The following is a 173,358-nucleotide window of genomic DNA, read 5'->3' as shown; positions in this document are numbered from 1 at the left end:
GACGCGGCCGGATCCCCCACATGGTGATGATCAGCGAGCGTCCACCCGAGGTCGAGGACCGCGCCGTTCCCGGACACTGGGAGGGCGACCTGATCTTGGGATCGACCGAGTCCGGTTCCGCGGTCGGCACCTTGGTCGAACGCACCACCGGGTTCGTGATGTTGCTGCACCTATCCGGGGGGCACACCGCCGACATCGTTCAGGAGGCCATGGTGGCCAAGATGGCGACGTTGCCCGAGCAACTGCGCCAGTCGCTGACCTGGGATCAGGGCAGCGAGATGGCCAACCATGTCCAGATCGCCGAGGCCACCGGGCTGGACATCTACTTCTGCGACCCGCACTCGCCCTGGCAGCGCGGCACCAACGAGAACACCAACGGACTGTTGCGCCAGTACCTGCCCAAGGGCACGGACCTCTCGTTCTACGGCCCCGGGCTGCTCGACAACATCGCCGCCGAGCTCAACGCCCGACCACGCAAACGCCACGGCTTCCAGACCCCGGCCGAGGCCCTCGACGCACTACTGTCCGGACAGTCCGATCCACCCGATGTTGCGACCACCGGCTGAATCCACCTCGCTGTCAGGGGTCCGATCGTCACGGACTACCCCGAGAAGGCCGTTCGGGCGGTCAGGCGGTGAGGTCGCGCACGACGGCGTCGGCGAGCAGCCGGCCGCGACGGGTGAGGACGAGCCGCTCGGTGAGCAGCTCGACGAGGCCCTCCTCCATCAGCCGGGCGACCTCGCCGCGGCCGTGGCGTCCCAGCGCCAGCACGGGCAGCCCGTCGCGCAGCCGGATCTCGAGCAGGATCCGCTCGAAGCGGCGGTCAGCCTCGGTGAGGTACTCGCGCCCGTGCGCCGGGCTGAGGCCGGCGGCCAGCCGGTCGGCGTACGCCGCGGGGTGCTTGACGTTCCACCACCGCACGCCGCCGACATGGGAGTGGGCACCGGGGCCGGCGCCCCACCAGTGGCCGCCGGTCCAGTAGAGCATGTTGTGACGGCACCGGCTCTCCGGTCGCCGCGCCCAGTTGGAGACCTCGTACCACTCCAGCCCGGCGGCGGTGAGCCGCTCGTCGGCGAGGTCGTACTTGTCGGCGGCGTCGTCCTCGTCGGGCATCGGCAGCTCGCCGCGGCGGACCCGCCGGGCCAGCGCGGTGCCCTCCTCGACGATGAGCGAGTACGCCGAGACGTGGTCCGGCTCGCAGGCCAGCGCCGAGTCCAGGCTGGTCTCCCAGTCTCCGAGCGACTCCCCCGGCGTGCCGTAGATGAGGTCGAGGCTGACCTCGTCGAAGCCGGCGGCCCGCGCCCACTGCACCGCGGCCGGCACCCGCAACGGGTCGTGGGTGCGGTCGAGGACGGCGAGCACGTGGTCGACGGCCGACTGCATCCCGAAGCTGATCCGGTTGAAGCCCGCCGAGCGCAGCTCCTCGAGGTCCCAGGCCGCGACGCTGTCGGGGTTGGCCTCGGTGGTGATCTCGACGTCGTCGGCCAGCCCGAACTCGGCGGCGGCGCTCGCGATCACCGCGCCCAGGTCGGCCGGGCGCAGCAGCGTCGGCGTGCCGCCGCCGAAGAAGATCGTCTCGATCTTGACGTCGCGGTGGCCGAGCACCCGGCGGGCCAGCCGGATCTCGTCGATGACCGCACCGGCGTACGTCGAGCGGGAGGCGCCGGGGGTGTCCCCCAGCTCCTCGGCGGTGTAGGTGTTGAAGTCGCAGTAGCCGCAGCGGACCGTGCAGAACGGCACGTGGACGTACAGCCCGAAGGGTCGCCGGCCGAACTCGGCGTAGGCGTCGTCGGGGATCGACCCGTCCTCGGGCGCGGGGTCGCCGACGGGTTGAGCAGGGGGCACCCGGCCATCCTGTCACCACGCCGCCGCGAGCGGGCCCCGGGACCGGACCGCGCCCGGACCGGGATGCTGCCGGACGGGCACCGATCAGATGGGGACGTTGAGGGTGGCGACGTATCCCTCCTCCACCGATCCGGTCACCTTCGCCATCTGCAGCGAGTAGCCGTCGGCGAAGATCCCGTCGGAGTCCAGGCTGACGCCGGCCAGGTTGGCGACCGAGTCCTCGTAGCCCTCGGTCGCGTAGACCGTCTCGCAGACGTCCTGGGGGAAGGCGAGCTGGGACGTCCGCAGCTTGGTGGTGGCGCTGGTGGCGGAGTCGAGCGACTCGTAGACCTCGAAGTGCACGTGCGGCCAGCGGCCGGCGTAGCACCCCGGGAAGACGGTGGTGAACTCCACCCAGCCGTCCGCGTCGGTCTCCTGCACGCCGCGCAGGTAGTTCTCCTGCATCGCGTCGCCGTCGTACATCGAGTAGGCCCCGTCCCGGTCGCAGTGCCAGGCGTAGAGCGCGGCACCGGCGAGCACCTCGACGTCGTCGCCGGTCAGGTCGTAGACCTTGAGGCGCAACGTGAGCGGCACGCCCTCGGCCACCCCGGTCGCGGTGCCGAAGCTGCTCGTGATGTCGGACCGGACGACCCCGCTCTCGCTCAGCACGTTGGGGCCGTTGGACCCGTCGCCCGGATAAGGTCCAGCGGTCTCCTCCGGGATCTCCCCGTCGGCCACCTCGACGCTCGCGTCGCCGCCCATCGCCCCACCGGCCCCGGGCCCACCGCCGCCCGCCGGCGGCTCGGGGCGGGTCGAGGTGGCGGTGTCGGCCGTGGACGAGGTGTCGGTGCCGCACCCCACGGCCACCGCGGCGACCCCCAGGCCGCCGAAGATGCCGAGCATCCCGCGGCGACCGAGCCCGCGGCGGCGCAGCGTGCCCAGGTCGTGCTGGAGGCCCAGGTCGTGCTCGTGGACCTCGCCCTCGTCGTGGCGGTGGTCGTGGGCGGGGTCGGGACGGTGGCTCATCAGATCTCCTCGGAAACGCGAACGGGTGCCGGTGGTCTCCCACCGACACCCATTCAGCGTCGCGTTGCTGTGCGCCTCCTGTGAGGAGGCCGTGACCCGGGTCCGAGGACCGGCAGGGTCCGAGGATCAGGCGTACAGCCGGTCGATCGTGTCCTTGTAGTTGTCCTCGACGACGTTGCGCTTGACCTTCATCGACGGCGTGAGCTCGCCCGACTCGACCGTGAGGTCGTGGTCCAGCAGCTCCCACTTCTTGATGGTCTCCCAGCGGTTGAGGCGGGTGTTGAGCTCGTCGACGTAGCCGCCGACCATCGCCTTGACCTCGTCGCTGTTGACGATCTCGGTGTAGGACTTGCCCTCCATGCCGTTCTCGGCGGCCCAGCCGGCCATCGCGTCCGGGTCGAGGGTGACCAGGGCGATGACGTAGTTGCGCTCGTTGCCGAAGACCATGAACTGGCTGGCGTAGGGGCAGATCGCCTTGAACTTCGACTCGATCGCCGGCGGGGCGATGTACTTGCCGCCGGAGGTCTTGAAGAGCTCCTTGATGCGCCCGGTGATGGTGAGGAAGCCGTCGGCGTCGAGCGAGCCCTTGTCGCCGGTGTGCAGCCACCCGTCGGAGTCCAGCGCCTTGTGGGTCTCCTCGGGGAGGTTGTGGTAGCCCTCCATGATGTGCGGTCCGCGCAGCAGCACCTCGTCGCCGTCACCGATCCTGACCTCCGCGCCCGGCAGGGCGCGACCGACGGTGCCGATGCGGTTGTCGTCGGGGTGGTTGACGGTGGCCCCGGCGGAGTTCTCGGTCATGCCGTAGCCCTCGAGGATCACGATGCCGGCGGCGTTGAACCACTCGGCGATCTCCCGGTTGAGGGCGGCGGCACCGGAGATGAAGAACCGGACGCGTCCTCCGAAGCGCTCGCGCACCTTGCTGAAGACCAGCTTGTCGAAGAGCCCGTGCTGGAGCTTGAGGAGGAGCGGCACGGACTTGCCCTCCCGCTTGAGCGCCTCGACCTTGAGGCCGACCTCGAACGCCTTGTTGAAGATCTTCTCCTTGGCACCGCCCTCGGCGGCCTGCATCGTCTGGATCCGGCCGTAGGCCTTCTCGAAGATGCGGGGCGCCGCACCCATGAAGGTCGGCTTGACGGTGGCGCAGTTGTCGACGATCTTCTCGACCCGGCCGTCGACCGCGGACGCGAAGCCGCAGGCGAGCTGGGCGGAGAGCAGGACCTTGCCGAACGAGTGGGCCATCGGCAGCCACAGGAACTGCAGGTCGCTCTCGTCGAGGATGTTCTGGACCCGGATCGACTCGCCCTCGTAGACCCACGACTTGTGGCGCAGCCGCACGCCCTTGGGGCGGCCGGTGGTGCCCGAGGTGTAGATCAGGGTGGCGAGCTGCTCCGGCGCGATCGCGGCGGCCTTGTCGGCGATGACGCCGGGGTGCTCGGCCAGGTAGGCGGCACCGAGCTCGGCCAGCTGGTCCAGGGAGATGACCCAGTCGCCGTCGGCCGTGCCGTCGAAGGTGATGACCTTGGCCAGGTGCGGCAGCTCGTTCTTGCGCTCGCGCAGCTTGGCGAGCTGCTCGTCGTCCTCGGCGAAGACGAAGCGGGACTCGGAGTCGCTGAGGATGTACGCCGTGTCCTCGGCGTTGGTGCTCGGGTAGACCGTGGTCGTGGCGCCCGCGGCGCACATCACCGCGAGGTCGGCCAGGATCCACTCGTAGCGCGTGCCGGACACGATGCCGACCCGCTGCTCCGACTCGAGGCCGAGCGAGAGCAGTCCCGCCGCGAGGGCCTCGACCCGGTCACCGGCCTGCTGCCAGGTGATGGACTCCCATGCGTCGCCCTTCGGGTAGCGGAAGGCCTCGCTCGAGGGGGACTTGGCGACGCGGTCCAGGAACAGGACCGCCACGTTCGGCTTGAGGTTGTCGACGAAGCTCGCGTCGTACTGGATCGGCATGGGACTCCCTGCGCTGAGTCGGGTGGGGGTGACGTGCTTGGGGAGTAACCTAGATCACTCGGTTACGCGGCGGTAGCAAACTCGCAGGACTGGTCGCTCCCGCCCCATCCGGACAGGGTTTCCGGTTCACGGGAGCTGGGTGTGGCCGTGCTTCATCTTCCACAGGAAGTACTTCTCGAAGCCCAGCTTCATCAGGTGCGCCTGGGGGCCCGGGATGAGGATGCCGTGCTTGCGCGGCGGCAGCATCTTGTCGGCCAGGATGATCACGCCGTTGTTGCCCGCGTCCATCACGCAGACCGCCGGGATGTCGCCGAACTCCTTGTGGTCGCCCGGCTCCTCGCCGCGGACCTGGGCGGCGATGTTGCGGGCCGCCACGTGCGCCTGGGTCTCGGTCGGGTAGCCGGTCTTGGGGATCCCGACGGGGGTCGGCGTCTGCCACGGCACGTCGACCGCGGCGGCGACGCCGACGGCGTACACGTCGTCGTACGACTCCGACTGGTAGGTGTCGCGGACCTTGACGTAGCCCTTGGCGTCGACCAGGTCGGTGCTGGCCAGCAGGAACTCCTGGCCGAGGAACGGCGGGACGACCATGCCGAAGGCGAACGGCAGCACCTCGCCGTCCCCGAGGACGAGCGCGCCGTCGTCGACGTGGTCGATGGGCGTCGCCAGCCGGGTGTCGATGCCCTCCTTCTTGAGGAACATCCCGAGCAGGCCCTCGCCGTGCGGCAGCCCGCCGATGCCGAAGTGGCCCAGGAAGGGCTCGGCCGTCACGTAGGTGAGCTTGACGTCATTGTGCAGCCCCGCCTTGCGCAGCTGGTGGGAGGTGTTGAAGAGGAACTCGTACGCCGCGCCGAAGCAGCCGGCGCCCTGGGTCGCGGCGACGACCACGTCGCCCGGGTTCTCCAGGAACTTCTGCCAGGCGACGGCGGTGCGCTCGGCCTCGGCGAGGGTCGTGATGGTCACCGCGTGCTCGGCGAAGCCGGGGACCACGTCGGTCTGGTTGCGGTAGCCGGTGGCGATGACGAGGTAGTCGTAGCCGAGCACCTGGCCGTCGTCGAGGGTGACCCGGCGGGCCACGGGGTCCACGTGGGTCGCGGCGGCGTGCTCGAACCCGACGCCGTGGTCCTCCAGGGTCTCCACCACGTCGAAGGTGATGTCGTCCCGGTCGCGCTTGCCGAAGGGCAACCAGATCAGGCTGGGGGTGAACAGGAACTTCCGGTCGGGGCTGACGACGGTCACGTCGACGTCCCCGTGCAGCTCGTGCCGGACGGCCAGGGCTGCCGTCAGGCCGGCGAAGTTCGTGCCGAGGACCAGGACCTTCTTGCGCATCGCGCACCTCCGGAGTGGGAATTGACCTACTCCCTTGATATCCGCCCGCGGGGGCCACGGAGGAGGGCAGATGTGCCCCCGACCGGGCGCCGAAGGTCCCTCCCGTGCGGCGGGCCTACTCCTGGACGGCCTTGGCGATCGCGATGCAGCGGGTGATCCACTCGCGCTCGTCGGCGTCGAGGTCCCGGCCGGCGCGCTCGGCGTCCTCGACCGACCAGTGCGCGTTGAGGACCATCCGGACCACCACCCAGTCGCGGGCCCGGTCCTCGTCGAGCCCGGCGGCGTCGACGACGGTGTGGAAGCGGCGGCGCACCCCGTCGCGCACCGACCCGCCCGCGGCGGTCAGGTCGTCCCAGCGGTTCCAGAGCAGGGGTGCCGGCTCGTAGTGGGGGTCGCCGTCCATCGGCTTGGGGTCGATGGCGAGCCACGGCTCGCGGTCGGCGGCGAGCACGTTGGTGTAGTGCAGGTCGCCGTGGACGAGGGTCCCGGTGCTCGCGTCGTCGGCCACCAGGTCCCGGGAGAGGGCGAGCGCCTGCTCTACCAGCCGGCGCGGGACGGGTGCGTTGCGCGGCATCCGGGCGAGGGCGGCGGCCCACTCCTCGACGTAGGACGTGACGGTGCGCAGCTGCGGCAGGGCCGGGACGTGCAACCGGCCGTAGAGCCCGGCCACGACCTCGCACGCCTCGACGTCCCACAGGTCCCCGAGGTCCTCGGTGTGGAGGCGCTCGAGGAGGAGTGCGCGTCGGTGGGGGTCGGCGCGCAGCAGCGAGACCGCGCCGTCGCCGTGCCAGCGCTGGAGGGCGATCCCCTCGTGCAGGGACTCCTCGTCTCCGTCAAAGCCGACCTTCAGCACCGCCGGTCGTCCGCCGGCCGTGCGCACCGGCTGGGCCAGGGACGCATACCCGTGCATCGGGGCCCCGTCGAGCACCAGCCGCCACTCCTCGACGACCTCCGCGGCGAGCCGCGGGAGACGGTCGAGCCAGGCCACCCAGTCGGGGCCGAGCCGCCGCTGCTCGTCCAGGCCGGGAGGAATGGGGAGCGGCATGCCCGCAACCCTAGGCTTGTCCCATGGCTTCCCCGCGCGACCTCCTCTCCCCCGCCGTCTCCGCCGCGATCGCGCGTGCCCTCGGCCCGGAGTTCGAGGGGACCGACCCGGTGCTGCGACCGAGCCAGTACGCCGACGTCCAGGCCAACGCGGCCCTCGCGCTCGCCAAGCGGGTGGGCGCCTCACCCCGCGACGTGGCCACCCGGGTCGCCGCCGAGCTCGACGACCTGCCCGCCCGGATCGAGATCAGCGGGCCGGGCTTCCTCAACATGACGTACGACGACGCCTGGATCACCGCGCTGCTGGCCGACCTCGCCGCCGACCCGCGGCTCGGGGTCCCGACCCAGCCCGCGCAGGTCGTCCCCATCGACTACAGCGCGCCCAACGTCGCCAAGGAGATGCACGTCGGCCACCTGCGCACGACCGTCGTCGGCGACGCACTGGCCCGCACCCTCGAGCACCTCGGGCACCGGGTCGTGCGGCAGAACCACATCGGCGACTGGGGCACCCCGTTCGGCATGCTCATCGAGCACCTGCTGGCCGTCGGCGAGGACTCCGACGAGGCGCGGCTGCTGGAGAGCGACCCCAACGCGTTCTACCAGGCGGCGCGGGCCGAGTTCGACGGCGACGAGGAGTTCGCGACCCGGGCCCGGGCCCGGGTGGTCGCCCTCCAGGCGGGCGACGAGGAGACGCTGCGCCTGTGGGCCGAGCTGGTGGAGCTGTCCCGCCACTACTTCAACCGGATCTACTCGACGCTCGGCGTGACCCTGACCGACGACGACCTGGCCGGCGAGTCGACGTACAACGCCGACCTGGCCGGGATCTGCGACGAGCTCGAAGCGGCCGGGCTGGCGACGATGAACGACGGCGCGTTGTGCGTCTTCCTCGACGGCTACACCGGCCGGGAGGGCAAGCCGGTGCCGCTCATCATCCGCAAGTCCGACGGGGGCTACGGCTACGCCACCACCGACCTCGCGACCATCCGGCACCGGGTGGAGCGGCTCGGTGCCGACCGCTGCCTCTACGTCATCGGGGCACCGCAGGCGCTGCACCTCGAGATGGTCTGGGAGACAGCACGGCTCGCCGGCTGGCTGCCCGACCACGTCGAGGTCGTGCACGTGAGGATCGGCAACGTCCTCGGCGAGGACCGCAAGATCCTGCGCACCCGCTCCGGCGCCCCGTTGCGGCTGGTGGCGCTGCTCGAGGAGGCCGAGGCCAACGCCCGCCGCGAGATCGACGCCAGCCGCCCCGAGCTCCCCGAGGAGGTGCGCGCCGCGATCGCACCGATGGTCGGCATCGGTGCGGTGAAGTACGCCGACCTGTCGGTGGGCCACGACTCGGAGTACGTCTTCGACCTCGACCGGATGCTCGCCTTCGTCGGCAACACCGGTCCCTACCTGCAGTACGCCACCGCCCGGATCCACTCGATCTTCCGCTCGGCGGGCGTCGAGCCGGCCCCGGAGGCGGCGATCACCCTCGGCGAGCCGGCCGAGCGCGCGCTGGCCCTGCGGCTGCTGGGCTTCGGGACCGTCGTCGCGGAGGTGGGCGACACTCTGGAGCCGCACCGGCTCTGCACCTACCTCTTCGACCTGGCCCAGGACTTCTCGACGTTCTACGAGCACTGCTCGGTGCTCAAGGCCGCGACGCCGGAGCTGCGGGGGTCACGGCTCTCGCTGGCCGCGCTCACCCTCGCCGTGCTCTCCCAGGGGCTCGACCTGCTCGGGATCGAGACCCCCGAGCAGATGTGAGCCTCACGCCGGCGGGTCGAAGGCGGCCACCAGGTCCTTGACGTGGCGCTGGAAGCCGGGGCAGGCGGAGATGTCGTGCGCCCGGCAGCTGAAGGCGTGCTCGGTCATCTCCTTGGAGATCCGCATCTGCTCCATCCGCCGGTCGAGGTCGTCGAGGTGCGCCCGGAGCACCGCGTGCCGCTCGGGGGCACCGGCGTCGAGGAGCACCGCGATCTGGTCGAGGGTCATCCCGGCGTCCTTGCTCCGCTGGATCGCGGCCACCCGCGAGACGTCGTCGAGCACGTAGCGACGACGCCCGGCGCTGTCGCGCGCCGGCTCGAGCAGCCCCACCGACTCCCAGTGCCGCAGCACGTTGGTGGGCAGCGCGAAGCGCTCTGCCACCTCTCCGACGGACCAGCTGCGACCACGACTTGACTTCATCCTGACATGAAGTCACAGGCTGGTCCCACCTGGCAAGCCCGACACCGAGAACCCGTGGGAGAGACATGTACGACGCACTCGTCATCGGAGGCGGCCCCGCCGGCCTCCAGGCCGCCCTGACCCTGGGCCGGATGCACCGGCCCACCCTGCTCCTCGACTCGGGGACCTACCGCAACGCCCCGGTCGACGCCATGCACAACATCGTCACCAACGACGGTCGCGACCCGGCCGAGTTCCGCGCCATCGTCCGCGGCGAGATCGCGGCGTACGACTCCGTGGAGGTGCGCGACCTGGCGGCCGCCTCGGTCGACCGCCGTGACGACGGCACCTTCGCGACGACCCTCGCCGACGGGTCGGTCGTGGAGTCGCGCACCGTGGTCCTGGCGACCGGGCTGCGCGACGTGATGCCGGACGTCCCCGGCTTCGCCGACCAGTGGGGGCGCACGGTCCACATGTGTCCCTTCTGCCACGGCCACGAGCTCAGCGGCCGGCGGGTCGCCATCCAGGACTCCCCCGCCGTCGGGCACCTCGTCGCGATGCTGGGCCCGATCGTCGGCTCGGTGGAGGTGGTCCCGCCGGTGACGTCGGTCGAGATGACGCCGGCCGGCCTGCGCGTCTCGTCGGAGTCGGGCTCGGTCGTCGTGGACGGTCTCTTCGCGCACCCGGCCTACGAGCAGGCGGCACCCTTCGCCGCCCAGCTCGGGCTGGAGATGCGCGAGAGCGGCTGCATCGCCGTCAACCTCTTCGGCCAGACCAGCGTCCCCGGCGTGTACGCCGCCGGCGACCTCGCCCACGTCGCCGACCTGCCGATGCCCATGGCGTCGGTGCTCGCAGCGGCGTACGCCGGGCAGATGGCGGGAGCCTCGGCCCTGCGGGACATGGTGATGCCCGCGTCATCGTGATGCGGTAAAGGGAGGGCATGACGCCCCGCGAGGCGCTCCCACCCATCACCATGGGGTGGACAGGACACCTTCGTGGACACGGGGACGCGCATGGACGCAACGAGGTGGACCCTCCGCGGGTTGTCCCTGGGGATGCTGGGCGTGCTGCTGACGGCGTTGCCGGCGCCGGGGATGGCGGACACCACGGTGTTCGACGACCCCGTCGGGGACTCGACCTCCGTGGACATCTCCCGCGTGCGGGTCGTCCATCGGGACTCGGTGACCGTGCGCGTCCGGTCGGTCGTCCCGCTGGCGGCGGGCCAGGTCTACGCCTTCTGGATCGACACCGGCCCCCGTCCTCGCCCCAACTACCACGTCTCGTTCCGGGCCAACTCGGGCTTCGACGACTCGCTGGGACTCGTGCGTTCGTTCGGTGACCGTCCCACCCGGTTCGTCCGGTGCCGAGGGATGCGGGCTCGCGCCGACATCTTCTCCGACGCTCCGGTGTCGCTCCGGATCCCGCGACGCTGCCTGCAGGACCCGCGCAAGGTCCGGGTCGCCGTGCGTTTCGAGGACGAGACGACGGGCACCACGGACTGGGCGCCGGACCGCCGCACCTTCGGGCCCTGGGTCAGGCGGTAGCCCGCACGCTCGTCGACCTGGGTCCGTCAGACCAATGTGGTCCCGACGAACGTCGAGAACGCCGCGGTGATCCCGGTCGTCGCCACCAGCACGGCCGCCGTGGTGACCACCCCGAGGGCGCGACGGCCGGCGGAGGCGTCCTTCGGGAGCAGCGCGCGGCGCGCCCGGTCGAGGAGACGCCCGCAGGCCACCAGGGCGCGGCGGGCCCAGTCGTACTCCAGCGCAAGCAGGGCCGCACCCAGGGCCATCACGACGAGCCCGGGGCCGGGGAGGACCAGCATGGCGACCCCCGCCAGCACCACGAGCGGGCCGAGCACGCTCACGCCGACCTTGACGACGACGGCACGGACGGGCCCCCGGTGCGCCCACGCCTCGATGCGCGTGAGGAGCTGGTGGGCTCGGGGGGTGAGTGACGTGCTGGTCATGGGTTCTCCCTGTTGGTGCCGACCACCAGTGTGGGTGGTCCGGCTGAGGGGAGTCTGAGGACTGGCCCGCCATGGGGGGTCAGGTCCCGTTGACCGTGTCACCGGCTGCGGACAGGTCGCTCGCGCGGTGGACGCCGTGGGCCTCGAGGCCCGGGGTCGCGAGCAGCTCCTGCACCAGCACGCGCGATCCCCCGACCACGGTGGAGTCGAAGTCGATCTCCGAGGCCACCGCCCACGCACGGTCCTCGGGCCACCACAGGTTGGGGCTGCGCATCGCCCCGGAGGCCCGCCACTGGTCGGCCAGCGCAGGCAGGTCCGCGTCGGTGACCTCACGACCGCCGGGGACGGCCCACGCCCGGCTCCGGCTGGGGAAGGCCATGCCGGCGCACTCGAGCTCGATGCAGGTCTCCGTCAGCCCGGCCACGCTCCCCTCGAAGAGGTGGAGGCTGCGGCCGGGGATCCGGAAGCGTGGCCGGGTGGACCAGGCAGCAGGTTGGCCGCCGTGCCCCTCCCACACCCCCAGCCAGAGGGAGTCCGGCGTCGTGGTGTGCCGGGCCAGCACGTCGCTGAGCAGCGGCAGGGTGACCCGGTCCAGCGACCCGAGCAGCGGCTGGTCGTCGCACTCCCCCGCGATGGCGTGCCACTGCACCTCGCCGTGCACCACCGTCCCGGAGGCTGCTGCGACCTCCGCCCACGAGGCCGCGCCTGCGTCGGGCAGTCCCTGGTCGGGGCGGTGCAGGATCCGGGCGTAGGCCGCGAAGACCGGCGGCACCACGTCGCCCACGCGCCCGCCGAAGCCGGTGAGCGCCTCGACGATCCACGCCGCGGGAGCCAGGTCCTCGACGGGCATGAGCAGCGGGCGGGAGGCCATCGCGGAAGCGTAGACGGATCCGGGCCCGGTCGCCCGGGATCATCCGGACCGCGGCTGGTCCCGCAGGTAGTCCCCCGGCGTCATCCCGGTGACGGTGCGGAAGTCGTGGGTGAAGTGCGCCTGGTCGGCGTAGCCCAGCCGCGCGGCCATGTCGGCCAGGGACGACTCCCCGGCCTTGAGCGCCTCGACCGCGTCGTGCAGCCGCCGGCGCTGGATCAGCCACTTGGGGCTGAGTCCCACGCGCTGCTCGACCAGCCGCTGGAGGCTGCGCTCGGACAGGCCGACGTGTTCGGCCAGGTCGGCGACGCGGGTCACCTCGGGGTGGTCGCGCAGCCACGCGACCAGCTCGTTGACCAGCAGGCCCTGCTCGTCCACCGGGAGGTGGGCCTCCAGCCGCTGCTCGACCGCGGCGATCGCGCGCGCGTGGGCGGCCGGGTCGCGGGCGTCGGGCGCCATCGCCGCCCGCACCTCGGTCGTCAGCGCCTCCGCGTCGAGGCTGCCGACCTCTCCCAGGTCGAGGTGGGCGTCGGTGACCGTGGCCACCGAGCGGCCCAGCAGGAGGCGACCCGCGGCCGGGGTGAGCATCGTGCCGACGGCCCAGCCGTCGCCCTCCAGGGTCACGCTCGACCTCCCCCGCACCACGCCGTACAGACGGGCGTAGGTGTTGCTCACCACGACCAGGCAGACCGGGTGCTGCAGCGTGCTCTGCGTCGAGGGCTCGGGGAGCGACCACACCGGGATCCAGTAGCGGTCCACCAGGTCGACGAGGTGCCGGGACGGCGCGTAGCGGTGGATGGGCGGCGACGGTCGGGTGACGCCGGTGAGGTGGGCACGGTCGACCGGATCGACGGGTCGCGCGCTCCCGGTGGTTGCCATGTGTCGGATTATCACAAGCGCCACCGACAACCGGCCTGCGAGCGTGGGGCCATGACCGAGACAGCGACCAACGCGACAGCCCAGCACTTCACCGACCGCGCCGATGCCTTCGCGGCGATCCTCGAGGCCGCCGACGGGCAGTGGGACGCCCCCACCCCCTGCGAGGGGTGGACCGTGCGGGACGTGGTGGCGCACACGATCGAGACCGAGCGCGACTTCCTGGTCCGGCAGGGATACGAGGTGGGCGGGTCCCCGGACGGGTCCGACCCCGCCGCCGCCTGGCGTGCCCACGCCACCACCGTCGCCGGCGTCCTGGCGCAGGACGGCGTCGCCGAGCGGGAGTACGACGGCTACTTCGGCCGCACGACGATCGCGGCCACCATGGCCGACTTCTACGGCTGGGACCTCGTCGTCCACGGCTCCGATGTCGCCCGGGCCACCGGCCAGGACTGGTCGGTGAGCGAGGCCGAGGCCGCCTCGCTGCACGCCACCGCCGACGGGTGGGGTGACGCGCTCTACTCCGAGGGCGTCTGCGCCGGCGCCGTGCCCGTGCCCGACGACGCGTCCACCACCGACCGCCTGCTCGCGCGGCTGGGTCGCGACCCGGGGTGGCGACCCTCCGCCTGAGGACCGCGACGGTCCGCCTCGCCCCCTAGCGTGGGGTCGTGGCGTACACGTGGGAGGACCTGGCCGGGCTGGCGCTGGCGCGCCAGTTCCCGGAGCGACCGACCGACGTCGCCGGGATGCTCGTCGCCGTCGGGCCGGTCCAGTCCCAGACGGCGCGATCACCCTTCCTCGGCCTCGCGGCACGCTTCCCGGGGGTGACCCGCGAGGCCGTCAGCGCGGCGTACGAAGCAGGGACGGTCGTGCGGGGCAGCACCATCCGCGGCACCGTCCACACCGCCACCCCCGAGCAGTACGCCGCCCTCGGCGCCGTCACCCGCATCGGCCAGCGCACCCTGTGGCAGCGACTCCTGCAGCTCGAGCGGAGCACGCTGGAGGATCTCTGGTCCGACACCGAGGCCTTCGCCGTCGACTGGCGCAGCTCCGACGAGCTGCAGGCGCACCTCCACGACTGGCTGCTCGCGCACGAGGGGCGTGACGAGGTCGCCGGGCAGCAGGTCGGGCGCTACCTCGCCTTCGGCCACGGCGGGCTCGTGCGCCGACCGGTCAACGGGGACTGGGCCGGCCAGGGCGCCCCGGTCTACCGCACCCTGCCGATGGCGGCGGCGACCCCGACCGACGCCGTCCTGCTCCACCTGCGCTGCCACGGACCCGCCTCACGGCACGATCTCGCCTGGTGGTCCGGCCTGGGCCTGCGGGTCGTCGACGAGGTCCTCGACGGGCTCGGCCTCGTCGGCGAGGAGGGACCGGACGGGCGCACGTACGTCGACCTGCCCGAGGCCCCCGCGCCCACGTCCCTCGACGGGGTGCGGCTGCTGCCGGAGTTCGACGCCCTCATGTGCGCCTACGAGCCGACGGCCCGGGAGCGCTTCGCCCGTCCCGACCACCTGCACCGGCTCTGGAGCGGGGCCAACGGGATGGTGCTACCACCGCTGCTGGTCGACGGCCGGATCACGGGCTACTGGCGGGCCACCGGCTCCGCCCGGCGGCGGCCGATGGAGGTGGTCTGGTTCGCCGGCACCCGCCGGCCCCGGCGGGCCGAGCTGGACGCGCCGGTCGCGGCCCTGGAGGCCGGGCTGGGGATCACGGTCACCGACGTGACCCTGACCCGCGAGCACGTGTAGCGGTCAGCTCCGCTGCAGGGTGACGACGGCCAGCGTGCAGCGGCCGGTCACGTCGGCCGGCCCCACGACCAGGTCGTGGGCCGACGCCTCGGCGTCGCCGGCCCGCGCCCGGCCCTGGAGCACCAGCGCGGCCTGGTCCTCGGCCAGCGGGAGCAACGAGGTGCGCCCGAGCTCCAGCACGGTCACGAAGGCGTCCACGGCCGGGTCGGCGATCACGTTGAGCACCCGCACCGGTCCCTCGGGGACGGACGCGACCACCTGGGCGCCGCCGTCGAAGGCGAACGGACGGCGCGGCTCGACCACCTGCTCGACACCGTCGACCACGAGGGCGAGGACCGGGCCGTCGACCACCGTGAGCAGCCGGTGCAGCCCCGGGAAGGTCGAGAACGGTCCGTCCGTGTCGACGCCGGCGAGGCTGATCCGCCACGCGCCGTCGCCAGCCCGCAGCAGCTCGCGCGTCGTACCACCGCCGTTGGCCCAGGGCTGCGGGGCGACGTCGGCGCTGCGGACGATGGAGACCACTACTTCTTCGTCTTCTCCGTCGGCTGCGTGGTCGAGAGCGCGGCCACGAAGGCCTCCGGCGGCACCTCGACGGTGCCGATGTTCTTCATCCGCTTCTTGCCCGCCTTCTGCTTCTCCAGCAGCTTGCGCTTGCGGGTGATGTCACCGCCGTAGCACTTGGCGAGGACGTCCTTGCGGATGGCGCGGATGTTCTCGCGGGCGATGACGCGCGCGCCGATCGCGGCCTGGATCGGCACCTCGAACTGCTGGCGCGGGATGAGGTCCTTGAGCTTGCCGGCCATCATCACGCCATAGGCGTACGCCGCGTCGCGGTGCACGATCGCGGAGAACGCGTCGACGGGCTCGCCCTGGAGGAGAACGTCCACCTTGACCAGGTCGGCGGCCTGCTCGCCGGAACGCTCGTAGTCGAGGGAGGCGTAGCCCTTGGTGCGCGACTTGAGCTGGTCGAAGAAGTCGAAGACGATCTCGCCCATCGGCAGGGTGTAGCGCATCTCGACCCGGTCCTCGGAGAGGTAGTCCATCCCCTGGAGGTTGCCGCGCTTGGTCTGGCACAGCTCCATGATCGTGCCGATGTAGTCGCTGGGGCTGAGGATCGTGGCCTTGACGACCGGCTCGCGGACCTCGGCGATCTTGCCCTCGGGGTATTCGCTCGGGTTGGTCACGACCTGCTCGGAGCCGTCCTCCATCAGCACCTCGTAGACCACGTTGGGCGCGGTCGAGATGAGGTCGAGGTTGAACTCGCGCTCGAGGCGGTCGCGGGTGATCTCCATGTGCAGGAGGCCGAGGAAGCCGATCCGGAAGCCGAAGCCGAGCGCGCCGGAGGTCTCCGGCTCGAAGGTGAGGGCGGCGTCGTTGAGCTGGAGCCGCTCGAGCGCGTCGCGCAGCGTCGGGTAGTCGTCGCCGTCGATCGGGTAGAGGCCCGAGTAGACCATCGGGTTGGGGTGCTTGTAGCCGCCCAGCGCCTCGGTGGCGCCGTGGTGCTGGCTGGTGACGGTGTCACCGACGCGGGACTGGCGGACGTCCTTCACGCCGGTGATGAGGTAGCCCACCTCGCCGACCCCGAGGTCGCCGGCCTTGACTGGCTCGGGGCTGATGACACCGACCTCGAGCATCTCGTGCACGGCTCCGGTCGACATCATCTTGATCCGGTCGCGGTGGGTGAGCTTGCCGTCGATGACCCGGACGTAGGTGACCACGCCGCGGTAGGTGTCGTAGACGGAGTCGAAGATCAGGGCACGCGGGGGCGCGTCGGCGTCTCCCACGGGGGCCGGGGTCTGTCGCACGATCTCGTTGAGCAGACCGGCGACGCCCACACCGGTCTTGGCGCTGACGCGCAGCACGTCCTCCGGCTCGCAGCCGACCAGGCCGGCCAGCTCCGCGGCGTACTTGTCGACCATGGCGCCGGGCAGGTCGATCTTGTTGAGCACCGGGATGATGTGGAGGTCGGCGCCCATGGCGAGGTAGAGGTTGGCGAGCGTCTGCGCCTCGATGCCCTGCGCCGCGTCGACGAGCAGCACGGCGGCCTCGCAGGCCTCGAGGGAGCGCGACACCTCGTAGGTGAAGTCGACGTGGCCGGGGGTGTCGATCATGTTGAGGACGTACTGGCCCGGCTCGGCGGCCTCGTCGTTGTCGTCCGGCACCGTCCAGGGCATCCGGACGGCCTGGCTCTTGATGGTGATGCCGCGCTCGCGCTCGATGTCCATCCGGTCGAGGTACTGCGCCCGCGCAGCGCGCTCGTCGACGACACCGGTCAGCTGCAGCATCCGGTCGGCCAGCGTCGACTTGCCGTGGTCGATGTGGGCGATGATGCAGAAGTTGCGGATGATCGCCGGATCGGTCTGGCCCGGCTGGGGCGCGTTCTTCAGGGACACGGGCGACTTTCTGCGCGACGACGTGAGCGGGTACGACGGTCCCGGCATTCTTCCACGCTGGGCCCGCGCTCCACGAACCTACGACCGCAGCGCCGCCGCACTCCGGGTGAGGTGGTCACGCTCGGGCGCGCTGGTCGCGAGGCCCGCGGCCCGGGCGTACGCCGTCGCCGCGGCGTCGCGGTCGCCGGCCAGCTCGAGCAGGTAGCCGCGCACGGCGTGGTGCTGCGCGGTGCCGCCGGACTCCACCTCGAGGCCCGCGAGCTCGGCGAGGGCCGCCTCCGGCCCCTCGACGTGGCCGAGCGCGACGAGGCGGGACAGCCGGGCGATCGGGTTTCCCGCGAGCGCCACCAGGTCGTCGTACCAGTCGAGGACCTGGGGCCAGTCGGTGTCCTCCCACGACGCGGCGTCGTCGTGCAGCGCCGCGATCGCGGCCTGCATGCGGTACTCCCCCGGCTCCCCGTGCCGCAGCGACTCCTGGAGGATCGCGACTCCCTCGGCAATCTCGGCGGTGTCCCAGCGGGTGCGGTCCTGGCGGTCCAGTGGCACCAGCCGGCCCTCGTCCCAGCGGGCCGCGTCGCGGGCGTGGTGCAGCAACATCAGTGCCAGCAGCCCGCGCACCTCGGGCTCGGGGCTGGCCAGCGTCAGCTGGCGGGTGAGGCGGATGGCCTCGGCGGCCAGGTCGACCTGACCGCGGTGGCCGGTGTGGAACACGAGGTAGAGCACCCGCAGCACGGCGGCGAGGTCGCCCGGCCGGTCGAGCGGGACGTCCCGGATCGTCGCCTTGGCCCGGCTGATCCGCTGCGCCATGGTGGCCTGCGGGACGAGGAAGGCGTCGGCGACCTGCGCGGTCGTGAGGCCACCCACCGCGCGGAGCGCGAGCGCCACCGCGGACGTCGGCGACAGCGACGGGTGGCAGCACAGCGTGAGCAGGAGCAGCGCGTCGTCGGCCTGCTCGGCCGGCCCCGGTGCGGGCTCCTCGGCGTCGGACTCCTCGCGCCGGCGCCGGGCGGTCTCGCTGCGGCGTACGTCGACGAGCCGGCGCTGCGCGACCGTGACCAGCCAGGCACGGGGGTTGGCGGGCGGAGCCTGCGGCCACACCCGGACCGCCTCGACCAGCGCGTCCTGGACGGCGTCCTCGGCCGTCGCGAAGTCGTTGTCGCGACGGACGAGGACCCCGATCACCTGGGGCACCAGCGCCCGCAGCAGCTCCTCGTCCACGCGGGTCAGTCCTCGTCGGGCACGCCGTCGTCCATGACCTGCCGGACCTCGATCCACTCGTGCATCGGTCCGCCGTGCTGGTCGGGACCCGAGGACACGAACGCCGCGATCTCCAGCGCCCGTTCGCGGGACTCGACGTCGACCATGTACCAGCCGGCGGCGAGGTCGCTCGTCTCCGGGTAGGGGCCGTCGGTGGTCACCGGCGGCGCGTCCTTCCCGGCGTACTGGACGTAGACGCGCTCCTCGTGGAGCGCCTGCGCCTCGACCAGCTCGCCGGTCTCCTCGAGCATGCGTCCGCACTCGCGCAGGAACGCCATGTGCGCATCCACTGCCTCGGGCGCCCACCGGTCCATCGGGATGACCTCGTGGTGCTGCTCCGGTCCCCCGCGATAGTGCTTGAGCAACAAGTACCTGGGCATCTGTCTCCTCCTTCGACGGGCCCGTCCGGGCCCTTCACTGGTGGGACGGAGCCGATCGCGCTGCCTCGACATCCGCCGCCGGACCTCCCGGTGCCGTGGGCACCCAGTAGCGGAGCTTGATGCCCCGCCGGTCCTGGAGCACCCCGCCGGCCGCCTCGATGACCCGGGCCGAGGCGACGTTGTCCTCGTCGCAGGTGAGCAGGGCCGAATCGATGCCCAGGGCGTGGGCGTGCGGCAGCACGTCGCGCAGCATCTGCGTCGCGTGGCCGCGGCGCCGGGCGGTGGGCCGCACCTCGTAGCCGATGTGTCCGCCGTACTCACGCAGCCACTCGGTCAGCTCATGACGCACCGAGATCCTCCCGAGGTACTCCCCGCCGTCCACGAGCCACCACGTGCTCTGCGGGACGTGGCCGGTCGGGCGCTCGGAGTCGGGCAACGCGTCGGCGTCGAGGTAGGCGACGAACTCGGCGAACCCCTCCGCGGTGTGCCAGCGGTCGGAGAACAGGTCCATCCAGCGCTTGAGCATCGAGCCGTCCCCGGTGCGCCCCTCGGCGACGAGCTCCTCGACGGCCGTGAGGAACGACAGGTGTACGACGGGGGTCGGGGTGACGAGATCGGGCATGTGCACCATCCAACCCTCTCCCCGCCGCTACTGTCCCGCCATGACGACTCGGGCGACCGACCTGACCCTGCTGGCGGAGGAGAACTTCCCCGCGGACCTGATGCTGCCGGCGGGCGTGCCCGACCTGTTCCTCCTCTTCTTCTTCCTGGTGCTGGTGACCGGGGTCGCCGGCGTGGTGTGGCGGATCCAGGCCGCCCGCTCGATGGCGCGTCGCGCCGGCCTGGACGAGGGCGAGGCCGTGCGGATGGCCCTCACGTCGGAGGACGGGCTCACCGCGACCTACCTCGCCTCGTCACTGCGCGGCCCGTCCGCCGGTGCTCCCGGCCACGACCACGTCGTCCGCGACACCGCCACCCGGCTCCGTGAGCTCGACCGGCTGCTCTCCGAGGGCCTCATCACCCAGGACGAGCACACCTCGCGACGGGCCGGGATCCTCGACGAGGTGTGAGCCGGGGAGGATGTCGCCATGCACCTCGAGCCCGGCGCCTACCCCGCCCCTCCCGGAGCGACCTCGCGACGACTGGAGTGGCCCTTCCTGCCGCCCCACCTGAGGGCGTACGTCGAGCGCCGCTGCGGGTCGCCCGTAGTCGAGGCGATCTCGCAGACCTCGGGCTTCACGCCCGGCTTCGCCTCGGTCCTCGTCTGCGCGGACGGCTCGCGGCACTTCGTGAAGGCGGCATCCGTCAAGGCGCAGCGGCTGTTCGCCGACTCCTACCGCGAGGAGGGCCGCAAGCTGGCCGCGCTGCCCGCCTCGGTGCCGGCCCCACGCCTGCTGTGGATGCTCGACGACGACTGGGTGGTCCTGGGCATCGAGCACGTCGAGGCCACGATGCCGCGCCGGCCCTGGCGGTTTGCCGACCTCGACGCGACGCTGGACGCGCTGGAGGTCGTCGCCGACGAGCTGACCCCCTCGCCGCTGGAGCTCGACACCTTCACGGGCGAGTTCGCATCCTTCCTCGACGGCTGGGCGCACGTCCGGGCCACCCACGACCTGCCGCACCTCGACGAGGCCGAGGTGCTCGCCCGCCGCTATGCCGAGGTGTGCACGGGCGACACCCTCGTGCACTCCGACATCCGCGCCGACAACGTCCTCGTGGACGCCAGCGGGAAGGCCTGGCTGGTCGACTGGAACTGGCCGGTCCTCGGGGCCGCCTGGCTGGACTCCTTCTTCACCCTGATCGGCCCGCGGGGCGACGGCCTCGACGTGGACACCGTGATCTCCTCGCGACGCCTGCTGCGCGACGTACCGGCCGAGTCGCTCGACATCGCCCTGGCCCTGGTCGCGGGCTACTTCCTGTCCGCGTGCGACCAGCCCGTGCCGCCGACCTCGCCCCACCTCCGTGATCACCAGCGGTGGCAGGGTCAGGTCTGCTGGGACTGGCTGGCCGAGCGCCGCGGCTGGTGAGCGCTCCGCGCGCCGTCGGGGTGCGGGCGGCGTACCCCACGATTCCTCGGCACGTGCGCGCCTGGGTCGACTCCACCCTCGCCTCGCCCGTCGTGGAGACGCACGAGCAGGTGGGTGGGATGTCGCCCGGGTGCGCCACCCGTCTCGTCTGCGCCGACGGGACACGAGCCTTCGTCAAGGCCGTCGGCACCGAGCTGAATCCGCACACCCCGGTGCTGTTCCGCCGCGAGGTGCTGGCGCTCGAGCTGCTGGGACGGCACCCGTTGTGGGCGGGCCTGATCGCGTCGTACGACGACGGCGACTGGGTTGCGCTGCTGCTCGAGGACGTCGAGGGGTCGCACCCCGACCTGTCCCTCGACGAGGAGATGGAACGCCTCGTCGAGCAGACGGACGAGCTCTCGGCCACGATGAACGCCCGCGTGACGTCCCTGCCCCCACCGACACCCGGTGACGGCGGGCACGCGCTCTACCGACCGGGACCCACGGACTTCGCGACCGTGGCCCGCGGTTGGGTGGGTGTCTTCGACCGCCTGCACGAGATCCCACCCGACCTGCTGCCGCGCTGGGTGCTCGACCGGATCGACCCGCTGCGGGAGGGGGTGTCCATGCTCCTCGCCGAGGCCACGGACACCGTCGTGCACGTCGACATCCGCAACGACAACCTGATCCAGCGGCCGACGGGCGAGCTGGTCTTCCTCGACTGGGGTGCCTTCGGGCGCGGCCCCGTCTGGCTGGACCCGCTGGTCGCGCGCCTCGAGCGCGTGGACAGCCCGTGGTTCGACAGGTCGCTGACCTCCTCGCCCGCGCTGCGGGCCGCCGGTGACGAGGTGGTCACCGCCTGGCTGGTCGGGATGGGGACGATCCTGGCCTGGCGGGCGCACAGCGCGGTCGACGTCAACCTGCCCACCCTCGCGGACTTCCGGCGGAGGGAGTCGGCCCGGTTCCTCGGTGCTGCTGCCCGTAGACTGGGGCTCGCCTGACGAGGGGTCGTGCGGTCGCCGTACGCGATTTGGGCGCTCCCGCGCGCGAGCGGTAGTGTCTCCCCTTGCATGTCCGGCGCCGCCGCTCACCTCGGGTTCCCTCCCGTCGAGGGCAGTCGGCAGCCGACACACGAGGCTTTCCCTGACCAGCACGAGCGAGCAAAGGTTCACCTGTGGCCAACATCAAGTCCCAGATCAAGCGCAACAAGCAGAACGAGAAGGCTCACGAGCGCAACAAGGCCGTGAAGACCGGTCTCAAGTCCGCCGTGCGCAAGTTCCGCGAGGCCGCCGAGGCCGGCGACAAGGATGCAGCCGTCGCTGCGGGCGCCGTGGCGGCCCGCAAGCTCGACAAGGCCGCCTCCAAGGGCGTCATCCACAAGAACCAGGCGGCCAACCGCAAGTCGTCCATCATGAAGAAGGCCGCCTCGCTCTGAGGTGACCCGCTCTGCTCGACCCGTCAGGTGACACCTGGCGGGTCGAACTCATTTGGCGACCGGGCACGTCCTGGCCGCTGGCCACGTGCCCTGCAGAGGCCCTAGCGGGGGGTGCGCAGCCTCGTGACCGTGAGGACCAACCGCTCCAGCGTGTAGGACGCGTCGTGGGCCTGGCCCTTGATGTCCGCGTCGGCGGTCGCGACGGCGCGCAGCGCGGTGGCGATCGCGTCGGGGGTCCACGAGCGGGACTGGTCCCGGACCTGCTTGACCTTCCACGGTGGCACGCCGAGGTCGCGAGCCAGGTCGTTGTCGCGGGCACCCCGAGCGGCACCGAGGTAGCGGGCGATGCTGCGCGCCGAGCTGGCCATCGCCGAGGTGATCAGGACGGTGGCCGTGCCCCCGTCGAGCGCCCAGCGCAGCTCCTCGAGGGCGACCTCGCGGCGGCCGGAGAAGGCGGCGTCGGCGACGGCGAAGGACGTCGCCTCGGCCCGCCCCCCGAAGTAGCGCTTGACCTTGTCGACGGAGATCGGCTCGCCCGGGAAGTCGTTGGTCAGCTGGTGGGCAGCGGCCGCGAGGGAGCGTAGGTCCTGGCCCACGGCGGTCACGAGGAAGGCCGAGGCGTCCTGGGCGATCCGGGCGCCGTGGGCGGCGAACTCGGACGTCACGAAGCCGGTGAGGTCACCCCGCTTGATCTCCTCCGACTTGACCTCGGTCACCGCCGAGAGCTTGCGCAGCTTGGTGAGGACCCCGCTGCCCTTGGGCCCGCCGCCGTGGACCAGCACGAGGGAGATGTCGTCGGCGGGCGCCGCGGCGTAGTCCAGCAGGCCGTCGACCGACTCGTCGGGGAGGTTCTCCAGGCCGCGGACGACCACGCAGCGGGTGGTGGAGAACAGGGAGGGTGCGGCCATCTCGCCGAGGGTGGCCAGCGTCAGGTCGGACGCGGTGGCCTCGCCGATCTCGGCCTCCGCGTCGTGCGAGCGCACCGCGTCGCGGACCGAGACGACCGTGCGCTCGCTGAGGTACTCCTCCTTGCCCGTCACGAGGATGACGCGACCGAGGACCTGCGCGGCGGTGGGGGTGCGACTCATGGTGGGCCCACCCTAGTCGCGGGCACGGACACCCAGCGCACCGTCGTCGAGGGTCACGAGCACGTCACCGTCGAGGTCGGTACGACGCACCTGCGCCCCCGTGGCGGTGAGCGCGGCCAGCAGGTCGGCGGAGGGGTGGCCGTAGTCGTTGTCGGCGCCCACCGACACCAGGGCCAGCCGGGCGCGCAGCCCCAGCAGGAGGTCGAGGTCCTGGTGCCTGGACCCGTGGTGCGGGACCTTGAGCACGTCGACCTCGACGCCGGCGAGCACCCGCTCCAGCGCCGCCTGTGCGGGCGGCTCCACGTCCCCGGTCAGCAGCACCCGCACGCCCTCGACCTCCACGAGCAGCACCACGCTGGCGTCGTTGGCAGCGCTCCCCTCCCCCTCCTCCCCCGGCACCGTCCCGGCGACCGAGGCCGGCCAGACCGTCTGCACCGTGGCCTCGCCCACGCGTCGGGTGAGGCCGTACGTCGCCACCACCGGTCGCAGCCCGGCCACCGCCGTCTCCCGCTGGACCAGGTCCACCCCGGAGGCCGGGTCCGGGAGGCCGGTGACCACCACCTCCCCGACCTCGCGGTCCTCGAGCACCCCGGCCAGGCCACCGACGTGGTCGTCGTGGAAGTGGGTGAGCACGACGAGCGGCACCGTGGTGATCTCGAGGCGGCGCAGGCACTCGTCGATGAGCACCGGGTCCGGGCCGGCGTCCACGACGATCCCGGCCCCGGGACCGGCGCGGACCACCAGGCCGTCGCCCTGCCCGACGTCGCACATCGCCAGCACCCATCCCTCCGGGGGCCAGCCGGGCGACGGCGGTCGGGTCAGGACCGTGACGACGAGCAGCACCGAGCAGCCGATCCCGGCACTCCGGTGCCGCAGGACGCGGGGCGCGACCGCCACCATGGCCACGCACGCCACGGTGACCGCGACCAGGGCGAGCGGCCCGGTGCCCCAGCTGATCGATGCGGTCGGCAGGGCCGCCCCGCGCTGGGCCACGACCACGATCCAGCCCACCGACCACGCGGCGGGTGCGGCGACGACCTGGCCGAGCGGCGTCCACACGAGGCCGACCAGGCCACCGGCCAGCCCGAGCACGGTCGCCGGCGCGATCGCGGGGGCGGCCAGCAGGTTGGCGACCACGGCCACCAGGCTGATCTCGCCGGAGAGCGCGGTGACCACCGGGGTGCAGGCGACCTGGGCGGCCAGCGGCACGGACACCGCCTCGGCCGCCCACCGGGGCAGCCATGCCATGAGGGCGTCGCGCCAGGCCGGGGCCAGGAACAGGATGCCGCCGGTCGCCAGCACCGAGAGGGCGAAACCGGCGGACACGGCCAGGTCGGGGACCACCAGCAGCAGTCCCAGGACGGCCACGCCGAGGCACCGCGAGCCGCGCTCGCGCCCGTTGGTGCCCATGCCGACCAGCGCCACCGTGCCCATCGCCGCCGCGCGCACCACGCTCGGCTCGGTGCGGGCGATGAGCACGAAGCCGACGATGCCGACCGCCGCCACGGCGTACGTCCAGTGGCCACGCACCCCCAGCCAGCGGGCCACGACGAGCATGAACCCGACCAGCAGCGTCAGGTTGGTGCCGCTCACCGCGAGCAGGTGGGTCAACCCGGTGGTGCGGAAGTCGTCGGCGAGTGCGGGGTCCAGCCCGCTGTCGTCACCCACGACCAGGGCCGGCACGAGCTCGCGCGGGTGCTCGGCGCGGGGCGCGACGGACTCCCGGATCGAGTGCCGGACCGCGGCCGCCGCCCGCCACCACGGGTCCGGGCCCTCGACGACCTCGGGGCGACCGCGCACGCTCAACAGCGCGGCCACCCCGTCGTCCGCCGGGCCGAGCCGTCCGGACACACGGACCCGCTCGCCGAGGGCGACGTCGCGCCACTCCTCGTCCGCGAGCAGCACCACCGGGCTGCGGACGTCGTACGCCGCGCCGCGGCCCGCGACCCGGCGCACGTCGCCCCGCACCACCACGACGTCCCCGAAGCGTCCGCGGCTGACGCGCGGGTCGCTGGTGATCGTCACCTCGGCGGTGACGACGGCGCGCTCCGAGGCCAGGTCGTGCACCGGTCCGCCGGTGATCCCGCCGGCGTGCAGCAGGGCGACGCCCGCCACCGCGGCGGCCGCGACGGCCGCCCCCACTGCCGCCGCCTGCTTGCTGACCACGGCCCCGAGCAGCACCGTCGCGACCAGCGCGATCGAGGCCCACGCCGGCAGCACCGCGGCCGCGATCCCCCCGAGCCACGCCCCCGCCCCGAGCATCGGGGTCCGGAGGTCGCGCACCCCGGACTCAGATCGTCACGTGCGGCGCGATCTGCGCCAGCGTGGCATCACCGATCCCGTCCACCTCGAGGAGCTCCTCGACGGCCGAGAAGCCGCCGTGCTGGTCACGCCAGCTGATGATCGCCCCGGCCGTCACCGGTCCGACCCCCGGCAGCGTCTCGAGCGTGGGCGGGTCCGCGGTGTTGAGGTTGACCAACGCGCCGGCGGTCGTGGCGGAGCCCGGGTCGCCGACCGTCGCCGGCACGCCCGCAGGCGCGGTCACCCCCACCAGGATCTGCTCGCCGTCGACCAGCGGGCGGGCGAGGTTGAGCGAGGTGAGGTCCACCCCTCGTCGAGCCCCACCCGCCGCCTCGAGCGCGTCGACCACGCGCGATCCAGGCGGCAGCACCGCGATCCCGGGGCGGCGGACCTTGCCCGCCACGTCGACCGTGAGGTCCTCGGCGGTGGAGTCTGCGACGCCCCCCGACGTCGCAGACTCCACCGCGGAGGAGCCGGTGCTGGTCACCCCGGATCCGGCCGCCGCCGCCGATCCGTCGACCGCGGGCACGTCGGCCAACGGCTCCGAGACCGGCGTCAGCGGGGCGACCGGGACCGGCTCGGCCTGGCTCCGCACGGCCAGCCAGGCGGTGATCCCGACGCCGAGCGCGACCACCACCGCCACCACGGCGAGGTGGGCGTGCGTCAGCCGCACCCGGTCGGCCAGCCGGCGCGAGGCATGCCGACCCGGCACCGGGACCACCGGCACCTCGGCCGCGTCGTCCCAGGGCAGGGACTCCGCGACGGCCTCCTGGCGGATCCGGGTGTGCTGGTGACCCACCACGGGGTCGCCCCGCACCGAGGCCAGCTCGGCGCTCAGCGTCGCCAGGCGCCGCGAGACGGCCTCGACGTGCTCGGGTGTGGGTGGGCGGCGTCGCATGCATCGAACCTAGGAAGCAGCGCGGCCGGCCGCCACCGGCGTCCGAGACCTGTGGAAAACCACCCCGGCGCAGCAGCGCCGGGACGACAGGTGGCCCGTCCCTCAGCGGGGCGCGACGCAGACCGCGACCATGCCGGGCCCGACGTGGGCACCCAGCACGGCACCGAGCTCGCCGCACCACACCTCGCGGCCCTCGAGCTGGTCCGCCAGTCGCACCGACAGCTTGTCCGCGAGGGCGCCGGCCCGCTCGGGGTTGGCGAGGTGGGCGACGCAGACGTCGACGGACGACTCCCCCGCGGCCTCGACCGCGAGGTCCTCCAGCCGGCTGAGCGCACGGGCGGCGGTCCGCACCCGCTCGAGGTTGGCCACCTTGCCGTCCTCGATGCAGAGCAGCGGCTTGACCGCGAGGGCACCGCCGAGGATCGCGGCGGCGGCCCCGATCCGGCCGCCACGGCGCAGGTACTCCAGCGTGTCGACGTAGAAGAGCGACGACGCCGCGGCCGCCCGATGCCGGGCCACGTCGGCCGCCTCCACGGCAGAGGCCCCGGCACGGAGCGCCTCCACCGCCGAGAGGGCGGCGAAGCCCGTCGCCACGCCCACCTGGCGTGAGTCGACGCAGTGCACGGGTACGTCGACCTGCTGCGCGGCGAGCTGCGCCGACTCGAAGGTCCCGCTCATCTCCCCCGACAGGTGGATGGACACGATCTCGTCGGCCCCGTCCCGCGCCAACCGCTCGTAGACCTCGACGAGGGCGGCCGGCGAGGGCCGCGACGTGCTCACCGGGACGAAGTCGCGCAGCGCCTGCGCCACGACCTCCGGGGTCGCCCCCTCCGAGCCCTCGTCGTGCACCTGGGCACCGATGACGACCTGTAGCGGCACCACCACGATGCCCTGCTCCTCGGCGAGGTCGGCAGGGAGGGTGGCGGTCGAGTCGGTGACCACGACGACGGACATGGCGGAAGGCTAGTGGGTGAGCAGCGTCGCGCCCTCAGACGACGCGGGGTCGGTCGCTTCGCAGCTCGCCCGCTCGTCCCTCGCGCGCTCACGCATCAGACGACGATGTTGACCAGCTTGGGCGCCCGCACGACCACCTTGCGGACCGGACGCCCGTCGATGGCGCGTACGACGCCCGCGTCGGCCATCGCAGCCGCCTCCAGGTCCGCCTCGCTGATGTCCGGCGAGACCTCCAGGCGTGCCCTCACCTTGCCCTGGATCTGGACGACGGCGATCACCGAGTCCTCGACCAGCAGCGCCTCGTCGACGACCGGCCAGCCGACGCGGGCGACGGTGGGCTGGTGGCCCAGCCGCTCCCACATCTCCTCGGCGGTGTAGGGCGCGACCAGCGACAGCAGGATCGCGACCGCCTCGACGGCCTCGCGGACCGCCGGGTCGGAGCCGCCCGGACCGGAGTCGATCGCCTTGCGGGTGGCGTTCACCAGCTCCATCGTGCGCGCGACCATGACGTTGAAGCGGTGGCTCTCGACCAGGGTCTCGGCCTCGTGCAGCGTCTTGTGGGTGACCTTGCGCAGGGCGGTGTCACCGGCGGACGGGTCGACCCCCGGCTCGCTGGTGACGTCGCCGCTCAGCCGCCAGGCACGCTGCAGGAAGCGCACCGAGCCACCGGGCGAGACGTCCGCCCAGTCGATGTTGTCCTCCGGCGGGCTCGCGAAGACCAGGGTCAGGCGCACGGCGTCGACCCCGAACTCCTCCAGCTGGTCGCCCAGGCTGACGCCGTTGCCCAGCGACTTGCTCATCTTGCGGCCGTTGTTGATGACCTTGCCCTGGGACAGGTACGACGAGAACGGCTCGTCCCAGCTGACCAGGCCCATGTCGCGCAGCGCCTTGGTGAAGAAGCGCGCGTACAGCAGGTGCAGCACGGCGTGCTCGTCGCCACCGACGTACAGGTCGACGGGACCCCACGCGTCGGCCAGGCCCTTGTCGAAGGCCTGGGTGTCGTCGTGCGGGGAGACGTAGCGGAAGAAGTACCAGGACGAGTCCACGAAGGTGTCCATGGTGTCGGTGTCCCGCTTGGCCGGTCCGCCACAGGTCGGGCACGCGACGTCGACCCACTCGGCCGCGCCACCCAGGGGCGAGGTGCCCTTGGGCTTCAGGTCGGCGCCGCGCAGCTCGGGCAGCTCGACGGGCAGCTGGTCCTCGGGGACCGGCACCTCGCCGTCGACCGGGCAGTGGATGATCGGGATGGGCGCGCCCCAGTAGCGCTGGCGCGACAGCAGCCAGTCGCGCAGCCGGAAGTTCACCGTGCCGCGGCCCAGGCCTTGCTCCTCCAGGAACGCGATGGTCGTGGACTTGGCCTCGGCCACCGCCAGCCCGTTGATGTCCAGCGGCGCCGACTCGCCCTCGGCCGGGGAGTTGATCGCCGGCCCCTCGCCGGAGAAGGCCTCGCCCTCGAAGTCCGCGGGCGGCTGGGTGGTCCGGACGATGGGCAGGCCCATCACGGTGGCGAACTCCCAGTCGCGCTGGTCGCCGCCGGGCACGCCCATGACCGCGCCGGTGCCGTAGTCGGCCAGCACGTAGTCCGTCGCCCACACCGGCATCTGCTGGCCGGTCACCGGGTTGGTGGCGGTCACGCCCAGGTCGACGCCGGTCTTGGGGCGGGCGGTGGACAGCCGCTCGATCTCGGTCTCCTTGCGGACCTCCTCGCGGTAGGCCTCGAACTCAGTCCGGCGCTCGTCGGTCACCAGGTCGGAGGCCAGCGCGGAGTCGACGGCGACGACCATGAAGGTCGTGCCGAAGATCGTGTCGGGTCGTGTCGTGTAGACGGTGATCGGCTCCTCGCGGCCCGCAACGACGAAGTCGACGTGGGCGCCCTCGGAGCGTCCGATCCAGTGGCGCTGGGAGTTGACGACCTTGTCCGACCAGGTCGGCTGCAGGTCGTCCAGGCAGTCCAGCAGCTCCTGCGCGTACGCCGTCGTGCGGAAGTACCACTGGGTCAGCTCACGCTTGGTGACCTCGGCCCCACAGCGCTCACAGGTGCCGTCGACGACCTGCTCGTTGGCCAGCACGGTCTGGTCGTTGGGGCACCAGTTGACGGGGCTGTTCTTGCGGTAGGCCAACCCCTTCTCGTGGAACTTCAGGAACAGCCACTGGGTCCACTTGTAGTACGACGGGTCCGAGGTGTTGAACCGGCGCGACCAGTCGAAGCTCACGCCGTACCGCTGGAAGGACTCCAGCTGGGTGGCGATGTTGCCGTAGGTGTAGTCGGCCGGGTGCGCGTCGTTGCGGATCGCGGCGTTCTCGGCGGGCAGTCCGAAGGAGTCCCAGCCCATCGGGTTCAGTACCTCGTAGCCCTTCTGCCACCAGTAGCGCGCGACGACGTCGTGCAGGGCGGTCACCTCGGCGTGGCCCATGTGCAGGTCGCCGCTGGGGTAGGGGAACATCGTGAGCGCGTACTTCTTCTCGCGCGGGCTGTCGTCGTCGGCCCGGAAGGGCTGCAGGTCGTCCCAGACCGCCCGCCACTTGGTCTCGGTGGCCGCGGTGTCGTAGGTCTCGCGCTCGTCGCTCATCGTCGTCTTCCTTCGTGTGGCCGTGCTCCGGACATGAAAAAACCCCTCGCAGGGAGGGGTGGCCGCGCGACTCGTGGAGTCAGCGCGGCTGGCCAAGAAGCAGGGACTGCGTGCACATGTCGACCATGCTAGCGCCGTACGACGGCCGGCGGCGACCCGGTTGCCGGCTCGAGGGCGCCACTCGGCGCCCGCTCAGTCCCGCGTCAGCAGCAGCGGCATCAGGGCGTGCACCTGCACCGACAGCTCCTCGAGGGCCGTGGCACTGCCGGAGAGGTGGGCCAGCAGGCTCTGCTGGAAGAGCCCGTCGAGCACGGCGTACGCCGGACCGCTCGCCATCACGGGCGCCCGTCCGGCGAGCTCGGCGTAGCGGGAGACCACCCGCCAGATCATGTCCTCGAGGGTCTTGTCGATGACCGCCACAGCCTCGCGCAAGGGCTCCTCGAACATCGCCTGGGTGCGCAGGTCGTACCAGAGGCGGTGCATCGGCGCCTCCTCGCGGATGGTCTCGGCGAGCTTCGCGGCGAACGCGTCGAGCAGCCCCTCGGTCGACGTCGAGTCGGCGACCACCCCGTCGTACCGGGTCACGCACTGCGCCTTGTAGTAGCGCACCGAGTAGAGGATCAGCTCGAGCTTGTCGTGGAAGTAGTAGTGGACGACGCCGTGGCTGAACTCCGAGTTCTGGGCGACCTCGCGCAGGCTGGTGCGGGCGTAGCCCACCTCACCGAGGGTCTTCAGCGCCGACTCGGCGAGCTGGTTGCGGCGCGCGTCATGCTTGTCCGCGGGCGAGCGACGGGGCGGAGCACTGGTGGAGCTCGACACGGGTCCTCCCCTCCTGGTGGGCGCTGGCGTCGTCATCGTACGGCGGGCGGCGGCGCATGCCGTGCGTCCTGCGAGCCGCCCGGCGCCGAGTCTCGCGCATTTTCTTGACAGGTGTCCAGTTTTGTCTTGACAGGTGTCAAGAACAGGTCTTGTCTGTGACCACCGACACACTTCGACGCGAGGAGCGCACGCAATGACCGATCTGGACCTGACGGGCCGCAAGGCCCTGGTCACCGGCGGAGCCCAGGGGCTGGGCGAGGGCATGGCACAGGCCCTCGCCGACGCCGGCGCCCACGTCGTTGTGGCCGACCTGCAGGACGACCTGGGCACCAAGGTGGCCGAGAGCCTGGGCGAGGGACACGGCTTCGTCCACCTCGACGTCTCGGACGACGCCAGCTGGGAGGCCGCGGTCGCCTCGGCCGTCGACCAGCTCGGCGGCCTCGACATCCTGGTCAACAACGCCGGCATCGAGATCACCAGCCTGCTCGTCGACCTCGACGCGGCCGCCGTGCGCAAGCAGCTCGAGGTCAACCTGCTCGGCACCGCGCTCGGCATCAAGCACGCGTTCCGCACGATGCGCCCCGAGGGCGCGGCCGGCCAGGGAGGAGTGGTCGTCAACGTCGCCTCCGTCGCCGCCACGATCGCGTTCCCCGGCATCTCGGTCTACTCCGCCACCAAGTCCGGCGTCGACCGGCTGACCAGGGTCGCGGCCATGGAGTCGGGCAAGCTCGGCTACGGGGTGCGCGTCAACTGCATCTACCCCGGGCTCGTGCCCACCGCGATGGGCGCCGGGCTGGCCAACGACGTCGCCTCGATCGGGCTGTTCGGCTCGCCGGAGGAGGCCGTCGGCGCGGTCATCGAGCTCACCCCGTCGGGTCGTCTCGGCGAGGTCTCCGACATGGCCGACGCGGTGGTCTTCCTGGCCTCCGACGCCGCACGCTTCGTCAACGGCGTCGGCCTGCCGGTCGACGGCGGGATGGGGATGTGAGCGCCATGACCGACAAGCCCGTCGTCGTCTACGGCGCCTCCGGCTACACCGGCCGGCTCATCTGCGAGTACCTGCGCGAGTACCGCGTCCCCTTCGTGGCCGCCGGCCGGGACGCCGACAAGGTCAAGGCCTCGATGGAGAGCAACGTCGCCGGCATCGAGACCGCCGACTACGACGTCGTCGAGGTCAGCCACGACGTCGAGTCGCTCACCCGGCTGTTCTCCGGGGCCTCCGTGGTGCTCAACACGGTCGGCCCGTTCAGCAAGTGGGGCCCCGAGGTCGTCGAGGCCTGCCTCTCCGCGGGCGCCCACTACACCGACACCACCGGCGAGCAGGACTGGCTGATCACCTGCGACGAGCAGTACGGCGCGGACTTCGCCGCCGCCGGCCTGCTGCTGGCACCCGGCATCGCCCAGATGTACACGACCGGCGAGATCGCCGCCGAGGTCGCCCTCGAGACCCCCGGTCTCGACACCCTGGACATCGCGGTCTTCTGGGGCGGGAGCCCGACCATCGCCTCGACCCAGACCATCCTGTTCAACGCCGCCCTGTCGGGGGCGCACTACCTCGAGCAGGACACCTACGTCCCCTTCGACCCCGAGGCCGGGCACTACCAGCTGGCCATCCCGGGCCAGCACGAGCTGGCGCTGGCACTGCCGTGGGGCGGCACGTCGCACCCGGTCTGGTACCGCCGCGACCCGCGTGTCGCCAACGTCAAGGCCCTCGGCGGCGTCTTCAACAAGGCGCTGATGATGGGTGTGCCGCAGATCGTGGCCGGTGCCATCGAGGCGACCAAGGACATGGACCCGGACGAGAAGTACGCCGCGCTGGCCGCGACCGCGGCCCAGGTGATGAACGTGATGCCGCCCCGGGAGAACCCGCGCCTCAACAAGTCCCTCGACTCGGTGCACGCCTCGGGTCCGCTCGGCCGGGCGCACTGCGTGATCCACGGCAACCAGAACTACAAGCAGACGGGGCTCCTCCAGGCCTTTGCGGCGTACTCCCTGCTCCAGCAGGCACCGCGGCGGGTGGGCTTCGCGTCCGGGTGCCAGGCCTTCGGGCACCGCGAGCTGCTGTCGGTCCTCCGCAGCTTCGGGCTGGTGTCGCCGCCGGTCCTCACCGTGGAGGGATGAGGCCGGTGCGGCTGGTCGACTACCTCGACAAGGGCGCGTCCCTGGGACCGGACGCGCCCTGCCTCACCACCGACGGCGTCACGAGGACGTACGCCGAGGTGCAGGAGCTCGCCGGTCGGGTCGCCGGCGCCCTGCACGCGCGCGGGGTCGCACCCGGCGACAAGGTGGCGATCCTGTCGGCCAACGACCCGGTGGCGTTCACCTGCGTCTTCGGGATCAGCCGGGCGGGCGCCGTCTGGTGCCCGGTCAACCCGCGCAACGAGGCGGCGGAGAACCGTGAGCTGCTGGAGCTCTTCGACTGCACGGTGCTGGTCTTCCAGGAGCACTTCGCACCCCTGGTCGACGCGATTCGCGCCGAGCTGCCGCGGCTCACCACGCTGGTGTGCCTGGACGGGCACGTCGAGTGGGCCACCTCGTGGGCGGACTTCCTCGACGCCGGGACGGCGTCGTACTCACCGGTGGACCCGGTCGACGACGTCGCCATGATCGTGGGGACCGGTGGCACCACCGGGCGCCCCAAGGGGGTGCAGCTCACCGGCACCAACCTCGAGACGATGACCGCCATCACCTTGATGAGCTACCCGTTCGAGGGGCGGCCCGTCTACCTGGCCCTGGCTCCGCTCACGCACGCGGCGGGCGTGCTCTGCTTCCCCGTGCTCGCCCTCGGCGGGGAGGTGGTGGTGATGCGCTCCCCCGACGTGGGCGCGTTCCTCGGGCTCATCGAGGAGCGCCGGGTGACGCACGCGTTCCTGCCGCCCACCGTGATCTACATGGTGCTGGCGCAAGAGCGGCTGGCCCGCACGGACACCTCGTCGCTCCAGTGCTTCTGGTACGGCGCCGCCCCGATGTCGGCCGCCCGGCTCGAGGAGGCGCTGGTGCGGATCGGGCCGGTCATGGCCCAGCTCTTCGGGCAGACCGAGGCCCCGATGATGATCTCCACGATGGCCCCCCGCGACCACTTCCTGCCGGACGGCACGGTCGCCCACGCACGGCTGTCATCGGCGGGGCGCCCCGCTCCGCTGGTGACGGTCTCCATCATGGGCGCGGACGGGACACTGCTCCCCCGCGGCGACACCGGCGAGATCGTGGTGCGCAGCTCCCTGGTGATGGCGGGCTACTACCGCGACCCCGCAGCGACGGCGGAGGCGTCGGCGCACGGCTGGCACCACACCGGTGACGTGGGCTACCTCGACGAGGACAACTTCCTGTTCATCGTCGACCGGGCCAAGGACATGGTCATCACGGGTGGGTTCAACGTCTACTCCACCGAGGTCGAGCAGGCGCTGATGGCCCATCCCGACGTCCAGGACTGCGCCGTCGTCGGGCTCCCCGACGACCGCTGGGGCGAGCGGGTCACGGCGGTGCTGCAGCTGCGCGAGGGCCGCGACGTCGACACGGACGAGGTCGTGGCCTTCGTCAAGGCGCGCATCGGGAGCGTCAAGGCGCCCAAGCAGGTCGAGGTCTGGGCCGACCTGCCGCGCTCCAAGGTGGGGAAGGTGCTGAAGACGGACATCAAGGAGCGTCTCCAGCACCACCCGTGAGTCAGCGGACGAAGCGGGGCGTCATCGGCGGGTCCCACCACTCGCCGTTGTTGGCCTTGATCGCGCCGAGCAGGTGCATCACGAACGCGAAGACGAGGGCGACGGCGTAGGTGACGAAGCCGACCAGGATGAGCATCAACGGGATCGAGATCAGCAGCACGATGCCGGTGATGATCTGGACGTTGAGCGAGTTGGCGGCGTGCTGGCGCACGAAGGGGCCGCGGTCCTTGTACATCAGGTAGATCACCAGCGACCCGACGAAGCCGAGCAGGCCCGCGGAGAGCACCATCGCGATGAGGGGCACCCCGTGCGCGACGGCGCCGAGGGTGCGCTCCTGCGCCGGCGAGATCGACGACTGCGGGGCGGTGTAGTCGGGCTGCTGGTGCGACGGCGGCTCGTAGGCAGGCCGGTCGCCGTAGGGGTTGGCCGGATCCTGGGGTGTCTGGCTCATGGGGACCTCCTTGGTCTGTGAGTCCCACTCAACCACGCGATCGGGTGGAATCCACCCGGTTTCGGGGGTGCTTCAGGGTCGACTCAGGGGCCGACCCGGGTCGACCCCCCAAGAACTGCTTGACAGTCGCCTCCACCCCGGATCAGGATGACCCCCCAACGACTGGTGGAGGGTTGACGTGGAGGGCACGGACAAGGACGCGATCTCGTCCCTGCGATCGGTGGCGCACCCGGTGCGGCTGCGGATCCTCTCGATGCTGACGGCGCAGCCGATGAGCGCCGCCGAGGTGGCCCGCGAGCTGGACCTCACGCACGCCAACGCGTCGTACCACCTGCGGGTGCTCCACGACGCGGGCGAGCTCGTCGTGGAGAGCAAGGAGAAGATCCGCGGCGGCACCGCCAAGCGCTACCGGTACGTCGTGGGCGGCGACCCGACGCGACCGCCCGGCCCCCCGAGCGTCGAGGACGGCATCGCCTGGCAGCAGGCGACCCACGTGGAGATCGTCCGCCGGATGGCCCATCGCGTGAAGGGGCCCTCGAGCTCCTCCGACATCGAGACGTGGGTGACGCCCGAGACGTGGCGCGCGGCCATCGACCTGGTGTCGCAGGCGATGGTGCTGCTCCACGACCAGGCACAGCCCGCGCGCACCGAGGGCACCCTCCACGTCAGCGCGTCGTCGCAGGCCTTCGTGATGGGTGACCCGGAGTGACCTGGAAGGACGCGGCCGCGCCGCTGCGCGAGCGCGGCTTCGCGTGGTACTTCGCCTCGCGGTTCACCAACACGCTCGGCTCGACGATGGCCAACATCGCGCTCGCCTTCGCGGTGCTCGACCTCACCGACTCGGCCTCCGCGCTGGGGCAGGTGCTCGCCGCGCACACGATCCCCATGATCCTGCTGCTGCTGTGGGGCGGCGTCATCTCCGACCGGTTCCCGCGCACGCTGGTGCTGCAGGTGTCCAACGTCGCGTCGGCCGCCTCCCAGGGCTTCCTCGCCTTCCTGGTGATCACCGGGACCGCCGAGCTGTGGATGCTGATCGTGCTGACGGCCGTACACGGCGCGGTCTCGGCGATCTCCTTCCCGGCGATGGCGAGCATGGTCCCCCAGCTGGTCCCCCGGTCCCAGCTCCAGCCCGCCAACGCCCTCCTCTCGCTCACCCGCAACGGACTGACCGTCCTCGGACCGACGACCGGTGCCCTGCTGGTCGTCACCATCGGCTCGGGCTGGGCGCTGGCGGTCGACGCGGCGATGTGGCTGCTCTCCGCGCTGCTGCTGCTGCCCGTGAGGATGCCCGCGAGGGACAAGAAGCAGTCGTCCAGCACCATCGCCGAGCTGCGCGAGGGCTGGCAGTTCTTCTGGTCCACCACCTGGCTGTGGGCGGTCGTGCTCGGCTTCGGAGCACTCAACATGATCCACAACGGCGCGCTCTTCACACTCGGGCCCGTCGTCGCCCAGGACACCATCGGGCGCCAGGGGTGGGGCTACGTGCTCTCCGCCGAGGCGCTCGGCCTGCTGGCGATGGCGGTCGTGCTGCTGCGGGTGCCCCTGCGGCGACCGCTCTTCTGGGGCATGATCGCCATCGCCCTGGCCGGGCTGCCGATGATCATCCTGGGGGTGGACCCGACCCTCGTCGCGCTCGTGGTGAGCGCCTTCGTGGCCGGTGCCGGCATCGAGGTCTTCTCGATGGGCTGGAACCTCGCGATGCAGGAGAACATCGACGACGACATGCTGTCGCGCGCCTACTCCTACGACGCACTCGGCTCGTTCGTCGCGATGCCCATCGGTCAGCTCGCGTGGGGTCCGCTCGGTGTCGCCTTCGGCAACTCGCGTGTGCTCGTCGCCTCCGGCATCGCGTACGCCGCCATCTGCGCGCTCGTCCTCTGCTCACGGTCGGTCCGCGACCTGCCCCGGCGTACGGCGGAGGACCCGGACCCTGCCCTCACCGGGACGTCATGAGGAGTGGTCGCCCGGGCGACCACTCCTCATGACCTCGCGCGAGCCGGCTGGGTAGGGTCCGGACCATGACGACTCCCGAGATGTTCCGCCTCGACGACAAGGTCGCCATCGTGACCGGTGCCTCCAGCGGCCTGGGCGTGGCCTTCGCCAAGGGACTGGCCGAGGCCGGTGCCGACCTCGTCCTCGGCGCCCGCCGGGCCGACCGGCTCGAGGAGACGGCCCAGCTGGTGCGCGACGCCGGCCGCCGCGTCCTCACCGTGCAGACCGACGTCGCCGACCCGGACCAGTGCCAGGCGCTCGTGGACGCGGCGATGGCGGAGTTCGGCCACGTCGACGTGCTGGTCAACAACGCCGGCGCCGGCACCGCCGTGCCCGCCACCCGCGAGACGCCCGAGCAGTTCCGCTCCGTCATCGACGTCAACCTCAACGGCTGCTACTGGATGGCCCAGGCCTGCGGCCGCGTCATGCGGCCGGGCTCCTCGATCGTCAACATCTCCTCGGTCCTCGGCATCACCACCGGCGGCCTCCCGCAAGCGGCGTACAGCGCCTCCAAGGCCGGGCTCAACGGCCTGACCCGCGACCTGGCCCAGCAGTGGACCGAGCGCAAGGGCATCCGCGTCAACTCGATCGCGCCGGGCTTCTTCACCTCCGAGATGACCGACACCTACCCCGACGGCTACCTCGACCTCGCGATGCAGCGGGTGCCCGCCCGGCGCAAGGGCGACCCGGCCGAGCTCGCCGCCACGGTCGTCTTCCTCGCCTCCCCCGCCGCCGGCTACATCACCGGTCAGACGCTCCCGGTCGACGGCGGCATGACGATCGCCTGATCAGGCTCCTCAGAGCCAGGGCTCACCCTGGACGACGCCGGTGGCACGCCGCCCCGCGGCCGCGTCCGCCAGCCACCGCTCCGGCTCCCCGTCCGCGAAGGTGCCCGAGGCGCTCCAGCCGTCCAGCGCGCGGGTGACGACGCGCTCTCCTTCGCGCACGACGTGCACCCCACCGCTCAGCGCCAGAAGGAAGGCGTCGTCGAGGGTGGCGAGCAGGTCCACGGAGCCCGTGTCACACGCGTCGCAGCCGCAGTCGGGCTGCCGGTCGAGCACGTGGGCGGGCTCCCCCACCCCGACAAGGACGAAAGCATCGTCAGCGTGGTCGATCGGCGCCCACGCGACCACAACGGGCTGGGTACCAGGCCGACCCTGCAACACCGTCACCCGGCGCGGACGCAAGTGCTGCTCACCGACCCAGGTCACCTCGGTCGGATCCACGGCCGCGCCCGTCCCGAGCCCGGTGCGAGCGATCGTCTCGACCCACGCGTCGGCCCGCACGCCGAGCAGCCGGTAGCGCTCCGGCTCCTCGCAGCGGGAGTACTCCTCCTCCAGCGGGGCGGCGCCCTCCGGGCGCGGCGGCGGCCAGTCCGCCAGGTCCCCGCGCAGTCGGGCGAAGGCGACGTCCACGTCACGCAGCAGTGCGCTCGCGGCGTACCGGCGCCGGTCCGGCACCACCATGACGGCGACGTCGTCGAGCCGGTGCTGGGCGAGCGCGGACACCGGCAGACCGAGAGCCACGGAGGTCGTAGGTGCCTCCGGGGATTCCTCCCACGACATCGACCACGACGCGCCGCCCGTCTCGACCGGATCCCCGACCGGGAGCAGGGTGAGGCCCACCCCGTCGCCGTCGTGGAAGACCCGCCGCGGCCAGAGCACCTGCGCTGCGAACCCCAGCGCCAGCAGCAGGTCCGCCACCCGGTCGGGATCGGGCGGCGCGAGGGCGAGGTGCCGCACCACCGGTCCGTCGGAGGGACCGGGAGGCATCGGGGTCGTCCACTCGATCAGGAACGGCAGCCCCGCGTCGTACGGGCCGGAGCCGACGTCGCACATCCGCCACGCGACGGTGTCGCCGTCCGGGGTCAGGCGCGACCCCTCGGTCACCGGCCGAGGCTCGAAGCCCGCGTCGAGCAGCACGTCACGCGCGGCGTCGACGTCGTCGACGGCCACGGCCCACGAGATCGGCCCGGACGCCGACCGGACCCGGTCGAGCCAGGGGTTGGACTCGTCGCGACCAGCGGCGATCAGCTCCAGGTAGGCAGCACCCGGACCGCGGACGAGCGCGTTGACGGTGCCGACCGGGTGCGCTCCCCCGCGGGCGGCGGGGATCCCGGCCCCGGTCCAGCGCGCCACCGCCTCGTCGAGGTCGGCGACGGCGATGACGAGGTGGTCGAAGCGAGCCGGCATGGGAGCGAGCCTAGGGACGGTCGGCCTGGTTGATGCGGATCAGGTTGCCCGCAGGGTCGCGGAAGGCGCAGTCGCGCACCCCGTAGTCCTGGTCGGTGGGTTCCTGGACGACGTCGACCCCGGCAGCCTCGAGGCGGGCGAAGAGGCCCGCGAGGTCATCGGTCGCCAGCGTGACGGAGGTGTACACCCCCTTGGCGACCAGGTCCAGGATGGTGCGGCGCTCGACCTCCGTGATGCCGGGGTCGGCCGCCGGTGGGTGCAGGACGATGGACGTGCCGGGGTGGCCGACCGGGCCCACCGTGATCCATCGCATGTCCTCGTACCCGACGTCGTTGCGCACCTCGAAGCCGAGGGCGTCCCGGTAGAAGGTCAGGGACGCCTCGGCGTCGAGGTGCGGGATGAAGACGGAGTGGATGGTGATGTCCATGCCTGCCACGCTAGCGAGCCCGGGTGCTGCGGGCTTCTCGATTCCTGACCGGCCGGGTCACCTGCCGGGCCAAGCAGGCCGGGATCCCCGCCGCGGCACTCGCGTGGTCGCGGCGGTAGACGCTGGGCGGCACCCCGACCAGCTCGGTGAAGCGGGTGCTGAAGGTCCCGAGGGACGAGAACCCGACCGCGAAGCAGGTGTCGGTGACGCTGAGGTCGCCGCGGCGCAGCAGCGTCATCGCCCGCTCCACGCGTCGGGTCATGAGATAGGAGTAGGGCGACTCGCCGTAGACGCGGCGGAACTCCCTGCTCAGGTGTCCACCCGACATGTGCACACCACGGGCGAGCGCCTCAACGTCGAGGGGTCGGGCGAACTCCCGGTCGATCCGGTCCCGGACGCGACGCATCACGACGATGCTGCGCAGCCGCTGCTCCTCGTCCGGGTCGGGGACGACCATGGTCAGCCCACGGCGCGCTTCACCAGCTCGGCGATGGTGGCCTCACCGGCCTCGCTCAGCTCGCTCAGCGCGTACGAGGTCGCCCACAGCCCACCCTCGTCGTCGAGGTCGGCCTGGGCGCTGAAACCGAAGGTCGAGTAGCGCTCCTTGTCCACCTGCCCGCTCCGGAAGAAGCACACCACCTTCCCCGCGCGCGCCCAGGCCGGCTGCCCGTACCAGAGCTTCGGCGCCAGCTCGGGGGCAGCCGTGGTGACGACGACGTGCAGGCGCTCGGCCACGGACCGGTCCGGCTCCTGCATCTCGGCGATCTTCGCCAGGACGGCTGCCTCGTCGGCGGCCGCCTTCGAGCCCCGGCCACCGCGACCCTCCTGCTTCAGCTCGGCGGCCCGCTGCTTCATGGCGTCGCGTTCCTCGGGAGAGAATCCCTGGCCCGACGTCTGGTCCTGCGTCTTCTTCGCCTTCGAGGTGGGCGTCATGGCGCGTGCTCCTCCTGGGGTCGTTCCGATCTGGTGTGGGCAAGGCTAGTGGCGGAGCCAGGCGGGCACTTCTCGATTCCTGACCGTTTGCTAGGGATCGATCAGCCCCACGCGCACCGCATATCTGGTCAGCTCGGTGCGGTCGCGCATGCCGAGCTTCTGGAGCACGTTCTCCCGGTGCCGCTCGACGGTGCGGACGCTGATCGTCAGCTCGCGGGCGATCTCCCGGCTCGAGTGCCCCTCGGCGATCAGCTTGACCACCTCGTCCTCGCGCGGCGTGAGCGCGGCCGGGGGCAGCCGCTCGCCCCGGCGCAGCCGCTCGAGGTAGTCGCGCACCAGCCGTCGCTCGGAGCCCGGGTAGAGGAACGGCTCGCCCCGCAGCGCCGCGTGGCAGGCGTCGACGAGGTCGCGGTCGGCGACCGACTTGAGGACGTAGCCCGACGCCCCCACCTTGAGGCTCTCGAAGAAGTACTGCTCGTTGTCGTGCATCGACAGCATCAGGATCGTCGGCGGCGTGCGCATCCGGGAGATCTCCCGGGCCGCCTGCAGACCGGTGAGACGCGGCATCGCGACGTCGAGGATGGCGAGGTCGACGGCCAGGTCGCTCGTCGGGTCGCGCAGCAGTGCCACCGCCTCGGCACCGTCGCCGGCCTCGGCGACCACCTCGAGGTCCGGCTGCGCGTCCAGGATGAGCCGTACGCCGCGACGTACGAGCGCGTGGTCGTCCGCGAGCAGGATGCGGGCCGGTGTCCCGGAACCGGTCATCGGGGCTCCACCGGCACGACGAGGCTCACCACGGTGCCGCCGCCCTCGCGCCGCGCGACGTCGACGGTGCCACCGACGAGGCCGGCGCGCTCGCGCATGCCGCGCAGCCCGGTGCCGTCGTCTCCGGGCGCGAGGCCGCGACCGTCGTCGGTGACCGTGAGGACGACGTCCTCCCCGCGCGGCGAGAGCCGCACCTCGACCGACGACGCACCGGCGTGCCGGGCGACGTTGGTCAGGGCCTCCTGCGCCACCCGGAAGACCACCAGCTCCACGGTCTCGTCGAGGTCGGGCAGCGCCGGGCTGACCGCCCGCCGGGCGTGGGTCCCGCCGTGCTCGAACAGCTCGGTGGTGAGGGCCGCGAGGGCGCTGCGGAGGCCGAGGTCCTCGAGCACGTGGGGCCGCAATTGGCGCGCGACGCGGCGTACCTCGTCGAGGCTGTCACGGGCCACGTCCCGGATGCGCCCGACGTCCGCGGGCTCGACCCGTGGCGCGTCGGCGAGCCGGCCCGCCTCGAGCAGAATCGCGGTCAGCGACTGGCCCACGCCGTCGTGCAGCTCCTGGGCGATCCGGGCCCGCTCCCCCTCCTGGCCGGCGAGCGCCGACGCCCCCGCAGCCCGCTGCTCGCGCTCGATGCGACCGAGGAGGTCGTTGACGGCGGCGGTGACCCGTCCGGCGATCCCGTCATCGCCCTCCGGCAGGAGCTGGATCGGGTCGGCCGACAGCTCGTGGTCGAGGCGGTGCACGAGCTGGTCGAACGGTCGCACCAGCGAGCGGACGACCAGCGCGTTGGCGACGGCCATCACCGCGAGCCCGATCAGCAGGACCACGACCTCCGAGGCCAGCGGCCGCGCCGACACCGTGGCCGGGGAGAACGCCAGGGCCGCCGTGCCCACCGCGAAGATCAGCAGGTTGACCACCACGACCCGGCGCCACAGGGGGCGGTACGCCGTGCGGAGCGAGGTCATGGACGCCAGTCTGTCAGCCGGGCGACGCTCGTCCGGAGGTCGCGAGGCGATGTGGGTGGCACTCCCCATGGGCCCTCGGAGGCTCCGTGGCGAGACTGGAGGTGCGGCGGCCCGACCGTTCCCGAGGCGGCCGGGCCGACCGCGCCACGCGGCCAACGGGTCACCCCAGGAGTTGCCATGGCCTACCTGCTGCTCGTCATCATCGTCCCCCTCGTCGCCTACACCGTCTGGTCGGTACGACGGGTCAGGGAGCCGTGGTTCGACGACGCCCCGCGCCACGCCTGGGCCAGCGCCCGGGCCAGCAGCGCGGACGGCGCCCTGGCCCGCCTCGAGGCCGAGGTGACCTACCGGATCACCGATGCCGGGGTCCGCTCGCCGGAGGACCAGGCCGCCCAGGTCGGCGAGGACGCGCTACGCCGGGCGATCGTGACCGGCCGGGTGCTCTCGCTCCCCGGGATCGGCGACGAGGTCGCCCTCGACTCCGAGGCTCCTGCGGCCGGCCTCGCGGTCGACTCCGTCGTGGTCACGGCCGCCGACGTCGAGATCACCCGGGAGCTGCGCCGGCTGGTCGGCGGACCCTAGGGACCCGGCCCACGTGTCCGGCGCCGTGGTCAGTGCGGCTGACGGTCGGCGGCGCCGGTCAGCACCCGGTAGACACGATCGGCCTCGCGCTCGCACTCCAGCCAGAAGTCGGCGTCGAAGACGCCCGTGGCCTCGCGTCGCACCACCGTGGGGACACCCATGGTTCCTGCCCTTCGTCCGCGCCGAACCCCCGTTCGTGCAAGGAGACGGGGCCGGACGCCGGCCATGACGCGGCTTCGCGGAGGACGATGCTGCTGGCGCGGGCCCGGTGGGGCTCGAGGCACCTACCCAATCTGGGCGGAAAGCCCTCCGCCGCGCGAGGGACGGGTCGTCCGCGGTGGGAACCTGCAGCATCGCCATGATCTGGACGTTCACCACGCCCGGTCCGGCCCGCCGGCCCGGCCGCGGGTGCGCCCGGCCCATCCGGCCGCTCTCGGATCCGACGAGGTCCCACCAGGGAGGATGACATGCAGACCGAGGCGAAGAGGGACGCGACAGGGCACGTCGATCACGTCCGCACGGCTCGGGCTCGCACGGTCCTCGTGGTCGACGACCATCGCACGGTCGCCGACCTGCTCCGGTTGGCGCTCGACTCCGACCGGCGGACACGGTGCATCGGTGTCGCCTACGACCTCCCCACCGCCCGCGAGCTGGCATCGGCGACGCTCCCGGACGTCGTCGTCTGCGACATCCAGTTCGCCGGCTCCGACGAGGACGGGGTCGACTTCGCCGCGCAGGTCTCTGCCCGGCACCCCGGGACGCTCGTGGTGCTGCTGACCGGCGCCTCGGGGCCCATCGACCTCGTGAGGGTGGCGGCCTCGGGGGTCAGCGCCCTGCTCGCCAAGGACGGGGACCTGGCCGGGCTGCTCACGGCGATCTCGACCACCTCGGGCGGGCAGCTGCAGGTCGACCCCAGGCTGCTGCACGCGCTGACGCGTCCCGTCGCGCCGCCCGCCGTCGAGCTCACCGCCAGGGAGTCGCTGGTGCTGCTCCGCCTGGCCGAGGGGGTCAACGCCCAGCGCATCGCCCGGGACCTGGGGATCCGGACCAGCACGTGTCGCGGCTACATCAAGTCGCTCCTCCACAAGCTGGGTGCCCACTCCCAGCTCGAGGCCGTCGCTCGGGCACGCGCGATGGGACTCCTGGTCGAGGACCATGCCGGGTAGACCTGCGCTCTGGCAGCGCCTGTGGCCGGGTGGTGACGACCCCGCGATCCGCAAGGCGCAACGCAGGTTCCTGGGACTGAGCGCGTCCGCCCTGGCCGTGGTCGCGGCCGCGGTGGTGCTGGTGAGCCAGCACGTCGCCGAGGAGGAGGCGCGTCGCGATGCCGCGTCCCGCGCCACCGGCATGGCCCACGGCGTGGCCGGCCCCTTCGTGAACCAGCGGGTCCGCGAGGGAGATCCGCGAGCCCTCGCCCACCTCACCCGGGTCATCGACGCGAGGATCGCCGAGGGCGGCATCACGCACGTCGTCCTGTGGAGCGCCGACGGCCGGATCCTCTGGGCGGACACCGGGTCGCTGATCGGACAGCAGAGCTCCCCCTCGAGCGGCGCGGTCGAGGCCCTGCGGACCATGGACAGCGTCGTCCACCTCCCCGACGAGCGGGAGGAGGCTGCCGAGCAGAGCACGTACGGCGAGGAGGGACAGCTCGAGGTGTACGTCGGGATCCGCGACGCCGACGACGTACCCCTCGTCTTCGAGGCGTACCTCCCCCCGGACCGGATCGCGGTCGACCGGGCGGCCGTGCTGCCCCAGCTGCTGACGGTCGGCCTGGGATCGCTGCTCCTCTTCCAGCTGGCGCTCGTCCCGATCGCCTGGCTGCTCGTGCGCCGGGTCGACGACGCACAGCGGGCACGACACCGGATGCTCACGCAGTCGGCTGCGACGTGGGGACACCAACGACGGGTGCTGGCCCAGGACCTTCACGACGGAGTCATCCAGGATCTCGCCGCCATCGGGTACGGCCTGTCTGCGATCGAGGCCCGGGTCGCGGCGGAGCCCGACCTCGGCAACATCACGACCCGGCTGCGGGAGGCCGTCGGCCATGCGGAGGAGGCGTTGCGCACCATGGTGCTCGACCTGATCCCGCCCGACCTGGGTGGCGACGGCCTCGCCCTGGCCGTCGAGGACCTGGGCCAGCGTCCCCGCACCGCGGGCCTGGCCGTGACGATCGACGTCCCGGACCACCTCCCCTCGTCCGAGACGACCCTGCGCCTGGCCTACCAGGTGGTGAGGGAGGGCCTGCGCAACGTGGACAAGCACGCGACCGCGAGCTGCGTCACCGTGCGGGTGTGCGAGCACGAGTCCGGCCTCCTGGTGGAGGTGGTCGACGACGGCCGCGGGCCGGTGGCCGACGGCGGGAGCGCCCCGACCCACGGGCACGGCCTCGCCCTGCTCGGCAGTGCCCTCGCGGATGCCGGCGGGTGGCTCCGGCTCGAGCCTGTGGAGGGCGGCGGGACCGCCCTGCGCGCCGGCGTACCGCTGCTCACGGACACCGGGCCGGAGACCTGGGAGGGCACCGGGGTGGCGGAGACGGTCTCCGGTCCACCCAGCGGGACTCATCGGGCGGCTCACTGAAAATTGGGGTGGAGCACCGTCGCATACGAGGCTGGTGACCGCAGCCGCCGACTGTCAGGGTCGTCCGTGAGGACCACGGGGAGGAAGACCATGAAGAGTCAGGTCAGGCTGTTCGGTCCCACCAGCGTTCGACTCGGGGAGCGGCGGGTGGACGGGACAGCCTTCGGAGGCAACAAGCCACGCCAGGTGCTCGCGCTCCTGGCCCTGTCCGAGGGGCGGCCGCTCGGCCGGGACGAGCTCGCGGACCAGCTGTGGGAGGGCCGTCCACCGGCCGGCCACGTCACCACCCTGCAGGGGTACGTGTGCCTCCTGCGGCGGGCGCTCGCAGCGATCGACGCCGGGCCCTGCCTGGTCACCACGCACGGCGGCTACCTGCTGGACCCCGACCACGTGGAGGTGGACCTCACGACGGGGCGACGCCTCATCCGGGACGGGGGGTTGGTCGGCGTGATGGACGGGTTGGAGATCGCGGCGGCCGGGCTCCTCCCGGGCGACCACTGCACCGCCTGGGCCGATCGGGCTTGCGAGGAGTGGGACCGCGAGCTCGCCCAGGCGGCGCGGGACGCCGCGGCGGGCGCGAACCGCGCCGGGGACCACCTGGCGGCGATCCGGCTCGCTCGGGCGGCGCTGGCACGGGCGCCGTACTCGGAGGGTGCGCTGCGCGAGCTCATGGTCGCGCTGGGGGCTGTCGGGCAGCCAGCGGAGGCGCTCCGGGCGTTCCACGTCACCCGGCAGCAGCTGCGCGCGGAGCTGGGGGTGGAGCCGCAGCAGGCGACCAGCGACCTCTACGTCCGGCTGCTCGGCACGACGAAGGGCTGCGCCGCCGCGGACGCGCCCCTCCTCGTCACGCTGCTGATGGACGCTCTGCGCGACGTCTCCAGGGCGTCGGCGACCGAGCAGGAGACCTGGACCCGGGTCGGGCGGATGCTGCTGAGCCGTGCCGGCTGAGCAGGCTGCCACGCTCCCCGCGAGGTCTTACGAACCGGTGACGCCTGGGTGAGAAGCACCGGGACGGGCCGCACCGATGGGAGCATCGGCGCATGCGAGCGGACATCGCCGTCATCGGCGGCACCGGCTTCTACTCCTTCCTCGACGACCCCGTGGAGCACGAGGTCGGGACCCCGTACGGCGCACCGTCGGCGCCCGTGGCGGTGGGCACGGTCGCCGGGCGGTCGGTGGCGTTCCTGCCGAGGCACGGGTTGCACCACGACCACCCGCCGCACGCCATCAACTACCGGGCCAACGCGTGGGCCCTGAGATCCCTGGGCGCGCGACAGGTGCTGGCACCGTGCGCGGTGGGCGGTCTGCGGGACACGGTGGCACCGGGAGACCTGGTGGTGCCGGACCAGCTGGTGGACCGCACGTTCCGTCGTACGGGCTCGTTCGTCGAGTCGGGCGCGGTCCACCTGCCCTTCGCCGATCCCTACTGCCCGGGGGTGTCCGCCGCCCTCGCCGACGCGGACCCCGACGTCCGGCTCGGAGGCACGATGGTGGTCGTCGAGGGGCCGCGGTTCTCCACCCGGGCCGAGTCCCGCCACTACGCCGACCAGGGGTGGGACCTCGTCAACATGACGGGCGCTCCCGAAGCCGCGCTGGCGCGGGAGATGGGACAGTGCTACGCGCCGCTGGCGCTGGTCACCGACATGGACGCGGGGGCGGAGTCCGGTGAGGGGGTCGGGCAGGCCGACGTCTTCACCCGCTTCGCGGCCAACCTCGCGCGCCTCACCGGGCTGCTCGAGCGCGCGATCGGGTCGCTCCCCGACCCCGACGGCTGCGCCTGCAGCACCTGGTCCGACGGGCTCGAGCTCACCTACGCGGTGCCCGGCCCATGAGGGTCCTGCTGACCGGCTCGGCCGGATTCATCGGCTCGGCGATCGCGGCCCGCCTCGAGGCGGCCGGACACGAGGTGGTCAAGGTCGACGTGATGCTCCCCCAGGCCCACGGCACGAGCGCGCCGCCGTCCGGCACACTGCCCCTCGACGTGCGCGACGCCGCCACCTCGAGGGCGTGGGCGGACGCCCTGGCCGGGGTCGACGCGGTCTGCCACCAGGCCGCCGTCGTCGGGGCCGGGGTGCGGGTCGCCGACCTCCCCGACTACGCCGGTCACAACGACCTGGGCACCGCCGCGCTGCTCGCGGCCATGCACGAGAACGACGTCGACCGTCTGGTCCTCGCCTCGTCGATGGTGGTCTACGGCGAGGGTCGTTACGCCTGCACGACGCACGGGCGGCAGGTGCCGCCGCACCGGTCCGTGGCAGCCCTCGAGGCGGGCGACTTCGAGAACCACTGCCCCCGGTGCGGGAACGCACTCGGCTGGGAGACGGTCGCCGAGGACGCCCGGCTGGACCCGCGCAGCAGCTACGCCGCCAGCAAGCTCGCCCAGGAGCACTACACCTCGGCGTGGGTCCGTCAGGCAGGCGCCTCGGCGGTGGCCCTGCGCTACCACAACGTCTACGGGCCGGCGATGCCGCGCGACACGCCGTACTCCGGGGTGGCCGCGATGTTCCGGTCCTCGCTCGAGCAGGGCCGTTCCCCCCAGGTCTACGAGGACGGCGGCCAGATGCGCGACTTCGTGCACGTGGACGACGTCGCGCGCGCCAACGTGCTCGCCCTCGAGTCCGTCACGGCCGGCGGGGAGGGTCGGTACGCCGCCTACAACGTGTGCTCCGGACGACCCGTCAGCGTCCTCGACGTCGCCCGCCAGGTCGCCGCCGGCTCCGGCCGCGAGATCGAGCCGGAGGTGACGGGCGGCTTCCGGGCAGGGGACGTGCGGCACGTCGTCGCCTCCCCCGAGAGGGCCGCGTCCGGCCTGGGGTTCACCGCAGCGGTGCTGCCGGAGAAGGGCCTGCGGGACTTCGCCACGGCCCCGCTCCGGGCCTGAGGCGCCTCACCAGGTCGTGTAGAGCAGGTGCTGGACGGCCAGCGCGGTCACCACCTGGAGCAGCAGCCCCTGACGGCGCCAGCCCGACGGCAGCAGCGCCATCGTCAGGGTCAGCCACGGGACGAAGGGCAGCCAGATCCGCTCGACCTCGGCCTTGGACATCCGCGACAGGTCGGCGACGACCACCGCGACGACGGCCGCGCCGGCGAGCCACAGGAGCGGACCGACCTCCGGATCGCGTCGGTCCGCAGCGCGCCCGGAGGCGTGGGCGAGGCCCGCCCCCAGCAACGGTCCCGCGCACAGCAGCAGCGCCGCGAGGTTGCCCCACATCCAGTACGCCGCCGGGCGCTCGCTCGCGATGCCGTCCCAGTAGCGGTCGACGAGCACGGGGTAGGCCTCCCACCAGGCGAAGCCGGCCGCGGCGAAGCCCAGCACGAGCGCCAGCGCCGACGTCGCAGCGACGGGCAGCGGCCACCACGACCGGCCGACCGCCAGCACCGCGACGGCGAGGACGCCGAGGAGTGGGAGACCGTACGAGCTCATGACGCACCAGCCCAGCAGGAGACCGGCCAGCACGGCCCAGGCGACCATCCTCGACCGTCGGACAGCGACCGCCGCGGCGGCGAGGCTCGCCAGCCCCCACGCGGCGAAGGTTGCGAACAGCGCGTCCGCCGAGACCGCGAGGAACACGGCGGCGGGACTGACCACGAGGAACGGTGCCGCGAGGCGCGCGTGCCGGTCCACGCCGAGCAGGCGCAGGGTCACCAGGACGGCCGCCGGCAGGGAGGCCGCCACCGCGGTCACGACCAACGCCGTCGCCACGGCTCCGCCGAGACCCACCGAGACCAGTGCGACGAACACGAGCACCGCGCCGGGCGGGTGCCCGGCGACGTGGACGGGCCAGTTGTCCGGGTGTGCGTAGGGGATCCGCTCGACGTAGGTGCGCAGCAGGAGGTCGACGTCGTCCACCTGCCGCGCGGTGTGGAGGTACTCGCTGCGGTGGGCCATCGCACGGGTCAGGCCGTCGGCGCCGTCGACCAGCGCCAGCGCCAGCAGCCAGGCCAGCGACCCGACGTACGACGCCAGGAGAAGTCGCCGCCACGACCACCCCAGGGCCCAGGCCTCCCCGCGCCACACCGCCAGCAGGCCCACGGCCACTGCGGGGACGGTGCCCCACCCGACCTTCGGGTCCCAGAATCCGTGCGTCGGCGCGGCGGCCCGGTCGTCGACCCGTGACGCGACGTCCCACCCGGCCAGCGGCGGCAGCACGAACGCCAGCACGACCAGGCCGACGGCCACCGTCAGCCCGACCACGGTCCGCCGGTCAGTGCCCGCCAGAGCAGGGCGAGGTGGCGCCGCGGTGTCCGTCATGGCGGCGAGCCTAGGCACGGATCCGGTGCCTCCCGGCCGCCCTGACCGGACGTCATGACTTCGTAAGACGCAGCGGCCCCGCACGCCCCCTCGCGCTGTCACCGTTGCAGTCATGACCACCTGCGACCTCGTGCTCCCGTGCCGCGACGAGGGACCGGCGCTGCGCGACCTGCTCCCCCGGGTCCCCGCGACGTTCTCCGTGATCGTGGTGGACAACGGTTCCCGGGACGACACCGCCGCGGTGGCCGCACGTCTCGGCGCCCGGGTCGTGCACGAACCCACACCCGGCTACGGGGCTGCGGTCCACGCCGGGATGCTCGCCGCCACCCACGACCTGGTCGCGGTCATGGACGGCGACGGGTCGTTCGACCCCGGCGAGCTGCTCCCGCTCCTCGCCGACGTCGCCGAGGGCCGCGCGGACATCGCCGTCGGTCGACGCCGTCCCGTCGCCCGCGGCGTCTGGCCCTGGCACGCCCGGGCCGGCAACGCCCTGATCGCCGCCTGGCTGCGGCACCGCCTGCGGATGGACGCCCACGACATCGCCCCGATGCGGGTCTGCCGGCGACACGACCTGCTCGCCCTGGGCCTCCTCGACCGCCGCTTCGGCTATCCCGTCGAGCTCCTGCAGGCCGTCACCCGTGCCGGGTGGCGGGTCAGCGAGCACCCGGTCGCCTACCACCCCCGTGCCGTCGGCACGAGGTCCAAGGTCTCGGGGTCCGTGGTCGGGACGGCCCGCACCGCGCTCGACTTCTGGAAGGTGCTGGCATGAGCCCGTACGACGCGTTCACCGTGCTGGTGATGGCCAAGGCACCGGTCCCGGGACAGGTGAAGACCCGGCTCGGCGCCGACATCGGCCACGACCGGGCCGCGGACCTCGCGGCGGCGGCGCTGCTCGACACCCTGGAGGCCGTCGAGGCGTCGGGAGCCTCCGGCCACCTGTGCCTGGCCGGCGACCTGTCCCACGCCGTACGCCGCCACGAGATCGAGCGGGTCCTCGACGGGTGGACCGTGACCGACCAGCGTGGCGACGACTTCGCCACCCGGCTGGTCCGCGCCCACGCCGACGCCGGCGACGGGGTGGTGGTGCAGGTCGGCATGGACACGCCCCAGGTCACGGGCGGCGCGCTCCGCTCGGCGGCCGCCGCGCTGGCCGGCCACGACGCGGTCCTCGGACCTGCCCCTGACGGGGGCTGGTGGGCACTCGCCCGTCGCGACCCGGCGGTCGCCGAGGTGCTGGCCGGGGTCGAGATGTCCACCGCCTCCACGTGCGTCGACACCGAGCAGGCGCTCCAGCGGGCCGGCCACCGCGTCGCCCTCACCCGGCCCCTCACCGATGTCGACACCGTGGCGGACGCCCGGAACGTCGCTCGACAGGTCCCCGGCACCCGCTTCGCGCAGGCGTGGCACGCCCTGGCGGAGGCCCGGCGATGACGGTCGAGGCGTCCTTCACCCACGTCTTCGCCCGGGCGCTGCTGGGCGAGCCCACCGTCGTGGTCGGCCTCGGCGACGACCCGCTCGTGCTCCCCGTCGCCTCCTGGACGCGAGCCGCCGACCACGCCGACCACCGGCTCCTGGCGCTCTGCGTCGGGCCCACCATCGACATCGGGTGCGGCCCCGGCCGGCTCACCGAGGCCCTGGCCGAGCTCGGCCATGTCACCCTCGGGATCGACGTCGTCGACGCCGCCGTCCGCCTGACCCGCAGTCGCGGTGCGACCGCGATCCTCCGCGACGTCTTCACCGACCTCCCCGGCGAGGGGCGGTGGCACACGGCCCTCCTCGCGGACGGGAACGTCGGCATCGGGGGCGACCCCACCGGCCTGCTACGGCGGGTGCGGGAGATCCTGGACCCGCGCGGTCGCATCGTCGTCGAGGTCGCCGGGCCGACCGTGCCGTCGTCGTCGGGCTGGGCGTCCCTCGAGGGCGGCGAGCACCGCAGCCGGCCGTTCCGGTGGGCCGTCGTCGGCCTCGACGACGTACCTGCCCTGGCCGGCGCCGTCGGCCTCGTCGTGGACGGGGTCCACCACCTCGACGACCGCTGGGTCGCCGTGCTGCGCGAGGAACGCCGATGAAGGCCCCCGCGCCGGAGCACTTCGGCTCCCGGCTCCGCAGCCCGGCCGTCGCGGCCCGCGTCGGGGTGTGGCTCGGACTGAGCTTCGGCGTCTGCTTCCTCACCGGCCTGGTCAGCCACTGGGCCCAGGCGCCCAGTCCCACGGTGCCCTTCCCCACGAGCCCCGCCTGGGGCTACCGCCTCACCCAGGGGCTCCACGTCAGCACGGGGATGGCCGCGATCCCGCTCCTCCTGGTCAAGCTGTGGTCGGTCTACCCGCGCCTGTTCGAGCGGGTCGACCTGACCGGCGGTCGCCGCCTCGTGCTGACCGTCCTCGAGCGCGGCTCCATCGCCGTGCTGGTGGCGTCCGCGATCTTCCAGCTCGTGACGGGGCTCCTCAACGCGGCGCAGTGGTATCCGTGGACGGCCTTCTCGTTCCGCTCCACCCACTACGCCCTCGCCTGGGTGGCCATCGGCGCCCTGCTCGTGCACGTCGCCGTCAAGCTGCCGGTCATCCGCGACGTGATCGCCCGCGACATCGACGAGACCCAGCACGACCGGCCCACCGCGGTCGAGACCGGCCCCGTCTCCCGGCGGGGGCTGGTGCGCTCGGCGCTGGCCGCCTCGGGCGTGGCGGTGCTCGCCACGGCCGGCAGCACGGTGCCGGTCCTCCGCTCCGTGTCGCCCTTCGGGGTGCGCTCCGGCGACGGTCCCGGTGGGGTGCCGATCAACAAGTCCGCCCGGGCGGCCGGGGTCGTGGACCGCGCGAGCGACGCGGCGTACCGCCTGCGGATCGTCGTCGACGGCACCGAGGTGGCCTCGCTCGGCCTGGAGGACCTGCGCGCCCTCCCCCAGCGCACCGAGGTGCTGCCGATCGCGTGTGTCGAGGGGTGGAGCGCCAGCGGCACCTGGGGCGGTGTCCGGGTCTCCGACGTGCTTGCCGCCACGGGGCTGGCGACCGATCGCGACGTGGGCGTGATGTCGCTCCAGCGGAAGGGGGCCTTCCGACGCACCGTCCTGCCGGCCCACTTCGCGGCGGACGACCGCACCCTGCTGGCCCTGGACCTGGCCGGCGAACCCCTCGACCTGGACCACGGCTTCCCCTGCCGGATCATCGCTCCCAACCGGCCCGGCGTGCTGCAGACCAAGTGGGTCGCGTCCCTGGAGGTGTCGACGTGATCGCCCGCGTCCTCCTCGGTACGGCCGGTGCCCTGGTCGCGGCGTACGGCGCCTTCCTCGCCCTCACGCGGCAGGAGACCGGCCAGCTGGTCGAGGTGGCCGTGTGGCTCGCCGCCGGCGTGCTGGTCCACGACGTCCTCCTCTCGGGCGCCCTCCTGCTGGCCGGGCTGGCGGGTCGTCGGCTCGTCCCGCCGTCCTGGCGCACCCCTGCGACGGTGGCCCTGGTGGTGTGGGGCTCGCTGACCCTGGTCGCCGTCCCGGTGCTCGGCCGCTTCGGCGCCAGGGCCGACAACCCGACCCTGCTGGACCGTCCGTACGCCGCCTCGTGGCTGGTGCTGCTCGTCGCCACCGTCACCGTCGTGGTCCTCGTCGGGCTGGTGCGGCGGCGATCGGCCACCGCGTCCACCGGTCGACGGGCAGACTGACCCGATGGCCCACGTCCTCGTCGTCGACGACGACCGCACCGTTCGCGAGGTGGTGGTGACCTATCTCCGCGCAGCCGGTCACGAGGTCTCCGAGGCCAGCGACGGCACCGAGGGGCTCGCCGCCAGCCGGCGCAAGCGCGCCGACCTCGTCGTCCTCGACGTGATGATGCCCGGCCTGGACGGGCTGGAGGTCTGCCGACGCCTGCGCCTCGTCGGGGACGTGCCCGTGATCCTGCTGACGGCGCTGGGCAGCGAGCAGGACCGCGTGGTCGGGCTGGAGACCGGTGCCGACGACTACCTGACCAAGCCCTTCAGCCCCCGCGAGCTCGTCCTGCGCGTCGACTCCATCCTCCGCCGCAGCAATCCCGGCGCGCGCGAGGAGGTGCCCGTCACCGTGGACGGCGACCTGGTGGTCGACCGCCGTCGCCGCGAGGTGCTGCTGCGCGGCGAGACGTGTCCGCTCACCGCCCGCGAGTTCGACCTGCTGTCGTTCCTGGTCGCCCGGCCGGGAGAGGCCTTCGCCCGCGAGGACCTGCTCCAGCAGGTCTGGGGGTGGTCCTTCGGCGACCACTCGACGGTCACCGTGCACGTCCGGCGGCTGCGCGAGAAGGTCGAGTCGGAGCCCACGACACCACGTCGACTGGTCACCGTGTGGGGCGTCGGCTACCGCTGGGAGCCGTCACCGTCGGCTCCCGCCATCGAGGAGGAACCATGAGCGACACCGTCGAGATCTGGATGCTGTCGGTCCTGTCCGGCGTCGTCGTCGGAGGACTCGGGCTGGGCCTCGGATGGCTGCTCAGGCACCGCACCCTCCGGTGGCAGCTGGCGCTGGTCGCGGTGGTGACGGCCCTGACCGTCATCGTCGGCATCCAGGCAGTGGCGCAGCGCATGCTGCTGTCCCGCCACGACCTCGAGGTCACCACGATCGTGACGGCGGCCGCGGGGCTCGTGTCGCTCCTCGTGGCCCTCGTGCTGGCCACGGCCCTGGTGCGCTGGTCCCACGGCCTGCGCGAGGAGGTACGCCGCGTCGGCGCCGGCGGCTCGCTGGTCGCCGGCCGCCGTGGTCCGGCCGAGTTCCAGGCCCTCGCCGCCGAGGTCGCGGCCACCAACCAGCGACTGGCCGAGTCCCGGGCACGCGAGGCCCGCCTCGAGGACTCCCGGCGCGAGCTCGTCTCCTGGGTCTCGCACGACCTGCGGACCCCCCTGGCCGGGATCCGGGCGATGACGGAGTCGCTCGAGGACGGCATCGCACCGGACCCTGCGCGCTACCACCGGCAGATCCGCGGCGAGGTCGACCGGATGGTCCGGATGGTCGACGACCTCTTCGAGCTGTCCCGCATCCACGCCGGCGTCCTCCAGCTCGCTCCCCAGCCGCTCATGCTCGGCGACCTCGTCAGCGAGGCGATCGCGGGGGCCGAGCCGGTCGCCCGCGCACGCGGGGTCACGCTGTCCGGCAGCGTCGACCCGGGGCTCGAGGTCACGGCCGACCCGTCCGGGATGTCCCGGGTCCTCGGCAACCTCATCGTCAACGGCATCCGGCACACCCCCGCCGACGGCAGCGTCCACGTCAGCGCCCGGCCGCTCGCCGACGCCATCGAGGTCGCGGTGGCCGACGGGTGCGGAGGGATCCCCGACCCGGACCGCGCCCGGGTCTTCGACGTCGCCTTCCGAGGGAGCCAGGCCCGCACCCCCGACGTGCCCGACGACACCGACGTCCACACCACCCGCGCCGGCCTGGGGCTCGCCATCGTCAAGGGCATCGTCGAGGCCCACGGGGGCGCCGTGACCGTCGAGAACGTCGTGGCTCCGGGCTCGTCCGGCTGCCGCTTCCTCGTGCGGCTGCCCGTGGCGACCTGAACGAAGTCAGAAATGCGATCGGGCCACGTGCTGTCTCCTCTGTGAGGATCCAGACCGTGGCCCTGACCTGCGGTGTTGGTGGAGGTGAGGGGACTCGAACCCCTGACCCTCTGCATGCCATGCAGATGCGCTACCAGCTGCGCCACACCCCCAACGGGTGCGCCCTCCGGAGCGGGCTCCGTCGGACAACTCGCAGAATATTAGCCAACCGACTCCCGGGGTGCGAAATCGGGGGTCCTGTTCCACGCGACGAGCCGCAACGAACCGTCCGGACCGGCGTCGTCGAGCAGGGTGTGGCCGCAGTTGTCCATGCCCCGCAGCGAGGTGGACGCGGTCCGGTCCCAGCCCAGCAGCGCGATCGTGGCGACCTTGAGCGCGGCCCCGTGGCCGACCACGCAGGCCGTGCCTCCCGGCTCGACGGACGCGAGCACCTCCCGCAGGGCGGGCACGATGCGACCGAGGACGTCAGCGGTCGACTCGGCACCGGGCACCGCGTCGGCGTGCTCGAAGGAGCTGCCCGCGGCAGCCCAGGCCGCGTGCTCGGCGGGGTAGGCCGAGGCGAACTCGGGGATCGTGAGTCCGGCCCGCTCCCCCACGTCGTACTCCCGCAGGCGCGCGTCGTGCCGTACCTCGAGACCGCAGGCCTCCGAGACCGCGGCGGCCGTCGTCGCCGCGCGCGCGAGGTCCGAGCTCCACAGGACGTCCGGTCGCAGGGCCGCCACGGCCGGCGCCACAGCGGCGGCCTGGGCGCGACCGAGGTCGTCGAGGCCGATGTCGAGGTGCCCCTGGGCGCGCCCCTCGGCGTTCCAGGCGGTCTGCCCGTGGCGCAGCAGGACCAGGGTGCGGGGAGGGGTCACTCCTCGTCGGGGGGTGTGGTGTCCGTGGTGCCGGTGGTGCCCGCGTGGGCGGCACCGGGGACGTCGGTGACCGCCGGGGTCGTGACGTCGACGGAGATCACCGGGCAGTCGCGCCACAGCCGCTCGAGGGCGTAGAACTGGCGCTCCTCCTCGTGCTGCACGTGGACGACGATCTCGCCGTAGTCGAGCAGCACCCAGCGACCCTCACGGTGGCCCTCGCGGCGGATCGGCTTGGCGCCGTGCTCGCGCAGCTTGTCCTCGACCTCGTCGACGATGGCCTTGACCTGGCGCTCGTTGGTCGCCGAGGCGAGGACGAAGGCGTCGGTGATCGCCAGCTGCTCGCTGACGTCGAAGGCGATGACCTGCTGGGCGAGTTTGTCGGCGGCCGCGGCAGCGGCGACCTGGACGAGCTCGATGGCGTGGTCGGTGGCAGTCATGCAGGCTCCTTGGCGGACGTGTCGTCCGCGGTGGTGGTGTAGAGGTCGTGCTTGGCGATGTACTGCACGACGCCGTCCGGCACGAGGTACCAGACGGGTTCGCCGCGACGCTTGCGCTCGCGGCAGTCGGTCGACGAGATCGCCAGGGCGGGGATCTCGACCATGGTGACCTTGGCGGAGGGGATCTTGTCGAGCGTGGCCGGGTCCATCTCGTAGCCCGGCCGGGTGCAGCCGACGAACTGGGCGAGCTCGAACAGCTCGTCCGCGTCACGCCACGTGAAGATGTCGGCCAGCGCGTCGGCACCGGTGATGAAGTAGAGCTCCGCGTCCGGCATCTCGGCGTGCAGGTCGCGCAGCGTGTCGATCGTGTACGTCGGTCCGGTGCGGTCGATGTCGACGCGCGAGACCCGGAAGCGCGGGTTGGCCGCCGTGGCGACCACCGTCATCAGGTAGCGGTGCTCGGCGGGCGAGACGTCGCGGTCGGCCTTCTGCCACGGGTCGCCCGTGGGCACGAAGACGACCTCGTCGAGGTCGAACCAGGCCTGGACCTCGGAGGCCGCGACGAGGTGGCCGTGGTGGATGGGGTCGAACGTGCCACCCATCACGCCCACACGACGGGGCATCAGGAGTGCTCGCGCCCGCCGCCGAATGCGACCAGGGCCACGAGCAGGCCGAGCAGGATCGCCAGGGCGATGGCACCCACGAGGTAGGGGTGGATGGCGGGCGCGTCGTGGGACTCGGCGGCCAGGATCGTCAGGGCGTTCAGCGACATGCCGCGATCCTATCGCCCTGCGGCCCCGTCGCCCGCCTCGGCGCCCGCCCCGTCCGACCGCCGATCGACACCGCCGCTCGACACCGGCGATCAGCGCACGTGGCCCTCGCCGACGACGACGTACTTGGTCGACGTCATCTCCGGCAGCCCCATCGGACCGCGGGCGTGCAGCTTCTGGGTGCTGATGCCGATCTCGGCGCCGAAGCCGAACTCGCCGCCGTCGGTGAACCGGGTCGAGGCGTTGACCATGACGGCCGCGGAATCGACAGCCGCCACGAAGCGCCGGATGGTCGCCTGGTCGCGGGCCACGATCGCCTCGGTGTGCCCCGAGGAGAAGCGCCGGATGTGGGCGATGGCGGCCTCGACGTCGGCCACCACGGCGGCGGAGATGTCGGAGGAGAGGTACTCGGTGGCGTGGTCCGCCTCGGTCGCCGCGACCACGTCGTCGTACTCCGCGAACGCCTCGTCGCCGTGGATGGTGACGTCGTGGGCCCGCAGGGCGTCGATCACCGTCGGCAGGAAGTCGTCCGCGACGTCCTCGTGCACGAGGAGCGACTCGGCGGCGTTGCACACGCTGGTGCGGTGGGTCTTGGAGTTGACGACGATGGCGAGCGCCTGGTCGAGGTCGGCCGACGCGTCGACGTAGACGTGGCAGTTGCCCACACCCGTCTCGATGACGGGCACGGTCGACTCCTCGACGACGCTGCGGATCAGCCCCGCTCCCCCGCGCGGGATCAGCACGTCGACGAGGCCGCGGGCCCGCATCAGGGCCTTGACCGAGTCGTGGCTGTCGCCGGGGACCAGCTGGACGACGTCCGCGGGCAACCCCGCGGTCACCACGGCCTCGCGCAGGACCTCGACGATGGCGGCGTTGCTGGAGCGCGCGCTCGAGGACCCGCGCAGCAGGACGGCGTTGCCCGACTTGAGGCAGATCCCGGCCGCGTCGGCGGTGACGTTGGGCCGGGCCTCGTAGATCATCCCGACGACGCCGAAGGGCACCCGCAGCTGGCGCAGCTCGAGCCCGTTGGCCAGCGTCGAGCCCCGGACCACCTCGCCGACCGGGTCGGCCAGCCCGGCGACCTCGCGCAGCCCGGCGGCCATCGCCTCGAGCCGGTCGTCGGTGAGCCGCAGCCGGTCGATGATGTGGGCGGGCGTGCCCGCCTCCTCCGCGCGACGGACGTCCTCGGCGTTGGCGGCCAGGACCGCGGGCGCCTGCGCCAGCAGCGCGTCGGCCATGGCGTGCAGGGCGGCGTCCTTCGTCGCGCGGGTGGCCAGCGCCAGGTCGTGGCTGGCGGTCCGTGCCCGGGTGGCGACCTCGCGGACGCCGGCCTCGTGGTCCGCCCGGTCGTCGGCGTGCTCGGTGCTCATGCGTCGAGCGTAGGTCGGTCGCGGCCCCCTTGCAGCCCCGTCTCAGCCGCCGGTGCGGGGTTACGCTGCCCGCCATGACGGGGACTCGGGGACGACTCATGTCCAGGCTGGTCGGCGGCTGCACGGCCGTCGCCCTGCTCGCCACCACGTTGACCGGCGCCCGTGCCCTCGTGGCCCCGGCACCGGCGGCGGCCGACCTGCCGCGGGAGACGGAGCGCGGGGTCGTGGTCGAGCTCGCCGACGGCGACCGGTTCGAGCTCCGCGTCTCGCGCAACCTGCGCGAGGTGCGCGGCCGTCGGTACGACGCCGCCACCGGCACGTGGGGAGAGCGGACGGTGGTGCTGCGGAGGAAGAACCTCTACTGCGGCGACCTGGACGCCCGTACGGCCGGGACGTCGGTGGCCGTGATCGCCGAGTGCGACCGGTTCGGCTACGCCGAGGACCAGGCCCCCACCCACTCCCAGGCGCTCTGGTCCGACGACCTGCAGACGTGGCGGGTGCACCGGCTCGAGGGAGAGGCCTACGAGGAGCCGGGCATCTCCCCCGACGGCCGCTCGGCCGTGTGGCCGCAGCACCAGGGCTACCTCACCCTCACCCCCGCCGAGGGCTTCGTGGACCGCACGATCTCCCTGCCCGGACAGGAGTACACCTCGACCGCCACGATCGCCGACGACGGTCGCGTGTCGGTCCTGTACGGCGCGAGCGACCCCTCGGGGGCGGGCTGCGGGCTCGCCGTGGCCACCCGCCTCGGTGACGGACCGACGGTCCGCCAGGTCCTCGACGTGAACGACGCCTGCGCCGAGTCCGACCTGGTGAACGTCGACGCCCTGACCGCGCTCTTCGGCTACCCCGACTCGCCGGCCCACCTCGCGACGATCACCCGCGCCGACCAGACATCCCCCTGGGCGGTCACCGGCATCGCCCCGGCCGAGGCCCCGGGCCTGGTGGAGCGCAGCGGTCTCGCCGGGACGACGTACGTGCACGCCGCCGGGCTGCCGCTCGTCGCCCTGTCCTCCCCGGACAGGCGGACCATCGAGGTGCAGGAGTACGACGCCGTCGCGCGGCGGTGGGGCCCGCTGCGGCCGGTGACCACCCTGCCCGGCCCGTGCCGCTGGGAGGACGCGTTCTCCTCGGAGCCGTTCGGCGTCCTCGTCGCGCAGGTGCGCTGCGACGGACGCGCCACGGCGCTGGTGTCCACCGACGGGTCCACGTGGAGCTCGGTCGCGGTCACCCGCCGTCCCCTCGGTGTCTCGGCGGACCGGCGCTGGGTCTCCGCCAGCACCCGGCGCTCGACCAGCGTCTTCTCCCGGGAGCGCGGTCGCGTCGTGCTCCCCGTCGGGGCGACCCGGCGCTGCGACCTCGTGCTCCCGTCGGGGCCGGACTCGGCCGTCCGGCTGACCACGTCGCGGGCGACCGGCTGGCCCACGGTCCTCCAGGAGTCCACCGCGTCGGGCTGGCGTCGTACGGACACCGCAGTCCCGCGCGCCCGGGCCCGCAGGGACACGTGCCGCCGCGTGGGGGTCGACCTCTACCGGATCGTGCCGGCCTACCTGTTCTCCGGCCGCCTCCGCGGCACCACGCTGTCCGTCGCCCCTCGCGGCGACGGGTGGCGGGTGCGCCGGGTGCGCTACTGAGTCGCGGGCAGGTGCTGCGCGAGCCACGCCACCGTGCGTTCCCACGACAGCCGTGACGCCTCGGCGTCGTGGAGGAAGAAGTCGGGGTTGTCGAAGGCGTGGTCCGCCGTCTCGTAGCCGTGGAACGTCACCTGCTCCAGCGGCTCGAGCGCGTCCCGCACCTGCGCGACGACCTGCGGGGTGAGGAACCGGTCGGCCAGTCCGAAGTGGTGCAGGGAGGGTGCCGTCACCGCCCCGGGCTCGACGACCGTCACGGGCGCGTCCGGCTCGACGAGGCCGAGGATGTCCGGCAGGGCCGAGCCGTAGTAGCTCACCAGCACGTCGGGCGACGACTCGGCGGCCACGCTGAAGCCCAGGCCGCCGCCGAAGCAGAACCCGACGATCCCGACGCCGCCGACCACCTCGCGGCGCGCGCCGAGCTGCTCCAGCGCGGCCAGGCTGTCGCGGACCGCCGCCTGCCAGTCGGCCTGCTGGAGCAGCGCCAGGGCCTCCTCCAGGGCCTCGGGACCCTCCTCGACCCGGGAGACGCCGAGTCGCCAGAAGAGCTCCGGGGCCAGGACGACGTAGCCCAGCCCGGCCAGGTCCCGGGCGCGCTGCTCGATGTAGCGGCTCACCCCGAAGATCTCCTGCAGGAGCAGGATCCCGGGCCCGGTGCCGGCCTCGGGCAGCCACAGGTGGGCCGGCATCTCGCCGTCGGGGGTGCTGACCGGGACCGGTGCGCTCGTCATGTCGGCAACCTAGTCCCCCGGCGCCCGCCCGGGACGCACGAACGCCCCCGACCACAGTGGTCGGGGGCGTTCGTCGTACGACGCGGGGTCAGCCCTTGCGCTGGGTGACCTGCTCGGTCGCGGCCGGCAGGACGGTGTGGAGGTCGCCCACCACGCCGAAGTCCACGAGCTCGAAGATCGGGGCCTCCTCGTCCTTGTTGACGGCCACGATGGTCTTCGAGGTCTGCATCCCGGCCCGGTGCTGGATCGCACCGGAGATGCCGTTGGCGACGTAGAGCTGCGGCGACACGGTCTTGCCGGTCTGGCCGACCTGGAACGCGTGCGGCATCCAGCCCGAGTCGACCGCGGCACGCGAGGCACCCACGGCCGCACCGAGGGAGTCGGCGAACTGCTCGATCGGCTCGAAGTTGCCGCCCGTGCCACGACCACCCGAGACCACGATCGCGGCCTCGGTCAGCTCGGGGCGACCCGTCGACTGGCGCGGCTGCGCGGCGATGATCTGCGCGGTCTTCGCGACGTCGGAGATGGTGACGGCGAACGCCTCCACCGCGGCGGCGCCCTCGGTCTCCTCCGGGGCGGCCGAGTTGGGCTTGACCGTGATGATCGGCGTGCCCTGGGTGACCTTCGCGGTGACGGTGTAGTTGCCCGCGAACACGCTCTGCGTGGTCACCGGACCCTCCTGCACGTCCACCGCGTCGGTGATCAGGCCGGAGCCGGTCTTGATCGCGAGGCGGGCCGCGACCTCCTTGCCCTCGAACGTCGAGGGGATCAGCACGGCGGCCGGGGAGGTCTTCTCCACCAGCTGCTGCAGCGCCTCGGCCTTGGGGGCCACGAGGTAGCCCTTCAGCTCGGCGTCGTCGATGACGTAGACCTTCTCCGCGCCGTACTTCTTGACCTTCTCGGCCACCGGGTCACCCTGCGCCGGGGCACCGAAGAACACCGCGGACGGCTCGCCGAGGCGACGGGCGATGGTGAGCAGCTCGTACGTCGGCTTCTTGACCTCACCCTCGGCGTGGTCGATGACAACAAGAACTTCAGACATGTCTACGCAGCTCCTCAGATGAACTTCTTGGACGCGAGGAACTCGGTCAGCGCCACAGCACCCGACCCGTCCTCGTCCTTGACGATCTCGCCGGCGGTGCGCGGCGGGCGGGCGGTGGTGTCCGCGACCTGCGTCCACGCCACCGACAGGCCGACCTGGTCGGCCTCGACGCCGATGTCGGCCAGGGACAGGACCTCCATCGGCTTCTTCTTCGCCGCCATGATGCCCTTGAAGGACGGGTAGCGGGCCTCACCGGACTGGTCGGTCACCGAGAGCACCAGCGGCATCGTGGCGCCGATCACCTCGGTCGAGCCCTCGTTGTCGCGCTTGATGCGGACCTGGTCGCCCTGGGACTCGATCACCGAGGCCAGCGTGACCTGCGGCAGGCCGAGGCGCTCGGCGAGCATCGCCGGGATGACGCTGCCCGACGCGTCGGTCGAGGCCATGCCGCAGATGACGAGCTCGGGCACACCGATCTTCTCGATGGCCTTGGCCAGCACGAGCGAGGTGGCGGCGTAGTCGGAGCCCGCGATCGCGTCGTCGAGGACGTGGACCGCCTTGTCGGCACCCATCTGCAGCGCCTTGCGGGCCGCGTCCACGGCCTTCTCCGGGCCCACGCACAGCGCGGTCACGGTGACCTCCTCGTCGGCGCGCTTCTCCTTGAGCTGCAGCGCCTGCTCGACGGCGTACTCGTCGAGCTCGGACAGCAGACCGTCCACGCCGACGCGGTCAACGGTGTAGTCCTCCTCGAAGTGCCGGTCGGCAGTCGAGTCGGGCACGTACTTCACACAGACGACAATGTTCATGGTGTGTGGCCTTTGCGGCCCCTCCTGTGCTGGTTCTCCGTGGGCAGGGGGCCCATCGGATCCGAGGATGGTGTGGTGGCGAGGTTACAAGTCAGTAACCCCACCGCGGAACAGGGTCCGCGGTGGGGTTACTCACAGTGACGCTGTCAGGGACGTCCCGGGTCAGGGACGGATGATCCGGTCCAGGATCCGGCCGATCACGAGCCACGCGATGGCGCCGAGGCCCCAGTTGACGAGGGCGTTCTTGGTCGCGGCGTTCTCCCCCTCGAACTTCATGATGCCGTCGTTGCGGTCGAAGACGCCGAGGTCGACGGCGTCGGCCGCGTCCAGGATGAAGACGACGAGCGCGTTGTCGGTGTTGGCCTTGAGCGCCACCAGCAGCGCTCCGGACGCGAGCGCCAGCGCGCACAGCACGCAGACCAGCCAGACCAGCTGGGCGAGGCGGGCGCGCACGGTGGTGACCGCGCTCGCGGCGCTGCGCTTCTTCGTCGAGGTGGTGTCTTCCTTGGCCACTGGGTGGTCCTTCCGGTGCGTGGTCGTGTCGTTAGCAGGGGTCGTGCCGGGGGCGGGCGCGGCTACCGTGCCACGAACGCCGCCTTGCCCGGCCCCTGCTCAACGAACGACTGCATGCCGATGGCACGGTCCTCGGTGGCAAAGAGTGCGGCGAACTGCTGGCGCTCGATCTCGAGGCCCGTCTCGAGGTCGACCTCGAGGCCCCGGTCGATCGTCTCCTTGGCCGCGCGGACGGCGTACGACGCGGCGTTGCTGAACTGCCCGGCCCAGGCGACGGCGGTGTCGTAGACCTCGGCGGCCGGGACCACCCGGTCGACGAGGCCGATGGCCAGCGCCTCGTCGGCGGCGACGAACCGGCCCGTGAAGATCAGGTCCTTGGCCCGACTGGGACCCACCAGGCGGGTGAGCCGCTGCGTGCCGCCGGCGCCGGGGATGATCCCGAGCAGGATCTCCGGCTGGCCCAGCGTGGCGTCGTCGGCCGCGATCCGGATGTCGGCGCACAGGGCGAGCTCGCAGCCGCCGCCGAGGGCGTAGCCGTTGACCGCCGCCACCACCGGCTTGGGGATCCGCGCGACCGCGGAGAAGGCGGACTGCAGGCCGCCGGAGCGCTTGACCATGTCGGTGTAGGACATGTCGGCCATCTCCTTGACGTCCGCGCCGGCGGCGAAGACGCGCTCGCCGCCCCAGACCACGACGGCCTTCACGTCGTCGCGCTCGGTCGCCTCGTGCGCGGCGGCCCGGATCTCCTCCTGCACCTGCACGTTGAGCGCGTTCATCTTGGGCCGGTCGAGGCGCATCGTGGCCACTCCGTCGGCCACCTCGAGCCGGACGAACTCCCGGGTTGCGTCAGTCATGTCGCTCCTTCGTGCTCTGTGCGTGGTCCTCTGGAAGGTCGTGTCATTCAATCAGGGACAATGCCGGGCGTGACACCGGGAATGTGGGAGCACCACGACGAGACGACCGAGGTGTGGCCGGGGCGCAACTGGCCGCTGGGCGCGACGTGGTCGTCGGAGTCGACCAACTTCGCCGTCTACGCGCCGCTGGCGCGTGCCGCCTGGTTGTGCCTGTACGACGACCGCGACGCCGAGCGCCGCATCGACCTCACCGAGCACTCCCTCGGCATCTGGCACTGCGCCGTCCCCGACCTTCGCCCGGGCACCCGCTACGGCTACCGCATCGACGGCGACTGGGACCCCGACCGCGGCCTGCGCTTCAACCCGGCCAAGCTGCTCCTCGACCCCTACGCGTCCGCGATCGCCGGGGACCTCACCGTGCACCCGGCCCTCTACGGTTACGACGTCGAGCACCCGGAGCTGCGCAGCGACCTCGACTCCGCGCCGTACACCGCGCGCAGCGTGGTCGTGGACCCCGCCTTCGACTGGGAGGGCGACGTCCCCCTGCGCCGCCGCTGGCGCGACACCGTCATCTACGAGCTGCACGTCAAGGGCATGACCGCCCTGCACGACCGCGTCCCCGAGCACCTGCGCGGGACGTACGCCGGGCTGGCGACGCCCGCCGTCGTGGAGTACCTCCACGACCTCGGCGTGACCGCCGTCGAGCTGCTGCCCGTGCACCAGTTCTTCAGCGAGCCGGCGCTGGCCGAGCGCGGGCTGGTCAACTACTGGGGCTACAACTCGCTGGGCTTCTTCGCCCCCCACAACGCCTACTCCTCCTCCGGCGACCGCGGGCAGCAGGTCGCGGAGTTCAAGCAGATGGTCAAGGCACTGCACCAGGCGGGCATCGAGGTGATCCTCGACGTCGTCTACAACCACACCGCCGAGGCCGGACCCGACGGTCCGACGCTCAGCTTCCGGGGCCTCGACGACCTGGGCTACTACCAGCGCGTCGTCCAGCGCGACCCGCGCGCCGACCCGGCCCCCGACACCTACTGGGACGTCACCGGCTGCGGCAACACCGTCGACGCCAGCCGCACCCAGAGCCTGCGGATGATCCTCGACTCGCTGCGCTACTGGGTCAGCGAGATGCACGTGGACGGCTTCCGCTTCGACCTGCTGAGCGCGCTCACCCGCACGGGCCAGGAGATCGACCTCGGCAGCCACCTGATGACCGCGATCGGACAGGACCCGGTGCTGCGGCACGTCAAGCTCATCGCCGAGCCCTGGGACGCCTCGATGGACGGCTACCGGGTCGGGGAGTTCCCGCCGCCGTGGGTGGAGTGGAACGACCAGTACCGCGACACCGTGCGTGACTTCTGGCGCCGGCACACCTCCGGCGTGCGGACCGTGGCGACCCGGCTCGCCGGGTCCAGCGACCTGTACGCCGACGACGGGCGCTCGCCGTACGCCTCGGTCAACTTCATCACCGCCCACGACGGCTTCACGCTGCGCGACCTCGTGTCCTACAACCTCAAGCACAACGAGGCCAACGGCGAGCACAACCGCGACGGCACCGACAACAACCGGTCGTGGAACTGCGGGGTCGAGGGCGAGACCGACGACCCGGACGTCATCGCGCTGCGGCGTCGCCAGGCGGCCAACCTGATGGTCACGCTGTGCCTGTCCAACGGGGTGCCGATGCTCACCGCCGGCGACGAGCGCGGGCGCACCCAGGGCGGCAACAACAACGCCTACGGCCAGGACAACGCCACCTCGTGGGTCGACTGGCGCCCCGACGACGCGTGGCTCGACGTCTACGAGATCACCAAGACGGCGCTGCGCCTGCGCCGCGACCACCCCGCGTTGCGTCAGCGGCACTGGTTCGAGGGACGCCCGGCCATCAAGGGCGGCGCCAAGGACCTCGCCTGGATGCACCCCGACGGCCGGGAGATGACCCCCGACGACTGGCACGACGACGCCCTGCACACGGTGGGGATGTTCGTCTCCGGCGACCCGCTCCGCTCCCCCGGCCCGCGCGGGGAGCAGCTGCGCGACTCGTCGTTCGTCATCTGGCTCAACGCCTCCCCCGACGACGTCACGGTGAGGCTGCCCCGCAACGAGTGGGTCAACAAGGGCGAGGTGGTGCTGTCCACCTGCCCGCACAACCCGATCGGCACCGTGGTGACCTCGGGCGAGTCGCTCGAGCAGGAGGCCCGCTCGGTCGTGGTCATCCGGGAGGTCAAGGCGTGAACTGGCGCACCATCCCGGTCGTCCGCCACCCCTGTGCCGACCTGCTGATCGTCCAGCTGCTGGGGATCCTCGTCTACCCGTTCCTCAGCGACGCCCCGCTGGGCCGGGCGATCTTCTCGATCTTCGCGCTGTTCGTGCTCGCGCTGGCCGTCTTCGCGGTGCGGATGACGCCGGCCCTGAGCTGGGTCTCGGCCGTCCTGGGCGTGCCGGTCGTCGTGTTCACGATCTGGGAGGCCGTGGCACCCGGTGTGGAGGCCGTCGTCCTGTGGTCGGCCGTCTTCCACGCCGCGTTCTACTTCTACACCGCCTACGCGCTGCTGCGGTACATGTTCGACGACCACATCGTGACCACGGACGAGCTCTACGCCACCGGCGCCACGTTCACCGTGGTGGCGTGGGGCTTCGCCTACGTCTACCTCGCCGTCGACGTGGTGGTGCCCGACTCGTTCACCGCCGTCGGCGACCCGCTGCAGGCCAGGGCGTGGTTCGAGATGCTCTACCTGTCGGTGACCACGATGACCAGCCTGGGGCTGTCCGACATCGTGCCGGTCCGCCCGCACGCACGGTCCTTCGTGATGATCGAGCAGATCGCCGGGATGCTCTACCTCGCCCTCGCCGTGGCCCGGATCATGGCGCTCACCGTCGCCCGCAGCACCGCACGCGAGGAGCGCCGGAAGAAGACCTGAGCCGTCTCGCGCCTCGCTCGCCGCTCCGCGCGGATCAGCTCGGCGTCGCCACCCACTGCGCGGGGTCACCGGCGTCGAGGTCCGTGATGCCGGCCGTCTCGAGAGCTCCGAGGACGACCAGCCGGCGTACGGCGGCGAAGGTGAGAACGTGCGCGACCATGCCCCCGTAGGTGAAGACCCGCGGCGGCTCGCAGGTGACGTCGACGAACGTGTCGTCGAGCCGACCCTCCTCGATCGTCTCCCGCACCTGGGCCAGGAACGCCGGCCCCTCCTCCGCCAGCTCGCGGCGCAACGTCACCAGTCCCTTGCCGCGCTCGTCCCAGTCATAACGGCGCCCGGAGGAGGCGGCGTTCCACTGCGTGAGCTGGCCGACGAGGCGGCCCAGCACCGACCGGATCGACATGTCGGCGTCGATGGTGCCGATGGGCATCTCGATCGGTGCGTCGAGCTGGTCGTCGGTGAGACGGGCGGCCCGGTCCAGCATCTCGCCGGTGAGCCAGAGGTGGTGCTCGATCATGCGCGTCATCAGGTCCATCGGAGTCACCTTCGTGGTGGTGGGCAGCCGGAGCGTGCCAGGTGGGTGGAAGTGAACCCGGCTCGGCGCAGGCAGCTGCATCCGCGTCGGGTGCCGACGCCAGCGGGAGGGGGCCGCGCCGTACTCACGCCGGAAGGCGCGCGTGAACCCCTCGTGCGAATCGAAGCCCGCTTCCATCGCCACGTCCACGACCTGCCGGTCGGTCACCACCAGCTGGTAGGCGGCCCGCTCGAGCAGGAGGCGTCGCCGCATCCGCCCGGGTGGCTCGCCAGCGGTCGCCGAGACGATCCGGTCGAGGTGGAACCGCGACAGGTGCATCCTGCGGGCCCGCTCCTCGCCGTCGAGGTCGAGGGTCTCGGCGAGCAGGGCGAGGAACGAGGCGAACGTGTCGGCCGCTGTCGTCATGACCCCACCCTGCTCGCGCCGGGGCGCGCTCGCTTGATCGTGCTTGTGCAGTCTGCCCGCCACCCGGCGCGCCCGTCGTGGACGGGCACGACGGCGTGGCGCCGCCGCGGGCGCGGACGCGGACTACCGTGGAGGCGTGCGACGCCGCGACCGCGTGCAGCCGGTGACCGGGGTGCCCCCGTCACTGAGCGACCAGCTGCGCCGACGCCGCCGGTGGTACTTCCTGATCATGGGAACGTGCTTGGTGCTCATCCTGCTGGCGTGGACCTGGGTGCGGCTGTGGTCGACGCCGCTGGCGGTCGCCATGTCGATGGTGGCCGCGGTGCTGCCGCCCATCGCCGCGTTCGTCGGCAGCGGAGGGGTCCGCGGGGGCTGACGGCCCGGGTGGTCGCCCGGGCCGCCCTCACCTCAGGCGGGCGTGGAGACCAGCCCGAGCTCGGCCACCGAGGCCAGCGACTCGTTGCGCGGGACGACCCGCACGGTGTAGCCGAACGGGCCCGAGCGGTCGAGCTGCACGTCGGCGTCGAAGCGGTGCCGGTTGCCCTCGTAGGACTCCGAGACGTGCATCGACGAGGTCACCTGGTCGAGCAGCTCGTCGTCGGCGCCGGGGCGGCCGTGGACGACCTGCACCTCGACGTCGTCGGGGGTGAGGTCTCCGAGCGCGACGTAGGCGCGGACGGACAGCGTGGCCCCGACCTCGGCGGCGTCGCCGACGCCCTCGGACTCGACGTGCTCGACCCGCACCGAGCCCCAGGCGCCACGCACGTGCTGCTTCCACTGCGACAGCTCACGGGCACCGGTGTAGTCGGAGTTGAGCGCGCGCGAGGTCTGGGCGGCCGGCGCGTAGAGCTCGCGCACGTAGTCGCGCACCTGGCGGGTGGCCAGCACCTTGGGGCCGAGCGACTTGAGCGTGTGGCGCAGCATCTCCACCCAGCGCGTGGGCACGCCCTGCTCGTCGACGTCGTAGAAGCGCGGGGCGACCTCGTTCTCGATGAGCTCGTAGAGCGCGGTGGCCTCGAGGTCGTCGCGCCGGTCCTGGTCGTCGACGCCGTCCGCGGACGGGATCGCCCAGCCGTTGTTGCCGTCGTACCACTCGTCCCACCAGCCGTCGAGGATCGAGAGGTTGAGGCCGCCGTTGAGCGCGGCCTTCATGCCGGACGTGCCGCACGCCTCGTAGGGGCGCAGCGGGTTGTTGAGCCACACGTCGCAGCCGGGGTAGAGCGGCTGGGCCATGGCGATGTCGTAGTTGGGCAGGAAGACGATCCGGTGCCGCAGCTCGGGGTCGTCGGCGAAGCGCACCATCTCCTGGATGAGCTTCTTGCCGCCGTCGTCGGCCGGGTGCGACTTGCCGGCGATGACCAGCTGGATCGGGCGCTCGGGGTCGAGGAGCAGGCGCTTGAGGCGGGCCGGGTCGCGCAGCATCAGGGTCAGCCGCTTGTACGACGGCACGCGCCGCGCGAAGCCGATGGTCAGCACGTCGGGGTCGAGGGCCGTCTCGATCCAGCCGAGCTCGGCCGGCGCGAAGCCGCGCTTGGCCGACGACTTGGCCAGCCGGACGCGCGCGTCGTCGACGAGCTTGCCGCGCAGGGTGCGCTTGAGGTCCCACAGGCGCTTGCCGTCGATGCGGTCCACCAGCGGCCACAGGCCGTCGGTGTCGTCGCCGTCGACGTCGGCACCCAGCTCGGCGGCGAGGTCGAAGATCTCGCGGGCGATCCAGGTCGGGCCGTGCACGCCGTTGGTGACCGAGCCGATCGGGACCTCGGCCTCGTCGAAGGCCGGCCAGAGGCCGTTGAACATGCCGCGCGACACGTGGCCGTGCAGCTGGGAGACGCCGTTGGCGCGCTGGGCGAGGCGGAAGCCCATGACGGCCATGTTGAAGACCGCGGCGTCGCCGCTCTCGTAGTCCTCGGCGCCGAGGGCGAGCACCCGGTCGACGGGCACGCCCGGGGTCGGGGACGCCTCGCCACCGAAGTACTGCTGGACGAGCTCGCGCGGGAAGCGGTCGATGCCGGCGGGCACCGGGGTGTGCGTGGTGAAGACGGTGCCGGCGCGCGACACCTCGAGCGCGGTGTCGAAGTCGAGGCCGGGGCCGCCCTCGCCGACGGTGAGCTCGCGGATCCGCTCGATGCCGAGGAATCCGGCGTGGCCCTCGTTGGTGTGGAACACCTCGGGAGCCGGGGCGCCGGTGATCCGGGAGTAGACGCGCAGGGCGCGGACGCCACCCACGCCGAGCAGCAGCTCCTGGCGGAGGCGGTGCTCGGAGTTGCCGCCGTAGAGGCGGTCGGTGACGTCGCGGTAGTGCTGCGGGTTCTCCTCGATGTCGGAGTCGAGGAGCAGCAGCGGGACGCGCCCGACGTGCGCCACGAACACGCGGGCCAGCAGCGGCTGGCCGCCCGGGAGGTCGATCGAGACGATGGCCCGCGAGCCGTCGGCCTCGCGGAGCAGCGTGAGCGGCAGCTCGTCGGGGTCGAGGACCGGGTAGGTCTCCTGCTGCCAGCCCTCGCGGGACAGCGACTGCTTGAAGTAGCCGTGGCGGTAGAAGAGGCCCACGCCGGTGACCGGGATGCCGAGGTCGGAGGACGCCTTGAGGTGGTCGCCGGCCAGGATGCCGAGGCCGCCGGAGTACTGCGGGAGGACGGCGGTGATGCCGTACTCGGGTGAGAAGTAGGCGATGGAGCGGGGCGCGTCGGCGCCGGCCTTGCGGGCGTACCAGCGCTCGCCGTGGAGGTAGTGCTCCAGCGACTCGGTCGCGACCCGCAGCCGCTCGAGGAACACCTGGTCGCCGGCCAGCTCGTCGAGGCGCTCGCGGCCCACGGCGCCCAGCAGGCGCACCGGGTCGTGGTTGACCCCGGCCCACAGCCGCTCGTCGATCGCCCGGAAGACGTCCTGCGTCTCCGGGTGCCACGACCAGCGCAGGTTGCCGGCCAGGGTAGCCAGGCCGGCCAGCGGCTCGGGCAGGACAGGACGGACGGTGAATCGTCGTATCGCTCGCACGGACCGACCGTAGGGCATTTCTTTGATCGATCCAAGAAGTTCCGCGACAGCCGCTCCCACCCCAGGGGTGGTCCCGGTGAGACGCGACGGGTCCCCGGCTTGCGCCAGCCCCTCGGGTTCGCAAGTGTGGGCGCATGGTTGGACGCATACCCGTCATGGACGTCTCCCCCGTCGTCGACCTCGGTCGACAGGCGGCGAAGGCCACCGTCGGTGAACCCCTGCCCGTGCGCGCGTCGGTGTTCCGTGAGGGGCACGACCAGCTGAGCGCCGAGGTGGTGCTGACCGACCCGTCGGGCGCCCGCCGCGCGCCGCAGCGGATGGTCAAGCACGGCGAGGTGCCGGACCGGTACGACGCGTGGGTCACCCCGGACACCGAGGGCGCCTGGACGTTCGAGATCTCGGCCTGGTCCGACCCGCTCGCCACCTGGGAGCACGACGCCGGGCTCAAGATCCCCGCCGGCGTCGACGTCGAGCTGATGTTCACCGAGGGGCGACTGCTCCTCGAGCGCGTCGTCGCCGCCGGCGACCTCGACGACCACGAGCGCTCGGTCGTCAGCGGCGCCGCGCAGGCCGCCGGCGACGGCCGACGCCCGGTCGAGGCCCGCCTCGCGGCCATGCAGAGCCCCGAGCTGTGGGGCGTGCTGGGCGCCCACCCGCTGCGCGAGCTCGTCTCGACCGAGGGCCCCTACCCGATCTACGCCGACCGCACCCGTGCGCTCTTCGGCAGCTGGTACGAGTTCTTCCCCCGCTCCGAGGGGGCGACCAAGGACCCGAAGACCGGCAAGGTCACCACCGGCACGTTCCGCACCGCGGCGAAGCGTCTCGACGCCGTGGCCGACATGGGCTTCGACGTCATCTACCTGCCGCCCATCCACCCGATCGGCGAGGTCAACCGCAAGGGCCCCAACAACACCCTCACCCCCGGCCCGGAGGACACCGGGTCGCCCTGGGCGATCGGCAGCAAGGACGGCGGGCACGACGCCATCCACCCCGACCTGGGCGACTTCGACGACTTCGACGCCTTCGTCGCGCGTGCCGGCGAGCTCGGCCTCGAGGTCGCGCTCGACCTCGCGCTCCAGGCGGCGCCCGACCACCCGTGGGTCACCAGCCACCCGCAGTTCTTCAGCACCCGCGCCGACGGCTCCATCGCCTACGCGGAGAACCCGCCGAAGAAGTACCAGGACATCTACCCGATGAACTTCGACAACGACCCGACGGGCATCTGCCGCGAGGTCCTGCGCATCGTGCGGCTGTGGATGTCCCACGGCGTGCGGATCTTCCGCGTCGACAACCCGCACACCAAGCCGCTGGCGTTCTGGGAGTGGCTGCTCAAGGAGATCCGCCGCACCGACCCGGACGTGCTGTTCCTGTCCGAGGCGTTCACGCGCCCGGCGATGATGCACGGCCTCGGGGCCATCGGCTACCACCAGAGCTACACGTACTTCACGTGGCGCACGGGCAAGCGCGAGCTCGAGGACTACCTCACGGAGGTCGCGACCCAGTCCGACCACCTGATGCGGCCCAACTTCTTCGTCAACACCCCCGACATCCTGCACGGCTACCTGCAGTACGGCGGGCCGGCAGCGTTCAAGGTGCGCGCGGCCATCGCGGCGACGGGCTCCCCGAGCTGGGGCGTCTACGCCGGCTACGAGCTCTACGAGCACGTGGCGGTCAAGCCGGGCAGCGAGGAGTACCTCGACTCGGAGAAGTACCAGATCCGCGTCCGCGACTGGGAGGGCGCCGAGGCCGAGGGCCGCACCCTCGCGCCGTACCTCACGCGGCTCAACACGATCCGCCGCGAGCACCCCGCCCTCCAGCTGCTGCGCAACCTCACGGTCCACCACAGCGACGACGACAGCGTGCTGGTCTACTCCAAGAAGCACGGCGACGACGTCGTCCTCGTCGTGGTCAACGTCGACCCGCACGGCACGCGGGAGACGATGATCCACCTCGACATGCCGGCCCTCGGGCTGGACTGGCACGACTCGTTCGTCGCGCACGACCAGATCACCGGGGAGGAGTGGAGCTGGAGCCAGCACAACTACGTCCGCCTCGACCCCGGCCACGAGCCCGCCCACATCATCTCCGTCAGGAGGCCCCGTTGACGACGTCCAGCGTCCCCGACATCACCACCGAGACCGGCCACGAGGAGTTCGAGGACACCTCGACGACCGCGGCGACGCCCGACTGGTTCAAGACGGCGGTCTTCTACGAGGTGATGGTCCGGTCGTTCCGCGACTCCAACGGCGACGGCGTCGGCGACTTCAAGGGATTGATCGAGAAGCTCGACTACCTGCAGTGGCTCGGCGTCGACTGCCTGTGGGTGCCGCCGTTCTTCACCTCGCCGCTGCGCGACGGTGGTTACGACGTCGCCGACTACACCAACATCCTCCCCGAGTGCGGGACGGTCGAGGACTTCCACGACTTCCTCGACGAGTGCCACAAGCGCGACATCCGGGTGATCATCGACTTCGTCATGAACCACACGAGTGACGCGCACCCGTGGTTCCAGGCCAGCCGCGAGGACCCCGAGGGCCCGTACGGCGACTTCTACGTCTGGTCCGACACCGACGAGCTCTACGAGGACGCCCGCGTCATCTTCGTCGACACCGAGCCGTCCAACTGGACGTGGGACCCGGTGCGCCAGCAGTACTTCTGGCACCGGTTCTTCCACCACCAGCCGGACCTCAACTTCGACAACCCCAAGGTCCACGACGCGATGCTCGAGGCCATGGCGTTCTGGCTGGACATGGGCCTCGACGGCTTCCGGCTCGACGCGGTGCCCTACCTCTACGAGCGGCCGGGCACCAACGGCGAGAACCTCCCGGAGACCCACGAGTTCCTCCGCAAGTGCCGCAAGTTCGTCGACGACAACTACCCCGGCCGGGTCCTGCTCTGCGAGGCCAACCAGTGGCCGGCCGACGTCGTGGAGTACTTCGGCGACGCCAGCGTGGGCGGCGACGAGTGCCACATGGCGTTCCACTTCCCGGTGATGCCGCGCATCTTCATGGCCGTGCGCCGCGAGTCGCGCTTCCCCATCTCGGAGATCCTCGAGCAGACGCCCGAGATCCCCGACAACTGCCAGTGGGGCATCTTCCTGCGCAACCACGACGAGCTGACCCTCGAGATGGTGAGCGACGAGGACCGCGACTACATGTGGGAGGAGTACGCCAAGGACCCCCGCATGAAGGCCAACATCGGCATCCGCCGGCGGCTGGCCCCGCTCCTCGACAACGACATCAACCGGATGGAGCTCTTCACCGCGCTGCTCCTGTCACTGCCCGGCTCCCCCGTCCTCTACTACGGCGACGAGATCGGGATGGGCGACAACATCTGGCTGGGTGACCGCGACGGCGTACGCACGCCGATGCAGTGGACCCCCGACCGCAACGCCGGCTTCTCCTCCGCCACGCCGGGGCGCCTGCACCTGCCGGCCATCCAGGACCCGGTCTACGGCTACCAGTCGGTCAACGTCGAGGCGCAGCTGGAGAACTCCTCCTCGCTGCTGCACTGGACCCGCCGCCTCGTGCACGCCCGCCGGCGCCACCACGCCTTCGGGCTCGGCAGCTTCACCGACCTCGGTGGCTCCAACCCGTGCGTGTTGTCCTACATCCGCGAGCACGTGGACGAGGACGGCAACCGCGACGTGATCCTCTGCATCAACAACCTGTCCCGCTTCCCGCAGCCGGTCGAGCTCGACCTGCGCCACTGGGAGGGCATGGTCCCCGTCGAGCTGCTCGGCGGCGTGCCGTTCCCGCGGATCGGCGAGCTCCCCTACCTGCTCACCCTGGGCGGCTACGGCTTCTACTGGATGCGGCTCGTCGAGGAGGAGGTCAACCCGTGAGCGACACGCTGCGCGACTTCATCGCCGGAGCCCGCTGGTTCGGCGGCAAGGGCCGGGACTGGACCCTGACCGGCGTACGCCGCGTCGGCGAGCTCCCCGACCCGCCGCCGGGCCTGCACGTCACGATCGAGCTCGCCGAGCTGACCTACGACACGGGCGAGACCGAGCTCTACCAGCTGCCGCTGGCCTACTACGCCGAGCACCAGGAGCGCCTCGAGCACGCCTCGGTCGGCGAGTGGCACGACGACGACTTCGGTCACGCGTTCGTCTACGACGCCGTCCACGACCGCGAGGCGATGGGCCTGTGGCTGCGGGCCTTCGCCGAGGTCACCGACGGCCGGGTGACCCGCGACCAGCTGGCCTTCCACCGCGTCGAGGGCCACGAGCTCGACCTCACCGTCCACTCCACCCTCTTCAAGGGCGAGCAGTCCAACTCCTCGGTGGCCTTCGGCGAGGACTCTCTGATGAAGGTCTTCCGCAAGGTCACGCCGGGCGTCAACCCGGACATCTCGATCCACGAGGTGCTGACCCGGGCGGGCTCCGACCACGTGGCGGCGCTCTACGGCTGGCTGGACGTGGTCGACGACGAGGCCGACACCACGATCCAGCTGGCGATGCTCCAGCAGTTCCTGCGCACCGCCTCCGACGGCTGGGACCTCGCTCTCTCCAGCGTCCGCAACCTCTTCGCCGAGGCGGACCTGCACGCGGAGGAGGTCGGCGGCGACTTCGCCGGCGAGGCCTCCCGGCTCGGCACGGCGCTCGCCGAGACGCACGAGACGCTGGCCGCGCACTTCCCCGTCACCACCCGCTCGGCCGATGAGACGGCCGCGCTGGCCGACGCCATGCGCACCCGCCTCGACGCCGCCCTGGCCGTGGTGCCCGCGCTCGCCGAGCACGAGGCCAAGGTCCGGTCCACGTACGACGCGCTGGCCGCGCTCGGCGAGGTGACCGTCCAGCAGGTGCACGGCGACCTCCACCTGGGCCAGACGCTGCGCACGGTCCGGGGCTGGAAGATCGTCGACTTCGAGGGCGAGCCGGCCAAGCCGCTCTCCGAGCGGATGCTCCCGGACTCGCCGTGGCGTGACGTCGCCGGGATGCTCCGGTCCTTCGACTACGCCCCGCGCGTGGTCATGATGACCGGCTTCGCGGCCGATCCCTTCGAGGGCTCGGAGGAGCAGAAGTCCTACCGCGCGACCGAGTGGTCCGCACGCAACGCACGAGCGTTCCTGGCGGCGTACGCCGGACGCGAGCTCACCGCCGACGAGCAGACCCTGCTCTCGGCGTACGTGGCCGACAAGGCCGTCTACGAGGCGGTCTACGAGGCCCGCAACAGGCCGGCATGGGTGGACATCCCGCTCGACGCGCTGGCCAGGATGGAGCAGGCATGAGCACTCCCACGACCCCGACCCCCGAGACCCCCGAGACGCCCGGCACCCCCGGGAGCACCGGCACCACCGGGTCCCCGGGCACCCCGGCCGTCGTCACCGACCCGAGCGCGCCCGGCGAGCTCGACATCCACCTCATCAACGAGGGGCGCCACGAGGAGCTCTGGAAGGTCCTCGGCGCCCACCCGACCCCGGACGGCACGGCCTTCCGCGTGTGGGCGCCCAACGCGCTGGAGGTCCAGGTCGCCGGCGAGTGGGCCGGCTGGGACGGCTCGCAGCACCCGATGAGCCGGGTGGGCGACTCCGGCGTCTGGCACGTCCTGGTCCCCGAGGCCGGCCTCGGCTCGCAGTACAAGTACCGCCTGCGCGGCGCCGACGGCGCCTGGGCGGACCGCGCCGACCCGATGGCGTTCTACGCCGAGAAGCCGCCGAGCTCCGCCTCCATCGTGTGGGCCTCCGACTACGAGTGGAACGACGCGGAGTGGATCGCGGCCCGGGCCGGCAAGCAGCCGGTCGACGAGCCGATGGCGATCTACGAGATGCACCTCGCCTCGTGGCGGCGCCACTACGGCGGCGACATCTACGCGTGGGACGAGATCGCCGACGCACTCGTCCCCTACCTCGACGACCTCGGCTTCACCCACGTCGAGCTGATGCCGGTGATGCAGCACCCGTTCGGCGGCTCGTGGGGCTACCACGTCACGTCGTACTTCGCCCCCGACGCACGCTTCGGCGACCCCGACGGGCTGAAGCGGCTCATCGACCGGCTGCACCAGGCCGGCATCGGCGTCATCCTGGACTGGGTCCCCGGCCACTTCGCCACCGACGAGTGGGCGCTGGCCCGCTTCGACGGCACCCCGCTCTACGAGGACCCCAACCCGCAGCGCGGCTGGCACAAGGAGTGGGGCTCCCACATCTTCAACTTCGGCCGCCACGAGGTGCGCAACTTCCTCTACGCCAACGCGCTCTACTGGCTCGAGGAGTTCCACGCCGACGGCCTGCGCGTCGACGGCGTCGCGTCGATGCTCTACCTCGACTACGGCCGCGAGCACGGCGAGTGGAGCCCCAACGTCCACGGTGGTCGGGAGAACCTCGAGGCGGTGCAGTTCCTCCAGGAGATGAACGCCACCGTCTACAAGCGGGTGCCCGGCGCGGTGACGATCGCCGAGGAGTCGACCGCGTGGCCGGGGGTCACCGGCCCGACGTCCGACGGCGGCCTGGGCTTCGGCTTCAAGTGGAACATGGGCTGGATGCACGACTCCCTGGGCTACGCGTCCAAGGACCCGATCTACCGCAGCCACCACCACGGCCAGATGACGTTCTCGCTGGTCTACGCCTTCACCGAGAACTACGTGCTGCCCATCAGCCACGACGAGGTCGTGCACGGCAAGGGCTCGCTGCTGCGCAAGATGCCGGGCGACCGGTGGCAGCAGCTGGCCAACCTGCGGGCCTACCTGGCCTTCATGTGGGCGCACCCCGGCAAGCAGCTGCTCTTCATGGGCGCCGAGATCGGCCAGGAGTCGGAGTGGGCCGAGTCCCGCGAGCTCGACTGGTGGTTGCTCGAGCACCCCGAGCACTCGGGGGTCCACGCCATGGTGCGCGACATGAACGCGGCGTACGTCGCGTCGGGCGCCCTGTGGGGCCGGGACAACTCCCCGGAGGGCTTCGAGTGGCTGGACGCCAACGACGCCAACCGCAACACCTTCTCCTTCGTGCGCCGCTCCCCCGGTGAGCCGGACGTCGTGTGCGTGGCCAACTTCGCGGCGCTGCCGCACGAGGGCTACCGCCTGCCGCTGACGGCCACCGGACGCTGGACCGAGGTGCTCAACACCGACGCGACGGCCTACACCGGGTCGGGCGTCGGCAACCTCGGCGCGGTGCAGGCGATCGAGGGCGGGCACGGGCACCACCCGGCGTACGCCGACATCGTGGTGCCGCCGCTGGCGACACTGTGGTTCCGCCACGAGTCGGACTGAGCGTTCCGCGACGAGACCGGCTGAGTCACCGCGTCGCGGGTCGGGCCCGCCCCGACCCGCGACGTGGCGGTGATGGTCAGCCGAGTCCCTGGTGCCGGGCGAGCACGGCCCGCACGTGGGCGGACGCCGCTGCCGCAGCGGCGTCGGCGTCCCCGGCACGGATGGCGGCCAGGATCGCGCGGTGCTCGGTCAGCGCCTTGCGCGGCCACCGCGAGAGGTCGCCCGACAGCATCGCCACCTGGGCCCGGCCGAGCAGCGGGCCGAGCGCACGCGTGAGGTGCTCGTTGCCCGCCGCGTCGAGGACGGCCTGGTGGAAGGCCTGGTCGGCGGCGATGATCGCCTGCTCGTCCCCGGCCCTGATGGCCTCGCCGTGGTCGGCGATGGAGGCCCGCAGCGCCGCCAGCAGGGCGGCGTCGTGCCGGCTCGCGACCAGCCCCGCCGCCAGCCCTTCGAGCGCACCGCGCACGGCATAGACGTCGGCGAGGTCGTCCGCGTCCACGCCCGCGATCCGGGCGCCACGGTGGAACTCCTCGACCGCCAGCCCTTCCACGACCAGCCGCTGCACGGCCTCCCGGACGGGGCTGCGGGAGAGGCCGAGCGACTCGGCGAGGACGGGCACGCTGAGGTGGTCGCCCGGCACGAGCTCGCGCGCCAGGATCTGGCCGCGCAGCACGGCGTACACCTGGTCGGCGAGGCGCTGGCGCGAGATCACGGGCCGATCGTCCACGGTCACCGGGGACTCCTTCAACTGCCACGCCGCGCGGGGACGCCCGACGCCTGCTCCAGGACCCCCAGCACCGCGATCGAGTCGCGGGCCCCGAGACCTGCCTCGACGCCGTCGGTGTGCAGGGCCAGGGCGGCCGCGGACACCGGCACCGGGACCCCGGACTCCGCGGCCAGGGCCACCGCGAGCGCGTTGTCCTTGCGCATCAGCGCCAGCGAGAAGACCGGGTCGTAGTCGCCGTCCACGGCGCGCGGCGCCACGTCGCGGAAGAGACCGCTCACCGACGCGGCCCCGCTGTCGATGACGGTGTCCACGAAGACGCCCGGGTCGAGCCCGGCCGCCGCGGCCAGCGCCAGGGCTTCGGCCGTGCCGGCGTTGATGATCGCCAGCATCTGGTTGTTGACCACCTTGACGGTGGCGCCGGCCCCGACGTCCCCGACCGGTACGACGCGCGCCGCGACCGGCGCGAGCAGGTCGGCGAGGTCGAGCCCAGGGGTGGACCCGCCGACCGGGACCGTCCAGCGACCGACCGCCGCCGGCCGGCCGAGCACCGGGGCGTCGACGTACGCGACCCCGCGCCCGGCACACCGGGCGGCCTGGGTGCGCGAGTCGGCCGGTCCGATGGTCGAGGTGTCGACGACCAGCGTCGGCGGGGCGTCCCCGGCCAGGAGCACCTCGAGCACGGCCGCGACCACGGTCGCGTCGGGCAGGGAGAGGACGACGGTGTCCACGGCCTCCCCCAGGGCCGCCAGCGATGGCGCCACCTCGCACCCGGAGGCCGCTCCCCTCGCGGCGGCCTCCGGGGACGGGTCGTGCACGACGACGCGCCGGTCCGCGGCGAGGGCGGCGGCGATCGCGCCGCCCATCGCCCCGAGCCCGACGACGCCGACGGTGCCGTGCGGACGGGTCGTCACTCGAGGTGCGCCTTCGCCTGCTCGATGAAGAGCGACGTGTCGAAGAACTCCGACGGCTCGACGTACTCCGGCACGCCGCCGAGCTCGACGTACGCCTGCTCAGCGGTGCCCACGACGTCGAGGACGGTGCCGTCCTCGTAGGCCGCCAGCCACTCCTCGGCGGTGTAGTCGGTCTGGCTCTGCACCTGGTACTGGAGGTCCTCCAGGGTGGCCGCCCCCTCGTAGGCCTCGGCGTGGACCGTCTCCAGGGAGCCCTCGGGGTCCTCGCGGAAGTCGTCGTTGACGTCCAGCCACGCGTCGATGATCGTGCGGACGGTGTCCTCGTTGTCGGCGTACCAGTCGTTGTTGGCGATCCAGCCGTCACCCACGGCCGCATCGGGGTAGTTGCCCGCGTCGTCGATCTCGACGGCGTCGGGCATGGCCTCCTGCACGCGCAGGTCGAAGGGGACCCACAGGGCGATGGCGTCGGCGGAGCCGCCCACGAACGCCTGCACGGCGTCGGGCATCTTGGCGTTGACCACGTCGACGTCCTTGCGGTCCACACCGGCCTCGGTGAGCGCGCGGTGCAGGAAGATGTCGGCGGTGGTGCCCTCGGTGGTCACCACCGTCTTGCCCTCGAGGTCCGCGGCGCTCTTGATGCCACTGCCGGGTGCGGCCCAGAGCCGGGCGGTGGCGTTCTCGATCGAGTTGAGCATGAAGATCTGGCCCTGGCCCTGGGCCGGGAAGTTGGAGGTGACGCCACCCATGATCGCGACGTCGAGGCTGCCGCCGGCCAGGGCCTGGCTCAGCTCGATGCCGGTGGCGAACTCGGTCACCTCGAGGTCGAGGCCGTGGTCGGCCCACTGCCCGTCGACCTGGCCGAGCCAGAGCTTGTCGTCGACGGCGATGGTGTGGAGGTAGCCGATCTTGACGGTCGTGCCGCCCTCGGCCCCGGAGTCAGTCTCGCCGCCCTCGTCGAGGGCGCCGCACGCGGAGACGAGGGTGAGGGCGAGGCCGGTGGCCAGCCCGGTGGTCAGGACACGCAGCCTGCGGAGTGATCTCATGGGTGTGCCTTTCGGAAGGCGCTCCCCGAGAGGGAGCGCATGACGCCCTCGAGGTGCCCACGCAGCTCGAGGAACTCGGGTTGGAGCCGCGACTCGGGCGAGCGCGGCCAGGGGACGTCGACGTCGACGACCTCGTGGACCCGGGTCGGCCGGTTGCCCAGGACGACGATCCGGTGGGAGAGGTAGATGGCCTCCTCGACCGAGTGGGTGATCAGCATCGCGGCGCGACGCTCGGCCTGGCTGGCCTCGTGGAGGAGCTCCTGCATGAACTCGCGGGTCTGCGCGTCGAGCGCGGCGAAGGGCTCGTCGAGGAGCAGCACGTCGGGGTCGGTGGCGTAGGCGCGGGCCAGGGCGACCCGCTGCCGCATGCCGCCCGACAGCTGCTTGGGCGGGGACTTCTCGAAGCCCTCGAGCCCCATCAGCTCGATGTAGCGCCGGACGCTCTCCTGGGTCTCGGCCCGGGAGCGGCGGTTGCGCTTGAGGGTGAGGCCGAAGGCGATGTTCTTCTCCACGGTGAGCCACGGGAAGATCGCGTACTGCTGGAACACCACGCCCCGGCGGCTGTCCGGGCGGGTGACGCGCTCGCCGTCGAAGCGCACCTCGCCCGCGTCGGGGGCGAGGAAGCCGGCCGCCACGTTGAGCAGCGTCGACTTGCCGCAGCCCGAAGGGCCGAGCACGCTGACGAACTCGCCGGGGCGGACGTCGAAGGACACGCCGTCGATGACCTCCACCCGCTTGCCGCCACGGCCGAAGCCCACGTGGACGTCGTCGAAGGCGATCCGGGCACTGCTGTCGCCGGTCATCGGACCACCCGCTCCTGCCAGCTGACGGCCCGGGCCTGCACCAGGCGGACCCCCATGTCCATGAGCAGCGCGCAGAACCCGATGAGCAGGATCCCGGCGTAGACCTCCTCGGTCCGGAAGAAGCTCGCCGACCTCTGGATCGTCCACCCGAGCCCGCGCTGGGCGGCGATGAGCTCGGCCGCGACCAGCGTCGCCCAGGAGACCCCGAGGGCCACCCGGACCGCGACGAACATCTGCGGCACCGTGGCCGGCACGATCACCCGGCGGAACAGCTCGAGGTCGGACGCGCCGAGCGCCCGTCCGGCCCGGACGTAGATGTCCTCCACCGCCGCGATCCCCTCGTAGAGGACCACGACCGAGGCGAAGAACGCCGCCCAGACCAGCACGAGCAGCCGGGCCTCCTCCCCGATGCCGACGTAGATGATCACCAGCGGCGAGAGCGCGATCGGCGGCAGCGCCCGGCAGAAGTTGATGATCGGGTCGAACATCGCGCGCAGCGTGGGGAACCACGCGAGCGCGAAGCCCACCGGGAGCGAGAGTGCGCACCCGACGGCGACGCCGATCAGCACCCGCAGGACGCTGAGCCGGATGTCGACGAGCAGTCCCTCGGGCTCGCGCAGGCCCTCCCAGGCCGCGGCGAAGACCTCGCCCGGCGTGGGGACCTCCTTGCCGGTGATGCCGGTGGTGGCGGTCAGCCACCACGCCGCGATCACCACGGCGAACCCTGCGAACGGCAGGACGGTGCGTCGGAGCGCCGTCACATGTCCTCCTGAGTTAAAGTCGATCGACTTGATGCACATTAGCATGCACATTGGATGTAATGTGTAACAGGCAAATCCTCCGACGTGAAGGGCATCACATGCAGGTCGAGCTGGAGTACGGCGACGGACACGTCACCGTCGAGGTCCCCGACGACTCCGTGGTGGTCTCCGCGGACCGCACCGACCACGAGCCGGAACCGCTCGCCGACCCCGTGGGCGCCACCCGCGCCGCGCTCGACGCGCCCCTGGGCTGCGGGCCGATCGGTGACCTGGTCGGCCCCGGGCAGACGGTCACCATCGCCTTCCCCGACCGCGTCAAGGGCGGCCAGCACGAGACCGCCCACCGGCGTGTCGTCCTCCCCCAGCTGCTCGACGACCTCGAGCGGGCCGGCGTCGCGGCCGAGGACATCCGCCTCGTCTGCGCGATCGGCCTGCACCGCAAGAACCGCTGGGAGGAGTTCGAGGCCTACCTCGGCCGCGACGCGCTCGCCCGACTCCCCCGCGCCAACGTCGTCAACCACGACGCCGAGGACCCCGCCGGCATGGTCGACCTCGGTCTCTCCGAGCTCGGCGACCCCGTCCAGGTCAACCGCGCCGTCGTCGACAGCGACCTCACCATCCTCATCGGGCACACGGCCGGCAACCCGTACGGCGGCTTCAGCGGTGGCTACAAGATGCCCGCCACCGGCCTGACCAGCTGGCGCTCGATCGCGTCCCACCACGCTCCGCGCAGCCTCTACCGCGAGGACTTCGTGCCGGTGTCCACCCGCAGCCGCTTCCGCGACCAGCTGCGCGCGATCGGGCAGCGGATGGAGCAGGAGATGCCGCAGCCCTTCTTCAGCGTGGACGCGGTGCTCGACTCCCGCTCGCGCCAGCTCGGCGTCTACGCCGGTCGCATCCCCGACGTGGAGCAGGCCTCGTGGCCGCTGGCCACGGCCCGCACCGACCTGCGCATCGACGCGCCCTGGGAGGGACGGGCCGACGTGCTGGTCGTCGGCATCCCGCGCAACTTCCACTACGGGCCGGGCATGGGCTCCAACCCCATCCTGATGACCCAGGCCGTCGGCTCCAGCTTGGTCCGCGCCAAGCGGGCGCTGGTCGACAAGCCGGTCGTGATCGCGGCGGCGGTGTGCGACGGGTGGTTCAACAGCACCGAGTTCCCGCCGTACGAGGCGGCCTTCGAGCGGCTCCAGGCCTGCCAGCACCCGGCCGACATGGTGCAGCACCAGGAGGAGCTCGCCACCGACCCCGAGTGGGTCTACCACTACCGGCACCACTACGGCTACCACCCGTTCCACGCGTTCTCGATGATCTACGTCGGCGGCATCGCCCGCGAGCACTCCTCGCAGTTCTTCCTCGCCGGGGCCAAGCGGCCCGACCTGGCCCGGGCGATGGGTGCCCGCACCACGGCCACCGTGGAGGAAGCGCTGCGCGAGACGGCGGCCGCGCTCGGCCGCCCGCCGCGCGTCGTCGTCGTACCCGCCCTGTCGCAGCCGGCGTTCCACCTGACCGCCGGGGGCCCGGGGACCGCGTGAGCAGGCGTCGCGGGGCGGGTGCTCACGCTCTGGCTAGGGTGGCCGGGTGAGCCAGCCCATCACCGTGACGACGGTCGCCGAGGGGGTCGCCCGCCTCACCTGGACGGCAGACCACACGATCGACGAGGTACGCCGCGAGGTCGCGGAGGCGCTCGTCCACCACCCCCGCGTCGAGACGCTCGTCGACCCCGACGACCAGGGTGCGCAGCGGACGGCGACCTGGTCCGGCATGCACCGCGAGGGCGTGATGCGCGGCGTGACCGTCGACGACGGACCGGCCGACCGGATCGTCTACGCACGCCTGGCCACCGACGCGCCGGTCAACGAGCCCGGCGGCTTCCGCGCGCTGCTCAACTCCTTCCTGCCGCGCAAGCGGGCGATCAGCCAGATGCTGGTGCGCGACCCCGCCGACCGCGTCCTGCTCTGCCGGCTCACCTACAAGCAGGACTGGGACCTCCCCGGCGGCGTCGTCGAGGTCGGCGAGTCCCCCCGGGTCGCGGTGGTCCGTGAGGTGGAGGAGGAGCTCGGGCTGGCCCTCGACGCCGGTGAGCTGCTGCTCACCGACTGGCTGCCGCCGTGGGGCGGCTGGGACGACGCCGTCTGCCTGGTCTTCGACGGCGGCGTGCACGACCCGGCGGTCCTCGACGACGTGGTCAAGCAGGAGCGGGAGATCCGCGACGTACGCTTCTGCACCCTCGAGGAGGTCCGCGAGCTCGCCGCCGACTTCACCGCCCGCCGCGTGGAGTCGGCGCTGCGCGGCGAGGTGGACTACACCGAGTCGGGCCGCTGACGGCCCCCGGATCTACCGCCCGGACGCCAGTTCCCCGCTTTCGCCCGACTCGTGCCGCGTCGGCACTGCCCAATTCGCCGTCGGTGGAGCAAGATGCCTGAGGTGAACACTTGGGTCTACGACTTCGCCGACGGTGACCGCGACCAGAAGGACCTGCTCGGGGGCAAGGGGGCCAACCTTGCCGAGATGAGCAACCTGGGTCTCCCCGTCCCACCGGGCTTCACCATCACCACGGAGGCCTGCCGGGCCTACCTCGAGCACGGCTCCGAGCCGGACGGGCTCGCCGCCGAGGTGACCACGCACCTCGCCTCGCTCGAGGAGGCGATGGGGCGCCGACTGGGTGACCCCGACGACCCGCTGCTGGTCAGCGTCCGGTCGGGTGCCAAGTTCTCCATGCCCGGGATGATGGAGACCGTCCTCAACATCGGTCTCAACGACGCCTCCGTGGCGGGTCTCGCCCGGCAGAGCGAGGACGAGCGGTTCGCCATGGACTCCTACCGCCGGCTCCTGCAGATGTTCGGCGGGACCGTGCTGGACATCCACGGCGAGCACTTCTCCGACGCCCTCGACGCGGCCAAGGACGCCAAGGGCGTCACCGACGACCTGGCCCTGGACGTCGAGGACCTGCGGACCCTGGTGGAGGAGTTCAAGGGCATCATCCGCGAGCACGCCGGGATCGAGTTCCCCCAGGACCCGCGCGAGCAGATGGATCGCGCGGTGCGTGCGGTCTTCGACTCGTGGAACACCCCCCGCGCCGTCCTCTACCGCCGCCAGGAGCAGATCCCCGAGGACCTCGGCACGGCCGTCAACATCCAGGCCATGGTCTTCGGCAACCGCGGCATGACGTCGGGCTCGGGTGTCTGCTTCACCCGTGACCCGGCCTCCGGCGACCAGGGCGTGTACGGCGACTACCTCCAGAACGCCCAGGGCGAGGACGTCGTGGCCGGCATCCGCAACACCGTGTCCCTGGCCGACATGGCGACCATCGACAAGGCGTCGCACGACGAGCTGCTGGGCATCATGTCGACCCTCGAGCACCACTACCGCGACATGTGCGACATCGAGTTCACCGTCGAGCTGGGCAAGCTCTGGATGCTCCAGACCCGGGTCGGCAAGCGCACCCCCGAGGCGGCGTTCCGGATCGCGGTCCACATGGTCGACGAGGGCCTCATCGACATGGACGAGGCGCTGCGCCGCGTGACCGGCGAGCAGCTGGCCAACCTGATGTTCCCGCGCTTCGACGCGTCCGCCACCAAGGACCTGCTGGGCGTGGGGATGAACGCCTCCCCCGGTGCCGCGGTCGGCAAGGCGGTCTTCGACTGGGCGACCGCGGTCGAGTGGGCCGAGCAGGGTGAGGACGTCATCCTCGTCCGCAAGGAGACGACCCCCGAGGACCTGCACGGGATGATGGTGGCGCGCGGCGTCCTCACCAGCCGTGGCGGCAAGACGTCGCACGCCGCCGTGGTGGCGCGCGGCATGGGTCGCACCTGCGTCTGCGGTGCCGAGTCGCTCGACGTCGACACCCGTGAGGGGGAGTTCACCGTGCGTGGCGGCAAGACCGTCCGCGAGGGCGACGTCATCTCGATCGACGGCTCCACCGGTGAGGTCTTCGACGGTGCCGTGCCGGTCGTGGACTCCTCCGTGGTGCGCCACTTCGAGGGCGAGGAGACCGACCAGCCCGTCGTCGAGGCGGTGGCCCGGCTGATGGAGCACGCCGACGCCAAGCGCCGCCTGCGCGTGCGCACCAACGCCGACACGGGCGAGGACGCCCTGCGCGCACGTCGGTTCGGCGCCCAGGGCATCGGACTGTGCCGCACCGAGCACATGTTCCTCGGCGAGCGCCGCCAGCTCGTGGAGAACCTCATCGTGGCCGAGGACGAGGCCGAGCAGGACGCGGCGCTGGCCGAGCTGCTGGTGCTCCAGCGCCAGGACTTCCTGAAGATCTTCGAGGCGATGGACGGCCTGCCCGTGACCATCCGCCTGATCGACCCGCCGCTGCACGAGTTCCTCCCCGACATCACCGAGCTGAGCGTCGCGATGGCGGTCGCGGACGTGCGCGGCCAGCGCAAGAAGCGGCAGCGCAAGCTGCTCGCGGCGGTGCAGCGGCTGCACGAGTCCAACCCGATGCTCGGGCTGCGCGGCGTACGCCTCGGCATCGTGATCCCCGGTCTCTTCACCATGCAGGCCCGCGCGATCCTCGAGGCCGCGGCCCAGCACATCCGCGAGGGAGGGCACGCCGAGCCGGAGATCATGATCCCGCTGGTGGCCAGCGTGCGTGAGCTCGACCTGGTCAAGGGCCGCATCGTCCAGCTCGCGCACGACGTGGAGGCGGAGCTGGGCGTCGAGGTCCCGCACAAGATCGGGACCATGATCGAGCTGCCGCGGGCAGCCATGACGGCGGGCGCGATCGCCGGGTCGGCCGACTTCTTCTCCTTCGGCACCAACGACCTGACGCAGATGACGTGGGGGTTCTCCCGCGACGACGTGGAGGCGTCCTTCTTCAGCACCTACCTCGCGCAGGGCGTCTTCCCGGTGTCGCCGTTCGAGTCCCTCGACGTGGAGGGCGTCGGAGCGCTCGTACGCCGCGCCGCGACCGACGGGCGGGCCGCCAACGCAGACCTGCACCTCGGCGTCTGCGGCGAGCACGGCGGCGACCCGGCGTCGATCCACTTCTTCGACGAGGTCGGCCTGGACTACGTGTCCTGCTCGCCGTTCCGCGTGCCGGTAGCCCGGCTCGAGGCCGGCCGGGCGGCGATGGAGGCCGAGGGCTCGTAGCGCCTGCCGCCCCGACCGGCCGCCGCTGGGATACCGGCGACGACACGCACTCACCGGTTCTCTGGACGCGAACGGATCTCCGCGACCAGACTTCTCGAGACCTCTGACAAGGAGACCCATGCGCCTCAGCACCGCCGCCGGCCTGCTCGCTTCCGCCCTCGTCCTGACCTTCGCCCTCCCGTCGACGGCCGGTGCGGCCGACGGGTCCGATCCGGCGGACCCAGCAGCGCAGACGAAGGACGCCGAGGCGGCGCTGGCCGAGGCCGAGGCCGCCCTCGCCGGTGCAACCTCCGGTGCGACCGACGGGGCCGCGGAGAGTCACCGGGACGTGACCCTGGCCATGCGCGACCTCTTCGTCGCCAAGCACGCGTTGCGCGGCGCAGACCGGGCGGACGCCGAGAGCCTGCTGCTGCGACCCACCACGCCTCCCGACGACCCCACCGACCCGCGCGACATCTACTACGGCGAGGGTGCCGACCTGCAGACCCAGTGCGCCGCCACGTTCTGCCTGCACTGGGTCGAGGAGGGCGAGCACGCCGCGACCGCGGACTTCGCGTCGACCGCCTTCGCGACCATCGCCGACGTCGCCGGGGCCTACACCGCCGCCGGCTTCCGCGCCCCGCTGCCCGACGCGGGCCAGGAGGGTGGGACGCGGACCGACTTCTACCTCGGGGACCTCGACCAGTACGGCGCCCTCGGCTTCTGCCGCTCCGACGCCGACGGTCCGGTCGTGGGGAGCGCCTGGTACGGCTACTGCGCCTTCGACAACGACTACGCGAGCTCCCCGTGGCTGGACCCGACCTCGCTGCTCCAGATCACCGTCGCGCACGAGTACTTCCACGCCGTCCAGTTCGCCTACGACGCCGAGGACGACGGCTGGCTGATGGAGTCGACGGCCACCGCGATGGAGGACGAGCTGTACGACGACGTCAACGACAACGCGTTCTTCCTGAACTACGGCCAGATGGGCGACCCGGAGGCGTTCGGCTTTCCGCTCGCCGGCCCGTCGACCCCGCTCGACGCCTTCGACCTCAACGCCTACGGCAACTGGGGCTTCTGGCGCTACTTGACCGAGCAGCACCCCGACGAGACCGCAGGGATCCCGAATCTGGTCCGCGAGGTCTGGGAGACCCTCGACACCACCCGGCGCCCGAACCCGGTCTTCTCGCTGCGAGCCCTGGACAAGGTGCTCGCCGCGCGCGGCACGTCGACGCCGCGGGAGTACGTCGCCTTCGCGGCCGCCAACCAGCATCCCGCCGACGTCTACGACGAAGCGATCGAGCAGTCCTACCCCACCGCACCGAACACGATGGAGACGGTCCAGCTCTCGCGCAAGGTGCGCACGGCGAAGCGCACCGCCACCGTCGACCACCTCACCAGCGCCACCGGCGCGGTGCTCCCCTTCGCCGGCAGCCGAGCGCTCAAGGTCCGTGTGGATCTCGGGGACCCGAGCGTCGTGCGGGCGGCCGTCACGGTCCACCGCCTCGACGGCACCACCACCACGTCGTACGTGCCGACCCACCGCAAGGGCAAGGGCAGCGTGACCGTGCCGTTCGCGGCCTCCAAGGTCTCCTCCGTCGAGGTGACCCTGGCCAACGGGAGCACGAGGATGGTCGACTGCGGCGCGTCCAGCCAGTTCGCCTGCGGTGGGTTCGGCGCCGACGACGGCCTGGTGGTGGGGGTCCGGTTCCAGGCCGTCGGCTGACCGCGGACGCCGAGCCGATCGGCGCCTACGCTCGCTGCTGGACCCCAGCGGTCGATCCGGACGCCGGAGGTTGGGCTGACATGTCAGGCCGTTCGAGCCCACGCCGTTGCGGTGCCGGTCTCGACTGGAGGCGGGGCGCCTCGGATCGCCGGGGGCGCAGTGCGACGAGCGCGCCGACGAGCAGGAGCACGCCGCCATTCGTCTCGGCGACGTTGGGGGCCTGACCGAGCAGCACCCAGGCCGACACCATGGCGACGACCGGGGCGAGCAGGACCCAGGGCACCACCGCGCCGGACGGCCAGCGCGCGAGCAGCCCGGTGAAGATCCCGTAGCCCACCAGGGACGCCAGCCCCGCGGTGTACAACGTCGACACCCCGGCCTGCCAGGAGAAGCCGGCGAGCGCCGCCCCCACCACCTCCGGCCCGTCCACCAGCAGCGACAGCCCCAGCAGCGGCACCGGGACCACGAGGGCGGACCACACCGTGAGCGACAGCCCGCCGGACACTCCCGCGGCCCGCGCGATCACGTTGCCGCAGGCCCAGGACAGCGCGGCCAGCAGGCACAGCACGAGCGCCACGAGCGGGACGTCGCCACCCCTCCCGGCCCCGACGACGACAAGGCCCAGGGTGCCGAGCGCCACCCCCGCGACCTGCGCGGCCGTGGGCACCTCGCGGAGCGCGCCGGCCGCGATGACGATGGTGAGGACGACCTGCGCCTGCAGGACGAGGGCGGCCAGACCGGGTGGCATGCCGGCGGCCATCGACACGTAGAGGAAGCCGAACTGTCCCAGCGACATGAAGGCACCCACCCCGAGGATGACCCGCCACGGCGCGTCGGGGCGGCGGACGAGGAGGACGGCCGGCAGCAGCACCGCCGTGAACCGCACCGCCGCGAACAACAGCGGCGGCACACCCTCCATCCCCCAGTCGATGACGACGAAGTTGAAGCCCCAGATCATCGCGACCAGGGCTGCGAGGAACGAGTCGCGGAGGTTCACGTGCCCCAGTCTGGGGGCCGATGATGATGAAGCACCAGCAAATGAATGTGTGCCTGTTCTTGTAGCATCACTGCATGATCGATCTCGCTGCGCTGGTCTCGCTCCGGGCGGTCGACACCCACGGCTCCGTGGTCGCCGCCGCCGACGCCCTCGGCTACACGCCCAGCGCCGTGTCGCAGCAGGTCAAGCGACTCGAGCGCCAGGCCGGCGTACCCCTGCTGGAGCGCGTCGGTCGGGGGGTGATGCTCACCGGTCCCGGGCGCCACCTTGTCGAGGCCGGGGGCCGGCTGCTCACGGACCTCGAGGGGCTCGAGTCGTCGCTGCACCGCGACGCCGACCGGGTGGCCGGGCACCTGCGGGTGGCGGCGTTCTCCACGGCCATGCGCGGCCGCGTGGCACCGTCGGTGCGCGCCCTCCTCGACGCCCATCCCGACCTCGGGCTCACGCTGGTCGAGCACGAGCCCTGGGAGACGATCGACCTGGTCGCCTCCGGTCAGGTGGACCTGGGGGTCGTGCACAGCTGGGGCGACGTGCCGCTGGAGATCCCCGACCACGTGGTGGCCTCGTCGGTGGGTCGCGACGTTGCGGACGTCATCGTGCCCGCCGACCACCGGCTCGCAGACCGCACGCGCGTCTCGCCCCGCGACCTCGTCGACGAGGCCTGGATCGCCACTCCCGACGGCACGATCTGCCGCCAGTGGCTGCGCCGGATGTACGACGGCACCGGCCGGCTCCCGCGCATCGCCCACGTCGCCGCGGAGTTCGACAGCCACCTCGCGCTCGTCACCGCCGGGCTCGGCATCGCGCTCGTCCCCCGGCTCGGGCGCTCGCCGCTGGGCGCGGACGTCGTCGCCGTGGCCGCACACCGCCCCACGCCCACGCGCGAGCTGATGGTGCTGCACCGCGCGTCGATGAGCGACTCCCCCGCCGTCCGCGCCGTCGTCGCCGCGCTCTCCTGAGGTCGTAGCTGCCCTCCTCCTACGTCCTCCTGTGGAAGCGGACGCTGCCGTCGGCGAGCCGGGTGGTGTCGTAACGGGGATCGTGGATGACGCGGTGGTGGCGGTGGCACAACAGCCGGGCGTCCCGGGTGTTCGTGTGACCGCCCTGCGACCAGGGCGTCTCGTGGTGGACGTGGCAGGCACTCGGCGGGAGGTCACACCCCTCGGCCGTGCAGCCGCCGTCCTGGAGCGCGATCGCGATCCGTTGCGCGTGGTTGTGGTAGCGGGAGGCCCGCCCGAGGTCGAGGACCTGCGAGGCGCCGCCGAGGACGGCGGGAATGATGCCGGCCTCGCAGGCCAGGCGGCGAGCCTCGCCGGCGCTGACGCGGGTGCCCGTGTCCAGTGACGCGGCGGCCAGACCGCCGAGGAGGGTCTCGAACGGCATCGTGACCACGACGGCGGCGTTGGTGCCGCCGCTGGTGGGCAGGGCCGTGGCGGGATAGGTCTCGATCCATTCCACCAGGGCCCAGCCGAGGCGCCTCCCGAGCGGCGGTCGCTCGGTGTCCGACCCAGCGGACGGGTCCGCGCCAGCACCGGAGCCATCGCGGGTGAGGGGCTGCTGCCGAGCGGGATTGGCCAGGGCCAGGAGCTGCTTGCGAAGCGCCTGGCCCGCAGCGACGGGCAGGGTGAAGCGACCGTGGACGGACCCTCGACCGTCGTCGCGGAGGGAGAGGTGGACCTTGCGGGCCGCAGCGGCCTCCTCGCGGGCCAGCGCGGCGGCCTCGGCGTGCTCACCGACCTCCGGGGCGATGAGGTCCAGCACCCGGCGACCGAGCACCTTGAGGGCGCGGGCGTCATGGTCGCCGGCGAGCAACAGCAGGTGGTCGCGGGCCTGTGCCTTGAGCGCGGCAGGGGCCGGAGCACCGGTGGGCAGGTCCTGCGGACGCGCCGGGATGGCCTCGACGGCGGCCACGATCACCGCCGCCTGCTCGGCATGCAGGGCCCCGGAGGTGAGGGCGTCCCGGACGGGTCGATGGAGCTCGTCGGCGAGGTGACGGCCCAGGCGGGCGGTGCGGGCGGCCTCGGGGCGGGTCAACCGCGAGCGCTGCGCCCACCAGGCGCCGGTGTGCCGAGCCCCGGTGACATCGCCCAGGGCCCGATGGTCGGCCTCACCCACTGCCGTGGCGGTGAGGCCTGCGACCCGCGCGGCGAGGCGGGTGGCGTGGTCCAGCAGACGGGCCACGTCGTCGTCGCCCAAGGACTCGACCGCGACCCCGATCAGCTGGTCGACCGAAGCATCGACCTGAGCCATCGCAGCGGTGAGGACCGGCGAGAGCGGCACCGGAGCGCCCGGGGCACACCAGTCGCCGTCCGACTCGTCACGAACTGTCGACACCGCGCACCCCCTCGAGGAGATCCACCCCCGACACCGGCGTCGAGGAGAGAGTCCCGGGGCTTCACCCGGGTGCGCACTGGGGCCGATCACGACCCATCTGGGGTCGTCCTCGAGGAGCAGACCATCGCCCACCAGTCGTACCGGACGCGGCACCCCTATCGTACAAGTGTTCGAAGTGTCGGGCAATGCTGAATCCACAGGCCCGTCAGCTCTCGAGACCGGCGTCCGCCTCTCCCGGTCGTCGCGCGGGACCGTCGTCCGGACCAGCGCGCAGCGCCTTGCTCAGGTCGCGTCGCGGCAGGCGTACCACTCCGTGCCGAGCAGCTCGACCCGAGCGTCCGCCGCCAGGCCGTCCACGAGTCCCGGCAGCGCTCCTCGTCGTACCTCGGACCGGTGGGCCAGGACGGCGGCGACCTTCGTGTCGAGCCACGGCGTGACGTCGAGCCTCACGTCGACCTGGCCATCGGGCACGCTGTGGAGCGTCTTCCGGCGTCCGATGAGCCTCGCCAAGGACTCCATGGCCGAGTGCGGGTGGCTGCCCCGTGGCCGACTCCGGCACCCGTGCGTCGGCGTAACCCAGGAGTCTCGGCGACCCGGCACCGAGGATCCGGAGCGCCTCGGCCAGGTCCAGTGCGCGCTGGCTGCCCGATGCCCAGGTCGGGGTGACCACGGTTGTCCGCCCACCTTCGCTGGCGGTCCGGGCGAGGAGACCACCTGCCGACAACGACTCGTCGTCGGGGTGGGCGAACACCGCCATCACGCTGGACGCAGACATGCCGCCCATTCTCGACCAGCGGGGAGAAGTTGGGCGGTGATGCCCCGTCGAGTCCCCCGCCGTCCACGGGGTCCACGCCTACCATCGGTCCCACCGACGGGGAGGAGCGACGATGCGACGTGCCACGACCGCGCTGCTGGGCGCGGTGACCGTCCCGCTGCTCCTGGGGTCGTGCGGGACAGCGAGTGACGACACGAGCGACGCCGGTACGACGAGCGCCTCGACCACGCAGCGGCCGGATGACCAGAGCACCACCGCCGACAGCCCGACGAGCGACCCCACGACAGAGCCCACGACACCGAGCCCCACGACGGAGGCCCCCACGACGGCGCCGACGACGAGTCCCCCCGAGGACCCGACCGACGGCGGTCCCGCGTTCCCGACGGACACGTCGACGCAGTTCGCGGAGAGCTCGGGCGAGTGGGACCTGGTCCTCACCGACGTGCGCGTGGGCGAGCACGAGGGCTTCGACCGGATCGTCCTGGAGTTCACCGGCACGGGCGTCCCCGGTTGGTCGGTCGGCTGGGTCGACCGGGCGCGGCTCGACGGGAGCGGCGAGGCGGTCGACCTCGACGGCGACGCAGTCCTGGACGTCTACGCCTCCGGCACCACCTGGCCGGCCGACGGCTACTACGACGGACCCCAGCGACTCGAGCCGGACGGTGGCGAGGTCGACGACGTCTACGTCGGCGGCACGTTCGAGGGCTACACGCAGGTGCTCGCCGGAATCGACGGCGACCCGTCCCCCGTCCGGGTGTTCGCCCTCGCCGACCCTCCCCGCCTCGTGGTGGACGTCGCCGACAGCGAGGACTGATGGACGGCGAGCCGCACCGGACTGCGGAGCCCGTACGTCGCCGCATCGGCCGCCGCGGCCTCCTCGCGGCCGGAGGGGCGGTCGCGCTCGGAGCGCTGGGCTGGCAGCTCGCTCCCCCGTCCCTGACCGAGCGCGTCGAGCTCAGGCTCGGCATCGAGCCGGAGGTGTTCGTGCCCGACGTCCCCGAGGGCATGGTCCGCGTCGAACGGATGACGTCGCAGGCGATGGGAGGCCTCGACCTCTTCACCGCGGTCCCGGCCGGTCACGGCGACGGCGCGGGCCTGCCGGTCGTCGTGGTGCTCCACGGGTCCAGCGCCTCGGCGGCGCAGCTGCAGGGCTTCGGCCTCGGCCGCTTCGTCACCGCCGCGGTCGAGGCCGGGACGCCGCCCTTCGTGCTGGTAGGCACCGACGACGGACCCGCGGGCTGGGTCCCGAGTGGGGACGCCGACCCCCAGCGGATGCTGCGTGACGAGCTCCCGCGCTGGCTCGAGCAGCGGGGCTACGCCGCCGACCGGCGGGCACTGTGGGGCTGGTCGCGAGGCGGGTACGGCGCCCTGCGGTTCGTCGCCGCGGAGCCCGACTGGGCGGCGGCCCTGGCGCTCTTCAGCCCGGCGCTCGGCCCGGACGACCCCGCACTCCGCGACCTCGACGCGCTGGCCGACATCCCCTGGGGCCTGTGGTGCGGGGAGTGGGACCCGTTCCGCGACGGGGCGGTCGCCCTCGCCGGCGCCGCCCCGGTCGCCCCCGACCCGTGGGTCGGCGGCGACGGCGGCCACACCCGGGCCTACTGGAACGCCCACACCCTCGAGATGCTGGACGAGCTGGCCCGCGAGCTGTAGCCGCCCGTCGAGGAGGCGAGCCTCAGAAGAGCGCCGAGGCCAGGTTGCGACGCCCGGCGAGCACCCGCTCGTCGTCGTTGCCCACGGCCGCGAAGAGGCCGAGCAGGTGGTCGCGGGCCCGGGTGCGGTCGGCGTCCGAGGTCCGGGCGACGAGCGCGACGAGCCGGTTGAAGGCGTCCTCGACGTGACCGCCGAGCAGGTCGAGGTCGGCGACCAGGGTCTGGGCGTCGACGTCGTCAGGGGCGTCCGCCGCGGCGGCCCGGGCTGCATGCAGGTCGGCGCCCTGGGTGCGCTGCAGGACCTTGGCCATCGCCAGGCCGGCGGCCGCCTCGGTGTCGGCCGGGTTGGCGTCGACGAGCTTCTGGTACTCCGCGACGGCCAGGTCGATGTCGCCCTCCCCGAGCGCGTCCTGCGCCGCGGCGTACCGCGGGTCGACCTGCGGCTCCTCGTCCTCGCCGGCGGCGGGAGCCGCGGAGCGGGGCTGGTGCCGCCCCGAGATGCCCTGCGCGGTGAGCTGCTGGCCCAGCTGCGCGAACAGCGTGGTGAGCTCCTCGCGCGACAGCGCACCGGGGATCGGCTGGGTCACCGGACGGCCGTCGAGCACGACCAGCATCAGCGGGACCTGCGGGATCTGCATCGCCTGCGCGATCTCGGGAGCCGCGTCGATGTCGACGAGGCCCGCGAGCAGCCGACCCTCCTGGCCCTCGACGACGGCGGCCACGTCGGCGGCGTACGCGTCACTGCCCGGCGCCTGCGTGGCGCTGTGGAAGACCAGCACGACGGGCGCCGTCATGGACTCCTGCAGCATCTGCTGGAAATTGTCCTGGGTGACGCTGACGGAGTACGACGAGCCGCCCGCGGCACCCGTGGCTGGCGCCGCGCCCGCGGGGGGTGTGGCACCCGACCGCTGGAGGCCGGAGAGGTCGATGGCACCGGGACGGGAGAAGGGCTGCTGCGTCATGGACCCATTCTCCCCACACACCCTCGGGGTCGGTCGAACGGGCACCCCACGAGCCGCTTATCCTCCTCGCGTGAGGGCTCTCGGGAGGACCGTCGAGCGCCACCGGCACAACCTCGTGCTGCTGGGCCGGTTCGCCGCGGTCGGAGCCAGCGGGGTGGTCGTCAACCTGCTCGTGCTGGTGGCGGTGAAGCGCCTCGGTCCGCCCTTCGAGGACGCCCTGGTGGGCATCCCGGCCAGCGAGTTCAACATCCGGTGGTACCACGTCTACTCCACGGTGGCCTTCCTCGTCGCCAACCTCTGGAACTTCCAGCTCAACCGCAGCTGGACCTTCCGCAGCGCCGGGCACTCGCGCTGGTGGGGCGAGTACTGGCCGTTCCTCGCCGTCGGGCTCGCCGCCCAGGCGATCGGTCTGGCCCTGCTCACCGTCCTGCTGCACCCGGGCTCGCCGCTGGCCCTGCCGACCTCGGTGCTCGACGACTCCAGCGGCCTGCGCAGCCGTCTCTACTGGGGCCAGCTCATCGTGATCGCGGTCGTGACCCCGCTGGGCTTCGTCCTCAACAAGCTCTGGACCTTCGCGGCGGTGCGCACGCACCACCGCGAGCTCGGCGACCCGACGCACTCCTCAGACCTCCTCCGCTAGCGGCCTGCGTGGCGACCTGCCGAGGTCGCCTACCGCGCGAGCAGGTGACGGCTCCACAGGTCCGCGAGGTGCTCGGCGTAGCGGGTCGGCGACCAGCCCCGCGAGCGCAGCAACGCGTAGTACTGCGGCGAGTTCGTCGCCCACACGACGTCGGCCACGGCGTCGTCGTCCAGGTCGGGACGGACCTCACCGGTGACCCGCAGGTCGGCGGCGAAGAGGCGCATGTTCGACGCCCGGCGCTCCGCGATCGCGTCCCGCACCCGGGCGCACTCCGGGTCGGTGGCGGCCGCCTGCGCGAGGGCCTCGAGCAGTGGCACGACCGCAGGCATGAGCCGTCCGAGCGCGGCGGTGTACACCTCGATCCTGTCCCGTGCCGTGGTCGCCCCCCGGATCGCGACCACGTAGTCGCGCTCCTGTGCCGGCACCGGTTCGTCGGCGGAGCCGAGGACCATGTCCACGACGGCGAGGAGCAGCTCGGGCTTGCGACCGACCGAGGTGTAGACGGTGTCCACGCTGACCCCGGCCCGGCCCGCGACCTCGGCCACCGACGTCCCGCCGTAGCCGCCCTCGGAGAAGAGGTCGCGGGCAGCCGCGAGCACGGCGAGCCGGGTCGCGGCCGCCCGCTCGGCCCGCACGCTCGAGCGGTAGCGCCTCTTGACCGGACCCGTCACGCGGCCTACCGTACCAATATTGATCCGAAGGCTCTTCTGGTCAATATGCGTCGGCCCGAGGAGCAGCCATGAGCGAGTCCGGCACCGCCACCGGCGTGGTCGTCCGCGAGCCCGGCGAGGGCCCGGCCACCTGGGCGATGGGGTCGCTCTTCGAGCACCTGGTCGGCCCCGGGCACACCGAGGGACTGCTCGGCGTCTCGCTGGTGACCCAGCCGTCCGGCATCGCCACTCCCCTGCACCAGCACACCCACGAGGCCGAGGCGTTCTACGTCCTGTCCGGCCGCGTCACCTACCGTGGTGGCGACGAGACGTGGGAGCTGTACGACGGGTGCTTCGTGTGGCTGCCCCGCGGCGTGCCGCACGCCTTCCGCATCCGCGGCGACGAGCCGGCGCGGCTGCTCTCCCTCACCGCGCCGGGTGGCCTGATGGGCCTGTACGACGAGGTGGGGATCCCCGCGGCCGAGCGTCGCCTCCCCGGCCAGGACGGCCAGCCCCCGGAGGTGGAGCTGCCCCGCTGGGCCGAGGTGGGTCCCCGCTACGGGCTCGAGGTCCTGGGCCCGCCGATCCCCGAGTGACCTGCCGCCGGACACGGTGCACGAGCTAGACGAGGGCGTCCTTCTCGCTCTCCTGGCGCGCGTCGTCGGCGACCGGGTGCGGCGCCCGCTGCTTGTCCACGAGCGCCGATCCCTCGACGTCGAGGTGCGGCAGGATGCGGTCCAGCCAGACCGGCATCCACCAGACCTTGTCGCCCAGCATCGACATGACGGCGGGCGTGAGCGTCATCCGGATGAGGAAGGCGTCGAGCAGCACGCCGACCGCCAGCCCGAGCCCGATCGGTCGGGCCATCGTCATGTGCGACCACACGAAGCCGGCGAAGACCGACACCATGATCAGCGCCGCCGCGGCGACGACGCGGGCGCCGGAGGCGAAGCCGCTGCGCACCGCCTGCCGGGCGTCCTGGCCGTGCACGTAGGACTCGCGCATGCCGGACACCAGGAACATCTGGTAGTCCATCGCCAGGCCGAACAGGATGCCGATCAGCAGGGTCGGCATGAAGCTCAGCACGGCACCCGGGTTGTGCACGTCGAAGACGGTGCCGAGCCAACCCCACTGGTAGACCGCCACGATCACGCCGAAGCTCGCCACCACCGAGAGCAGGAAGCCCGCGGTCGCGATGATCGGCACGAGCACCGAGCGGAACACGATGGTGAGCAGGAGCAGCGAGAGGCCGATGACGAGCACGAGGTAGAGCGGCAGCGCGTCGGCGAGCTTCTGCGAGACCTCGATGTTGGCCACCGTCGCACCCGTGACCCCGACGTCGACGCCGTCGGCCGCGAGCTCGTCGGTCATCGGGCCGCGCAGCTCGTCGACGATCGCGACCGTGGTCTCGGCGGACGGGCCGTCGCTGGAGACGACCTGGAACGCGAGGGTGCGGCGGTCCTCGCTCACCCCGATCGGGAGGACGTCGCGGACGCCCTCGACCTGGGCGAGCTCGGAGCCGATCCGTGCCTGGGTGGCCACGACGTCGGCCCGGGCAACGGGCTCCTCCACGTCGGCGGACACCACGATCGGGCCGTTGGCGCCGGCGCCGAAGGCCTCCCCCACCCGCTCGTAGGCCTGGTAGGCCGTCGAGTCGGGTGGCTCGGACCCGCCGTCGGGCAGGCCGAGGCGCAGCGAGAGCGCGGGGATCGCCAGCACCACCATGAGCAGCACGACGGCGACCACGGCGGCGGGGGCGCGCCGGGTGACGGCGTCCACCCACTTCTCCGGCCAGCCGTCCGTGCGGGGCGTGTCCTTCTTCCCGCGCCGCGGGATCGCGCGGCGACCGGCCAGCGCGAGGAGGGCCGGGGTCAGGGTCAGGGCCACGAGCACCGTCACCAGCACGGTGGCCGCGGCGAGGACACCCATCTGCACCAGGACCGGGATGCCCGAGACGAGCAGCGCCGCGAGCGCGATCACCACGGTGGCACCTGCCACCACGACCGCGGTGCCGGCGGTGCCGGCGGCCAGGCCGATGCCGTGCCGGATGTCCTCGCGGTCGATCTCGCTGCCCGCGTGGTCGAGGTCCGCGAGCTGGCGCCGGTGCCGGTTGACGATGAACAGGGCGTAGTCGATGCCGACCGCCAGGCCGAGCATGGCGCCCAGCACGGGGGCCATCTGCTGGAGGTCGAGCCAGTGGGTCAGCGCCAGGGCGCCGAGCAGGCTGACCCCGACGCCGGTGAAGGCCACGGCGAGCGGCATACCGGCCATCACCAGGGACCCGAGCATCACCAGCAGCACGACGGTGGCGACGCCGATGCCGATCGCCTCGCCGATGCCACCGACCTCGGTGGAGAAGACCAGCTCCTGGCCGTAGTCCACCTCGACGCCGGCGTCGGCGAGCTGCTCGCCCGTCTCGGGCACCAGCGCCAGGTCGTCGGGCGAGATCTCCTGCATGCTGGCGTCGAAGCGCACCTGGACGAGGGCCGTCGTGCCGTCCTCGCTGACGAGGCGGACGCCGTCGCCGAGGCCGCGCAGGGTGGCGCCGTCGGTGTACTGCCGCTCCCCGTCCTCGAGCTGCCCGCGGGCGTCGGCCAGCCGGGCCTCACCGTCGGCCAGGGTGGCCTCCAGCTCGGCCTGCCCGTCGATGCGGGCCGGCAGGGTGGCGTTGTCGGGGTCGGTGCGCTGCAGCCGGGCGATGTCGCGCTCGCCCTCTCCGATCAGCCACCGCAGCTGCTCGAGCTGGCGGGCCCCCTTCTCGTACTCCTCGCGGCCCTCGATGAGCTGTCGGCGGCCGTCACGCAGGTCGGCGTCGCTGCTGTCGAGCTCGGCCTGCGTGGCGAAGGGATCGACCGTGCCGGTGACGTGCGGGAGGTCCTCCCACTCGGCCAGCGTCGCGTCGATCGCGTCGCGCTGCTCGGCGGTGAAGCCGTCCTCGGAGTACAGGACCACTGTGCCGGTGCCGCCGGCCACCTCGGGGATCTGCTCCCCCAGGTCGGCGAGCACCTGGGCGAACTCGCTGTCCGGCAGCTCGAACTCGTTGGTGAGCGGGCGCTGGAGCGAGAGCATCGCCCCGACGACGGTGCCGAGGACCAGGACCCAGGCGAGGACGAAGGCGAGCGGGCGGCGGGCTGCAGCGCTGCCGAGGCGGTAGAGCAGGGAGGCCACGGTCAGTTCTCCTGGGGGGCGGTGGTGGCGTGCGTGCGGGTGCCCGGGCGCAGGGCCGCGGACTCGTCGAAGCCCGCGAAGAGCAGGTCGAAGGCCTGGCGGATGACCGTGAGGAACCTCCGCGAGACCGCGGGGTCGTCCGGGTCGGCGTCCGGCATCTCGCGCACGAGCAGGCGCGTCACCCGGTCGAGGATGGCCACGCTGGCCGCGGCCAGGGTGGCGACGTAGACCGGGTCGGCGTCGGGTCCGAGGCGGTCACGCAGGCCCTGCTCGAAGGCGTCGACCTGGCCGTCGCTGAACTCCCGGAGGAACCGGCGGGTGGCCGGCGAGGCGTCGGCCGCGCGCTCGAGCAGGCACGCCTGGGCGAAGACCGGCTCGTCGAGCAGGCCCTCCAGCACGGCCACGACCGAGCTGCGGAGCGGCTCGTCCGCGGGACGGGCGACGAAGGCCGCCAGGGTGTCGGTGGTGACCTCCTCGATGGAGGCGGTCAGCACGTCCTCGACCCGCGGGAAGTAGTTGAACAGCGTCCGGCGGGAGACCCCCGCCTCGGCGGCGATCCGCTCGGCGGTGAGGGCATCGATGCCCTCCGCGGAGACGATCCCGATCGCGGCCCGGCTCAGGGCGTCCCGGGTGCGCTGCTTGTTGGCGGCACGCAGCCCGTGCCCCGGGAGGTGATCGCACGAGCTCGACATACCTGCACCCTAGGGCAAACTTGCACTGTGGTGCACATCGAGGGTCCGGTGATCCGGATCACCCGCCGTACGACGCCCCGTCACCGTCCCCTTCCGCCAGCAGGTCCGCCGCCGCCCGTCGCCACCGGCGCTCGAGCTCGACGAGGTCGGCCCGGTGGTCGGCGATCCGGCAGCCCCGGCCGGAGGGCTTGAGGGCGATCCCCTCCTCGAGCCAGTGCGGCACCGCCTCGTGGAGCAGGTCGGGCGGGAAGTCACCCGCCGCGTTGGTCACCCGCCACCACGCCACCCCGGCCCCGTAGCGGCTCATCACCGACCCCACCCGCCGCGGGCCGATGCCCACGACGTGGCCGAGGTCGCCGTACGAGACGACGCGGCCCCGCGGCACCAGCTCGACCGCGCGCAGCACGAGCTCGTCGAGGCGCTCGTCCACGGACGGCCCCGCTAGTTGGCCACGCGCGGACCGCGCAGCCCGGAGCGCTGGACCACGCGCTGGATGGAGAGGTCGCGGTCGTCGGGGCGACCGACGTACCGGATGTCGCGCAGGCCCTGCTCCTGGGCGGCGGACTCGAAGACGAAGTGGCCGAAGCCGAGGATGCGCCCGTGGAGGGGCTTCTTGACGGTGATGTCGAGGATGCGCGAGAGCGGCATGGTCGCCAGCTGCTGCGAGAGCACGCCGTGCACCCGGAAGACGCGCATGTTGGTGATCACGAAGCGGTCCATGTGCTCGCCCAGCGCGCGCCACGCGGCGTGCGCCCAGAGGCCGAAGGCGAGCGCGAAGGGGAACCACGCGAGGTCCATGTCGATGAAGGGCACCGCGACGAGCAGGGCCAGCCCGAGCAGGGCCTCCAGCGTCGGGACGACGTAGACGATCCAGTGGTGGCGCACCTCGTCGACGATGACCTCCCCCTCCTCGCGCAACAGGTGCCGGCGGATGTGGGGGTCGAAGACACCGCGCATCATCCGTCAGTCCAGCGCCGGGCGGGGCGTCACGTCAGGGCGCCCACGAAGTCGATGATCGCCGTGAACAGCTGCTGGGCCAACACCCACGCCTGCTCCGCGCCGGCGCTCGCAGCGTCGGCGAGCCCGTTGGGGTCGGTGAACATCCAGAAGCCGAGAAAGACGATCACCAGGGCGAGGATCACCTTCTTGGTGTTCATGGGGGGAGCTCCTCGTGCGGACGGGCAGGGGACCGGACTTTCCTACCAGTACTCCCGCCCGCCGCGAGGGAGGCGCGCAGGCGTCAGGCCTCGCAGGCGCTGAGGGCGCTCGCCTGCAGCGCGGCACCGGAGCGGACCTGCTTGCCGCGGTCGATGGCGAAGCCGCGCTGCCAGTCCGACACGACGCCGGTCTGGTTGTGCTCGACCCCGGGGGCGCCGACCATGCTGAAGCGCAGCGTCATCGGGACGTCGGAGGTGGCGACGCCGCCCTTGACGGTCCCGATCGGCCGACCGTCCCAGAACCACGTGATGTGGTCGCGGGCCACCTCGACGGCCACGGCCGGGGAGGTGTGGACCAGGCTCGGGATGCGTCGACTGCCGGTCCACTGCCTGGTGTCGGCCTTGGCGCCGAAGGTCACGGTGCTGCTGTGCGCCGCGACCTGCGCGAGGACGATGTTGCGGCGTCCGCACGCGTAGTCCTCGGGGCGCTCGGGCACCAGCTCGACCAGCACCGAGAAGTCCGCGGCCGACGCCTCGGCGCTCTTGAGCCGCAGCCGGGCCTCCCACCGGCCGTAGGCCCGGCCGGCTCCCCGGAGCGTGGCGCGGGTGGTCCCGAAGTCGCCGGGGCCGCCCGCGTTGTTGCGCTGGCTGTCGAGGTAGAGCCCGCCGTTCTGTCGGCTCACCCGGCCCGCCCCGTCGGAGTAGTCCTGCCACCAGCCGGTGCGCACCGAGCCGACGTCGGGCGGGCTGGTCAGCGACTGGCCGGCCTCCCACGTGTAGTCCCACAGCGTGGGGTACCAGCCGTAGCGGCTGCTCGCGGTGGCGCTCGCGGCACCGGCCCCACGTCGTGCGGCCACCGGTGGCGGGGTGAGTGACGTGCCCGTGCGCGCGGCGACCGGCCGGCGTACGGGCGCCGACGACCTGGGCACCTGGCCCGGATCGAGGACGGTGACGTACGTCGGGAAGGTCTGCATCCAGCCGATCCGGTTGGCACCGGACACGACGTCCTCCTGGCGCACCCGGTAGACGACCGTGCCGGCGGCCGCGGTCACCCCCGTGAACCACCCCATCCCGTCGGGCTGGACGGTGGAGGTGCCGAGCGTCTCCCACGTGGCGCCGTCGACCCGGCGCTGGAGCGTGAGCGTGCGCCCGGTGAAGACCGGCAGGCCGATCGTCTCGGGGCGGCGGACGAGGCTGGGCGTGGTGTCCACGGCGATCGTGAACGGCAGCCCGGCGACGGCCTGGCCGACGACCCACATGGTGAGGTCCTGGCCCTTGGCCCGGAGGCTCACCGGCGGGCTCACGACCCCGCCCTTGCCCGCCACACGGAAGCGGATGCCGCCCATCGCGGGCGCGGGGAAGGAGAAGGAGAAGCTGCCGTCGGCGGCGGTGGTGCCGGAGAAGCCGCGCACCGCGAACCAGCGGTCTCCCGGCCGGTTCATGTGCTGCTGCAGGGTGATCCGGCGGACGCCGCTGCGGCCGAGGCTGCCGCTGAACGTGAGCGCCTGCCCCCCGACGTACGACTGCGGGGAGAAGGTGAGCGAGCCGCCGCGCACCGCGATGCGGCTGCCGGCGTCGTTCGCGGGCCCCTCGTCCGGGGTCGCGGCGGCCGGGGCCAGGGTCAGGACCAGTCCGCCGAGGGCCAGGGCGAGCGCGGTGTGGAGGTGCCTCATGCTGGTGAAGATAGGAGCGCGCGGACGCGCACGTGGCCGGAATGGAGCAATTGCCTCCCGACGGGCGGGACCATGGGGCATGACCGACACGACTCCGGAGGCTGCTCCCGGCGCCCGTCAGTGGTGGCCCGTCCTGCTGGGCGCCTGCTGGATCGGCGCCTCGGCCTGGGTCTGGGCGACCCGCGCCGGCGTGCTGCTGGCCGGCCACCCGGCGTACGCCGTGCTCACCACGCTGGTCGGCATCGTCGGCCTGCTGGTCGTGGTCCGCGCCCTCCGGGCCGGCCGACGGGGTGGCCGGCGAGCTGGCGGACGGGGTGGCCCGCGTCGGCCATGGCTGCGCGCACTCGGCCGGGTCGCCGCCGCCGCCCTGACGCTGGTCGTCGTGGGGTCGCTGCTCTGGCTGCGCCCCTTTCCCGCCTCGCCCACCGCCCTGGACGCCATGGACGGCACCCCGGACGTGCGGGTGACCTCGAGCGCGACCCGCATCACGCTCACCCCCACCGCGGCGACGCCGCGGACCGGGCTGGTCTTCCAGCCCGGCGCCCGGGTGGACCCGCGCGCCTACGTGCCACTGCTGTCCCGGGTCAGCGCAGCCGGGGTCCTCGTCGTCGTGGTCAAGCAGCCCCTGGCCGTCGGCTTCACCGCGATCGGCGCCCCGGGCGATGTCATCGACGACCACCCCGAGGTCGAGGAGTGGTCGGTCGGCGGGCACAGCCTCGGCGGGGTGGTGGCGTCGGTGTACGCCGACGACCATCCCGACGAGGTCGGCGGCCTGCTGCTGTGGGCGTCGTACCCTCTCGACTCCATGGCCGGCCGCACCGACCTGGCGGTGGCCTCGGTGTCGGGCACGAACGACGGCCTGGCCACGCCCGCGGACATCGAGGCCAGCCGGGCCGACCTGCCCGCGTCCACGACGTTCGTCGCCGTCGAGGGCGCCATCCACGCCTTCTTCGGCGACTACGGCGAGCAGCCCGGCGACGGCACCCCGACCATCAGCCGTGCGGACGCACAGGAGCAGATCGCGGAGGCGAGCATCGCGCTGGTGAGCCCGGGACCGTGAGGGGCGTCAGCCGCCGATGTCGTCCAGCAGCGCGTCGGCGGCCGTGTAGGGGTCCGACTCCCCCGCCACGACGGCGGCCGCGAGCCCGTCGAGCTCGGAGCGGCCGTGCACGTCGCCCCACCGCGCGCGCAGCGCGGTGACGGCGATCGCCTCGATCTCGTCGCGGGCCCGTCGCGTACGCCGCCGCGCCAGCTCGCCACTCTCCTCCAGCCAGGCGTGGTGGCGGTCGATCTCCGCCGCGACGGCCTCGAGGCCCTCTCCCCGGGCGGCCACGGTGCTCACGATCGGTGGCTTCCAGGCCCCCTCGGGGCGGTCGGCGAGGGCGAGCATGGAGCGCAGGTCGCGCGTGACCTGGTCGGCACCGTCACGGTCGGCCTTGTTGACGACGTAGAGGTCCCCGATCTCCAGGATGCCCGCCTTGGCGGCCTGGATCCCGTCGCCCATCCCCGGCGCGAGGAGCACCAGCGTGGTGTCGGCCAGGCCGGCGATCTCGACCTCGCTCTGCCCCACGCCCACGGTCTCGACGAGGATCACGTCGCAGCCGGCGGCGTCGAGGACGCGCAGGGCCTGCGGCGTGGTCCACGCGAGCCCGCCGAGGTGGCCGCGGGAGGCCATCGAGCGGATGTAGACGTCGCGGTCGGTGGCGTGGTCCTGCATGCGGACCCGGTCCCCGAGCAGGGCGCCGCCGGAGAACGGGGACGACGGGTCGACCGCGAGCACGCCGACCCGCTTGCCGGCCCGGCGCAGCTCGCCGACGAGGGCGTTGGTGGAGGTGGACTTGCCGACGCCCGGCGAGCCGGTGATCCCGACGACCTGGGCGTGCCCGGCGTGCGGTGCGAGCCCCGCCATCACCTCGCGCAGCAGGGGCGAGGCGTCCTCGACGAGGGAGATGAGGCGGGCCACCGCCCGGGCGTCGCCCTCCCGGGCCCGGGCCACCAGCTCGGGGACGGGCGCCGTCGTACGACGCCGTCCCCGTGCCGGGGATGCGGTCGCGTGCGAGCCCGGCCCGGCAGGGCCCGGGGTCACGCCTGCGGGACCCGGATGATCAGTGCGTCGCCCTGACCACCGCCGCCGCACAGCGCGGCCGCACCGGTGCCGCCGCCGCGGCGCTGGAGCTCGAGGGCCAGATGCAGGACGATCCGGGCACCGGACATGCCGACCGGGTGGCCGAGGGCGATGGCGCCGCCGTTGACGTTGACCCTGTCCTCGCCGACGCCGAGCTGGCGGGCCGACTCGATGCCGACCGCGGCGAAGGCCTCGTTGAGCTCGAACAGGTCGATGTCGGACACCGCGATGCCCTCCTTGGCGGCGGCCTTCTCGATGGCCCGGGCGGGCTGGAGCTGCAGGGTCGAGTCGGGACCGGCGACCTGGCCGGAGGCGCCGATCTCGGCGAGCCAGGTGAGGCCGAGCTCCTCGGCCTTGGCCTTGCTCATCACGACCACGGCGCACGCGCCGTCGGAGATCTGCGAGGCGGAGCCGGCGGTGATCGTGCCGTCCTTGGAGACCGGACGCAGGCCCGACAGGGACTCGACGGTGGTGTCGCCGCGGATCCCCTCGTCCTGGCTGACGGTGATGTCGCCCTTGCGGGACGGGATGGTCACCGGGACGACCTCGTCGTCGAAGACGCCGTTCTTCCAGGCCTCGGCCGCCCGCTGGTGCGACTGGGCGGAGAACGCGTCCTGCTCCTCGCGGGTGAGGTGCGCGCCGGCGGCGTTGCAGCCCTCGGTGAGGTTGATCATCGCCTGGTCCGTGAACTGGTCGTGGAGGGCGTCGTAGGCCATCGAGTCGACGAGCGCGGTGTCGCCGTACTTGAAGCCCGAGCGCGAGCCGGGCAGCAGGTGCGGGGCGCGGGTCATCGACTCCATGCCGCCGGCCACCACGATCTCGTGCTCGCCGGCGCGGATGAGCTGGTCGGCCAGCGCGATCGCGTTGATCCCCGACAGGCACACCTTGTTGATGGTGATGGCGGGGACGTCCATCGGGATGCCGCCCTTGACCGCGGCCTGGCGGGCAGTGATCTGGCCGGTGCCGGCCTGGATGACCTGGCCCATGATCACGTACTCGACCTGCTCGCCGGAGACGCCGGCCTTGTCGAGGGCGCCCTTGATGGCGACCCCGCCGAGGTCGGCGGCGGACTGGTCCTTGAGCCCACCGAGGAGGCGACCGATGGGGGTGCGGGCCCCGGCGACGATGACAGAAGTGGACATGAGCGGTGCCTCCAGGCGGTGTGGACAAGATCTGTGGGACTGATCGTTCGTGACGATACCGCCGCCCCTCGCCCGCAGCGTCCGGGGTGGCGGGGATCACGTTGCGGACCCCGTCCCACCTGCCACGATGTCGGCCATGACCGCACCCCTGGATCTCCCCGACCACCTGTTCACCGCGATCGACCACGTCGGGATCGCCGTGCCCGACCTGGACGTGGCGATCGCCTACTACCGCGACACCTTCGGGATGCACGTGGCCCACGAGGAGACCAACGAGGAGCAGGGGGTGCGTGAGGCGATGGTCGCGGTCGGCGACTCCGGCTCGCACATCCAGCTCCTGGCGCCGCTCTCCGAGGAGTCGACGATCGCCAAGTTCCTCGACCGCTCCGGGCCGGGCATGCAGCAGCTCGCCTACCGCGTCACCGACGTCGAGGCCGTGTCGGCCGTCCTGCGCGAGCGCGGCGTGCGCCTGCTGTACGACGCCCCGCGGCGCGGCACGTCCGACAGCCGGATCAACTTCATCCACCCCAAGGACGCGGGCGGCGTGCTCGTCGAGCTCGTCGAGCCCGCGGCCCCCGGCTCGGCACACTGATCCGGTGGGAGCCCTCGTCACAGGGGCCGGACGCGGCCTCGGGGCCCGGATCGCCGCCCTGCTCGCCGAGCGCGGCCACGTCGTGCACGTCACCGACGTCGACCTCGCTGCGGCCACCGGGGTGGCGGAGAGGATCGGGGGTGGCGCGTTCGCGTCGGTCCTCGACGTCCGCGACGCTGCCGCCTGCGACGAAGCGGCGGCACTCACCGTCGAGCGCACGGGCTCCCTGGACGTCTGGGTCAACAACGCCGGGATCATCGTCACCGGCCCGGCGTGGGAGCAGACCCCCGAGCAGCGCCGCCTCGTGGTCGAGGTCAACACGATCGGCGTCATGAACGGCACGGTCAGCGCCATCGGCCGGATGCGCGAGGGCTCCGGCGGGCACGTGGTCAACGTGGCCTCGCTCGCCGGCCTGGTCGCCGTGCCGGGCGAGGGGGTCTACGCCGGGTCCAAGCACGCGGTGCTCGGCTTCAGCCTCAGCACGGTGGGCGACCTGCGGCTTGCCGGCATCCGGGGCATCGACATCAGCTGCGTCTGCCCGGACGGCATCTGGACGCCGATGCTGCACGACAAGCTCGACGACCCCGGGGCGGCGCTGTCGTTCTCCGGCGTGCTGCTGAGCGTCGAGGACGTCGCCACCGCCGTCGGCCGGGTGCTCGACCGGCCCCGGCTGGTCACCGCGGTGCCCCGCTGGCGGGGCGCACAGGTGCGCGTCGTGGACGCCTTCCCGCGGCTCGGCCAGCACGGCCTCGCGCTCGGCGTACGGCTCGGTCGCCGGGCCCAGCGACGCCTGCGACGCACGGGCGTCCCGCCCTCGTCGTGCTAACTACGTCACACACCCCACCGCCGGTGGTTACCGACCGGTACCTTCGCTCCGATCGCGACACCGATGCCTCACCAGGAGACACACGTGCACACCATCCTCGAAGCCATCCAGTCCGAAGAGGCCACCTCTGAGGACTTCGCCCACCTCGAGCTGCCGGAGTCCTACCGCGCGGTGACCGTCCACAAGGACGAGGTCGACATGTTCGAGGGCCTGAGCGCGAAGGAGAAGGACCCCCGCAAGTCGCTGCACGTCGAGGAGGTCGCCCTCCCCGAGCTCGGCCCCGGCGAGGCGTACGTCGCGGTCATGGCCTCCGCGATCAACTACAACACCGTGTGGACCTCGATCTTCGAACCCGTCTCCACCTTCGGGTTCCTCGAGCGCTACGGCCGCCTCTCCGACCTCACCAAGCGCCACGACCTGCCCTACCACGTCGTCGGCTCCGACCTCGCCGGCGTCGTGCTCAAGACCGGCCCCGGCGTCACGAAGTGGAAGCCCGGCACCGAGGTCGTCGCCCACTGCCTGTCGGTCGAGCTCGAGGACTCCGACGGCCACGACGACACGATGATGGACCCCCAGCAGCGGATCTGGGGCTTCGAGACCAACTTCGGCGGCCTGGCGACCATCGCGCTGGTCAAGTCCAACCAGCTGATGCCCAAGCCCGCCCACCTCACCTGGGAGGAGGCCGCCTCCCCCGGCCTCGTGAACTCCACCGCCTACCGCCAGCTCGTCAGCAAGAACGGCGGCAACATGAAGCAGGGCGACAACGTCCTCATCTGGGGCGCCTCGGGCGGCCTCGGCGGGTTCGCCACCCAGTACGCCCTCAACGGCGGCGCCGTGCCCGTCTGCGTGGTCTCCAACGAGGAGAAGGCCGCGATCGCCCGCTCCATGGGCGCCGAGCTGGTCATCAACCGCTCCGAGGAGGGCTACAAGTTCTGGAACGACGAGAACACCAAGCAGGACCCCAAGGAGTGGAAGCGCTTCGGCGCCAAGATCCGCGAGCTCACCGGCGGCGAGGACATCGACATCGTCTTCGAGCACCCCGGCCGCGAGACCTTCGGCGCCTCCGTCTACGTCACCCGCAAGGGCGGCACCATCACCACCTGCGCCTCCACCAGCGGCTACATGCACGAGTACGACAACCGCTACCTGTGGATGAACCTCAAGCGCATCATCTCCTCCCACTTCGCCAACTACCGCGAGTCCTGGGAGGCCAACCGCCTCATCGCCAAGGGCATGATCCACCCGACCCTGTCGAAGACCTACACCCTCGACCAGGTCGGCCAGGCGGCCCTCGACGTCCACCACAACGCCCACCAGGGCAAGGTCGGCGTCCTCTGCCTGGCCCCCGAGGAGGGCCTCGGCGTCCGCGACCACGAGATGCGCGCCAAGCACGAGGACGCGATCAACCGCTTCCGCGGCGTCTGACCGACATTCCTCACGTCACACCCCGGTTCGCGGATCGTTTCCGCGAGCCGGGGTGTGTTTGTCCCCGGGCGTCGTACAGACTGGACCGACCGCAACGCAACACCGCAGATCGACGCAGAGAGTGGGTGCTCCACCATGAGCCGCGACCAGGGACTGTCCATCTTCGACGAGGAGCCGGACAACGACGCCGACCTCACCGGGGAGACGACCGGCGAGTCCGTGAGCAGCTCGACCGGCACCTCCAAGCGCAGCTCCGGGCGCCCCGCCGCGCCTGCGCCCGACGGCGAGTCGACCCAGGTGATGCCCGCCGTGCCACCGGCCGCGCCGGCCGACGAGACGCCGACCGCACAGACCCCGTCCGCCCCGGCCGCGGCCCGCCCCACACCGGCTCCCGCGCGCCCGTCGGCCCCCGCGGCCCCGGCCGCTCCCGCCGCCCCCGCGACTGCCGGCTCCGCGCCCTCCCGGCCCGCGTCCCCGGTCGCCGCGGCCCTGCCGATGGTCCGCCGGGGTGGCTACGACAAGGCCGCCGTCGACCAGCGGATCAACCAGCTCACCGCCGAGAAGTCCGGCCTCAGCTCCAGCCTCACCTCCTCCGAGCAGCGCGTCATCGAGCTCGAGCGCGAGATGGAGCGCATGCGGGCCGAGCTCGACGAGAACAAGAACCCGACGTACGCCGGTCTCGGCGGGCGCGCCACCTCGATGCTCAAGCTCGCCGAGGAGGAGGCCGCCGACGTCCGCTCGGCCGCCACCCGCGACGCCTCCGACATCCGCGAGCAGGCCAACCGTGACGCGAAGGCCATCCGGGCCGACGCGTCCCGCGAGGCCGACGACATGCGCATGGTCCAGCTCAAGGAGCTCGACGAGATGCGCACCCGACTCACCACCGACGCCGAGCAGGAGCGCACCCTTGCCAAGGCCGAGGCCGAGGACATCCTGGCCGCGGCCAAGCGCGAGGCCGACCAGGTCCGCCTCGCCGCCCAGCAGGAGACCAACGAGCTGCGCACCACCGCGCGCCGCGAGGCCGAGCAGGCCCGCGCGGCCGCCGACCGCGAGGTCCAGGAGGCCCGCCGCACGCTGGCCGTGGAGAAGGAGCGCCTGGCCCGCGAGGCGTCCGAGCACCACTCCAGCGCCACCGCGGAGACGCAGCGCCTGGTCCAGGAGGCCGAGGACCGGGCGGCCGCCGCGGAGCAGCGTGCCCGCGAGGCGACCGCCCAGGCCAACGCCCACCGCCAGCAGGCGCAGAGCGAGGCCGAGGGCCTGCTCAGCCGGGCCCGCCGCGAGGCCGAGCAGATCGTCGCGTCGGCCACCACGCAGGCGGAGTCCGTCTCGGCCAGCGGGGCCGCCGACGCCGAGCGCGAGCTCGCCGCCGTGCAGGCCGAGGTCGACCGGATGACCAAGCGTCGTGACGCCGTCGCCGCCCAGCTCGGTGCGCTGCGCGACGTGGTGGCGGGCTTCTCCGAGGACGAGTCCTGAGCTGGATCGACCGCCTCCGCGGTCGCCTCCAGCAGTCGGGCACCGCACCCTCGCACCTCGGATCTGAGCCCTCCCGGGTCGCTGACTCCCCCGACGTCCCCGACCGCGCCGAGTTCGACTCGGTCGAGGACTACGTCGAGGAGGCGGTGGACCACGTCAACGACCGGGCCGAGCACGCGGAGCGGCAGGCCGAGGTCGCCCAGGCGGCCGCCGACCGCGCCGACGGCGCCGCCCAGGCCGCCGACGAGGCGGCCGCGTCCTCGGTCGCCGTGGCGGAGCAGATCAACGACTCCACCGACCTGGTGGTCGAGACCACCCCCTACGTCCCCGCGTCGCCTCCGGAGCAGGCGCCGCGGTCCCTGATGCGCCACTCACCCTTCAACATCGGCTTCTTCGGCGCGTTCGGCGCCCTCGTCGCCGTCTTCCTCAGCCAGCAGCTGCTCAGCATCTCCTCGGTGCTGATCCTGCTCGTGCTCTCGATGTTCCTGGCCGTCGGCCTCAATCCCAGCGTCGAGTGGTTCATGCGCAAGGGCATGCGTCGCGGCCTCTCGGTCCTGCTCGTGCTCTTCGTGGTGATCACGGTGCTGGTGCTGTTCGTCGTCGCCGTCGCGCCGGTCATCAGCGAGCAGATCACCCAGATCACCCAGAACGCCCCGGGCTGGCTCGACAGCCTGCAGCGCAATCGGCAGGTCCAGTCCCTCGACGACCGCTTCGACGTGATCCACAAGGTGCAGGACTACGTCTCGCAGGGCGACTTCGGGGAGAAGGTCTTCGGCGGCGCGCTCGGCGTCGGCCTGGCGGTGCTCTCCGCGCTCGCCAACTCGCTCATCGTCATCGTGCTGATGGTCTACTTCCTGGCCACGCTGCCCAGCATCAAGCACGCGGCGTACAGCCTCGCGCCCGCCTCGACGCGTCCGCGGGTCAGCGAGCTGGGCGACCAGATCATCCGCTCCACCGGTGCGTACGTCGCCGGCGCGTTCCTGGTCTCGGTGTGCGCCGGGCTCAGCACGTTGGTCTTCACGTTCCTGGTGGGGCTGGGCGACTACGCCTTCGCGCTGGCGTTCATCGTCGGGCTGCTCTCGCTGATCCCGGTGATCGGTGCCGTCATCTCGGGCATCATCATCACCGCGCTGGCCCTGACGGTCTCACCGACCACGGCGCTGATCGCCGCGACCTACTACATCGCCTACCAGCAGATCGAGTCCTACTTCATCTACCCGCGGATCATGAAGCGCTCGGTCGACATCCCCGGGTCGGTCACGGTCGTCGCGGCACTCCTGGGCGGCAGCCTGATGGGCATCATCGGCGCGCTGCTGGCGGTGCCGGTGGCGGCCGCCCTGCTCCTGCTGCACCGCGAGGTCTTCCTCAAGCGGCAGGACGCTCGCTGACGGGGCCCGGCACCGGCTCCACCACGGGTGAGGACGATCCCTCCCCCAGCTTGACCACCACGACCCCCGCGAGCACCAGCAGGCCACCGGCCAGCTGGATCGGTCGGGGCAGCTCGCCGAGCAGCAACCAGGCGAACACGAGCGCCATCAGCACCTCGGTGAGGGCGACGAAGGACGCCAGCCGCGACCCGAGCCGCCGGCCCGCCTCGATCCCGGTGACGTAGGCGATGGCCGCCGTCACCAGCCCGAGCGCCAGGACCGGCACCCACCACTCGACGTCGAAGCCCTGGTAGGACACGCGCTCCGAGGACACCCGCATCGGCAGCACGCCGATCAGGCCCGCGACGCCGAGCACCGTGCCGCCGACGACGAGGCCGCCGGCCGCGAGGCTGATCCCGGGGAGGCCGTTGTCCTCGTCGGCGGAGATCACGAAGTACGTCGCGGCGCCGACCATCGCACCGAGACCCCAGGCGACGCCGACGAGGTTGAGGTCGGCCCCGGACACCACGTCGAGCACCAGGACCAGGCCGACGGCCGCGATCGCGGCCCCGACGACGGTCAGCCGGTGGGGACGGTGCCCGTGGCGCAGCCACAGCCACACCACCACGGCGACCGGGGCGGTGTACTCGATGAGCAGCGCGACGCCGACCTGGAGGTAGGAGACGGCGTAGAAGTAGCAGAGCTGGGCACCCGCGACCGCCGCGACGCCGTACGCCGCGACCAGGCCACCGTTGCGGCTCAGCAGGTGCCACCGGCCCCGCAGGGCGAGGGCACCCGGGACGACCAGCACCAGGGCGGCGATGACGATCCGCGCGGTGACCGCGGCGGGGGCGCTCCACCCGCTGTCGAGCAGGCCTCGTGCGAGCGGACCGGAGAGACCGAAGGTGGTGGCGGAGACGAGCGCGAAGCCGAGGCCCGCACCGAGCCGCGACGGAGCGACGGCAGGCGTCGCGTCATGAGTCAAACTCGTCATGACACATGACGGTAGTCCGCGCTGTGTAAGGTGTCAACATGGTTTTCGCCCCTGACACGGCCGAGGCGCTGGAGGCCGCCGTGATCCTGGCCAACAGCGCCCTGGAGCCCGACACCCTCACCACCGTCGAGGACCTGAGCGCGTTCTACGAGGGCCAGGGCTACTCGGGCTCGCACCGGGGCGACCGGGCCGAGCTGGACGCCGTGCGGGCCGTCCGGGCCCGGCTGCGTGTGTTGCTGCTGGCCGACCGCGACGCGGCCGTCGGACAGGTCAACGAGATCCTCGCCGGCGCCAGCGCCGTCCCCCGCCTCGTGCGCCACGACAAGCTGGACTGGCACATCCACGCCGTCGACGACGACGCCCCGCTGGCCGAGCGGGTCCTGGTCGAGACGGCCATGGCCATGATCGACGTGGTCCGCGCCGACGAGATGGGTCGCCTGGGCGTCTGCGCGGCCGACGACTGCGACGGCCTGGTCCTCGACCTGTCCCGCAACCGCTCACGCCGCTACTGCTCCACCACGTGCGGCAACCGCGAGGCGGTCGCCGCCTACCGGGCGCGGCAGAAGGCCTGACCCGGTCCCCCGGTCACCGGGCCAGGAAGCGGCGCAGCACCTCGGTGAGCACCGCGGGCTGCTGCGAGTGCACCCAGTGCCCGGCGCCCTTGACCATCACCCGGCGGTTGCGCGGGAAGCGGCGGTCCATCTCGGGCGCGTGCTCGTCGGTGACGTAGTCCGACAGGGCGCCGCCCACCCACAGCACCGGCCCGTCGTACGACGCGTCGCCGAGCTCCTCGTCCGGCCAGCCGACCAGTGCGTCCATCTCCTCGCCCAGCAGGTCGAGGTTGACCTGCCAGTGCCAGCCGTCGTCCCCGCGACGCAGGTTCTGCAGGAGGAAGCTGCGGACGGTCGTGTCGGGCACCGCCTCGCGCAGCGCCTCGTCGGCCTGGTCGCGGCGCTCGAGGGCCGAGAGGTCCAGGGCGCGCATCGTCTCGATGTAGCCCACGAACTCCCGCCCCGAGGAGTAGGCCGTCGGCGAGACGTCGACGACCACGAGCCGCTCGACCAGCTCGGGGTGCCGCAGGGCGAGCACCATCGCGATCTTGCCGCCCATCGAGTGCCCGACGAGAGCCACCGGCCCCTCGTCCCGCAGCGCATCTGCCACCAGGTCGGCCAGCTGGAGGTAGTCGAACGCCTCCGTCCACGGCGAGCGGCCGTGGTTGGGCATGTCGATCAGCAGCACCCGGTGGTCCGCGGCGAGGTCCTTGGCGACCTGGGTCCAGTTCTTGCCCTGGCCGAAGAGTCCGTGGCAGAAGGCGACGACCGGGCCGGCGTCGCCGATGCGGGTCACGTGCAGTCCGGGAGCGCTCACCGGGCCAGTCTGTCAGCATCGGGCGATGAGCCGACCGACCCCACAGTCAGCGCAGGAGTGGTACGCCGCCACCCGGGCCCGCATCGCGGCCACGGGCTACCGGCCCGCACCGTGGACGGACCGACCGTCCTGGCCGTTCGACGGCGACCTCGTCCAGCGGGAGCTGGACCCACCGGGTGGCGAGCGCCCCCGCGGTGGCGCCGGCGGCACCGACTGCTTCATCTGCGAGGCGGCCACCGGGGACGGGGGCGACTACGTCGTGTGGCGCGACGACGTGGCGATGCTGGGTCAACCGCGTGACGACGTCGCCCTGCCGTTCGTGGCCTTCCTGATGCCCCGTCGTCACTCCGACCTGTCCGACCTGACGCCGTCCGAGGCCGCCCGGATGGGCGAGCTCATGGTGTTGCTCGAGCGCGCCGTCACCGACGTCCTCGACGTGCCACGGGCCCAGCTCATCCGCTGGGGCGACGGCGAGGAGCACCTGCACTGGTGGGTGCTGGCGCGTCCCTCGGGCATGGACCAGCTCCGGGGTGCCTTCACCCCCCTGTGGGACGACCTCCTGCCACCACGCCCACGGGCGGAGTCGCGCGGCGACCTGGAGGCCGTGGCGCGCCGCCTCGTCGAGCTCGCGGGGGGCGAGCTGCCGTGGTCCTCGGGCGGCCGGGACTAGAAGTCGAAACCGTCGAAGAGGTTGCCGATGCCGTCGCCGAGGCCGCCGAACATGTCGCCGACGCCCTCACCGAGGGCCCCGATCCCCTCGCCCAGGCCGTCGAAGCCACCGCTGAAGAGCATGCCCATGAACATCCAGTCCATCGGCCCGAAGTTGCCGAAGTAGCCCTGGGCGTAGGGCTGGTAGGCCCGACCGCCCTGCCAGTAGGGCACCCGCCGGGAGCCGACCATCACCTTGCGGATGTCGGGCTCCGCGCCCGCACGCACCCGCTCGGCGTCGAGCTGGCAGGCGGGGACGTCGCGCCGCGTGCCGCCGGGCGGCGTGTAGGGCACGTCGACCACGGACATGCCGTGGCGGGGGTCGAAGAAGCACGGGGGACGACGCGTGGGGAGCGGGCGCCCCTCGACCCGGGCGCGCACGCAGGCCATCGCGTAGCGACCGTCCTCGAGGATCTCGGTGACGTGCCGGACGTCGTCGGGTCGCGCCATGGTGGCGGCCGCGATCTTGGCGGCCTCGTAGGCGTCCAGCGCCCGCTGGTAGTCGGCGTTCTCGCCGTGGCCGAGCGGCGTGCCGGCGAGCTCGAGGTCGAGGTCCTGCAGCTCCACGCCGAGGGCGGTGACGTCCTCCTCGGCGAGCCGCTTGACCGGCTCGAGCTCGGACTCGCGCTTGACGAGCTCGCGGCGCTTGCTGGCCTGGCCGGCCATGACGGCGACGGTCACCAGACCGCCCAGCAGCACGAGGAGGAGCACCATGCCTGTCATGGCGACCAGCGTACGTCGCACCTCCACGCCCATCGGCCGCCGCGGCGAGTGCCAGACTCGCCCCATGACGGCCACCGAGCGCATCGAGGTCACCCGCCCGATCACCGCACCCCCGGGCGAGGTCTTCGCCCTCCTCTGTGACCCGCAGGGCCACGTCGCCATCGACGCGTCCGGCATGCTCCAGGACGCGGAGGGCGAGCGGGTCACCGAGGTGGGCCAGACGTTCGTGGTCCACATGGACCGGGAGGCCCTCGGCGACCTCGACCTGGGCCGGTACGACGTGACGGTCACCATCACGGCCTTCGAGCCCGACCACGAGATCGCGTGGACGGTGCTGGGCCGGGTCCGCCCGCAGATCGGCCACGTCTACGGCTACCGGCTGGAGCCGACCGACGACGGCGGCAGCCTGGTGACGTCGTACTACGACTGGTCCGACATCGCCCCGCACTGGCGCGAGGCGGGGATCTTCCCGGTGATCTCCGAGGCCAGCCTCAAGGCCACCCTGGGCATCCTCGACCGCACCGTACGACGCGGCTACCCGCTGGCCACCGTCCGCTGAAGCCGCCCGGCGAGGTCGAGGGCGGCCTCGCGCAGCTCCGGCGGGTCGAGGATCTCGCACTCGAAACCGAGCCACACGACGTGGAAGGCCAGCCAGTCGAGCTCGTCCGCACTCGACTCGAGCAGCGTCGTCGAGTCGTCGATCGCGGTCAGCGTCACCCATCGCACGTCGGTGCGCGCGGCCACCTCTTCGAGGGGCGCGCGGACGCGCACCCGGGCGTGGTGGCTGAAGGGCGAGTGGCTCACCGAGCGCTGCACGTACTCCGCGGGGTCGGGGTGCTCGCGCGGCTTGAAGCGCCACGTCGACGCCACCACGGCGCGCATCCGGTCGAGGCGGAAGGTGCGCCAGTCCTCGCGGTCGACGTCCCAGGCCATGAGGTACCAGCGGCGTCCGGTGGCGACGAGGCGGATCGGCTCGACCCACCGCTCGGTGGCGGCGCCGTCGCGGGCGTCGTACCCGAAGCGGACGCGGGTCAGGTCGCGGCAGGCGCGGGCCAGGGTGAGCAGCACGTCGCCGTCGACCAGGTCCTGTGCGGTGGACAGGGTGACGGTCGAGTCGTGGATCGCCTTGACCTCCGAGCGCAGCCGCGGCGGCATCACCTGGTCGAGCTTGGCGAGCGTGCTGAGCGCGGCCTCGCTGGCGCCGGTCACGGTGCCCCCGGCGGCGAGCCGCAGGGAGACCGCGATCGCCACGGCCTCGGCGTCGTCGAGCAGCAGCGGCGGCAGCTCCTTGCCCCGACCGAGCTGGTACCCGCCGCCGACCCCCTGCGCGGCGTGCACCGGGTAGCCGAGCCCGCGCAGCCGCTCGACGTCGCGCCGGATGCTGCGCGTGGTGACGCCGAGCCGCTCGGCGAGCTCGGGGCCGCTCCAGACCGGACGTTGCTGGAGGAGGCTCAGGAGTCGCAGCACGCGCTCGGTGGTGTCACCCATGGAGCCATGGTCGCAGAGCATGCGGACAGGACCTGTCCTCGGCAGGGCGGACACTGGGCACATGAGCCGCACGATGCAGCTGACGTACGACGCCCACGACCCGCGCCGCCTCGGCCTCTTCTGGCTGGCCGCGCTCGACTACGCCGTGGATCCACCGCCGGGCGGGCGGATCGGCGACCCGGAGGAGACGGTGGCCGCCTGGACGGACTTCCTCCACTCGGTGGGGGTGCCGGAGGAGCAGCACGGCTCCGCCTTCGCCCTCGTGGACCCGCAGGGCACGGGGCCGCGGATATTCTTCCAGCAGGTGCCGGAGGACAAGGTGGCCAAGAACCGGCTGCACCTGGACGTGCGGGCGGCCCCGGGACTCAGCGGTGACGACCGGATGGCGGCTCTGGAGCGGGAGTGCGACCGCCTCGTCGCCCTGGGCGCGACTCGGCAGGGACGGCACGAGCCCGACGGCGGCATGCACGCCGGCCACATCGTGATGACGGACCCCGAGGGCAACGAGTTCTGCCTCGACTGAGCAGTCGGGCGCCGGGATCGACCGTTGCAGCGGGCCACCGACCTCCCCCGAGATCCATGGCCCGCCGCCGGTAGTGCGGGTGGGCTGTCCCCTGTGCAGTCCACACGCCGTCTGACGTGACGAGCCTCTCGCGGTCAAGGCGGTCTTGGCATCCGTAGTCCTACGTAAAAGACGGCGCGCGGACGCTACATTCGTCGACGTGCTCACCCCTTGTCTCGGACGCGAGCAGACGCAGCAGCGCCTGGCGTCTGCGCTGGCGACCTCGCGGTGGGTGTCCATCGTCGGACCGCCCGGCAGCGGCAAGACCCTGCTGGCCCGCCACGCGGCCGCCCGCGACGAGAGCACGTGGGTCAACGCCCGGGGCATCCGGCGTCCCGACGACGTCCTCTCGGCCTGCCTCGACGCCCTCGACGTGCAGCCGTCGCCCGGTGACTCGGCGCAGGGGTCCCTGTGCCGGGCCATGGACGGCATCGACAGCCTCCTCGTGGTCGACGGTCTCGACATCGACCCGACACTCCTGGGCCCGACCTTCCAGCAGGTGGTCTCGTCCACCACGGACGCCCGACTGGCCGTCACGTCGGTCGCCATGGCCGGGCAGCCGGCCGAGCGCGTGGTGCGGGTCAGCCCCTTCACCGTGCCCCGGCCGCACGAGTCCCTCTCCGGGCCGGCCGTCGACCTCTTCCTGCACGCCGTCGAGGCCGCCGGCGGGCACCCGGTCGACCTGGTGCAGCACGGCGACGACGTACGACGCCTGCTCCACGCCACCGGCGGCCTGCCCCTCCTCATCGAGCAGATCGCCGTGCAGATCGCCCTCGTCGGCGTCACCAACGTGGTGCCCACCGCCTCGCTGTCGGAGGCCGTGCACGCCTCCTACGAGCTCCTCGACAGCCAGCAGCAGCGCTGCTTCCGGCGGCTGTCCCACATGTCGTCGCCGGTCTCCCTGGAGGTGCTGGCGGAGGTCACCGGGGTCGGGCGCGACGAGGCGGCCGTGATCGCCTCGGCCCTGGTGCGCCGCAGCCTCGTCGAGCTGATGCCCGACGGGCGCTTCGACATGCTGACCCCGATCCGGAGCCACGGCGCCCTCCTCACCGCCTCGACCGACGACCGTGACGAGGCCAGGCGCGCGCTGCTGCGCTGGGCCGACCGGGTCGCCCCCGAGGACCTCAACTCCGGCGCTGCCGACGCGTCCTGGCTGGCCGACCTGCCTGTCATGAGGAGCACGATCACCGCCGCGTGCGAGGAGCCGCACAGCCGACCGCTCGGCTATGCCATCGCCAACCGGATCTTCTCCTCCCTCTACACCTCGATGAAGGCCCGCGAGGCCGTCGAGGTCCTCGAGGCCGCCCTCGTCAGTGGTGACGGCCCGGCCGAGATCGGCGCGCAGGTGGCCCGCCGGGCCGGTATCGCGGCCTCGGAGGTCCGCGGCACCTACGAGGGCATGTGGCTGCTGGAGCGGGCCGACGAGCACGCCCACAGTGCGCCGGACCCCGAGGGCGAGCTCTCCAAGAACGCCTCGATCCGCGCGGAGATGCACCTCGACGCGGGTGCGCTCGTGCAGGCCGAGGCCGAGGCCCGCCGCGCGCTCGAGCTCGGTGCCGGTGGGGGCGAGATCCGGCGCCAGGTGCTGCGGACCCTGGCCGACGTGCACGTCTCCCGCGGCGACTGCCGGGCGGCGACCGCCGTCGCCGCCGAGATCATCGCCGGCCGGGTGACCCCCGAGGAGCGCTGGACCGTGCTGTCGGCCCGGACCCTGCTCGCCCGGGTCGCGCTCGAGCAGGGCCGCCCGAGCGAGGCCGCCTCGGCCGCGCGGGCCGTGGTGCGCGACGCCCGGGCGGTCGCCGAGGACCGGGTGGCGCTGCTCGCCGAGGTCCTGCTGAGACACCTCGACCCGTCGTACGAGCCCACGCCGCTCGACCGCGACGCCCTGCCGTGGGCGGTGCGGATCCCGGTCCTGGCCCAGGACGCCCGCGACCTGCTCCGCTCCGGCGACGTGCCGAGGGCCGCCGGCCTGGCCGCCGACGTGGTGGTGCTGGCCGACGGCGCGGGCCTGGGTCGCGACGCGGTGGAGGCCCGGTTGCTCCTCGGCCGGGCCCTGCTCGCTGCGGGCGACGAGGGACAGGCCGCGAGCACGTTCCTGGCGGCCCTCGAACGCGCCGCCTCCATGCCGATGCCGCTGCGCGCGGCGGACGCCCTGGACGCCCTGGCCCACCTCGGCCAGCGGCGCGGCATGCGGGACGCCCGCATGCTGGCCACGACGGCGGCCGCCCTGCGGGCGCCGCGCCAGGTGGTCGCCTGGGGGTACGCCGCCGACACGCCGCCGGGCGTCGGCCGCGCGGTCCCCGAGCGCTGGATCGCGGACGGCGACGTCACCACCGCCGGGGTCGAGGCCGTGATCGCGCTCTTCTCCGGCGCCACCGCACCCGCGAGCGGCGGTGCGCTCGACCAGCTCACGACGGCCGAGCGGCACGTCGCCGACCGGGTGGCGATCGGGCTCACCAGCCGCCAGATCGCGGAGGAGCTCTTCATCTCACCCCGGACGGTCGACGCGCACCTCACCCACATCTACCGCAAGCTCGGCATCAACAGCCGGGCCCGGCTGGCCGCCCTGGTGGCCGACCGGGGCTGAGCCGGGGCTGACCGGGGCTGAGCCGCCTCAGCGGGCGCTGTAGTCCCGGAACCCGCGCTGGGTCTTGCGGCCGAGGTAGCCGGCCGTCACCAGGTGCTCCAGCAGCGGGGCGGGAGCGAAACCGGGCTCGCGGAACTCCAGGTAGAGCTCGCGCTGGATGGCCAGCGACACGTCGTTGCCGACCACGTCGAGCAGCTCGAAGGGCCCCATCGGGAGGGCGCAGCCCTGCTTCATCGCGGTGTCGATGTCGTCGGCCGTCGCGTAGTGCGCCTCGAGCATCTTGACCGCGTCGTTGAGGTAGGGGAACAGCAGGGCGTTGACGATGAATCCCGCCCGGTCGCCGCACGACACCGCGACCTTGCCGACCTTGGCGCAGAGGGCCCGCACGGTCTCGGCGACGGCGTCGTCGGTGGCGACGGTCGAGACGACCTCGACCAGCTTCATGATCGGCGCGGGGTTGAAGAAGTGCATGCCGATGACGTCCTGCGGCCTCGAGGTCACCGTGGCCAGGGAGATGATCGGCAGGCTGGAGGTGGTGGTCGCCAGGATCGTGCCGGGCTTGCAGATCTCGTCGAGGTTCTCGAAGAGGGTGGTCTTGATCGCGAGGTCCTCGGCGATGGCCTCGACCACGATCTCGACGCGGGCCAGGTCGTCGAGCGACATCGTGCCGCTCAGTCGGCCCAGCACCTCGGTCTTCTGCTCCTCGGTGGCGCGACCGCGCTGGATCTGCTTGTCGAAGTTGCGGGCGATCGCGGCCCGGACGCCCTCGACCTTGTCCTGCGAGCGGCCGACGTACAGGACGTCGTACCCGCTCTTGGCGAAGACCTCGACGATCCCCGCGGCCATGGTGCCGGTGCCGACGACGCCGACGGTGCGGATGTCGTGCCGGAGCTCGGGCAGGTCGTCGGTCGACGGGGTCCGGTCGTCGGCCACGACGACCGGGCTGTCGGCCCGCTCGTAGGTGTAGAAGCCGCGACCGGACTTGCGGCCCAGCAGCCCGGCGGTGACCATCTGCTTGAGGATCGGCGCCGGGGCGTGCAGCCGGTCGCGACCCTGGCGGTACATCGTCTCGAGGATCTCGTACGCCGTGTCGAGGCCGATCAGGTCGAGCAGCGCCAGCGGGCCCATCGGGTAGCCGCAGCCGAAGCGCATGGCCGCGTCGATGTCCTCGCGGGTGGCGTACCTGCCCTCGTACATCGACACGGCGTGGTTGAGGTAGCCGAAGAGCAGCGTGTTGGCGATGAAGCCGGCCTTGTCACCGCAGACGACGGGGTTCTTGCCGACGCGGCCCAGCAGCCCCTCCACGTCCGCCAGCACGGCCGGCTCGGCCACCACGGTGCGGACGATCTCGACGAGGTTCTGCACGGGCGCGGGGTTGAAGAAGTGCACACCCACGACCCGACCGGGCCGGGTGTTGGCGGTGGCGATCTCGGTGACCGGCAGCGAGGAGGTGTTGGTGGCCAGGATGGCGTCCGGCCGGACGATGTCGTCCAGCCGGCGGAAGAGGTCCTTCTTGACCTCGAGCGACTCCACGACCGCCTCGACCACGAAGTCGGCGTCCGCGAGGGCCGACAGGTCGGTGGCGAAGCCGATGCGGCCCAGGATCTCGGCCTGCTGCTCCTCGCTCATCTTGCCGCGGGAGACCGCGCGCCCGGTCGAGTGGGCGAGGTGCTCGCGGCCCCGCTCCACGGCCTCCTCGGTCAGCTCGACCCCGACGACGGTGAAGCCGTTGCGGGCGAAGACCTCGGCGATCCCGGCGCCCATCGTGCCGAGGCCGATGACCCCGATCGTCTCGAAGGTGCGGGCGGTGCGCTCGGTCGATGCAGTCGTCATGCCCCGCATGATGACATGCGCGGGCCCCGGGTGAACTCGTCGGTAACCACCTGCTCAGCACTCGGGCTGAGACGTACGTCACTCCCCCGCGACGCCGTCCAGCGCCGCGAGCAGCCGGTCCACCTCGTCGGCGGTCGTGTAGGCCGCGAGCCCGATGCGCACACCCCCGGCGTCACCCAGCCCGGCGTGCCGGGATGCCTCGAGGGCGTAGAAGCTGCCCGCGGGGGCCGCGACACCCCGTGCGGCCAGCCGCTCGGTCACCACCACCGGCTCCAGGCCGTCGACGTCGACCAGGACGGTGGGCGTACGCCGCGCGGGACGGCCGTGGACGGTGACCCGCCCGATGCGGCCGAGACCGTCGAGCAGGCGGTCCAGCAGCGCCCCCTCGTGCGCCGCGACGGCCGCCATCCCCCACTCCTCGGCGAACTCCACGGCCGCCGTCACGCCGGCCAGCAGCTCGTAGGGCAGCGTCCCCAGCTCGAAGCGTTCCGGCACTGCGTCGCTCGAGGGCAGCAGCTTGTCTGGGCGCAGCCGCTCGAGGAGGGCGGGGTCGGCCGCGACGGCGCCCAGGTGGGGCCCGAAGAACTTGTACGGCGAGCAGGCCAGCAGGTCTGCCCCCAGCTCGCCCAGGTCGACCGGCACGTGCGCGGCGAGGTGGACCGCGTCGACGTACACGAGCGCGCCGACCTCGTGGGCCGCCGCCGCGATCCCCGCCACGTCCGGACGCGTGCCGAAGAGGTTGGAGGCCGCGGTGACGGCGACCAGCCGGGTGCGCTCGGTGAGCAGCGGGCGTACGTCGTCGAGCTCGGCGGTGACCGGGTCGAACCCGAGCCACCGGACGGTGGCGCCGGCGCGCTCGGCGGCGACGACCCAGGGCCGGATGTTGGAGTCGTGGTCGAGGCGCGACACGACCACCTCGTCACCGGGCCCCCACTCGCGGGAGAGCGTGCGGGCCATGTCGAAGGTGACCGCCGTCATCGACCGGCCGAACACGACGCCGCGGGGGTCGGACAGCCCGACGTGGCGGGCGACGGCGGCCCGTGCGGCGAGGACGGTGTCGTCGGCCAGCCGGCCGACTGCGGTGGGTCCGCCCCGCTGGCACACGCCCGCGCGCAGCATGCCGGCCACGGCGTCCGCCACCACCTCCGGGACGAGCGACCCGCCCGGTCCGTCGAAGCGGGCCAGGTCCGGGTCCACGCCGGGGAAGGCGCGGCGCAGCTCGTGGACGTCGTACGAGATTGGGGTGTCGGTCGCGGTCACGCCCCGCATGCTCGCACGGCCACGACGTCAGTTGTGCGCGCGCTCGTCGGCCGGCACCTCCTCGATCGAGCCGTCGGCGACGCCGGCCCGGAAGCTGCGCAGCTCCTCGCGCACCTTGGGAAGCAGCAGGTAGCAGGCCAGGAGGTTGACGATGGCGCAGACGAAGAGCATCGCGTCGGCGAAGCCCAGCACGGAGTCGAAGGTCAGGACGGTGCCGACGACGGTGAACAGGCAGAACACGATCTTGAACGTGAGCTCGCTGCGGTCCGTCCGCCCGAACAGCGTGGTCCACGCCTTCATCGAGTAGTAGGCCCAGGTGATCAGCGTGGAGAACGCGAAGAGCGCGACCGCGATGGCCAGGATCACGGGGAACTGGGGCAGGAAGGTCTCGAACGCCCGGGAGGTGACGACGACCCCGTCCGGAGCGGCCCCGCCCTCCTGCACCGTCGCCTGCGCGTCGTTCCAGTAGGCGGTGTCGGCGATGACGATCGTCAGGGCCGTGGCCGTGCACACGATGACGGTGTCGATGAAGGGCTCCAGGAGGGCGACGAAGCCCTCGCTGACGGGGTGCTTGGTCTTGACCGCCGCATGGGCGGTGGGGGCCGAACCCACACCGGCCTCGTTGGAGAACGCGGCACGCTGGAAGCCGATGATCAGCACGCCGATCGCGCCACCCGCGATCCCCTCGGGGTTGAAGGCGCCCTGGATGATCGCGCCGATGGCCTCCGGCACGTTGGCGATGTTGCCGGCGATGACGAGGAAGCAGGCACCGAGGTAGAGCAGTGCCATCGCGGGCACCAGGCGGGAGGTGACCTTGGCGATCGACGTGATGCCGCCGAGGATCACGAGGCCGACGCCGATGGCGAGGATGACGCCGAAGACCAGGGCCGACCCCGACGACCCGAGGTAGCCGTCGTCACCGCCGGTGACCTCGCGCGCCTGGGCGAAGGTCTGGTTGGCCTGGAACATGTTGCCGCCGACCGCACCGAAGAGGAAGAGCGCCGCCGCGAAGACCAGGGTGAGACCCTTCGACACCGCCGACCCGAATCGCTCGAAGGCGATCGGCAGGTAGCGGAAGGCACCTCCGGTGACGGAGCCGTCCTCGTGGACCTCGCGGTACTTCACGCCCAGCGTGCACTCGACGAACTTGGTGCACATGCCGAGCAGGCCGGCCACGATCATCCAGAACGTCGCGCCCGCGCCGCCGATGGTGACCGCGACGCCGACGCCCGCGATGTTGCCCAGGCCCACGGTGCCGGACACGGCCGACGACAGCGCCTGGAAGTGCGTGACCTCCCCCGGGTCGCTGGCCCGGGAGTACTTGCCCCGCACCAGGTCCAGCGACGTCCGGAACCCGGTGAACTGGATGCCGCGGAAGTAGACGGTGAAGACCGCCGCGGCCAGCACGAGCCAGAAGACGATGAGCGGGACCTCGAGGCCCGCGATGTTCGGCGCGTAGAAGATCACGTTCTGGACGGCGGTGGAGATCGGCTCGAAGGCACTGTTGATGGCGTCCTCGACGGCGGACAACCACCCCCAGGACTCGGCTTGCTCCGCGGCTACGACGGCGGGGTGGGAATCCATCGGTCCACCCAACTGGACTAGTCCAGCAGATGTCCACCCTCTGGGGTGACGAGTTCACAACGGCTTCGCAACGGCTGACGTGGAGTGCCGGCGGACCTGGAGGTAGGTTCCACGCCGTGAGGATCGTCGTTGCGCGCTGCCAGGTCGACTACGCCGGGCGGCTGACCGCCCACCTGCCGATGGCCACCCGGGTGCTGATGATCAAGGCCGACGGGTCGGTCCTGGTGCACTCCGACGGCGGGTCCTACAAGCCCCTCAACTGGATGTCGCCGCCGTGCACCTTCCGCGAGGGCAGCACCGAGGACGGCCAGCCCGAGTGGACGGTGACCGCGGCCAAGACCGACGACACCCTCCGCATCCTCATCGAGGAGGTGCACTCCGACTCCAGCCACGACCTCGGCGTCGATCCCGGGCTGCAGAAGGACGGCGTCGAGAAGCACCTCCAGGAGCTGCTCGCCGAGCACCCCGCCTCGCTCGCCGAGGGCCTCTCGCTCGTCCGCCGCGAGTTCATGACCGCGATCGGCCCGGTCGACCTGATGTGCCGCGACGCCGACGGCCTGAGCGTGGCGGTCGAGATCAAGCGTCGCGGCGACATCGACGGTGTCGAGCAGCTCACCCGCTACCTCGACCTGCTCAACCGCGACCCCGCCCTGACCCGCAAGGGCGCGGTCCGGGGCATCTTCGCGGCCCAGGAGATCAAGCCCCAGGCGCGCGTGCTCGCCACCGACCGCGGCATCTCCTGCGCGCTCGTGGACTACGACGCGCTGCGGGGCATGGACGACTCCGAGCACCGGCTCTTCTGACGGCCCCGTCATGACGCAGCCGATCTTCCACATCGCCACCCGCGCCGACTGGGAGGCCGCGCAGCGCGACGGCGCCTACACGACCTCCACCCGGGGACGGACGCTGGCGGCGGAGGGCTTCATCCACGCCGCGCGCACCGAGCAGGTGCAGCCCGTGTTCGACCGCTACTACGCCGACGCGGGCGAGCCGCTGGTCCTGCTCGTCATCGACCCGGACCGCCTGGGCGCCGAGGTCCGAGTCGAGCCGGTCGGCGACGACACCTACCCGCACGTCTACGGCCCGATCGAGCCGGCGGCGGTGGTCGAGGTGCGTCCGCTCGACCTGGTCAGGCGGCGATCTTCTTGCCGACCTTCTTCTTGACCTTCACCAGCTTGCGCTTCTTGACGGTGTAGCCGTCGGGCAGCGTGCCCTCCTTGAGCATCCGCAGGGGGCAGCGGCCGCACTTCGTCCGGGAGACGCAGCACTCCTTCTTGGGCAGCCTGGCGACCTTGCCCTTGCCTGCCTTCTTGCCCTTCACCTTGCCCATGCGGAGCACCCTACCTGCTCGTTAGGCAAGGCTTACCTGCATGTTGCCCACGTCTCACCGGACGGTCAGACCGCGCGCCAGCCGGAGCCGTCCGCCTCGAGCGCGACGTGCCCACCGCCCGGGAGGACCAGGTCGTACGCCGTCGCCCGCGGCGCCGCGAGCAGCACCGGCACCGTCGTCATGATCGCGCCGCCGTGGCTGACGACCAGGACGCCCTCGCCGCGATGCGCGTCGCGGACCTCGTCCAGCACAGCGGCCACCCGTGCCGCGATCGCGGCGACGTCCTCGCCGCCCGGGATCCTCGCCGCGTCGTCCCCCGCGACCCAGGCCCCGAAGACGGGGCCGAGCTCCGCGCCCTCGTCCGCCGCGGTGCCGGCGAGCGACCCGACGCCGTACTCCCGCAGGCCCTCGCGCACCACGACGTCGACGCCGAGCACCGCCGCGGCGATCTCGGCGGTCTGCACGGCCCGCGACAGCGGGCTGCACCAGACCCGGGCGATGCGCTCGCCGCGCAGCCGCTCCCCCAGCTCGTGCGCCTGCCGGCGGCCCGCGGGACTCAGCGATCCGCCGTCGTCGGTGACCAGGTCGGTCTCGTAGTCGGCCTCGCCGTGGCGGGCCAGGAAGACACGCGTCGGGCACTGCAGGTCGCTCATGGCGCCACGCTAGCCGCGACCGGGCGCGGCGTACGTTGGCAGGCATGCGCAGAGTGACGCCCGAGGTCCCCGGTCCCGGCCAGGAGTCCGTGTGGGACTACCCGCGGCCACCGCGGGTCGAGCCCAGCACCGAGACCATCGAGGTCCGGCTCGGCGGCGAGGTCGTCGCCCGCACCACGGCGTCGCTGCGGGTGCTCGAGACCAGCCACCCCCCGACCTACTACCTGCCGCGCGACTCCTTCGCGCCCGGCGTGCTCCGACCCGTCGAGGGGACGACCTTCTGCGAGTGGAAGGGGATGGCGACGTACTTCGACCTCGTCACCCCGACCGCCACCGCCCGGCGGGCCGCCTGGACGTACGCCGACCCGACACGCGGCTTCGAGGCGATCCGCGACCACCTGTCGGTGATGCCCGGCCAGGTCGACGCCTGCCTGGTCGACGACGAGGTCGTGCGGGCCCAGGAGGGCGGCTTCTACGGCGGCTGGGTCACCGACCGGGTGGTCGGCCCGTTCAAGGGCGTGCCGGGCAGCCACGGCTGGTGACCGCCCGGGTCGCGGGCCTCAGTCGAGGTCGTGCGCCCTGCGGATGACGTCGACAATACCGCCCATGATCTCGGTCAGGCCGAAGTCCTTGGGCGTGTAGACCGCCGCGACGCCCTGCTCGACGAGGCGTCGGCCGTCGGACTCGGGGATGATCCCGCCGACGATCACCGGCACGTCCTCCAGCCCGGCGGCACGCAGGCCGTCGAGGACGTCCGGGACCAGCTCCATGTGCGAGCCGGACAGGATCGACAGCCCGACGCAGTGCACGTCCTCGGCCACCGCAGCGGCGACGATCTGGTCCGGGGTGAGCCGGATGCCCTGGTAGATCACCTCGAAGCCCGCGTCCCGGGCGCGGACGGCGACCTGCTCGGCGCCGTTGGAGTGTCCGTCGAGGCCGGGCTTGCCGACGAGCAGCCGCAGCCGGCCGCCGAGCTCCTCGCCCGTCGTACGCACCTTGTCGCGGACCGCGGCCAGCTCGGCGCCCGCCTCCGCGACGCCGACCGCCCCGCTCACCCCGGTCGGGGCGCGGAACTCGCCGAACACCTCGCGCAGCGTGCCGGCCCACTCCCCCGTGGTCGCGCCCGCGCGGGCGGCGGCCAGGGTGGCGTGCATGAGGTTCTTGTCGGTCTTGGCGTCGGCGGCCAGCGTCGCGAGCGCCCCGGTCACCGCGGCCTCGTCGCGCTGCGCCTTCCAGTCCGCGACGGAGTCCAGCGCGGACTGCTCCGCGGCCGGGTCGGCGGCCATGATGGCCTCGTCGAGGTTGGCGGTCAGCGGCGACGGCTCGGTGGTGTCGTACTTGTTGACGCCGACGATGATCTCGTCGCCGTTCTCGATCCGGGCGCGGCGGGCCGCGTGGGCGCTGACGAGCGCCTGCTTCATGTAGCCCGACTCGACGGCCGCGATCGCGCCGCCGAGGGCCTGGACGCGGTCGATCTCGGCCTTGGCGCTCTCCACGAGGGACGCGACCTTGGCCTCGATGACGTGCGAGCCGTCGAAGATGTCGTCGTACTCCAGCAGGTCGGACTCGAAGGCCAGCACCTGCTGCAGCCGCAGCGACCACTGCTGGTCCCACGGCCGCGGGAGGCCGAGGGCCTCGTTCCACGCCGGGAGCTGTACGGCGCGCGCCCGGGCGTTCTTGGACAGCGTCACGCCGAGCATCTCCAGGACGATCCGCTGCACGTTGTTCTCGGGCTGGGCCTCGGTGAGGCCGAGGGAGTTGACCTGGACGCCATAGCGGAAGCGGCGCATCTTCTCGTCGGTCACGCCGTACCGCTCCCGGGTGATCTCGTCCCAGAGCTGGACGAAGGCCCGCATCTTGCAGGTCTCCTCGATGAAGCGGACCCCGGCGTTGACGAAGAACGAGATCCGCCCGACGACCTTCTCGAAGTCCTGCTCGTCGACCTGGCCCGACGCCTTCACCTGGTCGAGGACGGCGATCGCCGTGCAGAGCGCGTAGGCGAGCTCCTGCGTCGGCGTCGCCCCCGCCTCCTGGAGGTGGTAGCTGCAGATGTTGATCGGGTTCCACTTCGGGATCTCGTGGACCGTGTAGGCGATCATGTCGCCGATCAGGCGCAGCGAGTGCTCGGGCGGGAAGACGTAGGTCCCGCGGGAGAGGTACTCCTTGATGATGTCGTTCTGCGTCGTCCCGGCGAGCTGGTGCGCCACCGCGCTGCGCTCCTCGGGGCTGGATCCGGCGGTGAGCCCGTTCTGCTCCTCGGCGGCTACCTGGTACATCGCCAGCATCCACATGGCGGTCGCATTGATGGTCATCGAGGTGTTCATCCCGGTCAGCGGGATGTCCTCGAAGAGCCTGCGCATCTCGCCGAGGTGCGGGACCGGGACACCGACCTTGCCGACCTCACCGCGGCTGAGTGGGGAGTCCGGGTCGTAGCCGGTCTGCGTCGGCAGGTCGAAGGCCACCGACAGGCCGGTCTGCCCCTTGGCCAGGTTGGTCCGGTAGAGCGCGTTGGAGGCCGCGGCCGTCGAGTGGCCGGCGTACGTCCTCATCACCCACGGCCGGTCCTTCGCGGGACGTGCGGCCTCGGGGGCGGCCGACGGGACCTGGGCCTCGGAGTCAGTCATGGGGTCAATGTAGGCCCGTGGTTACCGGTGAGTCACCGGTTGGAAATGTGAGCAACCCCACCCGGATCAGGCGGAGGCGACGGCCCGCTCGACCTCGATGGCCCGCGCCAGGCGGGTCAGGTGCATCATCCGCCGGACCGCGGGCCCGCAGTTGCGGACGGTGAGGTGGTGCCCGTCGAGCCAGGCCTGGCGGGTGGCCACGGCCAGCACGCGCAGTGCGGTGACGTCGATGTTGTCCACGTGGGCCATGTCGATGACGACGTCCTCGTCGAGGCAGCCCTCGAGGTGGTCGTAGATGGCGGCGCGGACCTCCCACGTGCTGCGCACGTCGAAGTCACCGTGCAACGACAGGACCGGCCCGTTCGTCGTGATGTCCATCGTGTCTCCCCCTCTGTCGGCACCCCCCGGCACTCCCAGACTGTGACGTGGCACTCACTATGACGCAGTTCTACCCGACTTGGTTGCACCGCCGCCTCACCTTTTTGCCGGGTCGGACTGCGGACGCGGTCATCGATAGGGTCGGAGCATGGTCAACCTCACCCGCATCTACACCCGCACCGGCGACGCCGGCACCACCCGCCTCGGCGACATGAGCGAGACCTCCAAGAACGACTCCCGGCTGCACGCGTACGCCGACGTGGACGAGGCCGGCGCGCACCTCGGGCTGGCGCTCGCCCTCGGCGACCTGGACGACGACGTGGTCGCTGTCCTCACCCACGTGCAGAACGACCTCTTCGACGTGGGTGCCGACCTGTGCACGCCCGTGGTCCCCGACCCGGAGTACCCGCCGCTGCGCATCGAGCAGGACTACGTCGACCGCCTCGAGGGCTGGTGCGACCACTACAACGAGCAGCTGCCCAACCTGCGGTCCTTCATCCTCAACGGCGGCACGCCGGGCGCGGCACACCTCCACGTCGCGCGCACCGTCGTACGCCGTGCCGAGCGGTCCGCGTGGGCGGCCTGGTCCGAGCACGAGGCGTCGATGAACAAGCTCTCGATCACCTACCTCAACCGGCTCTCGGACCTGCTCTTCATCCTCGCCCGGCACGCCAACCGGGCGCAGGGCGACGTGCTGTGGGTGCCCGGCGGTGAGCGGGGCGAGTAGGCCCCTGTGGACGAGCCCTGCGGGATGTCCGCGGTCGGTGCCACGATGACCGGGCCATGGGGATCCGCGACGCGCTGACCGACGACTACCTGGCCCGGTTCTACGACCCGGGCACGCTGGTCCGTGCCCGTGCCTGCCTCGACGGGGTCGTGGGACTGGAGGCCGTGCACGAGACCTCCAGCAGCCTGACCGTCACCGCCGACGTCTGGGGCACCGCCCCGACGCCGTACGCCGTGCAGTTCCACGCCGAGGTCAACGAGACGTCCGACTGGGTCTTCAGCGCCTGCTCGTGCCCGGTCGCGCGGATGTGCAAGCACGGCGCGGCCGTCGCCCTGCGCCTGCGCGGCGCCCCTCCCGTGCCGTCGCAGCCGCTGTGGCAGCAGCGGCTGGCCCGGCTGAGCAGCGAGCTCGACCGGCGCGCGAGGTCGACGATGGCGGGGACGTCCCTGGGACTGGAGATCTCCCGGCGGCCCACCTCCCGCTGGTCGCGGGGCACTCCCGGCGACTTCACCCTGCGTCCCGTGCGACCGGGCGCACGCCAGGGCTGGGCACGCAGCGGGGCCGACTGGCCGGACCTCTCCGGACCCACCGCCTCGGACCGCTACGTGCCGGCGCAGGTCGAGGCCCTGCAGGTGCTGCAGCGAGGGCTGGTCAGCATGCACTCCTACCTCGTGTCGGGCTCGGCGCCCCTGCTCGACGACTACGGCGACCGCCTGGTGCCAGCGTTGCGCGCTGCCGTGGCCGCCGGCGTCACCCTGGTGCCCGGCGCCGGCGTCGGCTCGCTCTCCCTGAGCTCGCGACCGGCGCGGGTGGCGGCCGACCTCGTCCGCCGGGGCGCCTCCACGGAGCTCACGGTGCTCGCCGAGGTCGACGACCGCCGCTGGCGCGGGGACCTCGTCACCCCGGTCGGGCGGCCGGTCACCTCGCTGGTGCTGGTCGAGGGTGACGACCTCCTCCTCGCCGACCTGGCCGAGCCGCTGTCCGATGCCCTGGCCGAGCTGCTGGTGGGCCCGCCGCTCGTGGTCGACCCCGACGACCACGACACCTTCCTCGAGGCGCTGGCGCCCCTGACGCGGCACGTCGAGGTCGCGTCCTCGGACGGGTCGCTGGAGGTGCCCGCACCACCGCGCCCCCACCTGCACGTCACCGTCACGTGGCGCTCCTCGACGCACGCCGCCCTGGCCTGGCAGTGGGCCTACGGCGACGCGCGGTGCGACGCGTCGTCCCCCGAGTCCCTGGGCGGGGTGCGCGACCCGGCGGCGGAGCGCGCCGTCCTGGCCACGGTCGCCGACCACCTGGTGGGCCTCACCTCGGCCTCGGGCGGCGACGCGCTGTCCCTGGCCCTCCACGACCTCCCCCACCTCGCCACGCTGCCCGATGTCACGGTGACGGAGGTCGAGGCCCCCGACTTCCGGGAGTCGGCGAGCGCCCCGGAGATCGCGTTCACCCTGGCCGAGCGGCAGCCCGACCACACGGACTGGCTCGACCTCGAGGTGCAGGTGAGCGTCGACGGTGAGCAGGTCCCGCTGCCCGACGTGCTCGCGGCGGTGACCCGCGGCGACGAGTTCCTCGTCCTGCCCAGCGGGCTGTACGTCGCCCTCGACCGGCCGGAGTTCGCCCGGTTGCACGAGGTCGTCGCGGCAGCCGCCCAGCTGCGCGAGGGTGACGACACCCGGGTCAGCGTCGGCACGACCGACCTCAGCGTGTGGGCCGAGCTCACCGAGCTGGGCGTCGTCGACGCGCAGGCCGCGACGTGGGCCGACCGGGCGGTCGCGCTCCGCGACCTCACGGAGATCCCCCAGCCCGACCCCGTCGGTCTCACCACCACGCTCCGGCCCTACCAGCTGGAGGGATTCTGGTGGCTGGCCTTCCTCCACCAGCACGGCCTCGGCGGGATCCTGGCCGACGACATGGGGCTGGGCAAGACGCTGCAGGTGCTCGCGCTCGTGCAGCACGCCGTCCTCCGCGGAGGGGTCGAGGACCCGTTCCTCGTGGTCGCCCCGACGAGCGTGGTGACCGCCTGGCGCCAGCAGGCGGTGACCCATGCGCCGGGCCTCCGGGTGGGGGTCGTCAGCCGGCGCACCGACGACGTCGCCGCCATCGCCCGCGACCACGACGTCGTGGTGACGACCTACGCCCTGCTGCGCCTCGAGCGCGAGCAGTTCGTCTCGCGCCGGTGGAGCGGCCTCGTCCTCGACGAGGCCCAGCAGGTCAAGAACCACCAGGGCAAGACCTACGCCGCCGCCCGCGCCGTGGACGCCGACTTCCGGCTGGCGGTGACCGGCACGCCGTTCGAGAACAGGCTGATGGAGCTGTGGTCCCTGCTCTCCATCACGGCACCCGGCCTCTACCCCGTGCCGCGACGCTTCCGCGACATGGTGGTCGGCCCCGTCGAGAAGGACGGCGACCAGGCGGCGCTGGACCGCTTCCGCCGGAGGATCCGCCCGTTCCTGCTGCGTCGCACCAAGGAGCTCGTCGCCGCCGACCTCCCGCCCAAGCAGGAGCAGGTGCTCGAGGTCGACCTGGAGCCGCGGCACCGCAAGATCTACGACACCCACCTGGCCAAGGAGCGCCAGAAGATCCTCGGGCTCGTCGAGGACTTCGACCGCAACCGGGTGGCCATCTTCAGCGCGCTGACCAAGCTGCGGCAGCTGGCCCTCGACCCGGCCCTCGTCGACCCCGACCACGACCACGTCGGCTCGGCCAAGGTCTCGCTGCTCGCCGAGCACCTGGCGGAGGTGACCGCCGAGGGACACCAGGCCCTGGTGTTCAGCACGTTCACCTCCTTCCTCGCCCGGGTCCGCGAGCGCCTGGACGCCGACGGCATCCCCACCGTCCAGCTGGACGGGAGCACCCGCGACCGCGAGGCCGTGATCGAGGCGTTCCGCCGGGCCGAGGCGCCGGTCTTCCTGATCAGCCTCAAGGCCGGCGGTGTGGGCCTGACCCTCACGGAGGCCGACTACGTCTACGTCCTCGACCCGTGGTGGAACCCCGCGGCCGAGGCGCAGGCGGTCGACCGGGCGCACCGCATCGGCCAGGACAAGCACGTCCACGTCTACCGGCTCGTGGCCACCGACACCATCGAGGAGAAGGTCATGGCCCTCAAGGCCCGCAAGGCCGAGCTCTTCGCCCGGGTGATCGACGGTGGCGGAGCCTCCGAGCACGGCATCAGCGCCGACGACATCAGGGGGTTGTTCGAGGATGGCTGACACCGCGGCGTGGACGACCCACCCGGTCACCGCGGCCCGCTTCGACGACTTCGCAGACGTCATCAACCCCCACCGGCGCAGCACGCACTGCTGGTGCCTCTCCCACCGCCTCCGCGTGAAGGAGATCGAGGAGCTCGGCGACGGCTCCCGAGAGGACGCCGCCCGGGCCCTGGCGGCCGGGCGCTCGCCGTTCGGCGTGGTGACCTACCGCGACGACGTCCCCGTCGGGTGGTGCCACGTCGCGCCGCGCGACGAGATCCCCCGGCTCGCCGCCTCCCGGCTGATCCGCCCCGTCGACGACGTGCCCGTCTGGAGCATCATCTGCGTCGTGGTCCGCGGCGGCCACCGCAAGCAGGGCGTGACCGGGCACCTGATCGAGGGCGCCGTCGCGTACGCCGCCTCGCGCGGCGCCCCGGCGGTCGAGGCCCACCCCGTCGACCCGGAGGGTCGGATGGACACCACGATGGCCTTCGTCGGCACCCGCGCGATGTTCGAGCGGGCGGGCTTCGAGGTCGTCGGGCAGACCGACGCGGTGGCCAGCAAGCTGCCGCGCCTCGTCATGCGCCGGATGCTGGGCTGACTCCTGCACCCAGCCTCTGCGGACTGGCACGATGGCGGGATGAGGTCACCAGAGGCGCGCCAGGAACAGGCGGTCGAGATCGCGAGTGCCGTGGTGGTCTTCCTCGGGGTGCTGGCAGTAGGTGTCATTGCGCTCACCGCGGTGGGGCTGCTGACCGACATCTCGCGGAGCTTCGCGGTGGGCCTGACCTGGGTCGTGGGAGTCGCAGCCCTCGCTGCCGTCTCCCGCCTCGTGTCTCGTCGGAGTCCTCCGGGTCACTGACCACGTCGTTGCCCGGCCTGCCAGGAGGCGCGGGTCATCTCGTAGCCCACCTCGCCGTCCTGTCGGCTCGGGACGTCGTCCTTGCCGTTCGCTGCCCAGGTAGCGGTGTGCTCCATGCCGAGCTTCTCCAGCACGCGTCGAGAGCCAGTGTGGGCGGCCATCGTGCTGGCGAGGACCCGGTCGACCTCGGGCCGGGCAAAGGCATGCTCGAGCATCACCCGGGCACCCTCGGTGGCCAGGCCTCTCCCCCAGGACGCCGCCGCCAGCCGGTAGCCCACCCCGGACACCTCGGGATGCCCCTCGAACGACGACGCCGACCACCAGCCCTCGAAGGCCGCCCCCTCGAAGCCCGCCCAGTAGCCGAGTCCGCGCGCCGGGTCGCTCTGGCGTTCCCACCTCTGGTGCCACTCGTCGGCCGTCTCCTGCACCGTGGCCGCGCGGCCCCCGGACGAAGGTCATGACGGCCGGGTCGCTGTTGAGCTCGATCATCAGGTCCAGGTCGTCGGCCAGACCGGGCGCAGGACGAGGCGCTCCGTCGCGAGGGTCGGCAACGCCGGCGGGGACGAGTCACCCATGCTGGCCGTCGAGCTCCGACCGGCGCCGCTCCATCCGGCGCTCCTCGGGCCCATCGGCCGGCCAGCCCTCCGGGACACCCACGTCCACGAACCCCGCATGTTCGTACGCCGTCCGCGCCCGCTGGTTGTCGGTGCGGACCATCAGGAAGGTCGCTCTCCCCTGACTGGCGGCCCATTCGACGACACCGTCGATGAGCCGGCCGGCAGCACCCGTCCCGCGGGCGGCCGGAGCCACCCACATGGAGATCAGCTCCACCCAGTCGTCGTCGACGAGCTGCCCACTGACGACTCCGACCACGTGAGTCTCCTTGCGTGCCACGAGGTTCAGCGGGACCTGGGTGAGACGGGAACGCCAGCGCTCGGCGGGGGCGTCGACCCAGTCGGCGTGCCGGGAGCCGAAGGCCGCCGGCGACTCGGCCAGGGACTCCAGCCGCACCTCCCGGAAGGTCTCCCAGTCGGCCGGTCCGATGCGCGTGATGTCCACCTGCGGAACCTAGCAACGTCCAGCTCACCGCCGGGCAGGCGGCGCTCGCCTCGCCCGGCCGACTCCACGATCAACACCACCGTGCTGCGGGTGCCGGTCGACCGGAAGGACATGCGGGCGTACGCAACCGGCGCGGTCGCGGCGCTCGTCCTGAGGACGCGTTCGGGGGCGACGGGTGCTGGTCGACCGGAAGGACATGCGGGCGTACGCAACCGGCGCGGTCGGGACGCTCGTCCTGAGGACGCGTTCGGGGGCGACGGGTGCTGGCCACCGCGGCCGGCGGACGAGTCGGAGAGACCGTCCACAGGACGTCCTGAGGGGTTGCCATCCCTGCGCGTCAGGCGTAGAATCGAACACATGTTCGACATGCGCGCCACCGACCTCATGGAGCCACCGGCTCCCGCCGAGGTGGTGCGCGCCCTTCGAGCGACGGTCCTCGACATCGCCCCTGCCGGCGACCCCCGGGACGGCATCGACCAGATCGACGAGCTCGAGCGCCTCAAGTCCGCGATCTGCGCCGCCCAGGCCCGCATCGCCCACGAGATCGACCAGCACCGCCAGGCACAGGACCAGGCGCGTCGGGCGCTGGAGCCGCGCCGGCGGCGGACGAGCCCCGACGCCGGCATCAGCATGGAGCTGGGACTGGCGCGGCGGGAGTCGCCGCACGAGGGACGCCGCAAGCTGCGGCTCGCCCGAACCCTCCTCCACGACCTCCCGGAGACGATGGCCGCGCTGGAGCGCGGCGACCTCAACGAGCGACGGGCCGAGATCATCGCGACCGAGACGGCCGACCTCACCGCCGCGCAGCGACGGGCCGTCGACGCGGCGATCCGTCCCGACCTCCGCGGGCTGGGCGACGCAGACCTCCGCGACCTCGTCCGGCGTGAGGTGCTGAGCCGCGACGAGGAGGGCTGGCTGGCCCGCCACGCACGAGCCCGGACCAAGCGGCGCGTCAGCGGTCGCATCATCGGCGACGGCATGGGCCACCTGAGTGCGGTGCTGCCGGCGACCGACCTGTCCATGATCATGACGTCGCTCAACGACGCGGCCGAGGCGGCGCGGGCCGGTGGCGACGAGCGTGGCCGAGGACAGCTCCTGGCCGACACGCTCGTCGAGCGCCTGGGCGGCCTCGGTCGCACCACGCCCGCACCGACGGCCCTCAAGGTGGTCGTGAGCGCCGAGACCCTGCTGGGCGAGAGCACCGAGCCCGGCTACGTCCATGGCGCCGGCTACGTGCCCGCGTCGGTCTCCCGCCAGCTGGCCGTCGCCGGCGCCCAGCACCTGGGCTCGACCGTGCAGCGGTTGTTCGCCATGCCGCGGACCGGCGCACTCATCGCGATGGAGTCCGCCTCGAGCTTCTTCCGAGGCTCGCTCGCGGAGCTGGTGGACCTGCGCGACCGACGCTGCCGCACCCCGTTCTGCAACGCCCCGATCAGGCACCGCGACCACGTCGTCGCGCGGTCACGAGGCGGAGCCACCTCGGCCGACAACGCGCAAGGACTCTGCGAGGGCTGCAACTACGCCAAGGAGTCACCCGGATGGCGGCACGAGCCGGTGGCCGATCCTCTGGCCGTGACCGAGGTGGCGCTGACGACACCCACCGGCCACATACACCTGTCGCGCGCTCCGGCCCAGCCGATCGACCGTGACAGCGCCTCGCCGGCCGAGCGTCTCGCAGCGCGCATGCTCCTCGGGCGAGCTGCCTGAGCCTGCTGCCGGGGTCAGGCAGTTCAAGGTCCAGCCGCGTCAGCAGCGAGCCCGACCGACGCCCGCCGAGCCTGCGCACTGCTGCGCCGCCCGAACGGGCTCGCCGCACGAGTCCCGCTGCAGAGTCATGGCCGCGCGAAGTCCAGCGTTGCCTGGGCCTGCTGCAGGGTCATGGCCGCGCGAGGTCCAGCTGCGTCAGCCCGACGAACCCACCGACTGGCTCACCGGCCTGCGCGCGGCCGGGACCACGAGCGCTGCCGGCCGGCTCCGTCAGCCCGGCGAGCCGACCGACTGGCCAGCGGGCTTGCGCGCGGCCGGGACTGCGAGCGCCGCCGGGACGAGCAGGACGGCGACCACGAGCAGAGCGTTGAGCGTGCCGACCTGGTCGCCGACGAAGCCGAGGAGCGGGGGGCCGGCGAGGAAGGCGGCGTACCCGATGGTCGAGACGACGCTCACCCGCGCCGCGGCCCGGGCCGGGTCGTCCGCGGCGGCACTCATCCCGACCGGGAAGCCGAGGGACGCACCCGCACCCCAGAGGACGATGCCCGCCACGACGAGCGCCGGGTGGCCGCCGAGCACGATCAGCAGGACGCCCAGGCCGGCGGCGGCCATCGTCGACCAGAGCACGGCCGTGCGCCCCCACCGGTCCAGGAGGTGGGTGCCGGCGAAGCGGCAGGCGGTCATCGCGGCGACGAAGAGCCCGAAGCCGGCCACGCCGACCGCGTGCGACACGTCGTACCCGTCGACGAGGGCGACCGCGAGCCAGTCGTTGGCGGTGCCCTCGGTCATCGCCAGGGCCAGCACCATCACGCCGATGAGCAGGGTCCGCGGCTCGAGCCAGGCGCGGGCGGCGGAGGTCCGACCCGACTCCTCGACCTCCGGCACCGGCAGGAACGCGGCCGCGCCCCGCCAGACCACGGCGGCCGAGACCACGACCACGAGGACGAGGTGCGGCGCACTCGGCACGTCGAGGGCGACCAGCCCGGCACCGGCCAGCGCCCCGACGACCGTGCCGAGGCTGAAGCCGGCGTGGAAGCGCGGCATCACGGTGCGACCGAGACGCCTCTCGACCTCGGCGCCCTCCACGTTCATGGCCACGTCCCACACGCCGATGCCGACGCCGTAGAACAGCAGCGCGACGCCGGTGACGACCAGCGAGTCACCGAGCGCGAGCCCGGCGGTGCCGAGCCCGACCGCGGCCACGACGGCACCGGCGCGCAGCACCCGGACGGTGCCCCACCGCCCGATCGCAGCGCCGGTCGACGGCAGGGCCACGAGCGAGCCGATGGCGATCATGAGGAGCAGCACGCCCAGCCCGCCGTTGCTCAGCCCGAACCCGTCGCGCGCCTCCGGGATGCGGGACACCCAACTGGCGAAACAGAGTCCGTTGAGGATGAAGGCCAGCCCGACGGCGTTGCGGGCGGCGATGAGCTGGGGCACGAGCGCACTCCTGGTCGAAACGTTTCGATCGAATCGATTCGACGGTACCCTCTCCGCCATGGACGGACCAACTCGCATCCCGACCCTCGCGGACGTCGCGAGTGCCGCCGGCGTGTCCCTGTCCACGGCGTCGCTGGCCTTCTCCGGCAACAAGCCGGTCTCCGGGACCACCCGTCAGCGCGTCCTCGACGCGGCCACCGCCCTCGGCTACCCCGGCCCCAACCCGATCGCCCGGCACCTGCGCCAGGGCCGCAGCGGCGTCGTCGGCATCGCCCTCGGGCCGATCAGCACGGCCTTCCGCGACCCGGCCGCCCTGCCGATGCTCGACGCCGTCTCCGAGGTGCTCGGCGCCGCCGGCCTCGGGCTGCTGCTCATGGGTGACTCCGACGTCCACGAGCAGCCGCTGCTCCCCCTCGACGGGATCGTCTACAACATCTGCGGGCGCGAGTCCTGGCCGGCGTACGACGACTACGCGGCGCGCGGGGTCCCGATCGTGGTGGTCGAGGGTCCCGACTGGCCGGGGGCGACGTCCGTCGACGTGGAGAGCCGCGCCGGTTCCGCAGTGCTCGCCCGGCACCTGGCCGACCTCGGCCACGAGCGGGTCGCCACCCTCACGCTCGAGCCGTCCCACCCCCAGCGCGAGCGCCTCGCCGGCCTGCGCGAGGTCTTCCCGGAGGCCGAGGTGATCGGGGCGTGCCCCAGCGACACCGCCTCGGCCCAGCGGCTCGCCGCCGACTACCTGGCCGGCGGACCCGGCGTGACGGCCGTCGTGTGCCAGAGCGACGTGCAGGCGGCGGCGGTCGTGGCCGAGGCCCGTCGGCTCGGGCTCGACGTCCCCGGCGACCTCAGCGTCGCCGGCTTCGACGGCGTGCCGACCCCGTGGCTCGACCTCGAGCTCACGACGGTGGTCCAGCCCCTGCGCGACAAGGGTCACGCCACCGCGACCGCCCTGCTCGCCCTCGTCGCCGGGGAGCCGGCACCCGACGTGGTGCTGCCGGTCGAGCTGCGCGTGGGCGCCTCGACGGGACCGGCCCGGAGCGCCTGAGACCGGCGAGGAGGGGCTGCGGTCAGGCCCGGTTGCGGTTGCGGTCCCAGTCGGCGCCGGGCGGGCCGGCCTCGATCCAGGCCTGGAAGCCGGTGAGCGAGGCCTCGCTCATGGCGATCTCGAACGGTCCCCCGGCGGGCGTTGAGCAGCACACGACGACGTGTCCGGCGTACAGCGACATCTCCTCGGCACCGACGAGGTCGCGGCGTCCGGAGTAGGTCATCTGCTGGCGTGACCAGGACATCCGCGGCCTCGGCGAGAGCGAGAAGATCCGGAACCACTCCAGGGAGTCACCGCTGTAGCGACCCAGGCCCAGCAGCCAGCCGCGGCCCGGGTGGGTGGTGCGCATGCGGTAGCTCAGCTCGAACGTGCCGCCGTTGCGGGACAGGAAGCGACGGCGCACGATCAGGGCGACGCCGTACAGCAGGGGCAGGACCAGCAGGACGCCCGCGAACTCGAGCAGCCACTGCCACACCGGCATCCACGCCTCCCTGTTGCCACCGCCGAACGCAGTGAGCGCACGGACCGAGAGGTCCGTGCGCTCACCCTAGCGTCAGGTCTTCGTCAGTCCGTCAGGACGCCCGCTCGACGGCCCGGATGCGGGCCTCGGCGCGACGGACAGCCTCCTGGGCGGCGTCGTCGTTCTCGCCGCTGGACTGCGCCCGCTCGAGGTCCTGGCGTGCCTTCTCCAGGTCGATCTCGTGGGACATCTCCGCGTGCTCCGACAGGATCGAGACCCGGTTGTTGGCCACCGACAGGAAGCCGGCGTCCACGGCCGCGATCCACGTCTCGCCCTCGGCGGTCTGCACGTCGACGACACCCTCGATGATCACCGAGAGCATCGGCGCGTGCCCGGGCAGGATGCCGACGTCGCCCTCCGTGGTGCGGGCGATGACCATCTTGGCCTCGCCCGACCACACCAGGCGGTCGGCCGCGACCAGCTCGACCTGGAGGCTCCCGTAGTCGGCCATCAGAGCGTCTTCTGGATCTCAGCCCACTTGGCCTCGACGTCGTCGAGACCACCGCACATGAAGAACGCCTGCTCGGCGACGTGGTCGTACTCGCCGTCCGCGATCTTGTTGAACGCCTCGATGGTGTCGCCCACGGGGACCGTCGAGCCCTCGATGCCGGTGAACTGCTTGGCCACGTAGGTGTTCTGCGAGAGGAAGCGCTGGATGCGGCGCGCCCGGGACACGATGATCTTGTCCTCCTCCGAGAGCTCGTCGACACCGAGGATGGCGATGATGTCCTGGAGCTCCTTGTTGCGCTGGAGGATCTGCTTGATCCGGACCGCGCAGCGGTAGTGCTCGTCGCCGATGTACTGCGGGTCGAGGATGCGCGAGGTCGACGTCAGCGGGTCCACCGCGGGGTAGATACCGAGCGAGGCGATCTCTCGCGAGAGCTCGGTGGTGGCGTCGAGGTGGGCGAACGTCGTGGCCGGCGCGGGGTCGGTGTAGTCGTCCGCGGGCACGTAGATCGCCTGCAGCGAGGTGATCGAGTGACCACGCGTCGAGGTGATGCGCTCCTGCAGCTGGCCCATCTCGTCGGCCAGGTTGGGCTGGTAGCCCACCGCGGACGGCATGCGACCGAGCAGCGTGGAGACCTCGGAACCGGCCTGGGTGAAGCGGAAGATGTTGTCGATGAAGAGCAGCACGTCCTGCTTCTGCACGTCGCGGAAGTACTCCGCCATCGTGAGGGCCGACAGCGCGACGCGCAGGCGGGTGCCCGGCGGCTCGTCCATCTGGCCGAAGACGAGGGCGGTCTGGCCGATGACGCCGGCCTCCTCCATCTCGACGATGAGGTCGTTGCCCTCGCGGGTGCGCTCGCCGACACCGGCGAACACCGACACACCACCGTGGTCCTTGGCGACCCGGGCGATCATCTCCTGGATGAGCACCGTCTTGCCGACGCCGGCACCACCGAACAGGCCGATCTTGCCGCCCTGCACGTAGGGGGTGAGCAGGTCGATGACCTTGATGCCGGTCTCGAACATCTGCGTCTTCGACTCGAGCTGGTCGAACGCGGGCGCCTTGCGGTGGATGCCCCACCGCTCCTTGACGTCCAGCGTCTCGCCCTCGGCGAGGTTGAGGCAGTCACCGGTGGTGTTGAACACCTTGCCCAGCGTCACGTCGCCCACGGGCACCGTGATGGAGGCACCGGTGTCGGTGATCTGGCCACCGCGGACCAGGCCGTCGGTGGGCTTCATCGAGATGGCGCGGACCATGCCGTCGCCGATGTGCTGGGCGACCTCGAGGATGATCGACTGCTTCTCGCCGCCGAGCTCGAACTCGCACGTCAGTGCGTTGTAGATGGGCGGCATCGCGTCGGACGGGAACTCGATGTCCACGACCGGCCCGATGACGCGGGCGATGCGGCCGACCGAGCCGCCGGCCTGGTGGGTCGTCTCTTCAACAGTGGCAGTCATGTTCACTCACTCCCGGCTTGTGCGTCGGCAAGGGCGTTGACGCCACCGACGATCTCGCTGATTTCCTGGGTAATGCCAGCCTGGCGTGCCTGGTTGGCGATGCGCTTGTACTTCTTGATGAGCTCGTCGGCGTTGTCCGTGGCGGACTTCATCGCCTTCTGACGGGCGGCCAGCTCGGAGGCGGCCGCCTGCAGCAGGGCGAAGAAGATCCGGCTCTGGACGTAGCGCGGGAGCAGGGAGTCGAGCACCTCGGACGGCGAGGGCTCGAACTCGTAGAGCGGCAGCAGCTCGGCCTCGGTGGGCTTCTCCTCGCCCTCCACGACCTCCAGCGGCAGCATGCGCAACGCCACCGGCTCCTGGGCCAGCATCGAGCGGAAGCGCGTGTAGACCACGTGCACCTCGTCGACACCCGGCGCGGTGCCCTCCTCGGGCTCCCCACCGGTCTCGTTGAGGAACGCCGAGATCAGCGTCGAGCCGATGTCGCTGGCGACGTCGTACGTCGGCTGGTCGGAGAAGCCCGTCCACGACTGCACCACGGGGCGCTGCCGGAACTTGAAGTAGGCCTCGCCCTTGCGGCCGGAGACGTAGATGTCGACCTCCTTGCCCTCCTCCTTGAGCTTCTCGACGAGGCGCTCGGCCTCCTTGAGGACGTTCGAGGAGTAGGCACCCGCGAGACCCCGGTCGGAGGTGACGATCAGGATCGCCGCCTTCTTGGGGTCCTCGGGCTCCACCGTCAGCGCGTGGTCGACGTTGGAGAAGGTCGCGACGGCCGAGACCGCACGCGTGAGCTCACGGGCGTACGGCGCGGCCGACTGGGCCCGCTGCTGCGCCTTGATGATGCGGGACGCGGCAATGAGCTCCATGGCACGCGTGATCTTCTTCATCGACTCCGTCGACTTGATCCGCGCGCGGTACTCACGTACCGAGAGAGCCATCGTCAGCTCCGCTTCTGCTTGACGATCTGCTCCTGCTCGACGTCCTCGTCCTCGAGAGCGACGTGCTCCTCCTTGCCGGCCTTGATGCTCTGGCCGTCCGAGGTCTCGAACTGGTCGAGGAAGGAGTCGTACGCCTTCTCGAGCTCCGACTCGGTGGAGTCCTCGAACTTCTGCGACTCGCGGATGCCGGCGAGGATGCCCTCGTGGCTGCGACGCAGGTAGTCGAGGAACTCGTTCTCGAAGCGGAGCACGTCGTCGGTGGGCACCTTGTCCAGGCGGCCCGAGGTGCCGGTCCACAGGGACACGGTCATCTCCTCGACGGGGTACGGCGAGTACTGCGGCTGCTTGAGCAGGGCCATCAGGCGCTGACCGCGGTCGAGCTGCTGGCGCGAGGCCGCGTCGAGGTCCGAGGCGAACATGGCGAAGGCCTCCATGGCGCGGAACTGCGCCAGGTCGACCTTGAGCGAGCCGGTGACGGCCTTCATCGCCTTGGTCATGGCCGATCCACCCACGCGCGAGACCGAGACACCCACGTCGATGGCGGGGCGCTGGTTGGCCGCGAACAGGTCCGACTGCAGGAAGATCTGGCCGTCGGTGATCGAGATGACGTTGGTCGGGATGAACGCCGACACGTCGTTGGCCTTGGTCTCGATGATCGGCAGGCCGGTCATCGACCCCTTGCCCATCTCGTCGGAGAGCTTGGCGCAGCGCTCGAGCAGCCGGCTGTGCAGGTAGAACACGTCACCCGGGTAGGCCTCACGACCCGGCGGGCGGCGCAGCAGCAGCGACACGGCGCGGTAGGCCTCGGCCTGCTTGGTCAGGTCGTCGAAGACGATCAGGACGTGCTTGCCGTCGTACATCCAGTGCTGGCCGATGGCCGAGCCGGTGTAGGGGGCGAGGTACTTGAAGCCGGCGGAGTCGGAGGCGGGGGACGCGACGATCGTCGTGTACTCCAGCGCGCCGGCCTCCTCGAGGGCGCCACGCACCGCGGCGATGGTCGAGCCCTTCTGGCCGATGGCGACGTAGATGCAGCGCACCTGCTTGTCCGGGTCACCGGACTCCCAGTTGGCCTTCTGGTTGATGATCGTGTCGATCGCGATCGTCGTCTTGCCCGTCGACCGGTCACCGATGATGAGCTGGCGCTGGCCGCGGCCGATGGGCGTCAGGGCGTCGATCGCCTTGATGCCGGTCGCCAGCGGCTCGTGCACCGACTTGCGCACCATGACGCCGGGAGCCTGGAGCTCGAGCGCACGACGACCCTCGAGCGGGGTGATCTCGCCCAGGCCGTCGATGGCGGTGCCGAGCGGGTCCACGACGCGTCCGAGGTAGCCGTCGCCGACCGGGACCGAGAGGATCTCGCCCGTACGACGCACGGACTGGCCCTCCTCGATCTTGTCGAAGTCACCCAGGACCACGACGCCGATCTCGCGCGTGTCGAGGTTGAGCGCGATGCCCAGCGTGCCGTCCTCGAACTCGAGCAGCTCGTTGGCCATCACGGAGGGCAGGCCGCTGACGCGGGCGATGCCGTCCGCCGCCTCGGCGACGGTGCCGACCTCTTCCTTGCTGGCCGACTCAGGCTTGTAGTCGGACACGAAGCGCTGCAGCGCGTCCCGGATCTCGTCCGGACGGATCGAAAGCTCCGTCATCTGTCTTCCTTACTCTCGTCTGCTCGAAAAGTTCTAGGTGGGTGCGGGGTGGTGAGGGGCGGAGTCGTCAGCCGGCGAGCTTGCGCCGGGCCTCGTCGAGGCGGTTGGCGACGGTGCCGTCGATGACGTCGTCGCCGACCTCGACCTTGATGCCGCCGAGGACATCGGGGTCCACCACCACGTTGAGGTGGATCTGGCGGTCGTACTGCCGCGACAGCGCGTCGGTGAGGCGCTGGCGGTCGGCATCGGACAGCGCGTGCGCCACCCGGACGGTGGCGACGCGCTGGCCGTGCACGGTGGCCGCCACCTGCTGGTACGTCGCGAGCGCGGCCGCCACGGTGCGGTAGGTCCCGGCCAGCGACTGCTGGGCCAGGGTCACCGTCGCCGGGAGGGCCTTGCCGTCGAGGAGCGACCGCACCAGGGCTGCCTTGTCGGCCTGCGACCGCGAGGGGTCGGACAGGGCGTCACGCAGCCCGGGGTTGTCGTTGACCGCCCGACCGAACGCGAACAGCTCGTCGGCGAGACGACCGGAGTCGTCACCGGCCGAGCGGACCACGGCGACCTCGCTGAGGTGCTCGAGGGCGTAGGCCAGGTCCCGCGAGACCGTCCAGCGACGGCCGACGGCCGACGCGAGCAGGTCCATCGTGCCCCGGTCGACCTTGCCGCCGAAGATCTCGGAGACCAGGCCGGCCTTGGCGGACGCGTCGACGGACGCGTCCGTCGCGACCCGCCGCAGCGCCGCCTCCGAGCGCAGCACCGACGAGACCATGAAGAGGTCGTCACCGATGCGGCTCGCGTCCGCGCCGCCCCGCAGCGTGCTCTCCAGCTCGCTGGTGAGGGCTGCCAGGGCGTCGGCGGACGCTCCACGCAGGGCGCCTGCCATCAGTTGACCCCGCTCCCGGTGGTGGTCGAGCCGTCGGACTCGAGGTCGGCGAGGAAGCGCTCGACGACCCGGCTCTGGCGAGCCTCGTCGTCCAGGCTCTCACCGACGATGCGACCGGCGAGGGTCGTCGCCAGGGCGCCGACCTCGGCCCGCAGGGAGGTGACCGCCTGCTGGCGCTCGGCCTCGATCTGCGTCTTGCCGTGCTCGATGATGCGCGAGGACTCGGCCTGGGCCTGCTCGCGCATCTCGACGACGATCTGGGCGCCCTGCTCTCGAGCCTCCTCGCGGATGCGGGCGGCCTCGTGCCGGGCGTCGGCGAGCTGCTTCTCGAGCTCGGCGAGCTTGGCGTCGGCCTCGGCCTGCTTGGTCTCGGCCGCGCTCAGCCCGCCCTCGATCGCCTGGGTGCGCTCGGCGAACGTCTTCTCGAAGCTCGGCACGACGTACTTGCGGATCGCGAAGAACAAGATCGCGAAGACGATCAGCGCCAGCACGATCTCCGAAACGACCGGAAGTAGCGGGTTGTGCGCCTCTTCAGCCGCCTGGACAACGGTGAACACAGGTGATCTCCCTACTGCGGGGACGGTCGTCAGATGGGCAGGACGAACGCGAGCGCGACGGTGATGATGAAGAGTGCCTCAGCGAGAACGAAGCCAAGGATGGCGATCGACTGCAGGCGGCTCTGGGCCTCGGGCTGACGGGCGACACCGCTGATGAACGCGGCGAAGATCAGGCCGATACCGACACCGGGACCGATGGCGGAGAGGCCGAGGCCGATCATGTTGATGGAGCCTTCCACGGCTTTTCCTTTCGTCGGCGACGCGTCCATCGCGCCGCTGTTTGGCGAAACTTGTGGTGGGTCAGTGCTCGTCCGCGAGCGCTTCCCCGATGTACATCGAGCTGAGCAGGGTGAAGACGTACGCCTGGAGGAACATCACCAGCATCTCCAGGAAGCTGACCCCGATACCGAGGGCGAACGACAGGATGCCCACGCCGGCGTACAGCGCGTTGCCGCTGGTGAGCAGGGCCGCACCGCCGGTCGCGAACAGGATCAGCAGCAGGTGGCCGGCGAACATGTTGCCGAACAGACGCAGCGTGAGCGTGACCGGGCGGACGAGGATGTTGGAGAAGAACTCCAGCGGGACCAGCAGGATCAGGATCGGGCCGCCGACGCCTGAGGGCATCGTGGCGTGCTTGAAGTATCCGAACACCCCGTGCTTCCACATGCCGGCACCGACGTAGATCAGCCACGACATGAGGGCCAGCGGTATGACGAACCCGATGCGCGACATCGTGGGGAACTGCAGGAACGGGAAGATGCCGTAGTAGTTGTTCACCAGGATGAACATGAACAGCGAGAACAGGTAGGGCACGAACTTCATGAAGTGCTCGCTGCCGATGTTGTCGCGGGCCAGTGTGTTGCGCACGAAGCCGTAGACCGTCTCGCCCGCGAACTGGAGCCGACCCGGCACCATCTGCGCGTTGCGGGAGGCCGCGATCGTGAAGGCCAGGATGAGGACCGCCGAGAGGATCAGCAGCAGCATCGGCTTGGTCACGCCGAAGCCGGCGACCTCGAAGACCGGCGGCAGCTCGAAGCTGCCGGGTCCGGGCGCGATGAAACCACCGTCGCCACCCTCCGCCGCTACGGGTGTCGCCTCGCTCAGGCTCACGTGCACGCTCACTCTCTCTCCTGCCTTAGCTCTGCTTGTCCTGCCGCGAGGCAAGCCCGCCGAACCGACCAAAAGTCATGTAGATCGCCAGCGCGACCCCGAACAGGATCCCGACCGCGACCAGGAAACTCGTGCCCAGCCACCGATCGAGACCCCAACCGATGAGGCCGTAGACCGCTGCACCCGAGACGAGGTAAGAGAACGCCAACCAGGGGTCGCCGTGAGGGGGTTCGTCCGAGTGCATCGACGGAGCCTTCCGCTGAGCCATCGCGAACCGGACGATAGCAGGTGTGGTGGGTCATCACGCACCCGCCTCCGGGAGGTCGTAGACGGGGATCCGCGCCCGCGTGGCGGCCACGATCTGGGCCACCATCCACGCCAGCGTGGTCACCGCGACGCCTCCCCCGAACCAGCGTCGGTCGAGGGTGTCGGCCATCATCCCGCTGCGCACGAGCTGGAGCACGACGGCGGCCATCACGACCAGCTGGAGCGCGTAGGTCACGAGCGCCACGAGCACCGTGGCCCCCGGCATGACCGAGGCCACCGTGTTGAGCACGAAGACGCCGAAGCCGATCACCACCACGACCAGCAGGGTGCTCAGCAGGACGCTGCGGACCGCGGTGGCGTCGGCGACCAGCCAGGCGACGAGCGTCATCACGAGACCCGCCACGAGCGCCGCGCCGGCCGCCCCGAGGAGCACGGAGGCACCCGGTCGGGTGTCCTGCTTCGACTCGGTCGTCATGGTGGCGGCCGTCCTGTGGAGGGGGTCTGTCAAGGGTGCTGCGGGGCGGTCGGAACACCTCTCCGACCGCTCGTGAAAACTATCACAAAGTCCCCGTGGGCTCCGAACCGACGATCTCCGTCCCGGGGTGGCCGGGCTTCTTGAGCACCGGGACGAGGAAGGTGAGGGCGACGGTCAGCGCGAACATCGTGCCGAGGCTCCACCACATCCACGGACCGCTGTAGAGGCTGGTCAGCACCGCCCCGCAGGAGACGAGCCCGGCCCACAGCCACATGATGAGCACCGCCCGTCGCTGCGAGTGCCCGATCTCCAGCAGGCGGTGGTGCAGGTGCTGCTTGTCAGGGGCGAACGGCGAGCGGCCCGCGCGCGTGCGTCGTACGACGGCGAGCACGAGGTCGGCGACCGGCACCATCAGCAGGGACACCGGCAGCAGGACCGGCAGCACCGCGACGAAGATGCTGTTGCCGTCCGAGGAGATGTCGGTGCCGTTGAACTGCCCGGTGAGGGTCAGGGTGCTCGCCGAGAACACGAGCCCCAGCAGCATCGAGCCGGAGTCCCCCATGAAGAGTCGGGCCGGGTGGAAGTTGTGCGGCAGGAAGCCCGCGCAGACCCCGGCCAGCGCGGCGCTGAGGAGGGCCCCCGTGGTGGCCAGGGTGAGGTCCTTCTGCGCGGTGAGGACGTAGCAGAAGACGAAGAACGCCACCGCGCCGATGCAGACCACTCCGGAGGCCAGGCCGTCGAGACCGTCGACGAAGTTGACGGCGTTGATGGTCGCCACCACCACGATGACGGTGAGGAGGGCACCCTGGGTGGGGTCCAGGAGGAACTGGGAGCCGTCGCTGCCGGGCAGGTAGTAGAAGCGCACGTCGAAGTAGACGAGCAGACCCGCGGCGAGGACCTGGCCCCCGAGCTTGGTGAGCGCGTCGATCTCGAAGATGTCGTCGACGACCCCCACGGCGCAGATGAGCGCGCCGGCGACCAGCACGACGCCCGCGTCCCGGAAGACGAACGGGTCACTGCGGGACAGGAACGGCAGCTCGCGGGCCACCAGGTAGGCCGCGACGAGTCCGCCCAGCATCGCCAGTCCGCCGAGGTAGGGGATCGGCGCGTCGTGCACGTCGCGGTCCCGGACCGCGGCCACCGCCCCGCTACGCAGGGCGATCTCCCGGGCGATGACGGTCAGCAGGTAGGTGGAGGTGCCGGCCACCAGGAAGACGAGGAGGTACTCGCGCATCAGGGCTCGTCGGTGAGGGTCACGCCGAGCGTCTCGAGGGCCTCGTTGAGCTGGTCGAGCGAGAGCGCACCCCGGCGCAGGATGCGGCCGTGCGGGCCGGTGCAGTCGACGATCGTCGACGCCTCCCCGCCGAGGGCCGGGCCACCGTCGATGACGACCTCGACGTCGGCGCCGAGCATCTCCTCGACCTCGTCGGCGTCGCGGGCCGGCGGGCGGCCCGTGGTGTTGGCCGAGCTCACGGCCAGCGGGCCGGTGCGCTCCAGCAGAGCCAGCGCGAGCTCGTGGTCGGGCATCCGCACCGCGACCGTGCCGCGGGTCTCCCCCAGGTCCCACTGCAGCGACGTCTGCTGGCGGCACACGATCGTCAGCGGGCCGGGCCAGAAGCGCTCGACGAGCGCACGGGCGTAGTCCGGCACCCCGACGGCCAGGGCGTCGAGGGTCGTCGCGGTGCTCACGAGCACCGGCGGGGGCATGTCGCGGCCGCGGCCCTTGGCGTCGAGCAGCGCCTGGACGGCGTCGGGCTCGAACGCGTCCGCCGCGATGCCGTAGACGGTGTCGGTCGGCAGCACGACGAGCAGGCCCCGCCGCAGGGCAGCCGCCGCTGCGTCGATGGCCGCCTCTTGCTCGTCCTCGGTCGTCACGCCCAGCCGTTTCACGCGCTCATCGTGCCAGTCGCGCCGTCGTGAAGCGCGGACGACCTGCCAGATCACGGTGGTCGGCCACGTGGGCCCACCGTCCGGCGGAGCGCAGGACGGCCGGTGCGAGCTCGCCCTGGGCGTCGGCGTGCTCGAAGCCGAGCACTCCCCCGGGCCTCAGGAGCAGGGCGGCGCGGACCGACAGGACCCGGATGGCGTCGAGCCCGTCGTCGCCGGAGTAGAGGGCCAGGTGGGGGTCGTGGTCGCGGGCCTCGACCGCCACCGACTCCCAGGCCCAGAGGGGGATGTACGGCGGGTTGCACACCACCACGTCGACCGTGCCGAGCAGGTCCTCGAAGGCGGTGGCGAAGTCGCCGTGGCGCAGGTCGACCCCGGTCCCGGCCAGGTTGCGCTCGGCCCACGCGAAGGCGCCCTCGTCGAGCTCCACGGCGTGGACCCGCGCAGCCGGGACCTCGTCGGCCACCGCGCGGGCGATGGCGCCGGACCCGGTGCAGAGGTCGACGACGACGGGCGCGTCCAGGTCGGCCACCGCGTCGATCGCCCAGCCGGCCAGCAGCTCGGTCTCCGGTCGGGGCACGAAGACCCCCGGCCCGACGAGCAGCTCGACGTGGCGGAAGGCGGCACTGCCGGTGAGGTGCTGCAGCGGCTCGCGAGCCGCACGCCGCGCCACCAGCGCGTCGTACTGCTCCTGCTGGGCGGGCGACACCTCGTCGACGAGGACGAGGCGGCCGAGGGGCACGTCGAGGACGTGGGCGAGCAGCAGCTCGGCGTCCCGCTCGGGAGACGCGACCCCGGCCTCCCGGAGGACGTCCGCGGCCGCTCGGCGCAGCGCGCGGGTCACTGCTCGAGCGCCTCGAGCCGGGCCGCCAGGTCGGCGTCGATGCACGACTGGAGGACGGGACCGAGGTCCCCGTCGAGCACCTGGTCGAGGTTGTAGGACTTGTAGCCGGTGCGGTGGTCGGAGATGCGGTTCTCCGGGTAGTTGTAGGTGCGGATCCGCTCGGAGCGGTCCACGGTGCGGACCTGGCTGCGGCGGGCCTCGCTGGCCTCGGCGTCGGCCGCCTCCTGGGCGGCGGCCAGCAGCCGCGCCCGCAGGATGCGCATCGCCGACTCCTTGTTCTGGAGCTGGCTCTTCTCGTTCTGGCAGCTCGCCACGATGCCGGTCGGGACGTGCGTGATCCGCACCGCGGAGTCGGTCGTGTTGACGCTCTGCCCACCCGGGCCCGACGAGCGGTAGACGTCGATGCGCAGGTCGGCGTCGTGGATCTCGACGTCGACGTCCTCGGCCTCCGGCATCACCAGGACGCCGGCGGCGCTGGTGTGCACGCGCCCCTGCGACTCGGTGACCGGCACCCGCTGCACACGGTGGACCCCGCCCTCGAACTTGAGGAGGGCGTACGGCGCCCGGCCGGGCTCCGGCGTGCCCTTGGCCTTGACCGCCACGGTGACGGACTTGTAGCCGCCGAGGTCGGACTCGGTGGCGTCGAGGACCTCGGTCCGCCAGCCGTGGGCCTCGGCGAAGCGGGAGTACATGCGCAGGAGGTCGCCCGCGAAGAGCGCGGACTCCTCGCCGCCCTCCCCCGACTTGACCTCGAGGAGCGCATCCTTGGCGTCGGTCGGGTCGCGCGGCACCAGGAGGTGGCGCAGCCGCTCCTCGGCCTTCTCGCGGCGGGCCTCGAGCACGACGGCCTCGTCGGCGAACGCGGGGTCCTCGGAGGCGAGCTCACGGGCCGCCTCGATGTCCTCGGCGAGCTGGAGCCAGTCGCGCCACGTGGCCACCACCGCGCTGAGCTCGGCGTAGCGCTGGTTGAGGCGCTTGGCCAGCCGCTGGTCGGCGTGCGTCTCGGGCGCGGCGAGCTGCTCCTCGAGCTCGGCGTGCTCGGCGACGAGTCCCTCGACGGCCTCGAACATCACTGGGCTCCTGGTCACGGCGTACGGGCGGGTGGCTGGCGACAAATGCCTCGCGCTCTGCGCGACAAAAGCACAGCGCCGACCTCCCGCGGTGCGGGAGGCCGGCGCTGGAGGAGAGCTACTTGCTCTCGGCCTTCTCGGCCGGAGCAGCCTTCTTGGCGTAGCGAGCCTCGAAGCGGGCGACGCGGCCGCCGGTGTCGAGGATCTTCTGCTTGCCGGTGTAGAACGGGTGGCACTGCGAGCAGACGTCGGCCTTGAGCGAGCCGGAGGTCGCGGTGCTGCGGGTGGTGAACGTCGCGCCACAGGTGCAGGTGACCTGGGTGTCGACGTACGCCGGGTGGATGTCCTTCTTCATGGGATTCCTCTCGAGCCAATGCCGCCGGGTCGTCCACACGCGGCTGCGTGGACGTGAACCGGAGCCAGCACACAAGTGTGCCACCCGTGACAACGCGCCGCCCAATCGGGGCATTCCCCTACCGGCTGCGCGAGAGGAGCGCTTCTACCCGGGTCGCGAGCTCGCGCGGGCTGAAGGGCTTGGTGATGTAGTCGTCGGCACCGGACCCGAATCCGGTCTCGACGTCGGACTCCTGGGCCCGGGCCGTCAGCAGGATGACGGGCAGGTCGGCGAGCGCCGCGTCGGCACGGATGAGGCGCACCGCGTCGAGACCCGACAGGCCGGGCATCATCACGTCGAGGACGGCAAGGTCGGGTCGGTCGGCCTGGCAGGCGTCGACCGCCGCCTGGCCGTCGGACACCGCGACGATCTCGTGCCCGAGCGTGGAGAGCTTGAACTCCACGAGCTCCCGGATGTCGATGTCGTCGTCGGCCACCACGATGCGTGCCATGTCCGCCTCCTCGGTCCTGTCCCTGTCGACCCTAGCCCGCGTCAGCGACGCTTCGCGGCGCCGGCCACCGGGGCCCGCTGGACCTGGGTCAGCAGCTCGATGTTGGACTGCGTCGCCCGCACCCGTCCGAGGACGTCGTCGTGCGCCTCGACCGCGGTGCGGTCGAGCAGCGAGCGTCGCAGCTTCTCCACGATCTCCAGCTCCTCGCGGCTGAGGAGGAGGTCCTCGCGCCGCGTGCTGGAGGCGAGGACGTCGACCGCGGGGAACGTACGCCGCGCGGCGACGTCGCCGCTCAGCCGCAGCACGCTGTTGGCGGTGCCGGTGAACTCCTCGAGGATGACCTCGTCGGTCGCCGAGCCCGTGTCCACCAGCGCGGTGGCCAGGATGGTGAGCGACCCGCCCTGCTCGATGTTGCGCGCGGCGCCGAAGAACTTCTTCGGCGGGTGCAGCGCCGTCGCGTCCACGCCACCGGCCAGCACCCGGCCGTTGGCCGGCGCCGCCAGGTTGTAGGCCCGGCCGAGGCGGGTGAGCGAGTCGAGAAGGACGACCACGTCGTGGCCGAGCTCGACGAGCCGCTTGGCCCGCTCGATCGCCAGCTCGGCGACCATCGTGTGGTCGGTGGAGGGCCGGTCGAAGGTCGAGGCGATCACCTCGCCCTTGACCTGGCGCTGGAAGTCGGTGACCTCCTCGGGACGCTCGTCGATGAGCACGATCATCAGGTGGCAGTCGGGGTTGTTGCGCGAGATCGACGCCGCGACCGACTGCAGCACGGTGGTGATGCCCGCGTCCGGGGGCGCCAGCACGAGCCCGCGCTGGCCCTTGCCGATCGGCGCCACGAGGTCGATCATCCGGCCGACCAGGTTGCCCGAGTCGGTCTCGAGCCGGAGCCGGTCGTCGGGGTGCACCGGGGTGAAGGAGTCGAAGTCGACCCGCTCGCGCGCCGCCTCCGGGTCCGCCCCGTTGACGCTGTCGATGCGCACCATCGGGTTGAACTTCTCCTTGCGCTCGCCCTCGCGGGGCTGGCGCACCTGGCCGACGATGGCGTCGCCGCGGCGCAGGCCGAACTTCCGCACCATCGACAGGGAGAGGTACACGTCGTCGGTCCCGGGCAGGTAGCCCGAGGTCCGGACGAAGGCGTAGTTGTCGAGCACGTCGAGGATGCCCGCCGCCGGGACGAGCACGTCGTCCTCGAGCACCGTGGTGTCGGGCTCGTTGCGGTTGCCCGGGCGGTTGACGGCCCGCTCGCGGTCCCGGCCACGACGGCGACGGTTGCGGCGGCTGCCGCCCTCGCCGTCGTCGTCGAGGTCCTGCTGGTCCTGGCCGCCGTGCTGGCCCTGGTTCGACTGGCCCTGGTTCGACTGGCCCTGGTTGGGCTGGCTGTTCTGCTGGCCGCCCTGCTTGCCCTGCTGGTCACCCTGCTTGCCCTGCTGGTCGCGGGACCCGGCCTGCTGGCCGTCCTGGCGATCCTGGCGATCCTGGCGGTCCTGGCGGTCCTGGCGATCCTGCCGGTCCTGACCGCGCTGGCCCTTCTGGTCCTGGCCCTTCTGGTCCTGACCCTTCTGGTCGGACTTGGAGCGCTGGTCGTCCTGGCCGGCATCGTCCTGCTGGCGGGCCTGGTTGCGCGTGCGCTGGCGCGACGAGCGCGTCTCGCCCTGATCGTCGGTCGACTGGCCGGCGGACGACGAGGACTCGCCCTGCGCCTCCTCGGCGGGGCGGTCGTCGCGGGCCGGGCGGTCCTCGCGTGCGGGTCGCTCGTCCTGGGCCTGCTGGGCCGGGGCCTCCGCGGGCGGGGTCTGCTCGACGGCGGCGGCGGCCGTACGGCGCGCGGGACGCTGGGTGCGGGTGACGCGCGGGGCGCTCGCGGCGGCCGCCGGAGGCGCGCTGGCGGCGGCCGGGGGTGCGCTCTCGGCGGCCGGCTTGCCGGACTGCCCGGACTGGGCTCCCTTGATGGCGTCGACGAGCTGCGCCTTCTTCATGGAGCCCGCGCCGGAGATGCCCATGCCCGCGGCCATCGACTTGAGGTCGGCGAGGAGCATGGAGCTGAGCCCGCCCCCACGCTTCTTGGCGCTGGGCGTTGCTGAGTCGGTCACGTGAGCCCTTCCCACGCTTGGAGCCAGGCCCCGGACACGGGGCTGGCTGGTGCTGACAGGTGGTCCCGGGACCGGCTGGTCGCGCGCCGCTCGAGGAGGACACACCGGGAGGAGAGGGTGCTCCCTCGCCAGCGGCAGGACCGCAGCGGCGGGAGCTCACGCCGATACGGCGCGCCCACAGGCTAGCAGGGCCGTCGCGTCAGTCGGCCACCACGACGCCGCGCGCCTCGACGTCGAGGACGTGGTGCGTCCAGCCGGGCGGCGTGCGGTCGGTGAGGTCACGCCGGCCCGCGCCGACGAGGGCGAGCACGGTCGGCCCCGCACCGCTGATGACGGCGGGGACCCCGTCGGCCCGCAACCGGTGCACCAGGGCGAGCGAGTCGGGCATGGCCGGCTCGCGCTGCTCCTGGTGCAGGTAGTCGCGGGTGGCGGCGAGCAGGTGCTCGGGCCGCCCGGCCAGGGCGGCGACCAGCAGTGCCGCCCGGCCGCTGTTGGCCGCCGCGTCGGCGTGGGCCACGGTCGCCGGCAGGAGGCCGCGGGCCACCTCGGTGGCCACGGGGGTCGACGGCACGAAGACCTCCGCCCGCACCCGCGGGTCGACGGCCGAGGGGACGGCGTACCACTCCCCCGCCTCGCGCCCGCAGATGACGAAGCCGCCCAGCAGCGCCGGCGCGACGTTGTCGGGGTGGCCCTCGATGTCGGCCGCGATCCGCAGCAGAGCCGCGTCGTCGAGCAGCAGCCTGCCGCCCGCGACGAGGGCCCGGGCCAGCGCGACCCCGGCGACGATGGCCGCGGACGACGAGCCGAGACCACGGCTGTGGGGGATGACGTTGCGGCAGGTGAGGCGCAGCCCGGGCGGCCGCGCGTCCATGGCGTCGAACGCCGCGTGCATCGAGCGGACGACGAGGTGCGAGGCGTCGCGGGGCACGTCGGCGGCGCCCTCGCCGGTGACCTCCACCTCGATCCCCGAGGCGGTCACCTCGGCCTCGAGCTCGTCGCGCATCGACAGCGCCAGGCCGAGGGCGTCGAAGCCCGGACCCAGGTTGGCGGACGTGGCGGGGACGGTGACCCGGACGGGCCCGTCGACGTAGGTCGCCATGGATCAGACGAGCCCGGCGGCCGCGGCCGCGGCGTCCACGTCGGCGTCCACCACGGTGTCGACGATGTCGCCGAAGGACTCGAGCGCGGTGGCGGTGTCCTTGAGGCCGTGGCCGGTCACCGTGATCGCGACCGTCGCCCCGGCGTAGCTCTCCCCCGCCGCGAGCTCGGAGAGCAGTCCGGCGATCCCCGCGGCCGAGGCCGGCTCGACGAAGACGCCGTCGTGGCGGGCCAGCTCGGCCTGGGCGGCCAGGATCTGCGCGTCCGACAGGGCAGCGAACCGGCCGCCGGACTCGTGCGCGGCCGCCTCGGCGAGCTTCCACGAGGCCGGGTTGCCGATCCGGATCGCGGTCGCCTTGGTCTCCGGGTCCGGGAAGGGCTCACCGGTCACCAGCGGAGCGGCACCCTCCGCCTGGAAGCCACGCATGACCGGCCGCTTGGACGAGCGGCCGAGGTCGGCGTACTGCTCGTAGCCCATCCAGTACGCCGAGATGTTGCCGGCGTTGCCGACCGGCAGCAGGTGGTAGTCGGGGGCGTCGCCGAGGAAGTCGCAGATCTCGAACGCCGCGGTCTTCTGGCCCTGGAGCCGGACCGGGTTGACCGAGTTGACCAGCGCGACCGGGTAGTTCCACGCGAGGCCCTTGGCCATGTGCAGGCAGTGGTCGAAGTTGCCGCGCACCATGATGATCTGCGCGCCGTGCACGACGGCCTGCGCCATCTTGCCGGCCGCGATCTTGCCCTCGGGCACGAGGACGAGCGGCTTGAGTCCCGCCTTCGCGGCGTACGCCGCCATCGAGGCCGACGTGTTGCCGGTCGAGGCGCAGACGACGGCCTGGGCCCCCTCGTGCCTGGCCACCGAGATGGCGGTCGTCATGCCGCGGTCCTTGAAGGACCCCGTGGGGTTGTCGCCCTCGACCTTGAGCCACACCTGGCCGCCGGTCAGCGACGAGAGCCACTCCGAGTGCACGAGCGGCGTGCCGCCCTCGCGCAGGGTGACCGGCTCGAGGCCCTCGGGCAGCAGGTCGATGAGGTCGCGGTACTCCTCGATGAGGCCGCGCCACTGGTGGCGTGCCCAGGGGGCGTCGGGACTCATTCGTCGCCACCCTCGACCCGCATCACCGAGGTGACGTCGCGGACGATGTCCATGGTGCGCAGGTGCTCCACGGTGGCGCTCAGCGCGGCGTCGGTCGCGGCGTGCGACACCACCACGAGCTGGGCGTCGGCGCCCCGCCCCTCCTGGCGCACGGTCTGGATCGACACGCCCTGGTCGGCGAACGCCGTCGCGACCGCGGCGAGCACGCCCGAGCGGTCGTCGACGTCGAGGGCCACGTGGTAGCGCGTGCGGGTCTCCCCCATCGGCAGCACCGCGCGATCGGCGTACGCCGACTCCCCCGCGCCGCGGGTGCGCGCGAGGCGGTTGCGGGCGACGGTCACCAGGTCGCCGAGCACGGCGCTCGCCGTCGGCGACCCGCCGGCCCCCGGCCCGTAGAACATGAGCTGACCGGCGGCCTCGGACTCCACGAAGACCGCGTTGTAGGCCTCGCGCACGCTGGCCAGCGGGTGCGAGCGCGGGATCATGGCCGGGTGGACGCGCACGGCCACCTGGTCGTCGCGCAGCTCGCAGATGGCGAGCAGCTTGACCACCGAGCCCATCTCGCGGGCCGAGGCGATGTCGCCCGCGGTCACCTCGGAGATGCCCTCGCGGTAGACGTCGGCCGCGGTGACCCGGGAGTGGAAGGCCAGGCTGGCCAGGATCGCGGCCTTGGCGGCGGCGTCGAAGCCCTCGACGTCCGCGGTCGGGTCGGCCTCGGCGTAGCCGAGCTCCTGGGCCTCCTCGAGCGCCTCGGAGAAGCCGGCGCCCGAGGTGTCCATCTTGTCGAGGATGAAGTTGGTAGTGCCGTTGACGATGCCCAGCACCCGGGTGACCTTGTCCCCGGCCAGCGACTCGCGCAGCGGCCGCAGGATCGGGATGGCGCCGGCGACGGCTGCCTCGTAGTAGAGGTCGCGGTCGGCCTTCTCGGCCGCCTCGAACAGGGTCGGGCCGTCCTCGGCCAGCAGCGCCTTGTTGGCGGTGACGACGCTGGCGCCGTGGTCGAGCGCCGAGAGGATCAGCGAGCGCGCGGGCTCGATCCCCCCGATGACCTCGACGACCAGGTCGACGTCGTCGCGGGTCACCAGCCCGGCGGCGTCGGTGGTCAGCAGGTCCGCCGGCACGTCCACCTCGCGGGCGGCGTCGAGGCGGCGTACGGCGACCCCCACCAGCTCGACGGGGGCACCGACCCGGGCCTCGAGGTCCCCGGCCTGCTCGGTCAGCAGCCGCACCACCTGCGACCCGACCGAGCCGCACCCGAGCACCGCGACCCGGAGCCTGTCCGGTCGCTTGTCTCCCTCACCCATCACGCACCCACGTCTGTCGACAGCACATCGTCCTCAGTCTCGCGCCTCAGCACCACGGAGGTCTTCCCGTCCCGCACAGCGATCACCGGAGGACGTGGCGCGTGGTTGTAGTTGGATGCCATCGCCCGGCAGTAGGCGCCGGTGCCGGGCACGGCCACCAGGTCGCCGGGTTGCACGTCGCCGGGCAGGAACTCGTCCTTGACGACGATGTCGCCCGCCTCGCAGTGCTTGCCGACGACACGGGCCAGGATCGCCGGCGCGTCCGAGGCGCGCGAGGCGAGCGTGCAGGAGTAGTCGGCGTCGTACAGGGCGGTGCGGATGTTGTCGCTCATCCCGCCGTCGACCGAGACGTAGGTGCGGCGGGCGCCGCCGTCGAGGGCGACCTCCTTGACGGTGCCGACCTCGTAGACCGTGCACATGGCGGGGCCGACGATCGCCCGGCCGGGCTCGATGGACAGCCGGGGCACGTCGACGCCGAGCGCCCGGCACTCGTGCTCGACGATCTTGGTCAGCTCGGTCGCGAGCTGCGCCGGGTCGCTGGGGTCGTCCTGGGTCGTGTAGGCGATCCCGAAGCCGCCGCCGAGGTCCATCTCGGGCATCTGCACCCCGAGCTCCTCGCTGACGCGGGCGTGCAGGGCGAGCACCCGGCGGGCCGCGACCTCGAAGCCGGACGAGTCGAAGATCTGGCTGCCGATGTGACTGTGCAGGCCGAGCAGGCGCAGCCCCGGCGCCGCCTCGACGCGGCGTACGGCCTCGAAGGCGTCGCCCGAGGCGATGGAGAAGCCGAACTTCTGGTCCTCGTGGGCGGTGGCGATGTACTCGTGGGTGTGGGCCTCGACGCCGGCGGTGACCCGGATCATCACGCCGATCCCCTCGGTGGTTGAGGTGCGAGCGCCAGCGAGCCTCGAAACCACCGCGGCCAGCCGCTCGACCTCGTCGAAGGAGTCCACGATGACCCGGCCCACGCCGAGCCCGACCGCCCGCTCGAGCTCGCGCACCGTCTTGTTGTTGCCGTGGAAGCCGACCCGCTCCATCGGGAAGCCGGCCCGCTCGGCCACGGTCAGCTCGCCGCCGGAGCACACGTCGAGGTGCAGGCCCTCCTCGGCCAGCCACCGGACGGTGGTGGTGGAGAGGAACGCCTTGCCGGCGAAGAACACGTCGTACGCCGCGAACGCGTCGGCGAAGGCGCGGGCGCGCTCGCGGAAGTCGCGCTCGTCGAGGACGTACGCCGGGCTGCCGTGCTCGGCGACGAGGTCCGGCAGGCTGACGCCGCCGACGCTCAGCACGCCGTCGTCCTTGGCCGCCGTGGACGACCAGAGGATCGGGACCAGCGAGTTGGGGTCGGCGGGCTCGCGCAGCCAGTGCGGTCCGCCCGGTCGGGCCTGGCTGAGGGCGCCGTCGGCGTGGGCCCAGCCGGAGGGGTGCGAGGTGGGCACGACTCACATCCGCTCGGGGGCGGAGACGCCGAGCAGGTCGAGCCCGTTGGCCAGCACGACCCGTGTCGCGTCGACGAGCAGCAGCCGGGCGCGGTGCAGGTCGGACGTCTCCTCGTCACCGCGGGGCAGCACCCGGCAGCTGTCGTAGAAGCGGTGGTAGGTGCCCGCCAGCTCCTCGAGGTAGCGGGCGATGCGGTGCGGCTCGCGCAGCTCGGCCGCCGCGGTGATGACGCGCGGCAGCTCGGCGAGCGCGCGGAGCAGCTCGCCCTCCTTGTCGTGCACCAAGAGGTGCGGGTGGCTCTCCGCCTTGACGCCGAGGTCGGCGGCGTTGCGCATCAGGCTCGCCACGCGGGCGTGGGCGTACTGGACGGTGAAGACGGGGTTGTCGTTGGTGGCGCGCGCCCACAGGTCGAGGTCGATGTCGATGGGGCTGTCGCTGCTGTAGCGGGCCAGCGCGTAGCGCGCCGCGTCGACGCCGATCGCCCCCACCAGGTCGTCGATGGTGACGACGGTGCCGGCCCGCTTGGACATCCGCAGCGGCTGGCCGTCGCGGAGCAGGTTGACCATCTGTCCGATCAGGATCTCGAGGTTGACGTGCGGCTCGTCGCCGAAGGCCGCGCACATGGCCATCATCCGGCCGACGTAGCCGTGGTGGTCGGCCCCGAGCATGATGAAGCAGCGGTCGAAGCCGCGCTCGCGCTTGTCGAGGTAGTAGGCGAGGTCGCCGGACAGGTAGGCGCCCTGGCCGTCGGACTTGATGACGACCCGGTCCTTGTCGTCACCGAACTTCTCGGTCGCCAGCCAGGTGGCCCCGTCCTTCTCGTAGGTGTTGCCCAGCCCGGTGAGCCGCTCCACCGCCCGGCCCACGGCCCCGCTGCGGTGCAGGTCGTCCTCGTGGAAGTAGACGTCGAAGTCCACCTTGAAGTCGTGCAGCGACTGCTTGATCTCGGTGAACATCATCTCGACGCCGACCTGGCGGAAGACCTCCTGCGCCGACGGGTCGTCGAGGTCCAGCACCTCGGGGCGCTGCTCCACCACGGAGCGGGCGATCTCGTGGATGTACTCCCCGCCGTACCCGTCCTCGGGGGCCTGGCGGCCGCGGGCGCTGGCCAGGAGGGAGGAGCTGAAGCGGTCGATCTGGGCGCCGTGGTCGTTGAAGTAGTACTCCCGGGTGACGACGGCCCCGGTCTTCTCGAAGACCCGGCCGAGCGCGTCCCCGACGGCCGCCCAGCGGACGCCCCCCAGGTGCAGCGGGCCGGTCGGGTTGGCGGAGACGAACTCGAGGTTGATCCGCTCCCCCGCGAAGGTGTCGGACGAGCCGTACGCCGCCCCGGCGGCCACGATGTCGGCGGCGACCTGCCCCTGGGCGCCCGCCTCGACGGTGATGTTGAGGAAGCCCGGCCCGGCGACCTCGACGCCGGCGACACCGTCGGCTTCGGCCAGCCGGGCGGCCACCAGCGCGGCGAGCGCGCGCGGGTTGGTGCCCGCGCCGTCGACCTGGGCGGCCTTGGCGAGCTGGAGGGCGACGTTGGTGGCGTAGTCGCCGTGGCCCTTCTGGCGCGGCCGCTCCACGGTGACCGTCGTGGGCACGCCCTGGGGCAGCGCCACGGAGCCGTCCGCCACGAGGGACTCGAGGGCGTCGACGATGGTCAGGGAGAGCTGGCCTGGGTTCACCGACCCAGCCTATCGGCGCGCGTCGGGTCGACCCGAACCGGTTTCACGGTGCGACGAGCAGGGTTGTAGGGTCTGCAACGCCCGGCCTCCGTAGCTCAGGGGATAGAGCACTGGTTTCCGGTACCAGGTGCCGCAGGTTCGAATCCTGCCGGAGGCGCTCGCGCGACACAGTGGGGAACATCCTCCGGCCCAGGCCGGGACGATGTTCCCCACTGTCGTTTCCCCGGTGTCGTCTCCCTGGTGTCGTGGTGTCGGGTCAGCACCCACGCAGGGTGGCGTCGCGACGGGCGGCATCGCCCAGCCGGCGGGCCTGGGCCACGTCCGGGAAGACCACGCTCTGCCCGGCAGCGGTGCCGATACGGCCCCGGATCACGCAGGTGGTGATCCGGCCCGGCTCGACCTGGGCCACGGCCTGGGCGAGCTCGTAGATCTCCGCCGGCCCCAGGTCGGTGGACAGGTGCTTCATCACCGTCATGACGCCGCGCTCGATGAAGCCCGGGCGGTCGGCCTCCGAGCGGATCCGGGCGTGGATGCCGCGCAGGGTGCGCTGCTGGTTGGCCGACCGGTCGAAGTCCCCGCCCGGGAGGTCGTAGCGGATCCGCGAGAAGGCCATCGCGTCGTACCCGCCGAGGCGGATGCGACCCTGCGCGAAGCCCTCCTTCTTGAGGTTGGGGTCGGTGAAGCGGCGCGGGTTGCTGACCGTGATCCCGCCGATGTCGTCGACCATGTCCTCGAAGAAGGGGAACCGGGTCACCATCACGTAGTCGGGGGTGATGCCGACGAGGTTGCGCATCGCCCCGGCCATGCCCTGGGGCCCGCCGAAGTAGAGCGCCGCGTTGATCTTGTTCATCCCGTGGCCGGGGATCGAGACCCACGAGTCGCGGGGCACGCCGATGGCGGTCGCGGAGTCGGTGCGGGTGTTGATGCCGATGAGCTGGAGGGCATCGCCCCGGGACCGCAGCATGTCCTGGCCGGGACGGGCGTCCGAGCCCACGGCCAGGATCCAGACCACGTCCGGACCGACCGAGACACCACCGGCGCGCTTGACGCGCACCAGCTCGATCCCGGTCGGCTCGACGGCCGAGTCCGGGACCACGAGCGCGGCGACCGCGAGGACGGCGGCCAGCGTGGCCGCACGGAGGGAGCGGGAGAAACGGGTCATGCCAGCCAGCCCTTCGTGACGTCGTAGCCGAAGACCCGCCACCCGGCGGGCTGCCGGGTGAGGAACACGCGGCCGCGCACCTGCAGCCGGCGGCTCGGGGCGTCCGCACCCGCGAGGTCGACCCGCATCCGCAGGTCGAAGCGCGCGGTCACCGACCGCACCCGGCGGTCGACGGCCAGCAGGTCCAGCCGGGCCCGGCGCATCAGCGGGGTCACCGACACGACCCGCTCGCCGATGTCGGCGTTGGACATGAGGTCGCGGTCGTACGTCGCGCGGCGGGTCGCGCCGGGGGTGAAGCCCGGGTAGCGGCCGAAGTCGGTGCGGGGGTACTCGCCCCCGACGTAGGCCGCGTCCCACCAGCGGTCGAGGACGTCGGTGACCTGGACGCGCACGGCCTTGCGGCGGGCGCCGGGCAACCTGCCGACCACGGTGCCGATCTCGGCCCGGGTGGTCAGTGGGGCGGGGCCGGTCACCGAGGTGGTGGTGGCGGTCTCGGTGGTGCCGGGGTCGGGGCCGGCGCTCGGGCCGTCGCTGCTGCATCCGCCGGCCCCGAGGGCGACGGTGAGGGCGAGGACGAGAGCTCCGGCGTGGCTCCGGAAGGGGGTGCTCATCGGGTCTCCAGGGGTGTTTCGTGTGGCGCTCGTGACACCTTGCATCAAGGGGCGGTCGCGCCCCTGCATTTGCGGGCGTGTACGACTAGCCTTTGGGAGAACGAACTCCCCATCACGTGCCCAAAGTGGAAGAGGCGAAGCAACTCGTGGCGCAGTCACAGGCCGACCAGTCCGGATCTACCCCCGCACCGTCCGCGGATCTCGGAGCCAACGAATGGCTCGTGGAGGAGATGCGCGAGCAGTACGACAAGGACCCCGGCAGTGTCGGGCCGCAGTGGGCGGCCTTCTTCGGTGGCAGCAGCAACGGCTCCAGCAACGGCACGGACGCGAAGGCCACCACCGCCACGGTGACGTCGCCGCCCCAGGCGTCCAAGGGGCCCGCCAAGGCGCCCGCCCGGGCGACGCCCGCGCCGAAGCAGGACCCGGCGCCCGCCGCCGAGCAGAAGCCGGCGCCCGCCGCGAAGCAGGAGTCCGGCTCGAAGCCCACCGCCAAGCCGCGCCCCGCGAGCGAGGCTGCGGAGCCCGCCAAGGGCACCACCAAGCCGGTCGCCAAGGACGCCCCGCCGGCCGCGCCCGCCGCGGCGAGCGACGAGCCGACGTACACCACCCTGCGGGGCATCCCGGCCGCCACCGCCAAGAACATGGACCTCTCGCTGACCGTGCCGACGGCCACGTCGATCCGCACGCTCCCGGTCAAGCTGCTGTGGGACAACCGGACGGTCATCAACAACCACCTCGCCCGCGCCCGCGGCGGCAAGGTCTCCTTCACGCACCTGATCGGCTACGCGCTGGTCAAGGCCCTGCGGTCGATGCCGGAGATGAACAACCACTTCGCCGAGGTCGACGGCAAGCCCACCATGGTGGCGCCGGCGCACATCAACCTCGGCCTCGCCGTGGACCAGCAGAAGAAGGACGGCACCCGCCAGCTGGTCGTCCCGTCCATCAAGGGCTGCGAGACGATGGACTTCGCCGGCTTCTGGACGGCGTACGAGGAGGTCATCCGGCGCGCTCGTGACAACAAGCTCACGATGGACGACTACTCCGGCACCACGATGAGCCTCACCAACGTCGGCGGGCTGGGCACCAGCCACTCCGTGCCGCGCCTGATGCCCGGCCAGGCCGTCATCGTCGGCGTCGGCGCGATGGAGTACCCCGCCGAGTGGCAGGGCGCCTCGGACGAGGCCCTCAACCGCAACGGCGTCAGCAAGGTCATGACGATCACGTCGACCTACGACCACCGCGTCATTCAGGGCGCGCAGTCGGGCGAGTTCCTGCGCCGCGTCCACCAGCTGCTGCTGGGCGAGGACGACTTCTACGACGACATCTTCCGCTCGCTGCGGATCCCCTACGAGCCGATCCGCTGGGCCAAGGACATCGTCGCCAGCCACGACGACGACATCGTCAAGCAGGCCCGCATCCTCGAGCTCATCCACGCCTACCGCGTGCGCGGGCACATGATGGCCGACACCGACCCGCTGGAATACCGCCAGCGCAGCCACCCCGACCTCGAGGTCGAGTCGCACGGGCTGACCCTGTGGGACCTCGACCGGGAGTTCGCGACCGGCTCCTTCGGTGGCGAGGGCCGCCGCTTCATGAAGCTGCGCAACATCCTCGGCATCCTGCGCGACTCCTACTGCCGCACCACCGGCATCGAGTACATGCACATCATGGATCCCGAGCAGCGCAAGTGGATCCAGCAGCGCGTGGAGCAGCCGCACACCAAGCCGCCCCGCGAGGAGCAGCTGCGCATCCTGCTCAAGCTCAACCAGGCCGAGGCGTTCGAGACGTTCCTGCAGACCAAGTTCGTCGGCCAGAAGCGCTTCTCCCTCGAGGGTGGCGAGACCACGATCCCGCTGATCGACGAGATCTGCGAGGCCGCCGCCGAGCAGGGCCTCGACGAGGTCGCGATCGGCATGGCCCACCGCGGTCGGCTCAACGTGCTCGCCAACATCGTCGGCAAGAAGTACAGCCAGATCTTCCGCGAGTTCGAGGGCAACATCGACCCGCGCACGGTCCAGGGCTCCGGGGACGTGAAGTACCACCTCGGTGCCGAGGGCGAGTTCCTCTCCGGCCTCGGAGACCGGATCAAGGTCTCCGTCGCGGCCAACCCGTCCCACCTCGAGGCGGTCGACCCGGTCCTCGAGGGCATCGCCCGGGCCAAGCAGGACGTCCTCAACAAGGGCGCCGCCTACCCCGTCCTCCCGCTGCTCGTCCACGGTGACGCGGCCTTCGCGGGCCAGGGCGTGGTCGCCGAGACGCTCAACCTCTCGCAGCTGCGCGGCTACCGCACCGGCGGCACCATCCACGTGGTCGTCAACAACCAGGTCGGCTTCACCACCTCCCCCGGCTCGTCGCGCTCGTCGCTCTACTGCACCGACGTGGCCCGGATGGTGCAGGCGCCGATCTTCCACGTCAACGGCGACGACCCGGAGGCGTGCATCCGCGTCGCCCGGCTCGCGTTCGAGTACCGCCAGGCGTTCAACAAGGACGTCGTCATCGACCTCGTCTGCTACCGCCGCCGCGGTCACAACGAGGGCGACGACCCGTCGTACACCCAGCCGCTGATGTACGACCTGATCGAGCAGAAGCGCTCGGTGCGCAAGCTCTACACCGAGTCCCTCATCGGCCGTGGCGACATCACCGTCGAGGAGGCCGAGCAGGTCCTCAAGGACTACCAGCAGCAGCTCGAGCGCGTCTTCACCGAGGTGCGCGAGGCGAGCGGCCAGCCGTCCGAGTGGACCACCGTGCCGGACTACCCGGACAAGCCCGCCGGCGAGTTCAGCACGGCCGTGTCCCCGGAGGTCCTCAAGCGGATCGCCGACGCCTACACGACGCCGCCCGAGGGCTTCACCGTCCACCCCAAGGTCATGCCGCAGCTGCAGCGCCGCGCCGCCGCGATCACCGACGGTCCGATCGACTGGGGCACCGGCGAGATCCTGGCCTTCGGCTCGCTGCTCATGGACGGCCGCCCGGTCCGCCTCGCCGGCCAGGACTCGCGCCGTGGGACGTTCGTCCAGCGCTTCGCGACGATCATCGACCGCACCAACGCCGACGAGTGGACCCCGCTCACCAACCTCACCGAGGACCAGGCGAAGTTCCACGTCTACGACTCGCTGCTCTCCGAGTACGCCGCGCTCGGCTTCGAGTACGGCTACTCCGTGGCCCGTCCCGACGCGCTCGTCCTCTGGGAGGCCCAGTTCGGCGACTTCGTCAACGGCGCCCAGACCGTCATCGACGAGTTCATCTCCGCGGGCGAGCTCAAGTGGCGCCAGCAGTCCGGCGTCGTGCTGCTCCTCCCCCACGGCTACGAGGGCCAGGGGCCGGACCACAGCTCGGCCCGCATCGAGCGCTTCCTCACCATGTCGGCCGAGGACGCGATGGTCGTGGCGCAGCCCTCGACCCCGGCGTCGTACTTCCACCTGCTCCGGCGCCACTCGCTCGGCGAGGAGCACCGCCCGTTGGTGGTCTTCACGCCCAAGTCGATGCTCAAGCGCAAGGAGGCCGCGTCGCAGCCCGCCGACTTCGTCGGTGACACCACCTTCCGCCCGTTCATCGGTGACGAGACGGCCGACCCCGACAAGGTGGAGACCCTGCTGCTCTGCTCGGGCCGGGTCACCTGGGACCTCATGGTCGAGCGCAAGAAGCGCGAGCACGGCGACACCGTCGCCATCGGTCGCATCGAGGCGCTCTACCCCAACCCGGTCGACGAGATCCGGGCCGAGATCGCCAAGTACCCGAACCTCAAGGCGGTCCGCTGGGTGCAGGACGAGCCCCGCAACATGGGCCCGTGGCCGCACTACCAGCTCAACGTGTGGCCCACCCTCGACGTGACCGTCGAGCCCATCACCAGGACGGCCTCGGCCTCCCCCTCGGTGGGCACGATCAAGCGGCACACCGAGGAGCAGAAGGCGCTGCTCGACGCTGCCTTCCAGCAGCCGAGCGCGGCCCCGGGTCGGGACTACTGAGGCTGGGTCGTGTACTTCACCGATCGAGGCATCGAGGAGCTCGACAAGCGCCGGGGTGACGAGGAGGTCACCCTGGCGTGGGTCGCCGACCAGCTGCAGGCCTTCGTGGACCAGCACCCGGAGTTCGAGACGCCCATCGAGCGGCTGGCCACCTGGTTGGCCCGCCTCGACGACCCGGAGGACTGAGCCTCCGGGTCACCCCGTCACTCGTCGGCGTCGCGCCGGGCGCGGCGTACGGACTCGCGGATCTCGAACACCTCGGTCCCGAAGGTGCCGACCGCCCGGGCCACGTCGCGCACCGCGCCGGTGACCACCGTGGCCACCGTCCCCACCGCGGTGGCGGCGGCCTCGACGGTGTCCTGGAGCGCGTCCTTGGTGATCTCGCCGTTGCTGAGCCGCTCGTGGTCCATGCCGACCAGTGTCCGGCGACCGCGGGCCGCGCGGCAAGTGGCGCCGGATCGTGGGACGTCGGCCCCGGACGCTGGTCTACGATCGGGCGCATGGTGGGGGTCGTCGAGTCGCGCGGCGAGGCGGTCGACGACTCGCGCAAGGCCCGCAAGGAGCGCACCCGGCGGGCGATCCTCGACGCGGCCCTCGGGCTGACCGCCGACACCAGCCTCGTCGCGATCTCGCTGCGCCAGGTCGCCAAGGAGGTCGGCATCGTGCCGACCGCGTTCTACCGTCACTTCGACTCGGTCGAGTCGCTGGGCCTGGCCCTCGTCGACGAGAGCTTCGTGTCGCTGCGCGAGCTGCTGCGCGACGTCCGGACCCGGGCGCCGGAGTTCGCGGACCTGATCGACGAGTCGATGGTGGTGCTGGTCGCGCACGTGCGCGACCACCCGGCGCACTACTCGTTCATCGCCCGCGAGCGCATGGCCGGGCCCGTCCGGGTCCGTGACGCGATCCGGCACGAGATCGAGCTGATCACCCGCGAGCTCGCCACCGACGTGGCCCTGCTGCCGGGGACCGAGGCGTTCTCCCCCGCCCACCTGCACCTGCTGGCGGACCTCATCGTGTCGTTCGTCGTCACCACGGCCGAGCGGCTCGTCGACGACCCGGCCGCCGAGGACCGCATCCTGGCCGACACCCGCACGCAGCTGCGGATGCTGCTGGTCGGTGCGCTCAACTGGCGCTCACGGCGCTGAGTCCTCTGGCAGCATCGGGTCATGGGACTCGCCACCGACCTCGACTACCGCCACCGTCCGGCCAACGCCGCCCAGCGCCTGGTGCAGGCCTTCGGGTCGAGCCGGCCCGGCGCGTGGGTCTTCTCCCGCACCCTGCGACACCTCGACACGGCGGTCGCCCGCGTCTCGCGCGGTCGCCAGAGCGCCCCCCAGCTCCTCGCGGGGCTCCCGGTCCTCAACCTCACCTCGACCGGTCGCAAGTCGGGCCAGCCCCGCACCAGCCACCTGATCTCCATCCCCGTGGGGGACGACCTGGCACTGCTGGGCACCAACTTCGGGCAGCCGTCCACGCCGGCGTGGGTGCTCAACCTCGAGGCCGACCCGCACGCGACGGTCACCTACCGCGGGCGCACGCTGCCCGTGGTCGCCCGGCCGGCGACCGACGCCGAGAGGGCCGCGGTGACCGAGCGCTCCCGCGGGATCTACGGCGGCTACGAGAAGTACCAGCAGCGCATCAACGGGCGACGGGTGCGGATCTTCGTGGTCGAGCGCGCGGCCTGAGCGCCTGCCCGCTCAGGTCCCCGTGCGGGGCACGACCGGCCGCACCGTCACCTCGGGGATCGTCGCGTCCGCCGGCAGGTCCAGCACGTGCAGGATCGTGTCCACCACGGTGTCCGGCGAGATCCAGCGCGACGAGTCGTAGGTGCGGCCCTCCTGCTCGTGCACCTTCTCCTGCATCGGCGTCGCGGTGCGGCTCGGGAACACGGTGGAGACGCGCACCCCGTGCTCGACCTCCTCGGCACGCAGGGCGTCGGCAAGGGCCCGCAGGCCGAACTTCGAGGCGGCGTACGCCGACCACTCGGCGCTGGCCGTGAGACCGGCGGAGGAGTTGACGAAGACGACCGTGCCCCGGGCCTCCCTCACGTGCGGGAGGAACTCGCGGGTGAGCACCGCCGGCGCGGTGAGGTTGACGGTGATCTGCTCCTCCCACTGGTGCAGGCGCAGCCGCGACACCGGTGCGAGGTCGACGACGCCCGCCACGTGGACCAGCGAGTCGAGGGGTCCGTCGACCTGGCGGCCGAGGCCGTTGATCGTCCCGGGGTCGGCCAGGTCCGCGACGACGTACGCCGCGTGGGGCAGGTCGGTGCGCATCTGCGCGGCCCGCTCCTCCGAGCGCGCCAGCAGCACCAGGTCGTCGCCGCGCTCGGCGAGCCGGCGGGCCAGGACGAGCCCGATGCCCGACCCGGCACCGGTGAGGAGGTGCCTCACCGCTCGAAGACGATCTTGCCGAAGACGTCACCTGCCGCCATTGCGGCGAAGCCGTCGCGGGCGTCGGCCATCGGCAGAGTGCGGTCGACGAGGGGGCGGGTGCCGGTCGCGTCGAGCAGGTTGACCAGCGACGCCAGCTCGGCACGGGTGCCCATGGTGGAGCCGATCACCTGGAGCTGGAGGAAGAAGATGCGGGTGAGCTCGGCGTCGTCGAGCTGCGGGCCGCTCGTCGTGCCGCTGATGACCACCTTGCCGCCGGGGCGCAGCGACCGGATCGAGTGCGACCACGTGGCGCGGCCGACGGTCTCCATCACGGCGTCGACCTTGACCGGCAGGCGGGCGCCGGACTCGAATACCTGGTGGGCACCGATCTCCAGCGCGCGCTGCCGCTTGGCCTCGTCGCGGCTCGTGGCCAGCACGGTGAGGCCTCCCGCACGCGCGAGCGTGATGAGCGCGGTGGCCACGCCACCGCCGGCGCCCTGCACGAGCACGGTGTCGCCGGGCTTGAGACCGCCCTGGGTGAAGAGCATCCGGTAGGCGGTGAGCCAGGCCGTCGGGAGGCACGCGGCCTCCGCGAAGCTCATCGAGGCCGGCTTGGGCACCAGGTTGCCGCGCGGCACCACCACCTGGTCGGCGAAGGTGCCCTGGTGGCGCTCGGAGAGCAGCGAGCGACGCGGGTCGAGCGTCTCGTCCCCGGACCACGCGGGATCGCTGATCACTGCGTGCACGACGACCTCGTTGCCGTCCTCGTCGAGGCCGGCGGCGTCGCAGCCGAGGATCATCGGCAGCGCGTCGTCCTTGAGCCCGACGCCACGCAGCGACCACAGGTCGTGGTGGTTGAGGCTGGCGGCCTTGACGGTGACGGTCGTCCACCCGTCGGGCGGCGTGGGATCCGGTCGCTCCCCCACCACCAGGCCGCTGAGCGGGTCGTCGGAGCTGAAGGACTCGGCGTAGACGGCGAACATGTCCCGACCCTAGCGGGGCACGACGCAGGAGTGCCTCGCGTGGGTCGGGAGGTTGAGCAAGCATGCGGCCGAGCCTGCGAGGGCGCAACGGCGCACCGAAACCATGGCTAGCGGGGCCCCTCCGTGACGAGCCTCAGCGTCCGGAGTCCCAGCAGGTCCACGCTGCGCGCGTGGTTGCTCAGCACCACCACGGCCGTACGCCGCGCGGGCACGAAGCCGGCGAAGGAGCGGAAGCCGCCCGTGCCGCCGTTGTGCCACCAGAGCTCGTCGGGCCCGTCGTTGCGCAGCCACCCCAGCCCGATGGGCTGCCGGCCCTCGACGCGGGGCTGCTGGGTGAGCCGGACCGCGTCGGCCAGCGGCGTCGTGTCGGGCTCGAGCTGGGCCGCCAGGTAGCGGAGCACGTCGTCCGCCGTCGAGCGCAGTGCGCCGGCCCCGGGCAGCCCGTCGAGGGGCCAGGGGTCCGCCGGCCTGCGGCGGCCGCGGTGCCCCGGCGCGAGCCGGGCCCGCTGCTCGTCGGTCAGACGGTCGTGGGTGGCGGTGTCGACGAGGCCCAGCGGGCGACAGACGCGCTGCTCGACCAGCGCGGCGTACGACGTGCCCGCGGCGTGGGCGAGCGCCTGGCCGAGGACACCTACCCCGAGGTTGGAGTAGTGCACGCCGCCGGTCCCGGGGGTGCGGGCGAGGGTCGCGCCGGCGAGGGCCGCGAGGAGCCCGTCCGGGGTGAGCCGGGCGTACGGGTCGCGCCCGCGCAGCATCTCCACCGACCCCCGCAGCAGCGGGACGGGCGCGTTCGGCAGTCCCGAGGTGTGCGTCGCCAGGTGGGCGAGCGTGATCTCGGCGCCGTCGCAGGTCGGGACAACGGTCCCGGGCGGCAGCAGTGCCTGCACCGGGTCGTCCAGCGACCACACCCCACGCACCACGCCGTCGGCGAGCAGCAGCGAGGTGAAGGTCTTGGTGATCGAGCCGATCTCGAAGAGGGTGCGCCCGTCCGGGTGCGGACCGTGGTGGGCCCGCCCGACCACGGACGTGTCGTCACCACGACGTACGCCGATGACCAGCCCGGCGCGGCGTCGTACGGCCCGCTCCACCAGCTCCTCGACCTCGCGCACCCGCTCAGGGTAGGGAGCGCGGGCAAGGACCGCTCAGCGGCGCGCGACTCCGTCGCGGCGGGCGGCCGTGGCGACGGCCTCGCGGACGGCACCGGGCACGCGCGGGTCGAACGGCGACGGGATGACCAGCTCCTCGGACAGGTCGTCGCCGACCAGGTCCGCGAGCGCGTGGGCGGCCGCGAGCTTCATGCCCTCGGTGATCGCCGTCGCGTGCACGTCGAAGGCACCGCGGAAGATGCCAGGGAACGCCAGCACGTTGTTGATCTGGTTGGGGTAGTCGGAGCGGCCGGTGGCCACGACGCGGGCGTACTTGTGGGCGAGGTCGGGGTGCACCTCGGGCGTGGGGTTGGCCAGGCCGAAGATGATCGCGTCGGGCGCCATGCTCGCGACGATCTCCTCGGGCACCGATCCGCCCGAGACGCCGATGTAGACGTCCG

At 72.3% G+C, this 173,358-nt stretch carries 173 protein-coding genes, 2 tRNA genes and 1 pseudogene (1 of these 176 cut by a window edge); 71 read left to right on the top strand and 105 right to left on the bottom strand.

Annotation, left to right across the window (positions count from 1 at the left end):
* Positions 1 to 566 (top strand): IS30 family transposase (locus DAE25_RS06720; RefSeq protein ID WP_107765470.1); only part of this gene is annotated, 566 nt, incomplete at its 5' end.
* 61 nt (positions 567 to 627) lie between these two features.
* On the opposite strand, the gene hemW is transcribed toward DAE25_RS06720, so the two are convergent.
* The 5 genes from hemW to DAE25_RS06695 form a co-directional block, all read right to left on the bottom strand.
* Positions 628 to 1,845 (bottom strand): radical SAM family heme chaperone HemW, encoded by a 1,218-nt coding sequence (hemW, locus tag DAE25_RS06715; protein WP_107765412.1) that lies wholly within the window; start codon positions 1,843 to 1,845, stop codon positions 628 to 630.
* An 84-nt stretch (positions 1,846 to 1,929) separates the two neighbouring features.
* Entirely contained in the window at positions 1,930 to 2,850 is a 921-nt protein-coding gene (locus tag DAE25_RS06710; RefSeq protein ID WP_107765411.1) for an intradiol ring-cleavage dioxygenase, read from the bottom strand.
* Positions 2,851 to 2,976: 126 nt separating this feature from the next.
* Positions 2,977 to 4,797 (bottom strand): AMP-dependent synthetase/ligase, encoded by a 1,821-nt coding sequence (locus tag DAE25_RS06705; RefSeq protein ID WP_107765410.1) that lies wholly within the window; start codon positions 4,795 to 4,797, stop codon positions 2,977 to 2,979.
* 126 nt (positions 4,798 to 4,923) lie between these two features.
* The gene (locus tag DAE25_RS06700) at positions 4,924 to 6,126 is read right to left on the bottom strand and encodes an NAD(P)/FAD-dependent oxidoreductase (RefSeq protein WP_107765409.1); all 1,203 of its coding nucleotides are present in this window, start codon (positions 6,124 to 6,126) and stop codon (positions 4,924 to 4,926) included.
* A gap of 115 nt (positions 6,127 to 6,241) precedes the next feature.
* Positions 6,242 to 7,171: an aminoglycoside phosphotransferase family protein gene (locus DAE25_RS06695; RefSeq protein ID WP_107765408.1), complete on the bottom strand. Its 930-nt coding sequence runs from the start codon at positions 7,169 to 7,171 to the stop codon at positions 6,242 to 6,244.
* Positions 7,172 to 7,194: 23 nt separating this feature from the next.
* Here DAE25_RS06695 and argS (DAE25_RS06690) point away from each other — a divergent pair, with 23 nt between their 5' ends.
* Entirely contained in the window at positions 7,195 to 8,919 is a 1,725-nt protein-coding gene (gene argS, locus DAE25_RS06690; RefSeq protein WP_107765407.1) for an arginine--tRNA ligase, read from the top strand.
* A gap of 3 nt (positions 8,920 to 8,922) precedes the next feature.
* Here the strand turns inward: argS (DAE25_RS06690) and DAE25_RS06685 are convergent, their stop codons facing one another.
* Positions 8,923 to 9,300, bottom strand: a complete 378-nt coding sequence (locus tag DAE25_RS06685; RefSeq protein WP_234410888.1) for a helix-turn-helix domain-containing protein — start codon at positions 9,298 to 9,300, stop codon at positions 8,923 to 8,925.
* A 104-nt stretch (positions 9,301 to 9,404) separates the two neighbouring features.
* Here DAE25_RS06685 and DAE25_RS06680 point away from each other — a divergent pair, with 104 nt between their 5' ends.
* On the top strand, positions 9,405 to 10,241 hold the full coding sequence (locus DAE25_RS06680) for an NAD(P)/FAD-dependent oxidoreductase (protein ID WP_107765405.1): 837 nt from the start codon (positions 9,405 to 9,407) through the stop codon (positions 10,239 to 10,241).
* Between the two features lie 90 nt (positions 10,242 to 10,331).
* Positions 10,332 to 10,862 carry a hypothetical protein gene (locus tag DAE25_RS06675; protein ID WP_159083613.1) on the top strand — a complete coding sequence of 177 codons (531 nt, stop codon included), beginning with the start codon at positions 10,332 to 10,334 and terminating at the stop codon, positions 10,860 to 10,862.
* A gap of 26 nt (positions 10,863 to 10,888) precedes the next feature.
* On the opposite strand, the gene DAE25_RS06670 is transcribed toward DAE25_RS06675, so the two are convergent.
* From DAE25_RS06670 to DAE25_RS06660, 3 genes are all read right to left on the bottom strand, one after another.
* A complete protein-coding gene (locus tag DAE25_RS06670) occupies positions 10,889 to 11,287 on the bottom strand; it encodes a PGPGW domain-containing protein (protein ID WP_107765403.1) in 399 nt (132 codons plus the stop codon).
* Between the two features lie 79 nt (positions 11,288 to 11,366).
* Positions 11,367 to 12,158, bottom strand: coding sequence for a hypothetical protein (locus DAE25_RS06665; RefSeq protein WP_107765402.1), 792 nt, complete (start codon positions 12,156 to 12,158; stop codon positions 11,367 to 11,369).
* A 39-nt stretch (positions 12,159 to 12,197) separates the two neighbouring features.
* Positions 12,198 to 13,034, bottom strand: a complete 837-nt coding sequence (locus DAE25_RS06660; RefSeq protein ID WP_107765401.1) for a helix-turn-helix domain-containing protein — start codon at positions 13,032 to 13,034, stop codon at positions 12,198 to 12,200.
* 51 nt (positions 13,035 to 13,085) lie between these two features.
* Here DAE25_RS06660 and DAE25_RS06655 point away from each other — a divergent pair, with 51 nt between their 5' ends.
* Complete coding sequence (locus tag DAE25_RS06655) at positions 13,086 to 13,661, top strand: TIGR03086 family metal-binding protein (protein ID WP_107765400.1); 576 nt, start codon at positions 13,086 to 13,088, stop codon at positions 13,659 to 13,661.
* Positions 13,662 to 13,699: 38 nt separating this feature from the next.
* A complete protein-coding gene (locus tag DAE25_RS06650) occupies positions 13,700 to 14,782 on the top strand; it encodes a DNA glycosylase AlkZ-like family protein (RefSeq protein WP_107765399.1) in 1,083 nt (360 codons plus the stop codon).
* A gap of 3 nt (positions 14,783 to 14,785) precedes the next feature.
* Here DAE25_RS06650 and DAE25_RS06645 read toward each other — a convergent pair whose 3' ends face one another.
* From DAE25_RS06645 to DAE25_RS06625, 5 genes are read right to left on the bottom strand one after another with little or no spacing between them, the layout of a single operon-like run.
* Positions 14,786 to 15,304: a HutD/Ves family protein gene (locus DAE25_RS06645; RefSeq protein WP_107765398.1), complete on the bottom strand. Its 519-nt coding sequence runs from the start codon at positions 15,302 to 15,304 to the stop codon at positions 14,786 to 14,788.
* Positions 15,304 to 17,223, bottom strand: coding sequence for a translation elongation factor 4 (gene lepA / locus DAE25_RS06640; RefSeq protein WP_107765397.1), 1,920 nt, complete (start codon positions 17,221 to 17,223; stop codon positions 15,304 to 15,306). Before lepA ends, DAE25_RS06645 begins: the two co-directional genes overlap by 1 nt.
* A gap of 30 nt (positions 17,224 to 17,253) precedes the next feature.
* A complete protein-coding gene (locus DAE25_RS06635) occupies positions 17,254 to 18,393 on the bottom strand; it encodes an RNA polymerase sigma factor (RefSeq protein ID WP_107765396.1) in 1,140 nt (379 codons plus the stop codon).
* Between the two features lie 5 nt (positions 18,394 to 18,398).
* On the bottom strand, positions 18,399 to 18,812 hold the full coding sequence (locus DAE25_RS06630; RefSeq protein ID WP_107765395.1) for a YciI family protein: 414 nt from the start codon (positions 18,810 to 18,812) through the stop codon (positions 18,399 to 18,401).
* A 34-nt stretch (positions 18,813 to 18,846) separates the two neighbouring features.
* Positions 18,847 to 19,434, bottom strand: coding sequence for a GNAT family N-acetyltransferase (locus DAE25_RS06625; RefSeq protein ID WP_107765469.1), 588 nt, complete (start codon positions 19,432 to 19,434; stop codon positions 18,847 to 18,849).
* Positions 19,435 to 19,474: 40 nt separating this feature from the next.
* On the opposite strand from DAE25_RS06625, the gene DAE25_RS06620 reads away from it, so the two are divergent.
* The 4 genes from DAE25_RS06620 to rpsT all read left to right on the top strand — a co-directional run bounded on the left by DAE25_RS06620 (position 19,475) and on the right by rpsT (position 22,253).
* On the top strand, positions 19,475 to 19,882 hold the full coding sequence (locus DAE25_RS06620) for an SHOCT domain-containing protein (protein ID WP_107765394.1): 408 nt from the start codon (positions 19,475 to 19,477) through the stop codon (positions 19,880 to 19,882).
* 18 nt (positions 19,883 to 19,900) lie between these two features.
* Positions 19,901 to 20,839, top strand: a complete 939-nt coding sequence (locus tag DAE25_RS06615; protein ID WP_107765393.1) for a protein kinase family protein — start codon at positions 19,901 to 19,903, stop codon at positions 20,837 to 20,839.
* Complete coding sequence (locus DAE25_RS06610; RefSeq protein WP_159083612.1) at positions 20,836 to 21,819, top strand: phosphotransferase; 984 nt, start codon at positions 20,836 to 20,838, stop codon at positions 21,817 to 21,819. Before DAE25_RS06615 ends, DAE25_RS06610 begins: the two co-directional genes overlap by 4 nt.
* A gap of 173 nt (positions 21,820 to 21,992) precedes the next feature.
* On the top strand, positions 21,993 to 22,253 hold the full coding sequence (rpsT, locus tag DAE25_RS06605) for a 30S ribosomal protein S20 (protein ID WP_056888375.1): 261 nt from the start codon (positions 21,993 to 21,995) through the stop codon (positions 22,251 to 22,253).
* A gap of 101 nt (positions 22,254 to 22,354) precedes the next feature.
* On the opposite strand, the gene holA is transcribed toward rpsT, so the two are convergent.
* The 6 genes from holA to DAE25_RS06575 all read right to left on the bottom strand — a co-directional run bounded on the left by holA (position 22,355) and on the right by DAE25_RS06575 (position 30,883).
* Positions 22,355 to 23,341, bottom strand: a complete 987-nt coding sequence (holA, locus tag DAE25_RS06600; RefSeq protein WP_107765391.1) for a DNA polymerase III subunit delta — start codon at positions 23,339 to 23,341, stop codon at positions 22,355 to 22,357.
* Positions 23,342 to 23,353: 12 nt separating this feature from the next.
* Entirely contained in the window at positions 23,354 to 25,624 is a 2,271-nt protein-coding gene (locus DAE25_RS06595; protein ID WP_234410887.1) for a ComEC/Rec2 family competence protein, read from the bottom strand.
* 7 nt (positions 25,625 to 25,631) lie between these two features.
* Positions 25,632 to 26,540, bottom strand: coding sequence for a ComEA family DNA-binding protein (locus tag DAE25_RS06590; protein WP_107765390.1), 909 nt, complete (start codon positions 26,538 to 26,540; stop codon positions 25,632 to 25,634).
* A gap of 102 nt (positions 26,541 to 26,642) precedes the next feature.
* Positions 26,643 to 27,494 (bottom strand): DegV family protein, encoded by an 852-nt coding sequence (locus DAE25_RS06585; RefSeq protein WP_107765389.1) that lies wholly within the window; start codon positions 27,492 to 27,494, stop codon positions 26,643 to 26,645.
* 95 nt (positions 27,495 to 27,589) lie between these two features.
* Positions 27,590 to 30,064: a leucine--tRNA ligase gene (gene leuS, locus DAE25_RS06580; RefSeq protein WP_107765388.1), complete on the bottom strand. Its 2,475-nt coding sequence runs from the start codon at positions 30,062 to 30,064 to the stop codon at positions 27,590 to 27,592.
* Positions 30,065 to 30,256: 192 nt separating this feature from the next.
* Positions 30,257 to 30,883: a TetR/AcrR family transcriptional regulator gene (locus DAE25_RS06575; RefSeq protein ID WP_234410886.1), complete on the bottom strand. Its 627-nt coding sequence runs from the start codon at positions 30,881 to 30,883 to the stop codon at positions 30,257 to 30,259.
* 193 nt (positions 30,884 to 31,076) lie between these two features.
* Here DAE25_RS06575 and DAE25_RS06570 point away from each other — a divergent pair, with 193 nt between their 5' ends.
* The 3 genes from DAE25_RS06570 to DAE25_RS06560 are packed head-to-tail and all read left to right on the top strand — an operon-like array spanning position 31,077 to position 34,545.
* Complete coding sequence (locus DAE25_RS06570; RefSeq protein ID WP_107765386.1) at positions 31,077 to 31,871, top strand: SDR family NAD(P)-dependent oxidoreductase; 795 nt, start codon at positions 31,077 to 31,079, stop codon at positions 31,869 to 31,871.
* 5 nt (positions 31,872 to 31,876) lie between these two features.
* Positions 31,877 to 33,004 carry a DUF5938 domain-containing protein gene (locus DAE25_RS06565; protein ID WP_107765385.1) on the top strand — a complete coding sequence of 376 codons (1,128 nt, stop codon included), beginning with the start codon at positions 31,877 to 31,879 and terminating at the stop codon, positions 33,002 to 33,004.
* Positions 33,001 to 34,545 carry an acyl-CoA synthetase gene (locus DAE25_RS06560; protein ID WP_234410885.1) on the top strand — a complete coding sequence of 515 codons (1,545 nt, stop codon included), beginning with the start codon at positions 33,001 to 33,003 and terminating at the stop codon, positions 34,543 to 34,545. The genes DAE25_RS06565 and DAE25_RS06560 overlap by 4 nt, the downstream gene beginning before the upstream one ends.
* A gap of 1 nt (position 34,546) precedes the next feature.
* Here the strand turns inward: DAE25_RS06560 and DAE25_RS06555 are convergent, their stop codons facing one another.
* Entirely contained in the window at positions 34,547 to 34,996 is a 450-nt protein-coding gene (locus DAE25_RS06555; protein ID WP_107765383.1) for a DUF4870 domain-containing protein, read from the bottom strand.
* 178 nt (positions 34,997 to 35,174) lie between these two features.
* On the opposite strand from DAE25_RS06555, the gene DAE25_RS06550 reads away from it, so the two are divergent.
* From DAE25_RS06550 to DAE25_RS06540, 3 genes are all read left to right on the top strand, one after another.
* A complete protein-coding gene (locus DAE25_RS06550) occupies positions 35,175 to 35,705 on the top strand; it encodes an ArsR/SmtB family transcription factor (RefSeq protein WP_199907457.1) in 531 nt (176 codons plus the stop codon).
* Positions 35,702 to 36,949 (top strand): MFS transporter, encoded by a 1,248-nt coding sequence (locus tag DAE25_RS06545; protein WP_107765382.1) that lies wholly within the window; start codon positions 35,702 to 35,704, stop codon positions 36,947 to 36,949. Before DAE25_RS06550 ends, DAE25_RS06545 begins: the two co-directional genes overlap by 4 nt.
* A gap of 65 nt (positions 36,950 to 37,014) precedes the next feature.
* On the top strand, positions 37,015 to 37,776 hold the full coding sequence (locus DAE25_RS06540; protein ID WP_107765381.1) for an SDR family NAD(P)-dependent oxidoreductase: 762 nt from the start codon (positions 37,015 to 37,017) through the stop codon (positions 37,774 to 37,776).
* Positions 37,777 to 37,785: 9 nt separating this feature from the next.
* On the opposite strand, the gene DAE25_RS06535 is transcribed toward DAE25_RS06540, so the two are convergent.
* The 6 genes from DAE25_RS06535 to DAE25_RS06510 all read right to left on the bottom strand — a co-directional run bounded on the left by DAE25_RS06535 (position 37,786) and on the right by DAE25_RS06510 (position 42,270).
* On the bottom strand, positions 37,786 to 39,180 hold the full coding sequence (locus DAE25_RS06535) for a DUF6226 family protein (protein WP_107765380.1): 1,395 nt from the start codon (positions 39,178 to 39,180) through the stop codon (positions 37,786 to 37,788).
* A 10-nt stretch (positions 39,181 to 39,190) separates the two neighbouring features.
* Positions 39,191 to 39,607 carry a VOC family protein gene (locus DAE25_RS06530; protein ID WP_107765379.1) on the bottom strand — a complete coding sequence of 139 codons (417 nt, stop codon included), beginning with the start codon at positions 39,605 to 39,607 and terminating at the stop codon, positions 39,191 to 39,193.
* Between the two features lie 10 nt (positions 39,608 to 39,617).
* Complete coding sequence (locus DAE25_RS06525) at positions 39,618 to 40,064, bottom strand: helix-turn-helix transcriptional regulator (RefSeq protein WP_107765378.1); 447 nt, start codon at positions 40,062 to 40,064, stop codon at positions 39,618 to 39,620.
* 2 nt (positions 40,065 to 40,066) lie between these two features.
* Complete coding sequence (locus tag DAE25_RS06520; RefSeq protein WP_107765377.1) at positions 40,067 to 40,540, bottom strand: DUF1801 domain-containing protein; 474 nt, start codon at positions 40,538 to 40,540, stop codon at positions 40,067 to 40,069.
* 90 nt (positions 40,541 to 40,630) lie between these two features.
* Positions 40,631 to 41,305, bottom strand: a complete 675-nt coding sequence (locus tag DAE25_RS06515) for a response regulator (protein ID WP_107765376.1) — start codon at positions 41,303 to 41,305, stop codon at positions 40,631 to 40,633.
* Positions 41,302 to 42,270: a sensor histidine kinase gene (locus DAE25_RS06510; RefSeq protein WP_107765375.1), complete on the bottom strand. Its 969-nt coding sequence runs from the start codon at positions 42,268 to 42,270 to the stop codon at positions 41,302 to 41,304. Before DAE25_RS06510 ends, DAE25_RS06515 begins: the two co-directional genes overlap by 4 nt.
* Before the next feature lie 177 nt (positions 42,271 to 42,447).
* On the opposite strand from DAE25_RS06510, the gene DAE25_RS06505 reads away from it, so the two are divergent.
* A complete protein-coding gene (locus DAE25_RS06505; RefSeq protein ID WP_107765374.1) occupies positions 42,448 to 42,852 on the top strand; it encodes a hypothetical protein in 405 nt (134 codons plus the stop codon).
* 29 nt (positions 42,853 to 42,881) lie between these two features.
* On the opposite strand, the gene DAE25_RS24100 is transcribed toward DAE25_RS06505, so the two are convergent.
* Complete coding sequence (locus DAE25_RS24100) at positions 42,882 to 43,013, bottom strand: hypothetical protein (protein ID WP_267895244.1); 132 nt, start codon at positions 43,011 to 43,013, stop codon at positions 42,882 to 42,884.
* Between the two features lie 306 nt (positions 43,014 to 43,319).
* On the opposite strand from DAE25_RS24100, the gene DAE25_RS06500 reads away from it, so the two are divergent.
* From DAE25_RS06500 to DAE25_RS06480, 5 genes are all read left to right on the top strand, one after another.
* Entirely contained in the window at positions 43,320 to 44,018 is a 699-nt protein-coding gene (locus DAE25_RS06500; protein WP_107765373.1) for a response regulator, read from the top strand.
* A complete protein-coding gene (locus DAE25_RS06495) occupies positions 44,008 to 45,429 on the top strand; it encodes a sensor histidine kinase (protein WP_107765372.1) in 1,422 nt (473 codons plus the stop codon). The genes DAE25_RS06500 and DAE25_RS06495 overlap by 11 nt, the downstream gene beginning before the upstream one ends.
* Before the next feature lie 90 nt (positions 45,430 to 45,519).
* Positions 45,520 to 46,377: an AfsR/SARP family transcriptional regulator gene (locus DAE25_RS06490; protein WP_107765371.1), complete on the top strand. Its 858-nt coding sequence runs from the start codon at positions 45,520 to 45,522 to the stop codon at positions 46,375 to 46,377.
* Positions 46,378 to 46,469: 92 nt separating this feature from the next.
* Positions 46,470 to 47,261 (top strand): S-methyl-5'-thioadenosine phosphorylase, encoded by a 792-nt coding sequence (locus DAE25_RS06485; protein WP_107765370.1) that lies wholly within the window; start codon positions 46,470 to 46,472, stop codon positions 47,259 to 47,261.
* Entirely contained in the window at positions 47,258 to 48,310 is a 1,053-nt protein-coding gene (locus tag DAE25_RS06480) for an NAD-dependent epimerase/dehydratase family protein (protein ID WP_107765369.1), read from the top strand. Before DAE25_RS06485 ends, DAE25_RS06480 begins: the two co-directional genes overlap by 4 nt.
* Before the next feature lie 6 nt (positions 48,311 to 48,316).
* On the opposite strand, the gene DAE25_RS06475 is transcribed toward DAE25_RS06480, so the two are convergent.
* Entirely contained in the window at positions 48,317 to 49,681 is a 1,365-nt protein-coding gene (locus DAE25_RS06475; RefSeq protein ID WP_107765368.1) for a hypothetical protein, read from the bottom strand.
* 112 nt (positions 49,682 to 49,793) lie between these two features.
* On the opposite strand from DAE25_RS06475, the gene DAE25_RS06470 reads away from it, so the two are divergent.
* The 7 genes from DAE25_RS06470 to DAE25_RS06440 are packed head-to-tail and all read left to right on the top strand — an operon-like array spanning position 49,794 to position 55,189.
* Positions 49,794 to 50,450 (top strand): glycosyltransferase family 2 protein, encoded by a 657-nt coding sequence (locus DAE25_RS06470; RefSeq protein WP_107765367.1) that lies wholly within the window; start codon positions 49,794 to 49,796, stop codon positions 50,448 to 50,450.
* Positions 50,447 to 51,112 carry a TIGR04282 family arsenosugar biosynthesis glycosyltransferase gene (locus DAE25_RS06465; RefSeq protein WP_107765366.1) on the top strand — a complete coding sequence of 222 codons (666 nt, stop codon included), beginning with the start codon at positions 50,447 to 50,449 and terminating at the stop codon, positions 51,110 to 51,112. The genes DAE25_RS06470 and DAE25_RS06465 overlap by 4 nt, the downstream gene beginning before the upstream one ends.
* Positions 51,109 to 51,750, top strand: coding sequence for a methyltransferase domain-containing protein (locus DAE25_RS06460; protein ID WP_107765365.1), 642 nt, complete (start codon positions 51,109 to 51,111; stop codon positions 51,748 to 51,750). The genes DAE25_RS06465 and DAE25_RS06460 overlap by 4 nt, the downstream gene beginning before the upstream one ends.
* A complete protein-coding gene (locus tag DAE25_RS06455) occupies positions 51,747 to 52,907 on the top strand; it encodes a molybdopterin-dependent oxidoreductase (RefSeq protein WP_107765364.1) in 1,161 nt (386 codons plus the stop codon). The genes DAE25_RS06460 and DAE25_RS06455 overlap by 4 nt, the downstream gene beginning before the upstream one ends.
* Positions 52,904 to 53,332, top strand: a complete 429-nt coding sequence (locus tag DAE25_RS06450; protein ID WP_107765363.1) for a hypothetical protein — start codon at positions 52,904 to 52,906, stop codon at positions 53,330 to 53,332. The genes DAE25_RS06455 and DAE25_RS06450 overlap by 4 nt, the downstream gene beginning before the upstream one ends.
* A 4-nt stretch (positions 53,333 to 53,336) precedes the next feature.
* Positions 53,337 to 54,047, top strand: coding sequence for a response regulator transcription factor (locus DAE25_RS06445; protein ID WP_107765362.1), 711 nt, complete (start codon positions 53,337 to 53,339; stop codon positions 54,045 to 54,047).
* A complete protein-coding gene (locus DAE25_RS06440) occupies positions 54,044 to 55,189 on the top strand; it encodes a sensor histidine kinase (protein WP_107765361.1) in 1,146 nt (381 codons plus the stop codon). The genes DAE25_RS06445 and DAE25_RS06440 overlap by 4 nt, the downstream gene beginning before the upstream one ends.
* 76 nt (positions 55,190 to 55,265) lie before the next feature.
* Here DAE25_RS06440 and DAE25_RS06435 read toward each other — a convergent pair.
* From DAE25_RS06435 to DAE25_RS06415, 6 genes are all read right to left on the bottom strand, one after another.
* A tRNA-Ala gene (locus DAE25_RS06435) sits at positions 55,266 to 55,341 on the bottom strand.
* 48 nt (positions 55,342 to 55,389) lie between these two features.
* On the bottom strand, positions 55,390 to 56,046 hold the full coding sequence (locus tag DAE25_RS06430) for a histidine phosphatase family protein (protein WP_159083611.1): 657 nt from the start codon (positions 56,044 to 56,046) through the stop codon (positions 55,390 to 55,392).
* Positions 56,043 to 56,483 (bottom strand): ribosome silencing factor, encoded by a 441-nt coding sequence (rsfS, locus tag DAE25_RS06425; RefSeq protein ID WP_056888396.1) that lies wholly within the window; start codon positions 56,481 to 56,483, stop codon positions 56,043 to 56,045. Before rsfS ends, DAE25_RS06430 begins: the two co-directional genes overlap by 4 nt.
* On the bottom strand, positions 56,480 to 57,106 hold the full coding sequence (gene nadD, locus DAE25_RS06420; protein WP_056888397.1) for a nicotinate-nucleotide adenylyltransferase: 627 nt from the start codon (positions 57,104 to 57,106) through the stop codon (positions 56,480 to 56,482). Before nadD ends, rsfS begins: the two co-directional genes overlap by 4 nt.
* Entirely contained in the window at positions 57,106 to 57,255 is a 150-nt protein-coding gene (locus tag DAE25_RS23480) for a hypothetical protein (RefSeq protein WP_199907456.1), read from the bottom strand. Before DAE25_RS23480 ends, nadD begins: the two co-directional genes overlap by 1 nt.
* 90 nt (positions 57,256 to 57,345) lie before the next feature.
* The gene (locus DAE25_RS06415; protein ID WP_107765360.1) at positions 57,346 to 58,623 is read right to left on the bottom strand and encodes a glutamate-5-semialdehyde dehydrogenase; all 1,278 of its coding nucleotides are present in this window, start codon (positions 58,621 to 58,623) and stop codon (positions 57,346 to 57,348) included.
* Between the two features lie 74 nt (positions 58,624 to 58,697).
* On the opposite strand from DAE25_RS06415, the gene DAE25_RS06410 reads away from it, so the two are divergent.
* Entirely contained in the window at positions 58,698 to 60,257 is a 1,560-nt protein-coding gene (locus DAE25_RS06410; protein ID WP_159083610.1) for a hypothetical protein, read from the top strand.
* On the opposite strand, the gene DAE25_RS06405 is transcribed toward DAE25_RS06410, so the two are convergent.
* The 5 genes from DAE25_RS06405 to DAE25_RS06385 form a co-directional block, all read right to left on the bottom strand.
* Positions 60,251 to 60,985: a dienelactone hydrolase family protein gene (locus DAE25_RS06405; RefSeq protein WP_107765358.1), complete on the bottom strand. Its 735-nt coding sequence runs from the start codon at positions 60,983 to 60,985 to the stop codon at positions 60,251 to 60,253. The two genes, DAE25_RS06410 and DAE25_RS06405, sit on opposite strands and share 7 nt — an antisense overlap.
* A gap of 88 nt (positions 60,986 to 61,073) precedes the next feature.
* Positions 61,074 to 62,027 carry an electron transfer flavoprotein subunit alpha/FixB family protein gene (locus tag DAE25_RS06400; RefSeq protein ID WP_107765357.1) on the bottom strand — a complete coding sequence of 318 codons (954 nt, stop codon included), beginning with the start codon at positions 62,025 to 62,027 and terminating at the stop codon, positions 61,074 to 61,076.
* A 14-nt stretch (positions 62,028 to 62,041) separates the two neighbouring features.
* Positions 62,042 to 62,833, bottom strand: coding sequence for an electron transfer flavoprotein subunit beta/FixA family protein (locus DAE25_RS06395; protein WP_107765356.1), 792 nt, complete (start codon positions 62,831 to 62,833; stop codon positions 62,042 to 62,044).
* Between the two features lie 162 nt (positions 62,834 to 62,995).
* Positions 62,996 to 63,346, bottom strand: a complete 351-nt coding sequence (locus DAE25_RS06390) for a hypothetical protein (RefSeq protein WP_234410884.1) — start codon at positions 63,344 to 63,346, stop codon at positions 62,996 to 62,998.
* Between the two features lie 62 nt (positions 63,347 to 63,408).
* Positions 63,409 to 64,200: an enoyl-CoA hydratase/isomerase family protein gene (locus DAE25_RS06385; RefSeq protein ID WP_107765355.1), complete on the bottom strand. Its 792-nt coding sequence runs from the start codon at positions 64,198 to 64,200 to the stop codon at positions 63,409 to 63,411.
* 69 nt (positions 64,201 to 64,269) lie between these two features.
* Here DAE25_RS06385 and glgX point away from each other — a divergent pair, with 69 nt between their 5' ends.
* Both glgX and DAE25_RS06375 read left to right on the top strand, forming a co-directional pair.
* Positions 64,270 to 66,432, top strand: coding sequence for a glycogen debranching protein GlgX (gene glgX / locus DAE25_RS06380; protein ID WP_199907454.1), 2,163 nt, complete (start codon positions 64,270 to 64,272; stop codon positions 66,430 to 66,432).
* Positions 66,429 to 67,118, top strand: a complete 690-nt coding sequence (locus DAE25_RS06375) for an ion channel (RefSeq protein ID WP_107765353.1) — start codon at positions 66,429 to 66,431, stop codon at positions 67,116 to 67,118. The genes glgX and DAE25_RS06375 overlap by 4 nt, the downstream gene beginning before the upstream one ends.
* Positions 67,119 to 67,152: 34 nt before the next feature.
* Here DAE25_RS06375 and DAE25_RS06370 read toward each other — a convergent pair whose 3' ends face one another.
* Positions 67,153 to 68,058 (bottom strand): helix-turn-helix domain-containing protein, encoded by a 906-nt coding sequence (locus DAE25_RS06370; RefSeq protein WP_107765352.1) that lies wholly within the window; start codon positions 68,056 to 68,058, stop codon positions 67,153 to 67,155.
* Between the two features lie 136 nt (positions 68,059 to 68,194).
* Here DAE25_RS06370 and DAE25_RS06365 point away from each other — a divergent pair, with 136 nt between their 5' ends.
* Positions 68,195 to 68,434, top strand: coding sequence for a DUF3099 domain-containing protein (locus DAE25_RS06365; RefSeq protein WP_234410883.1), 240 nt, complete (start codon positions 68,195 to 68,197; stop codon positions 68,432 to 68,434).
* 32 nt (positions 68,435 to 68,466) lie between these two features.
* Here the strand turns inward: DAE25_RS06365 and glgP are convergent, their stop codons facing one another.
* On the bottom strand, positions 68,467 to 71,052 hold the full coding sequence (gene glgP, locus DAE25_RS06360; protein WP_107765463.1) for an alpha-glucan family phosphorylase: 2,586 nt from the start codon (positions 71,050 to 71,052) through the stop codon (positions 68,467 to 68,469).
* A gap of 134 nt (positions 71,053 to 71,186) precedes the next feature.
* Here glgP and DAE25_RS06355 point away from each other — a divergent pair, with 134 nt between their 5' ends.
* From DAE25_RS06355 to glgB, 4 genes are read left to right on the top strand one after another with little or no spacing between them, the layout of a single operon-like run.
* Positions 71,187 to 73,157 carry an alpha-1,4-glucan--maltose-1-phosphate maltosyltransferase gene (locus tag DAE25_RS06355; protein WP_107765351.1) on the top strand — a complete coding sequence of 657 codons (1,971 nt, stop codon included), beginning with the start codon at positions 71,187 to 71,189 and terminating at the stop codon, positions 73,155 to 73,157.
* A gap of 20 nt (positions 73,158 to 73,177) precedes the next feature.
* Positions 73,178 to 74,896: a maltose alpha-D-glucosyltransferase gene (gene treS, locus DAE25_RS06350; protein ID WP_234410896.1), complete on the top strand. Its 1,719-nt coding sequence runs from the start codon at positions 73,178 to 73,180 to the stop codon at positions 74,894 to 74,896.
* The gene (locus DAE25_RS06345) at positions 74,893 to 76,284 is read left to right on the top strand and encodes a maltokinase N-terminal cap-like domain-containing protein (protein ID WP_107765349.1); all 1,392 of its coding nucleotides are present in this window, start codon (positions 74,893 to 74,895) and stop codon (positions 76,282 to 76,284) included. Before treS ends, DAE25_RS06345 begins: the two co-directional genes overlap by 4 nt.
* On the top strand, positions 76,281 to 78,257 hold the full coding sequence (gene glgB, locus DAE25_RS06340) for a 1,4-alpha-glucan branching protein GlgB (protein ID WP_234410881.1): 1,977 nt from the start codon (positions 76,281 to 76,283) through the stop codon (positions 78,255 to 78,257). The genes DAE25_RS06345 and glgB overlap by 4 nt, the downstream gene beginning before the upstream one ends.
* A 76-nt stretch (positions 78,258 to 78,333) precedes the next feature.
* Here glgB and DAE25_RS06335 read toward each other — a convergent pair whose 3' ends face one another.
* The 5 genes from DAE25_RS06335 to DAE25_RS06315 are packed head-to-tail and all read right to left on the bottom strand — an operon-like array spanning position 78,334 to position 82,502.
* Complete coding sequence (locus DAE25_RS06335) at positions 78,334 to 78,990, bottom strand: GntR family transcriptional regulator (protein WP_159083609.1); 657 nt, start codon at positions 78,988 to 78,990, stop codon at positions 78,334 to 78,336.
* A gap of 11 nt (positions 78,991 to 79,001) precedes the next feature.
* Positions 79,002 to 79,895 carry an NAD(P)-dependent oxidoreductase gene (locus tag DAE25_RS06330; protein WP_107765346.1) on the bottom strand — a complete coding sequence of 298 codons (894 nt, stop codon included), beginning with the start codon at positions 79,893 to 79,895 and terminating at the stop codon, positions 79,002 to 79,004.
* Positions 79,892 to 80,938 (bottom strand): ABC transporter substrate-binding protein, encoded by a 1,047-nt coding sequence (locus DAE25_RS06325; protein WP_107765345.1) that lies wholly within the window; start codon positions 80,936 to 80,938, stop codon positions 79,892 to 79,894. The genes DAE25_RS06330 and DAE25_RS06325 overlap by 4 nt, the downstream gene beginning before the upstream one ends.
* On the bottom strand, positions 80,935 to 81,741 hold the full coding sequence (locus DAE25_RS06320) for an ABC transporter ATP-binding protein (protein WP_107765344.1): 807 nt from the start codon (positions 81,739 to 81,741) through the stop codon (positions 80,935 to 80,937). Before DAE25_RS06320 ends, DAE25_RS06325 begins: the two co-directional genes overlap by 4 nt.
* Positions 81,738 to 82,502 (bottom strand): ABC transporter permease, encoded by a 765-nt coding sequence (locus tag DAE25_RS06315; protein ID WP_159083608.1) that lies wholly within the window; start codon positions 82,500 to 82,502, stop codon positions 81,738 to 81,740. The genes DAE25_RS06320 and DAE25_RS06315 overlap by 4 nt, the downstream gene beginning before the upstream one ends.
* A gap of 98 nt (positions 82,503 to 82,600) precedes the next feature.
* On the opposite strand from DAE25_RS06315, the gene DAE25_RS06310 reads away from it, so the two are divergent.
* The 4 genes from DAE25_RS06310 (at position 82,601) to DAE25_RS06295 (ending at position 89,307) form a co-directional block, all read left to right on the top strand.
* Positions 82,601 to 84,037 (top strand): lactate racemase domain-containing protein, encoded by a 1,437-nt coding sequence (locus tag DAE25_RS06310; protein ID WP_159083607.1) that lies wholly within the window; start codon positions 82,601 to 82,603, stop codon positions 84,035 to 84,037.
* A gap of 46 nt (positions 84,038 to 84,083) precedes the next feature.
* Positions 84,084 to 84,827 carry an NUDIX hydrolase gene (locus DAE25_RS06305; RefSeq protein WP_107765341.1) on the top strand — a complete coding sequence of 248 codons (744 nt, stop codon included), beginning with the start codon at positions 84,084 to 84,086 and terminating at the stop codon, positions 84,825 to 84,827.
* A 93-nt stretch (positions 84,828 to 84,920) separates the two neighbouring features.
* The gene (gene ppdK, locus DAE25_RS06300) at positions 84,921 to 87,602 is read left to right on the top strand and encodes a pyruvate, phosphate dikinase (RefSeq protein WP_107765340.1); all 2,682 of its coding nucleotides are present in this window, start codon (positions 84,921 to 84,923) and stop codon (positions 87,600 to 87,602) included.
* 118 nt (positions 87,603 to 87,720) lie between these two features.
* On the top strand, positions 87,721 to 89,307 hold the full coding sequence (locus tag DAE25_RS06295) for an MXAN_6640 family putative metalloprotease (protein ID WP_107765339.1): 1,587 nt from the start codon (positions 87,721 to 87,723) through the stop codon (positions 89,305 to 89,307).
* 25 nt (positions 89,308 to 89,332) lie between these two features.
* Here the strand turns inward: DAE25_RS06295 and DAE25_RS06290 are convergent, their stop codons facing one another.
* Positions 89,333 to 90,304: an EamA family transporter gene (locus tag DAE25_RS06290; protein ID WP_107765338.1), complete on the bottom strand. Its 972-nt coding sequence runs from the start codon at positions 90,302 to 90,304 to the stop codon at positions 89,333 to 89,335.
* A 74-nt stretch (positions 90,305 to 90,378) separates the two neighbouring features.
* Here DAE25_RS06290 and DAE25_RS06285 point away from each other — a divergent pair, with 74 nt between their 5' ends.
* Complete coding sequence (locus DAE25_RS06285) at positions 90,379 to 91,263, top strand: LysR family transcriptional regulator (protein WP_107765337.1); 885 nt, start codon at positions 90,379 to 90,381, stop codon at positions 91,261 to 91,263.
* A gap of 19 nt (positions 91,264 to 91,282) precedes the next feature.
* Here the strand turns inward: DAE25_RS06285 and DAE25_RS06280 are convergent, their stop codons facing one another.
* The 3 genes and pseudogenes from DAE25_RS06280 to DAE25_RS24260 form a co-directional block, all read right to left on the bottom strand.
* Positions 91,283 to 92,638: an HNH endonuclease signature motif containing protein gene (locus DAE25_RS06280; protein WP_159083606.1), complete on the bottom strand. Its 1,356-nt coding sequence runs from the start codon at positions 92,636 to 92,638 to the stop codon at positions 91,283 to 91,285.
* Between the two features lie 282 nt (positions 92,639 to 92,920).
* Positions 92,921 to 93,109, bottom strand: coding sequence for a hypothetical protein (locus tag DAE25_RS23790; protein WP_234410880.1), 189 nt, complete (start codon positions 93,107 to 93,109; stop codon positions 92,921 to 92,923).
* A 91-nt stretch (positions 93,110 to 93,200) separates the two neighbouring features.
* Positions 93,201 to 93,395, bottom strand: a pseudogene (locus DAE25_RS24260) (PIG-L deacetylase family protein); the annotation flags it as partial.
* Positions 93,396 to 93,525: 130 nt separating this feature from the next.
* Here DAE25_RS24260 and DAE25_RS06270 point away from each other — a divergent pair.
* Positions 93,526 to 94,227: an AMIN-like domain-containing (lipo)protein gene (locus DAE25_RS06270; protein WP_107765335.1), complete on the top strand. Its 702-nt coding sequence runs from the start codon at positions 93,526 to 93,528 to the stop codon at positions 94,225 to 94,227.
* A complete protein-coding gene (locus DAE25_RS06265; RefSeq protein WP_107765334.1) occupies positions 94,227 to 95,066 on the top strand; it encodes an alpha/beta hydrolase in 840 nt (279 codons plus the stop codon). The genes DAE25_RS06270 and DAE25_RS06265 overlap by 1 nt, the downstream gene beginning before the upstream one ends.
* A 22-nt stretch (positions 95,067 to 95,088) precedes the next feature.
* Here DAE25_RS06265 and DAE25_RS06260 read toward each other — a convergent pair whose 3' ends face one another.
* Positions 95,089 to 96,027, bottom strand: coding sequence for a co-chaperone YbbN (locus tag DAE25_RS06260; RefSeq protein WP_107765333.1), 939 nt, complete (start codon positions 96,025 to 96,027; stop codon positions 95,089 to 95,091).
* Between the two features lie 70 nt (positions 96,028 to 96,097).
* On the opposite strand from DAE25_RS06260, the gene DAE25_RS06255 reads away from it, so the two are divergent.
* On the top strand, positions 96,098 to 96,667 hold the full coding sequence (locus DAE25_RS06255; RefSeq protein ID WP_234410879.1) for a GtrA family protein: 570 nt from the start codon (positions 96,098 to 96,100) through the stop codon (positions 96,665 to 96,667).
* A gap of 29 nt (positions 96,668 to 96,696) precedes the next feature.
* Here DAE25_RS06255 and DAE25_RS06250 read toward each other — a convergent pair whose 3' ends face one another.
* Complete coding sequence (locus tag DAE25_RS06250) at positions 96,697 to 97,338, bottom strand: TetR/AcrR family transcriptional regulator (protein ID WP_107765331.1); 642 nt, start codon at positions 97,336 to 97,338, stop codon at positions 96,697 to 96,699.
* Positions 97,339 to 97,406: 68 nt separating this feature from the next.
* On the opposite strand from DAE25_RS06250, the gene DAE25_RS06245 reads away from it, so the two are divergent.
* Positions 97,407 to 97,913, top strand: coding sequence for a cupin domain-containing protein (locus tag DAE25_RS06245; RefSeq protein WP_107765330.1), 507 nt, complete (start codon positions 97,407 to 97,409; stop codon positions 97,911 to 97,913).
* A 25-nt stretch (positions 97,914 to 97,938) separates the two neighbouring features.
* On the opposite strand, the gene DAE25_RS06240 is transcribed toward DAE25_RS06245, so the two are convergent.
* The 6 genes from DAE25_RS06240 to DAE25_RS06220 all read right to left on the bottom strand — a co-directional run bounded on the left by DAE25_RS06240 (position 97,939) and on the right by DAE25_RS06220 (position 104,007).
* Positions 97,939 to 100,485 (bottom strand): MMPL family transporter, encoded by a 2,547-nt coding sequence (locus DAE25_RS06240; protein ID WP_107765329.1) that lies wholly within the window; start codon positions 100,483 to 100,485, stop codon positions 97,939 to 97,941.
* A 2-nt stretch (positions 100,486 to 100,487) separates the two neighbouring features.
* Positions 100,488 to 101,177, bottom strand: a complete 690-nt coding sequence (locus DAE25_RS06235; protein ID WP_107765328.1) for a TetR/AcrR family transcriptional regulator — start codon at positions 101,175 to 101,177, stop codon at positions 100,488 to 100,490.
* Positions 101,178 to 101,235: 58 nt separating this feature from the next.
* On the bottom strand, positions 101,236 to 101,607 hold the full coding sequence (locus DAE25_RS06230; RefSeq protein WP_107765327.1) for an MGMT family protein: 372 nt from the start codon (positions 101,605 to 101,607) through the stop codon (positions 101,236 to 101,238).
* Positions 101,608 to 101,618: 11 nt separating this feature from the next.
* Positions 101,619 to 102,137 (bottom strand): PH domain-containing protein, encoded by a 519-nt coding sequence (locus DAE25_RS06225; protein WP_056888430.1) that lies wholly within the window; start codon positions 102,135 to 102,137, stop codon positions 101,619 to 101,621.
* A 26-nt stretch (positions 102,138 to 102,163) separates the two neighbouring features.
* Complete coding sequence (locus DAE25_RS23060) at positions 102,164 to 102,334, bottom strand: hypothetical protein (RefSeq protein ID WP_157559777.1); 171 nt, start codon at positions 102,332 to 102,334, stop codon at positions 102,164 to 102,166.
* Positions 102,335 to 102,417: 83 nt separating this feature from the next.
* On the bottom strand, positions 102,418 to 104,007 hold the full coding sequence (locus tag DAE25_RS06220) for a LamG domain-containing protein (RefSeq protein WP_107765326.1): 1,590 nt from the start codon (positions 104,005 to 104,007) through the stop codon (positions 102,418 to 102,420).
* A gap of 79 nt (positions 104,008 to 104,086) precedes the next feature.
* On the opposite strand from DAE25_RS06220, the gene DAE25_RS06215 reads away from it, so the two are divergent.
* A complete protein-coding gene (locus tag DAE25_RS06215; RefSeq protein ID WP_107765325.1) occupies positions 104,087 to 105,067 on the top strand; it encodes an alpha/beta hydrolase in 981 nt (326 codons plus the stop codon).
* Positions 105,068 to 105,073: 6 nt separating this feature from the next.
* On the opposite strand, the gene meaB is transcribed toward DAE25_RS06215, so the two are convergent.
* Entirely contained in the window at positions 105,074 to 106,006 is a 933-nt protein-coding gene (gene meaB / locus DAE25_RS06210; RefSeq protein WP_107765462.1) for a methylmalonyl Co-A mutase-associated GTPase MeaB, read from the bottom strand.
* 83 nt (positions 106,007 to 106,089) lie between these two features.
* The gene (locus DAE25_RS06205) at positions 106,090 to 107,274 is read right to left on the bottom strand and encodes an acetyl-CoA C-acetyltransferase (protein ID WP_107765324.1); all 1,185 of its coding nucleotides are present in this window, start codon (positions 107,272 to 107,274) and stop codon (positions 106,090 to 106,092) included.
* Positions 107,275 to 107,410: 136 nt separating this feature from the next.
* Here DAE25_RS06205 and mce point away from each other — a divergent pair, with 136 nt between their 5' ends.
* From mce to DAE25_RS06180, 5 genes are all read left to right on the top strand, one after another.
* A complete protein-coding gene (gene mce, locus DAE25_RS06200; RefSeq protein WP_082600560.1) occupies positions 107,411 to 107,866 on the top strand; it encodes a methylmalonyl-CoA epimerase in 456 nt (151 codons plus the stop codon).
* A 4-nt stretch (positions 107,867 to 107,870) separates the two neighbouring features.
* Positions 107,871 to 108,692: an SDR family oxidoreductase gene (locus DAE25_RS06195; RefSeq protein ID WP_107765323.1), complete on the top strand. Its 822-nt coding sequence runs from the start codon at positions 107,871 to 107,873 to the stop codon at positions 108,690 to 108,692.
* 84 nt (positions 108,693 to 108,776) lie between these two features.
* A complete protein-coding gene (ccrA, locus tag DAE25_RS06190; RefSeq protein WP_107765322.1) occupies positions 108,777 to 110,117 on the top strand; it encodes a crotonyl-CoA carboxylase/reductase in 1,341 nt (446 codons plus the stop codon).
* 135 nt (positions 110,118 to 110,252) lie between these two features.
* Positions 110,253 to 111,590 carry a coiled-coil domain-containing protein gene (locus DAE25_RS06185; RefSeq protein WP_107765321.1) on the top strand — a complete coding sequence of 446 codons (1,338 nt, stop codon included), beginning with the start codon at positions 110,253 to 110,255 and terminating at the stop codon, positions 111,588 to 111,590.
* 146 nt (positions 111,591 to 111,736) lie between these two features.
* Complete coding sequence (locus DAE25_RS06180) at positions 111,737 to 112,978, top strand: AI-2E family transporter (protein WP_107765320.1); 1,242 nt, start codon at positions 111,737 to 111,739, stop codon at positions 112,976 to 112,978.
* On the opposite strand, the gene DAE25_RS06175 is transcribed toward DAE25_RS06180, so the two are convergent.
* Complete coding sequence (locus DAE25_RS06175; RefSeq protein ID WP_107765319.1) at positions 112,956 to 113,951, bottom strand: EamA family transporter; 996 nt, start codon at positions 113,949 to 113,951, stop codon at positions 112,956 to 112,958. The two genes, DAE25_RS06180 and DAE25_RS06175, sit on opposite strands and share 23 nt — an antisense overlap.
* Positions 113,952 to 113,989: 38 nt before the next feature.
* Here DAE25_RS06175 and DAE25_RS06170 point away from each other — a divergent pair, with 38 nt between their 5' ends.
* A complete protein-coding gene (locus DAE25_RS06170) occupies positions 113,990 to 114,523 on the top strand; it encodes a CGNR zinc finger domain-containing protein (protein WP_107765318.1) in 534 nt (177 codons plus the stop codon).
* A gap of 13 nt (positions 114,524 to 114,536) precedes the next feature.
* On the opposite strand, the gene DAE25_RS06165 is transcribed toward DAE25_RS06170, so the two are convergent.
* Positions 114,537 to 115,319 (bottom strand): alpha/beta fold hydrolase, encoded by a 783-nt coding sequence (locus tag DAE25_RS06165; protein WP_107765317.1) that lies wholly within the window; start codon positions 115,317 to 115,319, stop codon positions 114,537 to 114,539.
* 25 nt (positions 115,320 to 115,344) lie between these two features.
* On the opposite strand from DAE25_RS06165, the gene DAE25_RS06160 reads away from it, so the two are divergent.
* The gene (locus DAE25_RS06160) at positions 115,345 to 115,989 is read left to right on the top strand and encodes an HIT family protein (RefSeq protein ID WP_107765316.1); all 645 of its coding nucleotides are present in this window, start codon (positions 115,345 to 115,347) and stop codon (positions 115,987 to 115,989) included.
* On the opposite strand, the gene DAE25_RS06155 is transcribed toward DAE25_RS06160, so the two are convergent.
* Positions 115,986 to 116,750 (bottom strand): hypothetical protein, encoded by a 765-nt coding sequence (locus DAE25_RS06155; protein ID WP_107765461.1) that lies wholly within the window; start codon positions 116,748 to 116,750, stop codon positions 115,986 to 115,988. The genes DAE25_RS06160 and DAE25_RS06155 overlap by 4 nt on opposite strands.
* 64 nt (positions 116,751 to 116,814) lie before the next feature.
* Between DAE25_RS06155 and DAE25_RS06150 the strand changes: the two genes are divergently transcribed.
* Positions 116,815 to 117,309 (top strand): SRPBCC family protein, encoded by a 495-nt coding sequence (locus tag DAE25_RS06150; RefSeq protein WP_107765315.1) that lies wholly within the window; start codon positions 116,815 to 116,817, stop codon positions 117,307 to 117,309.
* On the opposite strand, the gene DAE25_RS06145 is transcribed toward DAE25_RS06150, so the two are convergent.
* Positions 117,285 to 118,238: a helix-turn-helix transcriptional regulator gene (locus tag DAE25_RS06145; RefSeq protein ID WP_107765460.1), complete on the bottom strand. Its 954-nt coding sequence runs from the start codon at positions 118,236 to 118,238 to the stop codon at positions 117,285 to 117,287. The genes DAE25_RS06150 and DAE25_RS06145 overlap by 25 nt on opposite strands.
* Positions 118,239 to 118,299: 61 nt before the next feature.
* On the opposite strand from DAE25_RS06145, the gene DAE25_RS06140 reads away from it, so the two are divergent.
* Positions 118,300 to 118,761 (top strand): VOC family protein, encoded by a 462-nt coding sequence (locus tag DAE25_RS06140; protein ID WP_107765314.1) that lies wholly within the window; start codon positions 118,300 to 118,302, stop codon positions 118,759 to 118,761.
* A gap of 199 nt (positions 118,762 to 118,960) precedes the next feature.
* Complete coding sequence (locus tag DAE25_RS23785; protein ID WP_159083605.1) at positions 118,961 to 121,387, top strand: LuxR C-terminal-related transcriptional regulator; 2,427 nt, start codon at positions 118,961 to 118,963, stop codon at positions 121,385 to 121,387.
* 27 nt (positions 121,388 to 121,414) lie between these two features.
* Here the strand turns inward: DAE25_RS23785 and DAE25_RS06130 are convergent, their stop codons facing one another.
* The 3 genes from DAE25_RS06130 to DAE25_RS06120 all read right to left on the bottom strand — a co-directional run bounded on the left by DAE25_RS06130 (position 121,415) and on the right by DAE25_RS06120 (position 126,064).
* Positions 121,415 to 123,220, bottom strand: coding sequence for a 3-hydroxyacyl-CoA dehydrogenase family protein (locus DAE25_RS06130; protein ID WP_234410878.1), 1,806 nt, complete (start codon positions 123,218 to 123,220; stop codon positions 121,415 to 121,417).
* A gap of 78 nt (positions 123,221 to 123,298) precedes the next feature.
* A complete protein-coding gene (locus DAE25_RS06125) occupies positions 123,299 to 124,480 on the bottom strand; it encodes a cysteine desulfurase-like protein (RefSeq protein ID WP_234410877.1) in 1,182 nt (393 codons plus the stop codon).
* A 27-nt stretch (positions 124,481 to 124,507) separates the two neighbouring features.
* On the bottom strand, positions 124,508 to 126,064 hold the full coding sequence (locus DAE25_RS06120; RefSeq protein WP_107765311.1) for an alanine/glycine:cation symporter family protein: 1,557 nt from the start codon (positions 126,062 to 126,064) through the stop codon (positions 124,508 to 124,510).
* Between the two features lie 29 nt (positions 126,065 to 126,093).
* Here DAE25_RS06120 and nucS point away from each other — a divergent pair, with 29 nt between their 5' ends.
* Together nucS and DAE25_RS06110 are read left to right on the top strand one after the other, a co-directional pair.
* Positions 126,094 to 126,867 (top strand): endonuclease NucS, encoded by a 774-nt coding sequence (gene nucS / locus DAE25_RS06115; protein ID WP_456093763.1) that lies wholly within the window; start codon positions 126,094 to 126,096, stop codon positions 126,865 to 126,867.
* 10 nt (positions 126,868 to 126,877) lie between these two features.
* Positions 126,878 to 127,228, top strand: a complete 351-nt coding sequence (locus DAE25_RS06110; protein ID WP_107765310.1) for a DUF952 domain-containing protein — start codon at positions 126,878 to 126,880, stop codon at positions 127,226 to 127,228.
* Here the strand turns inward: DAE25_RS06110 and DAE25_RS06105 are convergent.
* Together DAE25_RS06105 and DAE25_RS06100 are read right to left on the bottom strand one after the other, a co-directional pair.
* Positions 127,194 to 127,394, bottom strand: coding sequence for a hypothetical protein (locus tag DAE25_RS06105; protein WP_107765309.1), 201 nt, complete (start codon positions 127,392 to 127,394; stop codon positions 127,194 to 127,196). The two genes, DAE25_RS06110 and DAE25_RS06105, sit on opposite strands and share 35 nt — an antisense overlap.
* Before the next feature lie 65 nt (positions 127,395 to 127,459).
* Positions 127,460 to 128,047 (bottom strand): histidine phosphatase family protein, encoded by a 588-nt coding sequence (locus DAE25_RS06100; RefSeq protein ID WP_107765308.1) that lies wholly within the window; start codon positions 128,045 to 128,047, stop codon positions 127,460 to 127,462.
* Positions 128,048 to 128,091: 44 nt separating this feature from the next.
* Between DAE25_RS06100 and DAE25_RS06095 the strand changes: the two genes are divergently transcribed.
* Entirely contained in the window at positions 128,092 to 128,589 is a 498-nt protein-coding gene (locus DAE25_RS06095; protein ID WP_107765307.1) for a DUF427 domain-containing protein, read from the top strand.
* Between the two features lie 18 nt (positions 128,590 to 128,607).
* Here DAE25_RS06095 and DAE25_RS06090 read toward each other — a convergent pair whose 3' ends face one another.
* Both DAE25_RS06090 and DAE25_RS06085 read right to left on the bottom strand, forming a co-directional pair.
* Positions 128,608 to 130,671 (bottom strand): protein meaA, encoded by a 2,064-nt coding sequence (locus DAE25_RS06090; RefSeq protein WP_107765306.1) that lies wholly within the window; start codon positions 130,669 to 130,671, stop codon positions 128,608 to 128,610.
* Between the two features lie 66 nt (positions 130,672 to 130,737).
* The gene (locus DAE25_RS06085; protein WP_107765305.1) at positions 130,738 to 131,049 is read right to left on the bottom strand and encodes an STAS domain-containing protein; all 312 of its coding nucleotides are present in this window, start codon (positions 131,047 to 131,049) and stop codon (positions 130,738 to 130,740) included.
* Between the two features lie 148 nt (positions 131,050 to 131,197).
* Between DAE25_RS06085 and DAE25_RS06080 the strand changes: the two genes are divergently transcribed.
* The 4 genes from DAE25_RS06080 to DAE25_RS06065 are packed head-to-tail and all read left to right on the top strand — an operon-like array spanning position 131,198 to position 135,826.
* Positions 131,198 to 131,776, top strand: a complete 579-nt coding sequence (locus tag DAE25_RS06080; protein ID WP_107765304.1) for a cob(I)yrinic acid a,c-diamide adenosyltransferase — start codon at positions 131,198 to 131,200, stop codon at positions 131,774 to 131,776.
* A 56-nt stretch (positions 131,777 to 131,832) separates the two neighbouring features.
* Positions 131,833 to 134,985, top strand: a complete 3,153-nt coding sequence (locus DAE25_RS06075) for a DEAD/DEAH box helicase (protein ID WP_107765303.1) — start codon at positions 131,833 to 131,835, stop codon at positions 134,983 to 134,985.
* Entirely contained in the window at positions 134,978 to 135,565 is a 588-nt protein-coding gene (locus DAE25_RS06070) for a GNAT family N-acetyltransferase (protein ID WP_107765302.1), read from the top strand. Before DAE25_RS06075 ends, DAE25_RS06070 begins: the two co-directional genes overlap by 8 nt.
* A gap of 39 nt (positions 135,566 to 135,604) precedes the next feature.
* Positions 135,605 to 135,826, top strand: a complete 222-nt coding sequence (locus DAE25_RS06065) for a hypothetical protein (RefSeq protein WP_107765301.1) — start codon at positions 135,605 to 135,607, stop codon at positions 135,824 to 135,826.
* Here DAE25_RS06065 and DAE25_RS06060 read toward each other — a convergent pair.
* Together DAE25_RS06060 and DAE25_RS06055 are read right to left on the bottom strand one after the other, a co-directional pair.
* Positions 135,820 to 136,254, bottom strand: coding sequence for a GNAT family N-acetyltransferase (locus DAE25_RS06060; RefSeq protein WP_107765300.1), 435 nt, complete (start codon positions 136,252 to 136,254; stop codon positions 135,820 to 135,822). The two genes, DAE25_RS06065 and DAE25_RS06060, sit on opposite strands and share 7 nt — an antisense overlap.
* Positions 136,255 to 136,393: 139 nt before the next feature.
* Positions 136,394 to 136,885: a GNAT family N-acetyltransferase gene (locus tag DAE25_RS06055; protein ID WP_107765299.1), complete on the bottom strand. Its 492-nt coding sequence runs from the start codon at positions 136,883 to 136,885 to the stop codon at positions 136,394 to 136,396.
* A gap of 357 nt (positions 136,886 to 137,242) precedes the next feature.
* Here DAE25_RS06055 and DAE25_RS06050 point away from each other — a divergent pair, with 357 nt between their 5' ends.
* Positions 137,243 to 138,592, top strand: a complete 1,350-nt coding sequence (locus tag DAE25_RS06050) for an HNH endonuclease (RefSeq protein WP_107765298.1) — start codon at positions 137,243 to 137,245, stop codon at positions 138,590 to 138,592.
* Positions 138,593 to 138,862: 270 nt separating this feature from the next.
* On the opposite strand, the gene DAE25_RS06045 is transcribed toward DAE25_RS06050, so the two are convergent.
* Positions 138,863 to 140,032, bottom strand: coding sequence for an MFS transporter (locus DAE25_RS06045; RefSeq protein WP_199907452.1), 1,170 nt, complete (start codon positions 140,030 to 140,032; stop codon positions 138,863 to 138,865).
* 58 nt (positions 140,033 to 140,090) lie between these two features.
* Here DAE25_RS06045 and DAE25_RS06040 point away from each other — a divergent pair, with 58 nt between their 5' ends.
* Positions 140,091 to 141,077 (top strand): LacI family DNA-binding transcriptional regulator, encoded by a 987-nt coding sequence (locus tag DAE25_RS06040; RefSeq protein ID WP_159083604.1) that lies wholly within the window; start codon positions 140,091 to 140,093, stop codon positions 141,075 to 141,077.
* Between the two features lie 22 nt (positions 141,078 to 141,099).
* Here DAE25_RS06040 and DAE25_RS06035 read toward each other — a convergent pair whose 3' ends face one another.
* From DAE25_RS06035 to argS (DAE25_RS05925), 23 genes are all read right to left on the bottom strand, one after another.
* On the bottom strand, positions 141,100 to 141,558 hold the full coding sequence (locus tag DAE25_RS06035; RefSeq protein WP_056888469.1) for a DUF2550 domain-containing protein: 459 nt from the start codon (positions 141,556 to 141,558) through the stop codon (positions 141,100 to 141,102).
* A gap of 91 nt (positions 141,559 to 141,649) precedes the next feature.
* Entirely contained in the window at positions 141,650 to 142,048 is a 399-nt protein-coding gene (locus DAE25_RS06030; RefSeq protein ID WP_056888470.1) for a F0F1 ATP synthase subunit epsilon, read from the bottom strand.
* Complete coding sequence (atpD, locus tag DAE25_RS06025) at positions 142,048 to 143,502, bottom strand: F0F1 ATP synthase subunit beta (protein ID WP_107765295.1); 1,455 nt, start codon at positions 143,500 to 143,502, stop codon at positions 142,048 to 142,050. The genes DAE25_RS06030 and atpD overlap by 1 nt, the downstream gene beginning before the upstream one ends.
* Before the next feature lie 2 nt (positions 143,503 to 143,504).
* Positions 143,505 to 144,437 (bottom strand): F0F1 ATP synthase subunit gamma, encoded by a 933-nt coding sequence (locus DAE25_RS06020; RefSeq protein WP_107765294.1) that lies wholly within the window; start codon positions 144,435 to 144,437, stop codon positions 143,505 to 143,507.
* A 2-nt stretch (positions 144,438 to 144,439) separates the two neighbouring features.
* Positions 144,440 to 146,083 carry a F0F1 ATP synthase subunit alpha gene (gene atpA / locus DAE25_RS06015; RefSeq protein WP_056888473.1) on the bottom strand — a complete coding sequence of 548 codons (1,644 nt, stop codon included), beginning with the start codon at positions 146,081 to 146,083 and terminating at the stop codon, positions 144,440 to 144,442.
* A 67-nt stretch (positions 146,084 to 146,150) separates the two neighbouring features.
* The gene (locus DAE25_RS06010; protein ID WP_107765293.1) at positions 146,151 to 146,966 is read right to left on the bottom strand and encodes a F0F1 ATP synthase subunit delta; all 816 of its coding nucleotides are present in this window, start codon (positions 146,964 to 146,966) and stop codon (positions 146,151 to 146,153) included.
* Positions 146,966 to 147,523, bottom strand: coding sequence for a F0F1 ATP synthase subunit B (locus DAE25_RS06005; RefSeq protein ID WP_107765292.1), 558 nt, complete (start codon positions 147,521 to 147,523; stop codon positions 146,966 to 146,968). Before DAE25_RS06005 ends, DAE25_RS06010 begins: the two co-directional genes overlap by 1 nt.
* 29 nt (positions 147,524 to 147,552) lie before the next feature.
* A complete protein-coding gene (gene atpE, locus DAE25_RS06000) occupies positions 147,553 to 147,762 on the bottom strand; it encodes an ATP synthase F0 subunit C (protein WP_036490454.1) in 210 nt (69 codons plus the stop codon).
* 61 nt (positions 147,763 to 147,823) lie between these two features.
* The gene (atpB, locus tag DAE25_RS05995) at positions 147,824 to 148,645 is read right to left on the bottom strand and encodes a F0F1 ATP synthase subunit A (RefSeq protein ID WP_234410876.1); all 822 of its coding nucleotides are present in this window, start codon (positions 148,643 to 148,645) and stop codon (positions 147,824 to 147,826) included.
* Positions 148,646 to 148,658: 13 nt separating this feature from the next.
* Positions 148,659 to 148,877 carry an AtpZ/AtpI family protein gene (locus DAE25_RS05990; protein WP_107765457.1) on the bottom strand — a complete coding sequence of 73 codons (219 nt, stop codon included), beginning with the start codon at positions 148,875 to 148,877 and terminating at the stop codon, positions 148,659 to 148,661.
* 57 nt (positions 148,878 to 148,934) lie between these two features.
* A complete protein-coding gene (locus tag DAE25_RS05985; RefSeq protein ID WP_107765291.1) occupies positions 148,935 to 149,375 on the bottom strand; it encodes a hypothetical protein in 441 nt (146 codons plus the stop codon).
* A gap of 82 nt (positions 149,376 to 149,457) precedes the next feature.
* Entirely contained in the window at positions 149,458 to 150,609 is a 1,152-nt protein-coding gene (locus DAE25_RS05980; RefSeq protein ID WP_107765290.1) for an MraY family glycosyltransferase, read from the bottom strand.
* The gene (locus DAE25_RS05975; RefSeq protein ID WP_056888478.1) at positions 150,609 to 151,265 is read right to left on the bottom strand and encodes an L-threonylcarbamoyladenylate synthase; all 657 of its coding nucleotides are present in this window, start codon (positions 151,263 to 151,265) and stop codon (positions 150,609 to 150,611) included. Before DAE25_RS05975 ends, DAE25_RS05980 begins: the two co-directional genes overlap by 1 nt.
* A 4-nt stretch (positions 151,266 to 151,269) precedes the next feature.
* Entirely contained in the window at positions 151,270 to 152,106 is an 837-nt protein-coding gene (gene prmC, locus DAE25_RS05970) for a peptide chain release factor N(5)-glutamine methyltransferase (RefSeq protein ID WP_107765289.1), read from the bottom strand.
* A complete protein-coding gene (gene prfA / locus DAE25_RS05965) occupies positions 152,103 to 153,176 on the bottom strand; it encodes a peptide chain release factor 1 (protein WP_056888480.1) in 1,074 nt (357 codons plus the stop codon). The genes prmC and prfA overlap by 4 nt, the downstream gene beginning before the upstream one ends.
* Before the next feature lie 118 nt (positions 153,177 to 153,294).
* Positions 153,295 to 153,531 carry a 50S ribosomal protein L31 gene (gene rpmE / locus DAE25_RS05960; RefSeq protein WP_056888481.1) on the bottom strand — a complete coding sequence of 79 codons (237 nt, stop codon included), beginning with the start codon at positions 153,529 to 153,531 and terminating at the stop codon, positions 153,295 to 153,297.
* 118 nt (positions 153,532 to 153,649) lie between these two features.
* On the bottom strand, positions 153,650 to 154,021 hold the full coding sequence (locus DAE25_RS05955; RefSeq protein WP_107765288.1) for a response regulator transcription factor: 372 nt from the start codon (positions 154,019 to 154,021) through the stop codon (positions 153,650 to 153,652).
* Between the two features lie 41 nt (positions 154,022 to 154,062).
* Positions 154,063 to 156,111 carry a transcription termination factor Rho gene (rho, locus tag DAE25_RS05950; RefSeq protein ID WP_107765287.1) on the bottom strand — a complete coding sequence of 683 codons (2,049 nt, stop codon included), beginning with the start codon at positions 156,109 to 156,111 and terminating at the stop codon, positions 154,063 to 154,065.
* A gap of 199 nt (positions 156,112 to 156,310) precedes the next feature.
* Complete coding sequence (gene thrB / locus DAE25_RS05945; protein ID WP_107765286.1) at positions 156,311 to 157,210, bottom strand: homoserine kinase; 900 nt, start codon at positions 157,208 to 157,210, stop codon at positions 156,311 to 156,313.
* 3 nt (positions 157,211 to 157,213) lie between these two features.
* The gene (gene thrC / locus DAE25_RS05940) at positions 157,214 to 158,302 is read right to left on the bottom strand and encodes a threonine synthase (protein ID WP_107765285.1); all 1,089 of its coding nucleotides are present in this window, start codon (positions 158,300 to 158,302) and stop codon (positions 157,214 to 157,216) included.
* Positions 158,299 to 159,606, bottom strand: coding sequence for a homoserine dehydrogenase (locus tag DAE25_RS05935; protein ID WP_107765284.1), 1,308 nt, complete (start codon positions 159,604 to 159,606; stop codon positions 158,299 to 158,301). The genes thrC and DAE25_RS05935 overlap by 4 nt, the downstream gene beginning before the upstream one ends.
* Complete coding sequence (gene lysA / locus DAE25_RS05930) at positions 159,606 to 161,042, bottom strand: diaminopimelate decarboxylase (RefSeq protein ID WP_107765283.1); 1,437 nt, start codon at positions 161,040 to 161,042, stop codon at positions 159,606 to 159,608. Before lysA ends, DAE25_RS05935 begins: the two co-directional genes overlap by 1 nt.
* 3 nt (positions 161,043 to 161,045) lie before the next feature.
* Positions 161,046 to 162,716 (bottom strand): arginine--tRNA ligase, encoded by a 1,671-nt coding sequence (gene argS, locus DAE25_RS05925; protein WP_107765282.1) that lies wholly within the window; start codon positions 162,714 to 162,716, stop codon positions 161,046 to 161,048.
* Positions 162,717 to 162,800: 84 nt separating this feature from the next.
* Between argS (DAE25_RS05925) and DAE25_RS05920 the strand changes: the two genes are divergently transcribed.
* A tRNA-Arg gene (locus tag DAE25_RS05920) sits at positions 162,801 to 162,873 on the top strand.
* 99 nt (positions 162,874 to 162,972) lie between these two features.
* Here DAE25_RS05920 and DAE25_RS24095 read toward each other — a convergent pair.
* Positions 162,973 to 163,878: an LCP family protein gene (locus DAE25_RS24095; RefSeq protein ID WP_107765281.1), complete on the bottom strand. Its 906-nt coding sequence runs from the start codon at positions 163,876 to 163,878 to the stop codon at positions 162,973 to 162,975.
* Positions 163,875 to 164,489 (bottom strand): hypothetical protein, encoded by a 615-nt coding sequence (locus DAE25_RS05910; RefSeq protein ID WP_107765280.1) that lies wholly within the window; start codon positions 164,487 to 164,489, stop codon positions 163,875 to 163,877. Before DAE25_RS05910 ends, DAE25_RS24095 begins: the two co-directional genes overlap by 4 nt.
* A 230-nt stretch (positions 164,490 to 164,719) precedes the next feature.
* Here DAE25_RS05910 and DAE25_RS05905 point away from each other — a divergent pair, with 230 nt between their 5' ends.
* Positions 164,720 to 168,454 carry a multifunctional oxoglutarate decarboxylase/oxoglutarate dehydrogenase thiamine pyrophosphate-binding subunit/dihydrolipoyllysine-residue succinyltransferase subunit gene (locus DAE25_RS05905; RefSeq protein ID WP_199907466.1) on the top strand — a complete coding sequence of 1,245 codons (3,735 nt, stop codon included), beginning with the start codon at positions 164,720 to 164,722 and terminating at the stop codon, positions 168,452 to 168,454.
* A gap of 9 nt (positions 168,455 to 168,463) precedes the next feature.
* Entirely contained in the window at positions 168,464 to 168,640 is a 177-nt protein-coding gene (locus DAE25_RS23470; RefSeq protein WP_199907450.1) for a DUF6104 family protein, read from the top strand.
* A gap of 17 nt (positions 168,641 to 168,657) precedes the next feature.
* On the opposite strand, the gene DAE25_RS05900 is transcribed toward DAE25_RS23470, so the two are convergent.
* On the bottom strand, positions 168,658 to 168,864 hold the full coding sequence (locus DAE25_RS05900; RefSeq protein ID WP_107765278.1) for a hypothetical protein: 207 nt from the start codon (positions 168,862 to 168,864) through the stop codon (positions 168,658 to 168,660).
* Between the two features lie 90 nt (positions 168,865 to 168,954).
* On the opposite strand from DAE25_RS05900, the gene DAE25_RS05895 reads away from it, so the two are divergent.
* Together DAE25_RS05895 and DAE25_RS05890 are read left to right on the top strand one after the other, a co-directional pair.
* Positions 168,955 to 169,599, top strand: coding sequence for a TetR family transcriptional regulator (locus DAE25_RS05895; protein ID WP_107765277.1), 645 nt, complete (start codon positions 168,955 to 168,957; stop codon positions 169,597 to 169,599).
* Between the two features lie 21 nt (positions 169,600 to 169,620).
* Positions 169,621 to 170,139: a nitroreductase family deazaflavin-dependent oxidoreductase gene (locus tag DAE25_RS05890; RefSeq protein ID WP_107765276.1), complete on the top strand. Its 519-nt coding sequence runs from the start codon at positions 169,621 to 169,623 to the stop codon at positions 170,137 to 170,139.
* 12 nt (positions 170,140 to 170,151) lie between these two features.
* Here DAE25_RS05890 and DAE25_RS05885 read toward each other — a convergent pair whose 3' ends face one another.
* The 4 genes from DAE25_RS05885 to DAE25_RS05870 all read right to left on the bottom strand — a co-directional run.
* Positions 170,152 to 170,847 carry an SDR family oxidoreductase gene (locus DAE25_RS05885; protein ID WP_107765275.1) on the bottom strand — a complete coding sequence of 232 codons (696 nt, stop codon included), beginning with the start codon at positions 170,845 to 170,847 and terminating at the stop codon, positions 170,152 to 170,154.
* Complete coding sequence (locus DAE25_RS05880) at positions 170,844 to 171,812, bottom strand: zinc-binding dehydrogenase (protein WP_107765274.1); 969 nt, start codon at positions 171,810 to 171,812, stop codon at positions 170,844 to 170,846. The genes DAE25_RS05885 and DAE25_RS05880 overlap by 4 nt, the downstream gene beginning before the upstream one ends.
* Positions 171,813 to 171,919: 107 nt before the next feature.
* On the bottom strand, positions 171,920 to 172,921 hold the full coding sequence (locus DAE25_RS05875; RefSeq protein WP_107765273.1) for a serine hydrolase domain-containing protein: 1,002 nt from the start codon (positions 172,919 to 172,921) through the stop codon (positions 171,920 to 171,922).
* 33 nt (positions 172,922 to 172,954) lie between these two features.
* A protein-coding gene (locus tag DAE25_RS05870) for an NAD(P)-dependent malic enzyme (protein WP_107765272.1) crosses the window boundary here: on the bottom strand, positions 172,955 to 173,358 show its 3' portion. 772 nt of this gene lie beyond the right edge of the window; 404 of the gene's 1,176 nt are visible here — the last part of the coding sequence; its start codon lies off the right edge, out of view — the gene reads right to left on this strand; it ends in the stop codon at positions 172,955 to 172,957.

The organism is Nocardioides terrigena (assembly GCF_003047265.1).
Classification (GTDB): domain Bacteria; phylum Actinomycetota; class Actinomycetes; order Propionibacteriales; family Nocardioidaceae; genus Nocardioides; species Nocardioides terrigena.
Note: the sequence above shows the minus strand (reverse complement) of the source record. Positions and strands in the feature narration are given on the sequence as shown.

What these genes read in the sequence shown, in the direction of transcription:
- DAE25_RS06710 (WP_107765411.1), bottom strand. Translation starts at nt 2,850, where the DNA reads ATGAGCCACCGTCCCGACCCCGCCCACGACCACCGCCACGACGAGGGC.
- DAE25_RS06705 (WP_107765410.1), bottom strand. Translation starts at nt 4,797, where the DNA reads ATGCCGATCCAGTACGACGCGAGCTTCGTCGACAACCTCAAGCCGAAC.
- DAE25_RS06700 (WP_107765409.1), bottom strand. Translation starts at nt 6,126, where the DNA reads ATGCGCAAGAAGGTCCTGGTCCTCGGCACGAACTTCGCCGGCCTGACG.
- DAE25_RS06695 (WP_107765408.1), bottom strand. Translation starts at nt 7,171, where the DNA reads ATGCCGCTCCCCATTCCTCCCGGCCTGGACGAGCAGCGGCGGCTCGGC.
- argS (WP_107765407.1), top strand. Translation starts at nt 7,195, where the DNA reads ATGGCTTCCCCGCGCGACCTCCTCTCCCCCGCCGTCTCCGCCGCGATC.
- DAE25_RS06680 (WP_107765405.1), top strand. Translation starts at nt 9,405, where the DNA reads ATGTACGACGCACTCGTCATCGGAGGCGGCCCCGCCGGCCTCCAGGCC.
- DAE25_RS06675 (WP_159083613.1), top strand. Translation starts at nt 10,332, where the DNA reads ATGGACGCAACGAGGTGGACCCTCCGCGGGTTGTCCCTGGGGATGCTG.
- DAE25_RS06670 (WP_107765403.1), bottom strand. Translation starts at nt 11,287, where the DNA reads ATGACCAGCACGTCACTCACCCCCCGAGCCCACCAGCTCCTCACGCGC.
- DAE25_RS06665 (WP_107765402.1), bottom strand. Translation starts at nt 12,158, where the DNA reads ATGGCCTCCCGCCCGCTGCTCATGCCCGTCGAGGACCTGGCTCCCGCG.
- DAE25_RS06660 (WP_107765401.1), bottom strand. Translation starts at nt 13,034, where the DNA reads ATGGCAACCACCGGGAGCGCGCGACCCGTCGATCCGGTCGACCGTGCC.
- DAE25_RS06655 (WP_107765400.1), top strand. Translation starts at nt 13,086, where the DNA reads ATGACCGAGACAGCGACCAACGCGACAGCCCAGCACTTCACCGACCGC.
- lepA (WP_107765397.1), bottom strand. Translation starts at nt 17,223, where the DNA reads ATGCCGGGACCGTCGTACCCGCTCACGTCGTCGCGCAGAAAGTCGCCC.
- DAE25_RS06630 (WP_107765395.1), bottom strand. Translation starts at nt 18,812, where the DNA reads ATGCCCAGGTACTTGTTGCTCAAGCACTATCGCGGGGGACCGGAGCAG.
- DAE25_RS06625 (WP_107765469.1), bottom strand. Translation starts at nt 19,434, where the DNA reads ATGCCCGATCTCGTCACCCCGACCCCCGTCGTACACCTGTCGTTCCTC.
- DAE25_RS06620 (WP_107765394.1), top strand. Translation starts at nt 19,475, where the DNA reads ATGACGACTCGGGCGACCGACCTGACCCTGCTGGCGGAGGAGAACTTC.
- DAE25_RS06615 (WP_107765393.1), top strand. Translation starts at nt 19,901, where the DNA reads ATGCACCTCGAGCCCGGCGCCTACCCCGCCCCTCCCGGAGCGACCTCG.
- holA (WP_107765391.1), bottom strand. Translation starts at nt 23,341, where the DNA reads ATGAGTCGCACCCCCACCGCCGCGCAGGTCCTCGGTCGCGTCATCCTC.
- DAE25_RS06590 (WP_107765390.1), bottom strand. Translation starts at nt 26,540, where the DNA reads ATGCGACGCCGCCCACCCACACCCGAGCACGTCGAGGCCGTCTCGCGG.
- DAE25_RS06585 (WP_107765389.1), bottom strand. Translation starts at nt 27,494, where the DNA reads ATGTCCGTCGTCGTGGTCACCGACTCGACCGCCACCCTCCCTGCCGAC.
- leuS (WP_107765388.1), bottom strand. Translation starts at nt 30,064, where the DNA reads ATGAGCGACGAGCGCGAGACCTACGACACCGCGGCCACCGAGACCAAG.
- DAE25_RS06570 (WP_107765386.1), top strand. Translation starts at nt 31,077, where the DNA reads ATGACCGATCTGGACCTGACGGGCCGCAAGGCCCTGGTCACCGGCGGA.
- DAE25_RS06565 (WP_107765385.1), top strand. Translation starts at nt 31,877, where the DNA reads ATGACCGACAAGCCCGTCGTCGTCTACGGCGCCTCCGGCTACACCGGC.
- DAE25_RS06560 (WP_234410885.1), top strand. Translation starts at nt 33,001, where the DNA reads ATGAGGCCGGTGCGGCTGGTCGACTACCTCGACAAGGGCGCGTCCCTG.
- DAE25_RS06555 (WP_107765383.1), bottom strand. Translation starts at nt 34,996, where the DNA reads ATGAGCCAGACACCCCAGGATCCGGCCAACCCCTACGGCGACCGGCCT.
- DAE25_RS06540 (WP_107765381.1), top strand. Translation starts at nt 37,015, where the DNA reads ATGACGACTCCCGAGATGTTCCGCCTCGACGACAAGGTCGCCATCGTG.
- DAE25_RS06535 (WP_107765380.1), bottom strand. Translation starts at nt 39,180, where the DNA reads ATGCCGGCTCGCTTCGACCACCTCGTCATCGCCGTCGCCGACCTCGAC.
- DAE25_RS06530 (WP_107765379.1), bottom strand. Translation starts at nt 39,607, where the DNA reads ATGGACATCACCATCCACTCCGTCTTCATCCCGCACCTCGACGCCGAG.
- DAE25_RS06525 (WP_107765378.1), bottom strand. Translation starts at nt 40,064, where the DNA reads ATGGTCGTCCCCGACCCGGACGAGGAGCAGCGGCTGCGCAGCATCGTC.
- DAE25_RS06520 (WP_107765377.1), bottom strand. Translation starts at nt 40,540, where the DNA reads ATGACGCCCACCTCGAAGGCGAAGAAGACGCAGGACCAGACGTCGGGC.
- DAE25_RS06515 (WP_107765376.1), bottom strand. Translation starts at nt 41,305, where the DNA reads ATGACCGGTTCCGGGACACCGGCCCGCATCCTGCTCGCGGACGACCAC.
- DAE25_RS06510 (WP_107765375.1), bottom strand. Translation starts at nt 42,270, where the DNA reads ATGACCTCGCTCCGCACGGCGTACCGCCCCCTGTGGCGCCGGGTCGTG.
- DAE25_RS06505 (WP_107765374.1), top strand. Translation starts at nt 42,448, where the DNA reads ATGGCCTACCTGCTGCTCGTCATCATCGTCCCCCTCGTCGCCTACACC.
- DAE25_RS24100 (WP_267895244.1), bottom strand. Translation starts at nt 43,013, where the DNA reads ATGGGTGTCCCCACGGTGGTGCGACGCGAGGCCACGGGCGTCTTCGAC.
- DAE25_RS06500 (WP_107765373.1), top strand. Translation starts at nt 43,320, where the DNA reads ATGCAGACCGAGGCGAAGAGGGACGCGACAGGGCACGTCGATCACGTC.
- DAE25_RS06495 (WP_107765372.1), top strand. Translation starts at nt 44,008, where the DNA reads ATGCCGGGTAGACCTGCGCTCTGGCAGCGCCTGTGGCCGGGTGGTGAC.
- DAE25_RS06490 (WP_107765371.1), top strand. Translation starts at nt 45,520, where the DNA reads ATGAAGAGTCAGGTCAGGCTGTTCGGTCCCACCAGCGTTCGACTCGGG.
- DAE25_RS06485 (WP_107765370.1), top strand. Translation starts at nt 46,470, where the DNA reads ATGCGAGCGGACATCGCCGTCATCGGCGGCACCGGCTTCTACTCCTTC.
- DAE25_RS06480 (WP_107765369.1), top strand. Translation starts at nt 47,258, where the DNA reads ATGAGGGTCCTGCTGACCGGCTCGGCCGGATTCATCGGCTCGGCGATC.
- DAE25_RS06475 (WP_107765368.1), bottom strand. Translation starts at nt 49,681, where the DNA reads ATGACGGACACCGCGGCGCCACCTCGCCCTGCTCTGGCGGGCACTGAC.
- DAE25_RS06470 (WP_107765367.1), top strand. Translation starts at nt 49,794, where the DNA reads ATGACCACCTGCGACCTCGTGCTCCCGTGCCGCGACGAGGGACCGGCG.
- DAE25_RS06465 (WP_107765366.1), top strand. Translation starts at nt 50,447, where the DNA reads ATGAGCCCGTACGACGCGTTCACCGTGCTGGTGATGGCCAAGGCACCG.
- DAE25_RS06460 (WP_107765365.1), top strand. Translation starts at nt 51,109, where the DNA reads ATGACGGTCGAGGCGTCCTTCACCCACGTCTTCGCCCGGGCGCTGCTG.
- DAE25_RS06455 (WP_107765364.1), top strand. Translation starts at nt 51,747, where the DNA reads ATGAAGGCCCCCGCGCCGGAGCACTTCGGCTCCCGGCTCCGCAGCCCG.
- DAE25_RS06445 (WP_107765362.1), top strand. Translation starts at nt 53,337, where the DNA reads ATGGCCCACGTCCTCGTCGTCGACGACGACCGCACCGTTCGCGAGGTG.
- DAE25_RS06440 (WP_107765361.1), top strand. Translation starts at nt 54,044, where the DNA reads ATGAGCGACACCGTCGAGATCTGGATGCTGTCGGTCCTGTCCGGCGTC.
- rsfS (WP_056888396.1), bottom strand. Translation starts at nt 56,483, where the DNA reads ATGACTGCCACCGACCACGCCATCGAGCTCGTCCAGGTCGCCGCTGCC.
- nadD (WP_056888397.1), bottom strand. Translation starts at nt 57,106, where the DNA reads ATGCCCCGTCGTGTGGGCGTGATGGGTGGCACGTTCGACCCCATCCAC.
- DAE25_RS23480 (WP_199907456.1), bottom strand. Translation starts at nt 57,255, where the DNA reads ATGTCGCTGAACGCCCTGACGATCCTGGCCGCCGAGTCCCACGACGCG.
- DAE25_RS06415 (WP_107765360.1), bottom strand. Translation starts at nt 58,623, where the DNA reads ATGAGCACCGAGCACGCCGACGACCGGGCGGACCACGAGGCCGGCGTC.
- DAE25_RS06410 (WP_159083610.1), top strand. Translation starts at nt 58,698, where the DNA reads ATGACGGGGACTCGGGGACGACTCATGTCCAGGCTGGTCGGCGGCTGC.
- DAE25_RS06405 (WP_107765358.1), bottom strand. Translation starts at nt 60,985, where the DNA reads ATGACGAGCGCACCGGTCCCGGTCAGCACCCCCGACGGCGAGATGCCG.
- DAE25_RS06400 (WP_107765357.1), bottom strand. Translation starts at nt 62,027, where the DNA reads ATGTCTGAAGTTCTTGTTGTCATCGACCACGCCGAGGGTGAGGTCAAG.
- DAE25_RS06395 (WP_107765356.1), bottom strand. Translation starts at nt 62,833, where the DNA reads ATGAACATTGTCGTCTGTGTGAAGTACGTGCCCGACTCGACTGCCGAC.
- DAE25_RS06385 (WP_107765355.1), bottom strand. Translation starts at nt 64,200, where the DNA reads ATGACTGACGCAACCCGGGAGTTCGTCCGGCTCGAGGTGGCCGACGGA.
- DAE25_RS06370 (WP_107765352.1), bottom strand. Translation starts at nt 68,058, where the DNA reads ATGACGACAGCGGCCGACACGTTCGCCTCGTTCCTCGCCCTGCTCGCC.
- DAE25_RS06355 (WP_107765351.1), top strand. Translation starts at nt 71,187, where the DNA reads ATGGTTGGACGCATACCCGTCATGGACGTCTCCCCCGTCGTCGACCTC.
- glgB (WP_234410881.1), top strand. Translation starts at nt 76,281, where the DNA reads ATGAGCACTCCCACGACCCCGACCCCCGAGACCCCCGAGACGCCCGGC.
- DAE25_RS06325 (WP_107765345.1), bottom strand. Translation starts at nt 80,938, where the DNA reads ATGAGATCACTCCGCAGGCTGCGTGTCCTGACCACCGGGCTGGCCACC.
- DAE25_RS06320 (WP_107765344.1), bottom strand. Translation starts at nt 81,741, where the DNA reads ATGACCGGCGACAGCAGTGCCCGGATCGCCTTCGACGACGTCCACGTG.
- DAE25_RS06310 (WP_159083607.1), top strand. Translation starts at nt 82,601, where the DNA reads ATGCAGGTCGAGCTGGAGTACGGCGACGGACACGTCACCGTCGAGGTC.
- ppdK (WP_107765340.1), top strand. Translation starts at nt 84,921, where the DNA reads ATGCCTGAGGTGAACACTTGGGTCTACGACTTCGCCGACGGTGACCGC.
- DAE25_RS06295 (WP_107765339.1), top strand. Translation starts at nt 87,721, where the DNA reads ATGCGCCTCAGCACCGCCGCCGGCCTGCTCGCTTCCGCCCTCGTCCTG.
- DAE25_RS06285 (WP_107765337.1), top strand. Translation starts at nt 90,379, where the DNA reads ATGATCGATCTCGCTGCGCTGGTCTCGCTCCGGGCGGTCGACACCCAC.
- DAE25_RS06270 (WP_107765335.1), top strand. Translation starts at nt 93,526, where the DNA reads ATGCGACGTGCCACGACCGCGCTGCTGGGCGCGGTGACCGTCCCGCTG.
- DAE25_RS06265 (WP_107765334.1), top strand. Translation starts at nt 94,227, where the DNA reads ATGGACGGCGAGCCGCACCGGACTGCGGAGCCCGTACGTCGCCGCATC.
- DAE25_RS06260 (WP_107765333.1), bottom strand. Translation starts at nt 96,027, where the DNA reads ATGACGCAGCAGCCCTTCTCCCGTCCCGGTGCCATCGACCTCTCCGGC.
- DAE25_RS06245 (WP_107765330.1), top strand. Translation starts at nt 97,407, where the DNA reads ATGAGCGAGTCCGGCACCGCCACCGGCGTGGTCGTCCGCGAGCCCGGC.
- DAE25_RS06235 (WP_107765328.1), bottom strand. Translation starts at nt 101,177, where the DNA reads ATGTCGAGCTCGTGCGATCACCTCCCGGGGCACGGGCTGCGTGCCGCC.
- DAE25_RS06225 (WP_056888430.1), bottom strand. Translation starts at nt 102,137, where the DNA reads ATGATGCGCGGTGTCTTCGACCCCCACATCCGCCGGCACCTGTTGCGC.
- DAE25_RS23060 (WP_157559777.1), bottom strand. Translation starts at nt 102,334, where the DNA reads ATGAACACCAAGAAGGTGATCCTCGCCCTGGTGATCGTCTTTCTCGGC.
- DAE25_RS06220 (WP_107765326.1), bottom strand. Translation starts at nt 104,007, where the DNA reads ATGAGGCACCTCCACACCGCGCTCGCCCTGGCCCTCGGCGGACTGGTC.
- DAE25_RS06215 (WP_107765325.1), top strand. Translation starts at nt 104,087, where the DNA reads ATGACCGACACGACTCCGGAGGCTGCTCCCGGCGCCCGTCAGTGGTGG.
- DAE25_RS06205 (WP_107765324.1), bottom strand. Translation starts at nt 107,274, where the DNA reads ATGTCCACTTCTGTCATCGTCGCCGGGGCCCGCACCCCCATCGGTCGC.
- mce (WP_082600560.1), top strand. Translation starts at nt 107,411, where the DNA reads ATGACCGCACCCCTGGATCTCCCCGACCACCTGTTCACCGCGATCGAC.
- DAE25_RS06185 (WP_107765321.1), top strand. Translation starts at nt 110,253, where the DNA reads ATGAGCCGCGACCAGGGACTGTCCATCTTCGACGAGGAGCCGGACAAC.
- DAE25_RS06175 (WP_107765319.1), bottom strand. Translation starts at nt 113,951, where the DNA reads ATGACGAGTTTGACTCATGACGCGACGCCTGCCGTCGCTCCGTCGCGG.
- DAE25_RS06170 (WP_107765318.1), top strand. Translation starts at nt 113,990, where the DNA reads ATGGTTTTCGCCCCTGACACGGCCGAGGCGCTGGAGGCCGCCGTGATC.
- DAE25_RS06160 (WP_107765316.1), top strand. Translation starts at nt 115,345, where the DNA reads ATGAGCCGACCGACCCCACAGTCAGCGCAGGAGTGGTACGCCGCCACC.
- DAE25_RS06155 (WP_107765461.1), bottom strand. Translation starts at nt 116,750, where the DNA reads ATGACAGGCATGGTGCTCCTCCTCGTGCTGCTGGGCGGTCTGGTGACC.
- DAE25_RS06150 (WP_107765315.1), top strand. Translation starts at nt 116,815, where the DNA reads ATGACGGCCACCGAGCGCATCGAGGTCACCCGCCCGATCACCGCACCC.
- DAE25_RS06145 (WP_107765460.1), bottom strand. Translation starts at nt 118,238, where the DNA reads ATGGGTGACACCACCGAGCGCGTGCTGCGACTCCTGAGCCTCCTCCAG.
- DAE25_RS06140 (WP_107765314.1), top strand. Translation starts at nt 118,300, where the DNA reads ATGAGCCGCACGATGCAGCTGACGTACGACGCCCACGACCCGCGCCGC.
- DAE25_RS06130 (WP_234410878.1), bottom strand. Translation starts at nt 123,220, where the DNA reads ATGACGACTGCATCGACCGAGCGCACCGCCCGCACCTTCGAGACGATC.
- DAE25_RS06120 (WP_107765311.1), bottom strand. Translation starts at nt 126,064, where the DNA reads ATGGATTCCCACCCCGCCGTCGTAGCCGCGGAGCAAGCCGAGTCCTGG.
- nucS (WP_456093763.1), top strand. Translation starts at nt 126,094, where the DNA reads ATGTCCACCCTCTGGGGTGACGAGTTCACAACGGCTTCGCAACGGCTG.
- DAE25_RS06110 (WP_107765310.1), top strand. Translation starts at nt 126,878, where the DNA reads ATGACGCAGCCGATCTTCCACATCGCCACCCGCGCCGACTGGGAGGCC.
- DAE25_RS06105 (WP_107765309.1), bottom strand. Translation starts at nt 127,394, where the DNA reads ATGGGCAAGGTGAAGGGCAAGAAGGCAGGCAAGGGCAAGGTCGCCAGG.
- DAE25_RS06100 (WP_107765308.1), bottom strand. Translation starts at nt 128,047, where the DNA reads ATGAGCGACCTGCAGTGCCCGACGCGTGTCTTCCTGGCCCGCCACGGC.
- DAE25_RS06095 (WP_107765307.1), top strand. Translation starts at nt 128,092, where the DNA reads ATGCGCAGAGTGACGCCCGAGGTCCCCGGTCCCGGCCAGGAGTCCGTG.
- DAE25_RS06090 (WP_107765306.1), bottom strand. Translation starts at nt 130,671, where the DNA reads ATGACTGACTCCGAGGCCCAGGTCCCGTCGGCCGCCCCCGAGGCCGCA.
- DAE25_RS06085 (WP_107765305.1), bottom strand. Translation starts at nt 131,049, where the DNA reads ATGGACATCACGACGAACGGGCCGGTCCTGTCGTTGCACGGTGACTTC.
- DAE25_RS06080 (WP_107765304.1), top strand. Translation starts at nt 131,198, where the DNA reads ATGGTCAACCTCACCCGCATCTACACCCGCACCGGCGACGCCGGCACC.
- DAE25_RS06075 (WP_107765303.1), top strand. Translation starts at nt 131,833, where the DNA reads ATGGGGATCCGCGACGCGCTGACCGACGACTACCTGGCCCGGTTCTAC.
- DAE25_RS06070 (WP_107765302.1), top strand. Translation starts at nt 134,978, where the DNA reads ATGGCTGACACCGCGGCGTGGACGACCCACCCGGTCACCGCGGCCCGC.
- DAE25_RS06065 (WP_107765301.1), top strand. Translation starts at nt 135,605, where the DNA reads ATGAGGTCACCAGAGGCGCGCCAGGAACAGGCGGTCGAGATCGCGAGT.
- DAE25_RS06050 (WP_107765298.1), top strand. Translation starts at nt 137,243, where the DNA reads ATGTTCGACATGCGCGCCACCGACCTCATGGAGCCACCGGCTCCCGCC.
- DAE25_RS06040 (WP_159083604.1), top strand. Translation starts at nt 140,091, where the DNA reads ATGGACGGACCAACTCGCATCCCGACCCTCGCGGACGTCGCGAGTGCC.
- DAE25_RS06035 (WP_056888469.1), bottom strand. Translation starts at nt 141,558, where the DNA reads ATGCCGGTGTGGCAGTGGCTGCTCGAGTTCGCGGGCGTCCTGCTGGTC.
- DAE25_RS06030 (WP_056888470.1), bottom strand. Translation starts at nt 142,048, where the DNA reads ATGGCCGACTACGGGAGCCTCCAGGTCGAGCTGGTCGCGGCCGACCGC.
- atpD (WP_107765295.1), bottom strand. Translation starts at nt 143,502, where the DNA reads ATGACTGCCACTGTTGAAGAGACGACCCACCAGGCCGGCGGCTCGGTC.
- DAE25_RS06020 (WP_107765294.1), bottom strand. Translation starts at nt 144,437, where the DNA reads ATGGCTCTCTCGGTACGTGAGTACCGCGCGCGGATCAAGTCGACGGAG.
- atpA (WP_056888473.1), bottom strand. Translation starts at nt 146,083, where the DNA reads ATGACGGAGCTTTCGATCCGTCCGGACGAGATCCGGGACGCGCTGCAG.
- DAE25_RS06010 (WP_107765293.1), bottom strand. Translation starts at nt 146,966, where the DNA reads ATGGCAGGCGCCCTGCGTGGAGCGTCCGCCGACGCCCTGGCAGCCCTC.
- DAE25_RS05990 (WP_107765457.1), bottom strand. Translation starts at nt 148,877, where the DNA reads ATGCACTCGGACGAACCCCCTCACGGCGACCCCTGGTTGGCGTTCTCT.
- DAE25_RS05985 (WP_107765291.1), bottom strand. Translation starts at nt 149,375, where the DNA reads ATGACGACCGAGTCGAAGCAGGACACCCGACCGGGTGCCTCCGTGCTC.
- DAE25_RS05980 (WP_107765290.1), bottom strand. Translation starts at nt 150,609, where the DNA reads ATGCGCGAGTACCTCCTCGTCTTCCTGGTGGCCGGCACCTCCACCTAC.
- prfA (WP_056888480.1), bottom strand. Translation starts at nt 153,176, where the DNA reads ATGTTCGAGGCCGTCGAGGGACTCGTCGCCGAGCACGCCGAGCTCGAG.
- rpmE (WP_056888481.1), bottom strand. Translation starts at nt 153,531, where the DNA reads ATGAAGAAGGACATCCACCCGGCGTACGTCGACACCCAGGTCACCTGC.
- DAE25_RS05955 (WP_107765288.1), bottom strand. Translation starts at nt 154,021, where the DNA reads ATGGCACGCATCGTGGTGGCCGACGACGACATCGACATCCGGGAGCTC.
- thrB (WP_107765286.1), bottom strand. Translation starts at nt 157,210, where the DNA reads ATGGCGACCTACGTCGACGGGCCCGTCCGGGTCACCGTCCCCGCCACG.
- thrC (WP_107765285.1), bottom strand. Translation starts at nt 158,302, where the DNA reads ATGAGTCCCGACGCCCCCTGGGCACGCCACCAGTGGCGCGGCCTCATC.
- DAE25_RS05935 (WP_107765284.1), bottom strand. Translation starts at nt 159,606, where the DNA reads ATGGGTGAGGGAGACAAGCGACCGGACAGGCTCCGGGTCGCGGTGCTC.
- DAE25_RS24095 (WP_107765281.1), bottom strand. Translation starts at nt 163,878, where the DNA reads ATGACCCGTTTCTCCCGCTCCCTCCGTGCGGCCACGCTGGCCGCCGTC.
- DAE25_RS05910 (WP_107765280.1), bottom strand. Translation starts at nt 164,489, where the DNA reads ATGAGCACCCCCTTCCGGAGCCACGCCGGAGCTCTCGTCCTCGCCCTC.
- DAE25_RS05905 (WP_199907466.1), top strand. Translation starts at nt 164,720, where the DNA reads ATGCGCGAGCAGTACGACAAGGACCCCGGCAGTGTCGGGCCGCAGTGG.
- DAE25_RS05900 (WP_107765278.1), bottom strand. Translation starts at nt 168,864, where the DNA reads ATGGACCACGAGCGGCTCAGCAACGGCGAGATCACCAAGGACGCGCTC.
- DAE25_RS05895 (WP_107765277.1), top strand. Translation starts at nt 168,955, where the DNA reads ATGGTGGGGGTCGTCGAGTCGCGCGGCGAGGCGGTCGACGACTCGCGC.
- DAE25_RS05890 (WP_107765276.1), top strand. Translation starts at nt 169,621, where the DNA reads ATGGGACTCGCCACCGACCTCGACTACCGCCACCGTCCGGCCAACGCC.
- DAE25_RS05880 (WP_107765274.1), bottom strand. Translation starts at nt 171,812, where the DNA reads ATGTTCGCCGTCTACGCCGAGTCCTTCAGCTCCGACGACCCGCTCAGC.